The 228726-nt window shown below is 71.9% G+C and carries 204 protein-coding genes, 3 tRNA genes and 4 pseudogenes (2 of these 211 only partly in view); 123 read left to right on the top strand and 88 right to left on the bottom strand.

Annotation, left to right across the window (positions count from 1 at the left end; all coding sequences use genetic code 11):
- Both B1H29_RS18695 and rpsF read right to left on the bottom strand, forming a co-directional pair.
- Window positions 1-214 carry the 5' portion of a single-stranded DNA-binding protein gene (locus B1H29_RS18695; protein ID WP_055422118.1) on the bottom strand. It extends 380 nt beyond the left edge of the window, so only the first 214 of its 594 coding nucleotides appear in the window; the start codon lies at window positions 212-214; the stop codon falls past the left edge of the window.
- Between the two features lie 76 nt (window positions 215-290).
- On the bottom strand, window positions 291-581 hold the full coding sequence (rpsF, locus tag B1H29_RS18690) for a 30S ribosomal protein S6 (protein WP_003975025.1): 291 nt from the start codon (window positions 579-581) through the stop codon (window positions 291-293).
- A 277-nt stretch (window positions 582-858) separates the two neighbouring features.
- Here rpsF and B1H29_RS18685 point away from each other — a divergent pair, with 277 nt between their 5' ends.
- The 3 genes from B1H29_RS18685 (at window position 859) to B1H29_RS18675 (ending at window position 3588) form a co-directional block, all read left to right on the top strand.
- Complete coding sequence (locus B1H29_RS18685) at window positions 859-1164, top strand: hypothetical protein (protein ID WP_055422119.1); 306 nt, start codon at window positions 859-861, stop codon at window positions 1162-1164.
- Between the two features lie 138 nt (window positions 1165-1302).
- Window positions 1303-2424: a peptidoglycan bridge formation glycyltransferase FemX gene (femX, locus tag B1H29_RS18680; protein WP_055422120.1), complete on the top strand. Its 1122-nt coding sequence runs from the start codon at window positions 1303-1305 to the stop codon at window positions 2422-2424.
- 132 nt (window positions 2425-2556) lie between these two features.
- Window positions 2557-3588: an alanine racemase gene (locus B1H29_RS18675; protein ID WP_055422121.1), complete on the top strand. Its 1032-nt coding sequence runs from the start codon at window positions 2557-2559 to the stop codon at window positions 3586-3588.
- Between the two features lie 62 nt (window positions 3589-3650).
- On the opposite strand, the gene B1H29_RS18670 is transcribed toward B1H29_RS18675, so the two are convergent.
- Both B1H29_RS18670 and B1H29_RS18665 read right to left on the bottom strand, forming a co-directional pair.
- A complete protein-coding gene (locus B1H29_RS18670) occupies window positions 3651-5150 on the bottom strand; it encodes a glycosyltransferase family 87 protein (protein WP_055422122.1) in 1500 nt (499 codons plus the stop codon).
- A 129-nt stretch (window positions 5151-5279) separates the two neighbouring features.
- Window positions 5280-7667 carry a transglycosylase domain-containing protein gene (locus B1H29_RS18665; protein WP_055422123.1) on the bottom strand — a complete coding sequence of 796 codons (2388 nt, stop codon included), beginning with the start codon at window positions 7665-7667 and terminating at the stop codon, window positions 5280-5282.
- Between the two features lie 664 nt (window positions 7668-8331).
- Here B1H29_RS18665 and B1H29_RS18660 point away from each other — a divergent pair.
- The 4 genes from B1H29_RS18660 to B1H29_RS18645 all read left to right on the top strand — a co-directional run bounded on the left by B1H29_RS18660 (window position 8332) and on the right by B1H29_RS18645 (window position 12121).
- Complete coding sequence (locus B1H29_RS18660) at window positions 8332-9009, top strand: PadR family transcriptional regulator (protein WP_055422124.1); 678 nt, start codon at window positions 8332-8334, stop codon at window positions 9007-9009.
- Window positions 9010-9053: 44 nt separating this feature from the next.
- On the top strand, window positions 9054-10136 hold the full coding sequence (locus B1H29_RS18655) for an inositol-3-phosphate synthase (protein ID WP_055422125.1): 1083 nt from the start codon (window positions 9054-9056) through the stop codon (window positions 10134-10136).
- A 78-nt stretch (window positions 10137-10214) separates the two neighbouring features.
- Entirely contained in the window at window positions 10215-11477 is a 1263-nt protein-coding gene (locus B1H29_RS18650; RefSeq protein ID WP_055422126.1) for an MFS transporter, read from the top strand.
- A gap of 122 nt (window positions 11478-11599) precedes the next feature.
- On the top strand, window positions 11600-12121 hold the full coding sequence (locus B1H29_RS18645) for an LppU/SCO3897 family protein (protein ID WP_055422127.1): 522 nt from the start codon (window positions 11600-11602) through the stop codon (window positions 12119-12121).
- 163 nt (window positions 12122-12284) lie between these two features.
- On the opposite strand, the gene B1H29_RS18640 is transcribed toward B1H29_RS18645, so the two are convergent.
- Window positions 12285-13754, bottom strand: coding sequence for a CCA tRNA nucleotidyltransferase (locus tag B1H29_RS18640; protein WP_055422128.1), 1470 nt, complete (start codon window positions 13752-13754; stop codon window positions 12285-12287).
- Window positions 13755-13988: 234 nt separating this feature from the next.
- Between B1H29_RS18640 and B1H29_RS18635 the strand changes: the two genes are divergently transcribed.
- From B1H29_RS18635 to trxA, 7 genes are all read left to right on the top strand, one after another.
- Window positions 13989-16394: a DUF6049 family protein gene (locus tag B1H29_RS18635; protein ID WP_055422129.1), complete on the top strand. Its 2406-nt coding sequence runs from the start codon at window positions 13989-13991 to the stop codon at window positions 16392-16394.
- Between the two features lie 44 nt (window positions 16395-16438).
- Window positions 16439-18832: a murein biosynthesis integral membrane protein MurJ gene (murJ, locus tag B1H29_RS18630; protein WP_055422130.1), complete on the top strand. Its 2394-nt coding sequence runs from the start codon at window positions 16439-16441 to the stop codon at window positions 18830-18832.
- 140 nt (window positions 18833-18972) lie between these two features.
- A complete protein-coding gene (locus B1H29_RS18625; protein ID WP_055422131.1) occupies window positions 18973-20667 on the top strand; it encodes a protein kinase family protein in 1695 nt (564 codons plus the stop codon).
- A 29-nt stretch (window positions 20668-20696) separates the two neighbouring features.
- Entirely contained in the window at window positions 20697-21422 is a 726-nt protein-coding gene (sigM, locus tag B1H29_RS18620; protein ID WP_055422132.1) for an RNA polymerase sigma factor SigM, read from the top strand.
- 17 nt (window positions 21423-21439) lie between these two features.
- Window positions 21440-22324, top strand: coding sequence for an anti-sigma factor family protein (locus B1H29_RS18615; protein WP_055422133.1), 885 nt, complete (start codon window positions 21440-21442; stop codon window positions 22322-22324).
- A 162-nt stretch (window positions 22325-22486) separates the two neighbouring features.
- Window positions 22487-23455, top strand: a complete 969-nt coding sequence (gene trxB / locus B1H29_RS18610; protein ID WP_055422134.1) for a thioredoxin-disulfide reductase — start codon at window positions 22487-22489, stop codon at window positions 23453-23455.
- A 41-nt stretch (window positions 23456-23496) separates the two neighbouring features.
- A complete protein-coding gene (gene trxA / locus B1H29_RS18605) occupies window positions 23497-23829 on the top strand; it encodes a thioredoxin (protein WP_055422135.1) in 333 nt (110 codons plus the stop codon).
- Window positions 23830-23907: 78 nt separating this feature from the next.
- Here trxA and B1H29_RS18600 read toward each other — a convergent pair whose 3' ends face one another.
- From B1H29_RS18600 to rpmH, 9 genes are all read right to left on the bottom strand, one after another.
- A complete protein-coding gene (locus B1H29_RS18600; RefSeq protein ID WP_055422136.1) occupies window positions 23908-24525 on the bottom strand; it encodes a GNAT family N-acetyltransferase in 618 nt (205 codons plus the stop codon).
- Between the two features lie 328 nt (window positions 24526-24853).
- Window positions 24854-25966: a ParB/RepB/Spo0J family partition protein gene (locus B1H29_RS18595; RefSeq protein ID WP_055422137.1), complete on the bottom strand. Its 1113-nt coding sequence runs from the start codon at window positions 25964-25966 to the stop codon at window positions 24854-24856.
- Window positions 25963-27036 (bottom strand): ParA family protein, encoded by a 1074-nt coding sequence (locus B1H29_RS18590; protein ID WP_167392602.1) that lies wholly within the window; start codon window positions 27034-27036, stop codon window positions 25963-25965. The genes B1H29_RS18595 and B1H29_RS18590 overlap by 4 nt, the downstream gene beginning before the upstream one ends.
- A 300-nt stretch (window positions 27037-27336) precedes the next feature.
- Window positions 27337-28056, bottom strand: a complete 720-nt coding sequence (rsmG, locus tag B1H29_RS18585; RefSeq protein WP_055422139.1) for a 16S rRNA (guanine(527)-N(7))-methyltransferase RsmG — start codon at window positions 28054-28056, stop codon at window positions 27337-27339.
- Window positions 28057-28180: 124 nt separating this feature from the next.
- Window positions 28181-28693 (bottom strand): protein jag, encoded by a 513-nt coding sequence (locus B1H29_RS18580; RefSeq protein WP_055422140.1) that lies wholly within the window; start codon window positions 28691-28693, stop codon window positions 28181-28183.
- Window positions 28694-28708: 15 nt separating this feature from the next.
- On the bottom strand, window positions 28709-29992 hold the full coding sequence (gene yidC, locus B1H29_RS18575; RefSeq protein ID WP_055422141.1) for a membrane protein insertase YidC: 1284 nt from the start codon (window positions 29990-29992) through the stop codon (window positions 28709-28711).
- A 3-nt stretch (window positions 29993-29995) separates the two neighbouring features.
- Window positions 29996-30370: a membrane protein insertion efficiency factor YidD gene (gene yidD, locus B1H29_RS18570; RefSeq protein WP_055422142.1), complete on the bottom strand. Its 375-nt coding sequence runs from the start codon at window positions 30368-30370 to the stop codon at window positions 29996-29998.
- Entirely contained in the window at window positions 30367-30738 is a 372-nt protein-coding gene (gene rnpA / locus B1H29_RS18565; protein WP_079160304.1) for a ribonuclease P protein component, read from the bottom strand. The genes yidD and rnpA overlap by 4 nt, the downstream gene beginning before the upstream one ends.
- A gap of 21 nt (window positions 30739-30759) precedes the next feature.
- Window positions 30760-30897 carry a 50S ribosomal protein L34 gene (gene rpmH, locus B1H29_RS18560; RefSeq protein WP_003975051.1) on the bottom strand — a complete coding sequence of 46 codons (138 nt, stop codon included), beginning with the start codon at window positions 30895-30897 and terminating at the stop codon, window positions 30760-30762.
- Window positions 30898-31273: 376 nt separating this feature from the next.
- Here rpmH and dnaA point away from each other — a divergent pair, with 376 nt between their 5' ends.
- The 9 genes from dnaA (at window position 31274) to B1H29_RS18510 (ending at window position 44294) form a co-directional block, all read left to right on the top strand.
- The gene (gene dnaA / locus B1H29_RS18555; RefSeq protein ID WP_055422143.1) at window positions 31274-33238 is read left to right on the top strand and encodes a chromosomal replication initiator protein DnaA; all 1965 of its coding nucleotides are present in this window, start codon (window positions 31274-31276) and stop codon (window positions 33236-33238) included.
- Between the two features lie 1017 nt (window positions 33239-34255).
- A complete protein-coding gene (gene dnaN, locus B1H29_RS18545; RefSeq protein ID WP_055422144.1) occupies window positions 34256-35386 on the top strand; it encodes a DNA polymerase III subunit beta in 1131 nt (376 codons plus the stop codon).
- Window positions 35387-35584: 198 nt separating this feature from the next.
- Window positions 35585-36460 (top strand): phosphogluconate dehydrogenase (NAD(+)-dependent, decarboxylating), encoded by an 876-nt coding sequence (gene gnd, locus B1H29_RS18540; protein WP_055422145.1) that lies wholly within the window; start codon window positions 35585-35587, stop codon window positions 36458-36460.
- Between the two features lie 30 nt (window positions 36461-36490).
- On the top strand, window positions 36491-37612 hold the full coding sequence (gene recF / locus B1H29_RS18535; protein WP_055422146.1) for a DNA replication/repair protein RecF: 1122 nt from the start codon (window positions 36491-36493) through the stop codon (window positions 37610-37612).
- The gene (locus B1H29_RS18530) at window positions 37609-38241 is read left to right on the top strand and encodes a DUF721 domain-containing protein (RefSeq protein WP_234393205.1); all 633 of its coding nucleotides are present in this window, start codon (window positions 37609-37611) and stop codon (window positions 38239-38241) included. The genes recF and B1H29_RS18530 overlap by 4 nt, the downstream gene beginning before the upstream one ends.
- A 434-nt stretch (window positions 38242-38675) precedes the next feature.
- Window positions 38676-40736: a DNA topoisomerase (ATP-hydrolyzing) subunit B gene (gene gyrB, locus B1H29_RS18525; RefSeq protein ID WP_199832461.1), complete on the top strand. Its 2061-nt coding sequence runs from the start codon at window positions 38676-38678 to the stop codon at window positions 40734-40736.
- A 42-nt stretch (window positions 40737-40778) separates the two neighbouring features.
- A complete protein-coding gene (gene gyrA, locus B1H29_RS18520; protein WP_055422148.1) occupies window positions 40779-43373 on the top strand; it encodes a DNA gyrase subunit A in 2595 nt (864 codons plus the stop codon).
- Window positions 43374-43391: 18 nt separating this feature from the next.
- Window positions 43392-44117 carry a DUF3566 domain-containing protein gene (locus B1H29_RS18515; RefSeq protein ID WP_167392541.1) on the top strand — a complete coding sequence of 242 codons (726 nt, stop codon included), beginning with the start codon at window positions 43392-43394 and terminating at the stop codon, window positions 44115-44117.
- Between the two features lie 100 nt (window positions 44118-44217).
- Window positions 44218-44294 (top strand) — tRNA-Ile (locus B1H29_RS18510).
- 55 nt (window positions 44295-44349) lie between these two features.
- Here the strand turns inward: B1H29_RS18510 and B1H29_RS37435 are convergent.
- On the bottom strand, window positions 44350-44604 hold the full coding sequence (locus tag B1H29_RS37435; protein ID WP_234393206.1) for a hypothetical protein: 255 nt from the start codon (window positions 44602-44604) through the stop codon (window positions 44350-44352).
- A gap of 168 nt (window positions 44605-44772) precedes the next feature.
- Between B1H29_RS37435 and B1H29_RS18500 the strand changes: the two genes are divergently transcribed.
- Window positions 44773-45087 (top strand): hypothetical protein, encoded by a 315-nt coding sequence (locus tag B1H29_RS18500; protein WP_199832462.1) that lies wholly within the window; start codon window positions 44773-44775, stop codon window positions 45085-45087.
- Window positions 45088-45303: 216 nt separating this feature from the next.
- Here B1H29_RS18500 and B1H29_RS18495 read toward each other — a convergent pair whose 3' ends face one another.
- Window positions 45304-49617, bottom strand: a complete 4314-nt coding sequence (locus tag B1H29_RS18495) for a hypothetical protein (RefSeq protein WP_055422185.1) — start codon at window positions 49615-49617, stop codon at window positions 45304-45306.
- Between the two features lie 549 nt (window positions 49618-50166).
- Between B1H29_RS18495 and B1H29_RS18490 the strand changes: the two genes are divergently transcribed.
- Window positions 50167-50361: a ferredoxin gene (locus B1H29_RS18490; protein WP_055422150.1), complete on the top strand. Its 195-nt coding sequence runs from the start codon at window positions 50167-50169 to the stop codon at window positions 50359-50361.
- Window positions 50362-50513: 152 nt separating this feature from the next.
- On the top strand, window positions 50514-51449 hold the full coding sequence (locus B1H29_RS18485) for an FkbM family methyltransferase (RefSeq protein WP_432280062.1): 936 nt from the start codon (window positions 50514-50516) through the stop codon (window positions 51447-51449).
- Window positions 51450-51609: 160 nt separating this feature from the next.
- Here B1H29_RS18485 and B1H29_RS18480 read toward each other — a convergent pair whose 3' ends face one another.
- Both B1H29_RS18480 and B1H29_RS18475 read right to left on the bottom strand, forming a co-directional pair.
- Window positions 51610-52377 carry a glycosyltransferase family 2 protein gene (locus B1H29_RS18480; RefSeq protein WP_055422187.1) on the bottom strand — a complete coding sequence of 256 codons (768 nt, stop codon included), beginning with the start codon at window positions 52375-52377 and terminating at the stop codon, window positions 51610-51612.
- A gap of 443 nt (window positions 52378-52820) precedes the next feature.
- The gene (locus tag B1H29_RS18475; RefSeq protein WP_055422151.1) at window positions 52821-53198 is read right to left on the bottom strand and encodes a DUF6344 domain-containing protein; all 378 of its coding nucleotides are present in this window, start codon (window positions 53196-53198) and stop codon (window positions 52821-52823) included.
- Window positions 53199-53536: 338 nt separating this feature from the next.
- On the opposite strand from B1H29_RS18475, the gene B1H29_RS39390 reads away from it, so the two are divergent.
- Together B1H29_RS39390 and B1H29_RS18465 are read left to right on the top strand one after the other, a co-directional pair.
- Window positions 53537-53665 (top strand): DLW-39 family protein, encoded by a 129-nt coding sequence (locus B1H29_RS39390; RefSeq protein WP_003999697.1) that lies wholly within the window; start codon window positions 53537-53539, stop codon window positions 53663-53665.
- 195 nt (window positions 53666-53860) lie between these two features.
- Window positions 53861-55378 (top strand): hypothetical protein, encoded by a 1518-nt coding sequence (locus B1H29_RS18465; protein WP_409350943.1) that lies wholly within the window; start codon window positions 53861-53863, stop codon window positions 55376-55378.
- 13 nt (window positions 55379-55391) lie between these two features.
- Here B1H29_RS18465 and B1H29_RS18460 read toward each other — a convergent pair whose 3' ends face one another.
- Window positions 55392-57158, bottom strand: coding sequence for a protein kinase domain-containing protein (locus B1H29_RS18460; protein ID WP_055422153.1), 1767 nt, complete (start codon window positions 57156-57158; stop codon window positions 55392-55394).
- Window positions 57159-57240: 82 nt separating this feature from the next.
- The gene (locus B1H29_RS18455) at window positions 57241-57789 is read right to left on the bottom strand and encodes a helix-turn-helix domain-containing protein (protein ID WP_055422154.1); all 549 of its coding nucleotides are present in this window, start codon (window positions 57787-57789) and stop codon (window positions 57241-57243) included.
- 178 nt (window positions 57790-57967) lie between these two features.
- Here B1H29_RS18455 and B1H29_RS18450 point away from each other — a divergent pair.
- A tRNA-Ala gene (locus tag B1H29_RS18450) sits at window positions 57968-58040 on the top strand.
- A 288-nt stretch (window positions 58041-58328) separates the two neighbouring features.
- Here the strand turns inward: B1H29_RS18450 and B1H29_RS18445 are convergent.
- Window positions 58329-59024: a response regulator transcription factor gene (locus tag B1H29_RS18445; RefSeq protein WP_079160302.1), complete on the bottom strand. Its 696-nt coding sequence runs from the start codon at window positions 59022-59024 to the stop codon at window positions 58329-58331.
- Between the two features lie 241 nt (window positions 59025-59265).
- Between B1H29_RS18445 and B1H29_RS18440 the strand changes: the two genes are divergently transcribed.
- Both B1H29_RS18440 and B1H29_RS18435 read left to right on the top strand, forming a co-directional pair.
- The gene (locus B1H29_RS18440) at window positions 59266-60378 is read left to right on the top strand and encodes an endonuclease/exonuclease/phosphatase family protein (RefSeq protein WP_079160301.1); all 1113 of its coding nucleotides are present in this window, start codon (window positions 59266-59268) and stop codon (window positions 60376-60378) included.
- 428 nt (window positions 60379-60806) lie between these two features.
- Entirely contained in the window at window positions 60807-61583 is a 777-nt protein-coding gene (locus B1H29_RS18435) for an isoprenyl transferase (protein ID WP_055422156.1), read from the top strand.
- 103 nt (window positions 61584-61686) lie between these two features.
- Here the strand turns inward: B1H29_RS18435 and B1H29_RS18430 are convergent, their stop codons facing one another.
- Window positions 61687-62388, bottom strand: coding sequence for a DUF5324 family protein (locus B1H29_RS18430; protein WP_055422157.1), 702 nt, complete (start codon window positions 62386-62388; stop codon window positions 61687-61689).
- A 441-nt stretch (window positions 62389-62829) separates the two neighbouring features.
- Between B1H29_RS18430 and B1H29_RS18425 the strand changes: the two genes are divergently transcribed.
- Together B1H29_RS18425 and B1H29_RS18420 are read left to right on the top strand one after the other, a co-directional pair.
- Window positions 62830-63363: a peptidylprolyl isomerase gene (locus B1H29_RS18425; RefSeq protein WP_055422158.1), complete on the top strand. Its 534-nt coding sequence runs from the start codon at window positions 62830-62832 to the stop codon at window positions 63361-63363.
- Between the two features lie 117 nt (window positions 63364-63480).
- Window positions 63481-64371 (top strand): rhomboid family intramembrane serine protease, encoded by an 891-nt coding sequence (locus B1H29_RS18420; RefSeq protein ID WP_055422159.1) that lies wholly within the window; start codon window positions 63481-63483, stop codon window positions 64369-64371.
- 278 nt (window positions 64372-64649) lie between these two features.
- Here the strand turns inward: B1H29_RS18420 and crgA are convergent, their stop codons facing one another.
- On the bottom strand, window positions 64650-64904 hold the full coding sequence (gene crgA / locus B1H29_RS18415; RefSeq protein WP_055422160.1) for a cell division protein CrgA: 255 nt from the start codon (window positions 64902-64904) through the stop codon (window positions 64650-64652).
- Window positions 64905-65025: 121 nt separating this feature from the next.
- On the opposite strand from crgA, the gene B1H29_RS18410 reads away from it, so the two are divergent.
- The 5 genes from B1H29_RS18410 to B1H29_RS18390 all read left to right on the top strand — a co-directional run bounded on the left by B1H29_RS18410 (window position 65026) and on the right by B1H29_RS18390 (window position 68534).
- On the top strand, window positions 65026-65805 hold the full coding sequence (locus B1H29_RS18410; RefSeq protein WP_055422161.1) for a DUF881 domain-containing protein: 780 nt from the start codon (window positions 65026-65028) through the stop codon (window positions 65803-65805).
- An 81-nt stretch (window positions 65806-65886) separates the two neighbouring features.
- Window positions 65887-66048 carry a hypothetical protein gene (locus tag B1H29_RS18405; protein ID WP_043382636.1) on the top strand — a complete coding sequence of 54 codons (162 nt, stop codon included), beginning with the start codon at window positions 65887-65889 and terminating at the stop codon, window positions 66046-66048.
- Entirely contained in the window at window positions 66045-66710 is a 666-nt protein-coding gene (locus B1H29_RS18400; RefSeq protein WP_055422162.1) for an aminodeoxychorismate/anthranilate synthase component II, read from the top strand. Before B1H29_RS18405 ends, B1H29_RS18400 begins: the two co-directional genes overlap by 4 nt.
- Complete coding sequence (locus B1H29_RS18395) at window positions 66707-67747, top strand: class E sortase (protein ID WP_055422163.1); 1041 nt, start codon at window positions 66707-66709, stop codon at window positions 67745-67747. The genes B1H29_RS18400 and B1H29_RS18395 overlap by 4 nt, the downstream gene beginning before the upstream one ends.
- A 13-nt stretch (window positions 67748-67760) precedes the next feature.
- A complete protein-coding gene (locus B1H29_RS18390; RefSeq protein ID WP_055422164.1) occupies window positions 67761-68534 on the top strand; it encodes a class E sortase in 774 nt (257 codons plus the stop codon).
- A gap of 114 nt (window positions 68535-68648) precedes the next feature.
- Here the strand turns inward: B1H29_RS18390 and B1H29_RS18385 are convergent.
- The 7 genes and pseudogenes from B1H29_RS18385 to B1H29_RS18350 all read right to left on the bottom strand — a co-directional run bounded on the left by B1H29_RS18385 (window position 68649) and on the right by B1H29_RS18350 (window position 78312).
- A pseudogene (locus tag B1H29_RS18385) lies at window positions 68649-69768 on the bottom strand (IS30 family transposase).
- A gap of 290 nt (window positions 69769-70058) precedes the next feature.
- The gene (gene pknB / locus B1H29_RS18380) at window positions 70059-72074 is read right to left on the bottom strand and encodes a Stk1 family PASTA domain-containing Ser/Thr kinase (protein WP_055418915.1); all 2016 of its coding nucleotides are present in this window, start codon (window positions 72072-72074) and stop codon (window positions 70059-70061) included.
- 190 nt (window positions 72075-72264) lie between these two features.
- The gene (locus tag B1H29_RS18370; protein ID WP_055418914.1) at window positions 72265-73737 is read right to left on the bottom strand and encodes a peptidoglycan D,D-transpeptidase FtsI family protein; all 1473 of its coding nucleotides are present in this window, start codon (window positions 73735-73737) and stop codon (window positions 72265-72267) included.
- The gene (locus B1H29_RS18365) at window positions 73734-75170 is read right to left on the bottom strand and encodes an FtsW/RodA/SpoVE family cell cycle protein (protein ID WP_055418913.1); all 1437 of its coding nucleotides are present in this window, start codon (window positions 75168-75170) and stop codon (window positions 73734-73736) included. Before B1H29_RS18365 ends, B1H29_RS18370 begins: the two co-directional genes overlap by 4 nt.
- A gap of 27 nt (window positions 75171-75197) precedes the next feature.
- Entirely contained in the window at window positions 75198-76748 is a 1551-nt protein-coding gene (locus B1H29_RS18360; RefSeq protein WP_055419027.1) for a Stp1/IreP family PP2C-type Ser/Thr phosphatase, read from the bottom strand.
- A gap of 144 nt (window positions 76749-76892) precedes the next feature.
- Entirely contained in the window at window positions 76893-77411 is a 519-nt protein-coding gene (gene fhaB, locus B1H29_RS18355) for an antibiotic biosynthesis regulator FhaB (RefSeq protein WP_055418912.1), read from the bottom strand.
- A 10-nt stretch (window positions 77412-77421) separates the two neighbouring features.
- Complete coding sequence (locus tag B1H29_RS18350) at window positions 77422-78312, bottom strand: FhaA domain-containing protein (RefSeq protein WP_055418911.1); 891 nt, start codon at window positions 78310-78312, stop codon at window positions 77422-77424.
- Between the two features lie 523 nt (window positions 78313-78835).
- Between B1H29_RS18350 and B1H29_RS18345 the strand changes: the two genes are divergently transcribed.
- Window positions 78836-78922 (top strand) — tRNA-Leu (locus B1H29_RS18345).
- 97 nt (window positions 78923-79019) lie between these two features.
- Here B1H29_RS18345 and B1H29_RS18340 read toward each other — a convergent pair.
- Window positions 79020-79928 (bottom strand): carbohydrate-binding protein, encoded by a 909-nt coding sequence (locus tag B1H29_RS18340; RefSeq protein ID WP_055418910.1) that lies wholly within the window; start codon window positions 79926-79928, stop codon window positions 79020-79022.
- A gap of 355 nt (window positions 79929-80283) precedes the next feature.
- Here B1H29_RS18340 and B1H29_RS18335 point away from each other — a divergent pair, with 355 nt between their 5' ends.
- The 6 genes from B1H29_RS18335 (at window position 80284) to B1H29_RS18310 (ending at window position 86490) form a co-directional block, all read left to right on the top strand.
- A complete protein-coding gene (locus B1H29_RS18335) occupies window positions 80284-81747 on the top strand; it encodes a DUF2252 domain-containing protein (protein WP_055418909.1) in 1464 nt (487 codons plus the stop codon).
- A 51-nt stretch (window positions 81748-81798) separates the two neighbouring features.
- The gene (locus tag B1H29_RS18330) at window positions 81799-82614 is read left to right on the top strand and encodes a hypothetical protein (protein ID WP_055418908.1); all 816 of its coding nucleotides are present in this window, start codon (window positions 81799-81801) and stop codon (window positions 82612-82614) included.
- A 49-nt stretch (window positions 82615-82663) separates the two neighbouring features.
- On the top strand, window positions 82664-82993 hold the full coding sequence (locus B1H29_RS18325; protein ID WP_055418907.1) for a rhodanese-like domain-containing protein: 330 nt from the start codon (window positions 82664-82666) through the stop codon (window positions 82991-82993).
- Window positions 82994-83309: 316 nt separating this feature from the next.
- Entirely contained in the window at window positions 83310-84347 is a 1038-nt protein-coding gene (locus B1H29_RS18320; RefSeq protein WP_055418906.1) for a DUF5819 family protein, read from the top strand.
- On the top strand, window positions 84344-85720 hold the full coding sequence (locus B1H29_RS18315) for an HTTM domain-containing protein (protein WP_055418905.1): 1377 nt from the start codon (window positions 84344-84346) through the stop codon (window positions 85718-85720). The genes B1H29_RS18320 and B1H29_RS18315 overlap by 4 nt, the downstream gene beginning before the upstream one ends.
- Window positions 85717-86490 carry a TrmH family RNA methyltransferase gene (locus B1H29_RS18310; protein WP_055418904.1) on the top strand — a complete coding sequence of 258 codons (774 nt, stop codon included), beginning with the start codon at window positions 85717-85719 and terminating at the stop codon, window positions 86488-86490. The genes B1H29_RS18315 and B1H29_RS18310 overlap by 4 nt, the downstream gene beginning before the upstream one ends.
- 10 nt (window positions 86491-86500) lie before the next feature.
- On the opposite strand, the gene paaN is transcribed toward B1H29_RS18310, so the two are convergent.
- Window positions 86501-88192: a phenylacetic acid degradation protein PaaN gene (paaN, locus tag B1H29_RS18305; protein ID WP_055418903.1), complete on the bottom strand. Its 1692-nt coding sequence runs from the start codon at window positions 88190-88192 to the stop codon at window positions 86501-86503.
- Between the two features lie 159 nt (window positions 88193-88351).
- Between paaN and B1H29_RS18300 the strand changes: the two genes are divergently transcribed.
- Together B1H29_RS18300 and B1H29_RS18295 are read left to right on the top strand one after the other, a co-directional pair.
- Window positions 88352-89866 (top strand): 3-hydroxyacyl-CoA dehydrogenase, encoded by a 1515-nt coding sequence (locus tag B1H29_RS18300; RefSeq protein ID WP_055418902.1) that lies wholly within the window; start codon window positions 88352-88354, stop codon window positions 89864-89866.
- Window positions 89863-90465: a TetR/AcrR family transcriptional regulator gene (locus B1H29_RS18295; protein ID WP_055418901.1), complete on the top strand. Its 603-nt coding sequence runs from the start codon at window positions 89863-89865 to the stop codon at window positions 90463-90465. The genes B1H29_RS18300 and B1H29_RS18295 overlap by 4 nt, the downstream gene beginning before the upstream one ends.
- A gap of 36 nt (window positions 90466-90501) precedes the next feature.
- On the opposite strand, the gene B1H29_RS18290 is transcribed toward B1H29_RS18295, so the two are convergent.
- Complete coding sequence (locus B1H29_RS18290) at window positions 90502-91005, bottom strand: Lrp/AsnC family transcriptional regulator (protein WP_055418900.1); 504 nt, start codon at window positions 91003-91005, stop codon at window positions 90502-90504.
- 189 nt (window positions 91006-91194) lie between these two features.
- Here B1H29_RS18290 and pdhA (B1H29_RS18285) point away from each other — a divergent pair, with 189 nt between their 5' ends.
- The 6 genes from pdhA (B1H29_RS18285) (at window position 91195) to B1H29_RS18260 (ending at window position 98567) form a co-directional block, all read left to right on the top strand.
- Window positions 91195-92346, top strand: coding sequence for a pyruvate dehydrogenase (acetyl-transferring) E1 component subunit alpha (gene pdhA, locus B1H29_RS18285; protein ID WP_055418899.1), 1152 nt, complete (start codon window positions 91195-91197; stop codon window positions 92344-92346).
- The gene (locus B1H29_RS18280; protein WP_055418898.1) at window positions 92343-93347 is read left to right on the top strand and encodes an alpha-ketoacid dehydrogenase subunit beta; all 1005 of its coding nucleotides are present in this window, start codon (window positions 92343-92345) and stop codon (window positions 93345-93347) included. The genes pdhA (B1H29_RS18285) and B1H29_RS18280 overlap by 4 nt, the downstream gene beginning before the upstream one ends.
- Complete coding sequence (locus tag B1H29_RS18275) at window positions 93347-94807, top strand: dihydrolipoamide acetyltransferase family protein (protein ID WP_055418897.1); 1461 nt, start codon at window positions 93347-93349, stop codon at window positions 94805-94807. Before B1H29_RS18280 ends, B1H29_RS18275 begins: the two co-directional genes overlap by 1 nt.
- Before the next feature lie 300 nt (window positions 94808-95107).
- Window positions 95108-96076 carry an NTP transferase domain-containing protein gene (locus tag B1H29_RS18270; RefSeq protein ID WP_199832351.1) on the top strand — a complete coding sequence of 323 codons (969 nt, stop codon included), beginning with the start codon at window positions 95108-95110 and terminating at the stop codon, window positions 96074-96076.
- Entirely contained in the window at window positions 96073-97473 is a 1401-nt protein-coding gene (locus B1H29_RS18265) for a molybdopterin molybdotransferase MoeA (protein ID WP_055418896.1), read from the top strand. Before B1H29_RS18270 ends, B1H29_RS18265 begins: the two co-directional genes overlap by 4 nt.
- Window positions 97470-98567, top strand: coding sequence for a potassium channel family protein (locus B1H29_RS18260; protein ID WP_055418895.1), 1098 nt, complete (start codon window positions 97470-97472; stop codon window positions 98565-98567). Before B1H29_RS18265 ends, B1H29_RS18260 begins: the two co-directional genes overlap by 4 nt.
- A gap of 27 nt (window positions 98568-98594) precedes the next feature.
- On the opposite strand, the gene B1H29_RS18255 is transcribed toward B1H29_RS18260, so the two are convergent.
- Together B1H29_RS18255 and B1H29_RS18250 are read right to left on the bottom strand one after the other, a co-directional pair.
- Window positions 98595-99443 carry an ABC transporter permease gene (locus B1H29_RS18255; protein WP_055418894.1) on the bottom strand — a complete coding sequence of 283 codons (849 nt, stop codon included), beginning with the start codon at window positions 99441-99443 and terminating at the stop codon, window positions 98595-98597.
- The gene (locus tag B1H29_RS18250; RefSeq protein ID WP_055418893.1) at window positions 99440-100468 is read right to left on the bottom strand and encodes an ATP-binding cassette domain-containing protein; all 1029 of its coding nucleotides are present in this window, start codon (window positions 100466-100468) and stop codon (window positions 99440-99442) included. The genes B1H29_RS18255 and B1H29_RS18250 overlap by 4 nt, the downstream gene beginning before the upstream one ends.
- Window positions 100469-100799: 331 nt before the next feature.
- On the opposite strand from B1H29_RS18250, the gene B1H29_RS18245 reads away from it, so the two are divergent.
- Window positions 100800-101780: an NAD(P)H-quinone oxidoreductase gene (locus tag B1H29_RS18245; RefSeq protein WP_055418892.1), complete on the top strand. Its 981-nt coding sequence runs from the start codon at window positions 100800-100802 to the stop codon at window positions 101778-101780.
- A 10-nt stretch (window positions 101781-101790) separates the two neighbouring features.
- Here the strand turns inward: B1H29_RS18245 and B1H29_RS39380 are convergent, their stop codons facing one another.
- Complete coding sequence (locus tag B1H29_RS39380) at window positions 101791-102558, bottom strand: hypothetical protein (protein ID WP_234393046.1); 768 nt, start codon at window positions 102556-102558, stop codon at window positions 101791-101793.
- Window positions 102559-102718: 160 nt separating this feature from the next.
- On the opposite strand from B1H29_RS39380, the gene B1H29_RS18235 reads away from it, so the two are divergent.
- Window positions 102719-103258 carry a bacterial proteasome activator family protein gene (locus B1H29_RS18235; RefSeq protein ID WP_055418891.1) on the top strand — a complete coding sequence of 180 codons (540 nt, stop codon included), beginning with the start codon at window positions 102719-102721 and terminating at the stop codon, window positions 103256-103258.
- 130 nt (window positions 103259-103388) lie between these two features.
- Here the strand turns inward: B1H29_RS18235 and B1H29_RS18230 are convergent, their stop codons facing one another.
- A complete protein-coding gene (locus tag B1H29_RS18230; protein ID WP_055418890.1) occupies window positions 103389-105071 on the bottom strand; it encodes a Stk1 family PASTA domain-containing Ser/Thr kinase in 1683 nt (560 codons plus the stop codon).
- A gap of 359 nt (window positions 105072-105430) precedes the next feature.
- On the opposite strand from B1H29_RS18230, the gene B1H29_RS18225 reads away from it, so the two are divergent.
- On the top strand, window positions 105431-107065 hold the full coding sequence (locus B1H29_RS18225) for a protein kinase domain-containing protein (protein ID WP_055418889.1): 1635 nt from the start codon (window positions 105431-105433) through the stop codon (window positions 107063-107065).
- A gap of 94 nt (window positions 107066-107159) precedes the next feature.
- Here the strand turns inward: B1H29_RS18225 and B1H29_RS18220 are convergent, their stop codons facing one another.
- Window positions 107160-107567, bottom strand: coding sequence for a hypothetical protein (locus B1H29_RS18220; protein WP_055418888.1), 408 nt, complete (start codon window positions 107565-107567; stop codon window positions 107160-107162).
- 95 nt (window positions 107568-107662) lie between these two features.
- A complete protein-coding gene (locus tag B1H29_RS18215; RefSeq protein ID WP_055418887.1) occupies window positions 107663-108319 on the bottom strand; it encodes a response regulator in 657 nt (218 codons plus the stop codon).
- A 323-nt stretch (window positions 108320-108642) separates the two neighbouring features.
- On the opposite strand from B1H29_RS18215, the gene pdhA (B1H29_RS18210) reads away from it, so the two are divergent.
- Genes pdhA (B1H29_RS18210) through B1H29_RS18200 form a run of 3 tightly spaced genes read left to right on the top strand, consistent with a single transcriptional unit; the run spans window position 108643 to window position 112289 of the window.
- Window positions 108643-109851, top strand: a complete 1209-nt coding sequence (gene pdhA / locus B1H29_RS18210) for a pyruvate dehydrogenase (acetyl-transferring) E1 component subunit alpha (protein ID WP_055418886.1) — start codon at window positions 108643-108645, stop codon at window positions 109849-109851.
- Window positions 109852-109867: 16 nt separating this feature from the next.
- A complete protein-coding gene (locus tag B1H29_RS18205; RefSeq protein WP_055418885.1) occupies window positions 109868-110833 on the top strand; it encodes an alpha-ketoacid dehydrogenase subunit beta in 966 nt (321 codons plus the stop codon).
- A gap of 19 nt (window positions 110834-110852) precedes the next feature.
- Complete coding sequence (locus B1H29_RS18200; RefSeq protein ID WP_055419024.1) at window positions 110853-112289, top strand: dihydrolipoamide acetyltransferase family protein; 1437 nt, start codon at window positions 110853-110855, stop codon at window positions 112287-112289.
- A 254-nt stretch (window positions 112290-112543) separates the two neighbouring features.
- Here the strand turns inward: B1H29_RS18200 and B1H29_RS18195 are convergent, their stop codons facing one another.
- From B1H29_RS18195 to B1H29_RS18185, 3 genes are all read right to left on the bottom strand, one after another.
- Entirely contained in the window at window positions 112544-113767 is a 1224-nt protein-coding gene (locus B1H29_RS18195) for an IS4 family transposase (RefSeq protein WP_055416240.1), read from the bottom strand.
- A gap of 45 nt (window positions 113768-113812) precedes the next feature.
- Window positions 113813-114790 carry a BRO-N domain-containing protein gene (locus B1H29_RS18190; protein WP_055418883.1) on the bottom strand — a complete coding sequence of 326 codons (978 nt, stop codon included), beginning with the start codon at window positions 114788-114790 and terminating at the stop codon, window positions 113813-113815.
- Between the two features lie 177 nt (window positions 114791-114967).
- Entirely contained in the window at window positions 114968-115945 is a 978-nt protein-coding gene (locus B1H29_RS18185) for a D-alanyl-D-alanine carboxypeptidase family protein (RefSeq protein ID WP_055418882.1), read from the bottom strand.
- Between the two features lie 207 nt (window positions 115946-116152).
- On the opposite strand from B1H29_RS18185, the gene B1H29_RS18180 reads away from it, so the two are divergent.
- Entirely contained in the window at window positions 116153-116803 is a 651-nt protein-coding gene (locus tag B1H29_RS18180) for a GntR family transcriptional regulator (RefSeq protein ID WP_055418881.1), read from the top strand.
- Window positions 116800-118110 (top strand): MFS transporter, encoded by a 1311-nt coding sequence (locus B1H29_RS18175; protein WP_055418880.1) that lies wholly within the window; start codon window positions 116800-116802, stop codon window positions 118108-118110. The genes B1H29_RS18180 and B1H29_RS18175 overlap by 4 nt, the downstream gene beginning before the upstream one ends.
- A 146-nt stretch (window positions 118111-118256) precedes the next feature.
- On the opposite strand, the gene B1H29_RS18170 is transcribed toward B1H29_RS18175, so the two are convergent.
- Window positions 118257-119081: a maleylpyruvate isomerase family mycothiol-dependent enzyme gene (locus tag B1H29_RS18170; protein ID WP_055418879.1), complete on the bottom strand. Its 825-nt coding sequence runs from the start codon at window positions 119079-119081 to the stop codon at window positions 118257-118259.
- Between the two features lie 219 nt (window positions 119082-119300).
- Here B1H29_RS18170 and B1H29_RS18165 point away from each other — a divergent pair, with 219 nt between their 5' ends.
- Window positions 119301-120095, top strand: coding sequence for a carbon-nitrogen family hydrolase (locus B1H29_RS18165; RefSeq protein ID WP_055418878.1), 795 nt, complete (start codon window positions 119301-119303; stop codon window positions 120093-120095).
- Window positions 120096-120150: 55 nt separating this feature from the next.
- Window positions 120151-120627 (top strand): DUF2867 domain-containing protein, encoded by a 477-nt coding sequence (locus B1H29_RS18160; protein ID WP_055418877.1) that lies wholly within the window; start codon window positions 120151-120153, stop codon window positions 120625-120627.
- A gap of 112 nt (window positions 120628-120739) precedes the next feature.
- On the opposite strand, the gene B1H29_RS18155 is transcribed toward B1H29_RS18160, so the two are convergent.
- The 4 genes from B1H29_RS18155 to B1H29_RS18140 all read right to left on the bottom strand — a co-directional run bounded on the left by B1H29_RS18155 (window position 120740) and on the right by B1H29_RS18140 (window position 125123).
- Window positions 120740-121252, bottom strand: coding sequence for an LURP-one-related/scramblase family protein (locus B1H29_RS18155; protein WP_055418876.1), 513 nt, complete (start codon window positions 121250-121252; stop codon window positions 120740-120742).
- Between the two features lie 219 nt (window positions 121253-121471).
- Window positions 121472-121723, bottom strand: a complete 252-nt coding sequence (locus tag B1H29_RS18150) for a DUF6458 family protein (RefSeq protein ID WP_055418875.1) — start codon at window positions 121721-121723, stop codon at window positions 121472-121474.
- Between the two features lie 125 nt (window positions 121724-121848).
- Window positions 121849-123198 carry a M18 family aminopeptidase gene (locus B1H29_RS18145; protein WP_079160297.1) on the bottom strand — a complete coding sequence of 450 codons (1350 nt, stop codon included), beginning with the start codon at window positions 123196-123198 and terminating at the stop codon, window positions 121849-121851.
- Window positions 123199-123296: 98 nt separating this feature from the next.
- A complete protein-coding gene (locus tag B1H29_RS18140; protein ID WP_055418874.1) occupies window positions 123297-125123 on the bottom strand; it encodes an acyl-CoA dehydrogenase in 1827 nt (608 codons plus the stop codon).
- 162 nt (window positions 125124-125285) lie between these two features.
- Between B1H29_RS18140 and B1H29_RS18135 the strand changes: the two genes are divergently transcribed.
- On the top strand, window positions 125286-125759 hold the full coding sequence (locus tag B1H29_RS18135) for an SseB family protein (RefSeq protein ID WP_055418873.1): 474 nt from the start codon (window positions 125286-125288) through the stop codon (window positions 125757-125759).
- Window positions 125760-125880: 121 nt separating this feature from the next.
- Complete coding sequence (locus B1H29_RS18130) at window positions 125881-126852, top strand: pirin family protein (RefSeq protein ID WP_055418872.1); 972 nt, start codon at window positions 125881-125883, stop codon at window positions 126850-126852.
- A gap of 107 nt (window positions 126853-126959) precedes the next feature.
- Here B1H29_RS18130 and B1H29_RS18125 read toward each other — a convergent pair whose 3' ends face one another.
- Window positions 126960-127394 (bottom strand): ankyrin repeat domain-containing protein, encoded by a 435-nt coding sequence (locus B1H29_RS18125; RefSeq protein ID WP_055418871.1) that lies wholly within the window; start codon window positions 127392-127394, stop codon window positions 126960-126962.
- Between the two features lie 399 nt (window positions 127395-127793).
- On the opposite strand from B1H29_RS18125, the gene B1H29_RS18120 reads away from it, so the two are divergent.
- The 6 genes from B1H29_RS18120 to B1H29_RS18095 all read left to right on the top strand — a co-directional run bounded on the left by B1H29_RS18120 (window position 127794) and on the right by B1H29_RS18095 (window position 134022).
- Entirely contained in the window at window positions 127794-128078 is a 285-nt protein-coding gene (locus B1H29_RS18120; protein ID WP_409350914.1) for a hypothetical protein, read from the top strand.
- Between the two features lie 70 nt (window positions 128079-128148).
- A complete protein-coding gene (locus B1H29_RS18115) occupies window positions 128149-128436 on the top strand; it encodes a lactococcin 972 family bacteriocin (RefSeq protein ID WP_055418869.1) in 288 nt (95 codons plus the stop codon).
- A gap of 133 nt (window positions 128437-128569) precedes the next feature.
- The gene (locus tag B1H29_RS18110) at window positions 128570-130687 is read left to right on the top strand and encodes a bacteriocin-associated integral membrane family protein (RefSeq protein WP_055418868.1); all 2118 of its coding nucleotides are present in this window, start codon (window positions 128570-128572) and stop codon (window positions 130685-130687) included.
- 43 nt (window positions 130688-130730) lie between these two features.
- Window positions 130731-131375 carry an ABC transporter ATP-binding protein gene (locus tag B1H29_RS18105; RefSeq protein WP_055418867.1) on the top strand — a complete coding sequence of 215 codons (645 nt, stop codon included), beginning with the start codon at window positions 130731-130733 and terminating at the stop codon, window positions 131373-131375.
- Between the two features lie 17 nt (window positions 131376-131392).
- On the top strand, window positions 131393-132868 hold the full coding sequence (locus B1H29_RS18100) for a glycosyltransferase family 39 protein (RefSeq protein WP_079160296.1): 1476 nt from the start codon (window positions 131393-131395) through the stop codon (window positions 132866-132868).
- A gap of 65 nt (window positions 132869-132933) precedes the next feature.
- Complete coding sequence (locus B1H29_RS18095; RefSeq protein ID WP_055418866.1) at window positions 132934-134022, top strand: AI-2E family transporter; 1089 nt, start codon at window positions 132934-132936, stop codon at window positions 134020-134022.
- Here the strand turns inward: B1H29_RS18095 and B1H29_RS18090 are convergent.
- The gene (locus B1H29_RS18090) at window positions 133950-136118 is read right to left on the bottom strand and encodes a SpoIIE family protein phosphatase (protein WP_055418865.1); all 2169 of its coding nucleotides are present in this window, start codon (window positions 136116-136118) and stop codon (window positions 133950-133952) included. The genes B1H29_RS18095 and B1H29_RS18090 overlap by 73 nt on opposite strands.
- Before the next feature lie 200 nt (window positions 136119-136318).
- Here B1H29_RS18090 and aspS point away from each other — a divergent pair, with 200 nt between their 5' ends.
- The 3 genes from aspS to B1H29_RS18075 all read left to right on the top strand — a co-directional run bounded on the left by aspS (window position 136319) and on the right by B1H29_RS18075 (window position 139479).
- Window positions 136319-138082: an aspartate--tRNA ligase gene (gene aspS / locus B1H29_RS18085; RefSeq protein WP_055418864.1), complete on the top strand. Its 1764-nt coding sequence runs from the start codon at window positions 136319-136321 to the stop codon at window positions 138080-138082.
- Between the two features lie 312 nt (window positions 138083-138394).
- The gene (locus B1H29_RS18080; protein WP_055418863.1) at window positions 138395-139270 is read left to right on the top strand and encodes a helix-turn-helix domain-containing protein; all 876 of its coding nucleotides are present in this window, start codon (window positions 138395-138397) and stop codon (window positions 139268-139270) included.
- Window positions 139267-139479: a DUF397 domain-containing protein gene (locus B1H29_RS18075; RefSeq protein ID WP_055418862.1), complete on the top strand. Its 213-nt coding sequence runs from the start codon at window positions 139267-139269 to the stop codon at window positions 139477-139479. Before B1H29_RS18080 ends, B1H29_RS18075 begins: the two co-directional genes overlap by 4 nt.
- An 11-nt stretch (window positions 139480-139490) precedes the next feature.
- Here the strand turns inward: B1H29_RS18075 and B1H29_RS18070 are convergent, their stop codons facing one another.
- From B1H29_RS18070 to B1H29_RS18060, 3 genes are all read right to left on the bottom strand, one after another.
- Complete coding sequence (locus B1H29_RS18070) at window positions 139491-139856, bottom strand: PH domain-containing protein (protein WP_055418861.1); 366 nt, start codon at window positions 139854-139856, stop codon at window positions 139491-139493.
- 103 nt (window positions 139857-139959) lie between these two features.
- The gene (gene metG, locus B1H29_RS18065; protein ID WP_055418860.1) at window positions 139960-141576 is read right to left on the bottom strand and encodes a methionine--tRNA ligase; all 1617 of its coding nucleotides are present in this window, start codon (window positions 141574-141576) and stop codon (window positions 139960-139962) included.
- A 177-nt stretch (window positions 141577-141753) separates the two neighbouring features.
- Window positions 141754-143277: a VWA domain-containing protein gene (locus B1H29_RS18060; RefSeq protein ID WP_079160295.1), complete on the bottom strand. Its 1524-nt coding sequence runs from the start codon at window positions 143275-143277 to the stop codon at window positions 141754-141756.
- A 266-nt stretch (window positions 143278-143543) separates the two neighbouring features.
- On the opposite strand from B1H29_RS18060, the gene B1H29_RS18055 reads away from it, so the two are divergent.
- Window positions 143544-145634 (top strand): PhoX family protein, encoded by a 2091-nt coding sequence (locus B1H29_RS18055; RefSeq protein WP_055418858.1) that lies wholly within the window; start codon window positions 143544-143546, stop codon window positions 145632-145634.
- A gap of 25 nt (window positions 145635-145659) precedes the next feature.
- Here the strand turns inward: B1H29_RS18055 and B1H29_RS18050 are convergent, their stop codons facing one another.
- The 4 genes and pseudogenes from B1H29_RS18050 to B1H29_RS18035 form a co-directional block, all read right to left on the bottom strand.
- A complete protein-coding gene (locus B1H29_RS18050; RefSeq protein WP_055418857.1) occupies window positions 145660-146673 on the bottom strand; it encodes an endonuclease/exonuclease/phosphatase family protein in 1014 nt (337 codons plus the stop codon).
- A gap of 215 nt (window positions 146674-146888) precedes the next feature.
- Window positions 146889-147130, bottom strand: a pseudogene (locus B1H29_RS39375) (hypothetical protein).
- A gap of 113 nt (window positions 147131-147243) precedes the next feature.
- A complete protein-coding gene (locus B1H29_RS18040; protein WP_055418856.1) occupies window positions 147244-148182 on the bottom strand; it encodes a hypothetical protein in 939 nt (312 codons plus the stop codon).
- Window positions 148183-148356: 174 nt separating this feature from the next.
- Entirely contained in the window at window positions 148357-148812 is a 456-nt protein-coding gene (locus B1H29_RS18035; RefSeq protein WP_055418855.1) for a hypothetical protein, read from the bottom strand.
- A 68-nt stretch (window positions 148813-148880) separates the two neighbouring features.
- On the opposite strand from B1H29_RS18035, the gene B1H29_RS18030 reads away from it, so the two are divergent.
- The 5 genes from B1H29_RS18030 (at window position 148881) to B1H29_RS18010 (ending at window position 156331) form a co-directional block, all read left to right on the top strand.
- Window positions 148881-150122 (top strand): PP2C family protein-serine/threonine phosphatase, encoded by a 1242-nt coding sequence (locus tag B1H29_RS18030; RefSeq protein ID WP_079160294.1) that lies wholly within the window; start codon window positions 148881-148883, stop codon window positions 150120-150122.
- A 63-nt stretch (window positions 150123-150185) separates the two neighbouring features.
- A complete protein-coding gene (locus B1H29_RS18025) occupies window positions 150186-151259 on the top strand; it encodes a hypothetical protein (protein ID WP_055418853.1) in 1074 nt (357 codons plus the stop codon).
- A 107-nt stretch (window positions 151260-151366) separates the two neighbouring features.
- On the top strand, window positions 151367-151729 hold the full coding sequence (locus tag B1H29_RS18020) for a hypothetical protein (protein WP_055418852.1): 363 nt from the start codon (window positions 151367-151369) through the stop codon (window positions 151727-151729).
- A 7-nt stretch (window positions 151730-151736) separates the two neighbouring features.
- Window positions 151737-154919, top strand: coding sequence for a substrate-binding domain-containing protein (locus B1H29_RS18015; protein WP_244209030.1), 3183 nt, complete (start codon window positions 151737-151739; stop codon window positions 154917-154919).
- The gene (locus tag B1H29_RS18010; RefSeq protein ID WP_055418850.1) at window positions 154919-156331 is read left to right on the top strand and encodes an extracellular solute-binding protein; all 1413 of its coding nucleotides are present in this window, start codon (window positions 154919-154921) and stop codon (window positions 156329-156331) included. The genes B1H29_RS18015 and B1H29_RS18010 overlap by 1 nt, the downstream gene beginning before the upstream one ends.
- A 164-nt stretch (window positions 156332-156495) precedes the next feature.
- Here the strand turns inward: B1H29_RS18010 and B1H29_RS18005 are convergent, their stop codons facing one another.
- Window positions 156496-156678: a hypothetical protein gene (locus B1H29_RS18005; RefSeq protein WP_055418849.1), complete on the bottom strand. Its 183-nt coding sequence runs from the start codon at window positions 156676-156678 to the stop codon at window positions 156496-156498.
- Window positions 156679-156793: 115 nt separating this feature from the next.
- Here B1H29_RS18005 and B1H29_RS18000 point away from each other — a divergent pair, with 115 nt between their 5' ends.
- The 4 genes from B1H29_RS18000 (at window position 156794) to B1H29_RS17985 (ending at window position 160866) form a co-directional block, all read left to right on the top strand.
- Window positions 156794-158143, top strand: a complete 1350-nt coding sequence (locus tag B1H29_RS18000; RefSeq protein WP_055418848.1) for a helix-turn-helix domain-containing protein — start codon at window positions 156794-156796, stop codon at window positions 158141-158143.
- Between the two features lie 177 nt (window positions 158144-158320).
- Entirely contained in the window at window positions 158321-159313 is a 993-nt protein-coding gene (locus B1H29_RS17995) for a permease (protein WP_409350917.1), read from the top strand.
- Window positions 159310-160056: a TIGR03943 family putative permease subunit gene (locus B1H29_RS17990; RefSeq protein WP_055418847.1), complete on the top strand. Its 747-nt coding sequence runs from the start codon at window positions 159310-159312 to the stop codon at window positions 160054-160056. The genes B1H29_RS17995 and B1H29_RS17990 overlap by 4 nt, the downstream gene beginning before the upstream one ends.
- Window positions 160057-160143: 87 nt before the next feature.
- Window positions 160144-160866 carry a GAF and ANTAR domain-containing protein gene (locus tag B1H29_RS17985; RefSeq protein ID WP_107095284.1) on the top strand — a complete coding sequence of 241 codons (723 nt, stop codon included), beginning with the start codon at window positions 160144-160146 and terminating at the stop codon, window positions 160864-160866.
- A 174-nt stretch (window positions 160867-161040) separates the two neighbouring features.
- Here B1H29_RS17985 and B1H29_RS17980 read toward each other — a convergent pair whose 3' ends face one another.
- Window positions 161041-161808 carry a hypothetical protein gene (locus B1H29_RS17980; RefSeq protein WP_055418845.1) on the bottom strand — a complete coding sequence of 256 codons (768 nt, stop codon included), beginning with the start codon at window positions 161806-161808 and terminating at the stop codon, window positions 161041-161043.
- A gap of 451 nt (window positions 161809-162259) precedes the next feature.
- On the opposite strand from B1H29_RS17980, the gene thrS reads away from it, so the two are divergent.
- The 3 genes from thrS to B1H29_RS17965 all read left to right on the top strand — a co-directional run bounded on the left by thrS (window position 162260) and on the right by B1H29_RS17965 (window position 166260).
- A complete protein-coding gene (thrS, locus tag B1H29_RS17975) occupies window positions 162260-163447 on the top strand; it encodes a threonine--tRNA ligase (protein WP_079160782.1) in 1188 nt (395 codons plus the stop codon).
- Window positions 163448-163502: 55 nt separating this feature from the next.
- Window positions 163503-164498 carry a nucleoside hydrolase gene (locus B1H29_RS17970; protein WP_055418844.1) on the top strand — a complete coding sequence of 332 codons (996 nt, stop codon included), beginning with the start codon at window positions 163503-163505 and terminating at the stop codon, window positions 164496-164498.
- A 91-nt stretch (window positions 164499-164589) separates the two neighbouring features.
- Window positions 164590-166260, top strand: coding sequence for a glycoside hydrolase family 13 protein (locus B1H29_RS17965; RefSeq protein ID WP_055418843.1), 1671 nt, complete (start codon window positions 164590-164592; stop codon window positions 166258-166260).
- A gap of 45 nt (window positions 166261-166305) precedes the next feature.
- Here B1H29_RS17965 and B1H29_RS17960 read toward each other — a convergent pair.
- Window positions 166306-166644: pseudogene (locus B1H29_RS17960) on the bottom strand (M24 family metallopeptidase); the annotation flags it as partial.
- Between the two features lie 94 nt (window positions 166645-166738).
- Window positions 166739-167110, bottom strand: a complete 372-nt coding sequence (locus tag B1H29_RS17955) for a DUF6479 family protein (RefSeq protein WP_055418841.1) — start codon at window positions 167108-167110, stop codon at window positions 166739-166741.
- A gap of 214 nt (window positions 167111-167324) precedes the next feature.
- On the opposite strand from B1H29_RS17955, the gene B1H29_RS17950 reads away from it, so the two are divergent.
- Window positions 167325-169157: a right-handed parallel beta-helix repeat-containing protein gene (locus tag B1H29_RS17950; protein ID WP_234393045.1), complete on the top strand. Its 1833-nt coding sequence runs from the start codon at window positions 167325-167327 to the stop codon at window positions 169155-169157.
- 87 nt (window positions 169158-169244) lie between these two features.
- Here B1H29_RS17950 and B1H29_RS17945 read toward each other — a convergent pair whose 3' ends face one another.
- The 3 genes from B1H29_RS17945 to B1H29_RS17935 are packed head-to-tail and all read right to left on the bottom strand — an operon-like array spanning window position 169245 to window position 171466.
- The gene (locus B1H29_RS17945; RefSeq protein ID WP_055418839.1) at window positions 169245-169628 is read right to left on the bottom strand and encodes a hypothetical protein; all 384 of its coding nucleotides are present in this window, start codon (window positions 169626-169628) and stop codon (window positions 169245-169247) included.
- Window positions 169629-169673: 45 nt separating this feature from the next.
- Entirely contained in the window at window positions 169674-170552 is an 879-nt protein-coding gene (locus B1H29_RS17940; protein ID WP_055418838.1) for a serine hydrolase, read from the bottom strand.
- Window positions 170549-171466 (bottom strand): LysR family transcriptional regulator, encoded by a 918-nt coding sequence (locus tag B1H29_RS17935; RefSeq protein ID WP_279636556.1) that lies wholly within the window; start codon window positions 171464-171466, stop codon window positions 170549-170551. The genes B1H29_RS17940 and B1H29_RS17935 overlap by 4 nt, the downstream gene beginning before the upstream one ends.
- 114 nt (window positions 171467-171580) lie before the next feature.
- Here B1H29_RS17935 and B1H29_RS17930 point away from each other — a divergent pair, with 114 nt between their 5' ends.
- The gene (locus tag B1H29_RS17930) at window positions 171581-172570 is read left to right on the top strand and encodes an alpha/beta hydrolase family esterase (RefSeq protein ID WP_055418836.1); all 990 of its coding nucleotides are present in this window, start codon (window positions 171581-171583) and stop codon (window positions 172568-172570) included.
- 81 nt (window positions 172571-172651) lie between these two features.
- A complete protein-coding gene (locus B1H29_RS17925) occupies window positions 172652-174289 on the top strand; it encodes a penicillin-binding transpeptidase domain-containing protein (protein WP_055418835.1) in 1638 nt (545 codons plus the stop codon).
- A gap of 23 nt (window positions 174290-174312) precedes the next feature.
- Here B1H29_RS17925 and B1H29_RS17920 read toward each other — a convergent pair whose 3' ends face one another.
- Window positions 174313-175452, bottom strand: coding sequence for a cytochrome P450 family protein (locus tag B1H29_RS17920; RefSeq protein ID WP_055418834.1), 1140 nt, complete (start codon window positions 175450-175452; stop codon window positions 174313-174315).
- Window positions 175453-175802: 350 nt separating this feature from the next.
- Between B1H29_RS17920 and B1H29_RS17915 the strand changes: the two genes are divergently transcribed.
- A complete protein-coding gene (locus B1H29_RS17915; protein WP_055419019.1) occupies window positions 175803-176498 on the top strand; it encodes a TetR/AcrR family transcriptional regulator in 696 nt (231 codons plus the stop codon).
- Window positions 176499-176509: 11 nt separating this feature from the next.
- Here B1H29_RS17915 and B1H29_RS17910 read toward each other — a convergent pair whose 3' ends face one another.
- A complete protein-coding gene (locus B1H29_RS17910; RefSeq protein ID WP_055418833.1) occupies window positions 176510-176746 on the bottom strand; it encodes a twin-arginine translocase TatA/TatE family subunit in 237 nt (78 codons plus the stop codon).
- A gap of 89 nt (window positions 176747-176835) precedes the next feature.
- On the bottom strand, window positions 176836-177876 hold the full coding sequence (locus B1H29_RS17905) for a sporulation protein (protein ID WP_055418832.1): 1041 nt from the start codon (window positions 177874-177876) through the stop codon (window positions 176836-176838).
- 307 nt (window positions 177877-178183) lie between these two features.
- On the opposite strand from B1H29_RS17905, the gene B1H29_RS17900 reads away from it, so the two are divergent.
- The 3 genes from B1H29_RS17900 (at window position 178184) to B1H29_RS17890 (ending at window position 181163) form a co-directional block, all read left to right on the top strand.
- Window positions 178184-179527, top strand: a complete 1344-nt coding sequence (locus tag B1H29_RS17900) for a hemolysin family protein (RefSeq protein ID WP_055418831.1) — start codon at window positions 178184-178186, stop codon at window positions 179525-179527.
- Window positions 179524-180546, top strand: a complete 1023-nt coding sequence (locus B1H29_RS17895; protein ID WP_055418830.1) for a hemolysin family protein — start codon at window positions 179524-179526, stop codon at window positions 180544-180546. Before B1H29_RS17900 ends, B1H29_RS17895 begins: the two co-directional genes overlap by 4 nt.
- A gap of 107 nt (window positions 180547-180653) precedes the next feature.
- Entirely contained in the window at window positions 180654-181163 is a 510-nt protein-coding gene (locus B1H29_RS17890) for a hypothetical protein (protein WP_055418829.1), read from the top strand.
- A gap of 49 nt (window positions 181164-181212) precedes the next feature.
- On the opposite strand, the gene tgmC is transcribed toward B1H29_RS17890, so the two are convergent.
- The 5 genes from tgmC to B1H29_RS17870 all read right to left on the bottom strand — a co-directional run bounded on the left by tgmC (window position 181213) and on the right by B1H29_RS17870 (window position 184283).
- Window positions 181213-182334, bottom strand: coding sequence for an ATP-grasp peptide maturase system methyltransferase (gene tgmC, locus B1H29_RS17885; RefSeq protein WP_055418828.1), 1122 nt, complete (start codon window positions 182332-182334; stop codon window positions 181213-181215).
- A complete protein-coding gene (gene tgmB / locus B1H29_RS17880; RefSeq protein WP_055418827.1) occupies window positions 182327-183313 on the bottom strand; it encodes an ATP-grasp ribosomal peptide maturase in 987 nt (328 codons plus the stop codon). The genes tgmC and tgmB overlap by 8 nt, the downstream gene beginning before the upstream one ends.
- An 11-nt stretch (window positions 183314-183324) precedes the next feature.
- Entirely contained in the window at window positions 183325-183597 is a 273-nt protein-coding gene (gene tgmA, locus B1H29_RS17875; RefSeq protein WP_234393044.1) for a putative ATP-grasp-modified RiPP, read from the bottom strand.
- 156 nt (window positions 183598-183753) lie between these two features.
- The gene (locus B1H29_RS38160; protein WP_159027836.1) at window positions 183754-183960 is read right to left on the bottom strand and encodes a hypothetical protein; all 207 of its coding nucleotides are present in this window, start codon (window positions 183958-183960) and stop codon (window positions 183754-183756) included.
- Complete coding sequence (locus B1H29_RS17870) at window positions 183957-184283, bottom strand: ATP-binding protein (protein WP_324611008.1); 327 nt, start codon at window positions 184281-184283, stop codon at window positions 183957-183959. The genes B1H29_RS38160 and B1H29_RS17870 overlap by 4 nt, the downstream gene beginning before the upstream one ends.
- A gap of 527 nt (window positions 184284-184810) precedes the next feature.
- Here B1H29_RS17870 and B1H29_RS17865 point away from each other — a divergent pair.
- Both B1H29_RS17865 and B1H29_RS17860 read left to right on the top strand, forming a co-directional pair.
- Complete coding sequence (locus tag B1H29_RS17865) at window positions 184811-185803, top strand: hypothetical protein (RefSeq protein ID WP_324611007.1); 993 nt, start codon at window positions 184811-184813, stop codon at window positions 185801-185803.
- A complete protein-coding gene (locus tag B1H29_RS17860) occupies window positions 185788-186327 on the top strand; it encodes a GNAT family N-acetyltransferase (protein ID WP_055418823.1) in 540 nt (179 codons plus the stop codon). Before B1H29_RS17865 ends, B1H29_RS17860 begins: the two co-directional genes overlap by 16 nt.
- 75 nt (window positions 186328-186402) lie before the next feature.
- Here the strand turns inward: B1H29_RS17860 and B1H29_RS17855 are convergent, their stop codons facing one another.
- The 3 genes from B1H29_RS17855 to B1H29_RS17845 are packed head-to-tail and all read right to left on the bottom strand — an operon-like array spanning window position 186403 to window position 189935.
- The gene (locus B1H29_RS17855) at window positions 186403-188937 is read right to left on the bottom strand and encodes an FtsX-like permease family protein (RefSeq protein ID WP_055418822.1); all 2535 of its coding nucleotides are present in this window, start codon (window positions 188935-188937) and stop codon (window positions 186403-186405) included.
- Window positions 188938-188940: 3 nt separating this feature from the next.
- A complete protein-coding gene (locus B1H29_RS17850; RefSeq protein ID WP_055418821.1) occupies window positions 188941-189693 on the bottom strand; it encodes an ABC transporter ATP-binding protein in 753 nt (250 codons plus the stop codon).
- Entirely contained in the window at window positions 189690-189935 is a 246-nt protein-coding gene (locus B1H29_RS17845) for a hypothetical protein (RefSeq protein ID WP_055418820.1), read from the bottom strand. The genes B1H29_RS17850 and B1H29_RS17845 overlap by 4 nt, the downstream gene beginning before the upstream one ends.
- A gap of 202 nt (window positions 189936-190137) precedes the next feature.
- Here B1H29_RS17845 and B1H29_RS17840 point away from each other — a divergent pair, with 202 nt between their 5' ends.
- Window positions 190138-191394, top strand: a complete 1257-nt coding sequence (locus B1H29_RS17840; RefSeq protein WP_055418819.1) for a sensor histidine kinase — start codon at window positions 190138-190140, stop codon at window positions 191392-191394.
- Between the two features lie 546 nt (window positions 191395-191940).
- The gene (locus B1H29_RS17830) at window positions 191941-192615 is read left to right on the top strand and encodes a hypothetical protein (RefSeq protein WP_055418818.1); all 675 of its coding nucleotides are present in this window, start codon (window positions 191941-191943) and stop codon (window positions 192613-192615) included.
- 25 nt (window positions 192616-192640) lie between these two features.
- Here B1H29_RS17830 and B1H29_RS17825 read toward each other — a convergent pair whose 3' ends face one another.
- Entirely contained in the window at window positions 192641-194440 is a 1800-nt protein-coding gene (locus tag B1H29_RS17825; protein ID WP_234393043.1) for a SpoIIE family protein phosphatase, read from the bottom strand.
- 228 nt (window positions 194441-194668) lie between these two features.
- Between B1H29_RS17825 and B1H29_RS17820 the strand changes: the two genes are divergently transcribed.
- Both B1H29_RS17820 and B1H29_RS17815 read left to right on the top strand, forming a co-directional pair.
- Window positions 194669-195043: a MerR family transcriptional regulator gene (locus tag B1H29_RS17820; protein WP_055418817.1), complete on the top strand. Its 375-nt coding sequence runs from the start codon at window positions 194669-194671 to the stop codon at window positions 195041-195043.
- A 240-nt stretch (window positions 195044-195283) separates the two neighbouring features.
- A complete protein-coding gene (locus B1H29_RS17815) occupies window positions 195284-195487 on the top strand; it encodes a cold-shock protein (RefSeq protein ID WP_003975194.1) in 204 nt (67 codons plus the stop codon).
- A gap of 134 nt (window positions 195488-195621) precedes the next feature.
- Here B1H29_RS17815 and B1H29_RS17810 read toward each other — a convergent pair whose 3' ends face one another.
- Window positions 195622-197004: a hypothetical protein gene (locus B1H29_RS17810; RefSeq protein WP_055419017.1), complete on the bottom strand. Its 1383-nt coding sequence runs from the start codon at window positions 197002-197004 to the stop codon at window positions 195622-195624.
- A 113-nt stretch (window positions 197005-197117) separates the two neighbouring features.
- On the opposite strand from B1H29_RS17810, the gene B1H29_RS17805 reads away from it, so the two are divergent.
- Both B1H29_RS17805 and B1H29_RS17800 read left to right on the top strand, forming a co-directional pair.
- The gene (locus B1H29_RS17805) at window positions 197118-198440 is read left to right on the top strand and encodes a molybdopterin-dependent oxidoreductase (protein WP_107095281.1); all 1323 of its coding nucleotides are present in this window, start codon (window positions 197118-197120) and stop codon (window positions 198438-198440) included.
- On the top strand, window positions 198440-198955 hold the full coding sequence (locus tag B1H29_RS17800; protein ID WP_234393042.1) for a hypothetical protein: 516 nt from the start codon (window positions 198440-198442) through the stop codon (window positions 198953-198955). The genes B1H29_RS17805 and B1H29_RS17800 overlap by 1 nt, the downstream gene beginning before the upstream one ends.
- 182 nt (window positions 198956-199137) lie before the next feature.
- Here B1H29_RS17800 and B1H29_RS40200 read toward each other — a convergent pair.
- Window positions 199138-199350, bottom strand: a pseudogene (locus B1H29_RS40200) (SAM-dependent methyltransferase); the annotation flags it as partial.
- A gap of 493 nt (window positions 199351-199843) precedes the next feature.
- Here B1H29_RS40200 and B1H29_RS17790 point away from each other — a divergent pair.
- The gene (locus B1H29_RS17790) at window positions 199844-200707 is read left to right on the top strand and encodes a hypothetical protein (protein WP_079160287.1); all 864 of its coding nucleotides are present in this window, start codon (window positions 199844-199846) and stop codon (window positions 200705-200707) included.
- Here B1H29_RS17790 and B1H29_RS17785 read toward each other — a convergent pair.
- Both B1H29_RS17785 and B1H29_RS17780 read right to left on the bottom strand, forming a co-directional pair.
- Window positions 200682-201317 (bottom strand): TIGR04282 family arsenosugar biosynthesis glycosyltransferase, encoded by a 636-nt coding sequence (locus B1H29_RS17785; protein ID WP_055418814.1) that lies wholly within the window; start codon window positions 201315-201317, stop codon window positions 200682-200684. The two genes, B1H29_RS17790 and B1H29_RS17785, sit on opposite strands and share 26 nt — an antisense overlap.
- Window positions 201314-202021, bottom strand: coding sequence for a glycosyltransferase family 2 protein (locus B1H29_RS17780; protein WP_055418813.1), 708 nt, complete (start codon window positions 202019-202021; stop codon window positions 201314-201316). The genes B1H29_RS17785 and B1H29_RS17780 overlap by 4 nt, the downstream gene beginning before the upstream one ends.
- A 115-nt stretch (window positions 202022-202136) precedes the next feature.
- Between B1H29_RS17780 and B1H29_RS17775 the strand changes: the two genes are divergently transcribed.
- Window positions 202137-202910, top strand: coding sequence for a response regulator transcription factor (locus B1H29_RS17775; protein WP_055418812.1), 774 nt, complete (start codon window positions 202137-202139; stop codon window positions 202908-202910).
- Between the two features lie 2 nt (window positions 202911-202912).
- The gene (locus B1H29_RS17770) at window positions 202913-204025 is read left to right on the top strand and encodes a sensor histidine kinase (RefSeq protein ID WP_055418811.1); all 1113 of its coding nucleotides are present in this window, start codon (window positions 202913-202915) and stop codon (window positions 204023-204025) included.
- A 23-nt stretch (window positions 204026-204048) separates the two neighbouring features.
- On the opposite strand, the gene B1H29_RS17765 is transcribed toward B1H29_RS17770, so the two are convergent.
- Window positions 204049-205050, bottom strand: coding sequence for an NAD-dependent epimerase/dehydratase family protein (locus B1H29_RS17765; RefSeq protein ID WP_055418810.1), 1002 nt, complete (start codon window positions 205048-205050; stop codon window positions 204049-204051).
- Between the two features lie 230 nt (window positions 205051-205280).
- Here B1H29_RS17765 and B1H29_RS17760 point away from each other — a divergent pair, with 230 nt between their 5' ends.
- Genes B1H29_RS17760 through B1H29_RS17740 form a run of 5 tightly spaced genes read left to right on the top strand, consistent with a single transcriptional unit; the run spans window position 205281 to window position 207780 of the window.
- Entirely contained in the window at window positions 205281-205658 is a 378-nt protein-coding gene (locus B1H29_RS17760; RefSeq protein ID WP_055418809.1) for a hypothetical protein, read from the top strand.
- Complete coding sequence (locus B1H29_RS17755) at window positions 205655-206362, top strand: class F sortase (RefSeq protein WP_079160286.1); 708 nt, start codon at window positions 205655-205657, stop codon at window positions 206360-206362. The genes B1H29_RS17760 and B1H29_RS17755 overlap by 4 nt, the downstream gene beginning before the upstream one ends.
- Window positions 206363-206403: 41 nt before the next feature.
- Window positions 206404-206895 carry an RNA polymerase sigma factor gene (locus B1H29_RS17750; RefSeq protein ID WP_055418808.1) on the top strand — a complete coding sequence of 164 codons (492 nt, stop codon included), beginning with the start codon at window positions 206404-206406 and terminating at the stop codon, window positions 206893-206895.
- The gene (locus B1H29_RS17745) at window positions 206879-207430 is read left to right on the top strand and encodes a hypothetical protein (RefSeq protein ID WP_079160285.1); all 552 of its coding nucleotides are present in this window, start codon (window positions 206879-206881) and stop codon (window positions 207428-207430) included. Before B1H29_RS17750 ends, B1H29_RS17745 begins: the two co-directional genes overlap by 17 nt.
- The gene (locus tag B1H29_RS17740; protein WP_055418806.1) at window positions 207427-207780 is read left to right on the top strand and encodes a DUF952 domain-containing protein; all 354 of its coding nucleotides are present in this window, start codon (window positions 207427-207429) and stop codon (window positions 207778-207780) included. The genes B1H29_RS17745 and B1H29_RS17740 overlap by 4 nt, the downstream gene beginning before the upstream one ends.
- A 138-nt stretch (window positions 207781-207918) precedes the next feature.
- Here B1H29_RS17740 and B1H29_RS17735 read toward each other — a convergent pair whose 3' ends face one another.
- The 3 genes from B1H29_RS17735 to B1H29_RS17725 all read right to left on the bottom strand — a co-directional run bounded on the left by B1H29_RS17735 (window position 207919) and on the right by B1H29_RS17725 (window position 210296).
- Entirely contained in the window at window positions 207919-208245 is a 327-nt protein-coding gene (locus B1H29_RS17735) for an SCO5918 family protein (protein WP_055418805.1), read from the bottom strand.
- A 66-nt stretch (window positions 208246-208311) separates the two neighbouring features.
- Entirely contained in the window at window positions 208312-209835 is a 1524-nt protein-coding gene (locus tag B1H29_RS17730; RefSeq protein ID WP_055418804.1) for a DEAD/DEAH box helicase, read from the bottom strand.
- Window positions 209836-210092: 257 nt separating this feature from the next.
- Window positions 210093-210296: a cold-shock protein gene (locus B1H29_RS17725; RefSeq protein ID WP_055418803.1), complete on the bottom strand. Its 204-nt coding sequence runs from the start codon at window positions 210294-210296 to the stop codon at window positions 210093-210095.
- A 471-nt stretch (window positions 210297-210767) separates the two neighbouring features.
- Between B1H29_RS17725 and B1H29_RS17720 the strand changes: the two genes are divergently transcribed.
- From B1H29_RS17720 to B1H29_RS17700, 5 genes are all read left to right on the top strand, one after another.
- Window positions 210768-211481 (top strand): hypothetical protein, encoded by a 714-nt coding sequence (locus B1H29_RS17720; RefSeq protein WP_055418802.1) that lies wholly within the window; start codon window positions 210768-210770, stop codon window positions 211479-211481.
- Window positions 211482-211661: 180 nt separating this feature from the next.
- On the top strand, window positions 211662-212951 hold the full coding sequence (locus B1H29_RS17715; protein ID WP_055418801.1) for a phosphatase PAP2 family protein: 1290 nt from the start codon (window positions 211662-211664) through the stop codon (window positions 212949-212951).
- 245 nt (window positions 212952-213196) lie between these two features.
- The gene (locus tag B1H29_RS17710) at window positions 213197-214417 is read left to right on the top strand and encodes an FG-GAP-like repeat-containing protein (protein WP_055418800.1); all 1221 of its coding nucleotides are present in this window, start codon (window positions 213197-213199) and stop codon (window positions 214415-214417) included.
- A gap of 147 nt (window positions 214418-214564) precedes the next feature.
- Window positions 214565-215509, top strand: a complete 945-nt coding sequence (sigJ, locus tag B1H29_RS17705) for an RNA polymerase sigma factor SigJ (RefSeq protein WP_055418799.1) — start codon at window positions 214565-214567, stop codon at window positions 215507-215509.
- Between the two features lie 196 nt (window positions 215510-215705).
- A complete protein-coding gene (locus tag B1H29_RS17700; protein WP_055418798.1) occupies window positions 215706-216911 on the top strand; it encodes an NAD(P)/FAD-dependent oxidoreductase in 1206 nt (401 codons plus the stop codon).
- A gap of 43 nt (window positions 216912-216954) precedes the next feature.
- On the opposite strand, the gene B1H29_RS17695 is transcribed toward B1H29_RS17700, so the two are convergent.
- Window positions 216955-217728 (bottom strand): polysaccharide deacetylase family protein, encoded by a 774-nt coding sequence (locus tag B1H29_RS17695; protein ID WP_055418797.1) that lies wholly within the window; start codon window positions 217726-217728, stop codon window positions 216955-216957.
- A gap of 280 nt (window positions 217729-218008) precedes the next feature.
- Between B1H29_RS17695 and B1H29_RS17690 the strand changes: the two genes are divergently transcribed.
- Entirely contained in the window at window positions 218009-218386 is a 378-nt protein-coding gene (locus B1H29_RS17690) for a VOC family protein (protein ID WP_055418796.1), read from the top strand.
- Between the two features lie 376 nt (window positions 218387-218762).
- Here the strand turns inward: B1H29_RS17690 and B1H29_RS17685 are convergent, their stop codons facing one another.
- Window positions 218763-219935, bottom strand: coding sequence for an epoxide hydrolase family protein (locus tag B1H29_RS17685; RefSeq protein ID WP_055418795.1), 1173 nt, complete (start codon window positions 219933-219935; stop codon window positions 218763-218765).
- Window positions 219936-220038: 103 nt separating this feature from the next.
- Here B1H29_RS17685 and B1H29_RS17680 point away from each other — a divergent pair, with 103 nt between their 5' ends.
- The 5 genes from B1H29_RS17680 to B1H29_RS17660 all read left to right on the top strand — a co-directional run bounded on the left by B1H29_RS17680 (window position 220039) and on the right by B1H29_RS17660 (window position 224670).
- On the top strand, window positions 220039-220614 hold the full coding sequence (locus B1H29_RS17680; RefSeq protein WP_055418794.1) for a CGNR zinc finger domain-containing protein: 576 nt from the start codon (window positions 220039-220041) through the stop codon (window positions 220612-220614).
- 210 nt (window positions 220615-220824) lie between these two features.
- Window positions 220825-221706, top strand: a complete 882-nt coding sequence (locus tag B1H29_RS17675; RefSeq protein ID WP_055418793.1) for a hypothetical protein — start codon at window positions 220825-220827, stop codon at window positions 221704-221706.
- 126 nt (window positions 221707-221832) lie between these two features.
- Complete coding sequence (locus B1H29_RS17670) at window positions 221833-223056, top strand: hypothetical protein (protein ID WP_055418792.1); 1224 nt, start codon at window positions 221833-221835, stop codon at window positions 223054-223056.
- 55 nt (window positions 223057-223111) lie between these two features.
- Window positions 223112-223549, top strand: a complete 438-nt coding sequence (locus B1H29_RS17665; RefSeq protein ID WP_055418791.1) for an effector-associated constant component EACC1 — start codon at window positions 223112-223114, stop codon at window positions 223547-223549.
- Complete coding sequence (locus tag B1H29_RS17660; RefSeq protein ID WP_055418790.1) at window positions 223546-224670, top strand: caspase, EACC1-associated type; 1125 nt, start codon at window positions 223546-223548, stop codon at window positions 224668-224670. Before B1H29_RS17665 ends, B1H29_RS17660 begins: the two co-directional genes overlap by 4 nt.
- 240 nt (window positions 224671-224910) lie before the next feature.
- Here the strand turns inward: B1H29_RS17660 and B1H29_RS17655 are convergent, their stop codons facing one another.
- On the bottom strand, window positions 224911-225627 hold the full coding sequence (locus tag B1H29_RS17655) for an NAD(P)-dependent oxidoreductase (protein WP_055418789.1): 717 nt from the start codon (window positions 225625-225627) through the stop codon (window positions 224911-224913).
- A 92-nt stretch (window positions 225628-225719) separates the two neighbouring features.
- Here B1H29_RS17655 and B1H29_RS17650 point away from each other — a divergent pair, with 92 nt between their 5' ends.
- Window positions 225720-226430 carry a TetR/AcrR family transcriptional regulator gene (locus tag B1H29_RS17650; protein WP_055418788.1) on the top strand — a complete coding sequence of 237 codons (711 nt, stop codon included), beginning with the start codon at window positions 225720-225722 and terminating at the stop codon, window positions 226428-226430.
- A gap of 314 nt (window positions 226431-226744) precedes the next feature.
- Here the strand turns inward: B1H29_RS17650 and B1H29_RS17645 are convergent, their stop codons facing one another.
- Both B1H29_RS17645 and B1H29_RS17635 read right to left on the bottom strand, forming a co-directional pair.
- Window positions 226745-227578 carry a PIG-L family deacetylase gene (locus tag B1H29_RS17645; protein ID WP_055418787.1) on the bottom strand — a complete coding sequence of 278 codons (834 nt, stop codon included), beginning with the start codon at window positions 227576-227578 and terminating at the stop codon, window positions 226745-226747.
- 473 nt (window positions 227579-228051) lie between these two features.
- Window positions 228052-228465, bottom strand: a complete 414-nt coding sequence (locus B1H29_RS17635; RefSeq protein WP_055418786.1) for an arsenate reductase ArsC — start codon at window positions 228463-228465, stop codon at window positions 228052-228054.
- A 92-nt stretch (window positions 228466-228557) separates the two neighbouring features.
- Between B1H29_RS17635 and B1H29_RS17630 the strand changes: the two genes are divergently transcribed.
- On the top strand, window positions 228558-228726 hold the 5' portion of the coding sequence (locus B1H29_RS17630; RefSeq protein WP_055418785.1) for an ArsR/SmtB family transcription factor. It continues 140 nt past the right edge of the window; 169 of the gene's 309 nt are visible here — the first part of the coding sequence; it begins with the start codon at window positions 228558-228560; the stop codon falls past the right edge of the window.

Genomic DNA, 228726 nt, shown 5'->3' with positions numbered 1-228726 from the left:
GGAGCGACTCGGCGACGTTCTCCGCCGCCTGACGCCAGACCGAGCAGGTGAGGAAGAGGCTTTCGCCGTCCTTCCACTCGTTCGTCTGACGGTCGAAGGTGCGGGGGGTCGACGCGACACGGAACTTCGCGACGGCCGCACCGGACGGGGTGAAGCGCAGCTCGGGGTCGTCGACAAGATTGCCGATGACCGTGATGACGGTCTCGCCTGCCATGGGGGAACCTCTCGGCGGGTTTGCTGCTGGCTGCTTGTGCTGCTACTCGAATCCCGGGATCGGCTGAGCGGAAGGCTCAGTGCATCTCGGGACGGAGGACCTTGGTCCGGAGGACCGACTCGTTCAGGTTCATCTGGCGGTCGAGCTCCTTGACGACCGCAGGCTCGGCCTGCAGGTCGATGACCGAGTAGATGCCCTCGGGCTTCTTCTTGATCTCGTACGAGAGACGACGACGGCCCCAGGTGTCGACCTTCTCGACCTTTCCGCCGCCGTCACGGACGACAGAGAGGAAGTTCTCGATCAGCGGGGAGACAGAACGCTCCTCGAGATCGGGGTCGAGGATGACCATCACCTCGTAGTGACGCATGTGGAACCCACCTCCTTTGGACTCAGCGGCCACGGTCGTTCCGTGGCAGGAGGGTTGCGATGCGTTGGCACCGGTATCAACGAGTAAACCAGGACCCACTGACAATCGGGCCTCCTCCGAGGAGGCGGTCCGGCCGTGGGAGGCAGCAGACACCAGTGCAGAAGGTACAGAGTACCCGGCCACCGCCTTGCGGTTGAAATCCGGCTGTGCGGGGAGACAATCGATACTCAGCGGATGTGACGGGCGAAGACGCACTGCCTAGGGCAGGAGGTTCCCCATGGCACAGATCATGCGACCCACCAAGCCCCGGACCGGCTTGCTGGCCACCGACGGCAAACCGCACCCCCTCCAGGACACGCTGCTGGCCGTGACCCTGGTGCTCGGCATCCTCGCCCTCGCCACCGCGAGCTTCCGAGGGCTCCACATCCTGACGTCCTGGGCCGGGCTTCTCGGTGTCCTGACCGGCGGGTACGGCCAGTTCGTCTCCGAGACGACGCGTGAGCGCTTCGGCCTGGTGGTGGGCCTCGGAGCGTCCGCGCTCGGTCTGTTCTTCGGCATCTCCCACGGCGGGCTCTTCGGCTGAGCCCGACCCGCCGCCCGGCCACCGGACACCCCCTTCCACCCGTACGCCGGACGGGGCGCTCACAGGGCGCAGTAGGCTTCGCGCGAGAGCCGGAGCCCCTGTACCCATGGGGACACACCAGCCCGAGGAGCGCCCCGAATGAGCCTGACCCTGAGGACCATCAGTCGCGAGCAGCATCTGGCCTACATCCAGAGCCTGCCGGCGGCGAGTCACATGCAGGTCCCGGCATGGGCAGACGTCAAGGCGGAATGGCGCTCGGAGAACCTCGGCTGGTTCGACGACCGGACCGGTGAGCTGGTGGGCGCGGGACTCGTCCTCTACCGGCAGTTGCCCAAGATCAAGCGGTACCTCGCCTACCTTCCCGAGGGCCCGGTCATCAACTGGTACGCGCCGAACCTCCAGGACTGGATGGAGCCCATGCTGGCGCACCTCAAGCAGCAGGGCGCCTTCTCGGTGAAGATGGGCCCGCCGGTGATCATCCGGCGCTGGGACGCCACCTCCATCAAGAAGGGCATCCAGGACCCCGACGTCAAGCGCCTGCGCGACATAGAGGCCGACCACATCGAGCCGCGCGCCTTCGAGGTGGCCGACAAGCTGCGCCGCATGGGCTGGCAGCAGGGCGAGGACGGCGGCGCCGGCTTCGGTGACGTACAGCCCCGCTACGTCTTCCAGGTGCCGCTGGCGAACCGCTCCCTGGAAGAGGTCCACAAGAACTTCAACCAGCTATGGCGCCGCAACATCAAGAAGGCCGAGAAGGCCGGCGTCGAGGTCGTCCAGGGCGGCTACCACGACCTCGAGGAGTGGCAGCGCCTGTACGAGATCACGGCCGTGCGCGACCACTTCCGGCCGCGCCCGCTGTCGTACTTCCAGCGCATGTGGGCGGCCCTCAACAACGAGGACCCCAACCGCATGCGGCTGTACTTCGCCCGGCACAACGGGGTGAACCTGTCGGCGGCGACCATGCTGGTCGTCGGCGGGCACGTCTGGTACTCCTACGGCGCCTCCGACAACATCGGCCGCGAGGTCCGGCCGTCGAACGCGATGCAGTGGGCCATGCTCCGCGACGCCTACGCCCTGGGCGCCACCGTCTACGACCTGCGCGGCATCTCCGACTCGCTGGACGAGAGCGACCACCTGTTCGGCCTGATCCAGTTCAAGGTCGGCACGGGCGGGCAGGCGGCCGAGTACCTCGGCGAGTGGGACTTCCCACTGAACAAGCTGCTTCACAAGGCGCTCGACATCTACATGTCGCGGCGCTGACCCCGCTGCCCGACGCCGTCGGCTCCAGTAGCTTCGGTAGCGGCTTCCACAGCCCCACCCGGGTTCCCCCGGTACACCGCACTCGATACACCACAGCACACCGCAGCCACGAGAGAGGTTCCAGGTCCGGCCATGGCGCTCACGCTCTACGTCGACACCGCGCGCTGGCGGGCGCACCACAAGCACGTGCAGGAGCAGTTCCCCGGGCTGGTCCCGGTCTGCAAGGGCAACGGCTACGGCTTCGGTCACGAGCGGCTGGCGGAGGAGGCCACGCGGCTGGGCTCGGACGTGCTGGCCGTCGGCACGACGTACGAGGCCGCCCGGATCAAGGACTTCTTCGGCGGTGACCTGCTGGTTCTGACGCCGTACCGGCGCGGCGAGGAGCCTGTACCGCTCCCCGACCGCGTCGTGCGCTCGGTGTCGTCCGTCGACGGCGTGTACGGCCTCGTGGGCGCGCGTGTGGTCATCGAGGTGATGTCCTCGATGAAACGGCACGGCATCAGCGAGCAGGACCTGCCGCAGTTGCACGCCGCCATAGAGAATGTCCGGCTGGAGGGCTTCGCCATCCATCTGCCGCTGGACCGCACCGACGGCTCGGACGCCGTCGAGGAGGTCATCGGCTGGATGGACCGGCTGCGCGCGGCCCGGCTGCCGCTGCACACGATGTTCGTCAGCCACCTCAAGGCGGACGAACTCGCCCGGCTCCAGCAGCAGTTCCCGCAAACCCGCTTCCGCGCCCGGATCGGCACCCGGCTGTGGCTGGGGGACCACGAGGCCACCGAGTACCGCGGCGCGGTCCTGGACGTCACCCGCGTCGCCAAGGGCGAGCGCTTCGGCTACCGGCAGCAGAAGGCGGCCTCCGACGGCTTCCTGGTGGTCGTGGCGGGCGGTACCTCGCACGGGGTGGGTCTGGAGGCTCCGAAGGCGCTGCACGGCGTCATGCCGCGCGCCAAGGGCGTCGCCCGGGCCGGCCTCGCCACGGTCAACCGCAATCTCGCGCCGTTCGTCTGGGGTGGCAAGCAGCGCTGGTTCGCCGAGCCGCCGCACATGCAGGTCTCGATCCTGTTCGTGCCCTCGGACGCGCCGGAGCCCAAGGTCGGTGACGAGCTGGTGGCCCATCTGCGGCACACCACCACGCAGTTCGACCGCATCCTCGACCGGTAGCCCGACCCGCACGGCAAGAGGCCGTACACGGCGTCACCGTGTACGGCCTCTTGGGTGTTCGCTCAGAGCGAACCACCTGTCTGCCGACTCCGGCCCCACCTCACGCGTGGCCCCTCGAAGTGGGCTGCGGGCTGCTCGGTGTGAGCCGCGGGCCCCAGGACGAAGACGTCCTCCGCGCCGTCGAGCACTCCGCCCGACGGGTCGTCGTCGCCCTTCCTCCGGACCGGATCCCGGTCCGGCGTCAGGATGTCCCGCACGACCATGACGCACAGGAACAGCGTTCCCAGCAGGTGCACGCCGATCGCCCAGTGATAGCCGTCCGTCGGCAGTCCCTTGTGGGCGTCGCCGCTGGTCGTGTAGGCGAGATACATCCAGATACCCAGGAAGTAGGCCACCTCGCACGTCTGCCAGATCAGGAAGTCGCGCCACTTCGGCCGGGCCAGCGCGGCCAGCGGCACCAGCCACAGCACGTACTGCGGCGAGTAGACCTTGTTGGTGAGAATGAACGCCGCGACGATCAGGAAGGCGAGCTGGGCGAACCGCGGACGCCGCGGGGCGACCAGTGTGAGCGCCGCGATGCCGCCGCAGCACAGCAGCATCAGGAGCGTGGCGAGGGTGTTGACGGTCTCCGTGCTGGGCGGGTTGTCGGTGTTCTGGACCAGGATCAGCCAGAAGGACCCGAAGTCGACGCCCCGTTCCTGGCTGAACGTGTAGAACTTCGACCAGCCGTCGAACGCGAAGAGCATCACCGGCAGGTTCACCACGAGCCAGGCGACGGCCGCACCCCCGAGAGCCTTTCCGAACTCCCGCCACTTGCCCGCACGCCAGCACAGCACGAGCAGCGGGCCGAGGATGAGGAAGGGATAGAGCTTGGCGGCCGTGGCCAGGCCCAGCAGGACGCCGAAGGCCAGCGAACGGCCCCGGGACCACATCAGGATCGCTGTGGACGTCAGGGCGACCGCCAGCAGGTCCCAGTTGACGGTCGCGGTCAGCGCGAAGGCGGGCGCGAGGGCGACCAGCAGACCGTCCCAAGGGCGCCGGGTGTGCGTGCGGGTCACGCAGACGGCGATGACGGCCGCGCACGCCATGAGCATCCCGGCGTTGACCATCCAGTACCACTGCTCCTGGTCCTGGATGGTGCCGCTGCCCGGTGTGAGCCAGGACGCGACCTCCATGAACACGCCGGTCAGCACCGGGTACTCGAGGTACTCCATGTCGCCGGGGAGCTTGTCGAAGTACGGGACGAGCCCGTCGACGAAACCGCGCCCCTGGTAGAGGTGCGGGATGTCCGAGTAGCACGCGTGCGTGTACTGGGAGCTGGCACCGAAGAACCAGGCACCGTTGTAACAGGGCGCCTTCTGGACCAGGCCGAGGGCGAACATGCCGATCGCCACGAGCGCGATCACCCGCACGGGAGTCCACCAGGACGTCCTGAGCAGAGCACGTCGACCGAGAGGGCCGCCGATCAGCTCGCTGCCGGCCGCGGCGACCGAGTCCTCCCTGGTGGGCGGCACCGGATCCGGCTCGTGCACGCTCGCTGGCGTCGTTTCTGCACTGGGCATGGGCACATCCTGCCGTACGCGCCTGGGAACACGCCGGGGCCGCCACACCCGCATGGATGCGGCGGCCCCTGTTTCACGTGAAACTTGCGGATGTTTCACGTGAAACACCCATGCCGGATATTTCGGCAGCTAGCCGTCCTGGCCGGCGATGAAGCCGCTGCCCCCGTTCTGGTTGCCTCTGCTGTCGTCCTCTTCCCCTGTCCCACTGGGCGAAGGCGAAGCTGACGGACTGCTGCCCGAACCACCGTTCTCGTTTCCGGCGTTCTCGGTGCCGCTGTTGTCGCCGTCCTCGCAGTTCAACTCGAAGACACCGCAGGTGTTGCTCGGCGACGGTGAGGGGCTGGTCTCGCTCTCGCTGGGCGACGGCGACGGCGACGGGCTCGTCTCCTCCTCCTTCTCCGTCTCCGAGGGCGAGGGAGAGGGGCTCGGCGGCGGGGTGTCGTTGATGACCTCGCCGATGGGCTCCGGCTTCGGGAACTTCTCCGGCTTCGTTCCCTTCAGCGCGTCTTCCATGTAGTCCTGCCAGATGATGGACGGGAAGGACGCACCGTGGATCTTCTTCTCGCCACCCGTTCCGTACATCTCCAGGAACGTGCGGTTCTTGATGGTCTCGTCGTCCGGGTAGCGGAACATGCTGACCGCGGTCGACAACTGCGGGGTGTAGCCGACGAACCAGGCGGACCTGTTGCCGTCCGTGGTACCGGTCTTGCCGGCCACCTCACGGCCGGGCAACTGGGCGTTGGTGCCCGTTCCGTCCTCGACGACGGTCTTCAGGACGTCCGTGACGTTGTCCGCGACCTTCGCGGTGAACGCCTGCTTGGTCTTGACCGTGTGCGTGTAGACCGTGCCGTCCTTGTTCGTCACCTTGGTGACGGAGTACGGCTCGCGCTGTTTGCCGCTCTCCGCGAAGGTGGCGTACGAGCCGGCCATGCGGATGGCACTGGGGTCCGAGACACCGATGGAGAAGGACGGATAGCCGGAGCCCGCCAGGCTGCCCTCCAGGAGACCCGCGTCGACGGCGGCCTCCTTCACCTGGTCCAGGCCGACATCCATGCCGAGCTGCACGAAGGCGGAGTTCACCGACAGCCGCATGGCCTCACGAAGGTCGATCTTGTAGTCCGGTGGATCACCGATCGATTCCTTGCCGTCGTTCTCCTGACGCCACTGCTTGCCCTCCTCGTTCTCCCAGATCGTCCCGTCGTAGTTGTTGATCTTCAGGTTGTTCTTGCCGCTGTAGAGGCTCTTCGGGGAGATGACGGTGCGTTCGTCCTGCGGCTGGATCTCACCGCCCTCGGGATCGCGCACGCCCCACTTCATCGCCGCCGCCAGCACGAACGGCTTGAACGTCGAACCGACCTGGGCACCGGTCACGTCGGCGTTGTTGGTGAAGTGCTTGGTCGCGTCCTGGCCGCCGTAGATGGCCTTGATGGCACCCGTCTGGGGATCCACGGACGCCCCGCCGAACTGCACATGGGTGTCCGTCTCGGGCCGCTTCTCGGGGTCGATGTTCTTCTTGTAGACCTTCTTGACCGCGGCTTCGAGCTCCTCGACCTTCTTCTTCTCGAAGGTCGTGGTGATCGAGTACCCGCCCTGCTCCAGTTGCTTCTGCGTGACCTTGCCGGTCTTGATCACTGACGCCTTGGCGAGGTCGACGAGGTAGCCGATCTGGCCGCCCAACTGGGAGTTAGACCGTGGATTCTCCACCTTGGGGAGTTCCGTGTACTTGGCCCGGTCCTCCTGGCTCAGGTGCTCGTACTCCACCATCTTGTCGAGCGTGTCCTGCATCTGCCGATGGGCACGCTCGCTGTTGGCCTCCGGCGTGGCGGCCGGGTCGATCGAGGTCGCGCCCGCCGGGTCGTAGTACGTGGCGCCCTTGAGCATCGCCGACAGGAAGGCGCACTGGCCCGGGTTGAGGTCGACGGCGTCCACGTTGAAGTAGGCCCGCGCGGCGGCCTGGATGCCGTAGGCGCCGCGGCCGTAGTACGCGGAGTTCAGATAGCCCTCGAGGATCTTGTCCTTGGGCTCCTCGGCACCGACCTTGATCGAGACGAAGATCTCCTTGACCTTGCGGGAGATCGTCTGCGACTGGTCGTTCAGCATCGCGTTCTTGACGTACTGCTGGGTGATGGTGGAGCCACCCTGCGTATCGCCGCCCTTGGCCATGTTGAACACGGCGCGGGCGATGCCCTTGGGGTCGATGCCGCTGTCCGAGTAGAAGGTCTTGTTCTCCTGGGAGATGACGGCGTTGCGCATCGCCAGGGGGATCTGCGCCAGGTTGACGCTCTGCCGGTTGCGCTCACCGCCCGTGGCGACCATCTGGCTGCCGTCGGCCCAGTAGTAGACGTTGTTCTGGGCAGTCGCGGTCTCGGCCACCACGGGGACACCCACCATGGCGTAGGCGATGCCCGCGGCTGCCACCATGGTGCCGAAGAACCCGATGCACAGCCCGGAGACGAGCTTCCAGGAGGGCATCCAGCGGCGCCACCCGTCTCTGTCGCAGCGCGGATAGTCGATCATCCGCTTCTTGCCGGACGCGACCGCGCGGCCCCGCCCTGCTCCTCCCGGGCCACCGGGAGCGGACCGCCGGCCTCCGTGGCCCGGCTCGGCCGCTCTGCGGCGACCGCCTCCGCTCCGCTGTGCCGCGCGCCGGGCTTCGGCACGACTCCCGTACGGGCGCTCCTCGCCCTCCGGACCGTACGAGCCGGACGGAGACCCTGTGGCGCCTCGCGGTGCCGCACGGCGACCGGAGGACGAGCCGGACTGGCCGCGTCGGGCCGCGGCACGTCCGCCTCCCTGCGGCGGCGGCGGTTTGCGACGGTGCTCGCTCATCGAACGACTACTCCTCGGGCAGGCGCACCTTTGCGCACCTGGTAAAGGCGGCTGTTTTCCGGTCCCCCCGAAGTACGGATGCGGCCCCTTCCGCATTCACCCGTACTGCACCAGGGACAGGGACGCCCCCACGCGTCACTCGGTTCCCGGTGGTCTGCATGGCGCACAGACTACGCACCGTCAAAACCCCCGAGCCCCGAAGTTCACCTCAAATCAGGCAACTTGCTCTCGACGAATCCCTGATGTGATCCCGTTCACCAGTCCCCCTCTTGTCGCAAGCGGAAGCTCGTTCTATCGTGCTGATGTATCGAGTCGATACATCAGCGCGGCATAAGGACGAGAGGAGGCGACGATGAGCCGACGTTCCGGCATCCTCGAGTTCGCCGTGCTCGGCCTGCTCCGCGAATCCCCAATGCACGGCTATGAGCTGCGCAAACGTCTCAACACGTCACTGGGTGTGTTCCGGGCGTTCAGTTACGGGACGCTCTACCCCTGCCTCAAGACGCTGGTCGCCAACGGCTGGTTGATCGAGGAGCCGGGGAACGTCGACGAGGCCGCCGCGTCCCTGACGGGTCGCCGCGCCAAGATCGTCTACCGGTTGACGGCCGACGGCAAGGAACACTTCGAGCAGCTCCTCTCCCAGACGGGCCCGGACGCCTACGAGGACGAGACCTTCGCCGCTCGCTTCGCGTTCTTCGGGCAGACGTCGCGTGACGTACGCATGCGCGTGCTCGAGGGCCGGCGCAGCCGGCTGGAGGAGCGCCTGGAGAAGATGCGGGCCTCCCTGGCCCGCACCCGGGAGCGGCTCGACGACTACACGCTTGAGCTCCAGCGTCACGGAATGGAGTCCGTGGAGCGCGAGGTGCGCTGGCTGAACGAGCTCATCGAGAGCGAGCGGGCGGGGCGGGACCTGCGAGGTTCCGCCGCGGAGGGGACCGCTCAACAGGACACGACATCTGGAGCGACGGGCGGCCTGCCCCGGTCCGGGGACGACCCCCGGCCGGATACGCCCGGCGACACCGCCACGTGAGCGCCCAGTCAGGGCCTCACTCGTATACACAGGGAGCAACCGGAATGGGTTCGGTTCGCGTAGCCATCGTCGGTGTGGGCAACTGCGCCGCATCGCTGGTGCAGGGCGTCGAGTACTACAAGGACGCCGACCCGGCGGCCAAGGTCCCGGGCCTGATGCACGTCCAGTTCGGCGACTACCACGTCCGTGACATCGAGTTCGTCGCCGCCTTCGACGTGGACGCCAAGAAGGTCGGCCTGGACCTCGCGGACGCCATCGGCGCCTCCGAGAACAACACCATCAAGATCTGCGACGTGCCGAACAGCGGCGTCCAGGTCCAGCGCGGCCACACGCTCGACGGTCTCGGCAAGTACTACCGCGAGACCATCGAGGAGTCCGCCGAGGAGCCGGCCGACATCGTCCAGGTCCTCAAGGACAAGCAGGTCGACGTCCTCGTCTGCTACCTGCCCGTCGGCTCCGAGGACGCGGCGAAGTACTACGCCCAGTGCGCCATCGACGCCAAGGTCGCCTTCGTCAACGCCCTCCCGGTCTTCATCGCCGGCACCAAGGAGTGGGCGGACAAGTTCACCGAGGCGGGCGTCCCGATCGTCGGTGACGACATCAAGTCGCAGGTCGGCGCCACCATCACGCACCGTGTCATGGCGAAGCTGTTCGAGGACCGGGGCGTCGTCCTGGACCGCACGATGCAGCTCAACGTCGGCGGCAACATGGACTTCAAGAACATGCTCGAGCGTGACCGCCTCGAGTCGAAGAAGATCTCCAAGACCCAGGCCGTCACCTCCCAGATCCCCGACCGGGACATGGGTGAGAAGAACGTCCACATCGGCCCGTCCGACTACGTGGCCTGGCTGGACGACCGCAAGTGGGCATACGTCCGCCTGGAGGGCCGCGCGTTCGGTGACGTCCCGCTGAACCTGGAGTACAAGCTCGAGGTCTGGGACTCCCCGAACTCGGCCGGTGTCATCATCGACGCCCTCCGCGCTGCGAAGATCGCCAAGGACCGCGGCATCGGCGGCCCGATCCTGTCGGCGTCGAGCTACTTCATGAAGTCCCCGCCGGTCCAGTACTTCGACGACGAGGCCCGTACCAACGTCGAGAAGTTCATCGCCGGCGAGGTCGAGCGCTGACGAGCACGGACTGAGGTCCGTCGGAGGTCCCCGGGTCGCGTGACCCGGGGACCTTTCCCGTATGTGAGGCTGTGCCCCATGGCCGTCGTCCGTGACCTGCGCGTCCTGCTGCGCCTCAAGGGCTTCCGGCGCCTGCTCGCCGTACGCCTGCTCTCCCAGGGCGCCGACGGCGTCTACCAGGTCGCGCTCGCCACTTACGTCGTCTTCTCACCGGAGAAGCAGACCTCGCCGGCCGCGATCGCGTCCGCGATGGCGGTCCTGCTCCTGCCGTACTCCCTGGTCGGCCCCTTCGCCGGCGTCCTGCTCGACCGCTGGCGCCGCCGCCAGGTCTTCCTGTACGGGAACCTGCTGCGCGCCGGACTGGCGTCGGTGACGGCCGTGCTGATGATCGCCTCGGTCCCGGACTGGCTCTTCTACGTATCGGCCCTCTGTGTCACCGCCGTCAACCGCTTCGTTCTCGCGGGCCTGTCCGCCGCGCTGCCGCGCGTGGTGGACGAGGAGCGTCTGGTGATCGCCAACTCGCTCTCCCCGACGGCCGGCACCCTGGCGGCGACGGCGGGCGGCGGCCTCGCCTTCGTCGTACGCCTTCTTATCGCGGACTCCGATGCCGCCGTGGTGCTGCTCGGAGCCGCCCTGTACCTGTGCGGGGCGCTGGCCTCGCTGCGCATCGCCGTGGAACTGCTGGGTCCCGATCCCGCGCTCGTGCCGCCGCGGCTGGCCTCGGCGCTCGTCGGCGCCGCCCGCGACCTGGTGGCGGGGGTACGGCATCTCGCCGCACCGGCACGCCGGGAAGCGGCCTGGTCGCTCGCGGGTATGACGCTGATGCGGTTCTGCTACGGCGCCCTGCTGGTGATGCTGCTGATGCTGTGCCGGTACGCCCTGACCTCGGACACCGACGAGGGGCTCACCCTGCTGGGGCTGGCGTTGGGCGTCTCCGGCGCGGGCTTCTTCGCGGCCGCGGTGATCACCCCCTGGGCGGCGGGACGGCTCGGGCCCGGCCGCTGGATGGCGGTGTGCGCGGGGGCCGCCACGGTGCTGGTCCCGGCGCTCGGTCTGCCGTTCGCCACCGTGCCGCTGCTCGCCGCGGCGTTCGTCCTGGGCCTGACTACGCAGGGTGCGAAGATCGCGACCGACACGGTCGTGCAGTCCTCGGTCGACGACGCCTTTCGTGGCCGCATCTTCTCCGTGTACGACGTGTTGTTCAACGTCGCCTTCGTCGGTGCCGCCGGGGTGGCCGCGCTGATGCTGCCGCCAGACGGACGGTCGGTGCCGCTGGTCGTGACAGTCGCTTTGATCTACGGAGTGGTTGCGGCGGCTATGGCACGGTTTGAGAGCCAGTAAGTGTCACATCAGTGCCACAGAGCCCCACCGGACTACAGAGATGTCAGTGGGACCCGGTAGCTTACGTGCGTCTTATCTCGCGCCATGTCCGCGACACGCGCCTATTTTCAGGGGGATACCCAGTGACCACTCAGCCGCCGCCCCAGGGCAACCCGTTCGCGCAGGGCCAGCCGCAGGCTCCTCAGCAGCCCCAGGGGCAGAACCCCTTCGCGCAGAGCCAGCCTGGTTTCCCGCAGCAGCCTGGTCAGCCGGGTTTCCCGCAGCAGGGCGCGCCGTACGCCCCGGTGCCGCCGCAGCCGCCCCGTCGCAACAAGTTCAAGCTGATCAAGAACATCGTCATCGCCGTGGTCGTCGTCGGTGTGGCCGTCGGCGGTTACATCGCCAGCCGGGACGACGCCACCACGGCTGCGGTCGGTGACTGCATGCACCGTGGCAGCAGCAGCGACAGCGACCCGGACCTCGAGGTCGTCGACTGCGGTGACGCGAAGGCCCAGTACGTGGTGCTGGCCAAGGTCGAGGGCTCCTACTCCGCCCTCACCGCCGAGAGCAAGTGCTCGGAGAGTGCCAAGGACTTCCAGTACTCCTACACCGAGAGCGGTAGCGGCAGCGACTTCCTGCTCTGCCTGAAGGACTACAAGAAGTAGGACAGAGGGCTCGGACTTCTCGGACGTTTTTGCGGGAGTCCTCAAGGGGCGGTGTTTCACGTGAAACACCGCCCCTTGAGCATGTTCGGCACTCTCCTGGTCCGGCACCCGCGCCCTGGTACCGGGGTCATGTTTCACGTGAAACCTGACCCCGGTCCGCGACTCAAGCCTCCTGCTCGGCCCACCACTCCTTGAGCGCCGCCACCGCAGCGTCGTACCCCATCGGCCCGTTCTCCAGCCGGAGCTCCAGCAGGTGCTGGTAAGCCTGGCCCACGGCCGGCCCGGGGCGGATGCCGAGGATCTCCATGATCTGGTTGCCGTCCAGGTCCGGGCGGATCGCGTCCAGCTCCTCCTGCTCCTGGAGCTGAGCGATCCGCTCCTCCAGCCCGTCGTACGCACGCGAGAGCGCCGAGGCCTTTCGCTTGTTACGGGTTGTGCAGTCCGAACGGGTCAGCTTGTGGAGCCGGTCGAGCAGAGGCCCGGCGTCCCTGACATACCGGCGGACCGCGGAGTCCGTCCACTCGCCCGTGCCGTAGCCGTGGAAACGCAGGTGCAGCTCGACCAGGCGCGAGACATCCTTCACCAGGTCGTTGGAGTACTTGAGCGCGGCCATGCGCTTCTTCGTCATCTTGGCCCCGACCACTTCGTGGTGGTGGAACGAGACCCGGCCGTCCTTCTCGAAACGGCGCGTGCGCGGCTTGCCGATGTCGTGCAACAGAGCGGCCAGGCGGAGGGTCAGGTCAGGGCCCTCGCTCTCCAAGGCCATCGCCTGCTCCAGAACGATGAGCGTGTGGTCGTAGACGTCCTTGTGCCGGTGGTGCTCGTCCCTCTCCAGCCGCAGGGCAGGCAGCTCGGGCAGCACCCGCTCGGCGAGGCCGGTCTCCACCAGCAGGGACAGTCCCTTGCGCGGGTGAGGGGAGAGGATGAGCTTGTTGAGCTCGTCCCGGACCCGCTCGGCCGAGACGATGTCGATGCGTCCGGCCATGTCCTTCATGGCGGCGACCACCTCGGGAGCCACCTCGAAGTCGAGCTGCGCGGCGAAACGCGCGGCCCGCAGCATCCGCAGCGGGTCGTCGGAGAAGGACTCCTCGGGGGTGCCCGGAGTGCGCAGCACACGCGCGGCGAGATCGTCGAGTCCGCCGTGCGGATCGATGAACTTCTTCTCCGGAAGTGCGACGGCCATCGCGTTCACCGTGAAGTCGCGCCGGACGAGGTCCTGCTCGATGGAGTCGCCGTACGACACCTCCGGCTTGCGCGAGGTGCGGTCGTACGCCTCCGACCGGTAGGTGGTCACCTCGATCTGCCAGCTTCGATCAGCGTCTCCGACATGGGCGTCCTTCTGCGCCCCGACAGTGCCGAACGCGATCCCGACCTCCCACAGGGCGTCCGCCCAGGGCCGCATGATCTTCAGGACATCCTGCGGGAGGGCGTCGGTCGTGAAGTCCAGGTCGTTGCCGAGCCGGCCGAGCAACGCGTCCCGGACCGAGCCACCGACCAGGGCAAGAGAGAACCCGGCCTCCTGGAATCGGCGGGCTAGGTCTTCGGCGACAGGGGCGACCCGCAGCGGTTCACTCACCGCGCGATGCTGCTCCTGGCTGAGGGCACTGGGGCTGACTTCGTTGGCGTTCGGCACAACAGAAGAGGGTACGTGGCCCGGACCGACACCCGCGTCCCCATTGTTCGGGTTGATCACACACCGAACCGCCCACTTCCGCAGTGCTCCCTTTATAGGCGCACATACGGGGCAGCGTCGCTCGGTGGCGGATCTTGTGGCGTACTCCGCGGCACTTCCCCTCGGCGCGCATCGTTACCATGCGTGGACGCACATTCCGACGACCACTGACGACGACGAGGGACGGGCGAGCGCGTGGCCGAGGCGGCAGACTTCCAGGGGACCAGTCCCTCACCTGCCCGCCGGTGGCTACGGCGCACCACGGCGCTGCTCGCCGGGGCGCCGCTGCTGGCCGGTCTGGTCCAGTTGCCGGCCGCCGGATCGGCACACGCCGGCGAGCAGACCTCCGCGAAGGCGGACGCCGACTCGGGCTCGGTGGCCGTCGCTGTCGACTCCCTCACTCCCTCCGCACCCACGGACGGCGACACGGTGACCGTGTCGGGCACCGTGACCAACCACGGCAAGCAGACCGTCACCGACGCCCACGTGGGACTGCGCCTGGGCCCCGAGATCAACACCCGCTCGTCCCTCGACGCGATCGCCAAGGACGGCAACGACCTCCGGGGTTCCGTCGCACCGGAGATCGACGACAAGTACACCGAGAAGTTCTCCAAGCTCAGCCCCGGGGTCGCCGAGCACTTCAACATCTCTGTACCGGTCGACGACCTGGAGCTGGGCGATGACGGCGTCTACGAATTCGCCGTCTCGCTCTCCGGGGAGACTTCCGCGCAGCCGTGGGAGCAGATCCTCGGCATCCAGCGGACCTTCCTGCCCTGGCAGCCCGACGAGGCCGACCCCAAGACCAGGACGACGGCCCTGTGGCCGCTCATCTCGACCACGCACATGGCCGCCGAGACGGGGCCGAACGAGGAACAGACGCCGGTCTTCCTCAACGACGACCTGGCGAAGGAAATCTCCCCCGGGGGCCGGCTGAACCAGATGGTGACGCTGGGCAAGGACCTCGACGTCACCTGGGTGGTCGACCCGGACCTGCTGGCCTCCGTGGACGCGATGACCGGCAGCTACCGCGTCCGGGACGGCGACAAGACGGTCGCCGGTACCCACCAGGCGGTGGCGAAGCAGTGGCTCGCCGAGCTCCAGGACGCGGTGGCCGACGAGGAGGTCGTCGCCCTGCCCTTCGCCGACCCGGATCTGGCATCCCTGGCCCACAACGGCACGGACGTCACCGGCTCGCTGAACCAGCTCAAGAGCGCCACGGACGTCATCGACAACACGGTCGAGCCGATCCTCCACGTGAAGCCGAGCACCGACTTCGCCTGGCCCGTGAGCGGTGCCGTCGACCGGTCGATCGTCAAGGTCGCCACCTCGGCGGGCGCCGACAAGGTGATCGCCCGCAGCGACAGTCTCCAGGAGAACAACGGCCTGCCCTACACGCCCTCCGCGGCCCGCCCCATCGGCGGCGGCACGACGGCCGTCGTCGCGGACGCACGGCTGTCCACGGCGTTCGAGGGTGACCTGACGAGAGCCTCCGCGTCCACGCTCGCGGTGCAGCGGTTCCTCGCCCAGAGCCTGGCCCTGGGCCTCCAGACCGGCAAGCAGCGCAGCGTCGTCATCGCCCCGCAGCGCATGCCGTCCGGCAGCCAGGCACGCGCGATGGCCGAGGCGTTGCGGGCGCTGCAGGGCGGCACCTGGTCCGAGTCCCAGAAGCTGGCGTCGGCCGCCACGGCGAAGCCGGACCCGGACGCCACCACGAAGGTGCCCGGAACCTCCTCCTACCCCTCGGCGCTGCGCAAGAAGGAACTGCCCCGCACGGCGTTCCTACAGATCGCGCGGACCCAGGACGCGCTCGACAACTTCAAGGTCGTCCTGTCGGACCCGTCCCGGGTGGCGACCCCCTTCGGGCGCGCCCTGAACCGCGAGATGTCCGCGTCGTGGCGGGGCCGGGCCGCCGAGGCGGAGTCCTTCCGCACCCGCGTGAAGTCGTACCTCGACGGGCTGACCGGACGGGTCAAACTGATCGACAAGTCGGAGACGAAGCTCTCCGGGCGCAGCGCCACCATCCCCGTCACGGTGCAGAACAACCTGGTGCAGGACGTCGGCCCCCTGGTCCTGCGACTCACCTCGACGAACCCGACACGCCTCGAGATCGACGGCTCCGACTACGAGGAGCAGCCGATCTCGGTCTCCGGCGGCCACAGCCAGTCGGTGAAGTTCACCACGTCGGCCAACGCCAACGGCCGCGCGACGGTGATCGCCCAGCTATACACGACGGACGGGCGCAAGTACGGCGAGCCCGTCACCTTCGACGTGAAGGTCACCGAGATCACGGCCACCGTGATGCTCGTCATCGGCGGCGGTGTCCTGCTGCTCGTCCTCGCCGGGTTCCGGATGTACACGCAGCGCAAGCGGGCCGCCGCCCGCGACGCGGAGAAGGGCGAAACCGGTGAGACGGAGGGCGCCGAGAACTCCCGGGAGCCCGACGAAGGACCGGAGAACCCGGAAGGCCGCGGCGAACGTCTCAAGGAGAAGTCCGAGGCACGCCCCCGGGCAGGCGACCCGGAGCAGCCGAGTGACCCGACACCGGACACCGCAGCGGATAGCGCCGACCCGTCCGGCACGGGTGAGAGAGTGGACCGTTGAGGATGTCGTGGCCGGTGGGCCCGGGACGATGAGGTGGGGTAACCATGAACGCGCCGTACGACGGTGACCGCGGTCAGACCGTGGACGGCTCGGGTCACCCCGAGGGTCCGCCGCCCGACCCCGGCCAGGCACCGCCGCAGCCGCCCGCGGACATGTACCTCCAGGACGCCTACGACCAGGACCCCTACCGGGCGCAGGACCTCTCCGCCCAGGACCCGGTCTCCGAGGCGCTCTACGACCGCGCCGCGCACCCCCCGCCGCCGCCGGGCACCTACCCGCCGCAGCAGCCGCTGTACTCTCAGCCCTCCCAGTCGCCCTACGCCCCCGACCCGCGCGTCTGGGCCCAGACCCCGGCCCCCGAGCCGGAGGGCCCGACGCAGTACCTGCCGTACGGCGACGACCCGCGGACCACCCAGTTCGTCGGTGTGGACGACCTGGTCACCCAGGCCGGCGAGCAGCGCCACGAGCCGGACGCCTTCGCCCACCTCTTCCGGGACCAGCAGCAGGGCGGCGGCCACCCCTCCTACGACGACCACGCCTCCGTACCCGCTCCCGCCCCCGCCCCGGCACCGGGGCAGTACGGCGGGACACCGGGGCCGGGGCAGTACGGCGGGAACCAGGGCCCCGACCCGTACGGGAACGCTCCGGCCTACGGCCAGTACGGCGGCCCCGCCCCAGCGCCCGGGCCGCAGCAGCACGCGGCACCCGCGCCGGGCCAGTACGCGGTGGCGCCGACTCCGGAAGCGGCCGAGGCGCCCCTTCAGGAGCCCGAGCCCGCCGCCGCGCCGGCCGCCACGCCCAAGAAGGGCGGCCGAGCGGGTGGCCTGCTGAAGTCGAGCGCCGTGATGGCGGCGGGCACGATGGTGTCGCGGCTCACCGGGTTCATCCGGTCGGCGATGATCGTCTCGGCTCTGGGACTCGCGCTGCTGGGTGAGACCTTCCAGATCGCCTACCAGTTGCCGACGATGATCTACATCCTGACCGTGGGCGGCGGTCTCAACTCGGTCTTCGTCCCGCAACTCGTGCGCGCCATGAAGGACGACAAGGACGGCGGCGAGGCCTACGCCAACAGGCTTCTGACCCTGGTCATGGTCGCCCTCGGAGTCCTCACCGCGCTCGGCATGCTCGCGGCCCCGCTGCTGGTTCGCGCGCTGTCGAACCCCGTCGCCTCGGACCCCGCGGCCAACGAGACGGCCATCACCTTCACCCGGTACTTCCTGCCGTCCATCTTCTTCATGGGCGTCCACGTGGTGATGGGGCAGATCCTCAACGCCCGCGGCCGGTTCGGCGCGATGATGTGGACCCCGGTCCTCAACAACATCGTCATCATCGTCACGCTCGGCATGTTCATCTGGGTCTACGGAACCGCCGCCGACTCCGGTATGACCGTCGAGAGCATCCCGCCGGAGGGTGAGCGGCTCCTCGGCATCGGCATCCTCCTCGGCCTCGTCGTCCAAGCCCTGGCGATGATCCCCTACCTGCGCGAGACCGGGTTCAAGCTACGACTGCGGTTCGACTGGAAGGGCCACGGCCTCGGCAAGGCCGCGATGCTCGCCAAGTGGACGATCCTTTTCGTGCTCGCCAACCAGGCGGGCGCCCTCGTCGTCATCCAGTTGGCCACGGCCTCGGTCACGGACACCGACCTCGCCGGCACCGGCTACAGCGCCTACGCCAACGCCCAGCTCATCTGGGGCCTGCCGCAGGCCATCATCACCGTCTCCCTGATGGCCGCCCTGCTGCCCCGTATCTCCCGCTCGGCATCCGAGGAGGACGGCGGCGCGGTCCGCGACGACATCTCCCAGGGCCTGCGTACGACGGCCGTCGCCATCGTGCCGGTCTCCTTCGGCTTCGTCGCGCTCGGCATCCCGATGTGCACGCTGATCTTCGGTTCCTCGGGCATCGGCGCGGCCACCAACATGGGTTACATGCTGATGGCCTTCGGCCTCGGCCTCATCCCCTATTCGGTGCAGTACGTCGTCCTGCGCGCCTTCTACGCCTACGAGGACACCCGGACGCCCTTCTACAACACCGTCATCGTGGCCGTGGTCAACGCCACCGCCTCGGGGCTCTGTTACCTCCTGCTGCCCTCGCGCTGGGCCGTCGTCGGCATGGCCGCCTCCTATGGCCTGGCCTACGTGATCGGCGTGGGCGTCGCCTGGCGCAGGCTGCGCAAGCGGCTCGGCGGGGACCTGGACGGGGCCCGGGTGCTGCGGACGTACGCCCGGCTGGGCATCGCGTCCGTCCCGGCGGCCCTGCTCAGCGGCGCGGCCTGTTACGCGATCAGCCGCGCGCTCGGTCAGGACGTTCTGGGGTCGTTCGCCGCGCTGCTGGCGGGTGGACTGCTCCTCTTCGGTGTCTTCTTCGTCGCCGCCCGCCGGATGCGTATCGAGGAAGTCAACTCGTTGGTCGGCATGGTGCGCGGGCGCCTGGGACGCTGAGACCCGGGGTAGACGCACAACCATCGTCCGCCGCCGTGTGTCGTGCATAGCGGCGGACTGTGGGCACAATTGGGTTCGGCGTCGGACTGCGCGCATCGGGAGTCGGCCGGCGCGCATCGAATGGGGAGGCAGGAACGACGGTGGCGGAACGGAGCACTGCCGTCGACGTGGCAGACAACAGCGGCGACGAGCCGTTGACCGCGGAGGCGGACCAGTCCACGGCCGACGGGGTGGCCAACAACCGGGAGCGGGACACGGACAGCGACGAGGCACAGGGGAACCCCACGAGCGAGGATTCCGGCAAGGCCTCGCCTCCCGAACTGCACAGCGGGCACAAGCTCGCCAGACGCTACCGCCTCGAGGAGTGCGTCACCCGTCTGGACGGCTTCAGCAGTTGGCGGGCCGTCGACGAGAAGCTCCGTCGCGCCGTCGGGGTCCACATCCTTCCGGCGAACCACGCACGCGCCCGCTCCGTGCTGGCCGCGGCACGTTCCTCCGCCCTGCTCGGCGACCCCCGCTTCGTCCAGGTCCTCGACGCGGTCGAGGACAACGACATCGTCTACGTCGTGCACGAGTGGCTCCCCGACGCCACCGAGCTGACCGCTCTTCTCGCCTCCGGCCCACTGGAGGTGTACGACGCCTACCAGATGGTGAGTCAGGTCGCGGGCGCCATGGCCGCCGCCCACCGCGAGGGCCTCGCCCACCTGCGCCTGAGCCCCACCGCGGTACTGCGCACGTCGACGGGTCAGTGGCGGATCCGCGGACTCGCCGTCAACGCCGCCCTGCGCGGCATCAGTTCCGACACACCTCAGCGCACCGACACCGAGGCCATCGGCGCCCTGCTGTACGCCACGCTCACCCAGCGCTGGCCGTACGAGAGCGACGCCCACGGTCTGGCCGGTCTGCCCAAGGACATCGGGCTGATCCCGCCGGACCAGGTGCGCGCGGGTGTCCACCGCGGCCTGTCCGAGCTCGCCATGCGGGCACTCGCCAACGACGGCGCCACCGCCTCCCGCCACGAGTCCCCGTGCACCACGCCGGAGGAACTGGTGAAGGCGATCGGCGAGATGCCCCGCATCCGCCCGCCGGAGCCCGCGTACACCGCCCCTCCCCAGTACCAGCGCACGGCGTACCAGCAGGGTGCCTACGGGCGTCCCGCGCCGCACCCAGGCGCCACCCAGCCGGTGCCGACCCCGCCGCCCCCGCTGCAGAGTCGTACCGGCAGGGCACTGAAGTGGAGCGTCTCCGCCCTGCTCATCGCCGCGCTCGGCCTGGGTAGCTGGCAGCTCGCGGACGCGATCATGGAGCGGGGCGGCAAGGCGGACGACCAGAACCAGACGCAGACGGTGGACGGCGACGACGACAAGAGCCCGAAGGTCCCGGCGGCGGGCAAACCCGTACCCATCGTCGATGCCCGGGACTTCGACCCGTTCGGCGACCAGTCCGAGAAGCCGTCCGAGGTAAAGAACGTCTACGACGACAGCGCGTCCACCTATTGGCAGACGGACTACTACTTCAGTTCCGACTTCGGCCGCCTCAAGTCAGGGGTCGGCGTCATCGTGGACCTCGGTAAAGTCCAGCAAGTCGGAAAGGTGACCGTCTCCTTCGTCGGGAGCACCTCCGTCGAACTGCACAGCCCGAGCACGGAAGCCACCGCGGAGCCCACGTCCTTCGACGCATTCCGCAAGGTTGCGGAGGGCTCGGGCACGACGGTGGAACTCGAGCCGGGCAAGGCCCTCCGAAGCCGGTATCTACTGGTGTGGCTCACCGACCTGCCGATGCAGACGGACGGCAAGTGGCGCGGCCGCCTGGCAGACATCAAGGTGTCAAGCTGAGGTCGTCCGCCGACAAGGGAGGGGGCCTGATGGCGGAAGGCACCAGGTATGACGGAGTGAACGATCAGGACCTCCTCGCCCGCCATGTCGAGGGCGACCCCGACGCCTTCGGTGAGCTCGTCCGCCGTCACCGTGACCGTCTGTGGGCCGTGGCCCTGCGGACGCTGGGGGACCGGGAAGAGGCCGCTGACGCCGTTCAGGACGCGCTCGTCTCCGCCTACCGGGCTGCCCACACCTTCCGCGGGCAGGCAGCCGTCACGACGTGGCTGCACCGGATCACGGTGAACGCCTGCCTGGACCGCGCCCGCAAGGCCGCCTCCCGGAAGACCGCTCCCGTCGACGACACCGAGCGCCTGGACCAGCTCCTGGAGCCGCACGAGTCGGCCTCGGCCCCCGCCGAGCGCAACGACCTGCACCGCCAGTTGCTGGAGGCTCTGGGCACCCTGCCGGCCGACCAGCGGGCCGCCCTCGTCCTGGTGGATATGCAGGGCTACCCCGTCGCGGAGGCGGCCCGGATCCTCGATGTGCCGACCGGCACGATCAAGAGCCGGTGCGCCCGAGGCAGAGCCAGACTCCTGCCGCTCCTCACCCACCTGCGCCCGGACGGCAGCGGCCAGGACGCACAGTCGAGTGCGAAGCGGAACCGGACGCAGGGGACATCCGTCCCACCCGCAGCGGGGCCGCACCGTGCGGGCCCGCCGGACGCCGGGCCGAGCGATTCAGCCGCAGTGAAGGGCGGAGGTGGACGAGCGTGACGTCGTCGACGACAGACATGAGCGGGCACCCGGACGTCGCGGAGATCTCGGACCTCGCCGAAGGCCTGCTTCCGCCGTCCCGCACCGCGGACGTACGACAGCATCTGGAGGGCTGCGAGCTCTGCGCGGACGTATTCGCGTCGCTGGAGGAGATTCAGGGTCTGCTAGGCACGCTGCCGGGGCCGGCGCGGATGCCCGACGACGTTGCCGGCCGTATCGATGCCGCTCTGGCGGCCGAGGCGCTGCTGAGCGCCACGGGGCCGGATACCCACGAGCCGATGCCTGCCACTGTGGCACCCGCCGTCTCCGGCAGGGGTGACAGCTCGCCTGTTTCACGTGAAACATCGGCCACGGCGAACCGTCCCGCCGGGCGCGCCCGCCCCTCCTCCACCGGCCCGGGCCGCAAGGACCGCAGGCGCGGCGGGCGGCGCAGGATCGCCGTTCTCGGCGCCGTGGCCGCCGCTGCCGCCATCGGGCTCGGCGCGGTGATCGTCTCCTCCGTGACCGGGGGCAGCCCATCCGACGACACGGCGCTCGCGGACACCTTCTCCGAGGGAAAGCTGAAGGAGCAGGTCGCCGATCTCATCGCCGACGAGCAGGGTGCGCAGAACGGACCGCGTACACCGCGCAGCTTCGGCATGGAGTCCGAGACCGGCGGTGAGAACCGAGTCTTCAAGCAGCCGGCGGTCCCTGAATGTATCCAGAAGGGCATCGGCCGCAACGACGCGGCGCTAGCCACGAAGGACGGCGTCTACAAGGGCAAGGAAGCGCTGCTCGTGGTGGTACCCGACGCCTCCAACGACAGCCGGGTCACCGCGTACATCGTCGAGTCGACGTGTGTGGAGAAGCCTGCGGTCGGCAAGGCCGAGATCCTTCTGAAGCACTCCTACGCGCGTTCCTGACCGTTCGCCGTCCCGCCTTCTTCCCGAGACCCGACCCCTCGTCTCCGTGTGCCCGGACACAGCGGGAATGCGCGCCCCGTAGGATCCGTTGGGTGGGGTGAGAGCTCCGAGAGAAGCTCCACCCCGCCCTGAAGACGCAGTCCAGAGACGAGGAATGAAGCCGTGAGCGACGTCCGAAACGTGATCATCATCGGCTCCGGGCCCGCCGGCTACACGGCGGCGCTCTACACCGCGCGCGCGTCGCTGAAGCCGCTGGTGTTCGAGGGCGCCGTCACCGCCGGCGGTGCACTGATGAACACCACCGAGGTGGAGAACTTCCCGGGCTTCCAGGACGGCATCATGGGCCCCGAGCTCATGGACAACATGCGTGCCCAGGCCGAGCGCTTCGGTGCCGAGCTCATCCCTGACGATGTCGTCGCCGTCGACCTGTCCGGTGAGATCAAGACCGTCACCGACACCGCGGGCACGGTCCACCGGGCGAAGTCGGTCATCATCACCACCGGGTCCCAGCACCGCAAGCTTGGTCTGCCCAACGAGGACGCCCTGTCCGGCCGCGGCGTCTCCTGGTGCGCGACCTGCGACGGCTTCTTCTTCAAGGACCAGGACATCGCCGTGATCGGCGGCGGTGACACCGCGATGGAGGAGGCCACGTTCCTCTCCCGCTTCGCCAAGTCCGTGACGATCGTCCACCGCCGAGACACCCTGCGCGCGTCCAAGGCGATGCAGGAGCGTGCCTTCGCCGACCCGAAGATCGCGTTCGTCTGGGACAGCGAGGTCGCCGAGGTTCAGGGTGACCAGAAGCTGTCGGGTCTGAAACTGCGCAACGTCAAGACCGGCGAGCTCTCGGACCTGGCGGTGACCGGTCTGTTCATCGCGATCGGCCACGACCCGCGTACCGAGCTCTTCAAGGGCCAGCTCGACCTGGACCCGGAGGGCTACCTGAAGGTCGACGCCCCGTCGACCCGCACCAACCTGACCGGTGTCTTCGGCGCCGGTGACGTGGTCGACCACACCTACCGCCAGGCGATCACCGCCGCCGGCACCGGCTGCTCCGCCGCGCTCGACGCCGAGCGCTTCCTCGCCGCACTGACCGACGAGGACAAGGCCGAGCCCGAGAAGACCACTGTCTGACCCCCGCCCACCTCACGCACCAACCAGTTAAGGAGCCCGCCGTGGCCGGCACCCTGAAGCAAGTGACCGACGACTCCTTCGACGAGGACGTCCTCAAGAACGACAAGCCCGTGCTGGTGGACTTCTGGGCCGCCTGGTGCGGCCCGTGCCGCCAGATCGCGCCGTCCCTCGAGGCCATCGCCGCCGAGTACGGCGACAAGATCGAGGTCGTCAAGCTGAACATCGACGAGAACCCGGGTACGGCTGCCAAGTACGGCGTCATGTCCATCCCGACCCTGAACGTCTACCAGGGCGGCGAGGTCGCCAAGACCATCGTTGGTGCCAAGCCGAAGGCCGCGATCGTTCGTGACCTCGAGGACTTCATCGCTGACTGACGTTTCACGTGAAACATGAATGGGCCGACCCGGGCGGGTCGGCCCATTCGCTTTACGGCGGTCGGAAGCGCAGCTCCGCTACAGCGGCCGCAACACGGGTTCCTTCTGGACGGCTCCCAGCAGCCGGTCCAGTGCCATCTCCACGTCTTCCTTCCAGGACAGCGTGGACCGGAGATCCAGCCGCAGCCGTGGATGGCTGGGATGGGGCCGGACCGTCTTGAAGCCCACAGCCAGGAGATGGTCAGCCGGAAGCACGCAGGCGGGCTCCTTCCAGCGGGCGTCCCCGAAGGCCTCGATCGCCTTGAAACCACGGCGCAGCAGATCCTTGGCGACCGTCTGGACCATCACCCGGCCCAGCCCCTGTCCCTGGTAGCCCGGCAGCACGAACGCGGTCATCAACTGCACCGCGTCGGGCGAGACGGGACTTGTGGGAAACGCCGCCGAGCGCGGTACGTAGGCGGGGGGTGCGTAGAGGACGAAGCCCACCGGCACGTCGTCGACATAGACCACCCGGCCACATGATCCCCAGTCCAGCAGGACAGCGGAGATCCAGGACTCCTTCTCCAGAGCCGAGGTGCCCTCCTTTACCGCGGCTTCGCCGCTGACGGGGTCCAGCTCCCAGAAGACGCACGAGCGACAGCGCTGGGGAAGGTCCTGAAGGTTGTCCAGCGTGAGCGGTACGAGCCGGCGCCCCATGAAGGCTGTTCCTCGCTTCCTTCGCCCGCCGCGTCGCGGGCGGCTGTCAGAGCGCTCCGTTCCCTGAGCAGGCTGCCGATGAACCCACCGACCGCGCCCAGCCCCAAGCCCGCGCTCATCAGTCCGGTACGGCTCATCGTTCGCATGGCCCCTGCCTTCCTCTCAGAGGTGCTGCCAGGTACTTGCGCCTTCCTGATCGCATCGTATCCACGATGCGGTGACCCCGACACTGACGGAAAGCAAAGGGCGGGCCGTGTTCCGGTTCGCACCGGCCACGACCCGCCCATCGGCAGGTGGAGCACCGACACGTGCTCCACCCACGCAAACCTCAGGAGTCGGACTCCTCGGCTTCGTCCTCAAGAAGTCCGTTCTGGAGCACCGGCCCTTCACCAGGAGCAAGGCTCCCAAGGATGCGCTCGAGGTCCTCCATGGAAGCGAACTCCACGGTGATCTTTCCCTTCTTCTGCCCCAGGTCGACTTTCACCCGCGTCTCGAAACGGTCCGAGAGCCGCGTCGCCAAGTCCGAGAGCGCCGGCGAGACCAGGGAACCGGCGCGCGGCCCCTTGGCCCGCTGGGGCTTCTGTGGCCTGGAACCCATCAGGGTCACGATCTCTTCCACCGACCGCACCGAAAGCCCCTCGGATACGATCCGATGAGCCAGCCGGTCCTGCTGCTCCGGGTCCTCCACGGAGACCAGCGCCCGCGCATGCCCGGCGGAGAGCACCCCAGCCGCCACCCGGTTCTGAACCTTCGGCGAGAGCTTCAGCAGACGGAGCGTGTTGGAGACCTGAGGGCGAGAGCGGCCGATGCGGTCCGCGAGCTGGTCGTGCGTGCAGTTGAAGTCCTTCAGCAACTGGTCGTAGGCGAAAGCCTCTTCCAGCGGGTTGAGCTGCGCCCGGTGAAGGTTCTCCAGTAGGGCGTCCAGGAGGAGCTTCTCGTCCTCCGTAGCCCGCACGATCGCCGGGATGGCGTCCATCTCCAGCTCACGGCAGGCCCGGAAACGGCGCTCACCCATGATGAGCTCGTAGCGCCCGGGCCCTGTCTGCCGGACCACGACCGGCTGAAGCAGGCCCACCTCCTTGATGGAGGTGACGAGCTCGGCCAGGGCCTCGTCGTCGAAGTCCTTACGCGGCTGCTTCGGGTTCGGTGTGATGGCGTCGAGCGGGACCTCCGCGAAGTGCGCCCCGACAGGCGCCCTGAGCGAGTCCACACCACTCGAGGCCTGGCCGGCTGCCGCCGACTCCTCCGTTTCACGTGGAACAGGCGGCAGCGTGGCCACCTTCGCCGCTGCCACCCCGCGGTCGCTCGGCAGCAGCGGCAGCGTCCCCGGGGACGCGGAAGCCGCGTCCCCCAGCGCTGCCGAAGCCACCGACTTCTCCGTTGGGGCGTTGGGGATCAGTGCGCCCAGACCTCGGCCCAACCCCCTCCGTCGCTCACTCACTGGATCCCCTCCACCATGCTCGGGTCGTTCTGTGCGCCGATGTGTGCGTGCGTCGCGTCGTAAGTGACACCCACGCCCTTCAGCGCGATCTCGCGTGCCGCCTCCAGATAGGAAAGGGCTCCGCTCGATCCTGGATCGTAGGTCAGTACCGTCTGCCCGTAGCTCGGGGCCTCGGAGATACGGACCGAACGGGGAATGCTCGTCCGCAGCACCTCGTCGCCGAAGTGACTGCGCACCTCGTCGGCGACCTGAGACGCGAGCCGCGTCCGGCCGTCGTACATGGTGAGCAGGATCGTCGAGACATGCAGAGTGGGGTTGAGGTGCCCACGGACCAGGTCGACGTTGCGCAGCAACTGTCCCAGCCCTTCCAGCGCGTAGTACTCGCACTGGATCGGGATCAGCACCTCCTGGCCCGCGACCAGCGCGTTGACCGTCAGCAGACCGAGGGAGGGCGGGCAGTCGATGAGGATGTAGTCCAGCGGCTGCTCGTACGCCTGGATCGCCCGCTGAAGCCGGCTCTCTCGTGCCACCAGAGAGACCAGTTCGATCTCCGCACCGGCGAGATCGATCGTGGCGGGTGCACAGAAGAGGCCCTCGACGTCGGGAACCGGCTGGACCACCTCCGACAGCGGCCTGCTCTCGACCAGTACGTCGTAGATGGATGGGACGTCGGCGTGGTGGTCGATGCCCAGCGCGGTGGAGGCGTTGCCCTGCGGGTCGAGGTCGACTACCAGGACCCGGGCACCGTGCAGGGCCAGCGACGCGGCAAGGTTGACGGTCGTCGTCGTCTTGCCCACACCGCCCTTCTGGTTGGCGACCACCATGACCCTGGTCTGCTCGGGTCGGGGCAGTCCCTCACCGGCGCGGCCCAGAGCTTCCACCGCCAGTTGGGCAGCACGACCGATCGGAGTGTCGTCCATCGGAGGCGGTGTTTCACGTGAAACATCCGCCCCCATCGACTCGGTACGGGGACCGGGGACCGGATCGGTCATCGGTCCCGCGATATTGGCGTCGGACCGCAAGGATTCACTCTCCTCGACTTCAGGCTCGCAATGAACAGAGCCTCCCATGTCTTCGGGGTCATGAACCAGTGAGGCCTGGTCTTCTGTGGAGAAATCCACCTCTGTGGACAACTCCGTACCCTCTCCGAGCGACCCGAGAGGCTTTCGGTCGCGGGGGTCGGCCGCGGCGCGGCCGCGACTGATGATGCCGTGCAGCAGTGAGCGACGTTTCACGTGAAACACGATGCACAGCAGCCGATGCCAAAATGCCGCGACACTCCGGCATGCATAGGTTCGGCAGCTTGTGTGGAGTACGGCTCACCATCAGGGCGCATCAGTGCCGCCGGTGCCGCCGGTGCCCGGCTGAGGCTAACCGCGACGCCGCCGCGCCCGTCCCGTCCGGGCCGCCTTGGCCCGCTTGGCGGCGAAGCGCACGCCGCCAGGGCTCTCCCCGACCTCCACTCGCACCACGGTGGACATCGGGTCCACGACCCCCTCGCCGACGTGCAGGATGGACGTGTCCACCGCTCCGAGCTTGCTCAGTGCCGTGGCCGCGGCCTTCAGCTCCTCCTCGGCCGTGTCGCCCTTGAGAGCGAGCATCTCTCCGTACGGGCGCAGCAGCGGGACCCCCCACGTGGCCAGGCGGTCCAGCGGAGCAACGGCACGGGCGGTCACCACGTGCACGGGTGGCATCTTCCCCATGACCTCCTCGGCCCGGCCACGCACGACCGTGACATGGTCGAGGCCCAGTAGTTCCACGACCTCGGTCAGGAAGTTGGTGCGCCGCAGCAGCGGCTCCAGAAGGGTGATCTTCAGGTCCTCCCGGACGAGCGCCAGCGGGATCCCGGGCAATCCGGCACCCGAACCGACGTCGCACACCGTCACCCCCTCGGGCACGACCTCCGAGAGCACCGCGCAGTTCAGCAGGTGTCGCTCCCACAGGCGGGGAACCTCACGTGGACCGATCAGACCGCGCTTCACCCCCGCCTCGGCAAGCAGCTCCGCGTAGCGGACCGCGTCCGCGTACCGATCGCCGAACACGTCGCGTGCCTGCTCGGGCACAGGGGGAAGCTCCGCTGCCTCCGTCACGGGGACCGTCCTTCCGTACGGCATCGGCGCACCAGTCGCCGGTACCAGAACCACCAGAACTATCAGGCTGACAAAATTCGGCCCCGCCTGCGCAACAGACGGGGCCGGAGAACGTGAGGACCGATCAGGCGGGAAGCACGACGACGAAGCGCTCCGGCTCCTCGCCCTCGGACTCGCTGCGCAGCCCCGCCGCCTTGACCGCGTCGTGCACGACCTTGCGCTCGAACGGAGTCATCGGCTTCAGCCGCGCGGGCTCGCCGCTGCTCCTCACCTCGGCCGCGGCCTTGGCGCCCAGCTCGGAGAGCTCGGCGCGCTTGTCGGCCCGGTATCCGGCGATGTCGAGCATCAGCCGGCTGCGTTCGCCGGTCTCCCGGTGCACGGCCAGGCGCGTGAGCTCCTGCAGAGCCTCGAGCACCTCGCCGTCCCGGCCGACCAGCTTCTGCAGGTCACGGCTGTTCGTGTCGCTGACGATCGAGACAGAGGCACGGTCGGCCTCGACATCCATGTCGATGTCGCCGTCGAGGTCGGCGATGTCGAGCAGGCCCTCCAGGTAGTCCGCGGCGATCTCGCCCTCGTTCTCGAGACGAGTCAGGGTGTCTGCGCCCTCGGCAGCGGCGGAGGTGGTGCCTTCCGTCACGGGATGGACTCCTTCTTACTTCTTCGACGGGGACTTGGGCCGCTGCGGGCCCTTGCGCTGTCCGGACTGGGCCTTGCTGCGGCCACCGCCGCCGGACTTCTGAGCCGGCTTCTTGGCGGCGGCGGGCTTGGTGTCCTGCTTGCCGTCCTGCGGCTCGTCCGACTTGGTCAGCGAGGTCTTGGGCTCGGACTCGCCGGCCACCTTGGTGGCCTGGCGCTGAGACTTGCTCTGCCGCTTGGGCTGCTGACGCCTGGGCGTGGCCGGAGTGGCCGCGGGCGCGCCGTCCTCGGTCTGGGCGGCGACCGCGGTGTCACTCTTCACCACGGTGCCGTCGGTCTGGGCCGCCAGGCCCGCCTTGTTCAGACCGTTGATGAACTTCCGCTCGAACTCGTTGCGGTCCCGGCCCTTGGCGACGATGGCCTTCACGATGGACTTTTCACCACGACCACGCGTCTTGCCGTGCTGGGTGACGTTCTTGTGCAGGCGCTCCAGGTAGGCCGCCTGGGCCTTGGAACCCGGCGTCGGGTTGTTGCGGATGACGTACATCTGCTGGCCCATGGTCCACACGTTGGTGGTCAGCCAGTAGACGAGGACACCGACGGGGAAGTTGATGCCGAAGACGGCGAACATGACCGGGAAGACGTACATCAGCATCTTCTGCTGCTGCATGAACGGCGTCTTCACCGTCGTGTCGACGTTCTTGGTCATGAGCTGGCGCTGGGTGAAGAACTGCGACGCCGACATCAGCACGATCATGATCGCGGTGACGACACGGACGTCCGTCAGCGAGGACCCGAGGGCTTCCACCTTGGAGGAGCCGTCGGTGAACTTCGCCGCCAGCGGCGCACCGAAGATGTGGGCCTTCTGGGCACTCTCCAGCAGGCGGTCGTTGATCACACCGATGGTGTCGTTCGACGCGATGCTGTTGAGCACGTGGTAGAGGGCGAAGAAGAACGGGGACTGCGCCAGGATGGGAAGGCACGAGGAGAGCGGGTTGGTGCCCGTCTCCTTGTACAGCTTCATCATCTCTTCGGACTGGCGCTGCTTGTCGTTCTTGTAGCGCTCCTGGATCTTCTTCATCTCCGGCTGGAGCGTCTGCATCCCGCGCGTCGCCTTGATCTGCTTCACGAAGAGCGGGATCAGGCAGATGCGGATGAGGATCACCAGGGACACGATGGACAGGCCCCAGGCCCATCCGGTGTCCGGGCCGAAGATGGCGCCGTACACGCTGTGGAACTGGACGATGACCCAGGAGACAGGTGTCGTGATGAAGCTGAAGAGGCTGGCAATCGTGTCCACTAATCATGCTCCTTGGGCATGGGACTGGGTCTCTGCGGCCGGGCTCGAAGGACGGGACGGACTCGTGGGAGAGGCCTGTCCTTCGATGGCCGGTTCGGCGGCGGAGGGCCCGCCCTTGCGTGCACGCCAGGCGTCACGCAGCATTTCGTGCCACCGCGGGCGCTTCCGCGGCGGAACATGGTCCACGCCGCCCGGCGACCACGGATTGCACCGCAGGATGCGCCAGGCGGTGAGCGCCGTGCCCTTGAGAGCACCGTGCCGGTCGATGGCCGTGTAGCCGTAGTGGGAACACGACGGGTAGTACTTGCACACCGGCCCCAGCAGCGGACTGATCGTCCACTGGTACAGCTTGATCAGAGCCAGCAGCGGGTACTTCATCGCGCGCCCCCTCCCAGTAGCCGCGTCAGGGCGGCGTCCAGGTCTCGGGCCAGCAGTGCATGGTCGGCGTCACCCGCACCGGGTAGCGCTCGTACGACTACCAGGCTACCGGGGGGAAACAGGTCGATCCGGTCGCGCATCAGATGGCGAAGCCTGCGCTTCACCTTGTTGCGCACCACCGCACCGCCCACAGCTTTGCTCACGACGAAACCCGCACGTGTCGGGGGAGCGCTCTCCCCAGGCGCGTGCGGGTCCGTGGCACCGCTTCGAAGGTGGACGACGAGGGCCGGGCGTCCGGCCCGGCGGCCTCGTCGTACCGCGGTCGCGAAGTCCTCGCGCCGCCTCAGCCGGTTCTCGGTGGGCAGCACGATGTCATGACCTGACCGGGATCAGGCGGACAGACGGGCGCGACCCTTGCTGCGGCGAGTCGCGAGAATCGCGCGGCCGGCACGGGTCCGCATACGCAGCCGGAAACCGTGGGTCTTCGCACGGCGACGGTTGTTCGGCTGGAAGGTGCGCTTGCTCACTCGGGGGCTCCAGAAAGAATCGGGGTTGGCGGGGTGCCGTCCTGGCTGTCACCGTGCGCCCACGAGTAGCTCGCGTTACGCCCGAGTGCACCGCTTTTCGATCACCTTGGACGTGACCTGTGCCCATCGGAGGCAGGCGGCAGCAGCCATCGACAACTCGACCTGGTCACGGTACGTGGGACTGCGCCATTCGGTCAAACCAGCGGTGACCGGGAGACACTTGTCCACAGGCTGGGGACAACAACTTGAACCCTACCGGCCGCGCTGACTACCGTGACTGGACTCCGATTCGTTCCCTTATCCCTGCCCCATCCGAGTTTCATCCCGACCCGTCCCCGAATCACACCTTCGAGGGACTCGTGAGAGAGCGTGCCCTGTGGCTGACGTACCTGCCGATCTTGCCGCAGTGTGGCCACGCGTACTGGAGCAACTCCTCGGGGAGGACCGCGGGCAGGGCGTCGAGTCGAAGGACGAGCACTGGATCCGGCGCTGCCAGCCCCTCGCGTTGGTCGCCGACACCGCCCTGCTCGCCGTACCGAACGAATTTGCGAAGGGCGTACTGGAGGGCCGTCTCGCCCCCGTCGTCAGCGAGACCCTGAGCCGTGAATGCGGCCGTCCCATCCGCATCGCGATCACCGTCGACGACACCGCCGGCGAACCCGCGCCTCCCGCCTCCCAGGCACCGCCCACCCGCCCCCAGCCCCGCTACGAGGAACCCGAGCTCCCGGCCCCCGGCCAGGGCCAGGGCGGCCGCGACGAGTACGAGGGGTACGGCCGCCACCGCGCCGACCAGCTCCCCACCGCACGCCCCGCCTACCCGCAGGAGTACCAGCGTCCCGAGCCGGGTTCCTGGCCGCGCCCCGCGCAGCAGGACGACTACGGCTGGCAGCAGCAGCGTCTCGGTTTCCCCGAACGGGATCCTTACGCGTCGCCTCACCAGGACGCCTACGGCCAGGAGCCGTATCCCAAGGACTCGTACCAGCAGGACTACCGTCCGCAGTCACCGGACCGCCCGTCCTACGACACCCAGCGCGGCGGATACGAACGCGGTGAATACGAACGCGGCGGTCACGAGCGCGGCGGTCACAAACGCGGTGGTCACGAGCGCGGCGACCACGAGCAGTCCCGCAACGACTACGACCAGCCGCGCGGCGACTACGACCAGCGCGGCACCCGGCGGGACCTGCCCGAGCCGCCGTCCGGCTCCGGCCACGTCCACCGCGGCGGCCCCGTGGGCCCCGGCCCCGCCACCGGCGCCCCCGGCCCGCTGGCCGCACAGCCCGCGCCGGCGACCGGACCCGGCGAGCCCACCGCACGGCTGAACCCGAAGTACCTCTTCGACACCTTCGTCATCGGCGCCTCCAACCGCTTCGCCCACGCGGCGGCCGTCGCCGTCGCCGAAGCACCCGCGAAGGCCTACAACCCCCTCTTCATCTACGGGGAGTCGGGCCTGGGCAAGACCCATCTCCTGCACGCCATCGGGCACTACGCCCGCAGCCTCTACCCGGGCACGCGCGTGCGCTACGTGAGCTCCGAGGAGTTCACCAACGAGTTCATCAACTCCATCCGCGACGGCAAGGGCGACAGCTTCCGCAAGCGCTACCGCGAGATGGACATCCTGCTCGTCGACGACATCCAGTTTTTGGCGGACAAGGAGTCGACGCAGGAGGAGTTCTTCCACACCTTCAACACGCTCCACAACGCCAACAAGCAGATCGTCCTGTCCTCCGACCGGCCGCCGAAGCAGCTCGTCACGCTGGAGGACCGGCTGCGGAACCGTTTCGAGTGGGGCCTGATCACCGACGTCCAGCCGCCCGAGCTGGAGACCCGCATCGCGATCCTGCGCAAGAAGGCGGTGCAGGAGCAGCTCAACGCCCCGCCGGAGGTACTGGAGTTCATCGCCTCCCGGATCTCGCGCAACATCCGCGAGCTGGAGGGCGCGCTGATCAGGGTGACGGCGTTCGCGTCGCTCAACCGGCAGCCGGTCGACCTCGGGCTGACGGAGATCGTCCTCAAGGACCTGATCCCCGGCGGCGAGGACTCGGCGCCCGAGATCACGTCCACGGCCATCATGGGCGCCACCGCCGACTACTTCGGCCTCACCGTCGAGGACCTGTGCGGCACCTCGCGCGGGCGCGCGCTGGTGACCGCCCGGCAGATCGCCATGTACCTGTGCCGCGAGCTGACGGATCTCTCGCTGCCGAAGATCGGCGCGCTGTTCGGCGGCCGGGACCACACCACGGTGATGCACGCCGACCGCAAGATCCGCAATCTGATGGCCGAGCGGCGCTCCATCTACAACCAGGTGACCGAACTGACCAACCGCATCAAGAACGGCTGACGGCCACCGGCACCGGCTCCCGAGGCGCCCCGGACACTTCTGGGGCGCCTTTCCGTGCTCTCAGGCGCCTCACCCGTGCCCGCCGACATGTCTTCCCCGACCCGCACGCGCCCGCCCCGTGCCCCCGCCGCCGCCTCCCCGTGCTCTCAGGCGGTTCAACCACGCTCGCCGACACGTCCTCCCGTACCCGTAGGCGCCCCTCCCGTAGCCGCTGGGTCTCCTCCGCCGCGCTCCCGCTGTTCGAATACCTTCCGGGTTACGGCCTCCCTCCACAGATTCGGCGACTTTTTTCCGTCCACACCTTGGGGACTGGGAAGTTGTCCCGATCCTGTCCACAGGCCAGGGTGTTGAGGGATCATCAGGGCAGGTCAGCTCCCTGTGGATCCGTGGACGAAAGTTCTCCACAGCCTGTGGACAACAAAATGGTCCACAGGCTGTGCATCAAGTTGTCCACGGGCAACCCACAGGCTGGGGCCTGTTGTCCCCAGCGATCCCCAGCTTCTCCACATGCCTGTCCACTGTTCGGCAACGTGACGCGCCCCGTCACCGCCTCGAGTGAAAGGCGTCACATCAAGGTGTCTGGTTGGGCTGTGGGAAACACGGGTAAAGCTGGGGACGGATCTGGGGAGAAGTCGCCTCTGCCTGTGCACGGAGTGTGCAGAACTTTCTGTTCTCCACAGATACGCCTGGTTGTCCACCGGCTCCGCCCACAGGCCCGGTGGACAAAATTCGTGCTCTGACCTGGGAAAACGGGGTTATCCACGGTATCCACAGGCCCTACTACTACTCCCGACTAGAGAGAGTGCGGAATTCGTTTCGAAGCGGGTCCTGTGCACAACTCGCTCTCTCGGGCCCGACCGTCCCTCGTCACGACTTGACCCCGAACGGCACCTACTGTCAGTGGGGTGCGTCAGACTGGTCCCCGGTGTTCTGCCCCTGACGGGGTCCGACGACACCGACCAGACGACGAAGGCCAGGCAGGGCGAGAAGCGCCGGCAACAGCAGGAGGCGGCAACAGTGAAGATCCGGGTGGAACGCGACGTACTCGCGGAGGCAGTGGCCTGGGCGGCTCGCAGCCTCCCGGCCCGTCCGCCGGCGCCGGTCCTCGCGGGCCTGCTGCTGAAGGCCGAGGAGGGGCAGCTGAGCCTGTCCAGCTTCGACTACGAGGTCTCCGCGCGGGTCTCGGTGGAGGCGGAGATCGAGGAGGAGGGCACGGTCCTCGTCTCCGGCCGCCTGCTCGCCGACATCTCCCGCGCCCTCCCCAACCGGCCGGTGGAGATTTCCACAGACGGTGTACGGGCGACGGTGGTCTGCGGATCCTCGCGGTTCACCCTCCACACCCTGCCGGTGGAGGAGTACCCGGCCCTGCCGCAGATGCCGGAGGCGACGGGTACGGTCCCCGGCGAGGTCTTCGCCGCGGCCGTGCAGCAGGTCGCCATCGCCGCGGGCCGTGACGACACGCTGCCCGTCCTCACCGGTGTGCGCATCGAGATCGAGGGCGACTCGGTGACGCTGGCCTCCACCGACCGCTACCGCTTCGCGGTCCGCGAGTTCCTGTGGAAGCCGGAGAACCCGGAGGTCTCCGCGGTGGCACTGGTGCCCGCCAAGACGCTGCAGGACACGGCCAAGGCGCTGACCAGCGGTGACCAGGTGATCCTGGCGCTGTCCGGCTCGGGCGCGGGCGAGGGCCTGATCGGTTTCGAGGGCGCGGGCCGCCGGACGACGACCCGGCTGCTGGAGGGCGACCTCCCGAAGTACAAGACGCTGTTCCCGACGGAGTTCAACAGCGTCGCCGTGATCGAGACCGCCCCCTTCGTGGAGGCCGTCAAGCGCGTGGCCCTGGTCGCCGAGCGCAACACCCCGGTGCGGCTCAGCTTCGAGCAGGGCGTCCTCATCCTGGAGGCCGGCTCCAGCGACGACGCACAGGCTGTGGAAAGGGTCGACGCGCAGTTGGAGGGCGACGACATCTCGATCGCCTTCAACCCGACGTTCCTGCTGGACGGTCTGAGCGCGATCGACTCGCCGGTGGCGCAGCTCTCCTTCACGACGTCCACCAAGCCGGCGTTGCTCAGCGGCAAGCCCGCGGTGGACGCCGAGGCGGACGAGGCCTACAAGTACCTGATCATGCCGGTGCGGCTGAGCGGCTGAGCCCTCGTGGCTCGGCCCCGGTTGTCCACAGGGTGCGGACAAACCCGCAGGTGAGGGCGTACGTATGAGCGCGTACGCCCACATCTGTGCACGGGCGTTCGGGTTTAGGCTCGACACGGGTACGAAAGTGCCGCGGCACGCATCCGGCGGGTTAGGACGTGCCGTCCCGCCACCTCGCACACCTAAGGAACGCAACTGATGGAGCTCGGTCTCGTCGGCCTCGGCAAGATGGGCGGCAACATGCGCGAGCGGATCCGCCGCGCGGGCCACACCGTCGTCGGATACGACCGCAATCCGGACCTCGCCGATGTCCACAGCCTGGAAGAGCTTGTGGGCAAGCTCAGCGCCCCGCGCGTGGTCTGGGTCATGGTCCCGGCCGGCGAGGCCACCCAGGCCACCGTCGACCGGCTCGGCGAGCTGCTGGAGCCCGGTGACGTGGTCGTGGACGGCGGGAACTCCCGCTGGACGGACGACGAGAAGCACGCCGAGGAGCTGGCCGCCAAGGGCATAGGCTTCGTCGACTGCGGCGTCTCCGGTGGCGTGTGGGGCCTGGAGAACGGCTACGCGCTGATGTACGGCGGCGACGCGGAGAACGTCGCCAAGGTGCAGCCGGTCTTCGACGTCCTCAAGCCGGAGGGCGATTTCGGCGCCGTGCACGCCGGCAAGGTCGGCGCGGGCCACTTCGCGAAGATGGTCCACAACGGCATCGAGTACGCGATGATGCAGGCCTACGCCGAGGGCTGGGAACTGCTGGAGAAGGTCGACTCCGTGGACAACGTCCGCGAGGTCTTCCGCTCCTGGCAGGAGGGCACCGTCATCCGCTCCTGGCTCCTCGACCTGGCCGTCAACGCGCTCGACGAAGACGAACACCTGGGTGACCTGCGGGGTTACGCACAGGACTCCGGTGAGGGACGCTGGACTGTGGAGGCCGCGATCGACAACGCGGTGCCGCTGCCGGCGATCACTGCGTCGCTGTTCGCGCGGTTCGCGTCCCGGCAGGACGACTCGCCGCAGATGAAGATGATCGCCGCGCTGCGCAACCAGTTCGGCGGCCACGCGGTCGAGAAGAAGTAACCGAAAGGCTGGGGAGGTCGGCGCACGACCATGCACGTCACGCATCTGTCGCTGGCCGACTTCCGTTCGTACGCCCGGGTCGAGGTGCCGCTGGACCCGGGCGTCACCGCCTTCGTCGGTCCGAACGGGCAGGGCAAGACGAATCTCGTCGAGGCGGTCGGCTACCTGGCCACCCTCGGCAGCCACCGCGTCTCCTCAGACGCCCCCCTGGTGCGCATGGGCGCCGAGCGCGCCGTCATCCGTGCCCAGGTCCGGCAGGGCGAGCGGCAGCAGCTCATCGAGCTGGAGCTGAACCCGGGCCGGGCCAACCGTGCCCGCATCAACAGGTCCTCGCAGGTCAGACCCCGTGACGTGCTCGGCATCGTGCGCACCGTGCTGTTCGCGCCCGAGGATCTGGCCCTGGTGAAGGGCGACCCCGGTGAGCGGCGCCGTTTCCTGGACGAGCTGATCACCGCGCGCTCGCCGCGGATGGCCGGGGTGCGTTCCGACTACGACCGGGTCCTCAAGCAGCGCAACACCCTGCTGAAGTCGGCCGCGTTGGCCCGCCGGCACGGCGGACGCACCATGGACCTGTCCACGCTGGACGTCTGGGACCAGCACCTCGCGCGCGCGGGTGCGGAGCTGCTGGCTCAGCGCCTCGACCTGATCGCCGCCGTGCAGCCGCTGGCGGACAAGGCGTACGAGCGGCTGGCGCCGGGCGGTGGTCCCGTCGCCCTGGAGTACAAGTCGTCGGCGCCCGGCGAGGCGCATACGCGTGAGGACCTGTTCGAGCAGCTCATGGCCGCGCTCGCCGAAGCCCGCAAGCAGGAGATCGAGCGGGGGGTGACCCTGGTGGGGCCGCACCGGGACGATCTGCTTCTCAAACTCGGTCAGCTACCGGCCAAGGGGTACGCCTCCCACGGAGAGTCGTGGTCCTACGCCCTGGCGTTGCGGCTGGCGTCGTTCGATCTCCTCAGGGCGGAAGGCAATGAGCCGGTCCTCGTCCTCGACGACGTCTTCGCCGAGCTGGACGCGCGGCGCCGGGAGCGGTTGGCCGAGCTGGTGGCGCCCGGTGAGCAGGTGCTGGTGACGGCCGCGGTCGACGACGATGTCCCGGGTGTGCTGGCGGGTGCGCGGTTCACGGTGGCCGAGGGGTCGGTGGAGCGCGTATGAGCACGGACGAACCGGCTGCCGCGAAGTCCTTCGGCAACGGCGGCATCGGCGGCATCGGCGGCAGCAACGGCATCGGCGGCGGTACGGGCCAGGGTGACGGTGGCGCCGGCGGCGGGAGTCCGGAGCCGTCGGGGGTCGACCTCGCGCGGGTGGCGCTCAGGGCGGCGCGGGCGGCGGCACGCGCGCGTGGTGACGCGGCGCAGCAGAAGAAGCAGGCGCGGCGCGGTGGCCTGCGCTCCGGGGCGCGTGCCGACGGCCGTGATCCGATGGCGCTGGGATCGGCGATCAACCGGCTGATCACCGAGCGCGGCTGGGAGACGCCGGCGGCGGTGGGCGGGGTGATGGGCCGCTGGCCGGAGATCGTCGGTGCGGACGTGGCCAAGCACTGTGTGCCGGAGCGGTATGACGAGGACGAGCGGGTGCTGGTCGTCCGCTGTGACTCGACGGCGTGGGCGACGAATCTGCGGCTGCTCGCCCCCACGCTGGTGGCTCGCCTGAACGAGGACCTCGGGCACGGGTCGGTGCGGGTGATCAAGGTGCTGGGTCCCGGTGGCCCCGGGGGTCCCGGGCGTCGTTACGGGCCGCTGCGCGCGCCCGGAAGCCAGGGGCCGGGCGACACCTACGGGTGACGCCCGAACGATCTGACGCCCCGCCAGTATGAGGTGATGTACCTCACATATTCGAGTGCCGGCGGCAGGCGTGAACCGCCGGCGCACCCTTCGTCGCGCAACCGCACACGGTTGCGAATCACGATCTGACTCCCAAGTAGCCAAGGGTTGACGCCTCGAAGCGCTGAGTGCCGTTGTGAGCCTCTTGGGGCCCCCATCCCCATATCGGGAGTCGGACGAGCCTCGTTCAGGGCGGCACATGCGGACTCAGGTACCGGCAAACCCCCATCAGTGTCAGTGGTACCGGTAGAATGGAAGACAATCCCGCCCCGAACGTGGGGACCGTCCGGGACTAGCTGAGCAACGCTGATCAAGGCTTACCAACGCAACATGCCGCAGCCGCTCCGGCAACCCGCCGACGAGCCCGGCTCGTGCTGTGCCAGAAAGGGCGCTTCGTGGCCGATTCCGGCAACCCCAACGAGAACAACCCGTCCACCGACACCGGCGTCAACGACGCGGTGAGCACCTCGAACGCCGAGGTGCCCGCCTCGTACGACGCCAGTGCCATCACCGTCCTCGAGGGTCTGGACGCGGTCCGCAAGCGACCCGGTATGTACATCGGCTCGACCGGTGAACGTGGCCTGCACCACCTGGTGCAGGAGGTCGTGGACAACTCCGTCGACGAGGCGCTGGCCGGTCACGCGGACACGGTGGACGTCACGATCCTCGCCGACGGCGGTGTCCGGGTCGTCGACAACGGCCGTGGCATCCCGGTGGGCATCGTCCCCTCCGAGGGCAAGCCCGCCGTCGAGGTCGTGCTGACCGTGCTGCACGCGGGCGGCAAGTTCGGTGGCGGCGGTTACGCGGTCTCCGGTGGTCTGCACGGCGTGGGCGTCTCCGTCGTCAACGCCCTCTCCACGAGGGTCGCCGTAGAGGTCCGGACCGACGGCTACCGCTGGACGCAGGACTACAAGCTGGGTGTACCCACGGCACCGCTGGCACGGCACGAGGCCACCGAGGAGACCGGCACGTCGGTCACCTTCTGGGCCGACGGTGACATCTTCGAGACCACCGATTACTCCTTCGAGACGCTCTCGCGGCGCTTCCAGGAGATGGCCTTCCTCAACAAGGGCCTGAGTATCAACCTCACCGACGAACGCGAGTCGGCGAAGGCCACAGCCGGCGCGGACGAGGCGGGCGAGGACGAGAAGCACGAGGTCAAGACCGTCTCGTACCACTACGAGGGCGGCATCGTCGACTTCGTGAAGTACCTCAACTCCCGCAAGGGAGAGCTGGTGCACCCCACGGTGATCGACCTCGAGGCCGAGGACAAGGACAAGAGCCTGTCCCTCGAGATCGCCATGCAGTGGAACGGCGGCTACACCGAGGGTGTCTACTCCTTCGCCAACATCATCCACACCCACGAGGGCGGCACGCACGAGGAGGGCTTCCGTGCGGCGCTGACCTCGCTCATCAACAAGTACGCGCGCGACAAGCGCCTGCTGCGCGAGAAGGACGACAACCTCACGGGTGACGACATCCGCGAGGGTCTGACGGCGATCATCTCGGTGAAGCTGGGCGAGCCGCAGTTCGAGGGCCAGACCAAGACCAAGCTGGGCAACACGGAGGTCAAGACCTTCGTCCAGCGGGTGGTCTACGAGCACCTGGCCGACTGGCTCGACCGCAATCCGAACGAGGCGGCGGACATCATCCGCAAGGGCATCCAGGCGGCCACCGCGCGTGTGGCGGCCCGCAAGGCCCGTGACCTGACCCGCCGCAAGGGTCTGCTGGAGACGGCGTCGCTGCCGGGCAAGCTGTCCGACTGCCAGTCGAACGACCCGACCAAGTGCGAGATCTTCATCGTCGAGGGCGACTCCGCCGGCGGCTCCGCCAAGTCCGGCCGGAACCCGCAGTACCAGGCGATCCTCCCGATCCGCGGCAAGATCCTCAACGTCGAGAAGGCACGCATCGACCGGATCCTGCAGAACCAGGAGATCCAGGCGATGATCTCCGCGTTCGGCACGGGTGTGCACGAGGACTTCGACATCGAGAAGCTCCGCTACCACAAGATCATTCTCATGGCGGACGCCGACGTCGACGGCCAGCACATCAACACCCTGCTGCTGACCTTCCTGTTCCGTTTCATGCGGCCGCTGGTCGAGTCCGGGCACGTGTACCTCTCCCGTCCGCCGCTCTACAAGATCAAGTGGGGCCGGGACGACTTCGAGTACGCGTACTCCGACCGCGAGCGCGACGCGCTGATCGAGATGGGCCGCAACGCCGGCAAGCGCATCCGCGAGGACTCCGTGCAGCGCTTCAAGGGCCTCGGCGAGATGAACGCCGAGGAGCTGCGCATCACGACCATGGACCAGGAGCACCGGGTGCTCGGCCAGGTCACGCTCGACGACGCCGCGCAGGCCGACGACCTGTTCTCGGTGCTGATGGGCGAGGACGTCGAGGCCCGGCGCGCGTTCATCCAGCGCAACGCCAAGGACGTCCGCTTCCTCGACATCTGAGTCGGTCTCGGCTGACCGCACCAGGAAGGACCTTCACCAGCAATGACCGACGAGAACACCCCTGTGACGACGCCCGAGGGTGACGCCCTGGCGATGCGTGTCGAGCCCGTCGGGCTCGAGACGGAGATGCAGCGCTCGTACCTCGACTACGCGATGTCCGTCATCGTCTCGCGTGCGCTGCCCGACGTCCGCGACGGCCTCAAGCCCGTCCACCGCCGCGTGCTGTACGCCATGTACGACGGCGGCTACCGCCCCGAGCGCGGCTTCTACAAGTGCGCCCGCGTCGTCGGCGACGTCATGGGCAACTACCACCCGCACGGCGACTCCTCCATCTACGACGCCCTGGTCCGCCTCGCCCAGCCGTGGTCGATGCGGATGCCGCTCGTCGACTCCAATGGCAACTTCGGCTCGCCGGGCAACGACCCGGCGGCGGCCATGCGGTACACCGAGTGCAAGATGGCGCCGCTGGCCATGGAGATGGTCCGGGACATCGACGAGGAGACCGTCGACTTCACGGACAACTACGACGGCCGCTCCCAGGAGCCGACGGTCCTGCCCGCCCGCTTCCCGAACCTGCTGATCAACGGCTCGGCGGGCATCGCGGTCGGCATGGCGACCAACATCCCGCCGCACAACCTGCGCGAGGTGGCGGCCGGCGCCCGGTGGTACCTGGAGAACTACGAGGCCTCGCACGAGGAGCTGCTGGACGCGCTCATCGAGCGCATCAAGGGCCCCGACTTCCCGACCGGCGCGCTGGTGGTGGGCCGCAAGGGCATCGAGGAGGCCTACCGCACCGGGCGCGGTTCGATCACCATGCGCGCGGTCGTCGAGGTCGAGGAGATCCAGAACCGCCAGTGCCTGGTGGTCACGGAGCTGCCGTACCAGACCAACCCCGACAACCTCGCGCAGAAGATCGCCGACCTGGTGAAGGACGGCAAGATCGGCGGCATCGCGGACGTCCGTGACGAGACGTCGTCCCGCACCGGTCAGCGCCTGGTCATCGTGCTCAAGCGGGACGCGGTCGCCAAGGTCGTGCTGAACAACCTGTACAAGCACACCGACCTGCAGTCGAACTTCAGCGCCAACATGCTGGCCCTGGTCGACGGCGTTCCGCGCACTCTCTCACTGGACGCGTTCATCCGCCACTGGGTGAACCACCAGATCGAGGTCATCGTCCGGCGGACGAAGTTCCGCCTGCGCAAGGCCGAGGAGCGGGCGCACATCCTGCGCGGCCTGCTCAAGGCCCTGGACGCCATCGACGAGGTTATCGCGCTGATCCGGCGCAGTGACACCGTGGAGATCGCGCGCGGGGGCCTGATGGACCTCCTGGAGATCGACGAGATCCAGGCCAACGCGATCCTGGAGATGCAGCTGCGCCGCCTGGCGGCGCTGGAGCGTCAGAAGATCGTCCGGGAACACGACGAACTCCAGGCGAAGATCACCGAGTACCAGGAGATCCTCGCCTCGCCGGTCCGCCAGCGGGGGATCGTCAGCGAGGAGCTGGCCGCGCTCGTCGAGAAGTACGGCGACGACCGCAAGACCAAGCTGATCCCGTACGAGGGCGACATGTCCATCGAGGACCTGATCGCCGAGGAGGACATCGTCGTCACGGTCACGCGTGGCGGCTACATCAAGCGCACCAAGACCGACGACTACCGGGCCCAGAAGCGCGGCGGCAAGGGCGTACGCGGCACGAAGCTCAAGGAAGACGACATCGTCAACCACTTCTTCGTGTCCACCACGCACCACTGGCTGCTGTTCTTCACCAACAAGGGCCGGGTCTACCGGGCGAAGGCCTACGAGCTGCCCGACGCCGGCCGGGACGCGCGCGGCCAGCACGTGGCCAACCTGCTGGCCTTCCAGCCGGACGAGACGATCGCCCAGATCCGCGCGATCCGCGACTACGAGGCGGTGCCCTACCTGGTCCTGGCCACGAAGGCGGGCCTGGTGAAGAAGACGCCGCTGAAGGACTACGACTCGCCGCGCTCGGGTGGCGTGATCGCCATCAACCTTCGCGAGCAGGCGGACGGTTCCGACGACGAACTGATCGGAGCCGAACTCGTCTCGGCCGACGACGATCTACTGTTGATCAGCAAGAAGGCACAGTCGATCAGGTTCACCGCCTCGGACGACACACTGCGTCCCATGGGGCGTGCCACCTCGGGCGTGAAGGGCATGAGTTTCCGCGAAGGGGACCAACTGCTCTCGATGAATGTTGTTCGAGCCGGTACGTTCGTGTTCACTGCCACCGACGGCGGGTACGCGAAGCGGACCTCTGTCGACGAGTACCGCGTCCAGGGCCGCGGCGGCCTCGGCATCAAGGCTGCCAAGATCGTCGAGGACCGTGGATCGCTCGTGGGCGCGCTGGTGGTCGAGGAGCACGACGAGATCCTCGCCATCACACTCTCGGGCGGTGTGATTCGTACGCGAGTCAGCGGGGTCAGGGAGACGGGCCGTGACACCATGGGTGTCCAACTGATCAATCTGGGCAAGCGCGATGCCGTCGTCGGCATCGCACGCAACGCCGAGGCGGGACGCGAGGCGGAGGAGGTCGACGGCGATGTGGTCGTCGACGAAACCGCCGAGAGTGCCGGGACCACCGGCACGGACGAGGGTGAGGCGCCCTCGGCCGAGTAGCACGAGGAGAGAGTCATCGTGAGCGGAGCCACGGGCGCCGGATCGACCGGTACCTCCAGGGGTACGGAAACGGACGGCGGCCGTGGCTCCGCCGCGCGTGCGACGGATTCGCACACGACTCAACTGCGCAAGATCGACGACGACGCGACCGGTTCCCACTCGGCGAGCTCGTCCAAGACGCATGGATCCCAGGGGGGAACTGTGACGGACACCCGAGGCCAGCAGACTCAAGCGGCGGCCTCGCCGCTGCCGGGAGAACGGCAGCCCCAGCAGCCCGGCGGGCCGTACCACCCGCCGCAGGCCTACCAGACCCAGGGCGGCAACGCGTCCGCCACGGTGCGCCGCCCGCGTACCGGCGCCCGCACCACTCCCCGCGTGCGCAAGGCACGCCTGCGGGTGGCGAAGGCCGACCCGTGGTCGGTGATGAAGGTCAGCTTCCTGCTCTCCATCGCGCTCGGCATCTGCACGATCGTCGCGTCCGCCGTGCTGTGGATGGTCATGGACGCCATGGGCGTCTTCTCGACGGTCGGCGGCACGATCTCCGAGGCGACCGGCTCCAACGAGTCCAACGGTTTCGACCTGCAGTCCTTCCTGTCGCTGCCCAACGTGCTGCTGTTCACGACGGTCATCGCGGTCATCGACGTCGTCCTCGCGACGGCGCTGGCCACGCTCGGCGCCTTCATCTACAACCTGTCCGCCGGCTTCGTCGGCGGCGTGGAGCTGACGCTCGCCGAGGACGAGTGATCGTCGCTCGCCGGCCTGGCGCCAACCGATTTTGGGACTGCCCGCCTCGTGCGCTAATCTTCAGGAGTCAGCGCGCGGGACATACACCGCAGAGCGCGGCGGGGCTATAGCTCAGTTGGTTAGAGCGCATCCCTGATAAGGATGAGGCCACAGGTTCAAATCCTGTTAGCCCCACCAGCGAGAAGACCCCCAGTCGGCAGCGGCTGGGGGTCTTTGACATCCATGGCTGACATCAGCCGATGAGCGGATCTTCCAGAAGCTCGGCGAGCATGCCCACTGCTTCGCGCTCACTGTCGCCGACCACGTGGGTGTAGACGTCCGTGGTCATGCAGCCGTGCCCGGCGGAGAAGGCCAGGTCATGGCCTGGCTCCTGCGCCCAGTGGCCACCGGTGATCTTCCGCTCCAGCCCCTGGGGCTCCCGGCGCTCCTCCGGAACGCGAGCGCAGAACCTCGGGAGCGGAGTACCGACTGTGACGGTTCGGGGCACCAGGTGAGCCGCACCCTGGACTCGTGCTTGACGTACGTGTTGGGCTCGCGCTCCGGGGCGACGATGTGCTGCAGCCAGCAGGCCGGCCATTCATTCGCTGCACTCGCGGAGCATTTCCGGACGACTTAGCCTGAGATCAAGGGGCCTCGAGTGCAAGGGAGCCTTGAGATGCACTTTGTCCTGCTCGCGACCCACGATCCGGAAGTCTGTCCGACCGCCAACGCGACGACGCGCGACCTGATGCTCAAGACCGCTCCCGACATGCCGAACCTCGCCCAGAAGGCAGGCGTCGACATCGTGGCCGGTCCCTTCGTCAACCGTGAGCACACGATCGTCGCGGTCGTACAGTCCGACAAGGTCGAGAATGTCGACCGCTTCCTGATGGAGGCTCGCCTCCCCCAATGGAACCGCGTCCGCGTGCTGCCGTCGCTGACCATGGAAGAAGGTCTCGCCGATATCCAAGCGCACACGTCGATCTTCTGACCCAACCGCTCAGGCATGAGGCGGTGCTTCGGTGCGGGCGCCGCCCGTGGTCATGGTGCCGGTCGCCCCCCCGAGGTCGCGCTCATGACAGGACTTCGAGGCGGCGGTCGAGAACGCGGATCCGGCGCGAAAGGGCCCGGCCGCTGACGACGGGGGATGCGCCAGCGGCCGGGCTGTGGCCAAGGCTAACAAGGCCGGGTGCGTGGTGGGAGACATTCAGTCATCGCACGGGCGCTCGTACGAGAGGCGCGGCAGGTATTCGTGCCACTTCTCCTCGGTCAGCACGCCCCGGGTCGCCGAGCAGATGCGGTCGATGGCGTCGTCCACGTTCAGGTTCCACAGCCGGACGGTGTCCGTGCCGCTCGACACCCCGAGCATGTGGCTCAGAGGGCTGAAGGAGAGGAAGTTGCCCGTCTTGGCGTTGGGGCTCATCGACTCCCCGATGGGAGTGGCCTCGGCGGGCTGGTGGACGTCCCAGAGCCGGACCGTGTTGTCGTTGGCTCCGCTCGCCAGGGTGTCGCCGTCCCGGCTGAACGTCAGCGACACCACCGAGTCGGTGTGCCCGGCGAGCGTCGAGTCCGGCGGGTCGGCTTCCCCGGGGTCGGTGACGTTCCAGAGGCGGACCGTGCCGTCGTCGCTGCCGCTGGCCAGCGTATGTCCGCCCGGGCTGAAGGCCAGCGCGTTGACCGGCCCGAGGTGCCCGGTACGCGGTGCGCCGAGACGGGCGGCGTGACGGGGGTCGGTGACGTCCCAGAGCCGGACGGTGTCGTCCGCGCCGCCGCTGGCCAGGGTGTGGCCGTCCGGGCTGAAGGCGAGGGTGTTGACGTATCCCTTGTGCCCGGTGAGCGGCTTGCCGAGCGGGCGGGGCCGGGACGGGTCGGTGGTGTCCCAAAGCTGGACGGTGCGGTCCTCGTGGGCCGTGGCCAGGGTGTGGCCGTCCGGGCTGAACGCCAGGGTGTCGGGGCCCGCGTAGCGGGTGCGCAGCGCCACGGGCGGCCCGTGGGCGGTGGGCTTGGCCGGGTCCTCGACGTTCCACAGGTGCAGGGCGCGGCTTCCCGTGAGCACCGCGAGGGTGCCACCGTCCGGCGAGAACACCACGGAACGTACGTCACCCTCCGCCGGTCTGAAGGGTTCGCCCAGTGACACGGGCCGGCCGGGGTTTCGCACGTTCCACAGCCTGACCCTTCCGTCGCGCGCCGCCGTGGCCAGTACGTGTCCGTCCGGGCTGAAGGCTCCGATGCGGCCGATCATGTCGGACGTCGGCAGTGACCACAGGCGGACCTTGCTGTCACCACTGCCGGTGGCGAGCGTGCGGCCGTCGGGGCTGAAGCCCAGGGCGTACATCTCGCCGCTGCTCCCCGCGAGGGGCACGCCGATCTGGGACGGATAGGCCGGGTCGCTGACGTTCCACAGGATCGCCGTGCTGTCCGCGCTGCTCGTGGCGAGCGTGTCTCCGTCCGGGCTGAAGGCCACGGACCATACGGGGCCGGTGTGACCGGTCAGCGGCGAGCCGATCCGTGACGCGTCGCGTGGGTCGGCCACGTCCCAGAGCCGGACGGTGTCGTCCGCGCCGCCGCTGGCGAGGGTGCGGCCGTCGGGGCTGAAGGCCACGGAGTGCACCAGGCCGGTGTGACCGCTCAGCGGCGAGCCGATCCGTGACGCGTCGTGTGGGTCGGCCACGTCCCAGAGTCTGACCGTGTCGTCGTCGCCGCCGGCGGCGAGGGTGCGGCCGTCGGGGCTGAACGCCACCGAGCGCACCGCCGCGGTGGGTCCCGTCAAGGTGTCGAGCGCCTTCGGCCGGCGAGGGTCGGCCACGTCCCACAGCCGGACGGCGTGGTCGTCGTGGGCGGAGGCCAGCGTGCGGCCGTCGGGGCTGAAGGCGAGCAGGTAGACGGTGCCGCCGTGACCGGTGAGGGGAGCGGCGAGCGGGCGCGGGCGGCCGGGGCCCCGGACGTCCCACAGGCGGATCGTGCCGTCGTCCGACGCACTGGCCAGGGTGCGGCCGTCCGGGCTGAACACCGCGGAGCTCACCCAGCTCGAGTGGCCGGTGAGGGGCTCGCCCAGCGGTTCGGGGCGAGCGGGGTCCGACACGTCCCACAGCCGTACGGTCCGGTCGTAGCTGGCCGTCGCCAGAGTCTGTCCGTCCGGGCTGAAGGAGGTGAGGTAGACGGCGCCCGTGTGCCCGAGGAGGGGCGTGGCCAGCGGCGCGTTCACGATCGAGATCAGCCGGTTCCGCACGTCCTCGTCGTTGGGCCGCAGGCGGTGCGCCGCCAGGTCGAGCTGGGCCGACAGCGACGGGTCCGTGTACTGGACCCGGTCCGCCTCGGCCACCACCTGCTCGAACACCGCGTCGTTCCGCTGCTGCCAGGCGACCACCGCCGAACCGACGGCCACGAGCGCCAGGACGACCAGCGCCGACACCGCGGTACGACTGATCAGGACGGAGCGCTTGCGCAGTCTGACCGCGGCGGCCAGGAACTCCACCGCGCTCCGGGTCAGGAAGGTGCCGTCGGCCGACTCCGCCCAGCCGCGGGCGCGTTCCAGCCGGGAGCCCCGGTAGAGCAGTGAGGTGTCACGGTCCGACTCCTCCCAGGCCCGGCCGTCCTCCTCCAGCCGCTGGCGCAGCAGGTTGCCGGTGCGGTCCTCGTCGATCCAGTCGCGCAGCCGCGGCCAGGCGTGGAGCAGCGCCTCATGGGTGATCTCCACGGTCTCCGCGTCGAGTGTCACCAGCCGGGCGCGCACCAGCGCTTCGAGCGACTCCTCCGTCTTGCCGGGATCCCTCGACTCCTGCGCCAGCCGGCGCCGGGTGCCGCGCCTGCGGGTGGCCTGGGTGTCCTCGCTCACCCGGACCAGCCTGAGCAGGAGCAGCCGCGCGGCCGTGCGTGCCGCCGGGTCGAGGGCCGACCAGGCCCGCTCGGCGGTGGCCGCCACCGCTCCCTGGATCCCGCCGGCCGCGCGGTACCCGGCCAGCGTCAGCCTGCCCGCCTTGCGGCGCTGCCAGGTGGCGAGCAGGGCGTGGGAGAGGAGCGGCAGCACGCCCGCGTCGTGTGCCCCGCGCGGGCCGCCGGTGCTCACCTCCCGGATGATCAGCTCCGCCAGCCCCGGTTCGAGCTCCATGCCCACGGCACGCGCCGGGCCGTTCACGGCCTCGCGCAGTTCCGCGGTGGTCAGCGGCCCCAGCACCATGTGCCGGTGCTGTAGCGCGTCGGCCAGTTCGGCATGGCGAAGACACTGCTCGTAGAAGTCCGCGCGTACGCCGAGTGCCACGAGTACGGGCGCCGGGTCCTCCGGGCCGCCGGGCGTGCAGGCGGCCTGGAGGAGCTGGACGAACACGCGCCGGGCCGACTCGTCGGCGCAGAGGGTGAAGATCTCCTCGAACTGGTCCACGATGACGACCGGGCGTGCCGCCGATGCCACCGCGGGTCCCGGCCTCGACTCCGTCGGTGCCGGCAGCGACGTCTCTTCCGACGTCTCCTCCGACGTCTCCTCCGACGTCTCCTCCGACGTCTCTTCCGACGTCTCCTCCGGCTCCGATGCCGCTCCCGGTTTCGGCTTCGGCTTCGGCTTCGGTCCGAATTCAGGCGCTGACGCGGCTCCCGGTTGCGGACGCTGCTCCGGCTCCGGTCCCGGCACCGAGGCGGTCCCCGGTCCCTGATCCGGATCCGGCTCTGACGCGGCCCCCGGAGCCGGCCCCGCCTCATCCTCGGCCTCCGCTCTGCCGCGGGCCCAGGCGGCGAAGGCGGCCCTGGCCGCACGGGCGGTTCCCGGAGCGCCCGGATCCCCCTTCGCCGCGTCCTCAACGGTGGAGACGGCGGCGATGACGGGTGCCAGCTCGGGTATCCGGCGGGTCAGCTCCCCGAGCGGGTCGCCTCCCGGCACGAGCTGGAGTACTTCCCGCGGCGCCCCGGTCCCGTCGTCCAGCGCGCCCTTGCGCAGGGCGGGCACCAGTCCGGCGTTCAGCAGGGAGGACTTCCCCGCCCCGGAGGCGCCTACGAGCATGACCAGACCGCCCGAGTCCTGGGCCGCGCGGAGCTGGGCGACGAGGGCGTCCGTGCTCCGCTCCCGCCCGAAGAACCAGCCGGCGTCCTGCTGACGGTAGGCGGCCAGGCCGCGGTAGGGGCAGACACCGCCGGGGGCGGCCGGGGCCTCGTCCGGAGGGCGTTCCTCGTGCGCGGCGGGCGGCGCGGGGCGCTCGCCGGTCGGGTCGGCCACCGCCCGCTCCCACAGGCGCTGCCACTGGGTCAGGTCGTACAGGCCCGCGGACACCGGTACGGGTCGCGCGCGCCGCGCCTGGGGGATGAGGACGTGCAGCACCGCCGCGAGGGCGGGGAACTGGGCGGGGACGTTCTTGGCCCGCCGCCAGTCGCTGATCCGCTGGGCGGAGACCCGCACGGGCCGCCCGCGTTCGTCGACCCGCTGGAGCCGGACGACCGCCTCGGACACGCGTTTGAGGGGAGGGTTGCCCGCCTCCTTGTACAGCAGTGCGAGACGTTCCGCGAAGGCCGTGCGTGCCCCTGAGTCGAAACTCAAGGTCTCCACTCCTTACTTCCCCCGCACCTGGACGTCCGGACCGGAAAACTCACTCTATATGGCTGACCTGCGGCTACGTCCTGGCCGCTGCTCCGGAACCTCCCCGTCGGCGACCCCGACTGGCAGGATCACGTCGCAGTGGCGAGTCGCCCGCCCGACCCCCGGACAGGTCAGCGGCCCAGTGCCTGCAGAGCCACCCCGTGAGGCCGCACGTTCTCGGTCAGCTTTCGATGGCACCTCCCTCCCGATCCGGTCCGGTACCGCGTACAACACGCCGTCGGCATGGCTTGGCTCCGGTCCCCACGAGGGGAGGGACCGGTGCCGAACCATGCCGACGGCGCGGACGACCGCGGTGGCCGGTGGGAGGGCCACGGCGATCGGGCGGTGAGGCGACCGAGGCGGTCGGTGAGCGGTGGGCGGCGGTCCCCTCGACGGCGTCGTCACCGCCGGGCAACATCGACCTGGGCAGGCGAACAGGGCGGATTCAGCGCGGCGATCCGCGGGCAGGCACGTCGTGATGGTTCCGATTCGAACGCCGCTGGAGTGTGAATGAGGATCTCCGTCGACCCTGAGCAGTGTTATGGCTCCGGCGACTGCGTCCACCGGGCCCCGTCCGTCTTCACCCAGGTGGACGGCCTGGGTGCCGTGATACCCGGACGCGAGAACGCGGTCGACACGCCCCGGGTGCGCGAGGCGGTCGAGGGATGCCCCTCCGCCGCGATCACCATCACGGCGGAGCACTGAGTGTCGGTGGAGCACTGAGTGTCGGCGGAGCACTGAGTGTTTGTGGAGCATTGAGTGCCTGTTGAGCAGGGAGTGTCGGTGGAGCGGTGAGTGCCGGGGGAGCGATGAGGGGCCGAGCGGGGCCGCGTGTCCGAGGGGGACCGGGTGTTCCCGTGGCCGTGACCGAGGCCCTGGTCACGCTCGGCAGCCGTTACGTGCGGAGCGCCCCCGGCACGTTCGGGAAGGCGGCGCTCGCCGCGCGGTGGCTGAACCCCCATCTGCGCGAGCACCCCCGCCGCAGAGTCGTCAGAGTGCGTTCCGGCGCCCGGTTCGCCGTGGACACCCAGGACCTCATCCAGCGGTACCTGTACCTGTTCGGCGCCTGGGAGCCGCACCTGACGGCCTGGCTGCGGCGCCGGCTGCGACCGGGCGACGGATTCGTCGACGTCGGGGCCAACATCGGCGTCTTCAGCGTTCTCGCGGCGCAGCTCGTCGGCGACGCGGGCCGGGTCGTCGCGATCGAGGCCTCCCCCGTCTTCCACCGTCGCCTGGAGCGGCACGGCCGGCTCAACCGCTGCCGGAACATCCGCGCGCTCAACGCCGCCGTCTCCGACAGCCGCAGGAAGCTGACCTTCGTCCTCGCCAGCTCACACAACATGGGTGCGAACAGCATCGTCCCGTACGACGGCCCGGCGGAGTCCACCTTCGAGGTCGAGGCACGGCCGCTGCCGGAGCTCCTCCATCCGGCGGAGATCGCGAACGCCCGGGTGATCAAGATCGACGTCGAGGGCGCGGAGGGGAGCGTCGTCCGCGGGCTGGCGCCGATGCTGGGCAGCCTTCGGCCCGACGCGGAGATCAGCGTCGAGGTGGCGCCGGAGCGCATGGCCCGGCTCGGGGACTCCATCGACGAACTTCTGACGGTGATGCGCGACGCCGGCTTCCACGTCTACCGGCTGGCCAACGACTACGCGCCCGAGAGCTACCCCGCGGCGCTGGGCGGCGTGATGGGCATGCCCGGTGAGCCCGGAGTGCCGGTCCGCTGGCGGGGGCCCGTCGTCGAGGAGAGCGACCTGGTCTTCTCCCGGGTCGATGCGGAGACGCTGCCCTGACCGCAGTCCTGACCGCAGTCCTGACCGCAGTCCTGACCGCAGTCCTGACCGCTGCCCCGACCGCTCCCTCGACTTCCCCGACGCCCTCGGTCTCCCCGACGCCCTCGGTCTCCGCGAATCGCGTGACTTCCCGACTCGCGCGACTTCCCGACCGCGATCTTCAGGCTCCGGCGGGGAAGCGCCACCCGAAGGACGCCAGCGCCCGCGCCCTCCCTTCCACGACCGTCATCCGCGCGTCGCGTTCGGCGGGGTCCACATGGGCGGCCTGGCCGGTCACCTGGCCCTCCCACTTGCGGTAGAGCAGGCCCACCTCCTCGGAGAACCAACCCCGGCTCACGCAGTTGAGCGCCAACAGCAGGCCCGTGTCCTCGGAAGCGGGCAGGGCCATCCAACCGCCGAGCGCGAGCAGCAGATCGCGCCGTACCAGGAGCGTCGCCGGGTGGACCTGGGCGCGGAAACCGTTCGCCCTCCAGTAGTCGAGCACCTCCCCGCGCTCGATCGGCCCGTGGTCCGGGTCGCCCGGGAAACCGTTCGTGGAACCGTCGGGCAGGAGGTCCAGGACCCGGGACGTCGCCCACCCGAGCGTCGGATCGGCCTCGAGGGCGGCCAGGTCGCGGGCCAGGGCACCGGGCGGAAGCTGGTCGTCGGCGTCCAGGATCTTCACGTACTCGCCGTCCGCGTGGGCCAGGGCCAGCGTGCGGGCCACACCCGGGCCGCCCTGCTGTCCCGGCCGTCCCTGCCGGAAGACGACGCGCGGGTCGTCGGGTACGTGCGGCCGGACGTCGTCCGTCCGCCCGTCCTCCTGGATGACCCAGCACCACTCCCAGCCGGCGGGCAGCTCCTGCGCGCACAACGACGCGTGGGCCTCCGGAAGGAAGGGGGCGGAGGGGCCGTGGACGGCCGTGACGATGATGACGCGCCTGCTCACGGCGGCACTCACCACCTTTCCAGACGAGTGGTGGAGAGCGGTTCGGTGCGGTCGCCGGGCTCCCGCTCACCCTCGCGGATGGAGCGGCGCAGGTCGTCCGCGATCACTTCGTACGCCTTTGGCACTGGCAGTCACCGGTTCCTGTCCGTTCTCGGGCTGCGTACCCGAGTCGGGGGACCGAGCCCGGCCGGGGATCCGGGTCTGCCGCGATGCGGCTCGGCCGTGGTCCGGCGGGCCGGGATCCGGGCTTGGTCGTGGTGTGGATTGAGCCTAGCCACTCTCAAGAGGTCCTGATGAGGGGGGTTTCCGGACACGGCGGCGGCCCGGCTGCTCTGTCGAGCGGCCGGGCCGTTTCTCGCGTGTGCTGCTGTACGCAGATCGCCGTGACGTCGGGTTCGGGCGGCGTGGGCGGCGCGGCGGGTGCCGGGCGCGTGCCGGGCCGCTCAGCGTTGGAGTGGCTCGGTGTGCTGGGCGGTGGTGTGCCGGACCGGCGATTCCGCGGTGTCGTCGCACAGGAGGCCGGTGGCCGCGGTGGCGGCGGCGTCGGCGACCGGACGGTGGCGGCAGTTGGGGGCCTTGCCGTGGGCCTCGGCGCGGATGCGCTGTTTCATCGTGGGGGGCAGGGAGCCGGTACGTGACCAGGACCAGGGTGCCGCCGCCGCGGGTGCCGCCTCGGGGGAGGCGCTGTCGCTGTTGCTGTGCGTTCGGGTCTGCGGTACGGCCGCGGAGGCGGTCGTCGTGATGAGTCCGAGCGCCGTGCACAGCGCGAGGAAGGCGGTGACGATGGTGGTCCACAGCGTCATGACCTTGTTCCGGGCCATAACCCCTCACTTTCGGGTTGGGCGATTTGCGTACTTTCCTCATGATGTGTATGTGCGCCGCGAAGTGGTGGACCGACGCCCGTGGCGCGTGGATGTTCAGATGAACACCACCCGGATGGCCGCAAGAGGCCGGAAAAGGTGCCTAGGCGGTAGAGAGTCGGGCAAAAGTCACGTTCCGTCAGGGTGTGATCACCCTCCGATCGGAACAGCTTCGTCCGCTCTTATTGGGCTCTGACGGCGGGGAGTTGGCCGCCGACACAGGTCACCGATCGGTATCGGCCGGTGTGTATAGTCGGGCGCCAGAGGTCCCCTACGTCAAGGAAAGACGAGGTAGCGCGGTGAAGAAGCTTCTCCTGGTCGCACTGGCCGCCATCGGCGGGCTCCTCGTGTACCGCCAGATCCAGGCGGATCGCGCCGAGCAGGATCTGTGGACGGAGGCGACTGACTCCGTGCCCACGGGTTCGTGAGTACGACCGATATCCGGTCCTGAGCAGACCCCGGCCGTCATACGGTCGGGGTTTTGTGTTGCCCGGGTTCCGTTGCCGATATCCGTGGCCGGTATCCCGTGCGGGGGCGCGGAAGCTTGGGGCGCGCGGCAGGATGGGCCACGGTCCGGTCCGGGCGGCGGCGACAGTGCCGGTGAACGCGAGGGGTGGCGGGTGATGGGGCGGTGGTGTACGGCTTGGCGGGTCGCCGGGTCGGTGCTTACCGGGTCGGGGCGTGCCGCATCAGGACGTACCGCATCAGGGCGTGCCGGGGCAGGGCGTACCGGCGCGGGACGTAAGGGCGCAGGGCGTAACGGAACAGGGCGTACGGGCGTGAAGATCCTCGCGGTCGCCGACGGCGGCCCCGGGCGTACCGGATCACGGCGTGCCGGGGCCGGGCGTACCGGATCAAACCCGGACCGATCGCCTACGTCCGTGCGGTGGGCGGTCGGGGCCGTCGTACTGGCGGTGACCGCCGCCCTGCCCGGCGGTGCGGCGGTCGCGGCCGGTGCGCCCCCTGGCTACGCCTTCGCCGAGGGGGCCCGGCGGATCGAGGGCGCGAGCGGCGCCTCGGACGCCGTACGCCTGGAGCCCGGCGCCACGTACCGCAGCTCCCTGCCGAGAGCCGGCACTCGCTACTACCGCCTGGAACTCGACGCCGCCTCGGACGCCTACGTCTCCGTCACCGCCGTACCCGGCGCCGACGGCGAGGTCACCGCCATCGACGGCATCCGGGTCTCCGTACAGGACGCCGACGGCGGCTCCTGCTCCTCCGACAGCGCGACCTTCGGCGCCGCCCACAGCCCTCGCCCCGTCACCGCCCGGGGCCTGCGCGAGATCGCCTCCGGCGAGACCCGGTGCCAGGACCCCGGCACCTACTACGTCGCGGTCGAGCGGTCCCGGCCCCAGGACTCCCCGCCCGGGGCCTGGGACCTGGAGCTGACCGCCGTCACCGAACCGCGCCCGGAGCGGACCGGCGCGACCACCGCACCCGAGGCCTGGGACTCAGCCTCCCCCCAGCCCCTCACCGGCGAGCCGCAACGACGCCCGGGCGGCGGCGGTTTCGCCCACGCCACCCCCGTCGGGCAGGGAGTCTGGCGCGACGACATCCGGCCCGGACAGACCCTCTTCTACAAGGTTCCGGTCGACTGGGGCCGCCAGTTGTACGCGACCGCCGAACTCGGCGGTTCCGGTGCCGGCTCCGGCTACGCCACCAGCGCCCTGTACCTGGCGCTCCACAACCCCGTCCGCGGCGAGGTCGACGACACCGCGCGGGGCTACACCGGCCGCCCGGCGTCGGTCGGCCTCGCTCCCCTGCCACCGGTGTCCTACGCCAACCGGTACGCCACCGACGGTCAGGCCGGCGCGATGCGGTTCGCCGGCTCCTACTACCTCGTGGTGCACCTCGCGGCCCAAGTGGCCGACGACTTCGGCGAGGGCCCCTTCGGGCTGACGCTGCGCGTACGGCTCGGCGGAACGGCGCAGAGCGGCCCCGAGTACGCGGGGGAGCCCGAGCCGAAGGGCGTCTTCGAAGTTTCGGCACAGGACCGGGCGGCCGCGCCGGTGGGCGATGACGCGGACGGCGACCTCGCCATGAAGGCGGTCGCCGTGGGCGGGATCGGCACCGGCAGCCTGCTGCTCCTGGGCCTGGGGGTGTGGACGGCGGCGGCACGGCGCGGGCCGGGCAGGGCCTGATGGAGGCCCGGACTCAGATACGGGTCAGGGCCCAGAAGCCCACGGCGTAGCAGGCCAGCGCGAGGAGCAGGAGCGGGACCGCCACCCTGGCCGGAGGGCCACCGGAGCGGCGCCGCCGCCGTGCCGCGCGGTGCTGCGGATACGGCTGGCCGGAGGGCCGCCGCGACGGCGGGCTCTGAGCGGTGTACGAGGCGGTGGGCACGTCGGCTCGCTGCTGCGGGGCCGGTGCCAGTGCGTGGGCGGGGAGCGGTGGCGGGCCCGGGGGCCGCCGGTACTGCGGGCCGTCCGGGACGACCGGGGTCTGCGCGTGCGCCTGCGGAGGGCCGGACGCCGGCGGGGAGGTGACGGTCGGCTGCGGGGGAGGCAGATGGAAACTGCCGGTCTCCGACATGGCGGACGGGTGCGCGGGTCGGGCAGGCGACACCGACGGGGCGCCGTCCGGGGCGGGCGGTGTGTGGTTGTGGGGGAACGGGGCGCCGTCCGGGACGGGCGGCGTGTGGGTGAGGTGCGGCGGATCGGCCTGGCCCGGCACGCCGCCGGGGGTTGACGGTGTCTGGTCCGGGACCGGGATGCCGCCGGGGGTTGACGGTGTCTGGTCCGGGACCGGGATGCCGCCGGGGGCGGACGGCTTCCGGCCCGGCACCGGCCAGGTGTCTGGCGCGGGCGGCATCCGGTCTGGAACCGACGTGCCGTCCGCAGGGGTTGGAGCACGCCCCAGGGTCGATGGCGTGGGGTCCGGGGGTGATGGCGTGAGGTCTGGGGCCGACGGCGTACGGCCCGAGCCCGCGCCCGAGCCCGAGCCCGCGCCCGAGCCCGCGGCCGCGCCCGCGCCCGCTCCCGCATCCGGTCCGAGCGGTCGTCGTGGGTCCCTCGGGGTTCGGTCCACCCCCGATGCCTGCCTGAGCGGCCCGTCGGGGCCGAACCCCGTGGGCAGCGGGCCGACTTGGTCGAAGATCTCGATCAGCTCGTCGTCGGGGCCGGGCTCCGGCAGCAGCTCGGCCGCCGCGGCCAGTGCCTTGCGCGCCCCCGTGGCGGTGCGGAACCTCGCCGGCGGGTCCGGCTGTACCAGCGTCGCCACGACCTGCCACAGCGGCTCGGGGATTCCCGGCGGCGCGGGCGGCGTCCCGTGCTCGGCGAAGTACTGCACCAGCGTTTTGGCGTCCGGCTTCGCCCCCTCCAACAGGTACAGGGCGACCAGGCCCACGGCGAACAGGTCGGCCGGGAAGTCCGGCTCCGCGCCCATCATCTGCTCCGGCGCGAGATAACCCGGCGTTCCCACCACGAGGTTGGTCTCCGTGAGCCGGGGCTCGCCCAGCCGCATCGCGATGCCGAAGTCGGACAGCCGCAACCGGGGCCGGCCCGTGCCGGTCGCTTCGAGCAGCAGGTTGGCGGGCTTGATGTCACGGTGCACGACGTCCTCCGCGTGCACCGCCGCCAGCCCCGCGAGGAGCTGGTCGAGGAGGGTGCAGACGAAGGCGGGCGGCAGGGGGCCGTAGTCCCCGACCAGGTGGACGAGTGAGCCCCCCGTGACCAGGTCCATGGTGAACAGGACCTTGTCGTCGTCGGCGGCCCAGCTAGCGGGCGCGAGCACATGCGGGTGGTCGATCCGCATCGCCTGTTCGCGTACGAACCGCAGCAGCGAGTGCGCGTCCCGCTGCTGGAGCACCTTGGCGGCCACATACCGCCGGCGGCGGTGGTCCCAGGCACGCCAGACGGCACCGACCCCGCCCCGGCCGATCGGATCGACCAGCTCGTACCGGCCCGCGAAGACCTCACCCATGGCTGTGCGCCGCTCCTCCCTGGGACCTGTCGCGCCACTCCCGCGGTCCGGCCGCCGCCCCTCCCGGCGACCGGACCCCGGATCAGTTCTGGTGGGACTGGTAGTGCGCCACCGCGTCCGAGGTGCGGCCCGCGCCGTAGACCCGCAGGAACTCCGCCAGCTCCGGGTGGGACGGGGCCAGGGCGTCCGCCGCGTCGATGATGTCCCCGGCGGCCGCCACCGAGCGCAGCAGCGACTGGATCTCGCGGACCACCCGCTTGACCGTGGGCGCTCCCGAACTACTCGTGGTCGTCGTGGTGTTGCTGAGCACCGAGCCCCCCTGCGACTTCTTGATCTCGTCCATGCGCTCCGTCGCCTCGGCCGCGCTCACGCTGCCGTCCGCGACCTGACCCGCCAGGTCCTGCAGCAACTGCACCCGCTGCACCACCGCGGGATTGCCGATCTTCGCCCGCTGGCCGCTCATGAGCTGCGACAGCATCGGTGCGGACAGCCCCAGCACCCCCGCGAGACGAGCCTGGTTGAGACCAAGATCGTCGATGAGCCTGCGGAAGAGCGCCCCCAGCGGCTCCCCGTACCAGTTCCGCTGCAGTTCCCGCGCTCTTGCGGTGGCTTCCTGCTGTGCGGCGTCCATTGCGTCTCCCCATCGCTTCCCCAAAAACCGCAGTTCGCTCCAGCGAACCACGCCGAGCATCTTACGGAGCGTGGTGTTTCCCCGGGAGCCCCAATCATTTGTGAGATACGGGGGGCGACCCGGTACTCTTGTGTGCGGCGCCCGCCGGCACGAGGTTTCCCGGCCGGACGCTTCCTCCGGGGCCTTAGCTCAGTTGGTAGAGCGCTGTCTTTGCATGGCAGATGTCAGGGGTTCGACTCCCCTAGGCTCCACGCGTAAAGCCCCTCCGAACTGCGAAAAAGCGGTTCGGAGGGGCTTTTTTCGCGCCGGTGTGCCGTCGCGGTGGCGCGGACGGGGGCCCGAGCGGCCCGGCTTCTCTCGTCCGCCCGGCGCACGCGGGGACATCGCGGGCAGTTCCACGGTGATGCCCATTCCGCCCGGCGGAGCGCGGGGTGAGCCGCTCGCCGCCGTTCTCGGCAGCGAGCACCACGGTCCTGGGGCGGATGCCGGAATCCGGCGTAGCTGAGGCGGATTGCGAGCGAACGCCCCACCCGGGCCGCTTATCCGCGGTCCCCACCCTCACGTCCGGTGCCGGGTCCTGGGTGGATGCGGTAGCCGGCGCCCGGCACGGTGGCGATGATCCAGGGCTCGCCGAGGCGTTTGCGCAGTGCGGAGACCGTGATGCGCACGGCGTTGGTGAACGGGTCGGCGTTCTCGTCCCACGCCCGTTCGAGGAGTTCCTCGGCGCTGACCACACCGCCTTCGGCGGTGACGAGGACTTCGAGCACCGCGAACTGTTTGCGGGTGAGCGCGACGTAGCGGTCGTCGCGGTAGACCTCACGGCGGAACGGGTCCAGGCGCAGGCCCGCGATCTCGCGTACGGGAGGTCTGGGGTGCGCGCGCCTGCGGTCGAGTGCCCTGAGCCTGAGCACGAGTTCCCGCAGTTCGAACGGCTTCGTGAGGTAGTCGTCGGCGCCGAGCCCGAATCCGGAAGCCTTGTCGTCGAGACGGTCGGCGGCGGTGAGCATCAGGATCGGCATGCCGCTGCCGGAGGCCACGATGCGTGTGGCGATCTCGTCGCCGGAGGGGCCGGGGATGTCGCGGTCGAGGACGACGATGTCGTAGCTGTTGACGCCGAGCAGTTCCAGAGCGGTGTCACCGTCACCCGCGAGGTCGGCGGCGATCGCTTCCAGGCGCAGACCGGCTCGGATGGCCTCTGCCATATAGGGCTCGTCCTCGACCACCAAGACACGCATGGCCTCAAGGCTACGAGCCGGTACATATCGCCGGCGTATCGAAAACCGCATACGCGCCGGCAACACCGCGTCGCTTTCACTGGCGGCAGGCCCCCGGGGCCGAAGAGGCGCGGCAGCGAGCAGCGACGAGCGGGGAAGCCGCGAGCAGCGACGAGTAGGCGCGGCAGCGGATCAGCGACGAGTAGGCGCGGCAGCGGAGCAGCCATGGGTAGCAGTGGGCGGCAGTGAGCGAGGACAGAGGATGACGCAGGTGGACTCGGCGGAGACCGGACCGGGCGGCCCGGCGGCTACCCGCGCGCCGGGCACCGGGAGCGGTGTCCCGGCGGCCGGCACCGGCGGGACCTGGCGCGCGGACGTACGCCGGGCGATCCGCGACGGATTCCGGCCGGAGCCCTGGAAGCGCGGCCCGGTGCTCGCGGTGCCGGCGCTGCTCCTGGGCCTTTTCCTGCTGCTGCACCAGCAGATCCCGAATCGGATCGGTGGCCTCGGCAGCCTGGTCGCGAGCTTCCTGCCGTGGTTCGGCCTGTTCGCCCCGGTGCTGCTGGCCGGCGCGCTGTGGCGCCGCTCCGCCTGCGCGGTGGTCGCGCTGCTGCTGCCGGTCACGGTGTGGCTGCACCTCTTCGGCGGGCTGCTCGTCGACAAGTCCCACCCGGGCGGCGACCTCACCGTGGTGAGCCACAACGTCGGCGCCGACAACTCCGACCCGGCCGGCACCGCCCGCGACCTGGCCGCCTCCGGTGCGGACGTGCTGGCACTGCAGGAGATCACCCCGCAGGCCAGGGGCACGTACGAGAAGGAGCTGGCGAAGGAGTACCCGCACCACACGGCCCAGGGCACGGTCGGGCTGTGGAGCAAACTGCCGCTGTCCGGGACCCGGCCGGTCGACATCAAGATGGACTTCGGGCCGCTGGGGGACACCAAGCCGGTCGGGACCAAGATGGCCTACAACCGGGCGCTGCGCACCACGGTGGCCACGGACCGGGGGCCGCTGGCGGTGTACGTGGCCCACCTGGGGTCTGTACGGGTGAACCCCAGGGCGGGCTTCTGGACGGACTCCCGGGACAGGGGCGCGCAAGCGCTCGGCAGGGCCGTGGCCGCCGAGCGGAACGAGCGGGTGGTGCTGCTCGGCGACCTGAACGGCACCGTGGACGACCCCGCGTTCAACGGCATCACCTCGCGGCTGCGCTCGGCCCAGGAGGTGGCCGGGGACGGCTTCGGCTTCACCTGGCCGGCGAAGTTCCCGGTGGTGCGGATCGACCAGATCCTGGTGCGCGGCGTGGAGCCGGAGAGCGCGTGGCTGCTGCCGGCCACCGGCAGCGACCACCGGCCGGTCGCGGCTGCCGTCAGCTTGTGAGTCTCGCGCCCGCGCCGGCGGCACCGTCACGCGGTTCATCCGGGCCGGGCGCGCTGTCGCGGCCCGCCTCGCCGCCAAGCACGGGGCACCGGCCGCCGCCGGTGCCGGGCGGACCCTGAAAGTGACCCGGAACACCAGGCCGTCCCCCTCGAACAGCGGACGCCGACGACGTCCGCAACCTCCCCACCAGGCACGAAAGTTGGCCGGACCCGCCGACGGTCCACCTCACCGCGCCGCCGTACCGGAGCGGCCGCGGCGCCTGGGCGCGCCCCGACTCCCCGGGGCCCCGCCGAGCATCGAGGAGGTGCTGTCTGCTCTTGATATCGTCACCCCACAGGGCACCAGCGCCACACCCCTGCGGCGCGGTGCCACGTGGCTCATCGCCGTCGGAGCCGCCGGTCGCTACCGACGAGGTGGAAGGGGTAACCATGCGGGCGAAGGTACGGGCCGCTCTCGACGCGCTCTATATGAAGCGGCTGGTCAGGGAGTTGGAGGGACGCCCACGCCCCCAGCACATCGGCATCATGCTCGACGGCAACCGCCGATGGGCCAAGATGTCCGGCATCGACGACCCACGAGAGGGCTACCGGGCCGGCGGGGCGAAAGTGCAGGACTTCCTGCGCTGGTGCGACTCCGCGCAGATCGAACACGTCACCCTGTTCATGCTCTCCGACGACAACCTCCACCGGCCCGAAGACCAACTCAACCCGCTCATCGACATCATCGCCGAGGTGGTGGAGCGGCTCGCCGCGCCGGGCAACCCCTGGCCCGTCGAGGTCGTCGGTGCCCTGGACCTGCTGCCCGCCGAGTCCGCGACCCGCCTCAAGACCGCCACCGCTGCCACCCAGGGCCGCAAGGGCGGTACCAAGGTCGATGTCGCCGTGGGCTACGGAGGCCGACGAGAGATCGTCGACGCCGTCCGCTCCGCCCTCACCGAGCACAGCTCCCAGGGCGGGGACATCGATGAGTTCATCGAGACCTTCACCATGGAGCACATCTCCAAGCACCTGTACTCCAAGACCCGGTCCGAGTCCGACCTCATCATCCGCACCTCGGGTGAACAGCGCCTCTCCGGGTTCCTGCTCTGGCAGTCCGCCTACGCCGAAGTCCACTTCTGTGAGACCTACTGGCCGGACTTCCGCGAGATCGACTTCCTGCGTGCCCTGCGCTCCTACTCCCTGCGTGAACGGCGTTACGGCCGCTGAGCGACGGGCTCGACGCCTTCGACGGTTTCACGTGAAACATCGCTGCGGGGCGGGAGGCCCTGAGGTCTCCCGCCCCGCAGCGATGTGAGATCGCCGGCGAAGGTCAGCGGGGCTCGTCGCCCTCCGCCGCCTCGTCCTGCGCCTGCTTGGCCTGCACCTCGGGGTCGAGAATCGCCTCACCGGTGCCGTCCACCGAGGTCAGCCGTCCCGACTCGGGAACCTCCGTCGCCTCGGGCGGCTCCACCAGCCAGTCCGGGTTGGCCTGCTTGTCCCACCACTTCCAGGCAGCGAAGGCGCCACCCGCGACGATGCCCGCCACCGCCAGAACCTTGGCGATACGCCCGGCCCGGGCCCGACGCTGATGCTTACGCGTCAGCTTCTGGATCTCCGCGGCCGTGACCTGGCCCCGCAGCGCGGCCAACGCGGCGGCACCCCGTGCGGCGGCCTCGTCCCGGACGGGGCCCGCCGCGGCCACCGCCTGCTCGATCCTCGGCCTGGAGTACTCGGCCGCCTGCCGGGCGGCCAGGCGGGTACGGACGGCGGCCTCCTGAGCGGCCGCGTCCACCTTCGGCGGCACATGCGTACGGGCCTGCTCCAGTCGCGGCGCGAGATGCGCGCCGTACTGATGACGGGCCTGGCACGCGGCCTGCGACACCTTGGGCGCCAGTCGTCCGCGCGCCTCCTGTGCGTAGTGAGCGGCCCTGTCCTTGGCCGTGTCGGCGTAGGGCGCCACCACTTCCGCGGCGTGCAGCACGCTGTCCTTCGCCGAACCGGTCGCGGCGCGCACGCTGTCGATGCGGGTCACGGGTTCCTCCTCCTCGGTGGCGTACGGTAATTCGACTTTCCACCCTTTTACGGATCATGCCTGCGGACGCACTGCCAGGCATGCGAGGGCGGGCATCCGGGTCACGGACGATGCCTTCGTGGCCCCTGGTGCAAAGGGTGATGAAGGTGCGAACAAGAGTTGATCACCGTCGATAACGGATGAATTCCGGGCAACGGGAGCCTGCCGACGACAATGCCACGGATCGGCCCCCCGCGCCCGTAACCCAGGACTACTCGACCGGGACCACTCGACCAGGACCACTCGACCAGGGCTACTCGACCAGGGCCACGGGACAGAGCACCCCGGCGGGATCCCCGCGACCCACGCCCCTGATCGGGGCGGGAACCGCCGTGAAGGCGCTGCACGCGCCCCCGACCGTGCAAGGATCAACGAGCACGACAGGACGACGGAAGGCACAACGTGGCCGAGCAGCTCTACGCCACCCTGAAGACCAGCCAGGGCGACATCGAGATCCGGCTCCTGCAGGACTACGCCCCCAGGACGGTCAGGAACTTTGTCGAGCTGGCCCAGGGCGCCCGGGAGTGGACCCACCCCGCCACCGGCGAGAAGTCCACCGGCAAGCTCTACGACGGCACGGCCTTCCACCGGGTGATCAGCGGCTTCATGATCCAGGGCGGCGACCCGCTCGGCAACGGCACCGGCGGCCCCGGCTACCAGTTCGAGGACGAGATCCACCCCGACCTCGCCTTCGACAAGCCCTACCTGATGGCCATGGCCAACGCCGGCCCCGACACCAACGGCTCGCAGTTCTTCATCACCGTCTCCCCGACGACCTGGCTGAACCGCAAGCGCACGATCTTCGGCGAGGTGACCGACGCGGCCAGCCAGAAGGTCGTCGACGCCATCGCCGCCACCCAGACCAACCCCCGCACCGAACGCCCCCTCCACGACGTCGTCATCGAGTCCGTCGTCGTCGAGACACGCCAGGACTGACCTCCCCGCACACAGGGCAGGAACCAAACGCCCCGCTCATCCGTAAAGATGGGCGGGGCGGTGCTTTTGCCCACACCGCCGCCCACAGGGCGACCGAAGGACGACCGAGGGGAAGCCATGGACCACGCGGCAGCCGGCGCACCGGACGCCCAGAGCACGCCCGGCTGCTACCGCCACCCCGACCGGGAGACCGGCATCCGCTGCACCCGGTGCGAACGCCCCATCTGCACGGACTGCATGGTCAACGCCTCGGTCGGCTTCCACTGCCCCGACTGCGCCACGGGCCGCTCCGGCACCGGTCCCGCTCCCGCCGCCTCCCGGCCCCGCACCCTGGCCGGCGGCACCATCGCCGGCGACCCCCATCTCCTCACCAAGATCCTCATCGGGCTCAACGCGGCGGTCTTCATCGCCGTCCACGCGCTGCCGTCGTCCTTCCTCGGCGACATGGTGCTCATCGGACGCTGGCCCCCCGCCCCCTTCGTCCCGACCGAGGGCGTCGCCGAGGGCGAGTGGTACCGCCTGGTGACCACGATGTTCACCCACGAGGAGATCTGGCACATCGGCTTCAACATGCTCAGCCTCTGGTTCCTCGGCGGACCGCTCGAAGCAGCCCTGGGCAGAGCCCGCTACCTCACGCTCTACCTCGTCTCCGGCCTCGCCGGCAGCGCCCTCACGTACCTGCTGGCCTCGCCCACCACGGCCACCCTCGGCGCCTCCGGCGCGGTCTTCGGCCTCTTCGGCGCGACCGCCGCGCTCGTCCGCCGTCTCAACGCGGACATGCGGCCGGTCGTCGCCCTTCTGGTGATCAACCTGATCTTCACGTTCAGCCCGGGTTTCAACATCGCCTGGCAGGCCCACATCGGGGGCCTCGTCGCCGGTGCCGCGATCGGCTACGCCATGCTCCACGCCCCGCGTGAGCGGCGGACGCTCGTGCAGTACGGCACCTGCGCCCTGGTCCTCGTGGCCGTCGTCGGGCTGACCCTGTTGAGGACCGCCCAGCTCACCTGAGCGCGCGTTGTCCACAGCGGGTGGCCGATCTTGTGCACAGCGTGCGGGAACACGTGTGCCCCCTGTCGCTGACTTGTGTTTCCGCAGGTCAGTCAGGGGGCGAACGTGTTTTCGGTTACCGGTACTTCCGTCACACCGGCGTCAATGTCCGGCGGGTTATCCACAGATCGTCTTTCTTTTCCCCACCGTGTGGACAGTGCCTGTGGATAACTCCGTGGATAGCCGTGGGGAGAGCTGGGTCCAGCGTGCGACCGGACTGTCGCCGAGCTGCCGCCCGGCTACTTCCACTGCGTCGACACACCGAATCCGGCGGCGATGAAACCGAAGCCCACCACGATGTTCCAGTTGCCCAGCGCGTCGATGGGCAGCGAACCGTCGGTGACATAGAAGACGACGATCCAGGCGAGACCGATGACGAACATGGCCAGCATGACGGGCGCCACCCAGCTACGGCTGGTCAGCTTGATACTGGTCGTCTGCTTGGAGGGCGGCGGCGTGTAGTCGGCCTTCTTGCGGATACGTGACTTCGGCACGAGGGTCTCTCCTGTCGATGCGCTGCGTGGCCGCGCAGGGAACGGGGTCGGGGACTCTGAGCGCTCCCCCGGGCGTCCGTTAGCGTAGTGCTTCCGCGGCGCCGAAGGAGATAAGGGTACGTTGAGCAATTCTGCCGACTCCCCCGGGACGGGATCCAGCCCTGCCCGCGGGCGCCGTTTCCGGCCCGTGCGGGTGCTCACGGCGGCCGTCTTCGCCCTCGCGGGACTCATATTCTTCACCAGCTTCGATACCGCGAAAGGCACCAATATCCGCACGGACGCCTCTTTGCTCAAGTTGTCCGATCTCATCCACGAGCGCAGCCGGGAGAACGGTGAACTCGAGGAGTCCAACGCGTCCCTGCGCGAGGAGATCGACGCGCTCGCCGAGCGCGACAACGGAAGTACGAAGGCGGAGGCGGACGAACTCACGGCGCTGGAGAAGAAAGCCGGTACGCACGAGCTGAAGGGCGAGTCGATCTCGGTCACGCTCGACGACGCCCCGCCGGACGCCACCGCCAAGCTCCCCGGCTACCCGGAACCCGAGCCCGACTACCTGGTGATCCACCAGCAGGACCTGCAGGCCGTGGTGAACGCGCTGTGGCAGGGCGGCGCCGAGGGCATCAAGGTCATGGACCAGCGGCTGATCTCCACCAGCGCGGTGCGCTGCGTCGGCAACACCCTGATCCTCCAGGGCCGCGTCTACTCACCGCCGTACAAGATCCAGGCGGTGGGGGACCCGGAGCGGCTGAAGAAAGCGCTGGCCGCGTCCCCGGCGATCCAGAACTACATGGTGTACGTCAACGTCTACGGACTGGGCTGGAAGGTCGAGGACGAGGGGCGGGTGACGCTGCCGGGCTACTCGGGCACGGCGGACCTGCACTACGCCCAGCCTGTGGATTGACACCGTTCCCAGGGGCCCCGCGCCGCTAGTCTGGTGCGGTACGGCGTGAGTCTGGCGCCGTGGTGCGACGGAAGGGACGGCATGTACGGCTGGATCTGGCGGCATCTGCCGGGGAACGCGTGGGTGAAGGCCCTGCTCTCACTCGTGCTGGCGGTGGCCGTGGTCTACGTCCTCTTCCAGTACGTCTTCCCGTGGGCCGAACCGCTGCTCCCCTTCAACGATGTGACGGTGGACAACCAGTGAGCGCGCGCATCCTCGTCGTCGACAACTACGACAGCTTCGTCTTCAACCTGGTCCAGTACCTCTACCAGTTGGGCGCCGAGTGCGAGGTGCTGCGCAACGACGAGGTGTCGACGGCACACGCCCATGGGGGCACCTCCCGCTCGGAGAGTGGGGGAGGATTCGACGGTGTGCTGCTCTCTCCCGGCCCGGGTACGCCGGAGCAGGCGGGGGTCTGCGTCGAGATGGTGCGGCACTGCGCGGCGACCGGGGTGCCGGTCTTCGGGGTCTGTCTCGGCATGCAGTCGATGCAGGTGGCGTACGGCGGTGTGGTGGACCGGGCGCCGGAGCTGCTGCACGGCAAGACCTCGCCGGTCGAGCACGCGGGCCGGGGCGTCTTCGCCGGGCTGCCGTCTCCCTTCACGGCGACGCGGTACCACTCGCTGGCGGCGGAGCCGGCCACGGTCCCGGCCGAGCTGGAGGTGACGGCCCGCACGCACGACGGGATCGTGATGGGGCTGCGCCACCGGGAGCTGCCGGTCGAGGGCGTGCAGTTCCATCCGGAGTCGGTGCTGACCGAGCACGGGCACCGGATGCTGGCCAACTGGCTGGCGGAGTGCGGCGACCAGGACGCGGTGGCGAGGTCGGCGGGGCTCGCCCCGGTGGTGGGCAGGGCCACGGCGTGACCGCGCTGCGCCCCGAGCGCGACTCCGGCACGGCCGGTGACCAGGGATCCTCGTACGGGCAGCCGTACGGGGATTCCGGTGCGTTCGGGGGCGGCTGGCACGAGGACTTCTCTCCGGAGGCGGCGTACCGGCCCCTCGTCGGCGACGACGAGACGGTGGCGCTGCGGATTCCGGACCCGCCGGCGGAGCGGACCACCACTGCTTCCCCCGCGGGCGGCGGGCGCGCGGCCCGCAGGAAGGCCGCGAAACGGCGTCACGGGCGCCGTGGGGCCGCCCGGGGGCCGTCGGCGGCAGCGGAGCAGGCCGAGGCGCCGAAAGCGCCTCTGTCGCGCGTCGAGGCGCGTCGGCAGGCCCGTGCGCGCAAGCCGGGCCCCGCGGTGATCGCCAGCCGTGCGATCGGCGAGGTCTTCATCACGACCGGCGTGCTGATGCTGCTGTTCGTCACGTACCAGTTGTGGTGGACGAACGTGCGGGCGCAGGCGCAGGCGGACAAGGCGGCGAGCAACCTCCAGGACGACTGGGCGAGCGGCAAGCGCAACCCGGGGACGTTCGAGCCGGGGCAGGGCTTCGCGCTGCTGCACATTCCCAAGCTCGACGTCGTGGTGCCGATCGCGGAGGGCATCGACAGCAAGAAGGTGCTGGACCGGGGCATGGTCGGGCACTACGCCGAGGGCGGGCTGAAGACGGCGATGCCGGACGCGAAGACGGGCAACTTCGGGCTGGCGGGGCACCGCAACACGCACGGCGAGCCGTTCCGGTACATCAACAAGCTGACGCCGGGCGATCCGATCGTCGTGGAGACGCAGGACAAGTACTTCGTCTACAAGATGGCGTCGATCCTGCCGGTGACGTCGCCGAGCAACGTCAGTGTCCTCGACCCGGTGCCGGAGCAGTCCGGTTTCACCGGTCCCGGCCGCTACATCACCCTCACCACCTGCACGCCGGAGTTCACGAGCAAGTACCGGATGATCGTCTGGGGCAAGATGGCCGAGGAAAGGCCGCGCAGCAAGGGCAAGCCGGATGCGCTCGTCAGTTAAGGGCGGATGACCAGTGGCATCGACCACCGACACGGAGCACGAAGAGCACGCCGGCACGGACGGCCCACCGCAGCGCCCGGCACGCCGCCGCGGTCGCGGCCCGGGGCGGATCGTCGCGCAGGCCGTCAGCGTCTTCGGCGAGCTCCTCATCACCGCGGGCCTGGTGCTCGGCCTGTTCGTCGTCTACTCCCTGTGGTGGACGAACGTGGTCGCCGACCGCGCGGCGGACAAGCAGGCCGACAAGGTCCGTGACGACTGGGCCCGGGACCGGGTCGGTCCGGACGGGCCGGGCGCGCTGGACACCAAGGCGGGCATCGGCTTCCTGCACGTGCCGGCGATGGGGAACGGCGACATCCTCGTGGAGAAGGGCACGTCGATGAAGGTCCTCAACGACGGCGTGGCCGGCTACTACACGGACCCGGTCAAGTCGGCGCTGCCGACCTCGGGCAAGAAGGGCAACTTCTCGCTGGCGGCGCACCGGGACGGGCACGGGGCGAAGTTCCACAACATCGACAAGATCGAGAAGGGCGACCCGATCGTCTTCGAGACGAAGGACAAGTGGTACGTCTACAAGGCCTACGCCGTCCTTCCCGAGACGTCGAAGTTCAACGTCAAGGTCCTCGACGCGGTCCCCGGGGAGTCCGGCAAGAAGAAGGCCGGCCACTACATCACGCTGACGACCTGCACGCCGGTGTACACGAGCCGGTACCGGTACGTGGTGTGGGGCGAGCTGGTCCGCACGGAGAAGGTGGACGGGGAGCGGACCCCGCCGGCGGAGCTGCGCTGACTCCTCCGGCCCACCCGCCGCGCATCGCGTCACGGCGGCGCGTACGACGAAGCCCCGGTCCCTCCGCTGGCGGATTCTCGGGGTCCTCGCAACACCTGATGGCTTACGCGGCTGTCAGGGCCGGCCGTTGAGTTTGTTGGGCAACGTGTTCGAGGTCTTCGGCGCTGTGCGCGGACAGGTCGGTGCCCTTGGGGAAGTACTGCCGCAGCAGGCCGTTCGTGTTCTCATTCGACCCGCGTTGCCAGGGGGAGTGCGGATCGCAGAAGTAGACCGGCACTCCCGTGGCGACGGTGAGCTGCTTGTGGGAGGCCATCTCGCAGCCCTGATCCCAGGTCAGCGAGCCGCGCAGGTGCTCGGGCAGGGTCTGGATCAGCGGCACCAGCACGTCGCGGACTTCCTCGGCGGTGTGTCCGCCGGGCAGGTGTCCGAGCATGACGTAGCGGGTGGAGCGCTCGACCAGGGTGACGATCGCGCTGTCGCTGCGGGGACCGACGATCAGATCGCCTTCCCAGTGGCCGGGAACCGCCCGGTCTTCCACCTCGGCAGGCCGCTCGGAGATCATCACCATCTCGTCGACGAAGCGGCGAGTGCGCTGCTCCGGGCTGCGGTGAGGCTTGCGGCGGGTGCGACCGCTGCGCAGTGCGACCGCGATCTCACGGCGCAGGCCGCCTCGGGCCTGGACGTAGATGGCCTGGTAGATCGTCTCCGGACTCACCCGCATGCTCTCGTCGTCGGGGAACTCGATGACCACAGCGTGACTGATCTGCTCTGGAGACCAGCGTTCGCGCAGCTTGTCCTCAACGTATCGACGCAGCGGCCCGTCTGCGGCGAGCTTCGAGGTCTTGGGCCGTGACCGGCTCTCGGCCCAGGTCCGCTGGGCCCGGTGCGGCCGGTAGACGCCGTCGACTGCCCGGGCGTCGATCTCCCGTTTGACCGTGGACGCCGGCCGTCCCAGAGCCCGCCCGATCGCCCCCAGCGAGTGGCCGGCCCGGTGCATGTCGGCGATCGTCTCCCGCTCGGCCACGTTCAGGAACCTGGGGTGCAGCGGCGCGTCGACCGCCGCGAGAGGCGGCTGGATGATGGTCACACCGGTCTTATAGACGATCAGGCGGCCGTCAGGGCGCAGTCGCGAATGGCCGATCTGCCGGATGCCCTGGTCCCAGTCGTGGGCCGTGCGCACGTGGACACCGACCTGCGCGGCGGCATCCCGGCGTCGGACTCCGGCCGCACGCAGCCGCTCGTACTCCGCCCGACCGGGATGCCCAGACGTGCCGGACTTACCGCGACCGCGGACACCAGCCTGGCGGGCCCATCCGAACGCCGTATTGCGGTTCACTCCGACCGCGCGAGCAGCAGCGGTGACGCTGCCGCCCTCCCGATCCAGCGCCTCGAAGAACTTCGCCTTCAGCACCTCAAAATCCACGATCCCCGCAGCTCCCTGAACTCCAGGGTGTTGCGGGGATCAGTAGAACCCGGCCGCTGAGGGGCCGGGGCTTCGTCGTACCGGGGAGTCGCCGGGGTGCGTCAGTCGTCGTCGCCGCGCAGGCCGCCGATGATGCCGCCGCCGTTGTTACCGCCGTTGCCGCCGTTGCCGCCGTTGCCGCCCACGGTCGTGAGGGTGATCGGTGTGGCGGCCGGATCGTCGACCTCGGTGCCCGCCTGCGGGGTCTGCTGTATCACCACGGCGTTGCCGTCCGCGGGGCCGGAGACCTGGATGTTGGTGAAGCCGGCCTGCTGGAGGGTCTGCTGGGCCTGGCCCAGGGGCGTGCCGAGCTTGATCTCCGGGACCTTCGTCTTCTCCACGGCCTTGCCGACGACGATCGTCACCTTCGAGCCCTTGTCGACCTGCCGACCCCCCTGCGGGGTGGTGGAGATCACCTTGCCGACCTGGTTCGGGTCGTTCGTCGGCTGGTCCGTGCAGGTGGCTTCGAGGTCACTGCTCTGCATCTGGGCCTTGGCCTCGTCGCAGCTACGGCCCACGACGTCCGGCACGGTGGCCTTCGCCTCGGCCTTGGCGACCTCGAGGGTCACCGTGGAGCCCTTCTCCAGCTCGTCGCCCGGGTCGGGGTCCTGGCTGAGGACGGTGCCCTCGTCCTGGGAGGACTCGGTCTGCTTCTGCTCGACCACGAAGCCCTTGTCCTCGAGCTGCTGCTTGGCCTCGTCGATGTTCTTGTCGATCACGTTCGGCACGGCGACCTTCGGGGCGCCGGTCGAGACGACGAGGTTGACGGTGGACTTCTTGTCGACGCTGGTGCCCTGCGCGGGGTCCTGCGAGCAGATGTTGCCCTTCTTCTGGTCCTCGCACTCCTTCTGCGTGAAGGCCAGTTCCAGCTCGGCGTTGGTCGCCTGCTGCTGGGCGTCCGCCTTGGTCAGGCCGATGAAGGTGGGCACGTCGACCTTGTTGTTGCCCGGTCCCCCGCTGCTGAACGCGTACTTGCCGATCAGGATCGCGCCGACGAGGACGAGGATGCCGGCCAGGACCAGGGCGATCGTGGACGTTCTCGACTTGCGCGGCTGCTGGCGGCGCCGGTCGGGGCGGTCGTCGTAGCCGTAGGCGCCGTCGTCCGGGTTCATGGGCGGCAGCATGGTCGTGGCGCCGCCGCCCGCGTCCGAGCGCAGGGCGGTGGTCGGCTGGTCGTCGGGGTAGGCGCCGTAGCCGCCCGCGGCCATGGCACCGAGCGCCGCGGTGGCGCCGACCGGCTGGCCGTCGAGGCAGGCCTCGATGTCGGCGCGCATCTCGTCGGCCGACTGGTAGCGGTAGTCGGGGTCCTTGACCAGGGCCTTCAGCACGATCGCGTCCATCTCGGGCGTGATCTCGGGGTCGAAGACGCTGGGCGCCTGCGGCTCCTCGCGGACGTGCTGGTAGGCGACCGCGACCGGGGAGTCGCCCACGAAGGGCGGACGCACGGTCAGCAGCTCGTAGAGCAGGCAGCCCGAGGAGTACAGGTCGGAGCGGGCGTCGACCTGCTCGCCCTTGGCCTGCTCCGGGGAGAGGTACTGGGCGGTGCCGATGACCGCGGCGGTCTGGGTCATCGTCATGCCGGAGTCGCCCATCGCGCGGGCGATGCCGAAGTCCATGACCTTGACCTGGCCGTTGCGCGTGAGCATCACGTTGGCCGGCTTGATGTCGCGGTGGACGATGCCGGCGCGGTGCGAGTACTCCAGGGCCTGGAGGATGCCGATGGTCATCTCCAGCGTCCGCTCCGGCAGCAGTTTGCGGCCGGAGTGGAGCAGCTCACGGAGTGTGGAACCGTCGACGTACTCCATGACGATGTACGGGATCGACACGTTGTCGATGTAGTCCTCGCCCGTGTCGTAGACCGCCACGATCGCGGGATGGTTGAGCGAGGCGGCCGACTGGGCCTCCCGGCGGAAGCGGGCCTGGAAGGACGGGTCGCGCGCGAGGTCCGCGCGGAGCGTCTTCACCGCCACGGTGCGGCCGAGCCGGGTGTCGTGCGCGAGGTAGACCTCCGCCATGCCACCACGGCCGAGCACCTGGCCCAGCTCGTACCGGCCGCCGAGGCGACGCGGCTCTTCCATAGCTACCTACCAGCCCTCTCCGTCGGTCCCGACCGGCATGCTTGTACGGTCGGAGGCTGCCGTCCGGCCTACCGTACCCGGCTCGCGGCGGGTGACCTGGCCAAGCCCGATACCCGATACAGGACCGGTATCGCAACGTGCGCCTATGTGAAGGGGACGTGACGGGAGTCACGTCCTGTTCAGCTCGTGGTCACTCCTTGCTCTCCAGAACGGCTTCCATCACGTTCTTCGCGATAGGCGCCGCGAGTCCGCCGCCGGAGATGTCGTCCCGGACCGCGTTCTCGTCCTCGATCACCACGGCCACGGCGACGGGCGAGCTGCCGTCGTCGCCCTTGGCGTACGAGATGAACCAGGCGTAGGGGTTCTCGCTGTTGTCCACACCGTGCTGTGCCGTACCGGTCTTGCCGCCGACGGTGACGCCATCGATCCGCGCGTTGGTTCCCGTGCCGTCCTCGACGACGGTCTCCATCATGTCCTGGAGGATCTGGGCGTTGTCCGCGGAGAGCGGCTTGCTCATCTCCTCGGGGTCCGTCTTCTCGATGGTGTCGAGGTTGGGGGCCTGGAGTTCGTCGACCATGTACGGCTTCATCAGGGTGCCGTTGTTGGCGATGGCCGAGGTGACCATGGCCATCTGCAGGGGGGTGGCGGCGGTGTTGTACTGGCCGATGGCGGAGAGCGCGGTCTGCGACTCGTTCATGTCGTCGGAGAAGACCGAGGCGCTGGAGCGGACGGGGACGAACTGCTCCTCGTTGAAGCCGAACTTCTCGGCCGTCTCCAGCATGTCGTCGTTGCCGAGGTCGGAGCCGACCTTGCCGAAGACGGTGTTGCAGGACACGCGCAGTGCCTCGCGGAGGGTGGCGTTCTCGCAGGGGAGGTCGCCCTCGTTGGGCAGCTCGGTGGTGGTGCCGGGCATCGTCCAGGGCAGCGGGGAGTCGGTCTTCTCGTCCGCCGAGTCGTACAGGCCGTGCTCCAGGGCGGCCGCCGCGGTGAGCACCTTGAAGGTGGAGCCGGGCGGGTAGACCTCGCGCAGGGCGCGGTTGAGCATCGGGTCGCTCGGGTTGTTCTTCTTCTGGAGCTTGTTCCAGGCCTCGCCGGCCGCCTCGTTGCTGCCCGCGATCGAGGTGGGGTCGTACGACGGGTAGGAGGCCATCGAGAGGATCTTGCCCGTGGACGGCTCGATCGCGACGACGGCTCCCTTGCCGCCCTGCTTCTTCAGACCGTCGTAGGCGGCCTTCTGGGCGGCGCTGTTGAGGGTGGTGACGACGTTGCCGCCCTCGCGCTTCTTGCCGGTGATCATGTCGAGGGTGTTGCGGAAGAAGAGCCGGTCGTCGTTGCCGGTGAGGATGCCGTCGTTGATGGCTTCGATCTGGGTGGCGCCGTAGGCCTGGGAGACGTAGCCGGTGACGGGCGCCCACATGGCACCGTCCTTGTAGGTGCGCTTGTACTTGAAGTCGCCCTTGGTGGTGGCGTGGCCGGTGATGGCCTGGCCGTCGACGATGATGTCGCCGCGCGGGCTGGCGTACCGCTCGATGGCGACGCGGCGGTTGTGCTCGTCCTCCTTGAGCTCGTCGGCCTGGACGTACTGGAGCCAGTTGTCGCGGATGAGCAGGGTGAGGACGAGGAGGCCGCAGAAGATCGCGATCCGGCGCAGTGGCTTGTTCACGGTCGGACCACCTGGGTCATCTCGGCATCGGGGTTGGCGGGCGCGGCGGGTGCCGGTCTGCGGGCGGTGTCGCTGATGCGCAGCAGGATGCCGATCAGGGCCCAGTTGGCGATGACCGAGGAGCCTCCGTAGGCCAGGAAGGGCATCGTCATACCGGTGAGCGGGATGAGGCCCATGACGCCGCCGGCGACGACGAAGACCTGGAGGGCGAAGGCGCCGGAGAGGCCGATGGCGAGGAGCTTGCCGAACGGGTCGCGGGCGGCGAGGGCGGTGCGCACGCCGCGTTCCACGATCAACGCGTAGAGCAGGAGCAGGGCCATGAGGCCGGCCAGGCCGAGTTCCTCGCCGAAGGTGGCGAGGATGAAGTCGCTGTTGGCGGCGAACCGGATCAGCTCGGAGTGGCCCTGGCCCCAGCCGGTACCGAGGGTGCCGCCGGAGCCGAAGGCCCACAGGGCCTGCATGGCCTGCTCGGAGTGGCCGACCTGGCCGGCGCGGGAGAGCGTGTACTCGCGCATCGGGTCGAGCCAGGCGTCGACGCGCTGCTGGATGTGGGGTTCGAAGCTGGCGACGCCGACGGCGCCGGCACCGGACATCAGCAGACCGAAGACGATCCAGCTAGTCCGCTCCGTGGCCACGTACAGCATGATCACGAACATGCCGAAGAACAGCAGCGAGGTGCCGAGGTCGGTCTCGAAGACCAGGATCAGGATCGAGATCGCCCAGACCACCAGGATCGGGCCGAGGTCGCGGCCGCGGGGGAGGTAGAGGCCCATGAAGCGGCGGCTGGCGAGGGCGAGCGCGTCGCGCTTCACCATGAGGTAGCCGGCGAAGAAGATCGCGAGGACGATCTTGGCGAACTCGCCGGGCTGGATGGAGAAGGAGCCGACCTGGATCCAGATCCGGGCGCCGAAGACGTTCTTGCCGAGTCCCGGCACCAGCGGGAGCAGCAGCAGGACCAGGGCGCCGACCATGGAGATGTAGGTGTAGCGCTGCAGGACGCGGTGGTCCTTGAGGAAGATCAGCACGGCGACGAACAGGGCGATGCCCATCGCGGTGTACATGAGCTGGCGGGGCGCGGCGTTGCCGGCCTGGTCGATGGACTGCAGCAGTTCGGACTGGTCCAGGCGCCAGATGGCGACGAGTCCCAGTCCGTTGAGCAGGGTGGCCAGCGGCAGCATCAGCGGGTCCGCGTACGGGGCGAACTTGCGCACCACGAGGTGTCCGACGCCGGCCAGGAGACCGAGGCCCAGGCCGTAGCTCAGCAGGCCGGCGGGCACCTCGTCGTTGATGGCCAGTCCCACGTTGGCGTAGGCGAAGACCGGGATGACGACGGCGAACACGAGCAGGGCCAGCTCGGTGTTGCGCCGGCTCGGGGCGCCGATGGCGCCGATCGTGGACGTGTGGTGCGTCGGCGAGTTGGAAGTACTGCTCATCGTGTGACAGGGCCTCTCACGGCTTGCCTACTGCTTACCGCACAGCGAGACGACCTTCTGCTCTTCCTCCGAGAGGGTCGGGCCGGGGCCTGGAGTGGGTGCGGTCGTGGACGGGGACTCGGACGATTCGGGGGCCTTCGCTGATCCCGACGGGTTCGGGGTCGGTGAGGCCTTGGACGTGAAGGAGGCGGGGGTGGTTCCCGTGGTGCCTCCGGCCTCGCCCTCGCCCGTCTTCGCGTTCTTCTCGGTCTCGGCGGTGCGCCGGTCGGCCTGCTTCTTGCAGGCGGAGGCCTGCACCGCCAGTTCCTCGATCTTCGCCCGGGCGTCGGCCAGGTCGCCCTCGGCGATCGTGGCCTCGACCAGTTTCTGCTGGTACGGCGGCAGGTACTTGAGTTCGATCTCGGGGTGGTCCTTCTGGACCTTCGAGAGGGAGACCCAGGCGAGGTCCTGGCTGATGCCCCGGTACAGCGCGACGTGGTCGTCGCTGGTGCCGACGTAGTACTGGGTCTGGGTCCAGCGCCAGCCGCCGTACACGCCGCCGCCGATGACGGCGAGGGCGAGCACGGTGTAGAGGGATCTCTTCAGCCACTTGCGGCTCTTGCGGGGTTTGACGAAGTCGTCGGGGCCGTAGTCGTCGAAGCCGCCGGCCGGGATGTAGCCGGTGGTGTCGCCGCTGCCGGGCGGGCCGAACTCGCCGCCGCCGCCCCGCTGTCCGCCGCCCTGGCGGCCGAGGCCGGCGGCGCGGCCGGCCGGGGTCTGCATGATGCCGTTGTCGCCGAACTGGGCCTGGTTCTCGGCGACGGCGCCGACCACGATCGGGGTGTCGGAGAGCTGGCCCGCGAGGGTGTCACCGGTGTCGAGGTCGAGGACGTCGGCGATGATGACGGTGATGTTGTCGGGGCCGCCGCCGCGCAGGGCGAGCTGGATCAGTTCCTGGACGGTGTCCTGGGGGCCCTGGTAGCTGGCGAGGGTGTCCTCCATCGTCTGGTGGGAGACGACGCCGGAGAGTCCGTCGGAGCAGATGAGGTAGCGGTCGCCGGCCCTGACCTCGCGGATGGACAGGTCGGGTTCGACGTGGTCGCCGCTGCCGAGGGCGCGCATCAGCAGGGAGCGCTGCGGGTGGGTGCCGGCCTCCTCCTCGGTGATGCGTCCCTCGTCGACGAGGCGCTGCACCCAGGTGTGGTCCTGCGTGATCTGGGTGAGGACGCCGTCGCGCAGGAGGTAGGCGCGGGAGTCGCCGACGTGGACGAGGCCGAGGCGCTGGCCGGTCCACAGCAGGGCGGTGAGGGTGGTGCCCATGCCTTCGAGGGCGGGGTCCTCCTCGACCATCTGCCGCAGTTGGTCGTTGGCGCGCTGCACGGCGGTGCCGAGGGAGGTGAGGATGTCGGAGCCGGGCACGTCGTCGTCGAGGGCGACGATGGTGGAGATCACTTCGGAGGAGGCGACCTCGCCGGCGGCCTGGCCGCCCATGCCGTCGGCGATGGCGAGCAGGCGGGGGCCGGCGTAACCGGAGTCCTCGTTGCCCTCCCGGATCATGCCCTTGTGCGATCCGGCGGCGAAGCGCAGTGACAGACTCATGCGCACCTCGCCCGTCGGCTGCTCCGGGTACAGCCGGTCGTGTCGAGCCACACTGCCCACCCTCCGGTCGGGAGCGCGCGGGGGCCCGGGGTGCCGGCCGCCGCTGCGTGCTCGCTCCGCTCGCGCTCATTCATTGGTGTAGCACTACTTCCGCAGCTCGATGACGGTCTTGCCGATGCGGATCGGTGACCCCGGCCCGATCGGTGTGGGGGTCGTCAGCCGGGACCGGTCCAGGTAGGTGCCGTTGGTGGAGCCCAGGTCCTCGACGATCCACTGGCCGTTCTGGTCCGGGTAGATCCTGGCATGGCGGCTGGAGGCGTAGTCGTCGTCCAGCACGATCGTCGAGTCGTGTGCCCGGCCGAGCGTGATGGTCTGGCCCTGGAGGGCGACGGTGGTGCCGGTGAGGGTGCCCTCCGTGACGACCAGTTTGGTGGGAGCGCCTCGGCGGCCCCGGCCGCCGCTTGGCTGTTGGCGCTGCGGTGGAGGCGCCTGGCCCTGGCGCGCGGCGGCCTGCTGCGGTCGGGCGGCGTCGCGCCGCGCTCCGCGCTGGGTGACCCGCGTGCCGAACAGGTCGCTGCGGATGACCTGCACGGCCACGATCACGAACAGCCACAGTACGGCGAGAAAACCCAGCCGCATGACCGTGAGGGTCAGCTCTGACATTGCCCCCGGATCACCCTTCGGCTTGCCTATAGATAACGGTGGTGCTGCCCACGACGATCCGCGAGCCGTCGCGGAGCGTAGCGCGGGTGGTGTGCTGCCCGTCCACCACGATGCCGTTGGTGGACCCGAGATCCTGGATCGTCGAGGGCGTTCCGGTCCGGATCTCGCAGTGCCGGCGGGAGACGCCGGGGTCGTCGATCCGCACGTCGGCCTCGGTGCTGCGTCCGAGCACGAGCGTCGCGCGGGAGATCTGATGGCGGGTGCCGTTGATCTCGATCCAGTGGCGGGTGCGTCCGCCGGCCGCGGGTGCGGCCGGGGGCTGCTGGCCGCCCGCGGGCTGCGGGTAGCCGTATCCGCCGGGGCGGCCGCCGGGTGGCGGCGCGGCCGGCATGGGTGGGGCGCCCGAGGGCGCGGCGTCCGGCGGGTAGCCGTAGCCACCGCCGGGGCCGCCGGGAGTGCCGGGTCGCCCGGTGGGGGCGGCCGGCGCGGCGGGGCCCGCGGGTGCCGGACCGCCCTGCTGGCTGCTGGAGGAGGCGAGCGTACGGCTGCGTACCCGGTACAGGCCGGTGTCGAGGTCGTCCGCCTTCTCCAGGTGGACCTTGATCGGTCCCATGAAGGTGTAGCGCTGCTGCTTGGCGTAATCGCGGACCATGCCGGCGAGCTCGTCGCCGAGCTGGCCGGAGTAGGGGCTGAGACGCTCGAAGTCGGGCGTGCTCAGTTCCACGATGAAGTCATTGGGTACGACGGTGCGGTCGCGGTTCCAGATGGTCGCGTTGTTGTCGCATTCGCGCTGGAGCGCTCCCGCGATCTCCACGGGCTGCACCTCGGACTTGAACACCTTCGCGAAGGTGCCGTTGACCAGACCTTCGAGACGCTGCTCGAACTTCTTCAGGACTCCCATGGGGCACCTCCTCCGTCGCTGCCGTCCTGTCCGCTGCCTTGCCTACTGCTGCCCTGCCTGCTGCCGGCTCGCGTACCGCTCACGCCTGTACCGCTCACCCGCGCACTGTCCACCTGGTACTGCTTACTGATCGTATCCACGCGCCGGTCGATCGGCTGGTTCCCCCTGTCGGCCCGGTCGACGGGTGTCGACGCCTCTCGGAGTTCCCGCCGGAGCTCCCCTTCGAACTCTCCAGGTCCTTCGGGATGCTCTCCCGCAGGTACTCATGCCCAGGATCGTAGAGGCGGCCGCAGACCAGTGTCCCGCACCTGGCCGCGGACCCCTACCTGCTCCTGGGGAGACGGGCCGGACCGGTACGAGGTTGATACGTGAACGGACACGGGTCGGGACGAGTGCCCGAAGGAGGGCGAGCGCCCTGGTCCCCGGCCCATAAGGGATGTGAATCCACCCGTTCCAGCGTGCTAATGTTCTCGTGTCGGAAGGCGCCGGACCGCAAGGAACGGGGCCCGAGGACACACCCAATGCGCGGGTGGCGGAATAGGCAGACGCGCTGGATTCAGGTTCCAGTGCCCGAAAGGGCGTGGGGGTTCAACTCCCCCCTCGCGCACCAGCCGGAAGCCCCCCAGGTCTCGGACCTGGGGGGCTTCCGCATGCTCGGGCGTGACGCCGTGGGGTGCTACGGCGTGCGGTGCGCTGTGAGGAAGGTCTCAGGACTCGCGGCGCCACAGGGCCGGCACGTTGGGCGGCTCCCAGCCGGCCATCGAGGTGTGCGCCTGGAGGCAGCGGTAGGAGCCGCCGCCGTACGTGACCGCGTCACCGGCGGCGTAGGAGCGGCCGGTCGCCCAGGTGCCGTTCGGCGGGCCGGTGGGCGGGTCGGTGGGGGCCGGGTCGCCGTCCACGTCCAGGACGAAGTCGAAGCTCCCCTCCCTGCCGCCGCCGGCGCCGCGGACGTTCATCAGCAGCGCCGGGTCGAAGAGGGCGTCCGTGCTGTTGCGGGGCTCGCCGGGGAAGTAGAGCTGGGTGGTCAGCACGGGCTCGCCGGGGGCCTGCGCCTTGACGTGGATGTGCCGGGTACGGCCCGGATAGAGGCCGGGGACGATCGTCCGCAGGGTGAACGCTCCGGTGGCGTCGGTGAACTGGTGGCCGCGGAGGGTGTATCCGGCCATGTCGTAGGCGCCGGCGTCGTCGGCCTGCCAGAAGTCGAGGAGCACGCCGGCCAGCGGCGCGCAGTCGCGGCCGAAGACGTAGCCGCTGACGGTCAGCCGGGTGCCGGCGGTGCCGGGTGTCACCAGGTCGGTGCGCGGCGGGGAGTTCGGTCTGAAGTAGGGGCCCTCCATCTGGTCGGGCGTCGGGTCGTCCCCGTCGTCGCACGAGGGGGTCGGCGGCAGGGGCCGGCCGGCGGCGGAACGGGCGGCGTCCCGGGCGAGCGCGATGGAGCCGGTGGCGAGCAGCGGGACGGCGGCGCCGGCGGCGACGGCCGCCCTGAGCAGCGTCTTGCGGCTGATCCCGCGGCCGCCGCCGGTGCCGGTGCCGGTGTCGGCGTCGATGCGGGTGCCGGTGCGGGTGTGGGGATCGGGACCGGGTTCGTCGGGGATGGCGGGGGTGTCGGAGGTCATGGCGGTTCCTCGGTCTCCTCGGTGGGGGTGGTCCCTCGGGAAGCCGGACGGGACGTGCGGCATCCGGGACGCCGGGGACAGGGAGCGCGCCCGCCGGCGCGGGGCAGGCTGCTGTGTTGCTTCGGCGGACGCGCTCCGTGGCGATCGCTGGAAACCGTATGCGCGCCGGTGGGGGCGCGGGCACCTCCTGTTCCGCCCCCTGCCCGGCGTTATGCGGGCGGGGGGCGGGCCGGCCGGAGCCCGTGTACGGGCGGTTCGCCCGGGGGTACGGTCGTGGCGCGCCGGTGCCCGGGGAGACGGGCGTGGCGCGGACAGGGGTACGAGTACGGGTACGAGTACGGGGAGGTCGGACGCGATGACCGAGGCGACGGTGGGGGCGACGGCGGCGGTGGGGGCGACGACGGGCGCGCGTTCGGGTGCGGAGGCGGAGGGGGGTGCGCGGGTGCCGGCCGTGCCGGGGTTCGCGCGGTGGCCCGTCGGCGGCTCGCCGAAGGCGGAGGGCAAGGCCCTGCGCACGCGCGTTCCGCGGTCCGCGCACGCCGACCTCGGCCGGGACGCCGCCCGCCCGGACGCGGTGAGCGCGGTCGAGGAGTCCAACCGCGGCCGCATTCCCGGGCTCACCCCGATGCGGGTGGGGCGGATGGCGGCCACACCGTTCGCCTTCCTGCGCGGGTCGGCGGGGCTCATGGCGTACGACCTGGCGCGTACGCCCACGACGGGGATCGGCGCCCAGATCTGCGGCGACGCGCACGCCGCCAACTTCGGTCTCTACGGTGACGCCCGGGGCGGCCTGGTCATCGACCTGAACGACTTCGACGAGACGGTCCACGGCCCCTGGGAGTGGGACCTCAAGCGCCTGGCCGCCTCGATCGTCCTCGCGGGCCGGGAGGCCGGCGCCGACGAGGACACCTGCCGCGAGGCCGCCCACGACACGGCGGGCGCCTACCGGCGCACCATGCGGCTGCTGGCGAAGCTCCCGGCGCTGGACGCCTGGAACGCCATCGCGGACGAGGAGCTCGTCTCCCACACCGACGCCCACGACCTGCTCGGCACTCTGGAGCGGGTGGCCGAGAAGGCGCGGGCCAACACCAGCGGGCGTTTCGCCGCCAAGTCGACCGAGACCACCGAGGACGGCGGGCGGCGCTTCGCCGACGCCCCGCCGGTACTGCGGCGGGTCCCGGCCGGGGAGGCGGCGGCGGTGGCCGCAGCCCTGGAGCCGTACCTGGCCACGCTCTCCGAGGACCGGCTCCCGCTGCTGGCCCGGTACGCGGTGCACGACGTCGCCTTCCGGGTCGTGGGCACCGGCAGCGTGGGCACGCGGTCGTACGTCGTGCTGCTCCTGGACCACCGGGGCGAACCGCTCGTGCTCCAGGTCAAGGAGGCCAGGCCCTCCGCGCTGCTGCCGCACCTGAAGACCGCCGGCTTCGACGCCCCCGAGGCCCCGCACGAGGGGCGCCGGGTGGTCATGGGGCAGAAGCGGATGCAGGTGGTCAGCGACATCCTGCTGGGCTGGACGGCGGTCGACGGGCGGCCCTTCCAGGTGCGGCAGTTCCGCAACCGCAAGGGCAGCGTCGACGCCACGGCCCTGGCCGCCGACCAGATGGACGACTACGGGCGCATGACCGGCGCCCTGCTGGCCCGCGCCCACGCGCACAGCGCGGACCCGCGGCTCATCGCCGGCTACTGCGGCAAGAACGACGAGCTGGACGAGGCGGTGGCCGCCTTCGCCGTCGCCTACGCGGACCGTACGGAGGCCGACCACGCCGAGCTGGTCGCCGCGGTGCGGGCGGGGCGGGTCGCGGCGGAGCTGGGGGTGTGACGGCTCCCGCGAGCCGGTGGGCCGAGGGGAATCGTGGCCTAGGCTGGACGGGTGACGACGCCGGAAGCTGAGCCCGAGCAGGGGGGTGCGCCGCGTCCCGAGGAACGGCTGGAACAGGCCGTACGGGCCGCCGAGCAGGCACTCATCGAGTACGAGATCGCGCTGGAGACCTTCCGCGTGGAGGTCGAGAACTTCTCCCGGCTGCACGAACAGCGGCTCGGCCCGGTGTACGCGCGGCTCGAGGAGCTCGAGGCGCAGATCCTGGAGGCCAGGGCCGCCCGCACCGGCGACGCCGACGACCGGCGCCGGGCCGACGAGGCACGGGCCCGGCTGGTGCCGATCCCCGGGGTCGAGGAGCTGCTGAACGGCTGGATGGACGGGGACGGACTGTTCCCGGAGGCCACGGCGATGCTCACGGACCAGGCGGTACGTCCTCCGCAGCGGGTGCGGCCCGGGGAGGGGGCGCGTCGGCTCTACCGCGACCTGGCCCGCAAGGCCCACCCCGACCTGGCGCAGGAGGAGGACGAGCGGGTCCGGCGCGAGGAGTTCATCACCCGGGTCAACGCCGCCTACGCCCGCGGCGACGAGGCGGAGCTGCGGGAGCTGGCCGAGGAGTGGGCCGCCGGCCCGGTGCCCGAGCGGCGCCCGAGCCGCGGCGAGGAGCTCTACGCCCGTCTCGAATGGCTCGACCGGCGCAAGGAGATGCTCACCCTGCTCGCCAAGGAGCTGGAGGAGAGCGCGATCGGCGGCATGCTCCGGCTGGCGCCGGACGACCCCGACCGGCTGCTGGAGGAGATCGCCGAGCAGTTGGCGACCCAGGTGCGGGAGCGGGAGGCGGAGCTGGCGGCGGCGCTCGGGCGGGACTGAGTCCTACGGTGGCTCCGGTAGCGTCTGGAGTATGAGTTTTGGAGCTGGTGTGCCCACGGTCGAGGTCTCGGACCTCAAGGACGGCGACTTCCTGCTGGACGTCCGCGAGGACGACGAGTGGCAGGCGGGTCACGCCGCCGGGGCGCTGCACATTCCCCTCAGCGAGTTCGTGGCCCGGTACGGTGAGCTGACGGAGGTCGCGCCGCAGGACGGCCGGGTCCACGTGATCTGCCGCTCCGGCGGCCGCTCGGCCCAGGTCACCATGTACCTGGCCCAGCAGGGCGTCGACGCCGTGAACGTCGACGGGGGCATGCAGGTGTGGGCCGCGGCCGGCCGTCCCGTGGTGGACGGGAAGGGCGAGCCGGGGCACGTTCTCTAGGGCCGTTCGCCACTGTCTGCGGCCGTCCGTGGCCGTGGCTTCCCGTGGCCGTGTTCATGGCTGTTGGGGGCCGTCCGGGGCTTCTCCAGGTGCCTCCGGATCGCCTTCGGATCGCCTCTGTGTCACCGCCGTGCGGCGGCGCGCTGTGTGGCGGATGTGGTGACGGCCACGGTACGGCCGGTCCGCCGGGGGCTGTGCGGGGGGACGGTCCTGAGTACCGTTCCCGTTCGAACGCTGCCGAGCAGTCGCACGAGTGGTGCGCGGGCGCCCGGCGGCGGGGCGGGCGAACGACGGATCGGGACCGGAACGGGGCGGAATGGACGCGTACGACACAGGCTCGGACGCCGGGCAGGGGCGGGACGGGCAAGGAGACCGGGGCACACCGGATCGGTCGGACCGGTCGGACCGGGCGGATCGCCCTGATCACCCCGGTCACCCCGGTCACCCGGCAGGTTCGGATCACCCGGAGGGTTTGGAGAGTTCGGAGGATCCGGTCGGGGCGGATGGCGGTCCCCGAGAGGCCGGTGGGACTGACAGGACCGGTGTGGCCGGTGTGGCCGGTGGGACTGGGAGTGGTGCAACCGGCGGGACCGGCGAGGTCGGGGCCGGCGAGGTGGGAACCGGTCCGGCGGCCGGCGTCCTCGCGGTCGCCCCGAAGCCCCGTACCGGTGTCGCCGCGCTCTCTCCGCGCTACCAGGTCGGTGCCGTGGCCGCCCTCGCGGTCGTCGCCGTCGCCGTCTGCGCACACCTGGGCCTCGTGTTCCTGCACGTGGCCCCGTCGAACACCCTCACCAAGCAGCACGGTGCCGCCGTGGACGAGTGGGTCTTCCCGGAGTTCGAACAGAACTGGAAGCTCTTCGCACCCAACCCGCTCCAGCAGAACGTCTCCGTCCAGCTCCGCGCGGAGGTGAGCACGGCGGACGGCGCGATACGCACGACCGGCTGGTACGACCTGTCCGCCGAGGACGGCCGGGGTATCGACGGCAATCCGCTGCCGAGCCACACCCAGCAGAACGAACTCCGCCGGGCCTGGGACTTCTTCGTCGCCTCCCACGACTCCGAGGACCGTCCCGTGGGCCTGCGGGGCACGCTGTCCGAGGACTACCTGCGCCGCATCGCGGCCCTGCGCCTGGAGCGGAACGACGCGGCCGGAACGGGCGGTGTCGTCGAGCGCGTCCAGTACCGCTCCCGGACCACCAACGTGGCGCCACCGTCGTGGAGCGGTGAGAAGGTCTCCGACCGGCCGACCTACCGCGAGCTGCCCTGGTGGCCGGTGTCCGGCGACGCGGAGGCAGGCGACGCGAAGGCAGGCGACGCCGAGGCCGGCGACGTGCGGGAAGGGGGCGCCGCGTGAACGGCATCGTCCCCTCGGTCTCCCGCGGTATCGCCCGCGTCACCGGCGCCTCGCTCGGCCCGTACCAGACGGCCGTGATCCGCATCGGCTTCAGCGCCACCTGGCTGCTCTTCCTCCTGCGCGAACTCCCCCACCGCCACGAGCTCTACGGCCCCGACAGCCCCTGGGGCCACGACCTCGCCGAGCAACTGATCGCGGACAACGGCGCCTTCACGGCGCTGATGTGGTCCGACGGGCGGGCCTGGTTCGAGATCGTCTACGCGCTGGCCGTCCTGAGCAGCGTGCTGCTCCTGTTGGGCTGGCGTACCCGCACCATGTCCGTCCTCTTCATGGTCGGCGTGCTCTCGCTGCAGAACCGCAGTGTCTTCATGGGGGACGGCGGCGACAACGTCCTGCACCTGATGAGCATCTACCTGGTCCTCACGCGCTGCGGTCAGGTGTGGTCGCTGGACGCCCGCCGGGCGCGGCGCGCGGGGGAGGCACGCGCGCGCGGGGAGCGGGTCGTGGACCGGGCCGGTCCGGTGCTGTGGTGCGTGCTCGGGTTCGCGCTGCTCACGGTGACGCTGGCGGGCGGGCTGGACGGCGACTGGTTCGTTCCGGCGCTGTTGTGGGCGGTGTGGGTCGCACAGGGCGTGTGGTGGGCCGCGGGGCGCGGGGCGAAGGGCGGCGAGCCGCGGATCCTGCTCGACGTGGTCACCAACATCGTGCACAACGGCGCGCTGGTCGTGATCATGGCCGAGGCCTGTCTGATCTACGCGACCGCGGGCTGGTACAAGATCCAGGGCTCGCGCTGGCAGGACGGCACCGCGGTCTACTACCCGCTGCACCTGGACTACTTCTCGCCCTGGCCCGCTCTCTCCGACGCGCTGGCCGCCAACGGCACGATGGTCATGCTGATCACCTACGGCACGGTCGCCGTGCAGGTCGCCTTCCCGTTCACGCTGTTCAACCGCCGGGTCAAGAACGTGCTGCTGGTCGCCATGATGACCGAGCACGCGGTGATCGCCGTGGTGCTGGGGCTGCCGTTCTTCTCGCTGGCGATGATCGCCGCGGACGCGGTCTTCCTGCCGACCTCGTTCCTGCGCCGACTGGGTAACCGGGCGGCACGCGCGCGCGGCCGGCTGCTGGACCGGCTTCCGGGCAGGTTGGCGGCCGGGTACGGCCACGGCCCTGCGGCGACGGTGCCCCGGCCCCGTGCACGGGTGGGCGACGAGGACACCGGGCACCGGGGCGCCGGGGCCATCGACGCCCAGGACTCGGGCGCCCAGGACTCGGGCGCGCGGGACTCGGGCGCGCAGGACAAAGACGCCGGGAACGAAGACGCCGGGGACGAGAAGGGCGCCGAGCGCAGGCACGTAGGCTTCCGGGCATGACCGACCCCGGCCCCGATGCCGACCCGCTGGCCGCCTGGCGCCGGTACGCCGGACCGTGCGTGCTGCTCGACGGATTCCACGCCCTCAAGCACGCGCTGCGTTTCGGCGCCGAGGTCCCGGTGGCCGTCACCGGCGACCGCGCGGGCGCCCTCGCCCTCGCCGAGGAGCTGGCGCCCGACGTACGGGACGCGCTGGACGGTCTGCTGGCCGAGGTGGGGCAGGAGGCGTACGCCTCCCTCGTGCCGCGCCCGCATCCCACCGCCGTGGCCGCCCTGGCCGTACGGCCCTCGCGGGCGGCCGGCCTGCGGGCGCTGGCGCACAGGCCCCGCCGTACGCCGGTCGTGGTGCTGGACCAGCCGCGCAACCTGGGCAACGCGGGGGCGGTGATCCGGCTGGCCGCCGGTTTCGGGGCGACCGGTGTGGTCACCACGGGCCCGCTCGACCCGTGGCATCCCACGGTGGTGCGCGGCGGGGCGGGGCTGCACTTCGCGACGGCCGTGGAGCGCCTGGACGTCGGGGAACTGCCGGCCGGGCCCGTCTTCGCCCTGGACCCGGAGGGCGAGGACATCCGCGGGCTGAGGCTGCCGGACGACGCGCTGCTGGCGTTCGGCTCCGAGCGCAGCGGACTCTCGCGGGAGCTGCGCGCACGTGCCGACCATCTGGTGGCGCTGCCGATGCGCCCCCAGGTCTCCAGCTACAACCTCGCGACCAGTGTGGCCATGACGCTGTACCACTGGAGCGCCACCGGGGACGCACCGCGGGTGCCCTAGGCGTCCGGTCTCAGGCCTGGCGGCGGACCTCCACCACCCGGAAGCGGTTGGCCACGAAGGCGCCGTCGCACAGGGCGGCGTTGGCCGCCGGGTTGCCGCCCGAGCCGTGGAAGTCGGAGAAGGCGGCCGTCTGGTTGACGTACACCCCGCCGGTGAGGTTCAGGGAGAGCTGGGCCGCCTCCTCGAGGCAGACCTCCTGCACGGACCGCTCGACCTCGGCGTCGGTCGTGTACGCGCCGACGGTCATCGCGCCCTTCTCCCGGATGCTGTGCCGCAACAGGTCCACGGCGTGGCCGGCGGAGTCGACGGCGACGGCGAAGGAGACGGGGCCGAAGCACTCGCTGGTGTAGGCGGCCTCGTCGTCGGGCTTGGCGCCGTCCAGCTTGACGATCACCGGGGTGCGCACGACCGCGTCCGGGAAGTCCGGATTGGCCACCTCACGGGAGGCGAGGGCGACCTCGCCGAGCCCGGCGGCGGCCTCCAGGCGGGCCTTGACGTCCGGGTTGACGATGGCACCGAGCAGGGCGTTGGCGCGGGCGTCGTCACCCAGGAGACCGTCGACGGCCCGCGCGAGGTCGGCGGTCACCTCGTCGTAGGTCTTGGCGCCCTGGTCGGTGCGGATGCCGTCGCGGGGGATCAGCAGGTTCTGCGGGGTGGTGCACATCTGGCCGCTGTAGAGGGACAGCGAGAAGGCCAGGTTGGCGAGCATTCCCTTGTAGTCGTCGGTGGACTCCACGATCACCGTGTTGACGCCGGCCTTCTCGGTGAAGACCTGGGCCTGGCGGGCGTTGGCCTCCAGCCAGTCGCCGAAGGCGGTGGAGCCGGTGTAGTCGATGATCCGGATCTCGGGGCGGGTCGCCAGGGTCTTGGCGATGCCCTCGCCGGGGCGCTCGGCGGCCAGCGCGACCAGGTTCGGGTCGAAGCCGGCCTCGGTGAGCACGTCGCGGGCCACCTGGACGGTGAGCGCGAGCGGCAGCACCGCGCGGGGGTGGGGCTTGACCAGGACCGCGTTGCCGGTGGCGAGGGAGGCGAACAGGCCCGGGTAGCCGTTCCAGGTCGGGAAGGTGTTGCAGCCGATGACGAGGCCGATGCCCCTCGGGACCGGCGTGAACTGCTTGGTCAGCGCGAGCGGGTCGCGCTTGCCCTGCGGCTTGGTCCACTCGGCCGTGTCGGGGGTGCGGACCTGCTCCACGTACGCGTAGGCCACGGCCTCCATGCCGCGGTCCTGGGCGTGCGGGCCGCCCGCCTGGAAGGCCATCATGAAGGCCTGTCCGGAGGTGTGCATGACCGCCTGGGCGAATTCCATCGTCCGGTCGGCGATCCGCCTCAGGATCTCCAGGCAGACCATCGCGCGCAGCTCCGCGCCCGCGTCCCGCCACGCCTTCTGGCCGGCCTTCATGGCGGGCAGCAGCACGTCGAGGTCGGCGTGCGGGTACTCCACGCCCAGCTCCACGCCGTACGGGGAGACCTCGCCGCCGACCCAGTCGTCGGTGCCGGGCTGGCCGAGGTCGAGGCGGGTGCCGCGCAGGGCGTCGAAGGCGGCCTTGCCCGCCGCCATGTCCAGAGTGCCGTCCTCCCCGTAGGCCTTGGGGTGCTCGGGGTGGGGGGACCAGTACGCGCGCGTGCGGATCGTCTCCAGCGCCAGGTCCAGGGTCGGCCGGTGCTGGGCGATCAACTGGTGTGCGGTGAGTTCGGCGGCCATACGGGACCAACTCCTCGTCTCACGAGCTCTCCGTCGAGTCGTGACCTGGGGGGAAACCTGGGCGGAAACAGGCGGACACGGCTAGAGTAACCGAACGATCGGTCGGGACAAGGGGGACCGCCGCATCTGTGGAGAACCCCGTGCGGGAGGATCGCGCACATGACAGCACTCGACCTCAGCAGCCCCGTGGCCGTCGTCGGCACCGGCACCATGGGCCAGGGCATCGCGCAGGTGGCGCTGGTCGCGGGCCACCCCGTACGGCTGTACGACGCCGTCCCCGGGCGGGCCCGGGCGGCGGCGGACGCGATCGGCGCCCGGCTGGACCGGCTCGTCGAAAAGGAACGGCTCACCGGCGCCGAGCGGGACGCGGCGCGTGACCGGCTCAGGCCCGCCGAGGCCCTCGCCGACCTCGCCGACTGCGCGCTGGTCGCCGAGGCGGTCCTGGAGCGGCTGGACGTCAAGCAGGAGCTGTTCCGCGCGCTGGAGGACGTCGTCGGCGACGACTGCCTGCTCGCCACCAACACCTCCTCCCTGTCCGTCACCGCCATCGGCGGCGCGCTCCGTGCCCCCGGCCGCTTCGTCGGCCTGCACTTCTTCAACCCCGCGCCGCTGCTGCCGCTGGTGGAGGTGGTCTCCGGCTTCGCGACCGACGCCGCGGCGGCCACGCGCGCGTACGAGACGGCCCGCGCCTGGGGCAAGACCCCGGTCGCCTGCGCCGACACCCCCGGGTTCGTCGTCAACCGCGTCGCGCGGCCCTTCTACGCCGAGGCCCTCGCGGTCCACGAGCTGCGGGCCGCGGACCCCGCCACCATCGACGCCGTGCTGCGCGAGTCCGGCGGCTTCAGGATGGGCGCCTTCGAGCTGACCGACCTCATCGGGCAGGACGTCAACGAGTCCGTCACGCACTCCGTGTGGGAGTCGTTCTTCCAGGACGCGCGCTTCACGCCGTCGCTCGCCCAGCGCCGCCTCGTCGAGTCCGGCCGGCTCGGCCGCAAGAGCGGGCAGGGCTGGTACGACTACCGGGACGGCGCCGAGCGGCCCGAGCCGCACACCGCCGAACCGGCCGACCGGCCCGCCCACGTCGTCGTCGAGGGCGACCTGGGGCCGGCCGCCGAACTGGTCACGCTGATCCGTGAGGCGGGCATCGAGGTCCGTGCGGAGCCCGAGGGCAGCGGATCGCTCGTGCTGCCCGGCGGCGGCCGGCTCCACCTCACCGACGGGCAGACCTCGGTCGAACTCGGCGACACGGTCCACTTCGACCTCGCCCTCGACTACCGCCGGGCCACCCGCATCGCCCTCGCCTCCTCCGAGCACGTCTCGCCCCGCACCCTCGCCGAGGCCACCGGCCTCTTCCAGGCGCTCGGCAAGAAGGTCAGCGTCGTCGGCGACGTGCCCGGCATGATCGTGGCGCGGACGGTCGCGCGGATCGTCGACCTGGCGTACGACGCGGTCGCCCGGGGCGTGGCCTCGGCCCACGACGTCGACACCGCGATGCGCCTCGGCGTGAACTACCCGCTCGGGCCACTCGAGTGGGGCCGCCGGCTGGGACCCCGGTGGGTGTACGAGCTGCTCGGCGAGCTGCACGTGCGTGAGCCCTCCGGGCGCCACGCCCCGTCCCTCGCGCTCCACCGCCACGCGCACACCTCCGACGCAGGGGAGGGCACCCCCTCATGACCACCGCCAAGCGCGACACGTACACCCCCGAGACCCTGCTGACCGTCGCCGTCCAGGTCTTCATCGAGCGCGGCTACGACGGCACCTCCATGGAGCACCTCTCCAAGGCCGCCGGCATCTCCAAGTCGTCGATCTACCACCACGTCGCGGGCAAGGAGGAGCTGTTGCGCCGGGCCGTGAGCCGGGCCCTGGACGAGCTCTTCGGGATCCTCGACGAGGAGCACGCGGGCGTGGGGTCCGCCGCCGAGCGGTTGGAGTACGTGGTGCGGCGCATGGTCGAGGTGCTCATGGCCGAACTTCCGTACGTCACGCTGCTGCTGCGCGTGCGCGGCAACACCGCAACCGAGCGGTGGGCGCTGGAGCGGCGGCGCGAGTTCGACCACCGGGTCGCCGGGCTGCTGAAGGCCGCGGCGGCCGAGGGGGACGTCCGCGCGGACGTGGAGGTGCGGCTCGCCACCCGCCTGGTCTTCGGCATGATCAACTCGATCGTCGAGTGGTACCGCCCCGACGGTCCCGACGGCCGGGGCGGCGCGGGCGAGCGCGAAGTGGTCGACGCGGTGGCGCGGTTGGTGTTCGGGGGGCTGCGCAAGGCATCGTGAGCGGCACCGGCCTGGCCCGGGCCCCCGGCCCGGCGGTCAGCTCTGCGGTTCGAGGTCCTCGGTCTCGAACACCAGCAGGGTGCGCGTGCTGAGCACCTCCGGGATGGCCTGGAGGCGGGTGAGCACCAGCTCCCGCAGGGCCCGGTTGTCCGGGGTGTGCACCAGCAGCAGGACGTCGAAGTCACCGCCCACCAGGGCGATGTGGGAGGCCCCGGGGAGCTGTCGCAACTGTGCGCGGACCGTCCGCCAGGAATTCTGCACGATCTTCAGGGTGATGTACGCCGAGGTGCCGTGCCCCGCGCGTTCGTGGTCGACGCGGGCGCCGAAGCCGCGGATGACGCCGTCCTCGACGAGCCGGTTGATGCGCGCGTAGGCGTTGGCGCGCGAGACGTGCACCCGTTCGGCGACCGAGCGTATCGAGGCGCGGCCGTCCGCCTGGAGCATGCGCAGGATGTCCTGATCGATGGCGTCCAGCGGGCGCGGGGGCGGCGGGGTGCCGGCGTCGTCCGGACCGCCGGCCTCTTCCGGGCGTTCGGCCATTTGTTCAGATGCCATGCGCCCCCGCCTCCCTGCCATGGACGTACTGCGTCCATCTCAGGCTGCGGAGAACCGTTTGTCCACAGCCTGGGGCCGCCTGTAGCCAAAATGTGCCGACGACCGAACAATCGGTAGGTGAGGCCCGTCACACCCGTGGCGAGCCCAGAGCCGCTCCCACGAGGAGGTGCCGTCATGACGGTCATGGAGCAGCGGGGCGCTTACCGGCCCACACCGCCGCCCGCCTGGCAGCCCCGTACCGACCCCGCGCCGCTGCTGCCCGACGCGGAGCCGTACCGCGTCCTCGGCACGAAGGCCGCCGAGCAGGCGGACCCGGAGCTGCTGCGCACCCTGTACGCCCGGCTGGTCAGCGGCCGGCGCTACAACGCGCAGGCCACGGCGCTGACCAAGCAGGGCCGGCTGGCCGTCTACCCTTCCAGCACCGGCCAGGAGGCCTGCGAGGTCGCCGCCGCGCTGGCCCTCGAGGACCGGGACTGGCTCTTCCCCAGCTACCGCGACACGCTCGCCGTGGTCGCCCGCGGCGTCGACCCCGTCGAGGCGCTCACCCTGCTGCGCGGCGACTGGCACACCGGCTACGACCCCCACGAGCACCGGGTCGCCCCCCTGTCCACGCCGCTCGCCACCCAGTTGCCGCACGCCGTGGGCCTCGCGCACGCCGCCCGGCTCAAGGGCGACGACGTGGTCGCCCTCGCCATGGTCGGCGACGGCGGCACCAGCGAGGGCGACTTCCACGAGGCGCTGAACTTCGCCGCCGTCTGGCGGGCCCCGGTCGTCTTTTTCGTGCAGAACAACGGCTTCGCGATCTCCGTCCCGCTCGCCAAGCAGACCGCGGCCCCGTCGCTGGCCCACAAGGCCGTCGGCTACGGCATGCCCGGCCGCCTGGTCGACGGCAACGACGCCGCCGCCGTGCACGAGGTCCTCACCGACGCCGTACGCCAGGCGCGCGCGGGCGGCGGTCCCACGCTGGTGGAGGCGGTGACGTACCGCGTCGAGGCGCACACCAACGCCGACGACGCGACGCGCTACCGGGGCGACGCCGAGGTCGAGACCTGGCGCCGGCACGACCCGATCGAGCTGCTGGAGCGGGAGCTGACCGAGCGCGGGCTGCTCGACGAGGACACCGTCCGGGCCGCCCGCGAGGACGCCGAGACGATGGCCGCCGACCTGCGCGCCCGCATGAACCAGGACCCGCGGCTCGACCCGATGGACCTGTTCGCCCACGTCTACGCCGAGCCCACCCCGCAACTGCGCGAGCAGCGGGACCTGCTGCGCGCGGAGCTGGCGGCGGCGGCCGAGTCCGGGGCGCCCGAAGGGGGGCACCGATGACCACGGTCGCCGTCAGGCCGGCCACCATGGCGCAGGCCCTCACGCGCGCGCTGCGCGACGCCATGGCCGCCGACCCGGGCGTGCACGTCATGGGCGAGGACGTGGGCACGCTCGGCGGCGTCTTCCGGGTCACCGACGGACTCGCCAAGGAGTTCGGCGAGGACCGCTGCACGGACACCCCGCTCGCGGAGGCCGGCATCCTCGGCACGGCCGTCGGCATGGCGATGTACGGGCTGCGTCCGGTAGTGGAGATGCAGTTCGACGCCTTCGCCTACCCGGCGTTCGAGCAGGTCGTCAGCCACGTCACCAAGATGCGCAACCGCACGCGCGGCAAGCTGCCCCTGCCGCTGACCATCCGCGTCCCCTACGGCGGCGGCATCGGCGGAGTCGAGCACCACAGCGACTCGTCCGAGGCGTACTACATGGCGACTCCGGGGCTCCATGTCGTCACGCCCGCGACCGTCGCCGACGCCTACGGGCTGCTGCGCGCGTCCATCGCCTCCGACGACCCGGTCGTCTTCCTCGAACCCAAGCGTCTGTACTGGTCGAAGGACTCCTGGAACCCCGAGGAGCCGACACCCGTTGAGCCGGTAGGCCGTGCGGTGGTGCGGCGCGCCGGCCGGAGCGCCACACTCATCACGTACGGGCCGTCGCTGGCCGTCTGCATGGAGGCGGCCGAGGCGGCCCGGGCCGAGGGCTGGGACCTCGAAGTCGTCGATCTGCGCTCCCTGGTGCCGTTCGACGACGAGACGGTGTGCGCTTCGGTGCGGCGGACGGGACGCGCGGTCGTCGTCCACGAGTCGGGTTCCTTCGGGGGCCCGGGCGGGGAGATCGCGGCCCGGGTCACGGAGCGCTGCTTCCATCATCTGGAGGCGCCGGTGCTGCGTGTGGCCGGGTTCGACATCCCGTATCCGCCGCCGATGCTGGAGCGCCACCACCTGCCCGGTGTGGACCGGATCCTGGACGCCGTGGGGCGCCTGCAGTGGGAGGCCGAAAGCTGATGGCACAGGTGCTGGAGTTCAAGCTCCCCGACCTCGGTGAGGGGCTCACCGAGGCGGAGATCGTGCGCTGGCTGGTCGAGGTCGGCGACGTGGTCGCCGTCGACCAGCCCGTCGTCGAGGTCGAGACGGCCAAGGCGATGGTCGAGGTGCCCTGCCCCTACCAGGGCGTGGTCACCGCCCGCTTCGGCGAGGAGGGCACGGAGCTGCCCGTCGGAGCGCCGCTGCTGACGGTGGCGGTGGGCGAGGGCGCCGCCGACGTCCCGGCGCGGGACTCGGGCACCGGCGGCGGCGCGGCCGAGGGCCGGCAGGATGAGCGGTCCCCGGCCGGCCGGTCTCCGGCGGAGCGGTCCCCGGCCGTCGAGTCCCGGGACGAGCGGGCGAAGGACGAGCAGGTGAGGTCCGAGGGCTCGGGCAACGTCCTGGTCGGATACGGCACCTCGGATGCGCCCGCGCGGCGCCGCCGGGTACGGCCGGACCGGCGGGCCGCCACCCCGTCGGCCGGGCGGGCGAACGGCCGGGTCCGCACCGCCGAGCCGGTGGACGGCCCCGTCCCCGTCATCTCCCCCCTGGTGCGCAGGCTGGCCCGGCAGAACGACCTGGACCTGCGCGAGCTGACCGGCTCCGGCCCGGAAGGGCTGATCCTGCGTGCGGACGTGGAGTACGCGCTGCGTGCCGCCGCCGCGCAGGGCGGCCGTACGGCGGTCCAGGAGGGCCCGGCCGAGCTGACCGGCCGGGCACCGGCGGTCTCCGTGTCCTCCGCCGCGGGGTCCGGCGGCATCCGCACCCCCCTCAAGGGCGTCCGCGGCGCCGTCGCCGACAAGCTCTCCCGCAGTCGGCGCGAGATCCCCGACGCGACCTGCTGGGTGGACGCCGACGCGACCGAGTTGACGCGGGCGCGCGCGGCGATGAACGCGGCGGGCGGAGCGAAGATCTCCCTGGTCGCGCTGCTGGCCCGGATCTGCACGGCCGCCCTGGCCCGCTTCCCGGAGCTGAACGCCACGGTCGACACGGAGGCCCGGGAGATCGTCCGGTTCGACCACGTCCACCTCGGCTTCGCCGCCCAGACGGACCGGGGGCTGGTCGTGCCCGTCGTCCGGGACGCGCACGCGCGGGACGCCGAGGCGCTCACCGCCGAGTTCGCCCGGCTGACCGAGGCGGCCCGTGCCGGACGGCTGACCCCCGGTGAACTGACCGGGGGTACCTTCACGTTGAACAACTACGGCGTGTTCGGCGTCGACGGATCCACGCCGATCATCAACCATCCCGAGGCGGCCATGCTCGGCGTCGGCCGCATCGTCCCCAAGCCCTGGGTGCACGAGGGGGAGTTGGCGGTGCGTCAGGTCGTCCAGCTCTCGCTCACCTTCGACCACCGGGTGTGCGACGGCGGTACGGCGGGCGGCTTCCTGCGGTACGTGGCGGACTGCGTGGAACAGCCGGCGGTGCTGCTGCGGACCCTCTGACGGCGGCGTCGGCAGCGGCACCGGCGGCGTCGGCAGCAGCGACGGCCGCGTCGGTAGCCGCGCCGACATCGGCGCCGGCAACCACGTCGGCACCGGCGTCGACATCGGCGCCGGCAACCGCGTCGGCACCGGCGTCGACATCGGCGCCGGCAACCGCGTCGGCACCGGCGTCGACATCGGCGCCGGCAACCACGTCGGCACCGGCGTCGAAACCGGCGCCGACGGCCGCGCCGGGCGCACACTCCGATTGCGCGGCCTCCCCGCGTTCCCTGTGATCGCGCGGGGACGCATACTCGGGGGGTGACCGTGTACGAGCCCTCCGGTGCCCCCGGCACCGGCACCGACCCCGCGCCGGGATCCGGCCCCGACGGGTACGACGCCGTCGTGCTCGCCGGCGGGGCCGCCCGGCGGCTCGGCGGCGCGGACAAACCCGGCCTGCGGGTGGGCGGCCGGGCGCTGCTGGACCGGGTGCTCGCCGCCTGCGCCGGAGCGCGGACCACCGTAGTCGTCGCCGACCCCCGGCCCACCCCGCGCCCGGTGACCTGGGCGCGCGAGGAGCCGCCCGGCGGCGGACCGCTCGCCGCCCTGGCCGCCGGACTGCGGCACACCACCGCCGAGCGCGTCGTGGTCCTCTCCGCCGACCTGCCGTTCCTCGCCGGGCCCACCGTCGGGCGGCTGCTGTCGGCCCTCGCCGCGAGCGACGCCGACGGCGTGCTGCTCAGCGACGCCGACGGCCGGGACCAGCCCCTCGTCGCCGCCTACCGCGCGCCCGTGCTGTACCGCGAACTGGCCGCGCTCACCCGGGACCGGGCAGACCTCGCCGGGCTGCCCCTGCGCCGCCTGACCGGCGCCCTCCGCCTCACTCGCGTCTCCGACGCCGTCGCCTCCTTCGACTGCGACACCTGGGACGACATCGCCACCGCAAGGGCACGCATCAGGGAGCATGGTCACGTGTTGGATGAATGGATCACCGCAGCCAAGGACGAGTTGGGCATCGACCTCGACGTCGACACCGGCGTCCTGCTCGATCTCGCCCGGGACGCCGCCCACGGGGTGGCCAGGCCCGCGGCCCCGCTGACCACCTTCCTCGTCGGCTACGCGGCCGGGCGGGCCGGGGGAGGCCCCGAGGCCGTCGCCGAGACCGCTCGCAAGGCCGTCGCCCTCGCCCGGCGCTGGGCCGAGGAGGCCGACGCCGAACCCGCCCCCGCGGCGGGCGAGCCCGACGGGGCACCCGACGCCACCCCCGGCACCCGCCCGGACACGCGATGACCTCGCCCGGCACGCGGGCCGACGAGGAAGCGGAAGACCTCGACGTCGAGGAGGCACTCGCCCTCGTGAAGGAGAACCCGGGCCCACCCCACGGCGACCCCGACCGCACGGCGGCGCCCGCGCACGCCACGCGCCACGGCCACCCCGGTCCGCATGGCGCGCCGGACAAGCAGGCCGACTCCCCTCACCGCGCCACCCCCTGGCCCGCAGCCCGGGCGACCGCCGAGCGTGCCGCCCGTGCCGCCGTCCGTGCCGCCCGCCGCACCCCGCTCTCCACGCCCCTCGACGCCGCCCTGGGCCTCACCCTGGCCGCGCCCCTCGCCGCCCTGACCGACCTGCCCTCCTTCGACACCTCCGCCATGGACGGCTGGGCCGTCGCCGGACCGGGCCCCTGGACGGTGCGCGACGAGGGTGTCCTGGCCGGACACGCGGAGCCCGCGCCCCTCACCGACGGCGAGGCCGTCCGGATCGCCACCGGCGCCCGCATCCCCCTGGACACCACCGCCGTACTGCGCACCGAGCACGGCCGCACCGACGGAAAGGGCCGGCTGCAGGCGACCCGCGACGTCGTCCACGGCCAGGACATCCGCTTGCGCGGTCAGGAGTGCCGCAGCGGTGACCAGTTGATGCCCGTCGGCACCCTGGTGACGCCGGCCGTGCTGGGCCTCGCGGCAGCCGCCGGGTACGACACCCTCACCGCGGTCCCCCGCCCCCGCGTCGACGTCCTGGTCCTCGGCGACGAACTGCTCACCGAGGGCCGGCCGCGCGACGGCCTCATCCGGGACGCGCTCGGCCCGATGCTGCCGCCCTGGCTGCGGGCCCTGGGCGCGGAGGTCCGCGCGGTCCGCCGGATCGGGGACGACGCCGAGGCCCTGCACCGGGCCGTCACCGCCTCCGGCGCCGACCTGATCGTCACGACCGGCGGCACCGCCGCGGGCCCCGTCGACCACGTCCACCCGGTCCTGAGCCGCGTCGGCGCCGAACTCCTCGTGGACGGCGTCGAAGTACGCCCCGGCCACCCCATGCTGCTGGCCCGGCTCAAGGACGACCAGCACCTCGTCGGTCTGCCCGGCAACCCGCTCGCCGCCGTCTCCGGACTGCTCACGCTCGCCGAGCCGCTGCTGCGCACCCTCGCCGCCCGCCCGGCGCCGGAGCCGTACACGCTGCCGCTGCGGGACGCGGTGCACGGGCACCCGTACGACACCCGGCTCGTCCCCGTGGTGCTGCGCGGCGACGGTGCCGTGCCGCTGCACTACAACGGTCCGGCCATGCTGCGCGGCATCGCGGCCGCCGACGCCCTGGCCGTCGTACCCCCGGGCGGGTCGGGTCCGGGCCAGGAGGCCGAGCTCCTCGACCTGCCCTGGACCACCGGCGGAATCGGAGTGTGTTTCACGTGAAACTTCCGGGCCAGGACGCGATCGCCCGCCAGGCCGACGAACACCTCGCGACCCATCGGGTGAAACTTCCGAGGAAGCTGGTGGAGCACCCGATCCGCCAGGTCGGCAAACGGCTGTGGGTCGCTCTGTTGGTTCTGGTGGCGACCGCCTTCATCGTCTACGCCGACCGCGAGGGCTACAGCGACAACTCCGACGGCTCCGTCGACCTTCTGGACGCCTTCTACTACGCCACCGTCACCCTCTCCACCACCGGTTACGGCGACATCACCCCCGTCAGTGACGCCGCCCGGCTGACGAACATCTTCCTCATCACGCCCCTGCGCGTGCTGTTCCTGATCATCCTGGTCGGCACCACGCTGGAAGCCCTCACCGAGCGCACTCGGGAGGAGTGGCGCCTGACCCGCTGGAGGTCCACCTTGCGCGATCACACCGTCGTCGTCGGTTTCGGCACCAAGGGACGGTCGGCGGTCCAGACCGTCTGCGCGACCGGCCTGCGCAAGGAACAGGTCGTCGTGGTCGACCCCAGCGGAAAGGCCATCGAGGCGGCGACGGCCCACGGCTACGCGGGCGTGGTCGGTGACGCGACGCGCAGCGATGTGCTGAACCGCGCCGAGGTGTACCGGGCGAAACAGATCATCATCGCCACCCAGCGCGACGACACGGCGGTGCTGGTGACGCTGACGGCCCGGCAGCTCAACCGGGGCGCGAAGATCGTGGTCGCGGTCCGCGAGGAGGAGAACGCGCCGCTGCTCAAACAGTCCGGCGCCGACGCCGTGATCACCAGCGCCAGCGCCGCGGGCCGGTTGCTCGGTCTCTCCGTGCTCAGCCCCGCCGCCGGCATGGTCATGGAGGACCTCATCAGCCAGGGCAGCGGGCTGGACATCGTCGAGCGTCCGGTCATAAAGGCCGAGGTGGGCAAGAACCCGCGGGAGACGGACGATCTGGTGGTCAGCGTCCTGCGCGGACACCGGGTGCTCGGCTACGACGACCCGGCCGTCGGGGGTCTGGAGCTGACCGACCGCCTGATCACGATCGTGCGGGCGACGCCGGCCACCCACGTGGCGCCCGACGCCCGCCCGCTGCCCCGCGACTGACGGGACGCCGGTTCCGTACCGCGGAGGCTACTTGCGGTTGTAGAGCCGCATCGTGACCGGTCCGAAGACCAGGAGGAGCAGGCCCGCCCAGCCCAGCGTCCAGCCGATCTCGGCGCCGGGCCAGTCGCCCGCCATCAGCCCGCGCACCGCGGACGCCAGGTGCGTGATCGGGCTGTTGTTGACGAAGACCTGCAGCCAGCCCGGCATCGTCTTCGGGTCGACGAAGACGTTGGACAGGAAGGTGAGCGGGAAGATCACCATCATGCTGACGCTCATCACCGACTTCTCGGTGCGCAGCATCAGCCCGAACATCGTCCAGATCCACGAGAAGGCGAACGAGAACACCAGCAGCAGGGCGATCCCGGCGAGCACACCGCCGAACCCGCCATCCGGCCGGTAGCCGAGCAGCAGCCCCACGGAGAGCATCACGACGGACGCGATCGTGTAGCGCAGGGCGTCGCCGAGCAGATAGCCGACCATCGCCGAGGGCCGCCAGATCGGCAGCGAACGGAAGCGGTCGAAGACGCCCTTCTCGATGTCGACGTTCACCGAGATCCCGGTGTACATCGTGATCATCACGACCGACATCACCAGGATGCCCGGCAGCACGAACTGGATGTAGTCGCTCGGCGAACCCGCCAGCGCACCGCCGAAGAGGTACGTGAACATCAACAGGTTCATGATCGGGAAGGCGGTGACGTCGAAGAGCTGTTCCGGTACATGCTTGATCTTGAGGATCGCGCGCCAGCCGAACGTCAGGGACGTGGAAAGTGCGCTGGGCCGGGGCGGCCGCTCCTTGGTGACCAGCAGGGCCGCCAGCGACTCGGTGCTGACCGTGGAGAGTTCCCTGTCCCCGGTGCTCGTGGCCGTACTCATGCCGTCACCTCGTCCTTCGTGTCGGGTGCGGTGTCCGTGCCGTTGCCCGTGCTCTGGCCGGTGTCGTGGCCGGTCAGCGCCAGGAAGACCTCGTCGAGGCTGGGCTGTCCCAGGGAGAAGCTGTCGACGGTGATGCCGGACCGGGCCAGCTCACCGAGCGCCTTGGCGGCCTGATCGGCGGCCGTGTCGCTCGCCGCCACCCCGAGGCGCGCGGTCAGCGCCACCGGGTCGGGCTCGAGCTGTACCTCGGCGACCAGCAGGTTCCGCAGTACCCGCGCCGCCTCCGGCCGTTCCTCCGCGTCCCGCAGCCGCAGATGAACGGAGCCGGCGCCGACGGACGCCTTCAGCTCGCCCTTGGTGCCCTCGGCGATCACCCTGCCCTTGTCGATGACGGCGATCCGGGACGCCAGTTGGTCGGCCTCGTCCAGGTACTGCGTGGTCAGCAGCACCGTCGTGCCCTGGGCGACCACCGCGCGCACGATGTCCCACACCTGGTTGCGGCTGCGCGGGTCGAGGCCGGTCGTCGGCTCGTCGAGGAAGAGCAGATCGGGTGTGTTGAGGATGGACGCGGCGATGTCGATGCGCCGCCGCATGCCGCCGGAGTAGTGCTTGACCTGCTTCGCCGCCGCGTCCGTCAGCCCGAAGGCCGCCAGCAGTTGGTCGCCCCGCTGCCGCGCGGCCGTCTTGCCGTGCCCGAGGAGCCGGCCCAGCAGGACCAGGTTCTCGGTGCCGGTGAGGTCCTCGTCCACGGACGCGTACTGCCCGGTGAGGCTCACCCGGCCGCGCACCTCGTCCGCGTCGCGCACGACGTCGTGGCCGAAGACGTGGGCCTGGCCACCGTCCGGCCGCAGCAGGGTGGCGAGCATCTTCACCGTGGTGGTCTTGCCGGCGCCGTTCGGGCCGAGGACGCCGTAGACCGTGCCGGCGGGCACCGCGAGGTCCACCCCGTCCACGGCCCGGGTCTCACCGAACGTCTTCACCAGCCCCGCGGTCTCGATCGCGAGTCCGGACGTGTGGGTACTCATGGAGGGTCCTTCCGCGTTCTCGGGCTACGCATGGGAAGACCTTCACCGTCGCGCAGAATCATCGGTCGCGCACGGGGATTTTCCGACGGACGGTCCAAAAGACGGAGGGCACCCCGGCCGGAGACGGAGAGCACATCGATCCGGAGGCGGCGGGCGCCCCGGTTGGGACACGGAGAGCACATCGATCCGGAGGCGGAGGGCGCCCCGGTTGGGACACGGAGAGCACATCGATCCGGAGGCGGAGAACGCCTCGGTCCGGACACGGGGAGCGCTCCGGCCGGGGACCCGGGCCGAGGAGCCCGGACAGGGGCACAGGAGTAGCGTCGCCCTCATGCATGCGATCACGATTTCCGAACCCGGAGGCCCCGAGGCGCTGGTCTGGTCCGAGGTCCCCGACCCGGTGCCCGGCGAGGGCGAGGTCCTGGTCGAGGTGACGGCCAGCGCCGTCAACCGCGCCGACATCATGCAGCGCCAGGGCTTCTACGACCCCCCGCCCGGCGCCTCCCCGTACCCCGGCCTGGAGTGCTCCGGGCGCGTCGCGGCCCTCGGGCCGGGTGTGTCCGGCTGGTCCGTCGGCGACGAGGTGTGCGCGCTCCTCGGCGGTGGCGGCTACGCCGAGAAGGTCGCCGTTCCGGCCGGTCAGCTACTGCCGGTTCCGGAGGGCATCGACGTCAGGCGGGCGGCGGCGCTGCCCGAGGTGGTCTGCACCGTCTGGTCGAACGTCTTCATGGTCTCCCACCTCCGCCCCGGCGAGACGCTCCTCGTGCACGGCGGCTCCAGCGGCATCGGCACCATGGCGATCCAGCTCGCCAAGGCCGTGGGCGCGAAGGTCGCCGTGACGGCGGGCACCAAGGAGAAGCTGGAGCGCTGCGCCGAACTGGGCGCCGACATCCTGATCAACTACCGCGAGCAGGACTTCGTCGCCGAGGTCAGGGAGGCGACGGGCGGTGCGGGCGCCGACGTCATCCTCGACAACATGGGCGCCAAGTACCTGGACCGCAACGTCCGGGCCCTCGCCGTCAACGGCCGGCTCGCGATCATCGGCATGCAGGGCGGCCGGAAGGGCGAGCTGGACATCGGCACGCTCCTCGCCAAGCGCGCCGCCGTCAGCGCGACCTCGCTGCGCGCCCGGCCGCCGGCGGAGAAGGCGGCCATCGTGGCGGCCGTACGCGAGCACGTCTGGCCGCTGCTCGCCGGGGGCCACGTCCGTCCGATCGTCGACCGCGAACTCCCGATGAGCGACGCTCCCGCCGCCCACCGGGTCGTGGAGGAGAGCGGGCACGTCGGCAAGGTGCTGCTGGTCGCCCCGTAGCGCGGGTGCGTCAGCCGCGTCGCAGGCGGAGGCCGACGAAGGCCAGGGCCAGGCCGAGGCCGATGAGGACCAGCCCGCTGCCCAGGGGCAGTATCCGCACCACGGGCTCGGTGGCGTCCCCGGCGTGGGTGTCGGCCTGCGGCTGGGAACGGGACGGCGGAGCGGAGGGCACCCAAGCGGCCTCGCCGGGTGGCACGGCGGTCTCCGGACCGTCGGGCAGGCCCGCGTCGCCGTCCCCGTCCGCCCGGTGCCGGGCGTTCTCGTCCGCGCCGCCCGCCTCCGGTTCCCGCTCCTCGGGCCGCCCGGGCCGCTGCCGCCCCTCGCCCGGCCGGCTCCCCGCCCGGGAGGGTTCCGGGTCGGTTGCCGAGGCGCCCGACGCGGAGGCGGAGGGCGAGGGGGAGGCCGTCGCGGAGCCACGTGCCGCGTTGCCCGCCGGGCCGGAGTCCTCGCTGGACGGGGAGGCGGAACCGGCCTGCGAGCCGTCGGGGCCGTCGTGACCGTCGTCGCCCCGTGGGCGCTGGGGGCGCTCGTGACCGTTGTGCCCGTCGTGACCGGCGGAGCCGTCCGGGTCGGCCGCCACCGCCCCCGGGACCGAGGCGGGAGCCGCCCCGGACGGAGACGGGGACACGGCGGCAGCCCCGAGGGCGGGGGCGGCCGTCCCCACCGCGGCGGATCCGGCACCGTACGCCGCTCCCGCCCCGCAGGGCGACACCAGCGCGCTCACCCCCACAACGCCCACCAGTCCCGTCGCTCGCAGTGTGCGCAGCCATGGAGTCACGTCAGTGACCCCCTCCCGGTGATGTCCAGTCGCGGAAATCGACGGAACAAGCCTCACATCGACCTGCCATACCGGCATTTCGGACTCCGCCGAATGCGCGGGACGCCCTTCTCCGGGGGCACCGCCCCGGCGCGGTGCGCGGATACGAGAGAATGGCCGCATGGAGATGCCGAGGAACGACAGGTCGCCGGAGAACCCCCAGATCCTGGTCGTCGGCCAGGACGGAATGGCGCTCAGCGGCGGCGGGGACGACGACTCCCGCGAGATCCCGGTGACCGAGCAGGTGGCACAGCCCGCCAAGGTCATGAGGATCGGCAGCATGATCAAGCAGCTTCTGGAGGAGGTGCGCGTCGCGCCTCTGGACGAGGCGAGCCGGGCCCGGCTCAAGGAGATCCACGCCAGCTCGGTGAAGGAGCTGGAGGACGGCCTCGCCCCGGAGCTGGTCGAGGAGCTGGAGCGGCTCTCCCTGCCCTTCACGGACGACGTCACCCCGACCGACGCCGAGCTGCGGATCGCGCAGGCCCAGTTGGTCGGCTGGCTGGAGGGCCTGTTCCACGGCATCCAGACCACGTTGTTCGCCCAGCAGATGGCCGCACGGGCCCAGCTCGAGCAGATGCGCCGCGCGCTGCCGCCGGGCGTCGGCCAGGACGGCGAGGAGCCGCCCCACCCGGGCGCCCGTTCCGGCGGCCCCTACCTGTAAGCGGCCCTGCCGGCAGCGGGACGACCACCCACCGACACGGCGAAGGGCCCGGCAGCACCTGCTGCCGGGCCCTTCGCCGTACGCCGCGTTTCAGGCCACGGGACGTACGGGATACGCGGGACGCACGGGATCAGGAGGACGACGGATTGCCCGTCGAGACCTTGAGCTGGATCTCGGGCATGTCCTCGGGGTCGACGTCCGTACCCGGCGCGGGGAACTGGTCCCGGATCGAGCCCTCACCGTAGGTGTTCTCGTCGACGTCCACGACCTTCATCCGCCAGCCGGCGGCGTTGAAGCACTCCTTGACCGAGCCGATGTACTTGAACGTGAAGTCCGGCACCCTGATCTTGTCGGGGTCGTTGTACGACTCCTCCGGCTCGGTGCACTCGTCCTTCTCGATCGTCTTCGTCTTGTCCGGGCCGCGGTACCCCGCCACCTTCGCGTCCGACGCGGACGCACTGGCGGTGGCGTCCCCGCCCTTGGCGTCGTCCCCGCCGCTGTTCATCATCAGCGCGCCGATCAGACCGCCGACCACCAGGACGGCGACCACGATCGAGCCGATGATCACCAGCTTGTTGCTCCCGCCGCCGCCCGAGCCGGACGCCGGGGCGGAGGGCGTGAGGTTGTACGGCGGCGGCGTGGGCGCGCCCTGGTGCTGCTGCGGCGCGTACGGCGAGGCGGCCGGCGTCTGGTAGCCGCTCTGCTGCGGATAGCCGTACGCGGGCGAGGGCGCGGCGGGTGCCGGGGTGCCGTACGGGTTGGGGCCCGGGTGCGGCGTCGGCTGGTACGGCGTCTGGACGGGGCCCGTGGGCACCTGCCCGCTCTGGTCGACCGGCGGGAACACCGCGGAGCCGACGCCCGCGCCGCTCGACGCCTGCGAGCCGGGCACGATGCTCGGCGGGGCCGGCCGGAAGGAGGCCGCCACCCGCAGGCACTCGTCCCGCATCGCCTCGGCGCTGGGGAAGCGCTCGTTGGGGTTCTTCTTCAGGGCGCGGGCCACCAGCGCGTCCACGGCCGGCGGGAGGGCGCGGTTGACGGACGAAGGAGCCACCGGCTCCTCCTGCACGTGCGCGTACGCGATGGCCAGCGGCGAGTCCGCGTCGAACGGCAGGCGTCCGGTGACCAGTTGGAACAGCATGATGCCGACCGAGTACAGGTCGGAGCGGGCGTCGACGCCGCGGCCGAGGGCCTGTTCCGGCGAGAGGTACTGGGGGGTGCCGACGACCATGCCGGTCTGTGTCATCGAGGTCACGCCGGACTGCATGGCGCGGGCGATGCCGAAGTCCATCACCTTGACCACGCCGCGCTTGGTCATCATCACGTTGCCCGGCTTGATGTCCCGGTGGACCAGGCCCATCTCGTGGCTGATCTCCAGGGCCGCCAGCACGTCCGCGGTGATCTTCAGCGCCTTGTCGGCGGGCATCGCGCCCTGCTGCCGGACGTCCTCGTCGAGCACCGAGCCGAGCGGCCGTCCCTCGACGTACTCCATGACGATGTACGGCGTCGGCATGCCGTCCCCCGCGGCGGAGCCGCCGAGGGGCAGCGTGTCCTCGCCGGTGTCGAAGACGGAGACGATGTTGGTGTGCGTGAGCTTGGCCACTGCCTGGGCCTCGCGGCGGAAGCGCTCGCGGAAGGCCTGCTCCCGGCCCAGCTCGGTGTGGAGCGTCTTGATCGCGACCTGGCGGTCCAGCACCGAGTCGTACGCCAGGTGCACCGAGGCCATGCCGCCCTCGCCGAGCAAGTCGCGAAGCTGGTAGCGGCCGCCGGCGAGCGCGCGCCCCGCGTACCGGCCCTGTCCGGCGTCCTGGCTCATGTCTCTGCGTCCCCCATGGGCGCCGCGACGCCGGTGGCAGCCGCACGCGCGCTCGCGTTCGTGATCGTGATCGAAAGTGCTATTCCCGGCCAAGTCTGCCCCAGGGCACTGACACGTCAAGCGCGGTGCCCGTTCCGTGACCGTACGCGAAAGAAGCGTCGCGGAAGCGTTACAGCCGGCGTACCGCCGGTACACAGAATTTGCACGGCAGTACGGAACCAGGGTTTCATCACCGGTCCGTCTCGATGCCGGTCCCGGCGCTCATCTCGGACCGGAGGCGCCCGCGAAGGCTGTAGCGTGGCCGACGGAGACCGTAACAACACCGCGCGCACCGCGGGCAGAAACGACGGCGAGGACTGATGGCACAGCAGCAGCGCGCCCAGGGCCCGTCCGAACCCGAGGCGACTGGCGGCGGTATGGGTGACGCGCCGGAGACCTGGGGCAACGGCGGCCTGGTCGGCGACGGCCGGTACCGCCTGACCCGCAGGCTCGGGCGCGGTGGCATGGCCGAGGTGTTCGCCGCCGAGGACGTCCGCCTCGGACGCACCGTGGCGGTCAAGCTGCTGCGCGCGGACCTCGCCGAGGACCCGGTCTCCAAGGCGCGCTTCACGCGTGAGGCACAGTCGGTGGCCGGGCTCAACCACCATGCCATCGTCGCCGTCTACGACTCCGGCGAGGACTTCGTCGGCGGCCAGTCCGTGCCGTACATCGTGATGGAGATCGTCGAGGGGCGCACCATCCGCGACCTCCTCCTCAACGCCGAGGCGCCGGGCCCCGAGCAGGCGCTGATCATCGTCTCCGGTGTGCTGGAGGCGCTCGCCTACTCCCACCAGCACGGCATCGTGCACCGCGACATCAAGCCCGCCAACGTCATCATCACGCACAACGGCGCCGTGAAGGTGATGGACTTCGGCATCGCCCGCGCCCTGCACGGCGCGTCCACGACGATGACGCAGACCGGCATGGTCATGGGCACCCCGCAGTACCTCTCCCCGGAGCAGGCCCTCGGCAAGGCCGTCGACCACCGCTCCGACCTGTACGCGACGGGCTGCCTGCTCTACGAACTCCTCGCACTGCGCCCGCCGTTCACCGGCGAGACCCCGCTGTCGGTGGTCTACCAGCACGTCCAGGACATTCCGACGCCGCCCTCGGAGGTCTCCGACGCCACGCCGCCGGAGCTCGACGGCCTGGTGATGCGCTCGCTGGCCAAGGAGCCCGACGACCGTTTCCAGACCGCCGAGGAGATGCGCGGACTGGTCCAGTACGGGCTGCAGATGCTGTACGAGCAGGGTGGCCACACCGGTACCTGGAACACCGGCCCGGTCGTCGCGCACGACGGCCGGCACACTCCGTCGGCCGGGCTCGCGGGCACCTCGGTGCTGCCGCACCCCGACCACGGCGCCTCGGGCACCCAGCAGATCCCCCAGCCGATCCTGCCGAACGGCTACGGCGGGGGTGACGACGGCGGCTTCGAGGGCCGCGGCAACAGGGGCAGCGGCCGCGGCAAGCTGTGGATACTGGCCGTCCTCGCGGTGGTCGCCATCGCGGCGGGCGTCGCGCTGGCCCTGAACAACAGCGGGGGCGAGAAGGGCGGCACCGACACGGACAAGAGCCCGTCGGCCTCCACCTCGCAGAGCTCCGACAAGGAGTCGCCGAGCCCGTCGCCCAGCGACGAGGAGACGCAGGAGACCACCGACCCGGGCACGGATCAGAACAACGGCAGTGGCGGGACCGGCGGGGACTGGGACCAGCCGTACACGCCGTCGTACGAGCCGTCCCAGACCGCGACGGACGAGCCGACCGGCGAGCCGACCGACGGCCAGACGGAGCCGTCCACGCCGACGGACGGTGGTGAGCCGACGGATGGCGGTGAGCCGACGGACGGTGGTGGTGAGCCGACCGGCGGCACCGGTGGCGAGCCGACCGGCGGTACCGGTGGTGAGCCGACCGGCGGCGTGACCGTCCCGGGTGGCGAAGGTGGCGTCGGCGGCTGACCGGAACGACTCCCCGCGCGCGCGTGCGGCCCGGAACCGGGTCCTCACGCGCGCGTCGCGTTTCCGGACTCCCCACGGGACGGCCCGCCGGCCGTCACAGCGCGCCGGCAGGCCCCTCCGTCACGTGCACCGACCCGAACCGTGGCTCGATCCGCAGATAGACCGGCTCGAACGGCTCACCGTCCACCCGGCCCGGCGCCGGGCCGAAGCGGTCGATCTCGGCCGCGCTCGGTTCGTGGCTCTCGCACCGGCCCACGACCTGCACCGTCCACAGGCTCTCGCCGGGCGCGGCGGAGCCGAGGTTGTCCGCGCCGTACGCGACGACGCTGCCCGCGCACACCTCGTGGTAGCCGCAACTCCTCGGCATGCGCAGCAGGACCCGGCCGTCGGCCACGATGTGGCGCGCGAAGGCGAGGAAGGGCAGGGCGCGCATGGTGGTGGCCGCCCGGCCGTAGGCGGTGCGGCCGAGCAGGCCGACGGCGAGTTGTGCGTCGGAGGGCATGTACCCACTGTGCGCGGGCGGACGGGGAAGGAGACAGAGTCACCCGCCCCGGCATGACGGGACGTAAGTCCCGAATAAGGGCCCGCTCCGGTTCCTCAGCGGTTCTCGGCCTGAAGGCGGGCGACGAAAGCCGCCGCCTGGGAACGCCGCCGCATTCCGAGTTTGGCCAGCAGGCTCGACACGTAATTCTTGATCGTTTTCTCGGCCAGGTGCAGTTGTTCGCCGATCAACCGGTTGGTCATCCCCTCGCCGATCAGCTCCAGGATGCGCCGCTCCTGCTCGGTGAGGCGGGCGAGCCGGTCGTCGGTCCGGGCGCCGCCGTCGCGCAGCCGCTCCAGCACGCGCGCGGTGGCCGCCGGGTCGAGCAGGGACTTCCCCGCCGCGACCTCCCGTACGGCGCTCAGCAGCTCGGCGCCCCGGATGTCCTTGAGGACGTAGCCGGCGGCGCCCGCCATGATCGCGTCGAAGAGGGCCTCGTCGTCGGCGAAGGAGGTCAGCATGAGGCACCGGACGGACTCGTCCCGGGAGCGGATCTCGCGGCACACCTCCACGCCGCTGCCGTCCGGCAGCCGGACGTCCAGCACCGCCACGTCCGGCCGGGTGGCCGCCACCCTGGACGGCGCCTCGGCGGCCGTACCGGCCTCGCCGACCACCTCGATGTCGGCCTCGCCCGCGAGCAGATCGTGCACCCCCCTGCGGACGACCTCGTGGTCGTCGAGGAGGAATACCCGGATTTTTCCGTCTTCGCGCACGCGCTCAGTCTCACACACCAGCTCTTCCCGTGCCCGGGGTGCCCGGGATAACGTGCCGTTGTTCCGGCCCCCTGCGAGGCTGTGACCAGTAAAACTTCCGCACTTCGCCGATTTACTTGGAAATCCGAGTAAAAACGCAGGTCAGGAGGGGTTTCACAGAAATGTGGAGCACTGGGTAACGTGCTGTTCGCAGGGCGCTCGCCGGGGCACCTGTCACGCCTGTTCCCGACCGGGCCGCACCCACCCTTGTGCGACCGCCGGGCCGCAGGTGAGCCGCACTGGCTTCCGGCGAACCCGGGGGCCGGACCGACGGAGGAGCACACGTGACCGAGAGCACTGCCGCGCGCAAGCCGCGACGCAGCGCCGGAAGCAAGGCGACCGGTACCACCGGCACCAAGGCCGGCGCCAAGCGCACCACCCGCACCGCTGCCAAGAAGGGCTCCGAGACGGAGCTGGTGCAACTGCTGACGCCCGAGGGCGAACGCGTCGAGGACCCGGCCTACGCCGAGTACGCCGGGTACGTCGCCGACATCACCCCCGACGAGCTGCGCGGCCTGTACCGCGACATGGTGCTCACCCGGCGCTTCGACGCCGAGGCCACCGCACTGCAGCGCCAGGGCGAGCTGGGCCTGTGGGCCTCGCTGCTGGGCCAGGAGGCCGCCCAGATCGGCTCCGGCCGGGCCACCCGCGAGGACGACTACGTCTTCCCGACCTACCGCGAGCACGGCGTCGCCTGGTGCCGCGGGGTGGACCCGACCAACCTGCTCGGCATGTTCCGCGGCGTGAACAACGGCGGCTGGGACCCCAACAGCAACAACTTCCACCTGTACACCATCGTCATCGGCTCGCAGGCGCTGCACGCCACGGGCTACGCGATGGGCATCACCAAGGACGGCGCGGACTCCGCCGTGATCGCCTACTTCGGCGACGGCGCCTCCAGCCAGGGCGACGTGAGCGAGGCGTTCAACTTCGCCGCCGTCTACAACGCCCCCGTGGTGTTCTTCTGCCAGAACAACCAGTGGGCGATCTCCGAGTCCAACGAGAAGCAGACCCGGGTGCCGCTCTACCAGCGTGCCCAGGGCTTCGGCTTCCCCGGCGTCCGCGTCGACGGCAACGACGCGCTGGCCTGCCTCGCGGTCACCCGGTGGGCGCTGGAGCGGGCGCGGCGCGGTGAGGGCCCGGCGCTGATCGAGGCGTACACGTACCGCATGGGCGCCCACACCACCTCGGACGACCCCTCCCGCTACCGGCACGACGACGAGCGCGCCGCCTGGGAGGCGAAGGACCCGATCCTGCGCCTTCGCCGCTTCCTGGAGTCCGCAAACCACGCGGACGAGGGATTCTTCGGGGAACTGGAGGCCGAGAGCGAGGCGTTGGGCAAACGAGTGCGCGAGGTGGTCCGTGCCATGCCGGACCCGGACCGGTTCGCCATCTTCGAGAACGTGTACGCGGACGGGCACGCGCTCGTCGACGAGGAGCGAGCGCAGTTCGCCGCCTACCAGGCGTCGTTCGCAGAGGCAGAGGGGGTCTGACATGGCAACGGAAAAGATGGCGCTGGCCAAGGCGATCAACGAGTCGCTGCGCCGCGCGCTGGACTCGGACCCCAAGGTCCTGATCATGGGCGAGGACGTCGGCAAGCTCGGCGGCGTCTTCCGGGTCACCGACGGTCTGCAGAAGGACTTCGGCGAGGACCGGGTCATCGACACCCCGCTGGCCGAGTCCGGCATCGTCGGCACCGCCATCGGCCTCGCCCTGCGCGGCTACCGCCCGGTGGTGGAGATCCAGTTCGACGGCTTCGTCTTCCCGGCCTACGACCAGATCGTCACCCAGCTCGCGAAGATGCACGCCCGCTCGCTGGGCAAGGTCAAGATGCCGGTCGTCATCCGCATCCCCTACGGCGGCGGCATCGGCGCGGTCGAGCACCACTCCGAGTCCCCGGAGGCGCTGTTCGCGCACGTGGCGGGCCTGAAGGTGGTCTCCCCGTCGAATTCGGCCGACGCGTTCTGGATGATGCAGCAGGCCATCCAGAGCGACGACCCGGTGATCTACTTCGAGCCCAAGCGGCGTTACTGGGACAAGGCCGAGGTCGACACCGAGGCCATTCCCGGCCCGCTGCACACCGCGCGCGTGGTCCGCGAGGGCGGCGACCTGACGCTGGCCGCGTACGGCCCGATGGTGAAGCTCTGCCAGGAGGTCGCCGACGCGGCCGCCGAGGAGGGCCGCTCCCTGGAGGTCGTGGACCTGCGCTCGATCTCGCCGGTCGACTTCGACACGGTCCAGGCGTCGGTGGAGAAGACCCGCCGCCTGGTCGTGGTCCACGAGGCACCCGTGTTCCTCGGCTCCGGCGCGGAGATCGCGGCCCGGATCACGGAGCGCTGCTTCTACCACCTGGAGGCCCCGGTGCTGAGGGTCGGCGGCTACCACGCCCCGTATCCGCCGGCCCGCCTGGAGGAGGAGTACCTGCCCGACCTGGACCGGGTGCTGGATGCCGTCGACCGCTCGCTGGCGTACTGAGGAGAGGGTCGTGACGACGATGACCGAAGGGTCCGTACGCGAGTTCAAGATGCCCGACGTGGGCGAGGGACTCACCGAGGCCGAGATCCTCAAGTGGTATGTCCAGCCCGGTGACACGGTCACCGACGGCCAGGTGGTGTGCGAGGTCGAGACGGCGAAGGCCGCCGTCGAACTGCCCATCCCCTACGACGGCGTGGTCCGCGAGCTGCACTTCCCCGAGGGCACCACCGTCGACGTGGGTACGTCGATCATCGCGGTGGCCGTGGGCGACGCGGCGGCGGCCTCCGTGCCGGAACCGGCGCAGGCGTCCGCCGAGGGCACGGCGGACACGGCGGTCGCGCCGGCCGCCGCGACCGAGGCGGAGGAGAAGAAGCCGGAGGGCCGCCAGCCGGTTCTGGTCGGCTACGGGGTGGCCACCTCCTCGACCCGCCGCCGCCCCCGCAAGAGCGCGGAGGCCCCGGCCCAGGCCGCCTCGGCCGCGATCCAGGCCGAGATGAACGGCCACGGACCGGCCGCGCCGGTCACTCGCGAGCGCCCGCTCGCCAAGCCCCCGGTGCGCAAGCTGGCCAAGGACCTCGGCGTCGACCTGGCCACGGTCACCCCGACCGGCCCGGACGGCATCATCACGCGTGAGGACGTGCACGCGGCGGCCGCCCCGGGGCAGGCCCCGGAGGCCGAGGCGGCACCGGCGGCACCCGCCGCCGTCCGGCCCGCGGCCCCCTCCGCGGCCCCGGCCGCGGTGTCGTACGACTCGGCGCGCGAGACCCGCGTCCCGGTCAAGGGCGTCCGCAAGGCGACGGCGGCGGCGATGGTCGGCTCGGCGTTCACGGCGCCGCACGTCACCGAGTTCGTGACGGTCGACGTGACGCGCACGATGAAGCTGGTCGAGGAGCTGAAGCAGGACAAGGAGTTCACGGGCCTGCGGGTGAACCCGCTCCTGCTGATCGCCAAGGCCCTGCTGGTCGCCATCAAGCGCAACCCGGACGTCAACGCCTCCTGGGACGAGGCGGCCCAGGAGATCGTGGTCAAGCACTACGTCAACCTGGGCATCGCCGCGGCGACCCCGCGCGGCCTGATCGTCCCGAACATCAAGGACGCCCACGCCAAGACGCTGCCGCAACTGGCGGAGTCCCTGGGCGAACTGGTGTCGACGGCCCGGGAGGGCAAGACCTCCCCGGCCGCCATGCAGGGCGGCACGGTGACCATCACCAACGTGGGCGTCTTCGGCGTCGACACCGGCACGCCGATCCTCAACCCCGGCGAGGCCGCGATCCTCGCGGTCGGCGCGATCAAGCCCCAGCCGTGGGTGCACAAGGGCAAGGTGAAGCCGCGTCAGGTGACCACGCTGGCGCTGAGCTTCGACCACCGCCTGGTCGACGGCGAGCTGGGCTCCAAGGTCCTCGCCGACGTGGCGGCGATCCTGGAACAGCCGAAGCGGTTGATCAGATGGGCGTGAAGCCACGGATCGACTAGATTCATGACGGGAGGGGCGCCGCAAGTTCCAGTTGCGACGCCCCTCTTGTCGTGCCGGGCTTAGCTCCAATGCCGGTGACTTAAGTTCTGTCCTGCCGAGTGATGGTGACGGTGTCCGGTGCGGGTGGTGTCCAGTTGGAGTGCTCGGCCCGTTTGAGCGGCCAGTTGGACATCTTGCGTTTGATCACTCGGGGGCAGGTGCGGTGGCGGCGTGGGGGCAGGAGGCGTTCGGCGATCTCAGCCAGGGTGCGGGCCAGTGCCCGGGCGAGTCGGCCGGGGGGAAAACGCCGCCTGGGCCGGGACCTGGCGGCGCACGATCCGCAGGGACCGGGTGAAGGACAGGCGGTCAGGGTCCAGACCCTCGCGCAGGGCGCTTTGGTGCATCAACTGCCGGACGGCGTGGTGCACCAAGAGGAAGCCGTAGATCTCCTGCTCCACACCCCACGGGTATTTCGAGCGCAGGATGAGCTTCGGGCCGCGTTGGTGAGTCTTGATCTCGTCCAGCGTGGTCTCGATCTCCCACCGCTGGGCGTAGAGCGCGGCCAGCTCCCGCGCGGGTGCTTCCTCTGGATCGAGCAGGCTGGTCAGCAGGCGGTAGACGGTGGCGTCGCCGGTGCGGGCGAGGGTGTACTCGATCACCCGGACCACCACCGGGTTGCGGCGGCTCCTGCGGTCCTTTTCGGCATGGACCGTGCTGAGGTAGGAGCCATCGCCGAGGACCTGGGTGACAGGCAGGACCGCGCTCTTGCGCACGCGCCACAGCAGGTCCGCGCCGCTGTCCCGGGCGGCCTGCCACAACTCGAATCCGTAAAAGCCCCGGTCGGCGAGCAGGAGCATCCCTTCCTGAAGCTGGGGGAACAGCTGCCGGGAGAGTTTCTGCTCGCTCGCCGACTGCGGACCGATGACGGCCCCGAACACCGCGTGGGTGCCGCATTCCGCCAGCGCGACCAGCCGTGCCTGCGGGAACGCGGCTGCTCCGCGCGTCGAGGCATGGCGGCCGAAGAACTCCTCGTTGGCCGCCGTGTCCGCCACGTCCAAGGTCGTGCCGTCCACCGCGACCAGACGCCAGTGCCGGTACCAGGCACCCGCCGTCTCGGGCACGGCCACCGGCCGGCAGACCCGGGCGAACAATGCCCTCAACGGTTCTGTGCCCAGACGCCGGCGTGCCCGCCCGATCGCGGCGGTCGTCGGCACCCGCCACGACCGCCGCCCATCACCCAGCCCCTCGCCCAGCAGCCGGGCGACCTCCTCGTATCCCTGCCCGAAGAAAAGGCACATCGCGAGAACGAAGTAGACCACCACCCGCGCCGGCAGCAGACGGCTGCGCTGCTCGGTCCGGCCGCTCTCGGCGATCACCTCATCGACCAGATGAGGCGGAAACGCCTGCGTCAGCACCCCGATCGCGATCCGGTCCGACAACCGCTCATCCGCAGGCGCCCTGACCTGCCCCACCCTCGCCACACAGCAGACAACGAGGCACAGCCGTCTAAGTCACCGGCATTGGGCTTAGCTCCGGTTCAGCACGTACACCGGAGCGCCGTTCTCGGCCCCGCCCCGTGAGCGGATGCAGGCATGGGTGCGCAGCAGCCGCAGGCACTCGTTGACCCGCCGTACGGAGAGCCCGGTACGGGCGGCGATCGACTCCAGAGGCTCCCGCAGCTCCCCCTTCTCGACGAGCACCGGCGCGATGACCAGGGCGACCGTCCACACGCCCTCCGTCACGGACAACCGCTGCCGCCAGTCGGCCAGTACGGACTCCGTGGTGGGTGCCGGGGCGAGCTGGCCGAGGGCTCCGCCCTGGTGGAGGACCAGGGTGTCGAACCGGTCCGCGATGCGCTCCAAGGCGTGCACCATGGCCTGTTGCACGGCGAGGGTGGCCTGCTGGGCGGCGAGGGTGGCCTGCTGCGTGGACAGCATCTCCTTCTGCAACGCGATCGACGTACGTTGGCCCTCGGCCAGCTCCTCGTCCAGCTTCAGATTGTGCGCCTCCAGCCGGACGATCGCCTCGGCCACCTGGTCCGGCATGGCGTAGGCGATGGGCGCGCCGGCTGCGGCGGGCTGCACCTCGGCCTCGTCCAGAGAGTACGAACCCTCGCGCTGCACGGTCTCGATGACCTCGGCGACCCACTGCTTGAAGGGGGCGCAGGCCGGTTTGGTGCAGGCGTTGACGAGGAGGATGAGACCTTGGAGATCGATGAGTTGCAGGTCTCGGCGCCAGCTCCTACCTGCGGGAACGCCGAGACTGTGACTTCCAGTCACAGTCTCGAGATTGTCTCGATGCTCCTCCGGAACGTGATCGAGAAGCGCCTTTCGGGTCGTGGTGTATCCCAACTCCTTGCACACGTCCGCCGCCGGGAACCAGTGGTTTCCGTCGGGCATGGTCAGCCTCCGCACTCGGGCGCCGGTGGCCGCGTACACGAAATCGTTGACGTCGATCGCCTCGTGCCGCTCGGCGGAGTTCCGCCGTTTGCCGGGTTCGTTCATGTGAACCACCTCCGTCGCGGAACGTAGGGCCGGACCGAGGGCATATGCCAGCGGTCTCCGAAACGTTCACGACTGCGAGCGAAAATGATCGAGAACCGCTGTGTCGGCCAATGGGCCGGGTGTATGGCGAAGGGGCCCACCGGCACAGGTGAGCCCCTTCGGACGACTTCGTGCGTGTCAGATCCTGCCGAACCCGTAGTTCATGAGCTTCGTCGCGTCCGTGGTGCGCTGGGCCGAGGACGAGGAGGTCAGGACCGTGCCGATGACGGTCTTGCCCTTCCGGGTGGCGGCGAAGACCAGGCAGTACTTGGCCTCCGGTCCCGACCCGGTCTTCACGCCGATCGCGCCGCTGTAACTGCCGAGCAGGGTGTTGGTGTTGGTCCAGGGCGCCATCGTGCGGGTGCCGCCCTTCTTGGTGACCGTCTTCGCCGTGTACTTCTTCGTCTTGACGATGGTGCGGAAGGTGGAGCTCTTCATCGCGCTGCTCGCGAGCTTCGTCAGGTCGCGCGGCGTGGAGTAGTTCTTGCCGTTGCCGATGCCGTCGAACGAGTCGAAGTGCGTGTTCTTCAGGCCGAGGCTCTTGGCGGTGGAGTTCATCTTGCCGATGAACGACTTCACCCGGGCCGCCCGCGTCCCGCCCGAGCCGAACTTGTCGGCGAGCGCGTACGCGGCGTCGCAGCCGGACGGCAGCATCAGCCCGTACAGCAACTGCCGGACCGTCACCTTGTCGCCGACGATCAGGCGGGCGGAGGAGGCGTTCTTCGACACGATGTAGTCGCTGTACGCCATCTGGATCGTGACCTTGGCGTCCAGGTTCAGCTTGGGCTGCGAGAGCACGACCTTGGCGGTCATGATCTTGGTCGTGGAGCCCGTGGAACGCCTGGTGTCCGCGGCCTTGGTGTAGAGCGACCCGCCGTTCGCGTCGTTCATCAGGAAGCCGCCCTTGGCGGCGATCGAGGGCGCGGCCGGCGCGGGTGCGGACAGGCTCCGCGCGGGCACGACGGCTGTCTTCGCGGGTGCGGAGACGCTTCGCGCGGGCACGGCGGCGGCCTGCGCGGGTGCGGTGGAGAGGGCTCCGGTCGCGAGTACGGCGCCGCTGGTCAGGGCGACGGCGACGGCTCTGCGGCGGCGGACGCCGTGAATGTCGTTTATCAAGACGAGTACCCCGATTGTGATGAATTCCCCTGGAGTGCGGCCCAGTTGTGGTCGGTGTCGCTTCGGCCGCGCCTGTGCGACTCGTGAATAGCACGGATGGTTGCACGGCGGTCGGAGGAGGCCCCCCGGGTCCCCCTGACGGGTGGCCGGACGTCCGCATGCTGGACCGGCCCCTTCTTGCGTCCCTGTTGTATCTATTCTGTCGGCATGACCACGGCAGTGAAGCAGCCCCCCGCGGCGGACCGCGTCTACACCCACGTCAAGCAGGGCGTCCTGGAGCGCCGCTACGAGGGCGGGACCCTGCTCACCGAGGGTGAGCTCGCCGAGGCCGTGGGCGTCTCCCGCACCCCGGTGCGCGAGGCGCTGCTCCGGCTCGAGGCCGAGGGCCTGATCCGGCTGTACCCGAAGAAGGGCGCGCTGGTCCTGCCCGTCTCCGCGCAGGAGATCGCGGACGTGGTGGAGACCCGGCTGCTGGTGGAGGAGCACGCGGCCAGGAAGGCCGTACCCGCACCGCCCGGCCTCGTCGTACGGCTGGAGGAACTCCTCGCCCGGCAGCAGGAGCAGGCCGCCGCCGGGGACTTCGCCGCCGCCTCCGTCACCGACCGCTGCTTCCACGCCGAGATCGTCCGCAGCGGCGGCAACGAGATCCTCTCCCGCCTCTACGACCAGCTCCGCGACCGCCAACTGCGCATGGGCGTCGCCGTCATGCACTCCCACCCCGACCGGATAGCCAAGACCCTGGCCGAGCACGAGGAGATCCTCGACGCGCTGCGCTCCGGGGACGCGGAGGCGGCCGTCGGAGTGGTCCACCGGCACGTGGGCTGGTTCTCACACCTGGCCCGGGGGGAGGTCCGATGAGTTCGGCCACGTCGGCCGGGAAGATCCTGCCCGGTGATCCGCCGGGCGGCCGGCGCGCGATCGCCGTCTGGGGGATCGGCGTCTCCGTCTACTTCGTCGCCGTCATCTTCCGTACGTCCCTGGGGGTGGCCGGCCTCGACGCCGCCGACCGCTTCCACGTCAACGCCTCCGCCCTGTCCACCTTCTCCATCCTCCAACTGCTGGTCTACGCCGGTATGCAGATACCGGTCGGCCTGCTGGTCGACCGGCTCGGCACCAAGAAGGTGCTGGGCATCGGCGTCGTCCTGTTCACGGCGGGGCAGTTGGGCTTCGCCTTCTCCCCCTCGTACGGCATGGCGCTCGCCTCGCGGGCCCTGCTGGGCTGCGGGGACGCGATGACGTTCATCAGCGTGCTGCGGCTGGGCACCCGCTGGTTCCCGGCCCGGCGCGGGCCGATGGTCGCCCAGCTCGCCGGACTGGTCGGCATGGCGGGCAACCTGGTCTCCACCCTCGTCCTGGCCCGGCTGCTGCACGGCATCGGCTGGACGGCCGCGTTCGCGGGCAGCGCGCTGGCGGGCGTGGTCGTCCTCGTCCTCCTGGTGCTCTTCCTGAAGGACCACCCCGAGGGGCACGAGCCGGAGCCGCTGCCCCACCAGGGGGCCGCGTACGTACGGCGGCAGATCGCCATGTCCTGGCGGGAGCCGGGGACGCGGCTCGGGCTGTGGGTGCACTTCACCACCCAGTTCCCGGCGATGGTGTTCCTGCTGCTGTGGGGGATGCCGTTCCTGGTCGAGGCGCAGGGGCTGTCCCGCGCCACGGCCGGCGGGCTGCTCACCCTCGTCGTGCTGTCCAACATGACGGTCGGCCTGGTCTACGGCCAGGTCATCGCCCGTCACCACGCGGCGCGGCTGCCGCTGGCGCTCGGCACGGTCGGCGCGACGGCGCTCCTGTGGGCGGCGACGCTCGCCTACCCGGCCGACCACGCGCCGATGTGGCTGCTCGTCGTGCTGTGCGCGGTGCTGGGCGCGTGCGGGCCGGCGTCGATGATCGGTTTCGACTTCGCGCGGCCGGCGAATCCGCCGGAGCGGCAGGGCACGGCGTCCGGGATCACGAACATGGGCGGTTTCGTGGCGTCGATGACCACGTTGTTCGCGGTGGGGCTGCTGCTGGACGCGACCGGGGACGACTACGGGGTCGCCTTCTCGTCCGTGTTCGTGTTGCAGGCGCTCGGGGTGACGCAGATCCTGCGGCTGCGGAAGCGGGCGGCTCGCCGGGAGCGGGAGCGGTTGGTGGCGAGCCGGGTGGAGACGGTGCACGTCCCCGTGTAGGTGCCCGGCGTGGGGGCGGGCCGGCTGGGGGCCGCCGCCCCCAGACCTCCGCCTCGGCCTGAACGGCTCCGTCCTCGAACGCCGGACGGGCTGGATCTCACCACCCGGCGTGACCGCATCACTCCGCATCACTCCGCGTCACGGCGTCACGGCGTCACCGTGAAGTTCCGCAGGATCGCCGCCGTCAGGTCCTGGTCGCCCTCCGTCTTGATCCGGTCCTCCGCCGCTCGCGGGGTCACGCGGCCGCAGGCGAGGCGGACGTAGGTCTCCCAGTCGAGCGTGAGGGTGGCGGCGGGGCCGAGGGCGGGGGCCGTCTCCAGGGTGCCGCGGCCCTGGATGTCGACGCGGATGGTGCGCAGGAACTCGACCGGACCGTGGACGTCGAAGACGACGGCGGAGCTGCGGGGCGCGTCCGCGCGCTCGGCGACGACCCCCGGCAGCTCGCCGAGCAGCACGTCGCGGGCGACGTGCGCGCCGGGGGAGTCGAGGTTGCCGGGGCGGCCGAGCGCCGTGCGCAGGTCCTGCTCGTGCGCCCAGACGTCGAAGGCGTGCCGGCGCATCGACTCCTCCAGGGTCAGCTCGGTGCCGAGCGGACCGCGCACCTTCGTGCCGGGGGCCCGCGACTCGTTCCGGAGCTGGCGGTTGCGCCGGATGATCATGTACTCCAGCTCGGACGTCATCTCCGGCGCCGTGTGGTGGCGGCGGACGTCGACCTGCATCTCCATGTAGCGCTGGTGGTCATTGGTGACGTGGAAGAGGTCGCGCGGGAGTGTGTGGATGGGACGCGGGTCGCCGAGCATCTCGGAGTCCAGACCCATCACGTGGGAGACGACGTCGCGCACCGACCAGCCCGGGCAGGGGGTACGGCGGTTCCACTCTGCTTCCACAAGCGGCTGGACCAGCTCGGATATCGCCTCGATGGAGTGAGTCCAGGCGTCGGCGTAGGGCTGGAGGGTGGGATGCAGACTCACGGAACGGGACCCCTCGGCGGTCGGTACACGGGCGGGTTGTGGCGGCGGTGCCAGTGGGAGGTGGCTGCGGTCGGCGCGGTCTTGGGGCTCCCCCCGGTTCTCGGCTGCGCTCGAACCGGGGGGACCCCCAAGTTACGCTGCTGTGCGGCACCCCGGCAGTGCTTTCGTGTGACGATCGTAGGCCCGTGTGGACGGCTTGAACGCCAGGACGGTGGTAGTGTGCGCGCCTCTTTGATCCAAATCGCCGTGAACGAGGGTGAATCCGCCGAAGGTCGCCGCCGACGAATGGCGGCGCTGGTACGGGAGCAAGCGGGCGCCGACCTCGTCGTGCTGCCGGAGCTGTGGACCACCGGCGCGTTCGCCTTCGAGGAGTTCGGCGCGCAGGCCGAGCCGCTGGAGGGCCCGACGTACGAGGCGATGGCGAAGGCGGCGAGCGACGCCGGCGTGTGGCTGCACGCGGGGTCCGTCCCCGAGCGTGCCGCCGACGGGCGGCTGTACAACACCTCTCTCGTCTTCTCCCCCTCCGGTGACCTGGCCGCCGCCTATCGCAAGATCCACCGGTTCGGCTTCGACAAGGGCGAGGCCGTGCTGATGGGTGCGGGGCGCGAACTGGTGACGGTGCGTCTGCCGGGGACGACCCTCGGCGTGGCGACCTGCTACGACCTCCGCTTCCCCGAACTCTTCCGCTCACTCGTCGACGCCGGTGCCGAGACCCTCGCCGTCCCGGCGGGCTGGCCGGAGCGCCGCCGGTCCCACTGGACGCTCCTGGCCCGGGCGCGGGCGGTGGAGAACCAGGCGTTCGTCCTCGCGTGCGGAACGGCCGGGACGCACGCCGGGGTTCCGCAGGCCGGTCACTCGATCGTGGTCGATCCGTGGGGTGAGGTGCTGGCGGAGGCCGGTGCGGACGAGGAGGTCCTCACGGTGGAGTTCGACCCGGCGCAGGTGGCGCGGACCAGGGAGCAGTTCCCGGCGCTCAAGGACCGGGTGCTGGGGATGGAGACGCCGCGGCGCTAGCGATCGCGCCCCGGGCACCCGGCGGGCGGCCGGCCCCGCGCCCTAGAATCCGCGCATGGCACCGACCGGTACCCCTGCCATCCGTCGCGTCCGGGTGGCCCCGGCCGGCGCCGACCTCGCGTCGGCGTTCGAGCTCCCGGCCGCCGGACTGCCCCGGCTCACGCCCGAGGAGTGGGTGCGGGCCAGCTACGAGGACGTCCCGGTACTCCTGCGCGAGCTGATCAGGGCGGGCTGGGCCGGCGTACTGGGCCTGCGGCTGGGGCCGCGGTCCTCGGCGCGGCACGTGGTGGGGTGGCGCGTGGTGGAGTCCGGGCCGGGCAGGATCGCCCTGGAGGCCCGGGCCCCGTCGCTGACCGTGCGCAACGTCGTGACCGTCGACGACTCGCGGCTGGTCTGGGCGACGTACGTGCGTCACGAACGCCTGACCGGCCGGGTGCTGTGGGCCCTGGCGGCGCCGGTGCACCACATGGCCTTGCCGCTGCTCCTCGGCCGCGCCGTCCGCCGCACGACGCGCGGCACCGATGGGGCGTGAGGCATCGACGGGGCGTGAGGCGCCGACGGGGCGTGGGGCGCCGACGGGGCGTGGGGCGCCGACGGGGCGTGGGGCGCCGACGGGGTGTGGGGTGTCGCCGCACCGCTGCCCGTCACGCGTCCTCCCGCTCCTCCCGTTGCTCCCGCTCCTTCTCCGCCAGGTGGATCACGCACACCGTCAGCGCGATCAGCAGCGCCGGGTCCGCGTCGTCCCGGACGACGTCGACGCCGTAGGTGTCCCGGAGGGTCAGCCACCGCCGCGAGATGACGGCCAGCAGCTCACCGTCGTACTCGATGGCGAACTCCCGGTCGAGGATCTTGCCGCTGACGTCCAGTTCCGTCCCGTCGGCCAGGGCGACGCGGTAGTGGTTGCGCAGCAGCGACAACCGCTTCCGCCTGATCCGGGCCAGCGGCTCGCCGCCCCGCTCGATCACCATCGTCTCGCGCAGGGCGAACATCTTCTGGTGGATGTCGACGAGCACCCGGCCCTGGGTGTCCTTCAGCTCCCAGGTGTCCCGCAGCCGCATCGCCTTGCCGTCGACGAGGTACACCTTGTTGCCGTTGTCGTCCTCGATCCAGTAGTCGTCACCGAAGCCGAGGAGCCGGTCGTACACGAGGAATCTCATGGCGTGATCGCTTCCCCGGCGTCCGCCGCGGGACGCGGCCGGTAGGCCGACAGGCTGAGTCCGCCGGTCTCCGAGCCCCCGACCTCCGCTGCCGTGCGACACCTCCCGGCGGTGCCCCGGACGCGGGCACACCGCCGGGGAGAACCGGCTCACCGCGACGGGACGGGCCGCCCGCCCCTCGTCCTCGCCGGTCCGCGAGCCCGGCCCCCGCGGCAGGGGTCAGGCGCCGTAGCCGTTGTGGTAGCCGTCCCGCGTGTGGTGGTGGGGCCGTTCCTCGACGACCGGGGTCGTCGGCGGCATCACGACGCGCCGGCGCCGGGCGATGCTGCTGAACGTCGCGACACCGATCAAGCCGACGATCATGAAGATGACACCGACCAGGTCGAGGTTGACGCCCTGCATGTCCCAGTCGGTCGCGAACGTGAGGATGGCTCCCACGGCGATGAGGATGATGCACCCGCCGAGGCCCATGAGTGTTGCCTCCCTGTCAGATCCGGTCGGTTCCGGGTTTCCGGTCGATCCGGTTCCGTGCGGGTACCCCCGGCCGGAACACACATGCGAGACAGGGGTGTTCCGGCCGGGGCACGCCCGGGGGCTCAGCCCTCCAGGAAGGCCACCAGGGCGTTCGCCAGCAGGTACGGGTCGTCGGCGCCGCACAACTCCCGGGCGCTGTGCATCGAGAGGATGGCCGCGCCGATGTCGACGGTGCTGATGCCGTGCCGGGCCGCGGTGATGGGGCCGATCGTCGTGCCGCACGGCATGGAGTTGTTGGAGACGAAGGTCTGGAAGGGGACGTCCGCCTTCTCGCAGGCGGCGGCGAACACCGCGCGGCCCGAACCGTCCGTGGCGTAGCGGTTGTTGACGTTGACCTTGAGGATGGGGCCGCCGTTGACCCGGGGCTGGTGCGTCGGGTCGTGCCGCTCCGCGTAGTTGGGGTGGACGGCGTGGCCGGTGTCGGAGGACAGGCAGACCGTGCCGGCGAAGGCGCGCGCCCGGTCCTCGTACGAGCCGCCGCGCGCGAACACCGAGCGTTCCAGCACGCTGCCGAGGAGCGGGCCGTCGGCGCCCGTGTCCGACTGGGAGCCGGTCTCCTCGTGGTCGAAGGCGGCCAGGACCGGGATGTACGGGAGGTCCGTGCCGGAGGTGGCGACCGCGGCCAGGGCGGCCACGCCGGCGTGCACGGACAGGAGGTTGTCCATGCGGGGGCCGGCCACCAGGTCCTTGTCGCGGCCCAGGTACGCCGGGGGTTCCACCGAGTGGGTCATCAGGTCCCAGCCGGTGACCTCGCCGCGGGCGAGACCCGCCTCCTCCTCCAGGAAGGCGATCAGGTCGCCGTCGCGGACGGTGTCGCCGAGGCCCCAGACGGGCTGGAGGTGGCGCTGCTTGTCGAGCTTGAGGCCCTCCGCGGACACGTTGCGGTCCATGTGGATGGCGAGTTGCGGGACGCGGAGCAGCGGGCGGTCGACGTTGACCAGGCGGGTCGAGCCGTCGCGCAGGGTGAGGCGGCCGGCCAGGCCCAGGTCGCGGTCCAGCCAGGAGTTCATCAGGGGGCCGCCGTAGATCTCGACGGCGACCTGACGCCAGCCGTGCGCCCCGGTGTCGGGCCGGGGCTTCACGCGCAGGTTGGGGGAGTCGGTGTGCGCGCCGACGATGCGGAAGGGGGTGTGGGCGACGGCACTCTCGGGGACGTACCAGGCCACGATCGCGCCGCCGCGCAGCACGTACTTGCCGCCCGTCGTCCCGTCCCAGGCGTCCGTCTCCGCGACCTGCCGGAACCCGGCCTTCTCCAGGCGCTCGGCGGCGGTGGCCACGGCGTGGTACGGCGTGGGGCCGGCCGCGAGGAAGGACATCAGGTCGTCGGTGTGGCCGCGATCGAAGGTGAGAGGCGCCCGCGCGGCGCTCCGTGCGGGGGCGGCGGCGGGAGACGGGCGGGAGGGTGCGCTCATGGGTTCACCTTAACGACGTACGAGGGCCCGCTTCCCGTGGAGCGGGAGCGGGCCCTCGTAAGGGTGTGTGGAGAGTGTGGAGGCCGAGCCCCGGTGGGCTAGAAGGCGGCCTCGTCCAGCTCCATCAGGTCCAGCTCGACACCCTGGGCGATCTTGCGGGCCATGGTGACGCCGGGCAGGACACTCGCCGCGAAGAACTTCGCCGCGGCGATCTTGCCGGTGTAGAACGCCTTGTCCTTGGCGGACGCCGTCGGCAGCTTCTCGGCGGCGATGGCGGCGCCCTTGAGCAGCAGGTAGCCGACGATCACGTCACCGGAGGCCATCAGCAGGCGGGTGGTGTTGAGCCCCACCTTGTAGATGTTCTTGACGTCCTGCTCGGTGGCCGCGAGGTCGGTGAGCATGAGGCCGACGATGGCCTCCAGCTCGACGGCGGCCTTGGCCAGGTGCTCGCGGGCGCCGGAGAGCTCCTCGCCGCCGGTGCCGAGGGCCAGGAACTTCTTGATGTCCTCGGCGAGCGAGTTCAGCGCGGCGCCCTGGTTGCGGACGATCTTCCGGAAGAAGTAGTCCTGGCCCTGGATCGCCGTGGTGCCCTCGTACAGGGTGTCGATCTTGGCGTCCCGGATGTACTGCTCGATCGGGTACTCCTGCAGGAAGCCGGAGCCGCCGAAGGTCTGGAGCGACTGGGCGAGCTGCTCGTAGGCCTTCTCCGAGCCGTAGCCCTTGACGATCGGCAGGAGCAGGTCGTTGAGGGCGTGCTCGGTGGCGGCGTCCTCGCCGTTCGCCTCCTTGACCTGGATCTCGTCCTGGACGGAGGCGGTGTACATGACGAGGGCGCGCATGCCCTCGGCGTACGCCTTCTGCGTCATGAGGGAGCGGCGGACGTCCGGGTGGTGCGTGATGGTGACCTTGGGGGCCGACTTGTCCATGAAGTTGGCCAGGTCGGGACCCTGGACGCGCTCCTTGGCGTACTCCAGGGCGTTGAGGTAGCCCGTGGAGAGGGTGGAGATCGCCTTCGTGCCGACCATCATGCGGGCGAACTCGATGATGCGGAACATCTGGCGGATGCCGTCGTGCTTGTCGCCGATCAGCCAGCCCTTGGCGGGGTGGCGGTCGCCGAAGGTCATCTCGCAGGTGTTGGAGGCCTTCAGGCCCATCTTGTGCTCGACGTTGGTGGCGTAGACGCCGTTGCGCGCGCCCAGCTCGCCGGTCTCGAAGTCGAACTCGTACTTCGGGACGAGGAAGAGGGACAGGCCCTTGGTGCCGGGGCCGGCGCCCTCGGGGCGGGCGAGGACGTAGTGGAGGATGTTCTCCGACATGTCGTGCTCGCCGGACGTGATGAAGCGCTTGACGCCCTCGATGTGCCAGGAGCCGTCCTCCTGCTGGACCGCCTTGGTGCGGCCGGCGCCGACGTCCGAGCCGGCGTCCGGCTCGGTGAGGACCATGGTGGAGCCCCACTGCTTCTCCACGGCGAAGGACGCGATGTGCTTCTGCACCTCGTTGCCCTCCTCGAAGAGGATGCCCGCGAAGGCGGGGCCGGAGGAGTACATCCACACGGCCGGGTTGGCGCCGAGGATCAGCTCCGCGTAGGCCCAGATCAGGGAGCGGGGCGAGGTGGTGCCGCCGATCTCCTCGGGCAGGCCCAGGCGCCAGTACTCGGAGTCCATGAAGGCCTGATAGCTCTTCTTGAAGGAGGCCGGGACCGGCGCGGTGTTGGTCTCCGGGTCGAAGACCGGCGGGTTGCGGTCGGCGTCGGCGAAGGACTCGGCCAGCTCGTTCTCCGAGAGGCGGGTCAGCTCCTCCAGGACGCTCTTGGCGGTGTCCGTGTCCATCTCCGCGAACGGGCCCGTGCCGTACACCTTGTCACGGCCGAGTACCTCGAAGAGGTTGAACTCGATGTCCCGGAGATTCGGCTTGTAGTGCCCCATGGCGACGGCTCCGTTGAGAGATCGGCGAGGCACTGAATCCTCGCATCTGTACACATACCGACTGCGCGTACCAAGCAGTAGCTACGATGATGCTACCCGTCGGTAATAAGAAGCAACCCCGAGCCGGTCATCTGTGACCCGTCACTCGCTACTCTTTGCGGCATGTACGGCTACGACCAGACCGCGGGCCAACAGCAGCAGCAGTACGCCCCGCCGCAGCAGCCGATGTCCGGCGGGTACGGGCAGCAGCAGCAGCCGCCGCTGTACCCCGAGCCGTCCCCGCCCTCGCTCGCGGACGCGGTGCGCGCCTTCACCACCGGCCAGATGTCGGCCGAGGACTTCCAGCAGATCTTCGCGACCTCGAAGGTCTACTGCCCGCGCGGTGACAACCCGGGCTTCCTCGCGCTGCACAACACCCAGCAGCCGGTGATCCCGATGTTCACGGGGCTCAAGGAGCTGCGCCGATACGCGGGCAAGGAGTCCAAGTACTTCGTGATCACGGGCGCCGAGGTGATCGATCTGCTGCCGACCGGCTACGGATTCGTACTCGACATGGAGGGTGAGCACCGGATGGTGTTCGACGCGAAGGCTGTCGAACAGATGGTCGATTTCGCGATGCGCCGCATGTATGGCTAGGCGCCGACGCGTCGCGTCCCGCTTCGCGCGCCCGGAGGGAATGCCCTCCGGGCTTTCTCGGTTTGAGGTGGCAAGAAGTTCAACGCTCAACTAAACTGGGCGTACCCGAGGAGGTACCGACATGCCTGCAGTGACCGTCGAGAACCCGTTGACGCTGCCCCGTGTATCCGCACCAGCCGACGCCGTCGCACGTCCCGTGCTCACCGTCACGACCGCGCCCAGCGGTTTCGAGGGCGAGGGCTTCCCGGTTCGCCGCGCGTTCGCCGGGATCAACTACCGCCACCTCGACCCGTTCATCATGATGGACCAGATGGGTGAGGTCGAGTATCAGCCCGGGGAGCCGAAAGGGACCCCGTGGCACCCCCACCGCGGCTTCGAAACCGTCACGTACATCATCGACGGGATCTTCGACCACCAGGACTCCAACGGCGGCGGCGGCACCATCACCAACGGCGACACCCAGTGGATGACGGCGGGCTCCGGCCTGCTGCACATCGAGGCGCCCCCGGAGCAGCTCGTCATGTCCGGCGGGCTCTTCCACGGCCTCCAACTGTGGGTGAACCTCCCGGCCAGGGACAAGATGATGGCCCCCAGGTACCAGGACATCCGCAGTGGCTCCGTCCAACTGCTCACCTCCCCCGACGGCGGCGCGCTGCTGCGTGTCATCGCCGGTGAGCTGGACGGCCACGAGGGCCCCGGCATCACGCACACGCCGATCACGATGGTCCACGCGACGCTGGCACCCGGCGCGGAGCTCACCCTGCCGTGGCGGGAGGACTTCAACGGCCTGGCGTACGTGATGGCCGGACGCGGGTCGGTGGGCGCCGAGCGGCGCCCGGTCCACCTGGGGCAGACCGCCGTCTTCGGGGCCGGCGGCTCGCTGACCGTCCGCGCGGACGGGAAGCAGGACTCCCACACGCCCGACCTGGAGGTCGTGCTGCTCGGCGGGCAGCCGATCCGGGAGCCGATGGCGCACTACGGGCCGTTCGTCATGAACACCCGCGAGGAACTCCAGCAGGCCTTCGAGGACTTCCAGAAGGGGCGCCTGGGGACGGTCCCGGCGGTTCACGGGATGACCGAGGGCGGCCTGTAGGCCTTCGAGGCCCGAGCGCGGGCGGCCCAGGCCGTCAGGGCCCGAGCGCGTGAAAGCCCCGACCGGTGCCGGTCGGGGCTTTCCCATGCCAGGCGGGGAGCCGGCGGCTACCCGCCCGCCGTGCGGGGCGCCGCCCCCGCCGCGATCAGGAGGGCGGCGGTCTCGGGGTGCGGGCCCTCGTTCGCCCAGTCCAGGGGGGAACGGCCGGTGCCGTGATCCTCTCGGAGCCCCGCATCGGCTCCGTGCGCCAGCAACTCCCGCACGGTCTCCGTGTGCCCCCAGCACGCCGCCGCGCACAACGGAGTGCCCTCCGCGCCGATTCCCCCGCTCTCGGCGTCGGGGGAGGCGCCCGAGTCCAGCAGCAGACGCACGATCTCGGTCTTCCCGCTCACGGCGGCCTCGTACAGGGGGAGGGTGCCCTCGCCGTCGGCCCGCTCGGGGTCCGCACCGGCCCGCAGCATCGTCCGCACTCGGGCGGTGTCGCCCAGCAGAATCGCTTCGAAGAGGTGGCGGGAAAGTTTCTTCTGCTGCCGCTGCTTCATGGCTGTGGAGGCTAGCGGACGGGGAGTGGTACGAGCCATTCATATCCGCTCGCCGGGGGCTCGGGCCATTACGGACGCAAAGGACGCAATGCGGCTCAGCTTCTCCAATCGGGCCACCGGGTGTCTTCCGGGTTGCCTGCCGGCCAGGTGATCATGATCACCTCGTTATGGCTGGATAAAGTGCGTCCGTGCCGCGTAACTTCTGGCACGTCCACTCGATCGGGCTGACCTCCGAGACGAGTGGTTTTCACGGGGGCGAGAGCAATACTCAAATCCCGCATTGGCCGCACGGCCAAGGCGTGTTTTGGTGTGCCCGCTGCAGCGGGTGAACGGTGGTGTACTGCAACACCGCGCGGCCTGCCCCCGCCGCATGCGAATTTGAATGGGGGAGAAATACTCTTGCGCAGGATGCTTGTCATCGGCCCGCTCGTCACCACGGCCATAGCGATCGTGCTTCCTTTGAGCGTCGCCGTTCCCGCCGAAGCGGCGCGGGGCTGGACCGCGCACTTCCAGTGCACCAAGAAGCGCATCTCGGACGACACCGCCCACGGGTTCGTGCAGGGGCACGGCACCGGGAAGACGGCGTCGGAGGCCAAGAAGGCGGCCAAGAAGAACGCCAATGACCAGATGCCCCGCGGGTACCGCGCGAAGCACTGCACCCAGAAGTCGGTCAAGAGGCTCTGATCCGTGGGCGGGACGACTTCTGCCCCCTTCGCGTCAAGCAAGCACAGAACGAAAGTGAGCAATCGTGCGTATGAAGAACGGTCTCAAGGCCGCAGCCGCCGCCGGTGCCATCGTCATGGCCGTCGCCACCCCCGCGCTGGCCAAGTCGGTCGACGTCAGTGGCGGCCGGTGGAGCTATGACGTGGGCGCGAACTACGCCTACTCGAACTTCTATCACAGCGTCAACTACCACTCGTCCTCCGTGCACGGGAAAAGCTGGGCCTACAGCGGCTGCACCGCGAACAAGAAGTGGTCCAAGGCCTCGGTGGAGAAGTCGAGCATTCACGTCAACAGCGCTCACTACGACGCCGCCTGCTGACAGGCCGCCGTACGCCGCGTTGAGTCGGTAGCCGGGATCCGGCTGCGGGGAGACCGCTTTCTCCCCGCAGTCGCCCCTCCGCGTCAATCGTTTTCTGGAATGCGCTCCCCGAGTGCCCTGACCTAGGTAACCGATGCTCCACCGAGGTATCAAATTCGTCCACGCCGCCGTGCTGGTCACCTCCGCGATGATGGCCTTCCTGTTCGTGCGGGGCCTGGACGAGCAGTTGGTGCTGGGCAATTCGGCGCAGGTCTGGGTGTTCGCCTCCGACGACTCCGCGAGCGGCGCTCGGGTCGCCCGCGAGATCGCCGCGTTCTCGGACGAGCACGCGGTCTCGGTGGCTCGTGAGGTCCCCGACGCGAGAAACCCCGACGGGCTGCGGCACCTCTATCTGGCCTCGGGCGACCCGCGGTCCGACGCCGCCTCGTGGCAGTACGGCGGCTACCCGGACTTCAGCAGGCACCTCGACACGCGAGTGCATCCGATCACCGAGATCGGGCAGCGTGACCCGCGGGGCTTCTACTACGTTTTCGGACCGCCCGAGGCCGCTGACGCGTTGGTCGCCGAGTTCACCGGACTGGGCCTGAGCGCGAGCGTGCGGCACCCGCTCTCGGCCGGCGAACTGGCCCTCGCATTCTCGGGCGACGACCTGTTCTGGACCTTCTGGGTGGTCGCCCTCGCCGCGGCGACGATGACCGGCGCGAGCGTACTGCTGAGTGCCAAGGCGTACGGAGTGCTGCGCCTGCAGGGCAAGTCCGTGCGGGACCTGCTCGTTCGCGACCTCGGACGGCTGGCGGGTTTCTGGTCGATCACCGTCTGCGCGGTGGCGGCCGCTACGGTGGCCCTCCTCGGCCTCTACAACGGTCTCGCCCGGGCGGGGCTGTTCGCGTCGGTGGCCGGGATCCTCGCCGGCCTGCTCGTGGTCCTGGTGCTGGTCACGCACGCGGGCGCGCTCGTGCTGCTCTCCAGGGTCGGGATACCGCGCGCCCTCAAGGGGGAGCTGCCCGCGCGGGCGGCGCTCATCGCCACGTACCTGGTCCGTGTCCCGGCGTTGCTGCTCGCTCTCGCCATCGCCATGGACGTGGCGCTCGCGGGGCAGAACGTCGTGGCCCGGCAGGACACCCAGGGCACCTACGCCCGGGCGGGCGACGCCGTCACCATCCGCCTCAACGGCAGCTTGGTGGGCGAGGAGAAGGAGGTCGTCACCCAGGTGGGCGGGTGGCTGCGCCGCGCCGACGCCGCGGGCGAGATCATCGTCGCCGGCCGCCGTGACCTCCAGGACGTCTCCTCCGACGTCCGTCTTCCGCAGGGCGAACTGCTCGTCGTCAACGAGACCTTCCTCGCCCGGCAGCCGGTCCTCGACTCGACCGGACGGCGGTACACCGCACTGCCGCGGGACGGGGAGAACGCGGACGCCCCCGCGGTCCGGCTCATCGTCCCCGACTCCCTCGCCCGCCACACGGCGGACATCCGCGCGGGCATCCCCGACGTGTTCGGACGACTCGCACCGGATGTCCGCCGCGCGCTCGAGGTGAAGTCGCTGCGGGCGAGGAACGGCCAGCGCCTCTTCGGCTACAACCCCGGCAGTCTGAGCCCCAACACGGCCCATCGCCCGGACGACGACCGGTCCTTGGTGCGCGACCCGGTCCTCGTCGTGGTCCCCAACGGTTCGCGATTCCTCTCCGACGACACCTACACCGCGTTCGCCAGCCAGGAGGGAATCGTCTTTCCCGACCCCGACGACGCCCTGGAAGCGATCGCGGCGGACAGGAACGGACTGCGGACCTACGTGACATCCGTGCGTCCGGTCGGGCAGAACGCCGCACTGAGACTCAGGGACGCGGTGAACGGCTTCCGGCTGCAGCTCTTCAATCTCGTCGCGGCCGCGGCCGTGCTCCTCATCACCGGCGTCGGGGTCTGCATGCTGCACGCGCGCCGGCGTGCCCAGACCATCTTCGTCCGGCACATCAGCGGCTGGAGATTCACCGCGAACCATCGCTCCGTCCTGACCGCCGAGGGGATTCTCGCCGTCCTCCTCACCTGCTGGGTCCCCGTCCAGGCCTGGCGGCAGAACCAGGAGCTGGCGGAATTCACCGCCCGCGGCATCCCCGCTCCCTTCCCGGCCGTCCAGACGACCGCGTCGGACTTCGCCGTCATCGCCGGTCTCGTCGCCGTCCAGGTCTGCGCCGTGCTGGTCGCCCTCGGGGTGTTCCACCGCCGCGTCGTCAAGGAGGGGGCGGCCGGTTCATGAGCCCCACGCAGACGAACCACCTCCGGACAGCAGGAGCACCGTTGTGATCGAGATCGTGAAGCTGACGAAGACCTTCGGCACCCGCACCCTGTGGTCCGGTGTCACCGTCAACGCCGACCGCGGCCGCATGCTGGCCCTCGTCGGACCCAGCGGATCGGGGAAGTCCACCCTCCTCAACTGCGTCGGCCTCCTCGACAGTCCGACCGCCGGAGAAATCCGTCACGAGGGCGCCGACATCACCCGGTTCGGCCGGCAGGAGGCCCGTCGGTTCCGCCGTGACACCCTCGGCTACCTCTTCCAGAACTACGCGCTGATCGACAACGCCACCGTCGCCGACAACCTGGAGGTCTCGCTCAGCACGCGGCGGGCCCGGCGGGAGAAGAGCGGCGCGCGCATCGCGGAGGCCCTGGAGCGTGTCGGTCTGGCGGGCCGGGAAAAGGAGAGGGTCCACCGGCTCAGCGGCGGCGAACAGCAGCGTGTGGCGCTCGCCCGGCTCCTCGTGAAAAAGCCCTCCCTGGTACTGGCCGACGAGCCGACCGGCGCCCTCGACCACGCCAACGCGACCGCGGTCGTCGACATCCTCCGCGAGATGAGCGACGCCGGATGCGCCGTGGTCATCGCCACCCATGACGACCGCGTCCGTGACCGCTGCGACTCCGTTTTCGCCGTCCACGAGAAATCCCTGTGAGGGGTTCGAGAAGCGTCATGCGTTTGCGGACCGCCTCCATGCCCGTTCCGCTGTGGCGTCCGCCGGTCTGGCCGGTCCCGGTGCTGTGGACCCTCGCCCTCGGCCTGTGGGGGCTGTCCCGGCAGCACAGCGTGTGGCGGGACGAGGCCGCGACCTGGCAGGTGGCCCGGCGGCCGGCCGCCGACATATGGCACATGCTCGGCCAGGTCGATGTCGTGCACGGGCTCTACTACCTGCTGATGCACGGCCTCTTCGCATGCTTCGGGCCCGGCACGACGACCCTGCGGCTGCCCTCCGTGCTGGCCATGGCGGTGGCGGCCGCCTGTGTGACGGTCATCGGCCACAGGCTGGCCGGAGTCTGGGCGGGCCTGGGCGGCGGCCTGGCGTTGGGGCTGCTCCCGGCCGTGCAGTTCTACCTGCAGGAGGGCCGCCCGTACGCGCTGACGGCGGCCGGCGCGGGGATCTCGACGCTGCTGCTGGTGACGCTGCTCCAGGGGCGTGGCCGAACGGCGCACTGGGCGGGCTACGCCGGCGCGGTCCTGGTGTGCGGGCTGCTGAACTGGCTGTCGCTGCTGATCCTGCCCGCGCACGCGGCGACGCTGCTGTGGACGCGGGCCGGACGGGACACCTGGGCGCGCTGGGCGGTGGCCTCGGCGGCCGCCGCGGCCGGTGTCCTGCCGTTGATCCTCTTCAGCCGGCAGCAGTCCCGTCAGGTGTCCTGGATACCTTCGCTGACCTGGCACATGCTGATCGGCCCGGCGGTCCTGCTGACGATCGGCGCCGTCGGTGCCCTGCTGAACCGGCCGAAGGCGGGCCGGTTGTCGGTGGCGGCCGTCGGCCTGCCGCTGCTGGCGGTGCCGCAGCTCGCGCTGGCGGGCCTCTCCCTGATCCGTCCCCTGTTCCTGGACCGCTACGTCCTGTTCAGCATGCTGGGTCTGGCGCTGCTGGTCGGGGCGGGCCTGAGCGCGGCGGTCCGGGCCGTCGGGCCGCGGTACCCGAGGGCGTCGTCGTGGCTCGTACCCGCGGTGGTCGCCGTCGCGGTGGTGGCGTTGTTGCCGCAGTCGCTGGCCAAGCGGTCCCCGGCCAGCCGGGTCGACGACGTCCTGGCGTCAGCGGCGGATGTACGGCGGCTGAAGCGGCCCGGCGACGCGGTGGTCTTCATACCGGCGGCCCGCCGTGACGCCGCGCTGGTCTGCCCCGCAGACTTCGCGGGACTGCGGGACGTCGCGCTCGAGGAGAGCCCCGTGGCGTCCGGGACGCTGAAGGGGGTGGAGGCCGGTCCGGCCCGGATACGGACCGCGATGCTGGCACAGCGGCGCATCCTGCTGGTCACCGACGCGCCCGGGGTGGCCCGGCCGCGGTCGGCGGGGCGGGACAAGGCCAAGGCCGCGGTACTGGAGGAGTACTTCACCGTGGTGGCGGACGAGCAGGTCCGCGGGCGACGGCTGACGGTGTACGAGCGGCGGTCGCGGGCCGACGGGGTGGCGCGCTGACGCCGTGTCACCCGGGCGGGCCGTCCACGCAGGACAGCCCGCCCGGTGCGTGTTCGGCTGGGGGCGTGCAGCTCCTTCCCGGTCCGGTCCGTCGGTTCGCCGCCTGGTGCGTCGTCATCCTGCTCGCCAGCGGCGTCGTGTACGTCGCGATCCGGCTCTGCGTCGAGTTCCGCACCGCGGTGACGCCGGCGCTGCTGGCGCTGCTCGGCACCGCACTGCTCAGACCGCTGCACAAGTGGCTGGTGAAGGCGCACGTGCAGCGGTCGCTGGCCGCCGGACTCACCTGTGTCGCCGTCGTCGCCGTGGTCGGCGGGGCCGTGTACATCGTGGTGTCCGCGCTCATCGAGACGGGCGACCAGATCATCGCCTCGCTCCGGCACGCGGCCAAGGGGATCACCGACCATTTCGGAGCGGCCGGGACCTCGCTGGACGACATCGCGTCCAACGCGCGGGAGCTGCTGGGCAAGTTCGGCGGCACGGCGGCCTCCGGGGTGGTCACCGGGATCAGCGTCGTCGGCGAGATGCTGGCCATGGCCGTACTCGCCCTGCTGCTCGTCTTCTTCTTCCTGCGCGACTCCGACCGCGCCGCCGGCACGGTGCGGGCCCTCGCTCCGCCCGGCGGCGCCGACATGGTCGAGGCGATGTCCCGGCGGGCCTTCGGGGCCGTCGAGGGCTTCATGCGGGGCACCACCCTCATCGCCCTCATCGACGCGGTCTGCATCACCGTGGGGCTGCTCGTCCTGCGCGTCCCCGGTGCCATCGGGCTCGGCGCGCTGGTCTTCGTCGGCGCCTACATCCCCTACCTCGGCGCGTTCATCTCCGGAGCCGTCGCGGTGCTGGTCGCGCTGGCCGACCGCGGGTTCGTCATCGCGCTGTGGGCCCTGGGGGTGGTCCTGGCCGTGCAGGTGCTGGAGGGGCACGTGCTCCAGCCGGTGATCCAGAGCCGGACCGTGCAGATGCACCCGGCGATCGTGCTGCTGGCGCTCACGGCGGGGGCTTCGGTGGCGGGCATCCTCGGGATGCTCCTCGCCGTTCCGCTCACCGCCGCGGCGTTCGGGGTCGTCCACGAGCTCCAGACGCGTTACGCCGCCTCCGGGTCGCCGACGGGGCCGAGGCCGTCTCCGGGGCCGTCCTCCGGTCCGGCGGACTCGTAGACCTCGTACCAGATGCTCTTGCCCTCGCCGCGCGGGGCGACTCCCCACGCGTCCGCGAGCAGCTCGATCAGCATCAGGCCGCGCCCGGAGGACGCCATCTCCCCCGGCCGGCGCTTGTGCGGCAGGTCGTCGCCGCTGTCGGTGACCTCCACCCGGATCACCCGCTCACCCGGCTCCCCGACGACCTCGGCGACCAGCAGGGCGTCGGCGTCGGTGTGCACCAGGACGTTGGTCAGCATCTCGGAGAGCAGGAGCACCGCGGCGTCCCGCTGCTCCTCGCTGGGCCAGTCGTGCAGCAGGTCGCGCAGATGCTGCCGGGCGGTGGCGATCCGCGCGGGCTCGGCCTGCGCGATCGTCAGCATGGTGCGGCGCACCGAGGGCCTGGCGACGGTGCTGTCGCCGCAGCCGCAGCCATCGCCCTGCCGGCACAGCAGCACCAGGGCGATGTCGTCCTCCCGCCGGTCGGCGAGCGGGCCGGTGGTGTGGTGCGAGGACGGCCCGTGCACGGCCTGGACCAGCGCGTCGGCCAGCTCCTCCAGGCCGCCGTCGTGCTGCTCCAGGATGACGCGGAGGCGGTGCCAGCCGGTCTGCAGGTCGTGGCCGCCGGTCTCCACCAGGCCGTCCGTGCACAGCATCAGGGTGTCCCCGGGCTCCATGGCGAGCCGCGTGATCGGGTAGTCGGAGTCCGGGTCGATGCCGAGGGGCAGGCCGCCCGCCGTGGCGAGGACCAGCGCCGTCCCGTCCGACATGCGCACCACCGGGTCCAGGTGCCCGGCGCGGGCGCTCTCCACGGTGCCGGTCGCGGGGTCGACCTCGGCGTAGTAGCAGGTCGCGAAGCGCATGTCCCCGGGGTCGTCGTCGGACTGGGCGAGGTCGTGGAAGAAGTGGGAGGCGCGGGAGAGCACCGCGTCGGGGCGGTGGCCCTCGGCGGCGTAGGCGCGCAGGGCGATGCGCAACTGGCCCATCAGCCCGGCCGCGCGTACGTCGTGCCCCTGGACGTCGCCGATGACCAGCGCGAAGCGGCCTCCGGGCAACCGGATCATGTCGTACCAGTCGCCGCCGACCTGGAGACCGCCGCCGGTGGGGACGTAGCGGGCGGCGACGTCCATGCCGGGGATCTGCGGGCCGAGCACGGGCAGCAGGGAGCGCTGCAGTCCGTCGGTCAGCTCCCGCTGGGTCTCGGCGGCGCCCGCCCGGGACAGGGCCTGCGCCAGCATCCGCGCCACGGTGGTCAGCACCGACCGTTCGTCCGGTGTGAACGCCACCGGGTAGGCGAAGGCGGCCATCCAGGCGCCCATCGTGCGGCCCGCCACGGTCAGCGGCAGGAACGCCCAGGAGCGACGGCCGAAGCGCTCGGCGAGCGGCCAGGTGAGGGGGTAGCGGGACCGGTACTGCCCGGGGGAGGAGAGATAGACGGCGCGGCCGGTGCGGACCACCTCGGCGGCGGGGTAGTCCGTCTCCAGCGGCATGTTCACGAACGGGTTCATGTCGTTCTGCGGCTGTCCGTGGTGGCCGATGACCGTCAGGCGCTCGCCGGAGACCCCGAACACCGCGAGCCCGTCCGGGGAGAATCCCGGCATCGACAGACCCGCCGCGACCCGCAGCACCTCCTCGGTGGACCGCGCCTCGGCCAGCGCCCGGCCCGCGTCCAGGAGGAACGCCTCCCGCGAGCGGCGCCAGTCGCCGGTGACCGCGCTGCGCCCGGCGGGGGTGCCCGGTGTCGGCTCGGCGACCTCCTGGAGGGTGCCGATCAGCTCGTAGGCCTTGCGCACGGGGTCGAACGACGGCTTGGAGCGGCTGCGCACGATCCGGACGATGTGGCCCTGCTCGTCCATGATCCGGATCCGGACCTCGGCGAGGGTGCCCTCGGCGGCGGCGAGCTGGACCACCCCGGTGATCTCGTTCCAGTCCACCGGGTGCAGCCGGGCCCGCACCTGGGCCTCGGTGAGCCTGGCCGGTTCCGCGAGCAGCCCGAGCAGGCGGGCCGCCTCCGCGTCGACCGTGACTTCCCCCGCCGCGGTGTCCCAGTGCCACAGACCGGTCGCCAGAGCGGCAAGGACGTCCCCCACCTCGGGCAGGGGCTCACCAGTGCGCATTGCTCCACTGTAAGAAGATGTGATCGGACGCTGCCACCGCTCGCCCTCGCGTCCGCCGTCCCGCCGGCCCTCGCGCCCGCCCTCGTGTCCGCCCTCGTGTCAATGGGGAGGAGGACCGCTGTGGCTGCCCGGTACGCTGGGGTTGTTTCACGTGAAACGCGAAACACCATCCCCGATCCACGAAGGCTGGATGAACGACGATGCATCGGTACAGGTCCCACACCTGCGGCGAGCTCCGCTCCTCTGACGTCGGCACCGACGTCCGACTGAGTGGCTGGCTGCACAATCGGCGCGACCTGGGCGGCATCCTCTTCATCGATCTGCGCGATCACTACGGCATCACGCAGCTCGTCGCCCGTCCGGGCACCGAGGCCTACGAGGCGCTGGACAAGCTGACCAAGGAATCGACCGTCCGTGTCGACGGCAAGGTCGTCTCCCGGGGTGCCGACAACATCAACGCCGACCTGCCCACCGGTGAGGTCGAGGTCGAGGTGGGCGTGGTCGAGCTGCTCGGCGCCGCTCAGCCGCTGCCCTTCACCATCAACACCGAGGACGGGGTCAACGAGGAGCGGCGTTTGGAGTACCGCTTCCTGGACCTGCGCCGCGAGCGCATGCACCGCAACATCATGCTGCGTACGGCGGTCATCTCGGCGATCCGCCACAAGATGGTGGCCCTGGGCTTCAACGAGATGGCGACGCCCATCCTCACCGCCACCTCCCCCGAGGGCGCCCGCGACTTCGTCGTGCCCTCCCGTCTGCACGCGGGCCGCTTCTACGCCCTTCCGCAGGCGCCGCAGCAGTTCAAGCAGTTGCTGATGATCTCCGGCTTCGACCGGTACTTCCAGATCGCGCCCTGCTTCCGTGACGAGGACGCCCGCGCCGACCGCTCGCCGGGCGAGTTCTACCAGCTCGACGTCGAGATGAGCTTCGTCGAGCAGGAGGACGTCTTCCAGCCGGTCGAGCGGCTGATGACGGAGCTGTTCACCGAGTTCGGCGGCGGCCGCGAGGTCACCTCCCCCTTCCCGCGGATCCCGTTCCGCGAGGCGATGCTGAAGTACGGCTCCGACAAGCCGGACCTGCGCGCCCAACTGGAACTCGTCGACATCACCGACATCTTCGCGGGCTCGGAGTTCAAGGCCTTCGCCGGCAAGCACGTCCGCGCGCTGCCCGTGCCGGACGTCTCGGGCCAGCCCCGCAAGTTCTTCGACCAGCTCGGCGACTACGCCGTCTCGCAGGGCGCCAAGGGCCTGGCCTGGGTCCGCGTCGGCGAGGACTCCACGCTGACCGGCCCGATCGCGAAGTTCCTCACCGAGGAGAACGTCGCGGAGCTGACCAAGCGGCTCGCCCTCGCCCCCGGCCACGCGGTGTTCTTCGGCGCCGGTGAGTTCGACGAGGTCTCCAAGATCATGGGTGCGGTGCGGGTCGAGGCCGCCAAGCGCGCCGGGCACTTCGAGGAGAACGTCTTCCGGTTCTGCTGGATCGTCGACTTCCCGATGTACGAGAAGGACGAGGACACGGGGAAGATCGACTTCTCCCACAACCCCTTCTCGATGCCGCAGGGCGGTATGGAGGCCCTGGAGAACAAGGACCCGCTGGACATCCTGGCGTGGCAGTACGACATCGTCTGCAACGGCGTCGAGCTGTCCTCCGGCGCGATCCGGAACCACGAGCCGGACATCATGCTCAAGGCCTTCGAGATCGCCGGCTACGACGCCGAGACCGTCGAGCGCGAGTTCGCCGGCATGCTGCGCGCGCTGCGCTTCGGCGCCCCGCCGCACGGTGGCATCGCCCCGGGCGTCGACCGCATCGTCATGCTGCTCGCCGACGAGCCCAACATCCGCGAGACGATCGCCTTCCCGCTCAACGGCAACGCCCAGGACCTGATGATGGGCGCGCCGACGGAGCTGGACGAGACCCGGCTGAGGGAGCTGCACCTGACGGTGCGCAAGCCGCAGCCGAAGTAGTCCGCCGACGGCACGGCACAGGGGCCCGGCACCGGATCGCTCTCCGGTGCCGGGCCGTCGTCCTTCTCGTGGCTGTCACCGGAGTAGGGCAAACGCCCCTGTTCAGGGCTCAAGCGGAAGAGACGACTGTTCCGCCGCCGGGCCCAGATATGTGCTCGGTCGACCTGGCGATTCCCACCGCATCGAGGCGCTGACGGAATCGGACCCGGAAGAGTGACTGTCCGGTCATTGTCCGGTGCTGTCCGGGCTTGTCGGGGCGTTACGTACGGGTAGGGCGTGGCAGGTACGACGCGGTACGACGGAGGGGCGCGCATGTCGGTGGACGGCGAGGTTCGGCAGCTCAGGACCGAGGCTGACGAGCCTGGGTGGGAGGTGGACCCGGACGACGAGTGGGGCGTGGCGGTGATCGCCACCGTGGGGAGGCAGTTGAAGCTGCGGCGCGAGGCGGTGGGGATGCGGGCCGGCGACTTCGGGAAGGCCGTGGGGTACGGCGAGGATCTCGTCTACAAGATCGAGGGCGGGAAGCGGATTCCCCGGCCGGAGTATCTGGAGAGGGCGGACGAGGTGCTGGGGGCTGGTGGGTTGCTCGCCGCGATGAAGGAGGACGTGGCGAGGGTCCGGTACCCCAAGAAGGTGCGGGACCTTGCGCAGATGGAGGCGCGCGCGGTCGAGATCGGGGTGTACGAGAACAGCAATATCGCCGGTCTGTTGCAGACTCCGGAGTACACCAGGGCGCTGCTTGAGTCGTGGCTGCCCGCCTACGCGCTGGAGGACCTGGAACGCCGAGTAGCTGCCCGCACTGCCCGGCAGAGCGTGTATGGGCGGTCTCCCGCGCCCGCGCTGAGCTTCGTCCTGGAAGAGGGGACGCTCCGGCGCAAGGTTGGAGGCACAATGGTCCGACGGCAGCAATTCGAACGCTTGCTGGAGGTGGGGCAGATGAACAGCGTGGCCCTCCAGGTGATGCCGATGGACAGTGGTCCGCACGCGGGCATGAGCGGCAGGATCGAGGTGCTGAAGTTCGAGGACGGCACGGCGGTGGGACGCTCTGACGGGGCGTTCAATGGCCGTCCGACGCACGACCCGAGGCAGCTTCGCATCCTTGAGCTGCGGTATGGCGCCATCCGGGCGCAAGCCCTCCCGCCAGGGGAGTCGCTGACCTTCATCGAACAACTGCTGGGAGACACATGATCCGCAAGGCCCTCGCCGGGGACGCCTCTGAACTGGCGTGGTTCAAGAGCAGCTACAGCAGTGGCCCCGACGGCGACTCCTGTGTCGAGGTGGCGGCCGGCTCCGGCACCGTCCACGTCCGCGACTCCAAGTACCGGGACGCGAGCCCGCGTCTCGCGCTGGCGGCGGAGGCGTGGGCCGGCTTCTTGGCGTACGCGGCCGGGAGCTGACGCCCGAAGTCCTACCGGGCCACGAACTGGGTCAGGATCGCCTGGACCTCGTAGATGTCGACGCCCTTGGTGAAGGTCTTCTGGATGGGGGCCTGCGAGCCGGAGAGCCAGATCTTCAGCTCCGCGTCGAGGTCGAAGTGTCCGGCCGTCTCGACCGCGAAGTGCGTGATGCTGCGGTACGGGATCGAGTGGTACTCCGTCTTCTTGCCGGTGATGCCCTGCTTGTCGACCAGGATCAGCCGCCGGTCGGTGAACAGGATGGTGTCGCGGATCAGCAGGTACGCGGCGTGGATCTGCTCGCCGTGGCCGAGGAGGCGCGCGTACTCCTGCTGCGCCTGGGCCGGGTCGATGCTGTGCGCGTTGCCGAACAGTGCCATGGATTTTCCCCCCATGTGAGCTGGCTCTGTGCTCGATCCTCGCAAATGCGGGAGGCCCGGGAGAAGGTCTGCCCCTCCCAGGCCTCCTGCTGTAGCGAGCGCGTTACGCGGCCGGCTTCTCCTCGAGACGGGGGAAGAGCACGGCGCCCTTGGTGACCGTCGCGCCGGCGGGCAGCCGGCCCCAGTCCGCCGCGTCCTGGACCCGCTGGTCCGCGAGGCCGCCGAGGGACGCCTCGGCGCCGAGCGAGTCCCAGAGCTTCTGGGAGGTGTCCGGCATGATCGGGTTCAGGAGGACCGCCACCGCGCGGAGGGACTCCGCGGCCGTGTAGAGGATCGTCGCCAGGCGGGCCTTGCCCTCCGGCGAATCGTCCTTGGCGACCTTCCAGGGCTCCTGCTCGGTGATGTAGCCGTTGACCTGCTTGACGAAGTCGAAGACCGCCAGGATGCCGCCCTGGAAGTCCAGCTCGTCGCCGATCTTCCGGTCCGCCTCCGCGACCGCCTTGGCCAGGCCGTCGTGGATCGCCTTCTCGGCGTCTCCGTCGGCCGTCGCCTCCGGCAGCGCGCCGCCGAAGTACTTGCCGACCATGGCGGCCACGCGCGAGGCGAGGTTGCCGTAGTCGTTGGCCAGTTCGCTGGTGTAGCGGGCGGAGAAGTCCTCCCAGGAGAACGAGCCGTCCTGGCCGAACGCGATCGCGCGCAGGAAGTACCAGCGGTACGCGTCCACGCCGAAGTGCGAGGTGAGATCCTGCGGCTTGATGCCGGTCAGGTTGGACTTGCTCATCTTCTCGCCGCCGACCATCAGCCAGCCGTTCGCGGCGATCTTCCCGGGCAGGGGCAGGCCCTGCGCCATCAGCATCGCCGGCCAGATGATCGCGTGGAAGCGGAGGATGTCCTTGCCGACCAGGTGGACGTCGGCCGGGAAGGTGGCCTCGAACTTCTCCGGATTCTCGTTGTAGCCGACCGCCGTGGCGTAGTTCAGCAGGGCGTCGATCCACACGTAGATGACGTGCTTGTCGTCCCAGGGGACCGGCACGCCCCAGTCGAAGGTCGAGCGGGAGATGGAGAGGTCCTGGAGGCCCTGGCGGACGAAGTTCACGACCTCGTTGCGCGCGGACTCGGGCTGGATGAAGCCCGGGTTGGCCTCGTAGTGGGCGAGCAGCTTCTCGCTGTACTCGCTCAGCTTGAAGAAGTAGTTCTCCTCGCTGAGGAGTTCCACCGGCTTCTTGTGGATCGGGCACAGCTTCTGGCCCGCGTACTCGCCCTCGCCGTCGAGCAGCTCACCGGGGAGCTTGTACTCCTCGCAGCCCACGCAGTACGGGCCCTCGTAGCCGCCCTTGTAGATCTCGTCCTTGTCGTACAGGTCCTGCACGAACTCCTGGACGCGGTCGGTGTGCCGCTTCTGCGTGGTGCGGATGAAGTCGTCGTTCGCGATGTCGAGGTGCTCCCACAGGGGCTTCCAGGCCTCGGTGACGAGCTTGTCGGCCCAGGCCTGCGGGGTGACCCCGTTCGCCTCGGCCGTGCGCATGATCTTCTGACCGTGCTCGTCCGTGCCGGTGAGGTACCACACCTTCTCGCCGCGCTGGCGGTGCCAGCGGGTGAGCACGTCGCCTGCGACGGTCGTATAGGCGTGGCCCAGGTGAGGAGCGTCGTTGACGTAGTAGATGGGGGTCGAGACGTAGAACGCCTTCGCTCCCTGCTTCTCGTTTCCAGTGGCCGCCATGGTCGAAATCCTACTGGTCGGATGGAGATCGACTCACACGCGTTTCGGGGGGCGGACACGGGGTGGACACGGGGCGGAGGAGAGCGGACGGGGAGGACAGGGGGTGTCCTCCCCGTGCTCCCCGTGCTCCCCGTCCTCCCGGTGCTTCCCGTCGTCCCTGTCCGGTCTTCTGGGCCGCTACGGGCGCCAGGTGGCCAGTACGCCCTCGTAGAGCTCCTTGTCGGTGAGTTCCCTGGGGGTCTCGCCGGCGAGGAAGTGGGACGCGTTGGGCGTCTTGAGCTTGCGGAGGTAGTCGAAGGCCTTGTTCTCCGGGTCACCGAAGGCGACGAACGAGAAGTGGACGTTCGGGTGGTTCGCCGCCGCGTCGGTGAGGGACTGGGTGGCGGGGGTCTTGGCGTCGGGGGCGCCGTCGGTCTGGAAGACCACCAGGGCGGGGGTGCCGGGGGCTTCCTCGACGTGGTGGGCGAGGACCGCCTCCACGGCGGCGTGGTAGCTGGTGCGGCCCATGCGGCCGAGGGCGCCGTGCAGTTCGTCGATCTTGTTCTCGTGGTCGGTGAGGGTCAGCTCGCCGGTGCCGTCCACTTCCGTGGAGAAGAACGTGACGTGGACCGTGGCCTCGGGGTCCAGGTGCGCGGCGAGGGCGAGTGTCTGCTCGGCGAGGGCCTGGGCGGAGCCGTCCTTGTAGTACGGGCGCATGGAGGCGGAGCGGTCGAGGACGAGGTGGACCTTGGCGCGGGTGCCGGTGAGGTCGTGCTTCTTGAGCGCGGCGCCGGCGGCCTTGTAGGCGGTGGCCAGGCCGGGGGCGCGGGAGCGGATGCGGGTGGAGGGGGTTGCGGGTTTGGCCTCCGGCTGGGTTTCCGGCTCCGCCTTGGGTTCGGGGGTCGGCTGCGTGTCCGGCTGCGCCTCGGGTTCGGGGGTCGGCTGGGTTTCCGGCTGCGCCTCGGCTGCGCCTTCGGCGTCCGGGTTCCCACCCGCACCACCCGTGCTGCTTTCGTCGTCGGGTGCGGGTGGCGCCTGTGGGGGCTGCTCGCCGTCGGCGGCTGCGGCTGCGGCTGCGGGTTCGAGGGTGGGGGCGGGGGTCGGCTCGGGTTCCGGCTTTGCCTCTGCCTCGGGCTTTGCTTCGGGCTCGGGCTTTGCTTCGGGTTCCGGTTCCGGTTCGGGCTCGGGCTTTGTCTCTGCCTCGGGCTTTGCTTCGGGTTCCGGTTCGGGCTCGGGCTTTGTCTCTGCCTCTGCCTCTGCCTCTGCCTCTGCCTCTGCCTCTGCCTCGGGCTTCGGTTCTGCCTCGGGCTTCGGCTTTGGCTCGGGCTCTGCCTCTGCCTCTGCCTCTGCCTCTGCCTCTGCCTTTGCCTCCGGGTCTGCCTCGGGTGCTGTTTCCGGCTCGGGTGCCGGGGTCCCGTTCGGGGCCTCGGTCGGTTTCGGGGCCGTGATGTTGGCGAAGGCGGCCTTGACGAGTTCGTGCTCGTCGGAGGAGGCCGCCGTGCGGGGCTCGGGGACCTGGGTCACCGGCTTGGGGGCGGGGTCGGTGACCTCCGCCCGGTCCGGCGCCTCGGCCGGCTCCGGGGGTGCGGTGGGCTGGGACGGGAGCTTCGGCTCCGGCGCGGTGGCCGGCGGTGCCGTCTCCTGCGTCGCACCCTCCGCCTGGGCGTTCCGGTCTTTGCGTGACCGGCCGAACACGTTCCGCAGAGAGGTGAGAATGCCCATGTGCGCAACCCTTCGCGTGAGTTGATGCCCGTCAATCCCTGGCCAGGACGGACACGTAAGGTTAGCGGCCCCAACTTGTGATCTTGTGCAGGGTCTGCCATGAAAGCCCGGGCGCGTCAAGGAGGGATCGAGCCGCCGCGGCAATTCCCCTCCGGCTTCCACGGGTTCACCCGCCGTTCACCGCGACGCCCGTCTCCCGCACGTATGTGCACCTACGGTCGCGCTGACACCAAGGGCATCCAAGGGCTTCTCAGGGGAGAAACACAGTGCGCAAGCTGCTGCCGTTGATCGGAACGCCGTCCGGTTCGCATCCCGGCGGCCGGTCCGCCATGACCTGCCGTTTCCGGTGTGGTGACGCCTGCTTCCACGAGGTGCCCAACACCAGCTCGAACGAGTACGTCGGCGACGTCATCGCCGGCGCGCTCAGCCGCCGCTCCATGATGCGCGCCGCCGCCGTCGTCACCGTCGCCGCGGCGGGTGCCGGGGCCGTGGGCGTGGCGGGGGCGCCGTCGGCGCAGGCCGCGCCGGCGGCCGGGAAGGGGCACGGCGCGGGGCACGGGAAACCGTCGAAGACGCAGGGGGCCCGCGGGCTGCGGTTCGCGCCCGTCGCACCCAACACCGACGACGTCGTCACCGTCCCGGAGGGGTACCGGCAGGACGTCGTGATCCGCTGGGGCGAGCCGATCCTGCGCGGGGCGCCCGCCTTCGACCCGGAGAAGCAGAGCGCGAAGGCGCAGGCGGGGCAGTTCGGGTACAACAACGACTTCCTCGCGCTGCTGCCGCTGCGTGGTGAGCACGGCCGGCAGGTCCTCGTCGCCAACCACGAGTACACCGACGAGGTGCTCATGTTCCGCGACTACGACCCCGAGAACCCGACCCGCGAGCAGGTCGAGATCGCCTGGGCCGCGCACGGCCTGTCCGCCGTGGTGGTGGAGGAGGAGCGCCGGAGCGGGAAGCTGACGCCCGTGGTCCGGCACCGCCTCAACCGGCGCGTCACCGCGACGAGCGAGTTCCGGCTGACCGGCCCGGCCGCCGGGTCGGACCTGGTGAAGACCTCCGCCGACCGCACCGGCCGCAAGGTCCTCGGCACCCTCAACAACTGCTCCGGCGGCACCACCCCGTGGGGCACGACGCTGCACGGCGAGGAGAACTTCAACCAGTACTTCGCCAACAGCAGCCGGCCGACGGACAAGCGCTACGGCATCGGCACCGGCGCCACCGAGCGCAAGTGGGAGCGGTTCGACAAGCGGTTCGACGTCGCCCGGGAGCCGAACGAGGTGCACCGCTTCGGGTACGTCGTCGAGCTGGACCCGTACGACCCGGAGTCGACTCCGCGCAAGCACACCCTGCTCGGCCGCTTCAAGCACGAGGCGGCGACCGTGCGGCTGACCCACGACGGGCGCCCGGTCGTCTACACCGGCGACGACGAGCGGTTCGACTACTTCTACAAGTTCGTCGGCAGCAAGCGGATGCGGCACGGGAACTCCCGCTGGGCGCGGGAGCACAACCTGTCGCTGCTCGACGAGGGCACCCTCTACGTCGCCAAGCTCTCCGGCGACTCCCCCTCGATCGAGATCGACGGCACGGGCCAACTGCCGAGCGACGGCGAGTTCGACGGCGGCGGCCGCTGGATCCCGCTGGTCACCGCCACCGAGGACGGCGCCGTCTCGCACGTCGAGGGCATGACCGCCGAGGAGGTCTGCGTCTTCACGCGGCTGGCCGGTGACAAGGTCGGCGCCACCAAGATGGACCGGCCCGAGGACATCGAGCCCTCGCCGAAGACCGGCAAGGTGTACGTCGCCCTCACCAACAACTCCAACCGCGGCAAGGCCGGTTACGCCGGTCCCGACGAGGCCAACCCCCGCAACGGCAACAAGCACGGCCACGTCCTGGAGCTGACCGAGCGCTGGAACCGGGCCGACGCCACCAGCTTCGCCTGGTCGCTGTTCCTCGTCGCCGGCGACCCGGAGGACCCGGCGACCTACTTCGCGGGCTTCCCGAAGGACCGGGTCAGCCCGATCTCCTGCCCCGACAACGTCGCCTTCGACGACCACGGCAACCTGTGGCTGTCCACCGACGGCAACGCGCTCGGCAGCCACGACGGTCTCTTCGGCGTCGCGACCAGGGGCGACCGGCGCGGTGAGCTGAAGCAGTTCCTGACGGTGCCGACCGGTGCGGAGACCTGCGGTCCGATCATCCAGGACCGGCGGGTGCTGGTCGCCGTGCAGCACCCGGGCGAGGTGGACGGCGCCTCCGTGGCGGAGCCGGCCAGCACCTGGCCGGACGGACCCGGGACGTACGTGCGCCCGGCGGTCGTGGCGGTGTGGCGCGAGGACGGGCGCGACATCGGCGTCTGAGCCCGCTCTTCGCACGGGGCCGGTGTCAGCCGGCCCCGTGCAGGGTGAGGTCGACGACCAGGGCCCGGTGGTCGGTGTCCGCCAGGTCCAGGAACCGGGCGCGGTGTGCGGTGAAGTCCTCCGACACCAGGACGTGGTCGATCTGCACGCCGAACGCCGGGGCGGTCCGGGCCGGCCAGGTGACCGTCCGGTCGTCCCCGGCCAGCCGGGCCGCGTCGCGCAGCCCCGTGTCGAGTATCCGGCGGAAGACGGCGTGGTCCTGGGAGGCGTTGAAGTCGCCCGCGAGGACGGCGGGGGTTCCGCTGTCCTCGGCCTCGGCGGCGACGTCGCGCAGTGCGCCCAGTTCCTCGCGCCACAGGCCGACCTGGTCCGGCAGCGGTGGCATCGGGTGGGCGAGCTGGAGGCGTACGGCGTGGCCGCGCACGTCGGCGACGGCGCCGGGCATGCCCATGGTGGCGGGGACGCCGGGGGTGGCCTTGAGCGGGAAGACGCTCAGGATGACGGACCCCTCGGAGCCGCCGCCCTCGACGGCCCGCCGGTGGGGGTAGTCGGCGGCGAGGTCGCGCCGCAGCGCCGCGTCACAGGCGTATTCACACTCCTGTACGAATACGAGGTCGGGCTTCTCGCGCCGCACGGCGGAGATCAGCTCGCCGGTGCCCTGTCCGAACTCGACGTTCGAGGTCAGCACCCGCACCTCGGCGACGGGCAGCCCGACGGGGTCGCCCGTCTTGCCGTACGGCTCGATGAACCACGCCAGCAGTCCGAGCAGCGCGACCCCCCACACCGCGCCGGTCCACCACCGGGCGAGCAGGGTGAGCAGCAGACCGGCGCCGGTCGGCACGAGCAGCCACGGGAGGAAGGCGAGGAGCTGGGGGACGGGTGTGACGCCGTCGGTGTCGGCGACGCGGCAGCCGACGACCACGCTCACCCCGGCGAACAGCAGCCCCGCGCACCAGGCGCCGAACCGCCGCCCGGCACGGCGGGCCGCCGGCCGCTCGCGGGAGTCCGTCCACTCACCGGTCGTCGTGTCGGTGTCCAAGTCCCGGCCTTCCGCTCGCGGTGCGCTGCCTGCCCGTGTACTGCCTGCCCGTGTACCCGACTGCCCTGTACTGCCTGCCCTGTACTGCCTGCCTGTGCACTGCCCTGCTCGTGCGGTCTCCGCCCGTGTGGTGCCTGCCGCCGCGGGAGTCCGGACACTCCCTTGAAAGACGGGAGCCGGGGGTGGGAAGTTGCCCGGGCGCGGGTCGCGGACCGCTACGCCCGCGCGTGGAACTCCCGGACCACCTCGACGCGCCCCACGATGTGCCGGTTGAACTCCGCCGGCTCCTCCGCCGGAACCCACGGCTCCAGGATCGTCTCGCCGCCGGCCCGGCGTACCGGGTGGCGAAGATCGGCTGTTCGGGCAGGCGGGGCGGCCAGGCCGTCCAGTCCGAGGCCTCGACCGGGGCCGGTTCCCCGGGGCCTGCGGGGCGCCGCAGGGGCGTCGTCCTGGGCATGGCCGGTGACCTTGACCGCCTGGTCCGGGGCCCGGCCAGGGGATTACGTCGGGAGTCCGGCCAGGGATCACGTCGGGAGTCCGGCCGGGGCGGCGACCGCGTCGGGCGGCGGCTCAGAGCCGGGCCCGCGTCCGCCGGGGCGGTGCCGGGTCGACGGCGGTTCCCGCGGGCGTCCGGCGCCGGCGCAGCAGATGCCCGTACCGGCCCGTGAGCCAGGAGGCCAGGGCGACCGTGAGGCCGAGGGCGACGAGGAGCCACGAGGCCGTGCGCAGGGTTTCGGTGAGGGCGTCGTAGACGGCGCCCGCGGCCGGACCGTCGACCGCGCCGTCGACCGCGCCGGGGAGTTCGGCGACGGTGAGCCGGCGGCCGACCACGACGGCGAGGACGAGCAGCGCCCCGCCGAGGGCGGTGCCGATCCCGGCGGCCGTGACCGCGCGCCGGCGGCAGGCGGCGACGGCGATGCCGGTGACCGCGAAGACGACGGCCGCGAGCGGCAGCCACAGGGCGGCGACGTCGAGCACGTGGTAGCCCCTTCTGAGCCGGTCCGTCTCGTGGGCCGCCAGCACGGTCACCGCGGTGTGCCGGACCGGGATGCGCCGGGCGAAGGGCACGTTGTCGTCGGCGAGCCGCTCCTTGACGCGGGCGGTGACGGGGGCGAGGTCGACGGTGACCGCGCGTCCGCGTGACCGTTCGTCCCGCAGGGCGCGCAGGACGGCGCCGTGAACGGTGCGGTGGGCCGCGTTCCAGCCCTCGCGGAAGGCCTCGGTCCGGGTGAACGACCGTGCCGCGTCCTGCACGAAGAGCCGCACGGTGCCGTTCATGGGGCCGGCCGCGACCTCGGCCATGACCCCGTCGCCCACCGTGTCGCCCACCATGTCGGCGACCGCGTCCCGTACGTCCGGATCGTCGGCGAGCGGTGCCATGGCGGCGACGTACCGCCCGGTGTCGGCCGGCCCGTGCACCGCCCAGCCCGCCAGCGTGCCGCACGGCGCGAGCAGGCAGGCGAGGGCGATCAGGACGGCCGACAGGGCGTTCCGGGGGCGTGGGGACACGCTTCCAGGCAAGCCCCGGGGAACGGCACGGGCGACCGGCGTGACTGCATATGGCCCCCCACGACGAGCCGGACGGGCGCCCCGCCCGCACCGGGCGCACTGCCCGCACTGCCCGCACCAAGCGCACCGGGCGCACCGGGCGGGCGACCGCCCGCCCCGCCCCCGTGCGGTGCGTCAGGTGACCGGACGGCCCTTCGCGTCCTCGTGGGTGTAGTAGCGGTAGAACAACGTGGCGAAGACCGCCGCCGCGAGCAGCAGGGACACGACGACGCACGTGAACATGGCCACGCCGCTCTGCGCGTACAGGAACCCCAGCGCGCTGCCCGCGAACGCGCCCCACAGGACCGCGTGGCCTTCGCGCGGCAGGCGCTGGGCCACTGCCCGCACCACGGCGTAGAGGACGACGAACGCGAGCACGGTCAGGAAGCCGAAGAGGAGGTTCCAGCCGGTGACGGAGTCGCCGTGGCGGCGGATGGCCGCGGCCCAGTAGCCGTAGACCAGCCCGATCGCGAGGGGCACCGCCCACCTCGCCACCCTGTGCGTCCGCTCGCCGAAGACGTCGGGCGTCGCCGTGCGGCGGCGCGTGTCCGTTTCGGTGGATGTTCCGCGTGCCGGTACCGCGTGAGCCATGAGAGCACTCCTCTCGCCTCGCCCCCGTCTACCAGGGCACACCGGTGCGGGCCGGCGGGCAAGTCAGGATGCGGGCCGTGGGGGCGCGTGTTTCGCTGGGGCCCGTGAGGAGTCGTGACCGCAGGCCGGTGCGCGGCCGGTGGCGTCTGCTCGGCCGACTCGTCCAGGCCGCCGGCCGGGGGGACGCCGCGTCCCGGCACGAACTGCTCAGCGTCCGCGGGCACAGCGTGGCCTGGCTGTTCCCGCTGCTCCTGCTGGTCGCCATCGCCGCGGCCGACATCACGACCGGCGCGTTCGAGATCATCTCCTGGACCGTGCTCGTGCCCGGCGTCGCCGCCGCGATCTGCGGGGTGCGGACCACGGCCGTGTACGCGCTGGTCGCCCTGGTCGTGTACGTCTTCGCGGACACCGTCTGGCAGCACCGCGAGGAGACCGGGCTGCCCGGCCTGGTCCTCGTCGCGCTCGCGGGAGGGATCTCCGTGGTGGTCGCCGCGCTCCGGGTCGGCGGCGAGCAGCGCATGCTGCACATGCGGGACATCGCCGAGACCACCCGGCGGACCGTGCTGCGCCCGCTCCCGGTGGGGTTCGGCGGCCTCGAGCATGCCGCCGCCTACCTCTCCTCGGACACCGAGGCCCGCGTCGGCGGCGACTTCTACGACATCCAGCCGGGCCCGCACGGCACCCGCGTCCTCGTCGGCGACGTGCAGGGCAAGGGCCTGGGCGCGGTGGACACGGCCGCCGCGCTGCTCGGCACCTTCCGCGAGGCCGCCTACCACGAGCCGGACCTCGCGACGGTCGCCGAGCGCCTGGAGCTGCGCATGCAGCGCCACCGTGCGCACACCGCGGCCCTCGGCCACCTGGACGGCGACCGTTTCGCCACCGCGGTGCTGGTCGGCTTCTCGGAGGACCTCCCCGACACCGTGGACGTCGTCCTCTTCGGCCACGACCCCCCGCTCGCGGTCGGCCCCGACGGCGTGCGGCCCCTTACGGACGCCGGCGGGCTGCCGCTGGGCATGGGCGACCTGACACCCGGCCCGCCGGTGTCGGTGCGCCGGCTGGTCCTCGCCGCCGACGAGACGCTCCTGGTGGTCACCGACGGGGTGACCGAGGCCCGTGATCCCGAGGGACGCTTCTACCGGCACGGCGAGGACGTCGCCCGCGCGGTCGCCGGCGACCTGTCGAACGCGGCGCCGGCGAGGCTGGTGGCGCTCGTCCGGGACGGCACGCTGCGGCACAGCCGGGGGCGGCTGACCGACGACACCACGGTCTTCGCGGTACGGCGGACGGGACGGCCACCGGAGTGGCCCTAGATGCCCCGCTTTGCAGCCGCAGCGGTTACGGTGCTGCCGTACGTGATCGACAGGGGGAGGGACATGCCGGGAACCGTGCTGCTGCTGGCGGCGTCGCCCGTGGGCAGGGGGTGCCTGGTGGACGCCGCGTCCGTGCTCCCCGTGCTCGCGGCCGTGCCGCCCCCCGTGCTCTCGGGCACCGACACCGCGAACGTCGTCGAGCTCGCCGACCCGCTGGAGCCGCAGGCCGTCCTGACCCGGCTGCGTGCCGCCGCGGCGGCCCCCGGACCGCTGACCGTGTACGTCGCGGGCCAGCTCCAGCTCGACCGGCGCCAGCGCCTGCCGCACCTGGCGCTGGCCCGCACGACACCGGCGACCGTCCGCTACACCGCCCTGCCCTGGCACTGGATCCGCGAGGAACTGCGGCTGCGGCCGAGCGGCGCGACGACGCTGCTGCTCGACCTGCACGCCGACCAGGAGACCTGGCAGTGGCTGCGGGCCAACCCGCTGGACTGCGGGCGCAACAACGCGGTTTACGGTCGCGTCGCGCCGCCGCCCACGCGGCGGACGGTGGCGGCCCCCTCGTACATGCGTGCCGTCGCGACGATCCTGCGCAGCGGGCACCGGCCGCCGCCGGACCAGTTGCACCAGCAGGCGCTGGCCCGTGCCGCGGCCGAGGTCGCGGGCGGTGGTGCGGCGGCGGACCTGGTGCTGACGGCGCCGGGGCCGGAGGCGGGTGACCCGCACGCCGTCATCACCGCAGCCGTGCGGGCCGGGCGGCACGCGGACGCCGACGCGCTCGCCGCCCGGCACGAGCGGGCCGCCGCCCAGGCGCACGGGCCCGCCTCCGAGGAGGCGCTGCACTGGACGGAGGTCCGCGCCGACCTCGCGATGTTCGCGGGGGACCCGGTGCGCAGTTGCCGGGCCTGGCTGGCGGTGGCGGAGGCCCGGCTGGGCGCCGGCCAGCCGCCCCAGGCGCCCGCGGTGGAGGCGGCCGTGGACCGGGCCCACCACCAGTGGGGGCAGGTGCGTGACACCGTGCGGGCGCGGGAGCTGGGCGGGGCGCTCGCCGCGTTGCGGGGCCGGGTGCCGGGGCAGCGCGAGGGCGCGCTCGACCACGTGCGGCGCGAGCTGAGCCGCCTGCAGACCCAGGGCTGAGGCCCGCCCGGGCGGTCCCCGTCCCGGCGCGCGCGCCCGCGTACGCGGCACGGCAGCGGCGTCCGGACCCTCGCCAGTGTGCAACAGCGGTGCCATGATGGTGAGTTATGGCTGAGGGGGACGGAGTGGTGACGCGCGGTATCCGGATCCGGCTGGACGGGGCCGCGAGCGAGAGTGACATCGATGCCCTGCACAAATGGCTGGAACGCGAGAAACCGCTCGCCGACCTGGCCCGGACCGACCAGCTCCGCATCGACGAGCACAGCCGGACCGGCGAGGCCGGCGCCCCGATGGGCACCGGCATGGACATCGTCGTGGCGGTGATCGGGGGCGCCGCGGGCGCGATGTTCCAGGGAGTGGTGGACCAGGTCCGGCGTTCCGTGGAGGCCTGGCGGGCCAACCGTCGTGAGGTGGAGGACGGCGAGCCGCCCCAGGTGCGCGTCGAGCCGGTGCGACCCGACGACAGGTAGGCGGCCGGTGACCGGTTACGACCCGCGGGGGAAGGCGAACCGGGCGCTGTTGGTCGGAGTGTCCGAATACGACAACACGGCGCCGCCGGACGGCGTGCCCGGAGACCTGCCCGCGGTCAAGCACAACCTGAACCGGCTGGAGGAGGCGCTGCGGCACGGCGGGGTGTTCGGCGAGCGGGAGATCGCGGTGTGCCGCTCTCCCGACCAGGTCACCTTCGGCCGGGAACTGTGGCTGGCCGCCAAGGAGGCCGAGGGCGTCCTGCTGCTGTACTTCGCCGGGCACGGGGCCATACCGAACGCGGGCGACGAGCTGTTCCTGCAGATGCGCAACGCGCGCGTCGTCGCGGGCGGGCACGCGGTCTTCCCCGGCTCGGAGATGTTCAGCACCGTGCAGGCGGTGCTCGCCGCCGGTCCGGCCCGGCGGATCGTGGTGATCCTCGACTGCTGCTTCGCGGGCAACGCCGCCTGGATCCGCCCGGACCCCCGCGACAAGCGGCGGTTGCTGCTGCTGATGAGCGTGCAGGCCAATCACCGTATCGACGCGGGTGATCCCAAGACCCCGACGCCGTTCACCGCCGAGCTCGCGAAGGTGCTGGAGGCGGGCGGCGACGTGTCGTTCCGCGCTCTCGTGGACGACCTGCGGGCCCGGATGTCCGCCGCCGGACACCGGACGGTGCGCGGCGACGCCTGGGAGCCGGAGAGCCGCGTCGAGCCCGGGGAGGACGTGCTCCTCGCCGCCCGGGCGAGGGCGGCCGGGCTGCCGCCCGTGCCCGGGCCCGTACCTCAGCCGGGCCCCGTGCCCGGGCCGGTATCTCAGCCGGGCCCTGCGCCCGGGCCGGTATCTCAGCCGGGCCCTGCGCCCGGGCCGGTATCTCAGCCGGGCCCTGCGCCCGGGCCGGTATCTCAGCCGGGCCCCGTGCCCGGGCCGGTATCTCAGCCGGGCCCTGCGCCCGGGCCGGTATCTCAGCCGGGCCCTGCGCCCGGGCCGGTATCTCAGCCGGGCCCCGTGCCCGGGCCGGTATCTCAGCCGGGCCCTGCGCCCGGGCCGGTATCTCAGCCGGGCCCTGCGCCCGGGCCGGTATCTCAGCCGGGCCCTGCGCCCGGGCCGGTATCTCAGCCGGGCCCTGCGCCCGGGCCGGTATCTCAGCCGGGCCCCGTGCCCGGGCCGGTATCTCAGCCGGGCCCTGCGCCCGGGCCGGTATCTCAGCCGGGCCCTGCGCCCGGGCCGGTATCTCAGCCGGGCCCCGTGCCCGAGCCCGTACCGCAGCCGGACTCCGCGCCGGACCCCGCGCCGGTCCCCGCGCCCGTCCCGGACCCCGCGCCTTTGCCCGGGCCGGGGCTCGTCCGCCGGGTCCGGGCGGCCCTGGGCGGGTTGCCGGGTGCGGTGGGCGGAGCCGGGAGTGCGCTGGTCCGTCGCATCGGCGGCTCCGGGCCGCCCCGGGCGGTCCGGAGGGGAGGCGGGCGGGACGGGCGGTCGCGGCGGCTGGTCGCCGGGGGCGTCGTACTGCTGCTCCTGGCCGCCGCCGCCATCGGTATCGGGGCCTACCGGCACGTCGTGCTGACCGACGGCCCCTCCTCCTGCGCCCCGCCCCTGGAGCTGCGGGTGCTCACCGACCCCGACCTGGAGCCGACGGTCCGGGCCGCCTCCGACGCCTATCTGACGTCGGAGGCGAACACCACCGGCGACGGCTGCCGGCGCAGCGGCATCACCGTCTACAGCGCGGGCGCCGCCGACGCGGTCACCGCCCTGCGCAAGCAGACCGGCGCCTGGCAGGAACCCCGCGGAACCGACACCAACCCGCAGCGCGACGTCGGTCCGCAGCCCGACGTGTGGATACCCGGCTCCCCCGCCGACGCGGCCCGGGTCGTCGCGGGGCAGGACACCGACGCCGTGGCCGAACTCGACGCCGACGAGGAGCCCTTCGCGTACTCCCCGGTCGTGCTCGCCGTCCCGCAGGACATCGCCGTCGACGGACTCGACGACCGCACCGGCCCCCCGCTCATCCGGATGATCGACGACCTGCGCGCCCGGCACGCGGACGCCGCGGTGCGCCGTCCCGACCCGGAGTTCACCGACACCGGACTGCTGGCCACGATCGCGCTGTACGGCACGCCGGGCACGGCCGGCGCCGGTGACCCCCGGCGTGCCGAGGACCGGGTGGACCAGCCGGGGCCGCCCGCCCCGACCGCCGCCGAGCTGCTGTGCGCGCTGCCCGACGACGACGCCGTCGACAACCGCACCGCGGCCCTCGTCCCCGAGTTCCTGCTCAAGAGCGGCGTCGGCTGCGACAGCGCCCGCCGCGCCCCGCGCATGGCCCAGTACCCGGGCGACGTACCGGGTCTGGAACCCCTCTTCGTCCGCGTCCGCTGGCAGGGCGCCGACCGCGACGGGGCCGACCGCGACCGTGAGGCGGACGCCTTCCGGACGTGGCTCACCGGCGAGGGCGGCCGGACGGCCTTCGCCCGGGACGGCTTCCGCTCGGCCACCGGCGACCGCGCCCTGCTGGACGCCACCGAGGTCGCCGAAGGGGTGCTGAGGGCGCCGTCGCCGCTGACCGAGTCCGCCGGACGGGACGCGATGGAGGCGTCACTGGAGGGCTACCGGGGCGCGAACGGCCCCGGCCGCGTGCTGTTCCTGCTCGACAGCTCCGGCTCGATGGCCGACCAGTGGGAGGGCCCCAGCGGTGGGCCCGGCCTGCTGAAACAGTCGCTGGGCGGGCTCGGCGGCCGGGACGAGTACGCCGTGTGGGCGGTGTCGGACAGCGGCGGGGACACGCACGAGACCCTGCTGCCCTTCGGCCCGCACACCCGCAAGGACGCCGAGCGCGCCATCGACCGCGAGGCCGGGGTCCGGGACGCCGAGGCCGACCCGCTCGGGGCGCTGCGGGCCGCGCTCGACGCCATGGAGGTGCGGGACGCCGCCGACGAGCGCCCCGGCCTGATCGTCTTCGTCACCGACGACGAGGACGCGGACCGGCTCTCCGGCGACGGCTTCGGCAACCTCCTGGCCCTGGCGGGCGCGAGGGAGGTGCCGATCGCGATGGTCTCCCTGAAGGGCGGCGGCTGCGACGCGGGGAAGCCGGACGCCCGGGTCTCCCAGGCCGGCGGCGGCCGCTGCCTGGACGCCGACGACGATCTCGGCGCCGCCCTGCACGACGAGGTCGCGCGCACCGGAACAGGGGAGGCGTGATGCGCGGAGTACCGCTGCGACGGCAGTACCGGCGACGGCTCGCGGCGCTGCCGGCCGCGCTGTTCCTGCTCCTGCCGACCGCGTGCGGCGGTGGCGGCGACGACGGCGGGAGCGGACCCGCGGCGCCCCCCTCCGCCGACGTGCCCGGCGCCATCGTGGTCGCCAGCGGCCGGGACGTCACCGGCAAGAACGGCATCCGCCAGCGGCTCATCGACGCCTGGAACGCCGAGCAGGAGAGGGCCGGCACCGACTACCGGGCCCGGCTGGTCGAGCTCCCCGGCAACGCCGACGAACAGCGCAGCCAGTTGCTGGGCGCGCTCCAGTCCGGCAGCGCCGCCTACGACGTGGTCAACCTCGACGTCACCTGGGTCCCGGAGTTCGCCGCCGCGGACCTCATCAGCCCGCTGCCGAAGTCGCTGCTCGACGACGACGTCATCGCACCCGTCGCGAGCACCGCCCGCTGGGACGGCGAGGTGTACGCCGCCCCCTTCAACAGCGACGTCGGCCTGCTCTACTACCGGCGCGACCACCTGCGCCAGGCGGACGTCGAGCAGACCGACCTGACCGGCGGCCTGGACTGGCCGGAGCTGAAGACGCTGATCACCGCCGTGGGCGACCACAAACCCGACGGCTTCGACAAGGGATGGACGACCCAGCTCGCCGCCTACGAGGGGCGGACGGTCAACGCCGTGGAGGCGTTCGCGTCGGCCGTGCCGGGCCTCACGCTCACGGACGGGGACGGCGACTACGACGCCACCGTCGAGGAGCTGACGGAGGGCATCACCGAACTGCGCCGCCGCACCGAGGCCTCCTACGTGCTCCCGAACGCCTTCCACTCCGACGAGGCGGCGTCCCTCGGCGACTTCGCCGCCGGCCGCACCACCTTCCTGCGGCACTGGCCGTACGTGTATCCCGCCCTGCACCAGTCGTTCCCCGACGACGACCGGCTCGGTGTGACCGCCTTGCCGGGCCGGGCCGTGCTCGGCGGCCAGAACCTCGCCGTGACCGCGGCGTCCCAGCGGAAGGCCAAGGCGACCGAGCTGATCAGGCACCTGACCGGCAAGGAGAGCGAACGCTGCCTGCTGGACGCCGGTTTCGCGGCGACGCGCACCTCCGCGTACACGGACGGCGCCGTGACGTGCGAGGTGGGCACCGCCACGCCCTCGGCGGCGCCGACCGGCGAGAGCGCCGACACCGTGCCCCGCGACGCGGCCGGCCGCCCGGAGTACGCCCGCGACATCCTGCTGCCCGCCCTCCGGGAGGCGGTGCACCGTCCCCGCACCCCGCTGTACGGCGCCTTCACCCAGACCTTCACCACCGAGCTGGGAGCCCTCTTCGCCGACGATCCGCCGGGCGACGCGGAACTGGCGAGGCGCCTGGACGAGGCCCTCAGACGCGCCCTGCCCCACTGACCGCCCCGCCCGGACCGGCCCTCCCGCCGCGGGGGTCGGCCCTTCCGCCGCGGGGGTCGGCCCTCTCGCCGCGCGGACCGCCCTCTCGCCGCGGGGACCGGCTTTCCCGCCGCGCGGACCGGCCCTCCCGCCGCCCGGATGGGCCCTCCCGCCGCGCGGGCGGCTCAGCGGCCCACGGTGACCAGCGAGTCCGTGACCGCGGTGGTGTCCCCCGCCGGAGCGGGCGCCGGCGGGCGTGCCGTGTCCGCCGGGCCCGCGTTCGCGGCCAGCAGCAGACAGGCCACGGCGGCGACGGCGGCGGCGAGGGCTCTGGCGTAACGTTCGGCGGTGCGTGTGAGTCCGGGCACGGCGTCCTCTGCGGATCGTACGGGGATTGTGTCAAGCGCGGTTAAGTGCGCTTAACCCGCGGTTTAACCTAGGGCCGGCGGAGACGAACGGCAAGAGCCACAGGGGGAGTTGGCAGTGGGCGACCGTGATGACCGGGGGGCCATCGGGCGCCGGGTGCAGCGACTGCGGGCCGAGCGCGGGATGACCCAGCGCCAGCTCGCGGAACCCGCGTACACCCCCGCCTACATCTCCACCCTGGAGGCCGGCCGCGTCCGCCCCTCGGACGAGGCGCTGCGGCATCTCGCCGAGCGGCTCGGCGTGGGCTACGAGGAGCTGGTCACCGGGCGCCCGGCGCGGCTCGCCACCGATCTGCGCCTCAGGCTCACCGAGGCCCGGCGCACCCTCGCCGGCGACGGCGCCGAACAGGCGGCCGGGCAGTACGCCGCACTGCTCGCCGAGGCCGAGGCCCACGAGCTGCCCGAGGAGCGGGCCGCCGCGCTGCTCGGGCTCGGGGAGTGCGCCGTGGAGACCGGCGAGATCGCCACCGGACGGCGGTACTTCGAGCAGGCCGAGGAGTGCCTCGCCGACGCCGGCGCCCCACTGCCCGCCCGCGTCCCCGCCCTGCGCGGACGTGCCCTCGCGCACTACCTCGCCGGTGAACTCCGTTACGCCGTCTACCTCCTCGAGTCCACCCTCGACGAGCTGAACCGCGGTGGCCTGCACGACCCCGACGCGCTGCTGCTGCTCTACGCCAGCGCCATCGGCCCCTACATGGACATGGGCGCCCACGCGCGCGCCGCCCAGGCCGCCGAACTCGCCCTCTCCCTCGCGCCCAGCGCCGGTGACCCCGCGCTGGTGGCCCGCATGCACCGCTCCGTCGCCCGCACCCTGCTCGCCGAGGGCCGCCTCGCCGAGGCCGACGCCTCGCTGGCCAAGGCCGCCGAGCTGTACCGCACGCTGCAACTCCGCACCGAGCTGGCCAACTGTCACTGGATGCGCGGCTACGTGTACGCCCAGAACGGCGAGCTGCCGCGCGCGGAGGAGGAGATGCGGGAGGCCCTCGGCATGCTCTCCGTCACCCGCGCCGCCCTCTACAGCAGCCAGGTCGCCGTGGAGCTGGCCGACGTACTGCACCGCCGCGGCAAGTCCGGGGAGGCCGCCGAGCTGCTGCACGGGGTACTGGACGACCTCTCCTCCGAACGCGGCGCCGTGCACGCCGCGGGCGCCCACCGGCTGCTCGGCATCATCGCCGAGGACGCCCGGGACACCGAGACCGCCGAGGAGCACTACGTCCGCGCCCTCAGCCTGCTGGAACGGGCCGGTGCGGCCGGCGACCTGGCCGACCTGTGCCGGCTCCTCGGCGACCTGCTGCGCCGCACCGGCCGGGTGGAGGCGGCCCTCGACGCCTACCGCACCGGCCTCGGGCACCGCACCGCGCCCGGCACGACCACGCTGGGCCCGGCGCCCGCACAGCCTCCCCTGTGAGACGCCGGGGCCGGCCCACGGCCGCGCCGGTTAGATTGCCCGGGCACACGGACGAGCGGGACGAGGCACGTGGACGACCAACCGACAGCGACCGGCCGGGCGCCGGCCGACCCGGCGGTGACCGGGCGGGCGCCGGCCGACCAGCCGGTGACCGGACACGTGCTGGCCGACCGGGCAGTGGCCGACGTTCTGCGGCTCGCCGTGCGCGCGCTGGTGTACGCCGTGCTCGGCGGGACCGCGCTGCTGGCCATCGCGACCGTGGCCTCGGTCCTCGGTCCGACCGTGGCGCTCGACCTCTACACGCCCGCGGTGGCGGCCTGGTGGACGGTGTTCACCGCCGTCGTCGTCCAGGGCGTGCCGTTCCTGCTGCTGGGCACGGTCGTCTCGGCGGCGATCGGGGCGTTCGTGCCCGAGCGTGTGTTCAGCCGTCTCCTGCCCCGTAACCAGGCCCTCGCCGTGCCCGTCGCCGGTGCGGCCGGAGTGGTCCTGCCCGGCTGCGAGTGCGCGTCGGTGCCGGTGGCCGGGAGCCTGATGCGGCGCGGCGTCGCCCCGGCCGCGGCCCTCGCCTTCCTCCTGTCGGCGCCCGCGATCAACCCGGTGGTGCTGGTGTCCACGTCGATCGCGTTCCCCGGACAGCCCGCCATGGTCGCGGCCCGCCTGGCCGCCTCCCTCACGGCGGCGGTCGTGATGGGCTGGCTGTGGGTCCGGTTCGGGAAGGAGGAGTGGCTGCGGCTGCCGAAGGCCCGTACGGGGCCGGGAGCGTCGTCGCACGGCTGGAGCGGCTTCGTCACCGGCCTGCGGCACGACTTCCTGCACGCCGGCGGCTTCCTGGTGGTCGGTGCCGGCGCGGCGGCCGCCTTCAACGTCACCGTGCCCCGCTCCGTGCTGGACGTCTTCACCGACTCGCCCTGGCTGTCCGTGCTGCTGCTCGCGGTCCTCGCGGTGGTGCTGTGCGTGTGCAGCGAGGCGGACGCCTTCGTCGCCGCGTCGCTGAGCGGGTTCTCGCCGACCGCGCGACTGGCGTTCATGGTGGTGGGACCGATGGTCGACCTGAAGCTGATCGCGCTGCAGACCGGTACCTTCGGCCGGGCCTTCGCGGTGCGGTTCGCGTCGGTGACGTGGGTGGTGGCCGTGGCGAGCAGTGTGCTGGTGGGGTGGTGGCTGCTGTGAGGCGGTACGGGCCGGCGGTCCTGCTCGCGCTGACCGGCGCGGCGGTGTTGCGGATCTCGCTCTTCGGCGACCTCTACCTGCGGTACGTGCAGCCGGGGCTGCGGCCGTACCTGATCGCGTCCGGGGCGGTGCTGGTGCTGCTCGCGGCGGCCACCGTCCTGGCCCGGCGCGGTGAGGGGGAGGCGGGCGGCGAAGCGGACGGGGAGGCAGACCGGGAGGCGGACGCCCACGGCCACAGTCACGGCCCCGCCGGCCCCCGCGTCGCCTGGCTCCTCACCCTGCCCGCCCTCGCCCTGCTGCTCTTCCCGCCGCCCGCGCTCGGTTCCTACAGCGCCGAACGCGAGGCGGCCCAGCGTGCGGCGCAGGGCGTCGGCACCTTCCCCGCGCTGCCGTCCGGGGACCCGGTGGAGCTGACCCTCGCCGAGTTCGGCTCCCGCGCGGTCTACGACAGCGGGCGCTCGCTGACCGGCCGCACCATACGCCTGACCGGCTTCGTCACCCACGGCGACGACGGCACCTGGTACGTCACCCGGCTCCAGGTCTCCTGCTGCGCCGCCGACGCCACCGTCACGAAGGCCGAGGCCCGGGGCGCCGACGCGCCGCCCGTCGACACCTGGGTCACGGTCACCGGCACCTGGCACCCGCAGGGCGCACTCGGCTCGGACGCGGCCTGGCCACCGGTCCTCGACGTGACGGACGTACGACGGGTGGAGCAGCCCGCGAACCCCTACGAGAAGCGCTGAGCACGGTCCGCGGCCCGCGGCACGCCCCGGGTTTCCCCTGTTCGGGCAGGGGTAGTCGAGCCTCCGGCCGCGTCAGTGAAGGAGGCGGTGCGCGTGCGGCCCAGCGAAGAACCCCGGTGGCCGCCGGACGGGGAACGCGCCGCCGAGGTGATCGAGGCGCAGGTGCGGGGCAGCCCGCCCGGCGAGGTGCCGGGACTGCTGTGCGAGACGGCGGTACGGCTGCTGCCGGTGACCGGCGCGAGCGCGTCGCTGCGTGTCGAGGGCGTGCCGGTGCGGTTGTGCGCCAGGGGTGACCGGGCGACCTACCTGGCGGAGCTCCAGGCCACGCTGGGTGACGGTCCCTGCGTGAGCGCCGCCGAGTCCGGCGCCGCGGTGCTCGCCTGCGATCTGGCGGCCGGTGCCGACGCGGGCCGGTGGCCCGTCTTCGCCCAGCAGGCGACCGCGGTCGGCGTACGGGCGGTGTACGCGCTGCCGCTGGGCGGCGACGCCGGGTGCCTGGGCACCCTCGACCTCTACCGGGACACTCCCGGCGCGCTGACCGGGCCGCAGTTGCGCACGGCACGGCTCGTGGCGGGCGTCATGACGGTGGCGGTGATGGCGCTGCCGCGGGAGGAGACCTGGCTGGACGAACTGGCCGGTGACCACGACGAGGTCTACCGGGCGGTCGGCATGATCATGGCCCAGCTCGGTGTCGGCGCCGACGAGGCCCTGGCGCGCCTGCGCGCCGACGCGTTCGCCCGCGGCCGCACCGCCCACCACGTGGCCCGCGACGTGCTCTCCCACCGCCGCCGCCTGGACCGCGACCACTAGGACCACGGGCTGGCACGGCCGGGGCCCGACACCCGTCGCGGCGCGACCTGCGATGACTGCTGCGTCGCGTGCGACTCGCCGCGACTTGCTGCGTCGCGTGCGACTCGCCGCGACTCGCTGCGTCACGTGCGACTCGCCGCGACCCGCTGCGACCCGCTGCGACCCGCCGCGACGCTAGACCTGCGCCCGCCCTTGCCGCCGGACCTCCGTCAGCCGCCGCGTCCCCACCTCGACGGCCGTCGTCGTGGCGTCGTCGGCCGGTTCGCCCAGGACGCCGTTGGTGAGGCTGATCGCGTCGTCGCCGACGCGTACCGCCACGAGGTCCACGGTGAGGACGGCGGCCCCGGCGCCCACCGTCACCCGCAGGCCCCGCCGGGCGTCCCCCGCCTCCGGCGGCGTCATGCCGGTGACCCGGACGTCCCGGGCGGCGCCGCGGGCGGCCCGGGCCGTGAACCGCCCGCAGGTGTCCGGCAGCGTCCCGAGCCAGTCCAGCACCCGGTCGATGTCGGCCGCGCGGTACGAGGTGATCCGGTAGTGCAACTGGGACCCGCCGGCCGCGTCGTCCAGGGCGGCCGTGGCCCTCGGGGCGATGGCGGCGCCGAACAGCTCCTCGGTGTAGAGGACGTCCAGCAGCCGCCGGCAGTCGGGGCGCTCGGCGGTGGCCTTGAGCACCTCGTCCCGCCAGGTCGCGGCACCCCGCGTCGGCACCCACGCCGCGCCCAGGTCGGCCTCCGTGATCAGCGCCGCCCGCGCCTGCCCCCGGGTGAGCGCGGGCGGTACGGCGGGGGACGGAAGGGTGGCCGGGGACTGCGCGGTCGCCGCCCCGGTGCCGGCCGGCCGGACCGCCTCCCGTCCACCGGCGGAGCAGGCGGCCACCGTCAGCGCCAGTACGGCCGAGAGCGCGGGGGCGAGCAGAGGACGGGCGGCGGGGGCGTGCTGCATCGGGGCCTCCTGGCGGGCCGGGGCGACCGGCGCCGTTCAGGGCCGGTCGCACCCTCCACGGCACCACCGCCCCCGCCCCGCCACCAGCGTGCGGGGCCGTCCGGGTGAGGCGCCCGGCGCGAAAACGGCTCGCGTCGGCGTCCGCCCGCGCGTACCGTCCCGTCCATGAAGCGCGTCGGCCATTTCCTGATGACGACGCCGGGCGGTGTCCCGGCGCGCTGACTGCTGAGCAGAAGTCCGAAGCCCCGGGGCGAGCGCCCCGGGGCTTCGTCGCGTGGTGCTCGTCCTCCGTCCCGAGGAGACCACCGTGCACGACCACAACCAGAACCAGGAACAGCCCCAGAACGAGAAACGGCCCCAGACCCAGGACCGGCCCCCGGCCCGGGACCGGCACCCCGCCCCCCTCCGCGACCGCGACCACGACCACGACCACCGCAGGCTCGGCCGTGAGCTGGGTCTGTTCGACACCGACCCACTGATGGGCGCGGGCCTGCCGTACTGGCTGCCCGAGGGCGCGATCGTCCGCCACACCCTGGAGGAGTACGTCCGCGAGGCGGAGCGCCGGGCCGGCTACCGGCACGTGTACTCGCCCGTCCTCGGCAAGCGCGAACTGTACGAGATCTCCGGCCACTGGGAGCACTACCGCGACGACATGTTCCCGCCGATGGAGCTGGGTGCGGAGGAGGTCGTGCTCCGCCCGAGCCTGTGCCCCCACCACGCCCTGGTCTACCGCTCCCGCTCCCACAGCTACCGGGAGCTGCCCCTGCGGATCGCCGAGCTGGGCGCCATGTACCGCTCCGAACCGTCCGGCGTGCTCGGCGGCCTGACCCGCGTACGGGCCATCCACCTCAACGACGCGCACATCTTCTGCACCCCGGACCAGGCCGCCGCCGAGGCCCGCGCCGCCCTCGGCCTCATCCGCCGCGCCCACGCCGACCTCGGCATCCGGGCCGCCCGCTACCGTCTCTCGCTGCCCGGCCCGGGCGGCAAGTACGTGGCCGACCCGGAGCTGTGGCGGCGGGCCACCGCACTGCTGGAGGAGGCCTTGGACGGGCTGCCGTACGAGGCGGTGGAGGGTGAGGCCGCCTTCTACGGACCCAAGATCGACGTGCAGGTCGCGGACGCCGCCGGACGCGAGTCCACCCTCTCCACCGTCCAGATCGACTTCCACCAGCCCGAACGCTTCGGCCTGCGCTACACCGGCCCCGACGGCGCCCGGCACCGCCCGGTCATGGTGCACCGCAGCGTCATCGGCAGCGTGGAGCGGGTGGTCGCGCACCTGATCGAGGCGCACGGCGGGGCGTTCCCGGCGTGGCTGGCACCCGTGCAGTTGGTGGTGCTGCCGGTCGGCGAGGCGCAGCGGGACCCGGCGTACGACCTCGTACGGCGGGCCGGTGACCACGGGCTGCGCGCCGAGGTCGCCGGGCCGGAGCACGGCACCCTCGGCGCCCGCGTCCGGGCGGCGCGAAAGGTGCCGTACCTGGCGGTGGTCGGCGCGCGGGAGGCGGCGGGCGGCGACCTGGTGGACGTACGCCTGCGGGACGGCCGCCGGCCCGGACGGGTGGCCGGCGCGGAACTGCTGCGGCGGATCGCCGGCCGGGTCCGGGCGCGCGGCCCCGAGCTGTGGGAACCGGCGTGAGCCCGCGTAGGGTCACGGCGACCGGCGCCCCACGAAGCCCAAGGAGTCCTCCGCCGTGACGACCGCCTCCGGTCCGCAGCAGCGGCCCATCCCCGTGATCATCGACTGCGACACCGGCATCGACGACGCGCTGGCCCTGCTGCTGGCGGTCCGCCACCCGGGGCTCGACCTGCGCGCGGTCACCTGCGTGGCGGGGAACACGGACGTGGAGGGGGTCGTACGGAACACGCTGACCGTGCTGGAGCAGGCCGGCGCCCCGGACGTCCCCGTCGCCCGGGGCGCCGCCCGCCCGCTGATCGAGGGCGTGCGCACCGCCCGGCACGTGCACGGCCACGACGGCATGGGCGACCTCGGCCTGCCCGCGCCCACCCGCGCCCCCGCCGGCGTGGACGCGGTGACGCTGCTGCGCCGGGAGATCCTCGCCTCCCCGCGTCCGGTCACCCTGATCCCCACCGCCCCGGCGACCAACGTCGCGCTGCTGCTGCGCACCCACCCGGAGGTCACCGCCAACATCGAGCGGATCGTGTTCATGGGGGGCGCGGTGGCCACCGGCAACGCGACGCCGGTCGCCGAGTTCAACGTGTGGCACGACCCGGAGGCCGCCGCGATCCTGCTCACCGCCGGGGTGCCGATCACGATGTACGGGCTGGACGTGTTCCAGCGGGTGATCGTCCCGGGGCCCGACGTACGCCGGCTGCGCGCGAGCGCCGAGCCCGGCACCCGGCTCGCCGGTGAGCTGCTCGCCCACCGCGGCCCGGCCACCGACGAGGCGGACCCGGGCGGCGGCCTGGGCGACGCGGGCGCGGTCTGCGCGGTGATCGATCCGGCCGGCCTGACCACGCACCGGCTGCCCGTCGAGGTCTGTCTGGCCCCCGGCCCGGCCCGCGGCCAGACCGTCGTCGACCGCCGGGTCCGCCCCGGCGAGTCCGAACTGCACGAGGGCACGCGCGAACAGCCGCTGGTGGACGTGGCGCTGGACGTGGACGTGGCCCGGTACGTGGCCCTGTACCTGGGGGCGGTCGAGCGTCGGGGCGAACGCCGAGGCGCGTAGTCCTCGGCGCGTCGCGGGCGCACGGGTTCGCTTTTCGGGTGATGTGGACAGATCTGTTCGTGTCGCCCGCACGCACCGCGAAGGAGACCGCGTGACCGTACGCAGCACCACCCGCACGCCCGACCTGTCGTCCAAGGACCCCAACTGGTGGCGGCAGGCAGTCATCTACCAGGTCTACCCCCGCAGCTTCGCCGACGCCGACGGCGACGGGCTCGGTGACCTGCGCGGCATCACCCAGCGCCTGACGCATCTGGCCGCCCTGGGAGTCGACGCGCTGTGGCTCAGCCCGTTCTACCCGTCCGAACTCGCCGACGGCGGTTACGACGTCGACGACTACCGGGACGTCGACCCGCGCCTGGGGACCCTGGACGACTTCGACGCCATGGCCGCCGAGGCGCACCGGCTGGGCCTGAAGGTGATCGTCGACCTGGTCCCCAACCACACCTCGCACCGCCACGCGTGGTTCCGGGAGGCCCTGGCAGCGGCCCCGGGGTCCGCGGCCCGGGACCGCTACGTCTTCCGGGACGGCCGGGGCGAGCGGGGCGAACTCCCGCCCACCGACTGGCAGTCCGTCTTCGGCGGCAGCGCCTGGCGGCGGGTGCCCGACGGACAGTGGTACCTGCACCTCTTCGCACCCCAGCAGCCCGACCTGAACTGGGAGAACGAGCAGGTCCGGGCCGACTTCCGGACCACGCTGAAGTTCTGGTGCGACCGGGGCGTGGACGGCTTCCGCGTCGACGTGGCGCACGCGCTGGTCAAGGACCTGACCGAGCCGCTGCGCGACCTCGGCTCCCCCGAACTGAGCAGCGAGGCGGCGCTCGCGGAGTTCGCCCCCGGCACCCACCCGTTCTACGACCGCGACGACGTCCACGAGGTCTACCGCGACTGGCGCAAGATCCTCGACGCCTACACCCCGCCCCGCATGGCGGTGGCCGAGGCGTGGGTGCCGGGCGCCCGGCGCGCGCTGTACGCCCGGCCGGACGAGCTGGGGCAGGCCTTCAACTTCGAGTACCTCCAGGCCGGCTGGGACGCGGCGGAGCTGCGCGGGATCATCACCGGGTCCCTGGCCGACGCGCACGCCGCCGGTGCCTCGGCGACCTGGGTGCTGTCCAACCACGACGTGGTCCGCCACGCCACGCGCCTCGCCCTGCCGCCGGACACCGACACCGACGCCTGGCTGCTGTCCGGCGGCCACGCGCCGGCCGTCGACGCGGCGGCCGGGCTGCGCCGGGCCCGCGCGGCGACGCTGCTGATGCTGGCGCTGCCCGGTTCGGCCTACGTCTACCAGGGCGAGGAGCTGGGTCTGCCGGAGGTGGCCGACCTGCCCACCGAGGTCCTCCAGGACCCGATCTGGGAGCAGACCGGGCACGTCCGCAAGGGCCGCGACGGGTGCCGGGTGCCGCTGCCGTGGACGACGGGCGGACCGTCGTACGGCTTCGGCGCGGGTGCGGCGTGGCTGCCGCAGCCGCCGGACTTCGCGGCGTACGCCGTCGAGGCGCAGGACGGGGTGGCGGGCTCGACCCTGGAGCTGTACCGCACGGCCCTGCGCCTGCGCCGCAAGTTGCTCGACGGCGAGTCGCTGACCTGGTCGGACGACGTTCCGGAAGGTGTCCTCCAGTTCGACCGGTCGCCCGGCTGGCGCTGCGTCACCAACCTCTCCGGCAGGACGGTCGACCGGCCGGCCGGGGAGGTGCTGCTGAGCAGCGCACCGCTGGACGACGGCCGCGTGGGCCCGGACACGACGGTGTGGCTGGGCCTGTAGGCGGGGCCGCCGGAGTTCCGGCGGGGTCGTCGGGGCCGGCGGTGCTCACTTCACGATCGCCAGTTCGTGCGAGGCGGTGCTGAGCCGCCGGCCCCCGTCCGCCGTACAGGTCACGACGTCCTCGATGCGGACGCCGAAGCGGTCGGGCAGGTAGACGCCGGGTGCGAGGGAGAAGCACATGCCCGCTACGAGCGCCTGCTCGACGCCCTCCACCAGGTAGGGCGGCTCGTGGGTGGTGACGCCGACGCCGTGGCCGGTGCGGTGCGGGAAGTGCTCGGCGTGGCCGGCCTCCTCGGTCACCGCGCGGGCCGCCCGGTCGGTCTCCTGGCAGGACACCCCGGGCCGCACCGCGAGGATCTCCCCGTACGCGGCGTCGGCCGCCGCGGCCGCGGCGGCCGGCCGGGCCGGCTCGCGCTCGCCCTTCACCGCGCGCGCCCGCCGGCCGGCGGGCGTCCCCCGTGCCGGGTCGCCGGCCGGGTCACACGTGTCCCGGTCCGCCGCTGCCGAAGGCACCGCTCGAGCCCGGCAGCCAGCGGCGGCGGTTCTGATCCTCGCCACGGCGGCTGCCCGAGTGGTGGAGCTGGTACGGCATGAGGCGTGGGCTGCCGTCCGCCGCCAGCGGGATCTCGTCGGGTTCCCGCGCCTCCTGTTCCTCGTGGACGGCGCCGGTCGTGGGGAGTCGGCCGTGCTCGTCGGCGTGGGGGCGTTCGGATTCACGTTCCATGACCCTCATGCCCATGCGTACGGCCCAGATCAGCGCGCCGGCGATCACCAGCCCGCCGATGAAGGCGATCGTCACGTTGAGCGCGTGCGAGGACGCGGCCAGCAGTTCATACGTTGCCGTACTCATGTTCTGATTATGTACCCCCAAATGGGATAAAGCGCCAGGAATGTCCGAATGTCTGCGTGGCCTCCCGGGGCGGCCCGGGAGGCCAGGCGCGTCTCCGTGACACAGCCCGTGCAGCCCCGGGATTGAGAGGGTCCGGCGGTTGGTACCCGGTCCGCGGCGCGGCGGTGCCGTCCCGGGCCCGCCGCCTCCGCGCCGCCGGTGGAAGGAGTGCCCCATGACCGCACCGTTGACGGCCGACGCCCACGAGTACGACCTGGCCGGGGACGGCGCCGCCGACGACCGGCCGGCGTTGCAGCGACTGGTGGACGCGCTGGGTGACGCCACCGCCTCGGACGGGCGGCCGCGCACCGTGCGCGTGCCCGCCGGGCGGTACGTGATCCGCGACCGGCCCGTGCTCTGGCGCAGCGGCGTCTCGCTGATCGGTGCCGGGCGCGGCGCCACCTGCTTCGTGCTGTGCAACCCCGGTGCCCCGACGCGGCCGGTGCCGCTGGCCTGGTTCACCACCGCCCAGCACGGTGCCGGACGGGACAACCACATCGCCGACGTGACCTTCGCCCACTTCGAGATCGACGGCTCGCGGGTGCGGACCGAGGAGTACGAGGTGCTGGCCAAGGGGCTCGGGCTCCAGTACGTGCTGCGCGGACGCTTCACCGACCTGTACATCCACGACACCGCCGCCACCGGCTTCGGGTGCGACTTCCTCCAGGACACCGTCGTCGAGGGCGTGCTGGCCGAGCGGTGCGGCCGGCAGGACCCCGGCGAGAAGATGGGCGGCGCGGGCATCGGGATCGGGGTCGGCGGCTGGGGGCCGGTCGAACGGCTGGCGGTGACCGACTGCACCGCGACCGGCAACGGCACCAACGGCATCTTCCTCGAACTCCAGCAGGACCACTGGGTACCGCCCCGCGGCATCCGCGTCACCGCCTGCCACACCGAGGACAACCGCTACGGCGTCTCCGACTGGGGCGCCGACGGCCTCCTGGTCACCGGCTGCACGATGCTCGGCAACCACGTCGCCGGGTTCGACGTCTCGGCGCAGGGCACGACCGGCGTCGGCGGGCGCGGCGGCATCGTCACCGGATGCGTGATCGACGGCAACGCGGGGGACGGGATCGCGCTCGGCAACACCCCGGGGCCGTACGCCTTCCGCGGCAACCGGGTCGGCGGCAACGGGCGGTACGGCTATTGGCAGCACAACCTGGCCGGCGGCGACCAGGAGCCCGCCACGGACATCGTCCTGGAGTCCAACGACATCCACGACAACGCCCTGGACGGGATCCGCCTGGACGCCCCGCTGCACGAGCCGGCGATCTTCGGCAACCGGATCCGGAACAACGGCCGTCGTGCCGCGCCCGGGACGCGAGGGGGCGGCGCGGGCGTGGGCTGCGGGCCGCTGTCCCTGACCGACGAGAACGCCGACTGGCTCCCCGGCGGCCACCGCGGCAAGCGCCTGACGGTCGGCGGCCACCCCGACGGAGGCACCGCCGGGGACACCGTCGCGGGCGCGGCCGTGGGCGCAGACGGAGGTACCGCCGGGGGCGCAGCCGCGGGTGCGGCCGGGGGCGCAGACGGGGGCACTGCCGGGGGCACAGCCGCGGGTGCGGCCGGGGGCGCAGACGGGGGCTCCGCCGGGGGCGCAGACGGGGGCACTGCCGGGGGCACCGAGGTGGCCACCACCCCGGAGGTCACAGCCGTCGTCACCGACAACACCGCCACCGAACTCACCCTCGCCCCGGAACGCCCGGGCGCGGCAACGGCCTGGCCCGACGGCACCCCCGCGCCCGGCGCCGCCTACCGCCTCCCGGACGCCCCCGCCCCGCGCACCGGCCTCACCGCCGCCGCCGCCGTGACCCACCCGTACGTGCACGGCAACCGGGTCCGGGACGACGGGCACCCGCGCACCCAGATCCACGCCCTGTGGATCGCGCACGAGGCCTCCTGGACCGGCGGCCGGGTCTCGGGCAACGACTTCGGCGGCAACGCGTCGGCGGCGACCCGCTTCGACTCGGCCCCGAGCGGCGGCCGCTGGCGTGACAACGACGGCTGACGCGGGCGGCGGCCGTCACGGACGGAGGCTGAGGCGGGCGGTGTCACGGACGGCCGGACGGGCCGGGGCGCGGTATCCGGGGCGGTCTCAGCAGAACGTGCCCTCGATGGCCTCCAGGACTCTCCCGCTCTGCTCCCACGTCACGCGGAACCGCTGCGCCGCCCCGTCCCGCACCACGTCCTCGGGCTGCCCCCGCCGGATGTCCACACAGATCCAGCGGGCGTCCTCGACCGCCTGGTCCTCGTCCGCGGCGACGGCCGGGTCGATGGCCCGCAGATCGCTCAGCAGCGTCTCCCGCTCACCGGCCTCCGGAGACGGGATGACGTGCCGCTCCGGACCGCCGACCGTCCGTGATCCGATATCGCCCGGGCTCCCCCCGCCTTCGTCACCCCCGCCGCCGTACACCGTCGCGGCCACCACCGCGACCACGGTCACCAGCCCCGACAGGGCGATCGCCCTTCCCCGCTTCATAGTGCCCCCTCGAGATCGGCTGCCGAGACTACGCCGTCCGCCGCCTCACGGCGCCCGCAGCGCGTCCACCGCGATCCGGGCCGCCGTGCCGATCACCGCGTCCGCCGCCGGGAGGACGGCCGCGGTGTGGGCGGTTCGGGTGAAGACGGCCACGGCGTAGCGGCCGCCGTCGGGGTATTCGACGACGCCGACCTCGTTGCGCAGGGTCGGCAGGCTGCCGGTCTTGCCGGCCACGTGGACGTCGTCGAAGGGGAAGCCCGAGGCCAGGCGGTGCGGCCAGACCTGGAGGGCCATGACGCGGCGCGCGGCGGCGCCGTACTCGGGCGGGCACGCCTCGTCCCGCCAGAGCGCCGAGAGCAGGCGCGTCATGTCGCGGGGGGTGCTGCGGTTGGTGCGGGCCGGGTCCAGTGCGCGGAGCCGGGTGATGACGTGCGGGTCGGTCAGGGCCCGGGCGCCGGCCGGCCCGGCGTCCTCGCGCATGGTGCCCAGCATCTCGCCGAAGCCGTACACCGCCCGCGTGCGGGTGAGGCCGAGCCGGTCCGTGGTGCGGTTGACGGCGTCCAGACCGACCCGGCGCAGCAGCAGGTCGGCGGCGGTGTTGTCGCTGACGGACATCATCAGGAACGCCGCGTCGCGCAGCGACAGCCGGACCGGGTCGAGCATGGCCGCCAGGCCCGTGGGCCCCGGGGTGCGGCCGGCCGGCGGGCACTCGACCTGCTCGGTCAGGTCCAGCACCCCGGCCGCCGCCAGCTCGTGCAGCGTCACCAGCACGCACACCTTGTGGACACTGGCCGTGCACACCGGCTGGTCCGCGCCGGCCTCGACCTGCGCGCCGGAGTCGATGTCGACGGCGTGCAGCCACCCGGTGACCCCGGCGTCGGCGAAGGCCGCGTGCAGGCGGCCGGTGATGACGGTGTCGGTCACAGCCAGAACTCCGATGCCGGGCGAAGGTGCAGTGGCCGGGCGGGTTCCTCGGAGCGGGCGCCGGCCGCGGTGCGCAGGGCGTGCGTGGCCGCGTCCGCGAAGGCGGCGACGGCGGCGTCTCCGCGCCCCCTGGGCCAGGCCACGGAGTGCCGCCAGGCCAGCGGGCGCCAGACCAGGTCCCCGTCGGCGGGGGCGGCGAGCTGGGTGTCGCGGGGGCCCAGGGCGACCGCCCCGGACGACAGCACCAGGCCGCGTACGAAGCTGGCGCCCTGGCCGTGCCGTACGGCGGCGGGCGTGTAGCCGCCCCGTGCGCAGGCGGTGAGCAGGTCGTCGTAGACCGCGGGGGCGCCGGCGCGCGGGAAGAGGACCAGGTCGTAGCCCGTGAGGGAGGCGAGCGGCACCTCGTCGAGCTCCGCCTGGGCGGCCCCGCGCGGCAGCAGCACGCCGAGGTCGCGGCGCAGGACCGGGCCCAGCTCCAGGCCGGTGACGTCGCAGGGGTGGTGGATGAGGCCGACGTCCAGCTCGTGGGCGGCGAAACCGGCGAGCTGTTCGGCGGTGGACAGTTCGTGCAGCTCCAGTTCGAGGCCGGCCCGACGGCGCCGGAAGTCCGCCAGCAGGGCGGCGACGGTCTCGCCGGAGATGTCGGGGGCGAGGGCGGCGCGCAGCAGGCCGGTCTCGCCGGCGCGGATGCGGCGCGCGGCGGCCCGGAAGGACTCGGAGCGGGCGAGCAGTTCACGGGCCTCGGCGAGCAGCAGCGTGCCCGCCTCGGTGATCGCCACCTGGCGGCTGGTGCGCTCGAAGAGCCGGACGCCCAGCTCCTTCTCCAGCCGCTGGATGCGCTGGGACAGGGGCGGCTGGGCCATGCCGAGGCGGGCGGCGGCACGCCCGAAGTGTGACTCTTCTGCAACAGCCACAAAGCACTCCAGGTGCCGCACCAGGTCCACGACCAGTAATCATATCGGGGATTGATCGATCCGACATTCATATCAATCTTGGACAGGGGCCGATGGGGTTGCTGTCCTCGGGACATGCGCTCCTTCCGCGACCTCTCGCCCGGCCCGCGCCGGTGGCCCGCCGCCCTCGCCCTCGCCCTCGTCCTCCCCCTGGCCGGCTGCGCCGCCGAGTCCGGACGCCCGGACGCGGCGCCGTCTGCGAGCGGCACGTCCCCGGCCGGCGTCACGGCGTCCGCCGCGCCGGCCGTCCGCGCACACCTGCGGGTCGACGGCCACACCCGTCGGTATTTTCTGCACCGGCCCGCCGCCGACGGCCCGAGGCCCCTCGTCATCGCCTTCCACGGCCGCGGCGCCGACGCCGCCGAGCTGCGCGAGAAGAGCCGGCTGGAGAAGGCCGCCGGGGCGCGCGGCATGCTGGTCGCCTATCCCGAGGGACTGGACAACGGCTGGGGCGCGGGCACGCGGGCGACCGAGCGGCGCCCCGACCCCGACCTCGACGTGCGGTTCACCGAGGCGCTGATCGAGCACCTGGTCCGCACCGAGCGGGCCGACCCCGAGCGGGTCTACGTCACCGGCTTCTCCAACGGCGGCTCGATGGCGCTGCGCGTGGCCGCCCAGCGTCCCGGCCTGCTGGCGGGCGCGGCCTCGGTCTCCGGACAACTGCCCGCGGGCGCCGCCGCGGTCGAGGCCACGGGGCGCGTCCCCGTCATGGTCGTCTACGGCGCCGACGACCCCGTACGCCCCCTCGCGGGCTGGCCCTCCCCGCCGCCGGACCCCGAGGAGCCGATCGTCCCGAGCCTGTCCGCCCGGGACAGCGCGGAGGCGTTCGCGGCGGCGGGCGGCGCGGGGGAACCGGCGACGAGGCGGGAGAAGGGGTACGACCGGACGGTCTGGCGCCTCGGGGCCACCGCGGACGGTCCGGCGGCCACCGTCCAGCTCCTCGTCGTCCACGACGCCGGCCACACCTGGCCGGGCTCGTCCGTCCCCCCGCCCGAGGGGTTCGGCCCGGTCAGCGAGGCACTGAACGCCACCGACACGATCCTCGACTTCTTCGCCGCCGGCTGACCGGCGACGCGTCCCGACCCGATCCGATCCACAGCCCGATCCGATCCACAGCCCGCCCCGACTCACAGACAGGGAACCCCGATGCCGGACGCTCCTCACTTCACCCCTCCCAGCCGCCGTCGTCCGCGCAACGGCGTGCGGGCCGTCGCCGCGGTGGGAGTCGTGCTCGCCCTCGCCGCGGGCGGCTCGTACGCCGCCGGATTCGGGCCCTTCGCACGCGGCGACGACGGCCCGGACCCCGCCGCGACGAAGCAGGCGCGCGCGTTCCTCGCCGACTGGGCCGCCGGGCGCCTGCCCAGTGCGGCCGGCCGCACCACCAGACCCGACACCGCGCGGGAGGTGCTGCAGAGTTTCACGGCGGGGCTCGACATCGCCGAGCCGGAACTGACGGCGGCGGTGTCGGAGGCGAAGGAGGCGAAGGACGGCACCCTCGGCGTGCCCTTCACCGCCAAGATGCCGATCAAGGGCCTGGGCACCTGGTCGTACGAGTCGCGGCTGCCGCTGCGCGAACAGGACGACGGAACCTGGAAGGTGGACTGGCGGCTGTCCCTGGTGCACCCGCGACTGAGCGACACCGCGAAGTTCCGGCTGGAGCGGGAGGAGACGACCCCGCCGCAGGTCACCGACCGCCACGGAACCTCCCTCTCGGGCGGCGGATACCCGTCCCTGACCCCGCTGCTGGGCCGGCTCGCCGGCAGCACCGGCGGCGGACCGCGCGGCACGGTCGAGCTGATCGACCGGGCCACCGGCGACACCGTGCGCACCGAGGCGTCCTTCGGCGAGGAGCCCGACCCGGCGACGGACGGCAAGCCCGTCCGCACCACCCTGGACGCCACCTGGCAGTCCGCCGCCGAGAAGGCCCTCGCCGAGGCCGACGGCAAGAACGCCGCCCTCGTCGCCCTGCGCATCGACGACGGCGAGGTCCTCGCCCTCGCCAACTCCCCCTCCACCGGCTTCAACCGCGCCGCCTCCGGCACCTACGCGCCCGGCTCCACCTGGAAGATCGTCACCAGCGGCGCCCTGCTGCTCAAGGGCGCCGTCAAGCCCGACGACGTCGTGGACTGCCCCAAGTACCTGACCGTCGGGAAGGAGTTCCACAACGTGGAGACGTCCGAGTACCCCGGCGCCACCTTCCGCAAGGACTTCACGGAGTCGTGCAACACGGCGTTCATCAGCCTGCGCGGCCGACTGGACGACGGGGAGCTGGGCGAGGTCGCCCGCACCTACTTCGGGGTCGGCCAGGAGTGGCACATCGGCATCCCGACGTACGACGGCTCCGTGCCGGTGCCCAAGGACGAGACGGAGAAGGCCGCGTCGATGATCGGGCAGGGCCGGGTCCAGGCCAACCCGCTGATCATGGCGTCGGTGACGGCCACCGCGGTCTCCGGCGAGTTCCACCAGCCGTCCGTCACCGCGGGCAATGAGGACAAGACCCGCACCGAGCCGCTCCCCGACGAGGTCGTCACCCAACTGCGCGAGCTGATGCGGGCCACCGTCACCGACGGCACCGCGCGCGTCCTGGCCGACCTGCCCGGCGAGATCGGCGCGAAGACCGGCACCGCCGAGGTCTCCGAGGACCAGGACAACAACGGCTGGCTCGTCGCCCACCGCGGCAACGTGGCCGTGGCCGTGGTCGTCGAAGAGGGCGTGACCGGCGGCGGCTCGGCGGGGCCGGTCGTGCACAGCCTGCTGTCCGCCGTACCGGAGGACCCGTCCTGAGTCCTTCGGGACGGGCAGGGGGCTCAGCCGAGGCGCACCGGCAGTTCCGCCAGTCCGCGCAGCAGGGTGCCGGTGCGCCAGGTGAGCGTCGCCGGGTCGGCGGCGAGGGCGAGCGCGGGGTGCCGACCGAGGAGCAGCCGTACGGCGACGGCGGCCTCGACGCGGGCCAGCGGGGCGCCGAGACAGTGGTGCGGGCCGTGGCCGAAGCCGAGGTGGCCCGGTGCCCGGCGGCCGATGTCGAAGCGGTCGGGATCGGGGAAGTGGCCGGGGTCGCGGGAGGCGGCGGCGAGGGAGACGAGTACCGAGTCGCCGGCGGCGATCCGGGTGCCCGCCAGCTCCAGCGGCTCGGCCGCGAAACGGAACGCGGTGGCGTGCACGGGGGAGTTGTACCGCAGTGACTCCTCGACGGCGCGCTCGGTCAGGTCCGGCTCGGCGCGCAGGCGGGCGAGCTGGTCGGGGTGGGTGAGCAGGCTGTGGACGGTGGCGGAGATCAGGTTGACGGTCGTCTCGTGGCCGGCGACCAGGATGAGGAAGGCCATGCCGAGCAGCTCCTCGCCCGTGAGGGCGCCGCTGTCCGCTTCGGCGACCAGGTCGCCGAGCAGGGTGTCGTCCGGAGTGCGGCGTGCCGGGCCGGTCAGGTCGGTGAGGTAGCCGGTCAGCGCGTCGGCCGCGGCTGCCGCCGTCTCGGGGGAGGTGGGCATGACCAGCTCGTTCGACCAGGTGTGGAAGGCGCCGCGGTCGGTCTCCGGGATGCCCAGCAGGTCGCAGATCACCGTGACCGGCAGCGGCAGCGCGTACCGGCCGACCAGGTCCGCCGTGCCCTGTCGCGGCAGCGCGGCGAGCAGGTCGCCCGCGACGGCCTCGACACGGGGGCGCAGCGCGGCGATCCGCCCGGGCGTGAAGCGGCCGGCCACGAGACGCCGCAGCCGGGTGTGCTGCGGCGGGTCGCTCTGGAGCATGTTGCGGCCGATGGCGTGCCCGCCGTCGGTGCGCCAGGACGCGGAGTGCCGGATGTCGTTGCGCAGCCGCGGGTCGGTGAGCGCGGCCCGCGCCGCATCGCGCGTCACGACCAGCCAGCTCTCCCCGCTGCCCGGCACGAGCACCCGGTGCACGGCGCCCCGGGCCCGCAGGGCGGCCAGTTCCTCGAATGTGGGCGCGGTCATGGGACCTCCCGGTGAAGAGAATAAAACGGGGAGCACTCCCCATTTCGGTGACCGACGATAGCATCGGCACCGAAGGCGCGGGGAACACTCCCCGGATCGTCGGATCGTCGGATCGTCGGATCGTCGGATCGTCGGATCGTCGGGCCGGGGTGGCCGGGTGGCCGAGGACGACCGGTGGCGGCCGTGGAGGCCGAGGGTGACCGGTGATTGCCGGCGCTGGCCGGCGCTGGCCGGCGAAGCCGGGAAAGTCCCGGGAAGCCCGGTGAAGCCCGGTGAAGCCGGACGAGATGGCCTGTGAGGCCGACTGTGAGGCCGACTGTGAGACCGCCTGTGAGATCAGGAGCGTGAGGATGACCGTCGGTGCACGCGACGGAGCGCCCCGGCAGCGACGCGACGCGCGGCGCAACCGGGAGCTTCTGCTGGAGGCGGCCCACGAGGTGTTCACCGAACAGGGCCTGGACGCGCCCCTGGACGTGATCGCGCGCCGGGCGGGCGTCGGCAACGCGACGCTCTACCGCCACTTCCCCACCCGTGCCGCGCTCGTGGACGCCGTCTTCCGCGACTCGCTGACGGGCACGATGGCCGCCGGCGAACAGGCCAGGAACGCCACGGACGCGTGGGCGGGCCTGACCGCCTATCTGGAGGCGGTCTTCGCCACCCTGGCCGCCGACCGCGGCACCAACGACCTCATGACCACGCGCCTGCGGGGCGTCGACAGCCTCGAGACCGTCCACGAGCACAACCGCCGGACCGTGGATTCCCTGCTGTCCCGCTGCCGTGACGAGGGCACCGTCCGCGGCGACGTCACCACCGAGGACGTCCTGTTCGCCCTCGCGGCGCTGGGCCGTGCCGTCCCGGCCCTGACCTCCGCGACCGCGCCGGACGCCTGGCGCCGCCCCCTCGCCCTGTTCCTCGGCGGCCTGCGCACCGCGCCGGTCCCGCCGCCCCTGCCCGCCCCCGCGCTCACCGCCGCCGAACTCGGCGACGTCCTGCGGGAACTGGGCCCGCACCGCACCCGCGGTGGCGGCCGCGAGGCCGACGCGTGAGGTGAGGTGCCTCAGCCCCGGGACGTGCCGGTGCCGGTGTCCCCGGGCTTGACCGTCTCCCCCTGGATGACGCGCGGCGCCCGGCGCTCGTCCGCCGGCGTCCGCTCCTCGTCCTTCATCGCGCGGGCCTCGGCCTTGAGGATGCGGGCCGACTTGCCCGCCGAGCGGGTCAGCTCGGGGAGCTTCTTCGCGGCGAGAACGGCGATGACGACGATGAGAATGATCGCGAGCTCGCTCAGTCCGAACACGGCGCTCCCCTGGTGAACGTACGGTGCGGTCCCGTGGCCCGGGGCCCGCACGGAATCTACGGCAAAGCCGGCGAACGCCGGAGCGGGTGTCAGACGAAGCCGTCCTCGGCCCCGCCCCCGAAGCCGTCCTCAGCCCCGCCCCCGAGGCCGTCCTCGTCCTCGCCCTCCAGGAAGTCCCCCACCTCGTCGACGACCTCGGCCGCCACCATCCCGCCCGCGACCCCCGCCGCGAGCCCGGCCGCGCCCGCCGCGACGGCGGTGGTGGCGGTGACGGCGCCGGCTGTGCCGGACAGGGCCCCGGACTCGTGGCCGTACACGGCGTGGGAGCCGTACGACGCCCGGTGCTCGACCAGCTCCTGGATCCAGCCGTCGACGAGGGCGTTCCAGTCCTGCGGCCCGGCCGGTCCGTCGTGCGGGACGGTGAAGCGGCTGAGGGCGTCGTGGCCGTCGGAGAACGGGCCGCCGCGCTTGTCCGCCTCCAGCACCACCTCGAGGGCGCCCGGCACGGCCAGGAAGGTCAGCTCGATCTCGTTGACCTGGTGGGCGTAGCGCGGGGGCGGAGTGAGCTCCACCTCCTGGTGGAAGGGGAGCTGCTGCCCGGTGCCGCCGATGCGGCCGTACTCCAGGTCGGCGGAGCGGAAGCCGAAGCCGAGCTGCCCGAAGGCCTCCAGGACGGCCTCCTGCGCGGGCAGCGGCGCCACGGTCAGCGGGTCCAGGTCGCCCTTGTCCCGGGCGCCGGCCACCGCCAGCTCGGTGCGGACGCCGAGCACGATGCCCAGTGGCTGCCCGTACAGCTCCGTGACCGGCGTCTCCCAGGGCAGCGGCACCGTGAACGGCACGCTGTGCCGCTCGCCCGCCGCGAGCCGGAAGGCCCCGCCGACGGTGTGCCGGTCGAAGGCGACGACGCCCTCGCCCCCTGCGGCGCCGTCCTCGGCGGCCCCGGCGCGCTCGGCCTCGACGCGGGCCACCAGCTCCAGCGCGACGTGCTCGACGTCGTGGTCGGCGCTGCCGCCGACGAGATGGACGTGGCCCGACAGCACGCCCCCCGGCCGGGCGGCGCCCGGGTCGAGGACCGTGTCCACCGTGGGCCCGCCCACGCCGAGGGAACCGAGCAGCCGCTTGAACACCATCGAGGCGTTCACTCCTTCACGTCCATGCGGGAACATTCGTGCGGAACATTCGTGCGGGGAACAACCGGAACCGTCCGGCTGTTCTCTACAGGCGAGTAGAAGCATAGGGGTCCGAGGACATTCGAGGACTCCCCATGCTTTTGCTCGTCCTTTACCATGAGAGGGAAATCCTCGGGCGCCCGGCTGGTACCGGCGCCCGCCGACCCGTTAAGGAGTCCCGTTCCGTAATGGAGCCTCCCAGTACCGGCCGTGCCATGGCCGGCCCGCAGTCCCCCCTGTATGTGCGTGAGGGAAGCGGGGTGGCACGGTGACCGAGGTCCTGCTGCTCCTGCTGGCCCTCCTCCTCACCCTGGCCTGCGCCCTCTTCGTGGCGGCCGAGTTCTCCCTCACCACCGTCGAGCGCGGTGACCTGGAACGCGCCGCGGAGTCCGGCGAGCGCGGCGCCGACGGCGCCCTGAAGGCCGTACGGTCCCTGACCCTCCAGCTCTCCGGCGCCCAGCTCGGCATCACCGTGACCTCGCTGGTCATCGGCATGCTGGCCGAACCGTCCCTCGCGGTGCTGCTGCGCGGCCCGCTGCGGGCGATCGGCCTGGGCGGTGCCGCCTCGACGGTGTCGACCGTGCTCGGCGTGGTCGTCTCCACCGTCGTCCTGATGGTCGTCGGCGAGCTGGTCCCCAAGAACTGGGCGATCTCCCGCCCGCTGGCCGTCGCGAAGGTCGTCGCCGGCCCGCAGCGCGGCTTCACCACCGCCTTCGGCCCCTTCATCCGGCACCTGAACGGCACCGCGAACCGCTTCGTGCGCCGCTTCGGCCTGGAACCGGCCGAGGAGCTGGCCTCCGCCCGCAGCGCCGAGGAACTGGTCGCCCTGGCCCAGCACTCGGCCGCCGAGGGCGCCCTGGAGGCGGACTCGGCGGAACTCTTCGTCCGCACCCTGCACCTGAGCGAGCTGACCGCGGAGAACGTCATGACGCCGCGCGTGGACGTCAAGGCACTGGAGGCCCACGCCACCGCCGCCGACGCCGCGAACCTCTCGCACGCCACGGGCCTGTCCCGCTTCCCGGTCTACCGGGAGAGCCTGGACGAGGTCATCGGCACCGTGCACATCCGCGACGTCCTGGCCCTGGAGCCGGAGCGGCGCCCGGTCACCTCCGTCACCGAGCTGGCCACCGCGCCGCTCCTGGTGCCGGACAGCCTGCCCGCCGACCGCCTCCTGGAGCGCATGCGCCGGACCCGCACCATGGCCGTCGTCATCGACGAGTACGGCGGTACGGCGGGCGTGGCGACCGTCGAGGACATCGTCGAGGAGGTCGTCGGCGAGGTCCGCGACGAGCACGACCCGGTCGAGATACCGGACCTGCTGCCCGCCCCCGCCGGGGCGGACGGCCGCACGGCCTGGGAGGCCGACGGCTCGCTCCGCCTGGACCGGCTCGCCCGGATCGGCCTGACCGCGCCGGACGGGCCGTACGAGACCCTGGCCGGCCTGGTCGCCACCCACCTGGCACGCATCCCCGCCAAGGGCGACGTCATCGACCTGGACGGCTGGCGCATCGACGTGCTGGACGTCGACCACCACCGCGCCGACCGCCTGCGGGTCACGGCGCCCGCGTCGGCCGGACGGCCGGAGCACGAGCAGCGGGAGATGGCCCGATGACCGCCGTACAGCTCTTCATCGGCGCCCTGACGCTGCTGACCAACGCGTTCTTCGTCGGCGCCGAGTTCGCCATGATCTCCGTACGCCGCAGCCAGATCGAGCCGCGCGCGAAGGCGGGCGACAAGCGGGCCCGGATGACCCTGTGGGGCCTGCAGCACATCTCCCAGATGATGGCCACGGCCCAGCTCGGCATCACCGTCTCCTCGCTGGTGCTCGGCGCGGTCGCGGAACCGGCCATCGCGCACCTGATGGAGCCGGTGTTCGAGGCGGTCCACATGCCGCACGCGCTGGTCCACCCGATCGCCTTCGCGATCGCCCTGGCCCTCGCCACCTATCTGCACATGCTGATCGGCGAGATGATCCCGAAGAACATCGCGCTGGCCGCCCCGGCGACCACCGCGCTGCTCCTCGGCCCGCCGCTGGTCGCCCTCACCCGGGCGCTGAAGCCGTTCGTCTTCGGCATCAACGCCTTCGCCAACACGCTCCTCAAGCTGCTGCGGGTGGAGCCGAAGGACGAGGTCGAGGCCGTCTTCACCGACGACCAACTGGCCCGCATGGTCGTCGACGCCAGCGAGGCCGGACTGCTCACCCCGGCCGACGGCGAGCGGCTGCGCGACGCGCTGGAACTGGGCACCCGCCCGGTCGGCGAGATCCTGGTCCCGGCCCAGAAGATGCGCACCGTCGGCCACACGGTCACCCCGGCCGAGCTGGAGCGCATGGCCGCCGAGGCGGGCTACTCCCGCTTCCCGGTCACCGGCCCCGGCGGCACGGTCCTCGGCTACCTGCACATCAAGGACACCCTGGGCCTGACCGACCGCGACCGCCCCTTCCCGCGCACGGCCCTGCACCGGGTCACCCGGGTCCGCATCGACACCCCGCTGGACGACACCCTCACCGCCCTGCGCACCGAGGACAGCCACCTGGCCGCCGTCACCGGCGAGACGGGCGCGGTCCTGGGCTTCGTGACGATGGAGGACGTCCTGACGGAACTGGTGGGCCCGACGACACCGGTCGCCTGACCCCGGGAACCGTGGCCCGGCCCCGGGAACTTCCGTAGGGCCGGGGGCGTCTCCCACAGCGACACCGGCGCCGGCACCGGCACGGGTATCGCTGCGGGGAGGCGCTCATGGCCATGGTCGGCCTGTTCTGGATCACCGAGGACTGCGTGTACGTGGGCGCCGAACCCACCGGTACGGCGTCCGGGGTACGGCTGACCAAGGACGGGGTGGAGACCCTCGGGCTCGGCCAGGGCCGGTTCTGGGCCTGGGACGAGGTCCGCGGCATCGACGTCCGGGACGTGGCCGTGCGGTCCGCCGCGCGGCGACTGGCCTCGATGGCGTTCGACTCGCTGGTCGTCCTCGTCACCGGCGACGGAGAACACCCGCCGGCCTTCACGGTGCGGGTGGAGACCGAGCACGACGGCCCGGTCGAGACCGACGTCCTGGCCGCCGTCCCCGGCGGCATCCACACCCCGGACGAGTACGACCTCTCCCGCGCCCTCCTCACGCGGCTCGCCGCCGGTGCCACACCCGTGGAGGACCTGCTCACCTGGCGCCGCGACGAGCCCGAGGACGTCGCCCCGACCAGGGACGAGCGACTGGCACTGCTGCGGCAGTGGACGACGACCTCGGCCTGACCCACGGGGGAACGACGGACGGGGCAGCACGGAGACCGTCAGCCTGCGGTCACGCCCAGACGAGGTGCTGTCCGTCGGGGCCCACATGCAACCTCATGCGGTCGGCCGACGGGCGCCCGTCCGCCTGCCACTGCGTGACACGCTCGGTGATCGCGTCCCACAGGCGCGCCGTGCCGCCCTGCCGGGCCATCCACCGTCCGTCGGCTTGGAAGACGACCGCCCACGCCTGGGCCTCCACATCGATCAGGACGTGTTCCGTCCGGCCCTCACGCTCCAGCACGAGTCGCTGTGCGCGCGGCGCGGCGAACTGCGCGACGAACCGCGCTGTCCAGTCGTCGAGCGCATCCGCACCCAGCTCCGCGGGAACCGCGTCGCCCTCACTGAGGTTCGGCAGGACGCCCAGCGGGGGCGGAAGGTGGGGGCGGGCCAGCATGAATGAGACCTGTCCGCCGAGAACCGGGCCGCTTGCAGTGCCGTCGTCGGCGACGGTGAGCCGTACGAGTTCGGATGCGTGCATCCACCCGCCGACTGTGACCAGGACCTCACCCCCGGGGTGCGTCTGAGCGAGCCAGGCCGACGGCACGGTGTGCACACCGCATGTGGCGATCACGCGGTCATACGGACTGCCTTCCTGGTAGCCCGCCAGTCCGTCACCCACCACGCGGGCAGGCCAGTACCCGGCGCCCGCGAGGGCCATTCCGGCACGGGCGGACACCTCGGCGTCTACCTCGACCGTGGTCACGTTCTCCTCGCCGACGACATGGCAGAGCAGCGCGGTCGAGTAGCCCGTACCCGTGCCGATCTCCAGGACGCGTGTCCCCTCGGTCGCCCGCAGATTCTCGAGCATCCGCACGACCAGACTCGGGAGCGTGGACGACGACGTGGGGGCCGCGGCGAGGCGCCCCTCGACTTGGTCGGGGAAGACGCCCCCTGCCACCTGTGTCACGAGGGTGTCGTCTCCGTAGATCCGCACGAGTCCTTCCGCCGAGTTCCCGACCGCGGGCCGGTACCAGCCGCCGTCTTCGTACTCGAACCAACCGCGCGAGAGGAACGCCTCGCGGGGCACCGACATGACGGCCGCCTCCCATTCGGGGCTGCGCAGGGTGCCGGACTTGGACAGATGCCGCGAGAGGTCGGCCCGTAGGTGTTGCGAGTGCTGGGCGTCAGTCATGCCGGCTCGCTCCGTTCTCCAACAGGTCGGCGACTGCGTGTGTGATGGGCAGTCCGGCCGAGTCTTCGAGCCACGCCCACTGGCCGTTGGGGTTGCATTCCAGAAACCACCAAGCGCCGTCCGCGGTCACGGCGAAGTCGAAGGCGCCGAAGTTCAGCCCGAAGGAGGCGAGGAACCGCACCAGCGCGCCGCGCGTCTCGTCCGGACAGGCGACCGGCTCGTAGGTGAGGCTCTGGTACTCGGCTCTCCAGTCCACGACCCCGGGAGGCGCGGTGATCCGGGCACTGAACACCTGCTCGCCGACGGCGACCGCCCGCACATCCGCCACCTTGGGTACCTGAGCCTGGAACGGGTGCGCGCTGTGGCGCACCGCGCCGTCGATCTGACCTGCCTCGACCGGGGCGGTCCAGATTCCGGCAGGTTCACCCCCGACGTCGTACGATCCGGCGTGCAACGGCTTGTAGACCGTGGCCTGCTCGGCACAGAACTGTTCGGCCTCCCCCGGGTCGTTCGAGATCAGGGTGGCCGGAACGATGAGCCCTGCCCGGGCTGCCGCGTCCAACTGCGCGGGCTTGTACTCCGCCCGCGCGATGGCCTGCGGGTGGCTCAGATACAGGCACCCCGGCAGCGCGCCCAGCACGCCACCGAAGCCGCGTCGGTTCTCCTGCGCGGCGAACCGAGCCGCCTGCTCGCCGTTCTCCGTCCGGTAGGGGCTCGGACGGCGGTGGTACAGGGCGCGTACGGCGGAGAGGTCGGCTGTACGGTTCCCGACCGTCAGCCGCCCGTACCAGCCTCCCCCGGGCTTCGTCCGGGAGGTGCCCCCAGCCCCGATGTGCGCGGCAAGCACCATGGGCGCCGGTGAGTCGCGCCCCGGGTCGAACCGGAGGACGGGCACCCGGCGCCGGTTCAGTTCCGCGATGACCAGATCAGCGGTTGCGTCCTCGTACTCCGTGCAGACCAGCACCGGGCGTCCGTCCATGGCGCTACTCCCTAGTCCTGCGTTGCGTCGTGGCCGGAGTCGGCGTCTACCTTGCCGTCCTTGCCGACCTGTGTGGGCGGGTAGGTGTTCAGGCTGGTGCCGTGCTTGCCGAGTTCGGCCGGCGTCATCGCCCCGTCCGCCCCGACCCATCGGCCGGTCTGCGTGGCCGGGTCGATGCCCGCGTACCGCCACGGCGAGGGGACACCGTTGCGCAGCGGAGCCATACGGCGCAGCCCCCACGGGGTCGGTGTGGTGGTCTCCGTGTCTGCGAGGTTCGTTCGCAAGTCTTCTCCTTGGTCGCTTCGTGCGTTCGTGTGGTGCGGGCCCCGCCCAGATCGGCGTTCTCCTGTCCAAGGTGTCCGGGCGGATGATCCGACCGGGCGGGGCGATTCCCGCGCTTCTGCCGGGAGTCCGGGGTCGGAGAACTATGAGCCAGGTCATCACCACCGCTCCCGCTTGATCCGCTCCTCGCGCGACACGGTGACCGACAGCTTCTCCGCGTTCGGGACCGTCCAGGTCAGGGCCCATGAACACACCTCGCGCAGGATGTACGTACCGTCCCTCTTCACGTCAGTGATGACGCCTTCCTTGCCCGCGCCGGCGTCGTGCACCTGGTCACCGACCCACGGTGTCCTTTTCTCGGTCACCGGGCCGACTCGCACCGCAGATCGGCCCAGACCTGCTTGCCCCACCGGTAGCGGTCGGTGCCCCAGCGTTCGGTCAGGCGGTCGACCAGGAGAAGCCCACGGCCCCGGATCCGGTCGTCGTTGGTGTCGGTCCGCATGAGGGGAACGGCCATCGAGCGGTCGACCACCGCGAGACGCACCCAGTCCTCGGTGGGCCGCGAAACGACCACGCGGATCGAGGTGAGGCGGCCGTGGTCCACGGCGTTGGACACCAACTCGGTGATGACCACCACGGCGTCGTCGATCTGGTCCTCCAGCCCCCAGGCGGCCAGAGCGGTACGCACGAGCCTGCGGGCGACGGCTGCACTCTCCGCCGCGCGGGGGAGTGTCTCGGAGTATCCAGGCTGCCCCGTGGGGCGTGGCTTTGCCATCACAGTCATCAGGACCTCGTAGGTGCGGTTGCGGTGCGGCCTTACCTGAGTGAACGGCTTCGGGCCGCACAGGGGCAGGAAAAGTGCGGGCCGCGTGTCTCGGCGCCGACCGGAAATTCTGCTGTCATAACGACTACTGATGGGGACTCGGTCACTACCGTGGGTATGTGCAGGGGAACGAAAGCCTCAACAGCGCCATGCGGGAGAGCGGTCTCACTCAGGCCGGGTTGGCCGACAAGGTGAACGCTCACCTGATCGGTACGGGACACGAGGGGACGGTCAGTGACCGCACCGTCCGTACCTGGCTGACCGGAAGAACGACGTGGCCCCACCGCAGGCAACGTGAGGCGTTGGAGGCAGTATTCGGCTGTACCGCCGGAGAGCTGGGCTTCAGCCCACCTGCGCGAAGTCGACGCGTCCCGAACCCCGCGGAGGATCCCGTGAGGCGCCGCAACTTCCTCACAACAGCCGGTGGCACGACGGCCGCCGCGGCGGTTGCCTTCGTCGGGCCCCCGCCCCGGGTGGGTACCTCCGACGTGCTCCGGCTCCGCAGCGGGCTGGACGCCCTGATGAAGCTGGACCGCAGCAGAGGGGGACACGAGGGCCTGGAGCGGGCCGCGTTGGCCGGAGCCGCCGAGGCTCTGGCGAAGCAGAAGCTCGGCGCCACCCAGCGCATCCGCCAGCGGCTCTTCTCGGTGGCTGCCGACTACACGGCCACCGCCGCGTGGAGCGCGATCGACGCCCGGCAGGTGGATCGGGCTTCCCAGCTCCTGGGCCGCGCCCTGTACCTGGCCGGGATGGCGAAGGATCCCGTCGCAGAGATGCGGGTCTGGAACTCCTACGCGATGCTCGCCCACCACCAGGACGAGTACACCGAAGCCGTCGACGCGGCCTACGCGGCCCAGGGGACGACGATCGCCCGGCGGCGCCCGCTCTACGCCTCACTGGCTCACGCGCGTACGGCCATCGGCCACTCGAACCTCGGTGACCGACAGGCCGCCCTGCGCTCACTGGGGCACGCTCAGGATGCCCTCGGCAAGGCAGATACGGGTGAGTTCCGGCCTTCGTGGATCGCGTTCTACGGGCCGGCTGAGCTGATGGCCATGACCGCCATCGTCCGAGATCGGATCGGGGACGCCGCAGAGTCGGAGGCCGCCTCCCACAAAGCCCTGGACGCCATCCCGAAGGAGTTCCGCCGAAACCGGGCTCTGGCCACTGCACGGCTTGCCCTCGCCCAGCTTCACCAGCGCGACGTCGATCAGGCGTGCACCACGGCCTCCACAGTCTTCACATTGATGTCCGGCCACCCGATCCCTGGACGGATGCGGTCCCTCCTCGGTGACTACTACCGAGACTTGATCACTCTTGCGCCAGACGCCTCGATCGCCCGAGAGTGGGGCGACCGCTACCGATCCGAATGGAGCCGACTGTGAGCGCCGCCGATCTGGACATCCGCCGCTTCGGGCATGACGACCTGCCGCGGATCCGGCAGACGATCATCGATCTGCACGCCGAAGCGGCAGGCTCCGACCGGGACGACGACTTCAAGAAGAAGTTCCCCTGGTTCGTTGACCACTGGGGCGGCAACCCGGACTTCGCCTGTGTGATCGCTTACGACGGTGACGAGGCGGTGGGCTTCGCGTACGGCGCTCCCGCCACCTTGGGTCGAGAGTGGTGGCGCGAGCATCTGAACCCGGCGCCCGAGAAGGCGGTGACCTTTTCGTACTCCGAGCTGGCAGTCAGCCCCAAGAGGCGGAAGCAGGGCGTGGCGCACGCGCTGTCCCGGGCGCTCCTGGAGGATCGGCCGGAGGACCTGGCCGTCCTCCTGGTGGACGTCACGCACCCCCGGGTCCAAGCGCTGTACGAGTCCTGGGGTTTCCGGAAGATCGGGGAACGTCAGCCGTTCCCCGACTCACCGGTTTACGCCGTGATGCTGGCCGAACTGCCCTTGAAGTGAGCCCCAGAACGGCGGTGCCGGACGGTTTCGTACGTCCGGACGCCTGACGAGGGGGTGCCGATACCTGACCCGCCCTCAAGCCTCCCGCAGCGCGTCCGCCGGCGGCGTGCGCAAGGCGTGCCGGGTGGGCAGTTCGACGGTGAGGTACGACGTCAGGACTACCGTCGCCGCCACCGCGGGCAGCAGCCAGGCGGGGCCCGCCGGCCAGGGGCGGCCGAGGAAGCCCTGGCCGAGGAGGGCGAGCGGGAGGGCGGACAGGAGCAGGCCCGAGACGAGGGCTGCGGCGGCGATGACGGCGGACTCGCGGCGCATCATCGCGCGGATCTGCCGGGGAGTCGTGCCGGCCAGCCGCAGGGCGGCGATCTCGGAACGGCGCTGGGCGGTGGCGGCGACCAGCTTGTTGGCGATGCTCAGCAGCAGGTAGCCGAGCAGTACGACGACGGTGGCGAGGTTGACCCACACCTCGGGCGGGGTGTCCGCGCCGGTGCGGTCCGGGCCGGTGCTCGACACGGCCAGGCCGGTCCGGCCGGCGGCCAGCGCGGTCAGGCCCGGCCCGGCCGCGGCGGTGCCGTCGGTGCGGACCAGGACGCTCTGGCCGAGGCCGGTCGTGGTGTGCCCGGCGGCCAGGTCGCGGGAGAGGACGACCGGGCCGAAGCCCAGCCCGCGGTCGTACAGGGCGACGACCCGGGCGTCGACCCGCGCACCGTCGCCGAGCACCAGCCGGACCCGCTCGCCGAGCCCCGTCCCGCGGGTGCGTGCCGCCTCCCCGCTGACGGCGACCGTCGCACCGGTGAGCCGGTCCAGGCCGCCGTCCGTGACACCGAGGTCGACGACGTCGCGGGCGTCCGGGGTGAGGACCATCGCCGAGGCGGACTCGGCCGCGGGCTCGCCGAACTCCTCGTACTCCCACACCACCGTGGTCGTGCCGACGGGTGCCGCCGCCCGCACGCCCGGCACGTCCCGTACGGCGGACAGCGTGTCCGGGGGCAGCCCGCCCAGGCCCGGCGCGCTCACCTCGTAGTGGGCGAGCGTGCCGGTGCGGGTGTCGTCCGAGGTGGCGGCCAGCACCGTGGTCTGCGCGAACGTGTACGTCAGGACGAACACGACCGCCATGGCGAGCGGGCTGACCACGCCCGACAGGCGCTGCGCGTAGGCGCGTACGTTGGACAGCGCCAGCCAGGTGGGGGCCGCCACGCCGGGGCGCAGGCGTCGTACGGCCGCCTCTCCCGCGCGCTTCACCAGCGCCGGGCCGGACAGCGCCAGGCCGATGGCGGCGAGGATGCCCGCGATGGACGTGGCGGCGGCCCCGATGACGGTCCGGGACAGCAGCGGCGCCGCCGACATCACGCACGCGCCGGTGATCAGCAGCAGACCGGCGAGGGTACGGCCCCGGGACGGCGTGCGCGGCTCGCTGCGGGACTCGGCGACCGCCTCGGTGGCCGGCAGGCGGGAGGTGCGCCAGGCCGCGCACCGGGCCGAGAACCGCACGGCCCCCGCAATCAGGAGCAGCGTCGCGACCGCCGGCAACGGGCCCACCGTGAGGGGGAGTTCGCCGGGGAGCACGCCGCGTTCGGCCAGGGCCCCGCGGAAGCGGTCCGCCAGCAGGTAGCCGACCGCGACGCCCGGCACCAGGGCCACCGCGGCGACGACCGTCGACTGCGCGGCGGCCAGGCGGCGGATCTGCTTCGGGGTCGCCCCGACGGCCCGCATCAGCGCCAGGTCGCGGCGCTGCCCGGCGATCGTCACGCCCAGCGCGCCGGCGACGACGAACCCGGTGATCAGCAGCACGATCCCGGCGAGCGAACCGGCGAGCAGGACCAGCAGCGAGCGCGCCGAACCCACGCCGGGCGCCACGGCCTCGCCGCGGTCCGCGCCGGTGAGGACCTCCAGCCCGGTGCCCGACACCTCCGCGCGGACCGCCGACGCGACCCGCTCCCCGGCGCCGTCGGCGACCCGCAGGCCGATCAGGTCGACGGTCCCGGCGCGGGGTCCGTCGCCGCCGGCGTCGCGGGCGGCCAGGCGGTCGGCCGTGCCGTCCGCGAAGTAGAGGCCCGCGCCCGGGGCGTGGACGACCGCGGAGACCCGGTGGGGGGCGGCGGGGCGGCCGTTCGCCACGACCTCGATCCGGTCGCCCACCGCGACGCCCGCCGCCGCGTCCACGGCGACCTCACCCGCACCGGTCGGCGCCCGGCCCTCGACCCGCGGGTCCGCCAGCAGTTGCGTCGAGGACCAGCCGTGACCCGCCGTCTCCGGATCCTCGGTGACCGGTACGACCTGCCCGCGCGCGTCGACGAGAGCGGCCGGGAAGCCGATGTCGCCGACGGCCGCGGTGACGTGGGGCAGCTCGGCCAGGCGGCCGACGAGCCGGTCCGGGACCGTGGCGCGCTCGGGCAGCGCGATCGGCGGGTCCCCGCTCGGGTGGAACTCCTGATCGGCCGCGACCACGATGTCGGCGCCGCCGAGGCGGCCGGGCGGCAGTTGGGAGCGGAGTCCGGACTCGGCCAGTACGCCGGTGGTGGTGATCATCGCCGCGCCGCCCAGGACCGCGCACGCCACGGCGAGCAGCGCGGTGATCCGGTGGGCGGCCATGCGCCAGGCGATACGCAGCATGGGCTACCGCTCCCCCAACGCGACGAGACGCTCGGCCAGTTCGGGTGCGGTCGGGTGCTCCAGCGCCTCGACCACCCGGCCGTCGGCCATCACCAGCGCCCGGTGTGCGCGGGCCGCGGCGGCCGGGTCGTGGGTGACCATCACCACCGTCTGGCCCAGGTCGTCGACGAGCGCGCGCAACAGGTCCAGGACCTGGTGGGCGCTGCGCAGGTCCAGCGCGCCGGTCGGTTCGTCCGCGAACACGACGGCGGGCTTGGCCGCCAGCGCCCTGACGACGGCGGCCCGTTGCTGCTGGCCGCCGGAGAGCTCGGCCGGCCGGTGCGACAGCCGGTCGGCGAGCCCGACCCGCTCGGTCAGCGTGCGCAGCCACTCCCGGTCCGGGCGCCGGCCGGCCAGGCGCAGCGGCAGCGTGACGTTGTCCTCGACGCTGAGCGAGGGGATCAGGTTGTAGGCCTGGAAGACGAAGCCGACGCGCTCGCGGCGCAACTCGGTGCGGCGGGTCTCGTTCAGCCCGGAGATCTCCTGCCCGTCGATGCGGACACTGCCCGACGTGGGGGAGTCCAGCCCGGCGGCGCAGTGCATCAGCGTGCTCTTGCCGGACCCGGAGGGCCCCATCACGGCGAGGAACGTGCCGTGTTCCACGGTGAGCGACACGTCGTCGAGGGCCCGTACGCCGCCCGGGTACGCCCTGGCGACGTTCGCCAGCGCGATGGCGGGCGCCCTGCGCGCGGTGGCCGTCGTGACCGCGGTGCTCATCGTCGACCCCGCAGACCGCGCACGACGAGCGTCCCGGCGGCGAGCACGGTGACCATGCCGCTGGCCAGGTGCACCAGGGTGTGCGCACCGGCGTAGGAGGCGGCCATGTTGGCGACCGCGCTGATCACGACGACGGCCCACAGCAGCGTACGGAGGACGTCCCCGCGCGAGACGGGGGCCGGGTCCTCGCCGGGGGTGCGGGGCTGGGCTGTGGTCAGGCGGTAGGGGTCCTGGTGCGTCATGGCGGCGTCCTCCGTGGGCTTCGCTCTCGGTCCGCCACCGACGCTATGGACCCGGGCCCCCTCCGGCCGATCCCGTGGGCCGCCCGGTCGCAGGTACAGCAGGCTGTACCTTCCGGCTCCGCACCCGCCGCCGGGGAGCCGTGCGGCATAGGGTCGGGCGGGACGGAGTGCGGCGAGACAGCGGCTCGGAGGGGGTTCGCGGATGACGGTCCCGGTCCCGGTCACGTCCGTGCGGGAGACCGCCGTACGGACCCTGCGGGCCGCCGCTGCGGCGACCGGGCAGCTCGTCGGCGGGCTCGGCACGGCCGTCCTGGCGCTGGGCGTGCTGGTGCTGCTGGCCGTGGCCGCGGTGACCGCGCCGGCCGGCGTGGGGCTCCTGCTCGCGCCCGCCGTGCTGCGCGCCCTGCACGCCCTGGCCCGCAGCGAACGCGAACGCCTCTCCCGCCGCGGGCCCGAGATCATCCCGCCCGACCCGCCGCCCACCCGGCTGCGGCTCGCGCTCGCCGACCCCACCACCCGGCGTGAGCTGCGCTGGCTGGTCCGGCACGCCACCGCGGGGTTCCTCCTGGGCCTGCTCGGCCTGCTGCTGCCCCTCTGCGCCGTCCGGGACACCACCTTCCCCCTGTGGTGGTGGCTCGTTCCCGAGGGTTCCAGCAGTACGTCGATCGGGATCGGGATCGCCGAGTCCTGGCCGGACGCCGTCGCCGTGGGCCTGCTGGGCCTCGGCTGGATCGCGATCATCCTGGGGCTGGGACCGGGTATGGCGCGGCTCCAGGCCGGTCCGGCCCGGCGGCTGCTCGAGGCGGGGCCGGACACGGATCTGTCGTTGCGGGTGGCGGAGTTGACGGCGACGCGCGCCGCGGCGCTGGACGCGCACGCCACGGAGCTGCGGCGCATCGAGCGGTCGCTGCACGACGGTGCGCAGAACCGGCTGGTGTCGGTGACGGTGCTGCTGGGTGCCGCGCGGCGGATGGCGGTGCGTGATCCGGCTGGTGCGGACGAGCTGCTGGAGCGGGCGCAGTCGGCGGCGGAGCAGGCGTTGGGGGAGCTGCGTGCGGTGGCGCGGGGGATTCTGCCGCCGGTGCTGGCCGACCGTGGGCTCGCGGGGGCGTTGTCGGGGCTGGCGGCGGACTGCGGGGTGCCGTGCCGGGTGGCGGCCGACGTGCCCGAGCGGTGTGCGGCGTCGGTCGAGGCGACGGCGTACTTCGTGGTGGCGGAGGCGTTGACGAACGTCGCGAAGCACAGTGGTGCGGTGCGGGCATCGGTGACGGTGCGGGCGCGTGGTGGCCGGTTGCGGCTGGTGATCGAGGACGACGGGCGGGGCGGCGCGGACGAGGGCGGGGGTTCCGGGCTGACCGGGATCCGCCGCCGCGTCGCGGCCCATGACGGCACCCTCCGCCTGACCAGTCCGCCCGGCGGACCGACCGTCCTGGAAGTGGACCTGCCCTGCGGGAGATGACCCGGGGGCGCGGTGTCCTCGCGGCGCTACGGCCCGCCGACCGGCCGCGTCCGCGCGAACACGAGCCGGCTGCCGTCCGCGGGTTGCGGGCGGTGTCGTCGTCGGCCGTCACCCTCGTCTGTGGGCGGTGTCGTCGTCGGCTGTCGCTCTGGTCTGTGGGCGGTGTCGTCGTCGGCTGTCGCTCTGGTCTGTGGGCGGTGTCGTCGTCGGCTGTCGCTCTCGTCTGCCGGCGGTGACGTCGTCGGCCGCCATCCGCGTCTGTGGTGGCGGTCGCGGCTCGCCATCCGCGCGTCTGCGGGGGCCGTCACCGCTCACCGCCCGCGTCTGCGGGCGCCGTCGCCGTCCGCGAAGATGGCGCCGCCCCGGGGTGGGCCGCTCGTACCGGGGCCCCGGCGGCGGTGTTCCCGGCGGCGGTCGGCCGTCCGGGGCCGGGAGTACCGTGGAGGAACCGGGAGCCTGCCGCGCACCGGCCCCGACACCGGTGCCGCTCCCGGCGATCGACGACACCGGGCCGGATCCGCCCGAGCCCGGGGCAGGACTCGCCTCATGACCGTGAACGTGCCGGTGCGGCCGACGACCACAGAACCCCACGGGCGGCACGCCGGGCCGGACCGGCCGGGCCCGCGGAAACACAGGCCGGAACGGGGCTCCTCACCCCTCGCCGGGGAACGCGTCCGGCCGCTGAGCCGACGCCAGATCGAGGACCGGTTCGGGGACCTCGGCGACCTGTACGCGCAGACCTCCGGCGGTGGCCCACGGGCGTGGAACGAGGCCCGGGGCGCCTTCCTGCGGCAACTGGCGTCCGACGTACGGCGGCCGGGGTTCTCGCTGCTGATCGCGGAGACCACGGTCCTGACCGGCTGCGCCTACGGCTATCCCGTACCCGGCGGCGGCACCGGGGCCGTGCGGGGCCTGGACGCGTACCTGCCGGGGAGCGTGCTGCCCGTCGCCGCGTCCGGACGGCTCTTCCTGGTCTCCGGGATCATCGTCCCGGCGCGGGTGCGCAGGCGGAACCAGGACCGCGCCTGGAACCTCGCCCGCCGCCTGCAGGGGCGACTGCTCGCCGGGCACGACGCCGCCCTCGGCGTCACGCTGGTCGACCGGACCGACGTCGCGACCGTCCAGGCGCTCCGCTCCTGGGGCTGGCGCTACGCCGAGGGCGACACCCTCCAGGCGTCCCTGCTCGGCCCGTACGGCGTTCTCGTCCTCGGCCGTCCCTGACCGCACCCGGGCAGCCGGCCCCGCGTCAGGGCGCCGGCAGCCGCAGGGCGAGCAGGGCGATGTCGTCGGTGCTGCCGGGCGGCCTGCGGGCCAGCACCTCGTCGCACAGCGTGTCCAGTGGTTCGTGGACGAGCGCGAGGGCGTTGCGGCGCAGCCGGCCGAGGCCGGTGTCCAGGTCGCTGCCCGGTACCTCGACCAGGCCGTCCGTGTAGAGCAGCAGTGTGGACCCCGGTGGCAGCGCCACCGTGGCGTCCGGCCGGTGGCCGCCGGAGCCCAGGCGGGCCCCGAGCAGCAGCCCCTGCCCGGCCTCCAGGTACCGCGCGCCGCCGTCAGGGGTCAGCAGGAGGGGCGGCGGGTGCCCGGCGCTGGTCCACCGCAGGGTCCACGGGCCGGTGCGCGGGCCTTCGACCCGGGCGAGGACGAGGGTGGCCATGGAGACGGTCGTGACGGCCTGCATGGCGTCGTCGAGGCGGTCGATGACGGCGCCGGGCGGTTCGGTGCGGTCCCAGGCCAGCGAGCGCAGCACGCCGTGCAACTGGGCCATGCCCGCGGCGGCCGTCAGGTCGTGCCCCACCACGTCACCGATGACCAGGGCGAGCGCGCCGTCCCGCAGCCCGAACGCGTCGTACCAGTCCCCGCCGACCTGGGAGCCGGCCGGGGCGGGCTGGTAGCGGGCGGCCAGCCGCAGTGGGCCCAACCGGGGCAGCGGGGCGAGCAGGTTGCGCTGCATGGCCTCGGCGACGGCGCGCTGGCGGCCGTACCGGCGCGCGTTGTCGATGACCAGGCCCACCCGGCGCCCGATGTCGCCCACCACCTCCAGGTCGCCCGCGTCGAAGGGATGTGCCGGACTGGTGCGCACCAGCGTCAGGGCGCCGGTGACCTGCCGGTGGGCGCCCATCGGCACCGTGAGGACGGAGGTCGCGCCCACGGTCCGCAGGAAGTCGCCGTGCACGGCGTCCAGGGACGCCCCGCCCCCGACGCCGTTCTCGTCCTGCTCCCGATGCTGCTTTTGCTCCTTGTCCTCCTTCTCCTTCTCCTTCTCGTGTCGCTGGTCCTGCTTCTGCAGCACGGGCTCACCCCCGTTCAGCACGCGCGCCAGCGGTGACAGGGCCGCGCGCCCGGTCTTCGGCAGCGGGCCGCGCCAGTCACCCCGCGCCGTGTCCCGGCCCGCCGGCCCGGTCACCGCCACCCGGTGGACCTGCCCGGAGCCGGTGAGGAGGTCCACCGCCGCCCAGTCCGCCAGGCGGGGCACCAGAAGGCGGCCCAGCCGGGCCAGGGCCTCGTCGGTCTCCAGCGTCTGCCCGAGTACGTCCGTGATCTCCGCGACCAGCGTCAGCCGCTCGGTGAGGTCCTCCAGGGCACTGGTGTAGGCGGTGCGTTCCCGGCGCGCCCCGCGGTCGGCGGCGGTGTCCGTGGCGATGTCGGTGAGCAGCAGGGCGATGCCTCTTTGGGACCCGTCGTCCGTCAGCGGGGACGCGGACCAGGACACCGCGGTCAGAGCGCCGTCCCCCCGCAGGTAGTAGTCGCCGTCGCCGCGGACGGCGGTCCCCCGGGCCAGCGCCTGGAGAAGCGGGCACTGGTCCCGCGGAATCCTGCCGCCGTCCGGGCCCCGGTGGAGCAGGTCGTGGACGTCCGCACCGCGCATCGCCGCCGCCGGACGGTCCAGCAGCAGCTCGGCGGCCGGGTTGGCCGCGACGATCCGCCCGGCCGCGTCGATCACGGTCAGGGCGGTGCCGAGTTGCTCGGCGACCCGGTGCCAGAAGTCCGGTTCCGCGGCCCACCGCCGTCCCGCGTCCCCCGCGCCGGGCTCCACACCGTTCGCCACGTAGCCCCTCCAGTCACGCCCACCAGTGGTCGATGACCCGATCGTCCCCGGACGGGAACACGGCCGCATCGCTGACACGCGTCGACTGCCCCCGTACCGTCGCCGGAACCTCGCGGATATGTGTTCGCCGCGACAGGTATCCGACGGGCGCGACTAGAGTTCAGGTCGTGGGGGAACCGGATTCCCCGCGGCGGATCGTGTCCCCCGGCGGTCCGCGGGAAGGTATGCATGCCCTCGGAGAGCAGGCTGAACGCCGCAGGTCGGCCGCAGGCCGCCGACCGGCTCGACGACGATCGGTACCCGGCGTACACGATGGGCAGGGCGGCGGAGCTGATCGGTGCCACGCCCGGTTTCCTCCGTGCCCTCGGTGAGGCCGGGCTGATCAGCCCGACGCGTTCGGAAGGCGGGCACCGCCGCTACTCGCGCCGGCAACTGCGCCGCGCCGCCCGCGCCCGCGAGCTGGTCGACCAGGGAACGCCCATCGAGGCCGCCTGCCGTATCGTCCGCCTGGAGGACGACCTGGAGACGGCGCTGCGGATGAACGAGGAACTCCGCCGCGAGGTCGTGCCCCCCGGCGGGAACGGAGAACGGCGCGGCAAGTGAAAACCTGACCCCGGCGAAACAGATATTCGCTGAACGCCGGGAAAAGTTATCCGGTGGTGAATCCGAGCCGTCATTCCGTGCGATTCATTTCCCGAGTCGCCGATTCATTTCGTGCTAGGCTGGACATCAGTTGCAGTTGTGGTTGCCATTTGTGTTACCGGTTTTCCGGGCAGGTGATCATCGCAGCGAGGTGAAGGTCCGCACAGTGCGGGCCTCCAGCACTGCCTAGGAGTAAAAGACATGGCTTCCGGTACCGTGAAGTGGTTCAACGCCGAAAAGGGCTTCGGTTTCATCGCGCAGGACGGCGGCGGCGCCGACGTCTTCGCCCACTACTCGAACATCGCCACCCAGGGCTTCCGCGAGCTCCAGGAAGGCCAGCGGGTGAACTTCGACGTCACGCAGGGCCAGAAGGGCCCGCAGGCGGAGAACATCGTTCCCGCGTAACGCGCGCGAACCACACATGAGGGCCCGCACCGCGAGGTGCGGGCCCTCATGCGTGTGCCCGTGCCTTCCTGCATGAGGGCACGGGCCTTCATGTGTGTGCCCGGGCCCTCATGCGTGTCGGCGGGCCCCCGCGTTCACCAGCCGGTCGCCAGCAGGTGGTTGAGGAGCAGGGCCGTCAGGGCCTGCGCCGCGAGCCACGCGCGCGGGCGGCCCAGGAACGCGCAGGCCGGGAGCAGCCACAGGACCAAGGGCAGCCAGATGCGTTCCGTCTCCGCCTTGCTCATCCCGGACAGATCGGCGACCAGCAGGGCGAGCAGCCCGGCGGCCACGAGCAGCGCCAGCCGGAACTCCTCGCCGGTCACGGCCCCGCCGCGCCGCCCGATCAGCACGCCCCCGGCCCGCCGCAGGCCCGCCGCCGTCGCCAGACCGGTGATGAGCACCGTGCAGGCGAGGTTCGCCCACACCCAGTAGCCGTACGGGCGGACCCCGCCCGCGCCCTGGTAGTACCGCGTCACCAGCAGGTGGTACGCCTCCCACCAGTCGAACCCGGCCGCGGTGAACGCCACCGGCACGACCGCGAGACCGGCCAGCAGCGGAACGAGCAGCACGGGACGCTCCCGCACCCGGCGCCGGCCCAGCAGGAGCACCGCCGCCCCGGTCACCGCGAAGAGCGTGAGCCCGTACGAGAGATAGCAGGTCAGGCCGAAGAGCAGTCCCGAGCCCGCCGCCCACCACAGCGAGCGGCCGGTGACCGCCAGGGCGAGCAGAGCCACGGCCCACGCGGCGACCGCCGCGAAGTACGCGTCGGCCGACGTGCCCAGCCACACCGCGGCCGGCGCCAGGACCAGGAAGGGCGCCGACCGCCGGGCGAGCCGCTCACCGGCCAGCGCCCGCACCGCCACCAGCACCGCCACGCACGCCGTCGCGCCCACGGTGACGCACCAGACCCCGGCCCAGCCCCCGCCCCGCAGCCCGACGCGGTCGAGCAGCACGAAGGTGAGCGTGGCCGCCGGCGGGTGACCGGCGACGTGGGCGGGCCAGTTGTCGGGGGAGTCGATCAGGATGTGCGCCGTGAAGTCGCGCAGGGTCGCCGGGATGTCGTGCCAGCGGTCGATGACCTGGAGGTACTCGAAGCGGGTGGTGAGCCGGACCGCGATGCCCCGGTGCCAGCCGTCGATCAGGGCGAGGGAGAAGATCCAGGCCATCGCCGTACCCCAGGCCGCGGCGAGCAGGGCGCGCCACGGCAGGCGGGCGGCGACGGCCGGGCCGTACGCCACCGCTGCCACCGCCACCAGGACGGCCGCGGGGGTGCCGGGGCCGACGTGCGGGTCCCAGCGGCCCACCAGCGGGGGCCAGCCGACGAACAGGGTGCGGTCGGTGGCCTGGATGTGGCGGCCGATCAGTACGGCGGCCGTCACGAGCAGCACGGCTGCCGCGGCGGCGTACAGGTCGCGGCGGGCCGGGTGGGACGGCTGCCGGGCCGGGCGGGACGGGGGGACGGGGCGGGGATGGGTCACCTCGGCACCGTAGGCCGGGAGGCGGCTCACCGGGTGGTGCGCGCGGCGGACGTCAGCGTTTCGTCATGGGTCGCGGCCCCTTTCCCGGGCCGGTCCCGGCCTACCGTCGGTACATGCGCGACCACGACCCAAGGTTTCCCTCCTCGCCGGGATTCTGGCGCAGTCCGCTGCGCGGCCCCCGGTTCACGTCGGTGCTCGGCCTCGTCCTGCTCGCCGGCATCACCGTGCTGTTCCTGACCGGCCTGCTCTCGTACGCGGCCTACAACCCGAACCTCTCCCCGGTCAACGACCAGACTCCGGGCAAGGGGCTCCTCGGCTTCTACCTCTTCGCCTGGCCGACCGACCCGCCCTGGCTGTACCGCCTCACGCAGGGCGTTCACGTCACGCTCGGGCTCGTCCTGATCCCGGTACTGCTGGCCAAGCTGTGGTCGGTCGTGCCGAGGCTGTTCACGCTGCCGCCGGCCCGCTCGCTCGCCCACGCGCTGGAGCGGATCTCGCTGCTGCTGCTGGTCGGGGGCGCCCTGTTCGAGTTCGTGACCGGGGTGCTCAACGTCCAGTTGGACTACCTCTTCCCCGGTTCCTTCTACCCGTTGCACTTCTACGGTGCCTGGGTCTTCTTCGCGGCGTTCGTCGCGCACGCCGTGCTCAAGGCGCCGGCGGCGGTGCGCAACGTACGGCGGATGCGGGCGGGAACGGAGGACGCGCGGGGAGGAGCGGAAGAGGACGCGCGGGGAGGGGCCGAGGGGGACGCGCGGGGAGGGGCCGAGGGGGACGCGGAGGGCGACGGCCTGGTGTCGCCGCGGCCCGGGGCGCCCACCGTGTCGAGGCGCGGCGCCCTGTGGACGGTCGGCGGCGGCTCGCTGCTGCTTCTGGGCACCAGCGCCGGGCGCAACTTCGACGGGCCCCTGCGCGCGACGGCCCTGCTCGCGCCGCACGGCGGTCCCGAGCCGGGCACCGGTCCGAACGGCTTCCAGATCAACAAGACGGCCGCGTACGCGGGCATCGACGCGGCCGAGACCGGCGAGGACGCGTGGCGGCTCGTCGTCACGGGGCGCACCGGCACCGTCCGCCTCGGCCGCGCCGACCTGCTTCGACTGCCGCTGTACGGCGCCGCGCTGCCCATCGCCTGCGTCGAGGGCTGGTCGACGTCCGACCAGCGGTGGCGCGGGGTGCGCCTGCGGGACCTGGCCGCGCTCGTGGGCTTCGACGGCGACCCGCCGGACGTGTTCGTGGAGTCCCTCCAGCGGCGTGGCGCGTTCCGGCACGGGGCCCTGCGGGCCAACCAGGTGGCCGACCCGCGCTCCCTGCTCGCGCTGTACGTCAACGGCGCGGCGCTGAGCCAGGATCACGGCTATCCGGCGCGGATCATCGTGCCCGCCGCGCCCGGCGTGCTGAACACCAAGTGGGTGGCCCGGATGACGTTCGGAGACCTGTGATGAACCGTGTGCGCGGCTCAGGCGCCGGCGGGCTGCGGACCGTACTCGGCAGCCCCTTCCAACTGCTCCTCCTCGCGTGCTCCTTCGCGCTCGCGGGCTACGCGGGTGTGCGGCTGCTCGCCGGCGACTGGCTCGGCGTGGCCCTGTGGTTCGTGGGGGCGGCGCTGCTGCACGACCTGGTGCTGCTGCCCGTGTACGCGGTGGCCGACCGGGCCGTCGTACGAGGGCTGGAGGCGGCCGGGCGCCGTACGTGGACCCTGTACGTGCGGATCCCGGCCGCCTTCTCCGGGCTGCTCCTGTTGGTGTGGTTCCCGCTCATCAGCGGCCGGGTGGACGCCCGTTACCGGTCGGTCGCCGGGCTGTCGGCGGACGGGTTCCTCACCCGCTGGCTGCTGATCACCGGTGCGCTCTTCGGCGGCTCGGCGCTGCTGTTGGCGCTGCGGGCGTTGCGGGCGCCGCGGCGGCGGCGGCCGCTGCGCAGGGCGACGAAGCGGCGGTCGCCCGAGGCCCACTGAGCGGTGGCCCGCCAGCCGGCGGCGACCGCGTGGCGGAGCAGGGCGGGCGTGCCGACGCGGGCCCAGGGGAAGGAACCGCCGGCCGCGTGGGCGTCGGTGACGTCGACGACCTGCACGTCGGCGCGTTCGTCGACGTCCACCGGGGCCGTCTCGGCGATCAGCAGACCGCCGGGCGCGAGCAGGGCGGCGACGCGGACCAGCAGGGCGCGGGGGTCGCCGCCGATGCCGACGTTGCCGTCCATGAGGAGGACGGTGTCCCAGCGCCCCTCGCCGGGCAGCGCCTCGAAGACGGAGCGCCGCAGTGACTGGCCGCCGATCCGCAGGGTGCGGGCGACGGCGGCCTCGCTGACGTCGATGCCGAGGACGGTCCGGCCCCGGGCGGCGAGTTCGGCCACCAGCCGTCCGGGCCCGCACCCCACGTCGAGCACGGCACCCTCGCACCGGTCCAGCACCTCCCGGTCGACCGCGTCCGCGCGTGCGCACCAGCGCTCCACCTCCAGCGGCAGCAGCCACCCGTCGGCACGGCGCAGGAACAGCGGACCGCGCCCGGCGCTCAGGGCGGCGGCGTAGGGGTCGGAGGCCGCCCAGGCGGGAGCGGGCCCGGGGCCGGGCCGGGGGCCAGGACCAGGACGGGCGGGGCCGGCGGGCCACGGCGCCGGGCTCCGTACCGTGCGCCCGGAGACCCGGCCGGGGGCGCCGCTCGACGCCCCGCTCCCCGGGCTGCTCGCCGGGCTGCTCCCCGGGTTGCTCAGCGGGCTGCTCGCCTGACCGTTCGTTGGGCTGCTCACCGGGCCCTTCGTCCGGCCGTTCGCCGGGCTGCTCCCCGGGCCGCTCAGCGGCCTGCTCAGCGGGCCGTTCGTCTGGCCGTTCGCCGGGCTGCTCCCCGGGTTGCTCAGCGGGCCGCTCCCCGACCCCCTCCCCGGGCTGCTCGCCGGGTTGCTCAGTGGGCCGTTCGTCTGGCCGTTCGCCGGGCTGCTCCCCGGGCTGCCCAGCGAGCCGCTCCCCGACCCCCTCCCCGGGCTGCTCGCCGGGTTGCTCAGCGGGCCGTTCGTCTGGCCGTTCGCCGGGCTGCTCCCCGGGCCGCTGAGCGGCCTGCTCAGTGGGCCGTTCGTCTGGCCGTTCGCCGGGCTGCTCCCCGGGTTGCTCAGCGGGCCGCTCCCCGACCCCCTCCCCGGGCTGCTCGCCGGGTTGCTCAGTGGGCCGTTCGTCTGGCCGTTCGCCGGGCTGCTCCCCGGGCTGCCCAGCGAGCCGCTCCCCGACCCCCTCCCCGACCCCCTCCCCGGGCTGCTCGCCGGGTTGCTCAGCGGGCCGTTCGTCTGGCCGTTCGCCGGGCTGCTCCCCGGGCTGCCCAGCGAGCCGCTCCCCGACCCCCTCCCCAGGCTGCTCGCCGGGCTGCTCCCCGGGTTGCTCAGCGGGCCGCTCCCTGGGCTGCTCCCCGACTCCCTCCCTGGGCTGCTCAGCGGGCTGCTCGCCTGGCGGGTCGCCGGGCTGCTCCCCGACCCTCTCCCCGGGCTGCCCAGCGGGCTGCTCCCCGCACTGCTCAGCGGGCTGCCCCCCGGGCCGTTCGCCGGGCTGCTCCCCGACCCCCTCCCCGCACCGCTCAGTGGGCTGCCCAGCGCCCCGCTCCCCGCCCCGCTCCCCGGGCCGTTCGCGGCCCCCTCCGGTGGCGGTGAGCCGCCGAGAGGGCTGAGCGCGTGCCCGTCCGCCGGACCGCGCGCGGCGCCGTTCACCGGTCGGCCCGCCGGTCCGTGACCGCCGGGCACGCGGCCAGCCGGGTGGCGAAGCGGCCCTGCGGGGCCAGGGCGGCGACGGCCGACGCGTCGGCGGCGGTGTCGACGTCGCGCAGGCGCGGCAGGTCGCGCACCCGCAGCCCCGCCGCGAGGAGCCGCGCCCGCTGTGCGGCCCCCGTCACCGGCGTCGACATGGGCACGCCCCGCACCAGCGCGGGGTCGGGGCGAACCAGGCCCAGCGCCCAGAAGCCGCCGTCCTCGGCCGGGCCGAAGCAGGCGTCGCAGTCGGCGAAGTCCACGGTGAGCAGCTCCGGCGTCACCTGCGGGGTGTCCATCCCGATCAGCAGGGCCGGCCCCGGACACCCGGCGAAGGCGTCCGCGAGCCGTTCGTCGAGACCGCCCGCGCACTGCGGTACGACGTCGAAGCCGGGCGGCAGCCAGGGGCCGGGGGCGCCGTCGAGCACCAGGACGCGGCGCCGCGCGGGCGTCGCGGCCACGGCCCGCAGCGTGTCGGCGAGGGCGGCCTCGGCGAGCTCGGCGGCCTCCACCCGGGTGAAGGGCGGGGTGAGCCGGGTCTTGACCCGGCCGGGGCGTGGCTCCTTGGCGATGACGAGGAGGGTGGTCGTACTCACCTGGGGCTCCCTTCGGAGACGGCCGGCGCTTCGGCGAGGACGCGGCGCATGTCCCGTACCGCGTGCCAGGTGCCGCGCCAGGTCCCGGTCACCTTCGAGGCGCCCGTGCGGGGCAGGTAGGGGACGTCGTGCTCGGTGATCCGCCAGCCCGCGTCGGCGGCGCGCACCACCATCTGGAGCGGGTAGCCGCTGCGCCGGTCGGTGAGGCCGAGACCGAGCAGCGGCTCGCGGCGGGCGGCGCGCAGCGGGCCGAGGTCGTGCAGGCCGAGGCCGGTGCGGCGGCGCAGCATCCGGGCGAGGGCGAGATTGCCCGCGCGGGCGTGCACGGGCCACGCGCGCCGGCCCTGCGGGCGCCTGCGGCCGAGCACCAGGTCGGCCGTGCCGGCGCGGATCTCCCGGACGAAGGGCGTCAGCAGGGCCGGGTCGAGGGAGGCGTCGCAGTCGCAGAAGCAGACGATGTCGGCGGTGGCGGCGGTCAGCCCGGCGTGGCAGGCGGCGCCGAAGCCGCGGCGCGGTTCGGTCACGACCGTGGCGCCGAGGCCGCGGGCGAGGTCCGCCGAGCCGTCGGTGGAGCCGTTGTCGACGACGAGCGCGCGCCACCCGGGCGGGACGCGGGCCAGGACCCAGGGGAGGGCCCCGGCCTCGTTCAGGCAGGGGAGCACGATGTCGACGTCCGGAGCGGGCGAGATGGTCACGGCTCTCACCCTACGAACCGAAATCGGGCGAACCGGACTCCCGCTCCTTACGAAACACGGACGTCGCGGGCTCGGCCGCCCCTCGGGGGCGACGCCGGCGCCGGCGCGGTGCGAGGCTGGCCGCATGCAGCAGCAGCCCTACGAGCCCGTTCGCGCGGACGCGGTCCCCGACGCGTCCCCGAACCGGTCCCCTGCCGGGTCCGCCCGGGTCCTGGTCGTCGACGACGACCCCACGGTCGCGGAGGTCGTCGCCGGCTATCTGGACCGCGCCGGTTACGTCGTCGACCGGGCCGACGACGGGCCCACCGCGCTCACCCGGGCCGCCGCGCACCGGCCGGACCTCGTGGTGCTGGACCTGATGCTGCCCGGCATGGACGGTCTGGAGGTGTGCCGGCGGCTGCGCGGCCGCGGTCCCGTGCCGGTCATGCCGGTCATCATGCTGACCGCCCGCGGTGACGAGGAGGACCGCGTCCTCGGCCTGGAGGTCGGCGCCGACGACTACGTGACCAAGCCGTTCAGTCCGCGGGAGCTGGTCCTGCGGGTGGAGTCCGTACTGCGCCGCACCCGGCCCGCCGCCGCGGAGCGGCCGCCGGCCGCGGCGGGCCTGACCGTCGACCCCGCCGCCCGGCGGGCCACCAAGGACGGCGCCGAACTCGCCCTCACGCTCCGCGAGTTCGACCTGCTCGCCTTCTTCCTGTGGCACCCGGGGCGGGCGTTCTCCAGGGAGGAACTGATGCACCGGGTGTGGGGCTGGGACTTCGGCGACCTGTCCACCGTCACCGTCCACGTCCGCCGGCTGCGCGGCAAGGTCGAGGACGACCCGGCCCGGCCCCGGCTGATCCAGACCGTGTGGGGCGTGGGCTACCGCTTCGACGCCGCCGGGCGGGAGGCGGACTGATCATGTCCGACACCCTCCTCATCGCGCTCTACGCCTTCGCCGGCGCCGCCGCCACCGGCCTGGTGGGGGCGGGCGTGCTGCGGCTGATCCGGCGGCGTTCGCTGACCGCGTCGCTCGCGGTGGTGGCGGCGGTCGCGGTCCTCGCGATGCTCGCGGGCACCCTCGCGGTCGCCTGGGCGATGTTCCTGTCCCCGCACGACCTGTCCGTCGTCACGACCGTCGTGGCGATGGCGGCCGTCGTCTCCCTGGCCACCGCGCTGCTGCTGGGCCGCTGGGTCGTCGCGCGCAGCCGCGAACTGACCGCCGCCGCCCGCTCCTTCGGCGACGACGGCGGATACGCGGCCCCCACGATCCCCGCGACCGCCGAACTGGACGCGCTCAGCCGCGAGCTGGCGGCCACCAGCGCCCGGCTCACCGAGTCCCGGGAACGCGAACGCGCCCTGGAGACCTCCCGGCGGGAACTGGTCGCCTGGATCTCGCACGACCTGCGGACGCCGCTGGCCGGCCTGCGCGCCATGTCCGAGGCCCTGGAGGACGGCGTCGCCGCCGACCCCGACCGCTACCTGAGGCAGATCCGCACCGAGGTGGAACGCCTCGACGGCATGGTCGGCGACCTCTTCGAACTCTCCCGTATCCACGCCGGCACCCTCCCCCTCGCCCCGGCCCGGATCTCGCTCTACGACCTGGTCGGCGACGCCCTCGCGGGCGCGGACCCGCTCGCGCGCGAGCACGGCGTACGGCTGGTCGGCGACACCGTGGCGGCGGTCCCGGTCGAGGTCGACGGCAAGGAGATGAGCCGCGTCCTGGGCAACCTGCTGGTCAACGCGATCCGCCGCACCCCCGCCGACGGCACGGTCGCGGTCGCCGCCGTGCCCTCGCCCGAAGGTGTGGTGCTCTCCGTCACCGACGGCTGCGGCGGCATCCCCGAGGAGGACCTGCCGCGCGTCTTCGACACCGGCTGGCGCGGCACCCACGCCCGTACACCCCCGGCCGGCGCGGGCCTGGGACTCGCCATCGTGCGGGGCATCGTGGAGGCCCACCGCGGCCGAACCACCGTACGCAACATCCCGGGCGGCTGCCGCTTCGAGGTGACCCTGCCACTGGCGGACGCCTGAGGGCTCCGGGGCCGCTCCCGCGGTCACCTCCCGCGCAGGCCCGCCCGTGCGAACTCCCGCATCCCCTCCGCGAATCCCACCCGTGGCCGCCATCCCAGGCCGGTCCGCAGCCGCGACGAGTCGGCGGTGATGTGCCGGACGTCGCCGAGGCGGTACTCGCCGGTGACGACGGGCTCGGGTCCGCCGTACGCGGCGGCCAGGGCGGCGGCCATCTCTCCCACCGTGCGCGGCTCACCGCTGCCGGTGTTGTACGCGGTGAGCGTCCCGGCGGGCGGGACGGCCTCCAGCGCGGCGACGTTGGCCGCGGCCACGTCCCGTACGTGCACGAAGTCCCGGCGCTGGCGGCCGTCCTCGAAGACGCGAGGGGCCTCGCCGCGGGCGAGCGCGGAACGGAAGAAGGAGGCGACACCGGCGTACGGGGTGTCGCGGGGCATCCGGGGCCCGTACACGTTGTGGTAGCGAAGCGACACCGCCGTCGCACCGGTCGCCCGGGCCCAGGCGGCGGCCAGATGCTCCTGGGCCAGCTTGGTGGTCGCGTACACGTTGCGCGGGTCGGCCGGGGCGTCCTCGTCCACCAGCCCGGGGGACAGTTCATCGCCGCACACCGGGCACGCGGGCTCGAACCGGCCCGCGTCCAGGTCGGCGACGGCACGCGGGCCGGGCCGCACCACGCCGTGCCGGCCGCACGCGTAGCGCCCCTCCCCGTACACGACCATCGACCCGGCCAGCACGAGCCGCCGTACGCCCGCCTCCGCCATGGCGGCCAGCAGCACGGCGGTGCCGAGGTCGTTGCGCGAGACGTACTGGACCGCGTCGGCGAAGCCGTCGCCCAGCCCCACCATCGCCGCCTGGTGGCACACGGCGTCGACCCCGGCCAGCGCCCGGGCGACGGCCGCGGGGTCGCGCACGTCGGCGCCGGGGTCCTCCCGGACGTCGAAGCCGACCGGCTCGTGGCCGTGCGCCCGCAGTTCCTCCACGACATGGGACCCGATGAACCCGGCACCGCCGGTGACCAGTACGCGCATAGGGCCACGCTAGGTCCGCGGGGGCGGGCGGGCCGGGCGCCGCGACCGGCACGTCACCGGTCCGTAAGAAGCGGGCGCGGGCACGACCGACGGCGACTTTGCCATCCCTTTACAACCCGGTCGGTCGCTGCCTCGTCTCTCCGACCGGTCCACGCCCGCACCCCGAGCGGCACCCGCCCGGGCCGGCCCGACCCACCCGAACCACCCGACCGACGAGAGAGAGCGGCCCGATGCGCCGAACCATCCTCAGTGCCGTGGCACTGGCCTGCACCGCCGTACTGGCGGGCACCGCGCCCGCGTTCGCCGACGACCCGACCCCGGTCCCCTCCACGCCCCCGGCCGCCGGCGCCCCCAGCCCCGGCACCGCGCCGAGCGAGGTCCCGTCGCCCTCCGTCAGCTCCCCGGCTCCGGCGGCCGAACCGTCCCAGGCACCGGCCGACGGCCAGGTCTCCACGGTGCCCGAGGGCGCGCCGGACACCGGAGTGGCGGCGCCCGGGTCCTCCGGGACCGACGAGGGCCTCATCGGCGCGGGCGCCGGTGCGGTGCTCGCCGCGGGCGGCGCGGTCCTCTTCGCCGTACGTCGCCGGCGGGCGGCGACCGGGGCATGACCCCGTTCTCCGGGCGCGCCCTCGCCACCGCCGCGCTGGCCGCGCTCCTCGTGGGCTGCGGCGGCGGCCTCGGGAGCGACGAGACGGCGCCCGCACACTCCACGGCCGCGGCACCGCCGGCGCCCGCCTCCGCGCGGCCGGCGCCGCCCCTGGAGCGTTCGGTCCCGGTCGGCCTGCGCATCCCGGCCATCGGGGTCGACACCCCGGTGATGCAACTGGGGCTGGCGTCGGACGGCACGGTGGAGGTCCCGCCGGTCACGGACGACGACCGCGCCGGCTGGTACCGGCACTCGCCGACGCCGGGTCGGGTGGGACCGTCGGTCGTGCTCGGACACGTCACGGTGGGCTCCCACGGCGACGGGGTCTTCCGGCACCTCGCACGGCTGCACCGGGGCGACCGGATCGAGGCGCGCCTGGAGAACGGCACGGCGGCACGGTTCACGGTCACCGCCGTACGGACGGTGGCGAAGGCCGACTTCCCGACGGACGACGTCTACGGGGACGTGGCCGGCCCGGAGCTGCGGCTCATCACCTGCGGCGGCCCGCGGGTCGGCGAGGAGTACCGGGACAACGTGATCGCCTTCGCGAAGCTGAGCGCGACCACGGGGGCCGACACGGGGGCCGACACGGGGGCGAACACAGGGGAGAGCGAGGGGGCGACCACGGGCGCGGTCCCGAACGGGTCGAGCCCCGCGGCCTCCTGACCGATCGACCGCACCGCACACCCCCACGACCATGGAGAGCGTTGAAACGGTCCCGTGACAGGGCGGCGTCCGAGCTGTTCGCCGCCCTGTATCCGCGCCTCGCCGGCTGGTGCCGCCGGCTCGTCGACGACGACGAGACGGCCCACGAGATCGCCTCGGAGGCGTTCACCCGGCTCTGGGCCCGCTGGACGTCCGTTGAGGAGCCCCGCGGCTTCCTCTACGTCACCGCCGCCAACCTCGTCCGCGACCACTGGCGCCAACTGGAGCGAGAACGCCGGGCGGTGCGGCGGGTCACCGCGGAGGTCGCCGTGCGTCCGCACGCGGAGCAGGCCGACCCCTCGGTGCGGCTGCTGGTGCAGTCCCTGCCGGAGCGACTGCGCGTGCCGATCCTGCTCCACTACTACGCTGACATGCCGATCCGGGAGGTGTCCGCGCTGACCGGGCGCAAGGAGGGAACCGTCAAGGCCGATCTCCACGCGGCCCGCGAACTGCTCCGCGTCCATCTGAGGAGAAGCCTTGACCACACGCCTTGAGGACGGCCAGGACGATCCGGACTTCGAGCGGGACGACGACGATCCGCTGCTGGTCGTGCTGCGTCCGGGAGGCGGCTTTCTGGGTCCGCCCCCGGGCCGTTACGAGTCGATCCGCCGGGCGGCGTCCCGCCGGCGCCTGCTCCGCGCCGCGGTCGGCGCCGCGGCGACCGCTGCCGCCGCCGCCCTCGTCGCGCTGCCGTTGCACCGGTCGGCCCCCGTGCCCCCCGCGGGCCCGACGGCTCCGCTGGCCCCGGCTCCCGCCGGCCCCACGCCGGCGGCCTCACCGAGCCCGGTCCCGCCGCGCGAGGCCTCGCGGGGGCCGGTGCCCGAGCCGTCCGTGTCCTCCGCGCCCGGCTCGCCGCCGCACTCCGCACCGGACTCCGCACCGGACTCGGTACCGTCGGCCGCGCCGAGCACCCCGCCCGCTTCCCGCCAGGCGCCGTCGAGCGCGTCCGGGATGGAGCCGTCGGACCTGCCCGGCTCCGTGCCCACGCCCTCGGAGTACGGCGGTGCGGCTGCTACAACCGGACGATGATCTATCACGTGGTGCCGCTCGCCGAGTGGGACGCCGATCCCGACCGTCCCTACGCGCCCGCCTCCCTCGCGGAGGACGGGTTCGTCCACTGCTCGCCCGACGAGGAGACCACGCTCACCGTCGTCAACGCCTTCTACCGCACCGCGCCCCGGCCGCTGCTGGCGCTGCTCCTCGACGAGGACCGGCTCACCGCGAGGTGTGTGTGGGAGGCGGCCGTACCCGGGCCGCCGCCCGGGGTCGCCGAGGGCACCTTGTTCCCGCACGTGTTCGGCCCCGTCGACCGCGAGGCCGTGCAGCGCGTGCTGGAGGTCCGGTGGGACGAGGAGGGCCGGGCCGCGGGACTGTCCTGACGGCTGCGGCGTGGCGGGCCGGCGGGAGGCGGGACGCGTGACACCGCAGAGGGCGCACGCCCACCGTCACGGGAGGCGTACGGCCTCCGTCACGCGTGGGCGTACGCCCTCGTCACGCCCGGGTGGAAGAAGTCCTCGTCACGCGTCCGGCGGAGGCGTGCCGCCCAGCAGCGCCGACGCGGTCTCGACCGGCGTGGCGGCGGGCGCCGGCGCGGGCGCGGGTGCGGCCTCGGGGTCCGGGTGGCAGGTGAAGCCCAGGCGGGCCATGGCCCGGGTGACCTCGCCGCTGGAGAAGTCGCGGCGGTCCTGCCGGGTGATGACCTCGCCCACCTGCTTGACGGGGTAGCGGCGGCGGCCGATGGTCACGGACTCACCCGTGACGGGCTCGGGCGTGACCCCCTTCATCGAATCAAGCACCCCGCCCTTGGTGAGGTCGAACGGGTACCGGGCGATGACACAGCGCATGATGCCTCCACAAGGGGGAGATGGGGCGGGTGGGTTTGCCGTTCGCGGTGGTCCGGAGGGAGGACCCTACGCGGCCGAGCCACCGGCGGACTGGCGCCGCGGCCTGCGCCGCGGGGCTTCGCCCGCGGGCCGGCCCTGGGCGCCGCGGCCCTGGCCGGTGCGGCTCTGCTGGGTGGCGCCCTGGCCGGTGCGGCCCTGGGCACCGCGGCTGCGGCGGCCACGGGACGAGGAACCCCCGCCGGACGCCGCGCGGCGCGGGCGCTCCACGACCGGCACGGTGATGACGACCGGGACACCGGACGGGGCCTGTGCCCCGGTGATACGGGACAGCTCCGCCTCGCCCGAACGGACCGGGGTGACCTGCGGGGTGATACCGGCCGAGGCCATCAGCCGGGTCATGTCGCGCCGCTGCCCCGGGGTCACCAGGGTGACGACGCTGCCGGACTCGCCGGCGCGGGCGGTGCGGCCGCCCCGGTGCAGGTAGTCCTTGTGGTCGCTGGGCGGGTCGACGTTGACGACCAGGTCGAGGTTGTCGACGTGGATGCCGCGGGCCGCGACGTTGGTCGCCACCAGCGCCGTCACGTGCCCGTCCTTGAACTGGGCGAGGGTCCGGGTGCGCTGCGGCTGGGACTTGCCGCCGTGCAGGCCCGCGGCGCGGACGCCGTTGTTCAGCAGGTGCTTCACCAGCCGGTCCACGGCGTGCTTGGTGTCCAGAAACATGATCACCCGGCCGTCGCGCGCCGCGATCTCGGTGGTCGTGCGGTGCTTGTCCGTGTCGTGCACGTGCAGCACGTGGTGCTCCATCGTGGTGACGGCACCGGCCGACGGGTCGACGGAGTGGACCACCGGGTCCGTCAGGTAACGGCGCACCAGCCGGTCGACGTTGCGGTCCAGGGTGGCCGAGAACAGCATCCGCTGCCCGTCGGGAGCGACCTGGTCGAGCAGGGCGGTGACCTGGGGCATGAAGCCCATGTCGGTCATCTGGTCGGCCTCGTCCAGGACGGTGATGGTGACGTCGCCGAGGTGGCAGTCGCCCCGGTCGATGAGGTCCTTGAGCCGCCCGGGTGTGGCGACGACGACCTCGGCGCCGGACCGCAGCGCGCCGGCCTGCCGGCCGATCGACATGCCGCCGACCACGGTGGCCGACCGCAGGCCCAGGGAACGGGCGTACGGGGTGAGCGCGTCGGTGACCTGCTGGGCCAGTTCACGGGTGGGGACGAGGACGAGGGCGAGCGGGCGGCGCGGCTCGGCGCGCCGGCCGGCCGTGCGGGCCAGCAGGGCGAGGCCGAAGGCGAGCGTCTTGCCCGAACCCGTGCGGCCGCGGCCGAGTACGTCGCGGCCGGCCAGGGAGTTCGGCAGGGTCGCCGCCTGGATCGGGAACGGCACGCTCACGCCCTCGCCGGCGAGGGCGGCCAGCAGCCGCGCCGGCATGTCGAGCTCGGCGAACGAGTCGACGGCGGGCAGCGCGGGGGTGACCGTCTTCGGCAGCGCGAACTCGCCCTGGGGGGCGGCCGGTCGGCGCCCGGCGGTCTGGGAGCGGCGGGGGCCGCCGCCCGAGCGGCGTCGGTCATTGGTGCGTACGCGGTTCATGGGGAACCTTCCTTGATATGGCACGTATCAAGGGAGACCCGCAGCAAGGGAACGGCGCAGGGAATCGCAAGAACGAGCCGGACCCGGTCGGTCGCGGCGGATGCCGCCGAGTGGACCGGGAGAATTGATGGAACCGGGAAAACTGAATGCGCGGGGAGGAAATCCGGACCCCCGCGGGGCGCTCTGCGCCCGGAAACGCGGCGAGCTGGGGCCCGCACCCTGAGGTGCGGGCCCCAGCCGCGAAGTATGCGTCAGCGTCAGGCGGGAACGATGTTCTCGGCCGTCGGGCCCTTCTGGCCCTGCGCGATGTCGAACGTCACCTTCTGACCCTCGAGCAGCTCACGGAAGCCCTGGGCGTTGATGTTCGAGTAGTGGGCGAAGACGTCGGGGCCGCCGCCGTCCTGCTCGATGAAGCCGAAGCCCTTTTCCGCGTTGAACCACTTAACGGTGCCGGAAGCCATGTTTTTCTCCTTCGGTACGGTGCTCGGAGTTCACCCTGTGTGAACTCCGGTCGCCGTGATGATCACCCCGTCGGAAAAACCTTCAGGCAACCACAACTGCAACTTCCGAAGACAGTAGCACGCCGTGATCGCCCAGGCCCGGGCGATAATCTTGCTCCGTCTGGCCGACAGAGGAATATTCCCGGGGCCTCCGATTGATTTCTCCTGCCGTGAGAGTAGATATTGCGCCCTGCGGGCCGCAGGCCTGGCGTTCGGCCCACTGTCCGCACTGTCATGACCTCACGTGATGGAGGGGTGCGCCGCCTTCGGCGCCGTCGGCACGAAGAAAGCCGCAGAAGCGATGGAATCGCCCCGGCGAGACAAAGGACACGTCGGCTGTGCCGGGCACGGGCGGCGGGGGAACGGTTCGGCGCCCGACGGCGTCGTCCCTTTCCGGGGCGCGGCGGTCGTGCCCGGGAGAGGGGGCGCGGGGTGCCTACGGGCGGGTTCGCCGAATGGACGCGGCGGTTCGAGGACGAGCGGGAGCGCAGGCGGGCGCAGGGCGACCCCGACTGGGGGCGGGGGGCGGCGCTGCCCGCGGCGGTGTGGGCCGGCATCCAGCGTTTCCAGGTCGGCGAGAACGGCGACGGCGCGAACCTCGTCGGCAAGGCGGACCAGGCCGGCGACCCCGTGGCCCGGCTGCTGGCCGCGGGCGGCATACCGAGGCTGACGAGTCACTGGAGCGACACCGTCTTCGTACGGTTGCGGCGCCTCATGGGCCTGCGCCTCGAACTGCTGGTGCTGATGATCGCGGAGGTCGTCGCGCTGCGCTACTACCGGGCCCTGCGCGACGGCGCCGGTGACGCGCTCACCTCGGAGGTGGCGGGACGGATCCTGTCCGACGAGCGGCGCCACGTCCCGTTCCACTGCGAGCGCCTGCACGCCTCGCTGGCGGAGCTGCCCCGCCTCGCGCGCCGCCCGGTGATGGCCGGGTGGCGGCTGCTGCTTCTCGCGGCCACGCTCGTCGTCGCCGCCGACCACGGCCGGGGGCTGCGCCGACTCGGCACCGGGCGCCGCCGCTTCGTGGCCGACGTCATGGCCTCGTCCGCCGAGGTGGTCTCCGCGGTTCTGGCGGCCCGGCCGGACGCGAATGGCCTGGAGTGCGGCCCCGAGGTCCGGCCGCCTCGGTTGTCCGGGCCCGCCTGAACGAGAACGCAACCCGCGATGTACTCTTTCCGTCTTTCTCTGCCGACGGGCTGCTCTTCGTGAGGGACAAAGCGGCAAATCGACTAAAGATTGACAAAAATGCCATTGCGGGTGATTGCGCGAATAGGTAGCAGAAGCACGTTCTCCGTGTGGCGCCGACCACGGGCGAGACTCTGGGCCGTGGCGGGCGCGGTGGCCCTCGGGTTCCTCATAACCCTGGAGATCGCCGCGCGTCGCTACGGCCTGCCCGGGCCGATCACCAACCAGGCGCAGGAGTTGGTGTTCGCCCCCGCCTCGGGGCCGTTGTTGTACGCCAGTATGGCCCTGACGATGGTGGTGCTCACCTGGCGCCAACGGATCGTCGCGGCCGGTGTCGCGATCGGCATCGACGTCGCCATCTCACTGGTGCGGTGGGCGGTCGACGCCGGGGTGTCCGAAGGCCACTCCTTCGGCAACGGCGCGTTGTGGGTGATTCTGGGCTGTGCGGTCATCGCCGTCACGCGCCGCACCGGCCCGGAACGTGTCCTGTTGCTGAAGGGCGTCGGGCTGGGTCTGCTCCTGGTGACCGGCCGGAAGACGGGCGACACCTGGCTGCTGATCACCTCGAAGACCCGCCCGGAGGTGCTCGACCCGTACGTTGCGGTCGCCGATCACGCGCTGGGCAACCCGTCGTGGCTGGTGGGGCAGGCCGTCAAGGCCGCGGGCCCGGCCGGCGCCCACGTTCTCGACCTGGTCTACGCGCAACTCGCGGTGGCCGCGGTCGTCGTCGCGCTGTACCAGATGCGCCACGTGGCGGCGGAACGCCGCTTCCCGGGCCACCACTTGGTCCGCACCTTTCTGCTGATCGGCCTCCTCGGGCCGGCCGTCTACATGGTCTTCCCTGTGGTCGGCCCGGTCTTCACCTACGGCACGGGCGCGTTCGGCACCGGCGGCGAGGAATGGGCGATGGCCAACCTGTGGCCGGACACGCCACCCTCGATCGGCACCCCGCATCCGTGGACCTACGACGAGGTCACGCCCCGCAACTGCATGCCCAGCCTGCACACGGCGTGGGCTACCGTGATCTTCGTCCATTCCCGCAAGGCCCCCCGTGTCCTGCGTTTCGCAGGAACGTTTTGGCTTATCGCTACGCTCAGCGCGACGCTGGGATTCGGCTATCACTACGGTATTGATCTCATTGCCGGCGTGGTGTTCGCTTTGACGATCGAGGCGGCATTGCGCTCGTTCGACCGCGGCTGGGACCGGCCGGGAATCCGGTTGGTCGTTCACGGAGCCCTGGTATTCGCCGCGCTTTTGGTGGCCACGCGTTACCTTCCGACGGAAATGGCCGAACGGCCCTGGATTTTCGGGCCACTCCTCCTTCTGTCGATGGCGTCAGTGGTCCACGGCTACGTACGGACCGTCAAACGGTGGGAACCGAAGGCCGCGATACCGGCGCAGCAAAGGGAACCGCGACTCGAACCGGCCTGAGGGCGTCGACCGGGCGGGGTGCCTGGCGCCGACCGGGCGCCTGGCCGGGCGGCCGACAGGCTGAGGGCCCCCGTGGCGCCGCCGTCGACACCGTCGACACCGTCCGCAGTGGTCGGCGGACCCGGTCACGGACGCGGAGGGCGTCGGCCCGAGGCGACCCGCGTGGCGGAGTGATCACGACGGAGGGATATCTTCCTCGCGCGGCGCGTTGAGTGTTCTCCGTGCCGTTTCAGGGAGGGAAAGGCATGCACACACCACTGCGTCGGCGCCTGGCCACGCTGGCCACGACGCTGGGGCTCGTCTCGATCGGGTTCCTCGGCACGGGAGCGTCACCCGCACAGGCCGCGATCAGCGACTGCCCGAAGGGCTACTTCTGCGCCTGGAAGACGTACGACGGCACGGGCACCATGTTCCAGACGAAGACCGACAAGGCGACGCTCGGAGGGTGGGACAACACGTTCCGGGCGGTCGTGAACCGCACGTCGGAGTTCGCCTGCCTCCACGACGACCCGAACTACGACCAGGCCTCGGGTGCCGTCGTGTGGAACCCCGACCCGGCGGCCACCGAGTGGGGCAACGCGGGCGGCGCCGTCAGTTCGCTGAAGTTCGTCAGCACCGCGCGGGAGTGCTCCTTGCCGGCCCACCCGCAGTGGTACGCGTCGACCGCGCCCCGGGCGGCGGGCTTCGGCGACCTGAACGCCGACCGCCGGGCCGACATCCTCGTGCGGGACAAGGCGGGCCGACTGTGGTTCCTCGGCGGTGACAACACCGGGCGGCTGGTGGGCACCGGCGGCTGGAACGCGATGAGCGCCTTGACCCGGCACGGTGACTTCACCGGTGACGGCCGCGAGGACGCCATCGCCCGCGAGGCGTCCACCGGCAGGCTCTGGCTCTACCCCGGCACCGGCAGCGGCGCCCTCGGCAGCCGCGAGCTGATCGGCACCGGCGGCTGGAACGGCATGCGCGAGATCACCGCCTACGGCGACCTGACCGGCGACGGCCGCTCCGACCTGATCGCCGCCGAGAAGTCCACCGGCAGGCTGTACCTCTACCCCGGCACCTCCACCGGCGCCCTCGGCTCCCGCAAGCTGATCGGCACCGGCGGCTGGAACGGCATGAACGCCCTCGTCGGCATGGGCGACACCAACGGCGACGGCCACCCCGACCTCTACGCCCGCGAGGCCGCCACCGGCAAGCTCTACCTCTACCCCGGCCGCACCGGCGCCCTCGGCGGCCGCACCCTCATCGGCACCGGCGGCTGGAACGTCATGGACGACCTCCTGGGCGTGGGCGACGTCACCGGCGACGGCCGCGCCGACCTCGTCACCACCACCAACGGCGGCTACGTCAGCCCCGAGTGCCGAGGCACCGGCTGCCAGCTCGTGTACGCGGGCCGCGGCACCGGCGCCCTGGAACGAGGGGTCGTTACAGGCACCGACTGGTGGGGCCTGAACGGCGCCTTCTGATCCCGGCAAGGGCCTGGGCCGCGAGCCGGGGCCCTTGCCGCCGTCCGGGCGCCCTCTCGGCGGACGGAACCGCCGGGGCGCCCGGTCACCCGCCCGGGCCCGCCCGCGCCACGGCCCGTGCTCACCGCGGCGGCTAGGATCCGGGCCATGGCCCTGACCATGAACGACGTGGAACGGTTCGAGGCCTCCAGGCCCCGCCTGGAGGCCATCGCCTACCGCCTCCTCGGCTCCGCGAGCGAGGCCGAGGACGCCGTGCAGGAGACGTTCCTGCGCTGGCAGGCCACCGACGTCGCCCGCGTCGAGGTTCCCGAGGCCTGGCTGACGAAGGTTCTCACCAACCTGTGCCTCAACCAGCTCACTTCGGCCCGCGCGCGGCGCGAGACCTACGTGGGCCAGTGGCTGCCCGAGCCGCTGCTCGCCGGAGACCCGATGCTCGGCCCGGCCGACACGGCCGAGCAGCGCGAATCGGTCTCCTTCGCGGTCCTCGCCCTGCTGGAGCGGCTCTCGCCGGGCGAGCGGGCGGTGTACGTCCTGCGCGAGGCGTTCGGCTACCCGCACCGGGAGATCGCCGGCATCCTCGACATCACCGAGGCCGCCAGTCAGCAGATCTTCCACCGCGCCGGCAAGCACGTCGCCGAGGGCCGGGCCCGCACCGAGGTCGACGAGGCCGCCGCCCGGCGGATCGTCGACGAGTTCCTCGCGGCGGCCACCAGCGGCCGCACCGAACCGCTCGTACGTCTGCTCACCCAGGACGCCGTGTCGATCGGCGACGGCGGCGGCAAGGTCCCGGCCCGGGCCAAGGCGTTCGAGGGCGCCCGCGCGGTGGCGACGTTCCTGCGCGGACTGTTCAAGCCCGGCAAGGCCAAGCGCGCCCTGGCCGGTGGCTCCCCGGAGATCTACGCCGCCACCGCCAACGGCGACCCCGCCGTCGTGGCGGTCGTGGACGGCCGGGTCATCGGCGTCATGTGCCTGGAGGTCACGCCCGAGGGCATCGCCGGGTTCCGCAACCAGGTCAACCCCGACAAGCTGGAACGCGCCACCCGGCGCTGGGCGTCCACCGATCACGGCGAACCCCTGTTCCACGCCTTCTGACCCCCATGTGACGTGCTTCACATCCTGCCCCTGTCAGGAAACGACGGGCTGCCCGGTTCAAGGGACGAATCCCGCCGGAGGGCTTCGGCGGCCGGACACACCGGACCACCGGAGACCCCGGACCCCGGAGACCCCGGAGACCCCGGAGACCCCGAGGCCCCGGACCCCCGGAGAAACCGGAGACAAGGAGCAGGAAATGCAGCACCGTATCGTCGTCCTGGGAGCCGGATACACCGGAGCCGTCGCCGCCGGGCGCCTCGCCAGGCGGCTGCGCCGCGAAGACGCCGCCATCACCCTCGTCAACGCCGAGCCCGACTTCGTCGAGCGCGTCAGGATGCACCAGGTCGCGGTCGGCCAGGACCTCAGGCACCGGTCGCTCGACGAGATGTTCGCGGGCACCGGCGTCGTACTCAGGCTCGCGAGGGTGACCGGCGTCGACGTCGACCGCAGGACGGTCGCCGTCACCGGCGTGAACGGCCCGGCCGAGTCCGGGGAGCTCGAGTACGACACCCTCGTCTACGCCCTCGGCAGCTCCTGGAACCACCAGGACGTCCCCGGCACCGTCGAGCACGCCCACGAGATCTCCGGCCGTCCGGGAGCGCTCCGGCTGCGCGAGCGCCTGGCCCGTCTGGACGCCGGGCAGCCCGTGGTCGTGGTCGGCGGCGGCCTCACCGGCCTGGAGGCCGCCACCGAGATCGCCGAGGCCCGCCCGGACCTCGACGTCGCGCTCACGGCCCGGGGCGGCCTCGGTGACTGGCTGTCGCCCAAGGGCCGCCGGCACCTGCGGAAGGTCTTCGCCGCCCTCGGCGTCACCGCGCACGAGAACGCCGACGTCACCGCCGTCGGGGCGGACCACGTCACCACCGCCGACGGCACCACCGTCCCGGCCGCGGTGACCGTGTGGACCACCGGCTTCGCCGTCCACCCCATCGCGCGGGCCACCAGCCTGGACGTCACCGGCACGGGACAGATCGTGGTCGACGGGACCATGCGCTCGGTGTCCCACCCGGACGTTTACGCCATCGGCGACGCGGCCCTGGTGGCGGGCCCCGGGGGCAAGCCGCTGCGGATGTCGTGCGCCTCGGGCACCCCCACCGCGTGGCAGGCCGCCGACGCGATCGCCGCCCGCCTGACCGGCGGCAAGCTCCCGAACGCGCCGCTCCGCTACTTCAACCAGTGCATCTCGCTGGGCCGCAGGGAGGGCCTGATCCAGTACGTCACCGCCGACGACCGCGCCGTCCGGGCGGCCCTGACCGGACGGCTCGCCGCCGGCTACAAGGAAGTCGTCTGCAAGGCCGCGGCCTGGGGCGTCGTCAACCCGACCCTGGGCCTGCCGACCCGGCGCCGCCCGGTCGCGCGCCGCACACCGGAGCCGGCCCCGGCGACCGGGACGCCGGCCTGAACACCGGCCGCCGCAGCCGGGGCGGGCCGGGGCGGGCCGGGGCTCAGCGCACCGGGAAGCCGAAGGAGTAGCCCTGCTCCTCGAGCCAGGGCAGGACGCGGCGCAGGGCCTCGACGGTCTGGGAGCGGTCTCCTCCCGCGTCGTGGAAGAGGATGGTCGGCCCGTTGGGCAGTTCCCGCCGGACGGTCTCGACGATGGCGTCCGTGCCCGGCCGCTCGAAGTCCTTGGTGTCCACGTTCCAGCCCAGCGGGCGCATGCCCCGGGAGGCGGCCAGTTGGCGGCTGTAGGGGGTGAAGGCCCCGCCGGGTGCCCGGTAGTACAGGGGCCGTACGCCCCCGGACGCCTCGGTGATCATGCGCTCGGCGTCGAGGATCTCCTTCGACTGGTAGGCCTCGGACTTCTTGTCCATGGCGGTGTCGTGCGACACCGTGTGGTCGCACAGCCGGTGCCCGGCCGCGACCACGTCCTTCACGAGGCCGGGGTGGGCCTGCGCCTGCGTCCCCGTCACGCAGAAGGTGGCCTTCACCCCGTACTCACGCAGCAGGTCGAGCACTTGGGGGGTCCACGCGGGGTCGGGACCGTCGTCGATGGTGATGTTGACACCGCGCGGCCCCTTGTCCGAGGCGTGCGCGATGGTCACGTCGACCGGCCTGACGTCACCGCCCGGCGTGGCGGAAGCGGAGGCCTTCGGCGACGAACCGCCCACGGCGTCGGCCTGCGCGGTCCACACCGAGGCACCGACGGCGAGCACCGTCACCCCGAGCGCCGCCCCGACCACCTTGCCGTACCAGCCCCGCCCACCACCGTGCCGTGCCATGTCCGCCCCGCCTTCGCGTAGTCGCCCGCCGGCCCTGGAACACCGTCGGGATCACCTGGCAGGACGGAGAAAGGCGCCCACGGGCTGCGTCCGTTACCGATCACGGACGAATCCGGGGAAGTTCGCGGACAACCGGGCGGCCCGCCGGAGTGCCTCGCGGGACGGAAATTGCCTCGCCCCCGCCCGCCGCGCCAGCTACGGTCGCGGGGTCGTCTCGTCGCGGAGCCCACGGGATCCGCGCGGCCCCCGGCAGTCCCCACGCTGAAAGCAGGTTTCGTCCATGGCATGCCGTATCAGTGAGCTCGTGCTCGGTTGCCGCGACCCCGAGGTGCTGGCGCGGTTCTGGTGCGAGGTCCTGGACTTCGTCGTGCTCGATCGCGAGGAGGACTGCGTCGAGATCGGTCCGCGCGAGGGATTCGGCGGCCTGCAGCCGACGATCATCCTCAGCCGCAGGGACGAGCCGGAGACCGGGAAGGCCCGGCTGCACATCGACGTCAACGCCACCGACCGCGATCAGGACGCCGAGCTCGAACGTCTCCTGGGGCTCGGGGCGCGCCCGGCCGACGTCGGCCAGAGCGGCGAGGAGTCGTGGCACGTCCTCGCGGACCCCGAAGGCAATGAGTTCTGCCTGCTCAGGGCCCGCCTCGACAGACTCTGAGGGCTCTGGCGGCAACGAGTGCCGACGCGTTCGCGCGCACGCGTCCGGATCCGGGACGAAGGACTCTCACCGATTGCCGTCATGGCCGGTGAGCCGTGGCGTTCGCGTGCATCCCCGCCGGGTCCGGCGCGTGATCGCCTCGCCGCGAACCGGCCCGGCCCCGAGTGGGGTGTGACCGCGGGCGGGCCGCCTCCGAGGACGATGTGGGCGCCGAGCCGGCCAGGCCATGGGGTGGCGGTAGCTGAACGGCGGCAGCCACGTAAGGGCCGTACTGCTCCGGCGTGCAGGGCTGCCGACGAGACTCCCGAGGGAGGGAGCCGGGCGACGCCTCGAGCCGGAGCAGGCGGTGGTCGAGTGCCGGGCCGTCGAGCCGCGTTCACCGATGGGCGGCCAGTACCGCCGCGAGGCCCTCCCGCAGATCTTCGACGAAATACTCGGGAACCTCCAGCGACGGGAAATGTCCCCCGGACTCGGGCTCCCGCCATCGGACGATCTGCCGGTACCGCTCCTGTGCCCAGGGGCGCGGACACTTCTCGATGTCACGGGGATACATACTGATCGCCGACGGGACGTCGACCCGGAGGTCGGGGTCCACCGAGTTGTGGCTTTCGTAGTAGATGCGGGCCGACGATGCGCCGGTCCGCGTCAGCCAGTACAGAGTGACGTCGTCGAGAACGCGGTCCCTGGAAATCGTCTCGAACGGACTGTCTTCGGTGTCCGACCACTCGGCGAACTTGTCGAGGATCCAGGCGAGAAGCCCGACCGGTGAGTCGACGAGCGAGTAGCCGATGGTCTGCGGTCGGGTCGCCTGCTGCTTCGCGTAGGCCGCGCGCCGGCGCCAGAAATCGCGGGTCTCCTCGGTCCACCCGCGTTCGACCGCCGTCAGCCCGTCCGTCGTCAACCCGGGCGGCGCCTCCGCGAACGTCGAGTGGATGCCGAGAACGTGCGCCGGGAACCTGCCGCCGAGAACCGTGGTGATATTGCCGCCCCAGTCGCCGCCGTGGGCCGCGAACTCGTCGTAGCCGAGCCTTCCCATCAGTTCGACCCATGCGGCCGCGATCTTCTCGGTCCCCCACCCGGTGGTGGCCGGCTTGTCGCTGTAACCGAAGCCCGGTAGCGACGGGGCCACGACGTGGAACGCCGGCGCGTCCGCGTCCTTCGGATCCGCCAGCTCGTCCACTACGTCGATGAACTCGGCAATGCTGCCCGGCCAGCCGTGCGTCATGATCAGCGGAGTGGCATCCGTGCGCGCGGACCGGCGGTGCAGGAAGTGGATGCCCAGGTCGTCAATGGTCGTGCGGAACTGGCCGACACGGTTGAGGCGCTCTTCGAACGACCGCCAGTTGTACCCGGTGCGCCAGTAGTTCACGACATCGACGAGGTCGGCGAGAGGAACGCCCTGTTCCCATCGGCGAGGGTCGGGCGCGGCGCGACAGACCGTCTCGGCCTCCGGCAGCCGCGCCGCGGCCAGTCGTGCGCGCAGATCGTCGAGGTCGGCGTCAGACGCGTGGGCTTCGAATGCTTGCACGTCGCTGGTTGGACGGGGCATGAGACCTCCTGGCCATCGCGGAACCGGCTACGACCCATCGCGAACCGGCTAAGACGGTTCTAGCAGGCCTCCAAGTCGCGCTGCAACCGGCTAAGGTGGTTCCATGCGTGCTGGGTTTCCTGCGTTCCGCCTCGGTAATGTGCTGGCGACCAGCTTCACGGGGACTCTGTCGGAGCGGCATGGCAACGCTGTGGAGCGCATCCCCACGCCGCACCGGCTCATCGACTGGCTGGCGGTGAACGGCCTCGCCGTGGACTCCTGCACCCCCGCCCAGCTCGACCTCGCCCGGGAGCTGAGGGAGTCGATCCACGCCGCCGCGACCGCGGCCGCGGTCCAGGACGCGCTCCCCGCGTCTGCTGTGCAGGTCATCAATGACTGCAGCGCTCGGGGCCGGGCCGCGGCGCTCCTGACGCCCGAGGGCAAGCGGCGATGGCGGCTCGGCTCGGCTTCCTCCGTGGAAGATGCCCTCGGCGTGATCGCCGCCGACGCGATCAGCGTCATCGCGGGCGAACGAGACGGAAAGCTGGCCTTGTGCGCGTCACCGACCTGTCGAGCCGCCTTCTTCGACACCAGTCGAAGCCGCACTCGCAAGTGGTGTGAGATGAACACGTGCGGGAATCGGCAGAAGAAGGCGCGCTTCACTGTCAACCAGCGCAAAAACCCCAGATCGGCGGAGTGACCGCTACCTCGACACAGCCAAGGTGTACGTCTACGTCTGCTGAGCGGCGACGTTCATCGAAGGCATCCTAAATGTCTGCCGCTCAAAACCGCACGCTTCCAACTAACTTGGGTCGGTGCGGTACCGAAACCCCCAAAGACGTGTGACCATCCACCTACGGTGGGTGATAACCGCCACCCCGAATCCGGGACAGCACATCCAGGGGGACATGTGAACGACAACGGGTACACCAGCCTGCCGGGATGGAGAGGCGGCGACGCCAACGCCGCGTACATCGACAAGAACCTGCGGCACACGCCGGTGGAGACCGAACTCGACGACTCGGTCGGCTGGCGGCAACTGCTCCAGCTTTTCGTCTACGCCCTCCTCGCCTCCTTCCTGGCGTTCCTGCCGCTCCTCTTCTTCGGGTTCATCCTTCTGGTCGGAGGCAGCGGCGAGGGATTCGCCGTCATGACCGCGCTGGCGTACATCGCCTCGGGCGTCGCCTTCTGGGTGACTCTCCTCGGGATGCGCCTGGTCGAACCGATCGCCGAGTGGCGGGTCCTGCTGGCGGACCGGAGTGGTTCCCTCGACTCGGCGTACGTGGCCATCGCGGGCACGCTCGCCCATCGCTCCATCCCCGTCGACCGCGCCGAGCGGGTCATCGCCACCGGACTGGGCCGGGAGCAGGTGCGCAATCGCCTGGTGCTCTCGGAGGGCAAGTGCCAGGTCTACGTCTCGGTCTTCGCGTACGGCACGAGCCTCTACCTCGGGTGGCAGATGTGGCGTTCGCGCCGCGGGTACGTCTTGATCGGCGGATTCGTGTCGGACCTGCTCGCGTCGGTCATGGGCCGCGTGAGCCCCGAGCGGATCATGATGCGGACCGAGGGTGTGCGGGCCATGCGGGAGGCGGTGCACGCGGCGTCCCGGGAGGGACTGGCCACGGCGGTGGACCAGCTCGTGGTGCCCGTCAACTACGCCTTCCCCCAGGGACTGCCGCCGGTGCGGGCCGAACAGGCGAGGTCCGCGCCGGCGCCGGGCCTCGACTCCACGCCCGCCTGGGGGCCGCCCACAGCCGGCCCCCGGGCAGGCGGTGCGCCTCCCGGACCGTGAGGCGTACCGGCTCGTCGGCTCGTACCGCCGCGTGCGGTGCGGCCCGAGGGACGGTCATTCAAGTCCGGGGAGGGACCGACGGGACGGGGGAGAGCGGTGGGAGCGGGATCGAGAAGGGAAGAGCAGATGGCCGAAGCCGCTCCGGAGGGCGCGCGGGGTGTGCTGCTGCGCACCGCCCCCAGCGGGGAGAGCTGGGCCTACGTCGCCTTCGCGCTGAGTCCCGCCCCGCTGCCGGGCGGCCTGTACCCGGAGTTCTCCGAAGCCCGGCGCAGAGCTGACCGGATCGCCGCCGAGCGGGCCTGGCTCGCGGCTCTCTGGACCGATCGCACCACCGCCCGCTGGGACCTGCGGTTCATCAGCGACCCGGTGAGCGGACGGACGGAAGCCGTCGTCATCGCCCAGATGTACGGCGCCGACCCGGCAGCCGCGGTCCGGGCCGCGCTGGACACGCTTCCCGCCCTGGCACAGCTCCCGGCGCACGTGACGGGGACCCGGGTCGAGGACACCGCGGAGATCGCTCGGCTGCTCGCCCCGTTCGTACCGCGGTGGGGCGCGATCGCCGAGATCCGCAAACGCATCACCTGCCGGCCTTTGACCCGTCTCTGGGGAGCGGAACGCGTCGCGACAGCGGTCTCCCGATTCGACGCTCCTGATCCTTCCTGGGACCGGGTATGGGCCCGACTGGCCGCGGAGCCGCGGCGGACGGTGGTCAGCGTGTGCCTCGAAGCGTGCTCCGCTCCGGCCGGACTCGCCGAGGCTCTGACGATGAGGGCGCAGGCGTTCGCGACACTCGCCGCGCCCGGACCGCCCGACCCGTTGTACGGGGTCCCCGTGCCGGGGGACCCCTTCGCCCGGGAGGCACACGGCCTGTACGACGCGGCCGCGCGACGTTACACCGGGCGGTTGCACCGGGCGCGCGTCTCGGTCGCCGCCGAGGGCGAGGCCCCCCTGTCCGACGTCCTGACCGGTCTCATCGGCCACACCGTGGCGCCGACGGGCTCCGGCGCGGTCGTCGTACGCCCGCAGGGCCCGGAGGACCACCGGGTGGCCTGCGGCAATCTGCTGGGCGTCAACCGGGACTGGCAGCGGGACGCCTACTGGCAGGAGGTTCCCGCGTTTCTCCGGGCGCCGTCCGCGGGGCAGTTGTGGCTGAGCGACCCGGGTACGGTGACGGCCCTCGCCGATCTCGTGGACGCCGACGAGGCGGCCGCCGTCTTCCGCCTGCCCCACGCGGAGCCCGGTGAGCCCGAACTCTTCGCCCCGCGACGAGAAGTGCCGCGCACCGCCCGCCACGGAGCACCTGCCGGCAGCACCGACGTCGGCTGGAGCGACTTCAGCCCCGGTGCCTGACCCGCCGAACTCCCGGCCCCGTGATGACGCGACCGACGAACAGGAGCCACCGGACATGCCCGAAACACCTGCGCGCCAGGCGCCGGAAAGCGCTCTGACCTTCACCTTTTCGCATTCACAAGCGGAGTCGCTCGCGGAGTCGCAGGCACAGGTCGACTCCCTGAGCCGGGACCTGGCCGAGTGGATCAACGACTCCGACCAACTGGGCGGCAGGGCGAGCCTGCGCACCGAGCCACCCGCCCCGGGCGAACAGGGCGATGTCGCCGTCGCCGTGGACATCGTCAACGCCTCCGCGGCGGTGATCGCCGCGGCCACCAACGCGTTCTTCCTCTGGCTTCAGCAACGGCAACCGGCCCACCGGCGCATCGAGTTCGAGGCCGTGCGGCCCGACGGCACCCGCGTGAGCGGCGCGGTCGACGACGAGGAGCAACTGGCCGCGGTCATGGCCCGACTGTCCGTCTTCGCCGTCGCCCCGCCCGGACGGGACGAATGACCTGGACCGTGTGGCGACCCGCCACCGCGTCCGCTCTGCTCATGGGCACCGGCCGACACGTCCCTCCCAGCTCGCTGACCCCCATGCCCCAGGCCGTGACCACGGCCCAGGCCCTCGGGGCCGCCCTCGGCGGCGACCGGGGGGTCCTCGACCCGCGCCGGATCAAGGTGGTCCCGGAGCCCGCCGACACCCGTCAAGTGCTCGACCCCCTGCGCCGTATGGTCCGGGAAGCGGACGTCGACCTGCTGCTCTTCTTCTACTGCGGCCACGGACTGCTCGGCCGGGAGGACCGTCTCTGTCTGGCGCTCACCCCCTCCAGCCAGTACGGCAGCGGGGGCGATCCCAGCCCGTCCCTGCCGTTCGCCGACGTCGCCGCCCTGATGCGTGAATCGCCGGCGAGGCACAAGGCCGCGATTCTCGACTGCTGCTTCTCCGGCCGCGCCCTCGGACCGGAAAGCCACGGCATCCACCTGCTCACCGCGTGCGGCCGCACCCAGAAGGCCCTGTTCCCGCCCGAGGGAACGCTTACCGGCTTCACCGGCGAACTGCTCAGGATCCTCGACGAGGGCGTCCCCGACGGGCTCCCGTATCTCGGCCTCTCCACCCTCTATGACCGGCTGGCGGTGGTCCTGCCCACCACCCCGGCACCGCCGACGGGACTCCTCCCCGCCGGATACCCCGCGCCCCACCAGCAGACCGTCGACGGATCGGGCCACCTCGCGCTCGCGGTCAACCCGGCCCACGGCACCCAGCGAACACCGGCGGGACTGCACGCCCGGGCGGCCTTCGCCCAGCGGCTCAAGAAACTCACCGAGCAGTCACCGGCCACCCCCGCGCCCGACCCCGCGAGGCTGCCGCAACTGGTGGGCGTCCTGACCGACCTGGCCGGGGACGCGGTCGATCTGCTGGGCCCCCTCGACGACTTCAGCATCGACGTCCGCCGCAATCACGCCGTCATGACCGGTGTCGCCGGATCCCCCGAGCGGGCCGCGGTCCTGCTGTCCGCCCTGGTCGACGGCCTCCGCACGAAGTCGTCCAGTCACCGGGCCCTGCCGGGAGCGGAACGTGCCCTGGCCTACTGGACCCGAGAGCTCTCCAGCGGTGGAACCCCGCGAGCGTGACCCGCTCCGGCACCGCGCCATCGGGCGGAGGCGGCGCGATGCGCGCCCCGGCGCGAGGTCCGGCGGCGAGTCGCGGCCTGCCCGGTGCGTCGCTCGTCCCGTAAGCGGTCTGGCCGTCCTCGGCGCCACGTGCGGTGCGGGTCACCTGGATCACACCCGGGACGCGAGAAGGACGACGTGAACCGGCCGTCGGCCGGTGGCACGCAGGGGGCAGCGCCACCCGGTACCTCCGGGACACCCCTAGGCGTGCTTGGGGAGGCCGCCGGCATGGGCGAAGGCGCTGGGAGTGCGGCAGCCGACGATCGCCGGGGCCTGCTGGACGAGCGTGTCGTCGCCGAGTGCCTCGACCATGAACAGTGCGAAGTCCACCCGGCGCGTCAGGTTGCTGGCCAGTACCGGATCGCCCACGTGCCGGCTCCACACGGGCAGGCCCTGGCTCTGGCCCTCCTCCAGGCTGCTGCCGCGCACCACGGTCCACCGGGTGTCGCTGGCGAACACCCGGCGGCACGCCTCCACCTGGTCGTCGATCTCGACGGCGCGGACGATCTTGCCGAGCACGGCGGCGATCCGGACGCCCATGGTGAACATCCGCGAGTACCTGTCCTCGCCGTCGCGCGTGATGTGCCAGCCGCAGGAGAAGACCAGACGCGCGCCGGGCGGCGCGTGGTCGAGCACCGCCTGCGCCGTGCCCGACGCGTACTGCTGCACGCCCCAGGGAACCAGCACCGTCAGCACCCCGTCGCATCCGGCGACCGCCCGCCGGATCACCTCCGGGTCGTTCGTGGGTCCGGGGACCACGGTCATCCGGCCTTCGAACGCGGCCAGCTTCTGCACGCTGCGCTCCCGGCACACGCCGACCACCTCGTAACCGCGTTCCAGCGCGTGCCCCACCATGTACTGCCCCAGCTTCCCGGAGGCCCCGATGATGCAGATCCTCTTCACACGATCCGAACTCATGCCGTGTTCCCTCCGCCGACCTGGCGACCTTATGTTGTAAGGCAAGCTAGCCTTATGCTGTAAGGCAGTCAAGGGAACGAAAGGAGGGACGGATGCGCGAGGGAGGCAGGAGCCGGCGCGGGGCGTCGGCGCGCACCCCGCTCAGTCGCGAGCGCGTGATTCGTACGGCGGTGGCGGTGGCGGACGAGAAGGGGTCGGCCGCGCTCACCATGCGGGCCATCGCCGAACCCCTGGGAGTCGAGGCGATGTCGCTCTATCACCACGTGGCAGGCAGGGAGGACATCCTCGACGGCATGGTGGACGCGGTGTTCGGCGAGATCGACCTGCCGCCGCGCGACACGGACTGGAAAAGTGCCATGCGCCACCGCGCGGTCTCCGCCCGTGCCGTCCTCCGGCGCCACCCGTGGGCCATCGGCCTGATGGACTCCCGCTCCCAGCCCGGCCCCGCGACCCTGCGCCACCACGACGCCGTGATCGGAGCGCTGCGCGCCGGAGGCTTCTCCGTCCCCATGGCCGCGCACGCCATCTCGCTGATCGACAGCTACCTCTACGGCTTCGTGCTCCAGGAGCTGAGCCTGCCGTTCACCGGCGCGGCGGAGCTGCACGAGGTCGCGGGCACCATCCTGCGCGACATGCCCGCCGACGCCTACCCCCACCTCACCGAACTGGCCACCGAGTACACCTTCAAGCCCGGCTACGACTACGCGGACGAGTTCACCTTCGGCATCACCCTCATCCTCGACGCCCTCCACCCGGACGAGACCGCGAGCGCCCAGGGGCAGCAAGAGGGCCCAGGCCGATGACCTGGGCCCTCTTCGTGGAGCGGGTGACGAGAATCGACTCGCGCTCTCGGCTCGGGAAGCGACGGCACCTGCGTGGGCTGCGATCGCACATTCGGGCGAACCACCCAGGCGCACCTCGAAGTCGTCCCAGTGCCAGGGTGGGCAGGGCTCCTGATCCGCGTGGACCCGCGTCGATACTGCGCGGTGGGGTGCGGCACGCCGCCGACTCGGAGGCGCGGGAAGTCCTTGCGGGGAGTACCGCCGAAGCGCTGTACGCGACCCGCTCGATCGCGCCGTGCGGTTGACGCGCTCTCCCGGCCGGTCCTACGGGCGGATCAGCGCAGTCCGGCGAAGAGATCGTTCTCGGGCAGGGCCGCGCCGGTGGAGTCCTGGACACGTACGAAGGTCTCCATGCCCATGAACTCGCCGAACCTCTCCTTGCCCATCCTGAGGAAGAAGATGTTCTCGCCCTGACTGGCATGCGCGGCCAACGCGTCGAACTTCTGACCGCTGAACGCGGTGGTGTCCACCCACGTGGTGACCTCATCGTCGGGTAGGCCGATCTCGGCCATCGCGGCGGTTTCGGCGGGATCCGGCTCCGGCATGTCCGGGTGGAACTCGCGCATGATCTCGCCGAACCGTTGCATCATCGAGCGGGGCATCGTGGTCCAGTACACCTTCGGTGTCAGCGCGGTCATCTCCAGCGCCGCCATCGTGATGCGGTGGGCTTGGATGTGGTCGGGGTGGCCGTAGAAGCCGTTCTCGTCGTAGGTGACGACCACATCAGGTCGGTAGTGCCGCATCAGTTCCGCGAGTCGGGCCGCGCCTTCCGCCACGGGGGTCTGCCAGAAGGATCCGGGTGCGTCGTTGCTCGGCCAGCCCACCATCCCGGAGTCGGCATAGTCCAGCATCTCCAGATCGCTGACCTTGAGGACGTCACAGCTCGCTCGGAGTTCCTGACGCCGCATCAAGGCGACCGCCGCCGGATCGTGCCCGGGCTCGCCCGGCTTGACACCCCCCGCTCCGTCACCGCAACCGCCGTCGGTACACGTCACGAGCACCGTGCGGATGCCCTCCGCGGCGTACCGCGCGAGGACACCTCCGGTTCCGGTGGCCTCGTCGTCGGGGTGGGCGTGTACGGCCATGAGCGTCAAGGGCCGGTCAGTCATGAAGCAGTCCTCCTGCAGAGATACGTCTTGGTCCGAGTAGAGCGGCGGGCGTACCGCGATTCCGCGGCCCGGATCCTGGAGGAACGGACGACCCTGTGGTCTCCGTGTCCCCCGCACGCGCGGCGCCGGCGCCTCGGTCGATGCAACAGCGCCGCCCGGGCAGACTGTTCCCGGCACGGCCGCTCGGCCCGCACGGCGGCGTTTCGACGCGAACGACCGAACTGGACCGTAGGCGTGCCGGATTACATCGGAGATGCCCCCTCGCTCGCTGGTGGTGGTCACTGCAGCTCCCCCACCAGCACGTCCAGACCGGTCACACCGCAGTGGGTGCGGAGTCGGAGCGCGGGCGGAGGCGAAGACGGCTCCGCCGAAGACGAGCGGGCGGAGCTGGGCGCGGGCGGTGTAGAGCGCGGCGGTGTAGCCGGCCGGGCCCGAGCCGATGACGATGACGTCGCGGACGTCCGTGGTGCCGCTCATGAACGCGGCTCCGGGGCGATCTCCTTGATCAGGCCCTCGACCAGCACCTTGATCTCGTCGCGGATCGGGCGGACGGCCTCGACGCCCTGGCCGGCCGGGTCTTCGAGCTGCCAGTCCAGGTACCGCTTGCCGGGGAAGACCGGGCAGGTGTCGCCGCAGCCCATGGTGATGCAGACGTCGGACTCCTTGACCGCGTCCACGGTCAGCATCTTGGGTACCTCGGCGGAGATGTCGACGCCGACCTCGCGCATCGCCTCGACGGCGGCCGGATTGACCTTCTCGCCCGGGTTCGAGCCGGCGGAACGGACCTCGACGCGGTCCCCGGCCAGGTGGGTCAGCCACGCGGCGGCCATCTGCGAGCGGCCGGCGTTGTGGACACAGACGAACAGCACGGAGGGCTTGTCGGACATCAGGAGGTCTCTCTTGTCTCGCGACGGCATCAGGCACCGGTGACTTCAGCACCCGGTGGTGTCAGCCGCCACTGATGTGAGAGTATCAGTACATGATGACGTCAGTCGAGGCTGACCTGATCCGGGTCCTGGCGGACCCGCTCAGGCTGCGGATCGTGACCCTGCTCGCCAAAGAGACGCTGTGCACCACCCACCTCGTGGAGGAGACCGGCGCCCGGCAGACCAACCTGTCCAACCACCTGAAGGTGCTGCGCGAGGCAG

It is taken from the genome of Streptomyces pactum, from assembly GCF_002005225.1.
GTDB classification, from domain to species: Bacteria; Actinomycetota; Actinomycetes; order Streptomycetales; family Streptomycetaceae; genus Streptomyces; species Streptomyces pactum_A.
Note: the sequence above shows the minus strand (reverse complement) of the source record. Positions and strands in the feature narration are given on the sequence as shown.

Bases quoted from the DNA above. Each gene is read 5' to 3' on its own strand.
- rpsF (WP_003975025.1), bottom strand. From the start codon at position 581: ATGCGTCACTACGAGGTGATGGTCATCCTCGACCCCGATCTCGAGGAG.
- B1H29_RS18685 (WP_055422119.1), top strand. From the start codon at position 859: ATGGCACAGATCATGCGACCCACCAAGCCCCGGACCGGCTTGCTGGCC.
- femX (WP_055422120.1), top strand. From the start codon at position 1,303: ATGAGCCTGACCCTGAGGACCATCAGTCGCGAGCAGCATCTGGCCTAC.
- B1H29_RS18675 (WP_055422121.1), top strand. From the start codon at position 2,557: ATGGCGCTCACGCTCTACGTCGACACCGCGCGCTGGCGGGCGCACCAC.
- B1H29_RS18670 (WP_055422122.1), bottom strand. From the start codon at position 5,150: ATGCCCAGTGCAGAAACGACGCCAGCGAGCGTGCACGAGCCGGATCCG.
- B1H29_RS18665 (WP_055422123.1), bottom strand. From the start codon at position 7,667: ATGATCGACTATCCGCGCTGCGACAGAGACGGGTGGCGCCGCTGGATG.
- B1H29_RS18660 (WP_055422124.1), top strand. From the start codon at position 8,332: ATGAGCCGACGTTCCGGCATCCTCGAGTTCGCCGTGCTCGGCCTGCTC.
- B1H29_RS18655 (WP_055422125.1), top strand. From the start codon at position 9,054: ATGGGTTCGGTTCGCGTAGCCATCGTCGGTGTGGGCAACTGCGCCGCA.
- B1H29_RS18650 (WP_055422126.1), top strand. From the start codon at position 10,215: ATGGCCGTCGTCCGTGACCTGCGCGTCCTGCTGCGCCTCAAGGGCTTC.
- murJ (WP_055422130.1), top strand. From the start codon at position 16,439: ATGAACGCGCCGTACGACGGTGACCGCGGTCAGACCGTGGACGGCTCG.
- sigM (WP_055422132.1), top strand. From the start codon at position 20,697: ATGGCGGAAGGCACCAGGTATGACGGAGTGAACGATCAGGACCTCCTC.
- B1H29_RS18615 (WP_055422133.1), top strand. From the start codon at position 21,440: ATGAGCGGGCACCCGGACGTCGCGGAGATCTCGGACCTCGCCGAAGGC.
- B1H29_RS18600 (WP_055422136.1), bottom strand. From the start codon at position 24,525: ATGGGGCGCCGGCTCGTACCGCTCACGCTGGACAACCTTCAGGACCTT.
- B1H29_RS18590 (WP_167392602.1), bottom strand. From the start codon at position 27,036: ATGGGAGGCTCTGTTCATTGCGAGCCTGAAGTCGAGGAGAGTGAATCC.
- yidD (WP_055422142.1), bottom strand. From the start codon at position 30,370: ATGAAGTACCCGCTGCTGGCTCTGATCAAGCTGTACCAGTGGACGATC.
- gnd (WP_055422145.1), top strand. From the start codon at position 35,585: ATGGAGCTCGGTCTCGTCGGCCTCGGCAAGATGGGCGGCAACATGCGC.
- recF (WP_055422146.1), top strand. From the start codon at position 36,491: ATGCACGTCACGCATCTGTCGCTGGCCGACTTCCGTTCGTACGCCCGG.
- B1H29_RS18530 (WP_234393205.1), top strand. From the start codon at position 37,609: ATGAGCACGGACGAACCGGCTGCCGCGAAGTCCTTCGGCAACGGCGGC.
- gyrA (WP_055422148.1), top strand. From the start codon at position 40,779: ATGACCGACGAGAACACCCCTGTGACGACGCCCGAGGGTGACGCCCTG.
- B1H29_RS18500 (WP_199832462.1), top strand. From the start codon at position 44,773: ATGCACTTTGTCCTGCTCGCGACCCACGATCCGGAAGTCTGTCCGACC.
- B1H29_RS18490 (WP_055422150.1), top strand. From the start codon at position 50,167: ATGAGGATCTCCGTCGACCCTGAGCAGTGTTATGGCTCCGGCGACTGC.
- B1H29_RS18475 (WP_055422151.1), bottom strand. From the start codon at position 53,198: ATGGCCCGGAACAAGGTCATGACGCTGTGGACCACCATCGTCACCGCC.
- B1H29_RS18465 (WP_409350943.1), top strand. From the start codon at position 53,861: ATGGGGCGGTGGTGTACGGCTTGGCGGGTCGCCGGGTCGGTGCTTACC.
- B1H29_RS18460 (WP_055422153.1), bottom strand. From the start codon at position 57,158: ATGGGTGAGGTCTTCGCGGGCCGGTACGAGCTGGTCGATCCGATCGGC.
- B1H29_RS18455 (WP_055422154.1), bottom strand. From the start codon at position 57,789: ATGGACGCCGCACAGCAGGAAGCCACCGCAAGAGCGCGGGAACTGCAG.
- B1H29_RS18445 (WP_079160302.1), bottom strand. From the start codon at position 59,024: ATGCGTGTCTTGGTGGTCGAGGACGAGCCCTATATGGCAGAGGCCATC.
- B1H29_RS18440 (WP_079160301.1), top strand. From the start codon at position 59,266: ATGACGCAGGTGGACTCGGCGGAGACCGGACCGGGCGGCCCGGCGGCT.
- B1H29_RS18435 (WP_055422156.1), top strand. From the start codon at position 60,807: ATGCGGGCGAAGGTACGGGCCGCTCTCGACGCGCTCTATATGAAGCGG.
- B1H29_RS18420 (WP_055422159.1), top strand. From the start codon at position 63,481: ATGGACCACGCGGCAGCCGGCGCACCGGACGCCCAGAGCACGCCCGGC.
- B1H29_RS18405 (WP_043382636.1), top strand. From the start codon at position 65,887: ATGTACGGCTGGATCTGGCGGCATCTGCCGGGGAACGCGTGGGTGAAG.
- pknB (WP_055418915.1), bottom strand. From the start codon at position 72,074: ATGGAAGAGCCGCGTCGCCTCGGCGGCCGGTACGAGCTGGGCCAGGTG.
- B1H29_RS18365 (WP_055418913.1), bottom strand. From the start codon at position 75,170: ATGAGCAGTACTTCCAACTCGCCGACGCACCACACGTCCACGATCGGC.
- B1H29_RS18360 (WP_055419027.1), bottom strand. From the start codon at position 76,748: ATGAGTCTGTCACTGCGCTTCGCCGCCGGATCGCACAAGGGCATGATC.
- fhaB (WP_055418912.1), bottom strand. From the start codon at position 77,411: ATGTCAGAGCTGACCCTCACGGTCATGCGGCTGGGTTTTCTCGCCGTA.
- B1H29_RS18350 (WP_055418911.1), bottom strand. From the start codon at position 78,312: ATGGGAGTCCTGAAGAAGTTCGAGCAGCGTCTCGAAGGTCTGGTCAAC.
- B1H29_RS18340 (WP_055418910.1), bottom strand. From the start codon at position 79,928: ATGACCTCCGACACCCCCGCCATCCCCGACGAACCCGGTCCCGATCCC.
- B1H29_RS18335 (WP_055418909.1), top strand. From the start codon at position 80,284: ATGACCGAGGCGACGGTGGGGGCGACGGCGGCGGTGGGGGCGACGACG.
- B1H29_RS18320 (WP_055418906.1), top strand. From the start codon at position 83,310: ATGGACGCGTACGACACAGGCTCGGACGCCGGGCAGGGGCGGGACGGG.
- B1H29_RS18310 (WP_055418904.1), top strand. From the start codon at position 85,717: ATGACCGACCCCGGCCCCGATGCCGACCCGCTGGCCGCCTGGCGCCGG.
- paaN (WP_055418903.1), bottom strand. From the start codon at position 88,192: ATGGCCGCCGAACTCACCGCACACCAGTTGATCGCCCAGCACCGGCCG.
- B1H29_RS18300 (WP_055418902.1), top strand. From the start codon at position 88,352: ATGACAGCACTCGACCTCAGCAGCCCCGTGGCCGTCGTCGGCACCGGC.
- B1H29_RS18295 (WP_055418901.1), top strand. From the start codon at position 89,863: ATGACCACCGCCAAGCGCGACACGTACACCCCCGAGACCCTGCTGACC.
- B1H29_RS18290 (WP_055418900.1), bottom strand. From the start codon at position 91,005: ATGGCCGAACGCCCGGAAGAGGCCGGCGGTCCGGACGACGCCGGCACC.
- pdhA (WP_055418899.1), top strand. From the start codon at position 91,195: ATGACGGTCATGGAGCAGCGGGGCGCTTACCGGCCCACACCGCCGCCC.
- B1H29_RS18280 (WP_055418898.1), top strand. From the start codon at position 92,343: ATGACCACGGTCGCCGTCAGGCCGGCCACCATGGCGCAGGCCCTCACG.
- B1H29_RS18275 (WP_055418897.1), top strand. From the start codon at position 93,347: ATGGCACAGGTGCTGGAGTTCAAGCTCCCCGACCTCGGTGAGGGGCTC.
- B1H29_RS18265 (WP_055418896.1), top strand. From the start codon at position 96,073: ATGACCTCGCCCGGCACGCGGGCCGACGAGGAAGCGGAAGACCTCGAC.
- B1H29_RS18255 (WP_055418894.1), bottom strand. From the start codon at position 99,443: ATGAGTACGGCCACGAGCACCGGGGACAGGGAACTCTCCACGGTCAGC.
- B1H29_RS18250 (WP_055418893.1), bottom strand. From the start codon at position 100,468: ATGAGTACCCACACGTCCGGACTCGCGATCGAGACCGCGGGGCTGGTG.
- B1H29_RS18245 (WP_055418892.1), top strand. From the start codon at position 100,800: ATGCATGCGATCACGATTTCCGAACCCGGAGGCCCCGAGGCGCTGGTC.
- B1H29_RS18235 (WP_055418891.1), top strand. From the start codon at position 102,719: ATGGAGATGCCGAGGAACGACAGGTCGCCGGAGAACCCCCAGATCCTG.
- B1H29_RS18230 (WP_055418890.1), bottom strand. From the start codon at position 105,071: ATGAGCCAGGACGCCGGACAGGGCCGGTACGCGGGGCGCGCGCTCGCC.
- B1H29_RS18225 (WP_055418889.1), top strand. From the start codon at position 105,431: ATGGCACAGCAGCAGCGCGCCCAGGGCCCGTCCGAACCCGAGGCGACT.
- B1H29_RS18220 (WP_055418888.1), bottom strand. From the start codon at position 107,567: ATGCCCTCCGACGCACAACTCGCCGTCGGCCTGCTCGGCCGCACCGCC.
- B1H29_RS18205 (WP_055418885.1), top strand. From the start codon at position 109,868: ATGGCGCTGGCCAAGGCGATCAACGAGTCGCTGCGCCGCGCGCTGGAC.
- B1H29_RS18200 (WP_055419024.1), top strand. From the start codon at position 110,853: ATGACCGAAGGGTCCGTACGCGAGTTCAAGATGCCCGACGTGGGCGAG.
- B1H29_RS18190 (WP_055418883.1), bottom strand. From the start codon at position 114,790: ATGAACGAACCCGGCAAACGGCGGAACTCCGCCGAGCGGCACGAGGCG.
- B1H29_RS18180 (WP_055418881.1), top strand. From the start codon at position 116,153: ATGACCACGGCAGTGAAGCAGCCCCCCGCGGCGGACCGCGTCTACACC.
- B1H29_RS18175 (WP_055418880.1), top strand. From the start codon at position 116,800: ATGAGTTCGGCCACGTCGGCCGGGAAGATCCTGCCCGGTGATCCGCCG.
- B1H29_RS18160 (WP_055418877.1), top strand. From the start codon at position 120,151: ATGGCACCGACCGGTACCCCTGCCATCCGTCGCGTCCGGGTGGCCCCG.
- B1H29_RS18155 (WP_055418876.1), bottom strand. From the start codon at position 121,252: ATGAGATTCCTCGTGTACGACCGGCTCCTCGGCTTCGGTGACGACTAC.
- B1H29_RS18150 (WP_055418875.1), bottom strand. From the start codon at position 121,723: ATGGGCCTCGGCGGGTGCATCATCCTCATCGCCGTGGGAGCCATCCTC.
- B1H29_RS18145 (WP_079160297.1), bottom strand. From the start codon at position 123,198: ATGAGCGCACCCTCCCGCCCGTCTCCCGCCGCCGCCCCCGCACGGAGC.
- B1H29_RS18140 (WP_055418874.1), bottom strand. From the start codon at position 125,123: ATGGGGCACTACAAGCCGAATCTCCGGGACATCGAGTTCAACCTCTTC.
- B1H29_RS18135 (WP_055418873.1), top strand. From the start codon at position 125,286: ATGTACGGCTACGACCAGACCGCGGGCCAACAGCAGCAGCAGTACGCC.
- B1H29_RS18130 (WP_055418872.1), top strand. From the start codon at position 125,881: ATGCCTGCAGTGACCGTCGAGAACCCGTTGACGCTGCCCCGTGTATCC.
- B1H29_RS18125 (WP_055418871.1), bottom strand. From the start codon at position 127,394: ATGAAGCAGCGGCAGCAGAAGAAACTTTCCCGCCACCTCTTCGAAGCG.
- B1H29_RS18115 (WP_055418869.1), top strand. From the start codon at position 128,149: ATGAAGAACGGTCTCAAGGCCGCAGCCGCCGCCGGTGCCATCGTCATG.
- B1H29_RS18110 (WP_055418868.1), top strand. From the start codon at position 128,570: ATGCTCCACCGAGGTATCAAATTCGTCCACGCCGCCGTGCTGGTCACC.
- B1H29_RS18100 (WP_079160296.1), top strand. From the start codon at position 131,393: ATGCGTTTGCGGACCGCCTCCATGCCCGTTCCGCTGTGGCGTCCGCCG.
- B1H29_RS18090 (WP_055418865.1), bottom strand. From the start codon at position 136,118: ATGCGCACTGGTGAGCCCCTGCCCGAGGTGGGGGACGTCCTTGCCGCT.
- aspS (WP_055418864.1), top strand. From the start codon at position 136,319: ATGCATCGGTACAGGTCCCACACCTGCGGCGAGCTCCGCTCCTCTGAC.
- B1H29_RS18080 (WP_055418863.1), top strand. From the start codon at position 138,395: ATGTCGGTGGACGGCGAGGTTCGGCAGCTCAGGACCGAGGCTGACGAG.
- B1H29_RS18075 (WP_055418862.1), top strand. From the start codon at position 139,267: ATGATCCGCAAGGCCCTCGCCGGGGACGCCTCTGAACTGGCGTGGTTC.
- B1H29_RS18070 (WP_055418861.1), bottom strand. From the start codon at position 139,856: ATGGCACTGTTCGGCAACGCGCACAGCATCGACCCGGCCCAGGCGCAG.
- metG (WP_055418860.1), bottom strand. From the start codon at position 141,576: ATGGCGGCCACTGGAAACGAGAAGCAGGGAGCGAAGGCGTTCTACGTC.
- B1H29_RS18060 (WP_079160295.1), bottom strand. From the start codon at position 143,277: ATGGGCATTCTCACCTCTCTGCGGAACGTGTTCGGCCGGTCACGCAAA.
- B1H29_RS18035 (WP_055418855.1), bottom strand. From the start codon at position 148,812: ATGGCTCACGCGGTACCGGCACGCGGAACATCCACCGAAACGGACACG.
- B1H29_RS18030 (WP_079160294.1), top strand. From the start codon at position 148,881: ATGCGGGCCGTGGGGGCGCGTGTTTCGCTGGGGCCCGTGAGGAGTCGT.
- B1H29_RS18025 (WP_055418853.1), top strand. From the start codon at position 150,186: ATGCCGGGAACCGTGCTGCTGCTGGCGGCGTCGCCCGTGGGCAGGGGG.
- B1H29_RS18020 (WP_055418852.1), top strand. From the start codon at position 151,367: ATGGCTGAGGGGGACGGAGTGGTGACGCGCGGTATCCGGATCCGGCTG.
- B1H29_RS18010 (WP_055418850.1), top strand. From the start codon at position 154,919: ATGCGCGGAGTACCGCTGCGACGGCAGTACCGGCGACGGCTCGCGGCG.
- B1H29_RS17980 (WP_055418845.1), bottom strand. From the start codon at position 161,808: ATGCAGCACGCCCCCGCCGCCCGTCCTCTGCTCGCCCCCGCGCTCTCG.
- B1H29_RS17955 (WP_055418841.1), bottom strand. From the start codon at position 167,110: ATGAGTACGGCAACGTATGAACTGCTGGCCGCGTCCTCGCACGCGCTC.
- B1H29_RS17950 (WP_234393045.1), top strand. From the start codon at position 167,325: ATGACCGCACCGTTGACGGCCGACGCCCACGAGTACGACCTGGCCGGG.
- B1H29_RS17945 (WP_055418839.1), bottom strand. From the start codon at position 169,628: ATGAAGCGGGGAAGGGCGATCGCCCTGTCGGGGCTGGTGACCGTGGTC.
- B1H29_RS17930 (WP_055418836.1), top strand. From the start codon at position 171,581: ATGCGCTCCTTCCGCGACCTCTCGCCCGGCCCGCGCCGGTGGCCCGCC.
- B1H29_RS17925 (WP_055418835.1), top strand. From the start codon at position 172,652: ATGCCGGACGCTCCTCACTTCACCCCTCCCAGCCGCCGTCGTCCGCGC.
- B1H29_RS17920 (WP_055418834.1), bottom strand. From the start codon at position 175,452: ATGACCGCGCCCACATTCGAGGAACTGGCCGCCCTGCGGGCCCGGGGC.
- B1H29_RS17915 (WP_055419019.1), top strand. From the start codon at position 175,803: ATGACCGTCGGTGCACGCGACGGAGCGCCCCGGCAGCGACGCGACGCG.
- B1H29_RS17905 (WP_055418832.1), bottom strand. From the start codon at position 177,876: ATGGTGTTCAAGCGGCTGCTCGGTTCCCTCGGCGTGGGCGGGCCCACG.
- B1H29_RS17895 (WP_055418830.1), top strand. From the start codon at position 179,524: ATGACCGCCGTACAGCTCTTCATCGGCGCCCTGACGCTGCTGACCAAC.
- B1H29_RS17890 (WP_055418829.1), top strand. From the start codon at position 180,654: ATGGCCATGGTCGGCCTGTTCTGGATCACCGAGGACTGCGTGTACGTG.
- tgmC (WP_055418828.1), bottom strand. From the start codon at position 182,334: ATGACTGACGCCCAGCACTCGCAACACCTACGGGCCGACCTCTCGCGG.
- tgmB (WP_055418827.1), bottom strand. From the start codon at position 183,313: ATGGACGGACGCCCGGTGCTGGTCTGCACGGAGTACGAGGACGCAACC.
- B1H29_RS17860 (WP_055418823.1), top strand. From the start codon at position 185,788: ATGGAGCCGACTGTGAGCGCCGCCGATCTGGACATCCGCCGCTTCGGG.
- B1H29_RS17855 (WP_055418822.1), bottom strand. From the start codon at position 188,937: ATGCTGCGTATCGCCTGGCGCATGGCCGCCCACCGGATCACCGCGCTG.
- B1H29_RS17850 (WP_055418821.1), bottom strand. From the start codon at position 189,693: ATGAGCACCGCGGTCACGACGGCCACCGCGCGCAGGGCGCCCGCCATC.
- B1H29_RS17845 (WP_055418820.1), bottom strand. From the start codon at position 189,935: ATGACGCACCAGGACCCCTACCGCCTGACCACAGCCCAGCCCCGCACC.
- B1H29_RS17840 (WP_055418819.1), top strand. From the start codon at position 190,138: ATGACGGTCCCGGTCCCGGTCACGTCCGTGCGGGAGACCGCCGTACGG.
- B1H29_RS17830 (WP_055418818.1), top strand. From the start codon at position 191,941: ATGACCGTGAACGTGCCGGTGCGGCCGACGACCACAGAACCCCACGGG.
- B1H29_RS17820 (WP_055418817.1), top strand. From the start codon at position 194,669: ATGCCCTCGGAGAGCAGGCTGAACGCCGCAGGTCGGCCGCAGGCCGCC.
- B1H29_RS17815 (WP_003975194.1), top strand. From the start codon at position 195,284: ATGGCTTCCGGTACCGTGAAGTGGTTCAACGCCGAAAAGGGCTTCGGT.
- B1H29_RS17805 (WP_107095281.1), top strand. From the start codon at position 197,118: ATGCGCGACCACGACCCAAGGTTTCCCTCCTCGCCGGGATTCTGGCGC.
- B1H29_RS17800 (WP_234393042.1), top strand. From the start codon at position 198,440: ATGAACCGTGTGCGCGGCTCAGGCGCCGGCGGGCTGCGGACCGTACTC.
- B1H29_RS17775 (WP_055418812.1), top strand. From the start codon at position 202,137: ATGCAGCAGCAGCCCTACGAGCCCGTTCGCGCGGACGCGGTCCCCGAC.
- B1H29_RS17770 (WP_055418811.1), top strand. From the start codon at position 202,913: ATGTCCGACACCCTCCTCATCGCGCTCTACGCCTTCGCCGGCGCCGCC.
- B1H29_RS17765 (WP_055418810.1), bottom strand. From the start codon at position 205,050: ATGCGCGTACTGGTCACCGGCGGTGCCGGGTTCATCGGGTCCCATGTC.
- B1H29_RS17760 (WP_055418809.1), top strand. From the start codon at position 205,281: ATGCGCCGAACCATCCTCAGTGCCGTGGCACTGGCCTGCACCGCCGTA.
- B1H29_RS17755 (WP_079160286.1), top strand. From the start codon at position 205,655: ATGACCCCGTTCTCCGGGCGCGCCCTCGCCACCGCCGCGCTGGCCGCG.
- B1H29_RS17740 (WP_055418806.1), top strand. From the start codon at position 207,427: ATGATCTATCACGTGGTGCCGCTCGCCGAGTGGGACGCCGATCCCGAC.
- B1H29_RS17735 (WP_055418805.1), bottom strand. From the start codon at position 208,245: ATGCGCTGTGTCATCGCCCGGTACCCGTTCGACCTCACCAAGGGCGGG.
- B1H29_RS17730 (WP_055418804.1), bottom strand. From the start codon at position 209,835: ATGAACCGCGTACGCACCAATGACCGACGCCGCTCGGGCGGCGGCCCC.
- B1H29_RS17725 (WP_055418803.1), bottom strand. From the start codon at position 210,296: ATGGCTTCCGGCACCGTTAAGTGGTTCAACGCGGAAAAGGGCTTCGGC.
- B1H29_RS17710 (WP_055418800.1), top strand. From the start codon at position 213,197: ATGCACACACCACTGCGTCGGCGCCTGGCCACGCTGGCCACGACGCTG.
- sigJ (WP_055418799.1), top strand. From the start codon at position 214,565: ATGGCCCTGACCATGAACGACGTGGAACGGTTCGAGGCCTCCAGGCCC.
- B1H29_RS17700 (WP_055418798.1), top strand. From the start codon at position 215,706: ATGCAGCACCGTATCGTCGTCCTGGGAGCCGGATACACCGGAGCCGTC.
- B1H29_RS17695 (WP_055418797.1), bottom strand. From the start codon at position 217,728: ATGGCACGGCACGGTGGTGGGCGGGGCTGGTACGGCAAGGTGGTCGGG.
- B1H29_RS17690 (WP_055418796.1), top strand. From the start codon at position 218,009: ATGGCATGCCGTATCAGTGAGCTCGTGCTCGGTTGCCGCGACCCCGAG.
- B1H29_RS17685 (WP_055418795.1), bottom strand. From the start codon at position 219,935: ATGCCCCGTCCAACCAGCGACGTGCAAGCATTCGAAGCCCACGCGTCT.
- B1H29_RS17680 (WP_055418794.1), top strand. From the start codon at position 220,039: ATGCGTGCTGGGTTTCCTGCGTTCCGCCTCGGTAATGTGCTGGCGACC.
- B1H29_RS17670 (WP_055418792.1), top strand. From the start codon at position 221,833: ATGGCCGAAGCCGCTCCGGAGGGCGCGCGGGGTGTGCTGCTGCGCACC.
- B1H29_RS17665 (WP_055418791.1), top strand. From the start codon at position 223,112: ATGCCCGAAACACCTGCGCGCCAGGCGCCGGAAAGCGCTCTGACCTTC.
- B1H29_RS17660 (WP_055418790.1), top strand. From the start codon at position 223,546: ATGACCTGGACCGTGTGGCGACCCGCCACCGCGTCCGCTCTGCTCATG.
- B1H29_RS17655 (WP_055418789.1), bottom strand. From the start codon at position 225,627: ATGAGTTCGGATCGTGTGAAGAGGATCTGCATCATCGGGGCCTCCGGG.
- B1H29_RS17650 (WP_055418788.1), top strand. From the start codon at position 225,720: ATGCGCGAGGGAGGCAGGAGCCGGCGCGGGGCGTCGGCGCGCACCCCG.
- B1H29_RS17645 (WP_055418787.1), bottom strand. From the start codon at position 227,578: ATGACTGACCGGCCCTTGACGCTCATGGCCGTACACGCCCACCCCGAC.
- B1H29_RS17635 (WP_055418786.1), bottom strand. From the start codon at position 228,465: ATGTCCGACAAGCCCTCCGTGCTGTTCGTCTGTGTCCACAACGCCGGC.